The sequence below is a fragment of the Singulisphaera chitinilytica genome, assembly GCF_049331405.1.
In the GTDB taxonomy this organism is placed as follows: domain Bacteria; phylum Planctomycetota; class Planctomycetia; order Isosphaerales; family Isosphaeraceae; genus PoT.
The window spans coordinates 403,698-634,383 of the sequence record NZ_CP186274.1; the positions used below are offsets into that span (position 1 = coordinate 403,698).

General features: G+C 66.4%; 155 protein-coding genes, 3 tRNA genes and 3 pseudogenes (2 of these 161 only partly in view). 79 read left to right on the forward strand and 82 right to left on the reverse strand.

The features are described 5' to 3' along the window. Positions 1-119, forward strand: partial view of a sigma-70 family RNA polymerase sigma factor gene (locus tag ACOYYX_RS01485; RefSeq protein ID WP_422928165.1) — the 3' end only. The gene continues 1,243 nt to the left of window position 1, outside the view; only the last 119 of its 1,362 coding nucleotides appear in the window; the start codon falls outside the window, past its left edge; its stop codon occupies positions 117-119. Between the two features lie 109 nt (positions 120-228). Here the strand turns inward: ACOYYX_RS01485 and ACOYYX_RS01490 are convergent, their stop codons facing one another. Beyond that, a complete protein-coding gene (locus ACOYYX_RS01490; RefSeq protein ID WP_422928166.1) occupies positions 229-654 on the reverse strand; it encodes an OsmC family protein in 426 nt (141 codons plus the stop codon). Between the two features lie 482 nt (positions 655-1,136). On the opposite strand from ACOYYX_RS01490, the gene ACOYYX_RS01495 reads away from it, so the two are divergent. Further along, positions 1,137-3,983: a PAS domain-containing protein gene (locus ACOYYX_RS01495; RefSeq protein WP_422928167.1), complete on the forward strand. Its 2,847-nt coding sequence runs from the start codon at positions 1,137-1,139 to the stop codon at positions 3,981-3,983. A gap of 24 nt (positions 3,984-4,007) precedes the next feature. After that, positions 4,008-4,409, forward strand: coding sequence for a response regulator (locus ACOYYX_RS01500; RefSeq protein WP_422928168.1), 402 nt, complete (start codon positions 4,008-4,010; stop codon positions 4,407-4,409). A gap of 49 nt (positions 4,410-4,458) precedes the next feature. On the opposite strand, the gene ACOYYX_RS01505 is transcribed toward ACOYYX_RS01500, so the two are convergent. Next, complete coding sequence (locus ACOYYX_RS01505) at positions 4,459-5,025, reverse strand: carbonic anhydrase (protein ID WP_422928169.1); 567 nt, start codon at positions 5,023-5,025, stop codon at positions 4,459-4,461. Between the two features lie 78 nt (positions 5,026-5,103). After that, positions 5,104-6,732 carry a porin gene (locus ACOYYX_RS01510; protein ID WP_422931577.1) on the reverse strand — a complete coding sequence of 543 codons (1,629 nt, stop codon included), beginning with the start codon at positions 6,730-6,732 and terminating at the stop codon, positions 5,104-5,106. 332 nt (positions 6,733-7,064) lie between these two features. Between ACOYYX_RS01510 and ACOYYX_RS01515 the strand changes: the two genes are divergently transcribed. Further along, positions 7,065-8,420: a hypothetical protein gene (locus ACOYYX_RS01515; RefSeq protein WP_422931578.1), complete on the forward strand. Its 1,356-nt coding sequence runs from the start codon at positions 7,065-7,067 to the stop codon at positions 8,418-8,420. Between the two features lie 154 nt (positions 8,421-8,574). Here ACOYYX_RS01515 and ACOYYX_RS01520 read toward each other — a convergent pair whose 3' ends face one another. Beyond that, the gene (locus ACOYYX_RS01520) at positions 8,575-9,717 is read right to left on the reverse strand and encodes a hypothetical protein (RefSeq protein ID WP_422928170.1); all 1,143 of its coding nucleotides are present in this window, start codon (positions 9,715-9,717) and stop codon (positions 8,575-8,577) included. A 373-nt stretch (positions 9,718-10,090) separates the two neighbouring features. Here ACOYYX_RS01520 and ACOYYX_RS01525 point away from each other — a divergent pair, with 373 nt between their 5' ends. Continuing rightward, positions 10,091-15,004 carry a DUF4175 family protein gene (locus ACOYYX_RS01525; RefSeq protein WP_422928171.1) on the forward strand — a complete coding sequence of 1,638 codons (4,914 nt, stop codon included), beginning with the start codon at positions 10,091-10,093 and terminating at the stop codon, positions 15,002-15,004. 34 nt (positions 15,005-15,038) lie between these two features. Beyond that, positions 15,039-16,136 carry a prenyltransferase/squalene oxidase repeat-containing protein gene (locus ACOYYX_RS01530; protein ID WP_422928172.1) on the forward strand — a complete coding sequence of 366 codons (1,098 nt, stop codon included), beginning with the start codon at positions 15,039-15,041 and terminating at the stop codon, positions 16,134-16,136. A 113-nt stretch (positions 16,137-16,249) separates the two neighbouring features. Here the strand turns inward: ACOYYX_RS01530 and ACOYYX_RS01535 are convergent, their stop codons facing one another. The 3 genes from ACOYYX_RS01535 to ACOYYX_RS01545 all read right to left on the reverse strand — a co-directional run bounded on the left by ACOYYX_RS01535 (position 16,250) and on the right by ACOYYX_RS01545 (position 21,314). After that, positions 16,250-17,767 (reverse strand): PDZ domain-containing protein, encoded by a 1,518-nt coding sequence (locus tag ACOYYX_RS01535; protein WP_422928173.1) that lies wholly within the window; start codon positions 17,765-17,767, stop codon positions 16,250-16,252. Between the two features lie 213 nt (positions 17,768-17,980). Beyond that, on the reverse strand, positions 17,981-19,768 hold the full coding sequence (locus ACOYYX_RS01540; protein ID WP_422928174.1) for a hypothetical protein: 1,788 nt from the start codon (positions 19,766-19,768) through the stop codon (positions 17,981-17,983). A gap of 73 nt (positions 19,769-19,841) precedes the next feature. After that, positions 19,842-21,314: a sulfatase gene (locus ACOYYX_RS01545; protein ID WP_422928175.1), complete on the reverse strand. Its 1,473-nt coding sequence runs from the start codon at positions 21,312-21,314 to the stop codon at positions 19,842-19,844. A gap of 359 nt (positions 21,315-21,673) precedes the next feature. Between ACOYYX_RS01545 and ACOYYX_RS01550 the strand changes: the two genes are divergently transcribed. Both ACOYYX_RS01550 and ACOYYX_RS01555 read left to right on the forward strand, forming a co-directional pair. Further along, positions 21,674-22,255, forward strand: coding sequence for a hypothetical protein (locus ACOYYX_RS01550; RefSeq protein WP_422928176.1), 582 nt, complete (start codon positions 21,674-21,676; stop codon positions 22,253-22,255). A gap of 817 nt (positions 22,256-23,072) precedes the next feature. Beyond that, positions 23,073-23,594: a hypothetical protein gene (locus ACOYYX_RS01555; RefSeq protein ID WP_422928177.1), complete on the forward strand. Its 522-nt coding sequence runs from the start codon at positions 23,073-23,075 to the stop codon at positions 23,592-23,594. Positions 23,595-23,728: 134 nt separating this feature from the next. Here ACOYYX_RS01555 and ACOYYX_RS01560 read toward each other — a convergent pair whose 3' ends face one another. The 9 genes and pseudogenes from ACOYYX_RS01560 to ACOYYX_RS01600 form a co-directional block, all read right to left on the reverse strand. Then, positions 23,729-25,663: a glycoside hydrolase family 32 protein gene (locus ACOYYX_RS01560; protein ID WP_422928178.1), complete on the reverse strand. Its 1,935-nt coding sequence runs from the start codon at positions 25,661-25,663 to the stop codon at positions 23,729-23,731. A 111-nt stretch (positions 25,664-25,774) separates the two neighbouring features. Then, a complete protein-coding gene (locus ACOYYX_RS01565) occupies positions 25,775-28,174 on the reverse strand; it encodes a hypothetical protein (protein WP_422928179.1) in 2,400 nt (799 codons plus the stop codon). Between the two features lie 306 nt (positions 28,175-28,480). Further along, positions 28,481-29,602: a serine hydrolase domain-containing protein gene (locus ACOYYX_RS01570; RefSeq protein ID WP_422928180.1), complete on the reverse strand. Its 1,122-nt coding sequence runs from the start codon at positions 29,600-29,602 to the stop codon at positions 28,481-28,483. Between the two features lie 150 nt (positions 29,603-29,752). Beyond that, the gene (locus ACOYYX_RS01575; protein ID WP_422928181.1) at positions 29,753-31,633 is read right to left on the reverse strand and encodes a VWA domain-containing protein; all 1,881 of its coding nucleotides are present in this window, start codon (positions 31,631-31,633) and stop codon (positions 29,753-29,755) included. A gap of 124 nt (positions 31,634-31,757) precedes the next feature. Then, positions 31,758-31,907, reverse strand: a pseudogene (locus ACOYYX_RS01580) (BatA domain-containing protein); the annotation flags it as partial. Between the two features lie 31 nt (positions 31,908-31,938). Further along, entirely contained in the window at positions 31,939-32,865 is a 927-nt protein-coding gene (locus ACOYYX_RS01585) for a DUF58 domain-containing protein (RefSeq protein ID WP_422928182.1), read from the reverse strand. Between the two features lie 94 nt (positions 32,866-32,959). Next, positions 32,960-34,009 carry an AAA family ATPase gene (locus ACOYYX_RS01590; protein WP_422928183.1) on the reverse strand — a complete coding sequence of 350 codons (1,050 nt, stop codon included), beginning with the start codon at positions 34,007-34,009 and terminating at the stop codon, positions 32,960-32,962. 102 nt (positions 34,010-34,111) lie between these two features. Then, positions 34,112-37,285 carry an AsmA-like C-terminal region-containing protein gene (locus ACOYYX_RS01595; RefSeq protein WP_422928184.1) on the reverse strand — a complete coding sequence of 1,058 codons (3,174 nt, stop codon included), beginning with the start codon at positions 37,283-37,285 and terminating at the stop codon, positions 34,112-34,114. 135 nt (positions 37,286-37,420) lie between these two features. Next, a complete protein-coding gene (locus ACOYYX_RS01600) occupies positions 37,421-38,713 on the reverse strand; it encodes an ArnT family glycosyltransferase (RefSeq protein ID WP_422928185.1) in 1,293 nt (430 codons plus the stop codon). Positions 38,714-39,207: 494 nt separating this feature from the next. Here ACOYYX_RS01600 and ACOYYX_RS01605 point away from each other — a divergent pair, with 494 nt between their 5' ends. From ACOYYX_RS01605 to ACOYYX_RS01630, 6 genes are all read left to right on the forward strand, one after another. Then, a complete protein-coding gene (locus ACOYYX_RS01605) occupies positions 39,208-40,623 on the forward strand; it encodes a hypothetical protein (RefSeq protein WP_422928186.1) in 1,416 nt (471 codons plus the stop codon). A 511-nt stretch (positions 40,624-41,134) separates the two neighbouring features. Beyond that, a complete protein-coding gene (locus ACOYYX_RS01610) occupies positions 41,135-42,382 on the forward strand; it encodes a DUF1559 domain-containing protein (protein WP_422928187.1) in 1,248 nt (415 codons plus the stop codon). A gap of 252 nt (positions 42,383-42,634) precedes the next feature. Further along, positions 42,635-43,219, forward strand: a complete 585-nt coding sequence (locus tag ACOYYX_RS01615) for a sigma-70 family RNA polymerase sigma factor (RefSeq protein ID WP_422928188.1) — start codon at positions 42,635-42,637, stop codon at positions 43,217-43,219. Continuing rightward, positions 43,209-45,335, forward strand: coding sequence for a protein kinase domain-containing protein (locus tag ACOYYX_RS01620; protein ID WP_422928189.1), 2,127 nt, complete (start codon positions 43,209-43,211; stop codon positions 45,333-45,335). Before ACOYYX_RS01615 ends, ACOYYX_RS01620 begins: the two co-directional genes overlap by 11 nt. A gap of 174 nt (positions 45,336-45,509) precedes the next feature. Next, positions 45,510-49,469 carry a PVC-type heme-binding CxxCH protein gene (locus ACOYYX_RS01625; RefSeq protein WP_422928190.1) on the forward strand — a complete coding sequence of 1,320 codons (3,960 nt, stop codon included), beginning with the start codon at positions 45,510-45,512 and terminating at the stop codon, positions 49,467-49,469. Positions 49,470-49,565: 96 nt separating this feature from the next. After that, entirely contained in the window at positions 49,566-50,123 is a 558-nt protein-coding gene (locus tag ACOYYX_RS01630) for a hypothetical protein (protein WP_422928191.1), read from the forward strand. 149 nt (positions 50,124-50,272) lie between these two features. Here ACOYYX_RS01630 and ACOYYX_RS01635 read toward each other — a convergent pair whose 3' ends face one another. Then, positions 50,273-51,643, reverse strand: coding sequence for a Gfo/Idh/MocA family protein (locus ACOYYX_RS01635; RefSeq protein ID WP_422928192.1), 1,371 nt, complete (start codon positions 51,641-51,643; stop codon positions 50,273-50,275). A gap of 990 nt (positions 51,644-52,633) precedes the next feature. Between ACOYYX_RS01635 and ACOYYX_RS01640 the strand changes: the two genes are divergently transcribed. The 3 genes from ACOYYX_RS01640 (at position 52,634) to ACOYYX_RS01650 (ending at position 58,534) form a co-directional block, all read left to right on the forward strand. Beyond that, on the forward strand, positions 52,634-56,035 hold the full coding sequence (locus ACOYYX_RS01640; protein WP_422928193.1) for an MSCRAMM family protein: 3,402 nt from the start codon (positions 52,634-52,636) through the stop codon (positions 56,033-56,035). Between the two features lie 214 nt (positions 56,036-56,249). Continuing rightward, complete coding sequence (locus tag ACOYYX_RS01645) at positions 56,250-58,088, forward strand: ABC transporter permease (RefSeq protein WP_422928194.1); 1,839 nt, start codon at positions 56,250-56,252, stop codon at positions 58,086-58,088. Between the two features lie 53 nt (positions 58,089-58,141). Further along, entirely contained in the window at positions 58,142-58,534 is a 393-nt protein-coding gene (locus ACOYYX_RS01650) for a hypothetical protein (protein ID WP_422928195.1), read from the forward strand. Between the two features lie 337 nt (positions 58,535-58,871). On the opposite strand, the gene ACOYYX_RS01655 is transcribed toward ACOYYX_RS01650, so the two are convergent. Beyond that, positions 58,872-59,498 carry a hypothetical protein gene (locus tag ACOYYX_RS01655; RefSeq protein ID WP_422928196.1) on the reverse strand — a complete coding sequence of 209 codons (627 nt, stop codon included), beginning with the start codon at positions 59,496-59,498 and terminating at the stop codon, positions 58,872-58,874. A gap of 67 nt (positions 59,499-59,565) precedes the next feature. Further along, positions 59,566-60,552: a DUF1559 domain-containing protein gene (locus tag ACOYYX_RS01660; RefSeq protein WP_422928197.1), complete on the reverse strand. Its 987-nt coding sequence runs from the start codon at positions 60,550-60,552 to the stop codon at positions 59,566-59,568. A 587-nt stretch (positions 60,553-61,139) separates the two neighbouring features. Here ACOYYX_RS01660 and ACOYYX_RS01665 point away from each other — a divergent pair. From ACOYYX_RS01665 to ACOYYX_RS01690, 6 genes are all read left to right on the forward strand, one after another. After that, a complete protein-coding gene (locus ACOYYX_RS01665; RefSeq protein WP_422928198.1) occupies positions 61,140-62,108 on the forward strand; it encodes a LysR family transcriptional regulator in 969 nt (322 codons plus the stop codon). Between the two features lie 272 nt (positions 62,109-62,380). Beyond that, complete coding sequence (locus tag ACOYYX_RS01670) at positions 62,381-65,185, forward strand: PSD1 and planctomycete cytochrome C domain-containing protein (protein WP_422928199.1); 2,805 nt, start codon at positions 62,381-62,383, stop codon at positions 65,183-65,185. Between the two features lie 90 nt (positions 65,186-65,275). Further along, on the forward strand, positions 65,276-66,694 hold the full coding sequence (locus ACOYYX_RS01675; RefSeq protein ID WP_422928200.1) for a DUF1501 domain-containing protein: 1,419 nt from the start codon (positions 65,276-65,278) through the stop codon (positions 66,692-66,694). 228 nt (positions 66,695-66,922) lie between these two features. Next, on the forward strand, positions 66,923-67,954 hold the full coding sequence (locus ACOYYX_RS01680; RefSeq protein WP_422928201.1) for a succinylglutamate desuccinylase: 1,032 nt from the start codon (positions 66,923-66,925) through the stop codon (positions 67,952-67,954). 47 nt (positions 67,955-68,001) lie between these two features. Continuing rightward, positions 68,002-69,366, forward strand: coding sequence for an MFS transporter (locus ACOYYX_RS01685; RefSeq protein WP_422928202.1), 1,365 nt, complete (start codon positions 68,002-68,004; stop codon positions 69,364-69,366). Positions 69,367-69,471: 105 nt separating this feature from the next. Next, entirely contained in the window at positions 69,472-70,611 is a 1,140-nt protein-coding gene (locus tag ACOYYX_RS01690; protein ID WP_422928203.1) for a mandelate racemase/muconate lactonizing enzyme family protein, read from the forward strand. A gap of 66 nt (positions 70,612-70,677) precedes the next feature. Here the strand turns inward: ACOYYX_RS01690 and ACOYYX_RS01695 are convergent, their stop codons facing one another. Together ACOYYX_RS01695 and ACOYYX_RS01700 are read right to left on the reverse strand one after the other, a co-directional pair. Then, the gene (locus tag ACOYYX_RS01695) at positions 70,678-71,130 is read right to left on the reverse strand and encodes a WapI family immunity protein (RefSeq protein ID WP_422928204.1); all 453 of its coding nucleotides are present in this window, start codon (positions 71,128-71,130) and stop codon (positions 70,678-70,680) included. Between the two features lie 88 nt (positions 71,131-71,218). Beyond that, complete coding sequence (locus tag ACOYYX_RS01700) at positions 71,219-72,709, reverse strand: hypothetical protein (RefSeq protein WP_422928205.1); 1,491 nt, start codon at positions 72,707-72,709, stop codon at positions 71,219-71,221. Between the two features lie 693 nt (positions 72,710-73,402). Here ACOYYX_RS01700 and ACOYYX_RS01705 point away from each other — a divergent pair. Further along, the gene (locus tag ACOYYX_RS01705; protein WP_422928206.1) at positions 73,403-77,431 is read left to right on the forward strand and encodes a beta strand repeat-containing protein; all 4,029 of its coding nucleotides are present in this window, start codon (positions 73,403-73,405) and stop codon (positions 77,429-77,431) included. 100 nt (positions 77,432-77,531) lie between these two features. Here the strand turns inward: ACOYYX_RS01705 and ACOYYX_RS01710 are convergent, their stop codons facing one another. The 4 genes from ACOYYX_RS01710 to ACOYYX_RS01725 all read right to left on the reverse strand — a co-directional run bounded on the left by ACOYYX_RS01710 (position 77,532) and on the right by ACOYYX_RS01725 (position 82,192). Further along, positions 77,532-79,040 (reverse strand): NCS1 family nucleobase:cation symporter-1, encoded by a 1,509-nt coding sequence (locus tag ACOYYX_RS01710; RefSeq protein WP_422928207.1) that lies wholly within the window; start codon positions 79,038-79,040, stop codon positions 77,532-77,534. Positions 79,041-79,176: 136 nt separating this feature from the next. Beyond that, positions 79,177-80,241, reverse strand: coding sequence for a formylglycine-generating enzyme family protein (locus ACOYYX_RS01715; protein ID WP_422928208.1), 1,065 nt, complete (start codon positions 80,239-80,241; stop codon positions 79,177-79,179). A 167-nt stretch (positions 80,242-80,408) separates the two neighbouring features. Next, positions 80,409-81,623, reverse strand: a complete 1,215-nt coding sequence (locus ACOYYX_RS01720; RefSeq protein WP_422928209.1) for a DUF2092 domain-containing protein — start codon at positions 81,621-81,623, stop codon at positions 80,409-80,411. 350 nt (positions 81,624-81,973) lie between these two features. Beyond that, complete coding sequence (locus ACOYYX_RS01725) at positions 81,974-82,192, reverse strand: hypothetical protein (protein ID WP_422928210.1); 219 nt, start codon at positions 82,190-82,192, stop codon at positions 81,974-81,976. Between the two features lie 693 nt (positions 82,193-82,885). On the opposite strand from ACOYYX_RS01725, the gene ACOYYX_RS01730 reads away from it, so the two are divergent. Continuing rightward, on the forward strand, positions 82,886-84,781 hold the full coding sequence (locus tag ACOYYX_RS01730; RefSeq protein WP_422928211.1) for an OprO/OprP family phosphate-selective porin: 1,896 nt from the start codon (positions 82,886-82,888) through the stop codon (positions 84,779-84,781). Between the two features lie 14 nt (positions 84,782-84,795). On the opposite strand, the gene tilS is transcribed toward ACOYYX_RS01730, so the two are convergent. After that, positions 84,796-86,178, reverse strand: a complete 1,383-nt coding sequence (gene tilS, locus ACOYYX_RS01735; RefSeq protein ID WP_422931579.1) for a tRNA lysidine(34) synthetase TilS — start codon at positions 86,176-86,178, stop codon at positions 84,796-84,798. Positions 86,179-86,314: 136 nt separating this feature from the next. Between tilS and ACOYYX_RS01740 the strand changes: the two genes are divergently transcribed. Beyond that, positions 86,315-87,256, forward strand: coding sequence for a methyltransferase domain-containing protein (locus ACOYYX_RS01740; protein WP_422928212.1), 942 nt, complete (start codon positions 86,315-86,317; stop codon positions 87,254-87,256). Positions 87,257-87,271: 15 nt separating this feature from the next. Here ACOYYX_RS01740 and ACOYYX_RS01745 read toward each other — a convergent pair whose 3' ends face one another. Beyond that, positions 87,272-88,147 carry a PP2C family protein-serine/threonine phosphatase gene (locus tag ACOYYX_RS01745; RefSeq protein ID WP_422928213.1) on the reverse strand — a complete coding sequence of 292 codons (876 nt, stop codon included), beginning with the start codon at positions 88,145-88,147 and terminating at the stop codon, positions 87,272-87,274. Positions 88,148-88,417: 270 nt separating this feature from the next. Here ACOYYX_RS01745 and sugE point away from each other — a divergent pair, with 270 nt between their 5' ends. After that, positions 88,418-88,738 carry a quaternary ammonium compound efflux SMR transporter SugE gene (gene sugE / locus ACOYYX_RS01750; protein WP_422928214.1) on the forward strand — a complete coding sequence of 107 codons (321 nt, stop codon included), beginning with the start codon at positions 88,418-88,420 and terminating at the stop codon, positions 88,736-88,738. Positions 88,739-88,759: 21 nt separating this feature from the next. Here the strand turns inward: sugE and ACOYYX_RS01755 are convergent, their stop codons facing one another. From ACOYYX_RS01755 to ACOYYX_RS01770, 4 genes are all read right to left on the reverse strand, one after another. Further along, positions 88,760-90,199, reverse strand: coding sequence for a hypothetical protein (locus tag ACOYYX_RS01755; protein ID WP_422928215.1), 1,440 nt, complete (start codon positions 90,197-90,199; stop codon positions 88,760-88,762). Between the two features lie 337 nt (positions 90,200-90,536). After that, positions 90,537-91,457 (reverse strand): SMP-30/gluconolactonase/LRE family protein, encoded by a 921-nt coding sequence (locus ACOYYX_RS01760; RefSeq protein WP_422928216.1) that lies wholly within the window; start codon positions 91,455-91,457, stop codon positions 90,537-90,539. A 60-nt stretch (positions 91,458-91,517) separates the two neighbouring features. Next, positions 91,518-92,270: a hypothetical protein gene (locus tag ACOYYX_RS01765; protein ID WP_422928217.1), complete on the reverse strand. Its 753-nt coding sequence runs from the start codon at positions 92,268-92,270 to the stop codon at positions 91,518-91,520. A 42-nt stretch (positions 92,271-92,312) separates the two neighbouring features. Then, positions 92,313-92,669, reverse strand: a complete 357-nt coding sequence (locus tag ACOYYX_RS01770) for a hypothetical protein (protein ID WP_422928218.1) — start codon at positions 92,667-92,669, stop codon at positions 92,313-92,315. Positions 92,670-92,917: 248 nt separating this feature from the next. Here ACOYYX_RS01770 and rsmD point away from each other — a divergent pair, with 248 nt between their 5' ends. Then, positions 92,918-93,553 (forward strand): 16S rRNA (guanine(966)-N(2))-methyltransferase RsmD, encoded by a 636-nt coding sequence (gene rsmD, locus ACOYYX_RS01775; RefSeq protein WP_422928219.1) that lies wholly within the window; start codon positions 92,918-92,920, stop codon positions 93,551-93,553. Here rsmD and ACOYYX_RS01780 read toward each other — a convergent pair. Together ACOYYX_RS01780 and ACOYYX_RS01785 are read right to left on the reverse strand one after the other, a co-directional pair. Then, the gene (locus tag ACOYYX_RS01780) at positions 93,539-95,011 is read right to left on the reverse strand and encodes a DUF1501 domain-containing protein (protein ID WP_422928220.1); all 1,473 of its coding nucleotides are present in this window, start codon (positions 95,009-95,011) and stop codon (positions 93,539-93,541) included. The two genes, rsmD and ACOYYX_RS01780, sit on opposite strands and share 15 nt — an antisense overlap. A gap of 62 nt (positions 95,012-95,073) precedes the next feature. Beyond that, on the reverse strand, positions 95,074-97,881 hold the full coding sequence (locus tag ACOYYX_RS01785) for a PSD1 and planctomycete cytochrome C domain-containing protein (RefSeq protein ID WP_422928221.1): 2,808 nt from the start codon (positions 97,879-97,881) through the stop codon (positions 95,074-95,076). 596 nt (positions 97,882-98,477) lie between these two features. Between ACOYYX_RS01785 and ACOYYX_RS01790 the strand changes: the two genes are divergently transcribed. Next, positions 98,478-99,290, forward strand: coding sequence for a hypothetical protein (locus ACOYYX_RS01790; RefSeq protein ID WP_422928222.1), 813 nt, complete (start codon positions 98,478-98,480; stop codon positions 99,288-99,290). Between the two features lie 10 nt (positions 99,291-99,300). On the opposite strand, the gene ACOYYX_RS01795 is transcribed toward ACOYYX_RS01790, so the two are convergent. The 4 genes from ACOYYX_RS01795 to ACOYYX_RS01810 all read right to left on the reverse strand — a co-directional run bounded on the left by ACOYYX_RS01795 (position 99,301) and on the right by ACOYYX_RS01810 (position 106,113). Next, a complete protein-coding gene (locus ACOYYX_RS01795; RefSeq protein WP_422928223.1) occupies positions 99,301-100,692 on the reverse strand; it encodes a HEAT repeat domain-containing protein in 1,392 nt (463 codons plus the stop codon). Positions 100,693-100,744: 52 nt separating this feature from the next. Further along, on the reverse strand, positions 100,745-101,515 hold the full coding sequence (locus ACOYYX_RS01800) for a hypothetical protein (RefSeq protein WP_422928224.1): 771 nt from the start codon (positions 101,513-101,515) through the stop codon (positions 100,745-100,747). Between the two features lie 198 nt (positions 101,516-101,713). Further along, complete coding sequence (locus tag ACOYYX_RS01805; RefSeq protein ID WP_422928225.1) at positions 101,714-105,496, reverse strand: WD40 repeat domain-containing serine/threonine protein kinase; 3,783 nt, start codon at positions 105,494-105,496, stop codon at positions 101,714-101,716. A gap of 11 nt (positions 105,497-105,507) precedes the next feature. Further along, positions 105,508-106,113, reverse strand: a complete 606-nt coding sequence (locus tag ACOYYX_RS01810; RefSeq protein WP_422928226.1) for an RNA polymerase sigma factor — start codon at positions 106,111-106,113, stop codon at positions 105,508-105,510. 197 nt (positions 106,114-106,310) lie between these two features. On the opposite strand from ACOYYX_RS01810, the gene ACOYYX_RS01815 reads away from it, so the two are divergent. Next, a complete protein-coding gene (locus ACOYYX_RS01815; protein WP_422928227.1) occupies positions 106,311-107,426 on the forward strand; it encodes an RNA ligase in 1,116 nt (371 codons plus the stop codon). Between the two features lie 190 nt (positions 107,427-107,616). Next, positions 107,617-110,172: a DUF1559 domain-containing protein gene (locus ACOYYX_RS01820; RefSeq protein WP_422928228.1), complete on the forward strand. Its 2,556-nt coding sequence runs from the start codon at positions 107,617-107,619 to the stop codon at positions 110,170-110,172. A gap of 78 nt (positions 110,173-110,250) precedes the next feature. Here ACOYYX_RS01820 and ACOYYX_RS01825 read toward each other — a convergent pair whose 3' ends face one another. Both ACOYYX_RS01825 and ACOYYX_RS01830 read right to left on the reverse strand, forming a co-directional pair. Continuing rightward, on the reverse strand, positions 110,251-111,699 hold the full coding sequence (locus ACOYYX_RS01825) for a DUF1501 domain-containing protein (RefSeq protein ID WP_422928229.1): 1,449 nt from the start codon (positions 111,697-111,699) through the stop codon (positions 110,251-110,253). A gap of 56 nt (positions 111,700-111,755) precedes the next feature. Beyond that, complete coding sequence (locus tag ACOYYX_RS01830) at positions 111,756-114,752, reverse strand: DUF1553 domain-containing protein (RefSeq protein WP_422928230.1); 2,997 nt, start codon at positions 114,750-114,752, stop codon at positions 111,756-111,758. Positions 114,753-115,064: 312 nt separating this feature from the next. On the opposite strand from ACOYYX_RS01830, the gene ACOYYX_RS01835 reads away from it, so the two are divergent. Next, positions 115,065-118,004 carry a sigma-70 family RNA polymerase sigma factor gene (locus ACOYYX_RS01835; RefSeq protein ID WP_422928231.1) on the forward strand — a complete coding sequence of 980 codons (2,940 nt, stop codon included), beginning with the start codon at positions 115,065-115,067 and terminating at the stop codon, positions 118,002-118,004. 200 nt (positions 118,005-118,204) lie between these two features. On the opposite strand, the gene ACOYYX_RS01840 is transcribed toward ACOYYX_RS01835, so the two are convergent. Beyond that, entirely contained in the window at positions 118,205-118,480 is a 276-nt protein-coding gene (locus ACOYYX_RS01840) for a hypothetical protein (RefSeq protein ID WP_422928232.1), read from the reverse strand. 1,062 nt (positions 118,481-119,542) lie between these two features. Between ACOYYX_RS01840 and ACOYYX_RS01845 the strand changes: the two genes are divergently transcribed. After that, on the forward strand, positions 119,543-120,283 hold the full coding sequence (locus ACOYYX_RS01845; protein WP_422928233.1) for a FadR/GntR family transcriptional regulator: 741 nt from the start codon (positions 119,543-119,545) through the stop codon (positions 120,281-120,283). A 42-nt stretch (positions 120,284-120,325) separates the two neighbouring features. Here the strand turns inward: ACOYYX_RS01845 and ACOYYX_RS01850 are convergent, their stop codons facing one another. Beyond that, positions 120,326-122,146 carry a hypothetical protein gene (locus tag ACOYYX_RS01850; protein WP_422928234.1) on the reverse strand — a complete coding sequence of 607 codons (1,821 nt, stop codon included), beginning with the start codon at positions 122,144-122,146 and terminating at the stop codon, positions 120,326-120,328. Positions 122,147-122,642: 496 nt separating this feature from the next. Here ACOYYX_RS01850 and ACOYYX_RS01855 point away from each other — a divergent pair, with 496 nt between their 5' ends. From ACOYYX_RS01855 to eno, 4 genes are all read left to right on the forward strand, one after another. Then, complete coding sequence (locus tag ACOYYX_RS01855) at positions 122,643-123,488, forward strand: hypothetical protein (RefSeq protein WP_422928235.1); 846 nt, start codon at positions 122,643-122,645, stop codon at positions 123,486-123,488. Between the two features lie 345 nt (positions 123,489-123,833). After that, positions 123,834-124,781 (forward strand): DNA integrity scanning protein DisA nucleotide-binding domain protein, encoded by a 948-nt coding sequence (locus ACOYYX_RS01860; RefSeq protein ID WP_422928236.1) that lies wholly within the window; start codon positions 123,834-123,836, stop codon positions 124,779-124,781. A 160-nt stretch (positions 124,782-124,941) separates the two neighbouring features. Next, positions 124,942-125,697 carry a serine aminopeptidase domain-containing protein gene (locus tag ACOYYX_RS01865; RefSeq protein WP_422928237.1) on the forward strand — a complete coding sequence of 252 codons (756 nt, stop codon included), beginning with the start codon at positions 124,942-124,944 and terminating at the stop codon, positions 125,695-125,697. 825 nt (positions 125,698-126,522) lie between these two features. Then, on the forward strand, positions 126,523-127,797 hold the full coding sequence (gene eno / locus ACOYYX_RS01870) for a phosphopyruvate hydratase (RefSeq protein WP_422928238.1): 1,275 nt from the start codon (positions 126,523-126,525) through the stop codon (positions 127,795-127,797). 122 nt (positions 127,798-127,919) lie between these two features. On the opposite strand, the gene ACOYYX_RS01875 is transcribed toward eno, so the two are convergent. Next, entirely contained in the window at positions 127,920-128,753 is an 834-nt protein-coding gene (locus ACOYYX_RS01875; protein WP_422928239.1) for a response regulator, read from the reverse strand. Positions 128,754-129,002: 249 nt separating this feature from the next. On the opposite strand from ACOYYX_RS01875, the gene ACOYYX_RS01880 reads away from it, so the two are divergent. From ACOYYX_RS01880 to ACOYYX_RS01890, 3 genes are all read left to right on the forward strand, one after another. Further along, the gene (locus ACOYYX_RS01880) at positions 129,003-129,689 is read left to right on the forward strand and encodes a MotA/TolQ/ExbB proton channel family protein (RefSeq protein ID WP_422928240.1); all 687 of its coding nucleotides are present in this window, start codon (positions 129,003-129,005) and stop codon (positions 129,687-129,689) included. A gap of 96 nt (positions 129,690-129,785) precedes the next feature. Further along, positions 129,786-130,220, forward strand: coding sequence for an ExbD/TolR family protein (locus ACOYYX_RS01885; protein ID WP_422928241.1), 435 nt, complete (start codon positions 129,786-129,788; stop codon positions 130,218-130,220). Between the two features lie 220 nt (positions 130,221-130,440). Beyond that, entirely contained in the window at positions 130,441-131,682 is a 1,242-nt protein-coding gene (locus ACOYYX_RS01890; protein WP_422928242.1) for an ExbD/TolR family protein, read from the forward strand. A gap of 220 nt (positions 131,683-131,902) precedes the next feature. Here the strand turns inward: ACOYYX_RS01890 and ACOYYX_RS01895 are convergent, their stop codons facing one another. From ACOYYX_RS01895 to ACOYYX_RS01905, 3 genes are all read right to left on the reverse strand, one after another. Then, the gene (locus tag ACOYYX_RS01895) at positions 131,903-132,526 is read right to left on the reverse strand and encodes a hypothetical protein (protein ID WP_422928243.1); all 624 of its coding nucleotides are present in this window, start codon (positions 132,524-132,526) and stop codon (positions 131,903-131,905) included. A 131-nt stretch (positions 132,527-132,657) separates the two neighbouring features. Beyond that, positions 132,658-133,173, reverse strand: coding sequence for a type II secretion system protein (locus ACOYYX_RS01900; RefSeq protein WP_422928244.1), 516 nt, complete (start codon positions 133,171-133,173; stop codon positions 132,658-132,660). 328 nt (positions 133,174-133,501) lie between these two features. Beyond that, a complete protein-coding gene (locus tag ACOYYX_RS01905; protein ID WP_422928245.1) occupies positions 133,502-134,704 on the reverse strand; it encodes an anhydro-N-acetylmuramic acid kinase in 1,203 nt (400 codons plus the stop codon). Between the two features lie 283 nt (positions 134,705-134,987). Between ACOYYX_RS01905 and ACOYYX_RS01910 the strand changes: the two genes are divergently transcribed. Beyond that, positions 134,988-136,898: an ABC transporter permease gene (locus ACOYYX_RS01910; protein WP_422928246.1), complete on the forward strand. Its 1,911-nt coding sequence runs from the start codon at positions 134,988-134,990 to the stop codon at positions 136,896-136,898. Here ACOYYX_RS01910 and ACOYYX_RS01915 read toward each other — a convergent pair whose 3' ends face one another. After that, a complete protein-coding gene (locus ACOYYX_RS01915) occupies positions 136,899-138,314 on the reverse strand; it encodes a mechanosensitive ion channel family protein (protein WP_422928247.1) in 1,416 nt (471 codons plus the stop codon). Positions 138,315-138,949: 635 nt separating this feature from the next. On the opposite strand from ACOYYX_RS01915, the gene ACOYYX_RS01920 reads away from it, so the two are divergent. Beyond that, entirely contained in the window at positions 138,950-141,136 is a 2,187-nt protein-coding gene (locus ACOYYX_RS01920) for a hypothetical protein (RefSeq protein WP_422928248.1), read from the forward strand. A gap of 102 nt (positions 141,137-141,238) precedes the next feature. Here ACOYYX_RS01920 and ACOYYX_RS01925 read toward each other — a convergent pair whose 3' ends face one another. Then, positions 141,239-142,261 (reverse strand): DUF1559 domain-containing protein, encoded by a 1,023-nt coding sequence (locus tag ACOYYX_RS01925; RefSeq protein ID WP_422928249.1) that lies wholly within the window; start codon positions 142,259-142,261, stop codon positions 141,239-141,241. Between the two features lie 385 nt (positions 142,262-142,646). Then, the gene (locus ACOYYX_RS01930) at positions 142,647-145,100 is read right to left on the reverse strand and encodes an ATP-binding protein (protein ID WP_422928250.1); all 2,454 of its coding nucleotides are present in this window, start codon (positions 145,098-145,100) and stop codon (positions 142,647-142,649) included. 368 nt (positions 145,101-145,468) lie between these two features. Between ACOYYX_RS01930 and ACOYYX_RS01935 the strand changes: the two genes are divergently transcribed. Both ACOYYX_RS01935 and ACOYYX_RS01940 read left to right on the forward strand, forming a co-directional pair. Further along, entirely contained in the window at positions 145,469-149,101 is a 3,633-nt protein-coding gene (locus ACOYYX_RS01935; RefSeq protein WP_422928251.1) for a septation ring formation regulator EzrA, read from the forward strand. A gap of 160 nt (positions 149,102-149,261) precedes the next feature. Then, a complete protein-coding gene (locus ACOYYX_RS01940) occupies positions 149,262-149,441 on the forward strand; it encodes a hypothetical protein (protein WP_422928252.1) in 180 nt (59 codons plus the stop codon). Positions 149,442-149,608: 167 nt separating this feature from the next. On the opposite strand, the gene ACOYYX_RS01945 is transcribed toward ACOYYX_RS01940, so the two are convergent. From ACOYYX_RS01945 to ACOYYX_RS01965, 5 genes are all read right to left on the reverse strand, one after another. Beyond that, positions 149,609-149,929, reverse strand: a complete 321-nt coding sequence (locus tag ACOYYX_RS01945; protein ID WP_422928253.1) for a hypothetical protein — start codon at positions 149,927-149,929, stop codon at positions 149,609-149,611. Positions 149,930-150,048: 119 nt separating this feature from the next. Beyond that, positions 150,049-151,830, reverse strand: coding sequence for an ATP-binding protein (locus ACOYYX_RS01950; RefSeq protein WP_422928254.1), 1,782 nt, complete (start codon positions 151,828-151,830; stop codon positions 150,049-150,051). A 247-nt stretch (positions 151,831-152,077) separates the two neighbouring features. Further along, positions 152,078-152,836, reverse strand: coding sequence for a PspA/IM30 family protein (locus ACOYYX_RS01955; RefSeq protein ID WP_422928255.1), 759 nt, complete (start codon positions 152,834-152,836; stop codon positions 152,078-152,080). Positions 152,837-153,116: 280 nt separating this feature from the next. Continuing rightward, positions 153,117-153,323, reverse strand: a complete 207-nt coding sequence (locus ACOYYX_RS01960; RefSeq protein ID WP_422928256.1) for a hypothetical protein — start codon at positions 153,321-153,323, stop codon at positions 153,117-153,119. 122 nt (positions 153,324-153,445) lie between these two features. Beyond that, positions 153,446-154,561, reverse strand: coding sequence for a DUF1559 domain-containing protein (locus ACOYYX_RS01965; RefSeq protein WP_422928257.1), 1,116 nt, complete (start codon positions 154,559-154,561; stop codon positions 153,446-153,448). A 1,462-nt stretch (positions 154,562-156,023) separates the two neighbouring features. On the opposite strand from ACOYYX_RS01965, the gene ACOYYX_RS01970 reads away from it, so the two are divergent. Further along, the gene (locus tag ACOYYX_RS01970) at positions 156,024-157,481 is read left to right on the forward strand and encodes a metallophosphoesterase family protein (protein WP_422928258.1); all 1,458 of its coding nucleotides are present in this window, start codon (positions 156,024-156,026) and stop codon (positions 157,479-157,481) included. A gap of 18 nt (positions 157,482-157,499) precedes the next feature. On the opposite strand, the gene ACOYYX_RS01975 is transcribed toward ACOYYX_RS01970, so the two are convergent. From ACOYYX_RS01975 to xseA, 5 genes are all read right to left on the reverse strand, one after another. After that, entirely contained in the window at positions 157,500-158,417 is a 918-nt protein-coding gene (locus ACOYYX_RS01975; RefSeq protein ID WP_422928259.1) for an NAD(+)/NADH kinase, read from the reverse strand. A gap of 130 nt (positions 158,418-158,547) precedes the next feature. Continuing rightward, positions 158,548-160,479, reverse strand: coding sequence for a 1-deoxy-D-xylulose-5-phosphate synthase (gene dxs / locus ACOYYX_RS01980; RefSeq protein ID WP_422928260.1), 1,932 nt, complete (start codon positions 160,477-160,479; stop codon positions 158,548-158,550). Continuing rightward, on the reverse strand, positions 160,479-161,402 hold the full coding sequence (locus ACOYYX_RS01985; protein ID WP_422928261.1) for a polyprenyl synthetase family protein: 924 nt from the start codon (positions 161,400-161,402) through the stop codon (positions 160,479-160,481). Before ACOYYX_RS01985 ends, dxs begins: the two co-directional genes overlap by 1 nt. A gap of 225 nt (positions 161,403-161,627) precedes the next feature. Next, on the reverse strand, positions 161,628-161,951 hold the full coding sequence (gene xseB / locus ACOYYX_RS01990; RefSeq protein WP_422928262.1) for an exodeoxyribonuclease VII small subunit: 324 nt from the start codon (positions 161,949-161,951) through the stop codon (positions 161,628-161,630). A gap of 4 nt (positions 161,952-161,955) precedes the next feature. Next, complete coding sequence (gene xseA, locus ACOYYX_RS01995; RefSeq protein WP_422928263.1) at positions 161,956-163,122, reverse strand: exodeoxyribonuclease VII large subunit; 1,167 nt, start codon at positions 163,120-163,122, stop codon at positions 161,956-161,958. On the opposite strand from xseA, the gene ACOYYX_RS02000 reads away from it, so the two are divergent. Continuing rightward, positions 163,121-163,249 (forward strand): hypothetical protein, encoded by a 129-nt coding sequence (locus ACOYYX_RS02000; RefSeq protein ID WP_422928264.1) that lies wholly within the window; start codon positions 163,121-163,123, stop codon positions 163,247-163,249. The genes xseA and ACOYYX_RS02000 overlap by 2 nt on opposite strands. A gap of 785 nt (positions 163,250-164,034) precedes the next feature. Here the strand turns inward: ACOYYX_RS02000 and ACOYYX_RS02005 are convergent. Both ACOYYX_RS02005 and ACOYYX_RS02010 read right to left on the reverse strand, forming a co-directional pair. Beyond that, on the reverse strand, positions 164,035-164,490 hold the full coding sequence (locus tag ACOYYX_RS02005) for a hypothetical protein (protein WP_422928265.1): 456 nt from the start codon (positions 164,488-164,490) through the stop codon (positions 164,035-164,037). 104 nt (positions 164,491-164,594) lie between these two features. Beyond that, positions 164,595-165,680: a DUF1559 domain-containing protein gene (locus ACOYYX_RS02010; protein ID WP_422928266.1), complete on the reverse strand. Its 1,086-nt coding sequence runs from the start codon at positions 165,678-165,680 to the stop codon at positions 164,595-164,597. Positions 165,681-166,434: 754 nt separating this feature from the next. Here ACOYYX_RS02010 and ACOYYX_RS02015 point away from each other — a divergent pair. After that, a complete protein-coding gene (locus ACOYYX_RS02015; RefSeq protein WP_422928267.1) occupies positions 166,435-167,382 on the forward strand; it encodes a hypothetical protein in 948 nt (315 codons plus the stop codon). Positions 167,383-167,541: 159 nt separating this feature from the next. On the opposite strand, the gene ACOYYX_RS02020 is transcribed toward ACOYYX_RS02015, so the two are convergent. Next, a complete protein-coding gene (locus ACOYYX_RS02020; RefSeq protein WP_422928268.1) occupies positions 167,542-168,894 on the reverse strand; it encodes a hypothetical protein in 1,353 nt (450 codons plus the stop codon). 694 nt (positions 168,895-169,588) lie between these two features. On the opposite strand from ACOYYX_RS02020, the gene ACOYYX_RS02025 reads away from it, so the two are divergent. From ACOYYX_RS02025 to ACOYYX_RS02035, 3 genes are all read left to right on the forward strand, one after another. Continuing rightward, positions 169,589-169,870: a helix-turn-helix domain-containing protein gene (locus ACOYYX_RS02025; RefSeq protein WP_422928269.1), complete on the forward strand. Its 282-nt coding sequence runs from the start codon at positions 169,589-169,591 to the stop codon at positions 169,868-169,870. Between the two features lie 82 nt (positions 169,871-169,952). After that, complete coding sequence (locus ACOYYX_RS02030) at positions 169,953-170,102, forward strand: hypothetical protein (RefSeq protein ID WP_422928270.1); 150 nt, start codon at positions 169,953-169,955, stop codon at positions 170,100-170,102. Between the two features lie 131 nt (positions 170,103-170,233). Beyond that, a complete protein-coding gene (locus tag ACOYYX_RS02035; RefSeq protein WP_422928271.1) occupies positions 170,234-171,481 on the forward strand; it encodes a methylated-DNA--[protein]-cysteine S-methyltransferase in 1,248 nt (415 codons plus the stop codon). 226 nt (positions 171,482-171,707) lie between these two features. Here the strand turns inward: ACOYYX_RS02035 and ACOYYX_RS02040 are convergent, their stop codons facing one another. After that, the gene (locus ACOYYX_RS02040; RefSeq protein WP_422928272.1) at positions 171,708-172,613 is read right to left on the reverse strand and encodes a LysR substrate-binding domain-containing protein; all 906 of its coding nucleotides are present in this window, start codon (positions 172,611-172,613) and stop codon (positions 171,708-171,710) included. Between the two features lie 358 nt (positions 172,614-172,971). Between ACOYYX_RS02040 and ACOYYX_RS02045 the strand changes: the two genes are divergently transcribed. Next, entirely contained in the window at positions 172,972-174,630 is a 1,659-nt protein-coding gene (locus tag ACOYYX_RS02045) for an alpha-keto acid decarboxylase family protein (protein WP_422928273.1), read from the forward strand. A gap of 218 nt (positions 174,631-174,848) precedes the next feature. Then, positions 174,849-175,246, forward strand: a pseudogene (locus ACOYYX_RS02050) (alpha-hydroxy-acid oxidizing protein); the annotation flags it as partial. A gap of 124 nt (positions 175,247-175,370) precedes the next feature. Here the strand turns inward: ACOYYX_RS02050 and ACOYYX_RS02055 are convergent. Next, the gene (locus tag ACOYYX_RS02055) at positions 175,371-176,282 is read right to left on the reverse strand and encodes an alpha/beta hydrolase (RefSeq protein WP_422928274.1); all 912 of its coding nucleotides are present in this window, start codon (positions 176,280-176,282) and stop codon (positions 175,371-175,373) included. Between the two features lie 719 nt (positions 176,283-177,001). Beyond that, positions 177,002-177,379: a hypothetical protein gene (locus tag ACOYYX_RS02060; protein WP_422928275.1), complete on the reverse strand. Its 378-nt coding sequence runs from the start codon at positions 177,377-177,379 to the stop codon at positions 177,002-177,004. Between the two features lie 511 nt (positions 177,380-177,890). Here ACOYYX_RS02060 and ACOYYX_RS02065 point away from each other — a divergent pair. The 4 genes from ACOYYX_RS02065 (at position 177,891) to ACOYYX_RS02080 (ending at position 179,890) form a co-directional block, all read left to right on the forward strand. Further along, a tRNA-Glu gene (locus tag ACOYYX_RS02065) sits at positions 177,891-177,962 on the forward strand. 62 nt (positions 177,963-178,024) lie between these two features. Further along, a tRNA-Cys gene (locus ACOYYX_RS02070) sits at positions 178,025-178,095 on the forward strand. 171 nt (positions 178,096-178,266) lie between these two features. Continuing rightward, positions 178,267-178,340, forward strand: a tRNA-Asp gene (locus ACOYYX_RS02075). Between the two features lie 443 nt (positions 178,341-178,783). After that, positions 178,784-179,890 carry a slipin family protein gene (locus ACOYYX_RS02080; RefSeq protein WP_422928276.1) on the forward strand — a complete coding sequence of 369 codons (1,107 nt, stop codon included), beginning with the start codon at positions 178,784-178,786 and terminating at the stop codon, positions 179,888-179,890. Positions 179,891-180,049: 159 nt separating this feature from the next. Here the strand turns inward: ACOYYX_RS02080 and ACOYYX_RS02085 are convergent, their stop codons facing one another. The 3 genes from ACOYYX_RS02085 to ACOYYX_RS02095 all read right to left on the reverse strand — a co-directional run bounded on the left by ACOYYX_RS02085 (position 180,050) and on the right by ACOYYX_RS02095 (position 184,086). Then, complete coding sequence (locus tag ACOYYX_RS02085; protein ID WP_422928277.1) at positions 180,050-180,943, reverse strand: DUF1559 domain-containing protein; 894 nt, start codon at positions 180,941-180,943, stop codon at positions 180,050-180,052. Between the two features lie 632 nt (positions 180,944-181,575). Next, positions 181,576-182,418, reverse strand: a complete 843-nt coding sequence (locus ACOYYX_RS02090) for an endonuclease/exonuclease/phosphatase family protein (protein WP_422928278.1) — start codon at positions 182,416-182,418, stop codon at positions 181,576-181,578. Positions 182,419-182,574: 156 nt separating this feature from the next. After that, entirely contained in the window at positions 182,575-184,086 is a 1,512-nt protein-coding gene (locus ACOYYX_RS02095; protein WP_422928279.1) for a DUF4419 domain-containing protein, read from the reverse strand. A gap of 131 nt (positions 184,087-184,217) precedes the next feature. On the opposite strand from ACOYYX_RS02095, the pseudogene tnpA reads away from it, so the two are divergent. Next, positions 184,218-184,644, forward strand: a pseudogene (gene tnpA / locus ACOYYX_RS02100) (IS200/IS605 family transposase). 318 nt (positions 184,645-184,962) lie between these two features. Here tnpA and ACOYYX_RS02105 read toward each other — a convergent pair. Next, positions 184,963-186,108 (reverse strand): glycoside hydrolase family 18 protein, encoded by a 1,146-nt coding sequence (locus ACOYYX_RS02105; protein WP_422928280.1) that lies wholly within the window; start codon positions 186,106-186,108, stop codon positions 184,963-184,965. A gap of 283 nt (positions 186,109-186,391) precedes the next feature. Here ACOYYX_RS02105 and ACOYYX_RS02110 point away from each other — a divergent pair, with 283 nt between their 5' ends. Further along, the gene (locus ACOYYX_RS02110) at positions 186,392-188,038 is read left to right on the forward strand and encodes an arylsulfatase (protein ID WP_422928281.1); all 1,647 of its coding nucleotides are present in this window, start codon (positions 186,392-186,394) and stop codon (positions 188,036-188,038) included. 89 nt (positions 188,039-188,127) lie between these two features. On the opposite strand, the gene ACOYYX_RS02115 is transcribed toward ACOYYX_RS02110, so the two are convergent. Then, positions 188,128-189,630 carry an acyltransferase family protein gene (locus ACOYYX_RS02115; protein WP_422928282.1) on the reverse strand — a complete coding sequence of 501 codons (1,503 nt, stop codon included), beginning with the start codon at positions 189,628-189,630 and terminating at the stop codon, positions 188,128-188,130. Positions 189,631-190,633: 1,003 nt separating this feature from the next. Here ACOYYX_RS02115 and ACOYYX_RS02120 point away from each other — a divergent pair. The 5 genes from ACOYYX_RS02120 to ACOYYX_RS02140 all read left to right on the forward strand — a co-directional run bounded on the left by ACOYYX_RS02120 (position 190,634) and on the right by ACOYYX_RS02140 (position 196,385). Beyond that, complete coding sequence (locus tag ACOYYX_RS02120) at positions 190,634-192,049, forward strand: ABC transporter permease (protein ID WP_422928283.1); 1,416 nt, start codon at positions 190,634-190,636, stop codon at positions 192,047-192,049. Between the two features lie 52 nt (positions 192,050-192,101). Next, entirely contained in the window at positions 192,102-193,511 is a 1,410-nt protein-coding gene (locus ACOYYX_RS02125) for an ABC transporter permease (protein ID WP_422928284.1), read from the forward strand. Positions 193,512-193,546: 35 nt separating this feature from the next. Further along, a complete protein-coding gene (locus ACOYYX_RS02130) occupies positions 193,547-194,716 on the forward strand; it encodes a tetratricopeptide repeat protein (protein WP_422928285.1) in 1,170 nt (389 codons plus the stop codon). A 35-nt stretch (positions 194,717-194,751) separates the two neighbouring features. Then, positions 194,752-195,567, forward strand: a complete 816-nt coding sequence (locus ACOYYX_RS02135; protein ID WP_422928286.1) for a DUF4198 domain-containing protein — start codon at positions 194,752-194,754, stop codon at positions 195,565-195,567. A gap of 113 nt (positions 195,568-195,680) precedes the next feature. Further along, positions 195,681-196,385, forward strand: a complete 705-nt coding sequence (locus ACOYYX_RS02140; RefSeq protein ID WP_422928287.1) for an ABC transporter ATP-binding protein — start codon at positions 195,681-195,683, stop codon at positions 196,383-196,385. A 67-nt stretch (positions 196,386-196,452) separates the two neighbouring features. Here the strand turns inward: ACOYYX_RS02140 and ACOYYX_RS02145 are convergent, their stop codons facing one another. Both ACOYYX_RS02145 and ACOYYX_RS02150 read right to left on the reverse strand, forming a co-directional pair. Continuing rightward, positions 196,453-197,589: an alpha/beta hydrolase gene (locus tag ACOYYX_RS02145; RefSeq protein ID WP_422928288.1), complete on the reverse strand. Its 1,137-nt coding sequence runs from the start codon at positions 197,587-197,589 to the stop codon at positions 196,453-196,455. A gap of 198 nt (positions 197,590-197,787) precedes the next feature. Beyond that, complete coding sequence (locus ACOYYX_RS02150) at positions 197,788-198,141, reverse strand: ArsR/SmtB family transcription factor (protein ID WP_422928289.1); 354 nt, start codon at positions 198,139-198,141, stop codon at positions 197,788-197,790. Between the two features lie 612 nt (positions 198,142-198,753). Here ACOYYX_RS02150 and ACOYYX_RS02155 point away from each other — a divergent pair. The 4 genes from ACOYYX_RS02155 (at position 198,754) to ACOYYX_RS02170 (ending at position 202,585) form a co-directional block, all read left to right on the forward strand. Then, positions 198,754-199,827, forward strand: a complete 1,074-nt coding sequence (locus ACOYYX_RS02155; protein WP_422928290.1) for an alkene reductase — start codon at positions 198,754-198,756, stop codon at positions 199,825-199,827. A gap of 56 nt (positions 199,828-199,883) precedes the next feature. Next, positions 199,884-200,918 carry an aldo/keto reductase gene (locus ACOYYX_RS02160; protein ID WP_422928291.1) on the forward strand — a complete coding sequence of 345 codons (1,035 nt, stop codon included), beginning with the start codon at positions 199,884-199,886 and terminating at the stop codon, positions 200,916-200,918. A gap of 122 nt (positions 200,919-201,040) precedes the next feature. Next, a complete protein-coding gene (locus ACOYYX_RS02165) occupies positions 201,041-201,673 on the forward strand; it encodes an FMN-dependent NADH-azoreductase (protein ID WP_422928292.1) in 633 nt (210 codons plus the stop codon). 129 nt (positions 201,674-201,802) lie between these two features. Beyond that, entirely contained in the window at positions 201,803-202,585 is a 783-nt protein-coding gene (locus tag ACOYYX_RS02170; RefSeq protein WP_422931580.1) for a DUF1963 domain-containing protein, read from the forward strand. 45 nt (positions 202,586-202,630) lie between these two features. Here the strand turns inward: ACOYYX_RS02170 and ACOYYX_RS02175 are convergent, their stop codons facing one another. The 5 genes from ACOYYX_RS02175 to ACOYYX_RS02195 all read right to left on the reverse strand — a co-directional run bounded on the left by ACOYYX_RS02175 (position 202,631) and on the right by ACOYYX_RS02195 (position 210,855). Next, on the reverse strand, positions 202,631-202,924 hold the full coding sequence (locus ACOYYX_RS02175) for a hypothetical protein (RefSeq protein ID WP_422928293.1): 294 nt from the start codon (positions 202,922-202,924) through the stop codon (positions 202,631-202,633). Positions 202,925-203,349: 425 nt separating this feature from the next. Beyond that, a complete protein-coding gene (locus ACOYYX_RS02180) occupies positions 203,350-207,078 on the reverse strand; it encodes an efflux RND transporter permease subunit (RefSeq protein ID WP_422928294.1) in 3,729 nt (1,242 codons plus the stop codon). 78 nt (positions 207,079-207,156) lie between these two features. Further along, positions 207,157-208,317, reverse strand: a complete 1,161-nt coding sequence (locus ACOYYX_RS02185) for an efflux RND transporter periplasmic adaptor subunit (RefSeq protein WP_422928295.1) — start codon at positions 208,315-208,317, stop codon at positions 207,157-207,159. Positions 208,318-208,393: 76 nt separating this feature from the next. Further along, positions 208,394-209,128 carry a TetR/AcrR family transcriptional regulator gene (locus tag ACOYYX_RS02190; RefSeq protein ID WP_422928296.1) on the reverse strand — a complete coding sequence of 245 codons (735 nt, stop codon included), beginning with the start codon at positions 209,126-209,128 and terminating at the stop codon, positions 208,394-208,396. A 140-nt stretch (positions 209,129-209,268) separates the two neighbouring features. Next, on the reverse strand, positions 209,269-210,855 hold the full coding sequence (locus ACOYYX_RS02195; protein WP_422928297.1) for a porin: 1,587 nt from the start codon (positions 210,853-210,855) through the stop codon (positions 209,269-209,271). 388 nt (positions 210,856-211,243) lie between these two features. Here ACOYYX_RS02195 and ACOYYX_RS02200 point away from each other — a divergent pair, with 388 nt between their 5' ends. The 6 genes from ACOYYX_RS02200 to ACOYYX_RS02225 all read left to right on the forward strand — a co-directional run bounded on the left by ACOYYX_RS02200 (position 211,244) and on the right by ACOYYX_RS02225 (position 216,168). After that, a complete protein-coding gene (locus ACOYYX_RS02200; protein ID WP_422928298.1) occupies positions 211,244-211,675 on the forward strand; it encodes an acyl-CoA thioesterase in 432 nt (143 codons plus the stop codon). 82 nt (positions 211,676-211,757) lie between these two features. Next, positions 211,758-213,104: a hypothetical protein gene (locus tag ACOYYX_RS02205; RefSeq protein WP_422928299.1), complete on the forward strand. Its 1,347-nt coding sequence runs from the start codon at positions 211,758-211,760 to the stop codon at positions 213,102-213,104. Between the two features lie 64 nt (positions 213,105-213,168). Further along, a complete protein-coding gene (locus tag ACOYYX_RS02210; RefSeq protein WP_422928300.1) occupies positions 213,169-213,837 on the forward strand; it encodes an HAD family hydrolase in 669 nt (222 codons plus the stop codon). A 77-nt stretch (positions 213,838-213,914) separates the two neighbouring features. Then, on the forward strand, positions 213,915-214,904 hold the full coding sequence (locus tag ACOYYX_RS02215; RefSeq protein ID WP_422928301.1) for a nitrilase-related carbon-nitrogen hydrolase: 990 nt from the start codon (positions 213,915-213,917) through the stop codon (positions 214,902-214,904). Positions 214,905-215,196: 292 nt separating this feature from the next. Further along, positions 215,197-215,661: a YybH family protein gene (locus tag ACOYYX_RS02220; RefSeq protein WP_422928302.1), complete on the forward strand. Its 465-nt coding sequence runs from the start codon at positions 215,197-215,199 to the stop codon at positions 215,659-215,661. Between the two features lie 333 nt (positions 215,662-215,994). Then, a complete protein-coding gene (locus ACOYYX_RS02225; RefSeq protein WP_422928303.1) occupies positions 215,995-216,168 on the forward strand; it encodes a hypothetical protein in 174 nt (57 codons plus the stop codon). Positions 216,169-216,238: 70 nt separating this feature from the next. Here the strand turns inward: ACOYYX_RS02225 and ACOYYX_RS02230 are convergent, their stop codons facing one another. From ACOYYX_RS02230 to ACOYYX_RS02250, 5 genes are all read right to left on the reverse strand, one after another. Beyond that, the gene (locus tag ACOYYX_RS02230) at positions 216,239-217,201 is read right to left on the reverse strand and encodes a hypothetical protein (protein WP_422928304.1); all 963 of its coding nucleotides are present in this window, start codon (positions 217,199-217,201) and stop codon (positions 216,239-216,241) included. Between the two features lie 188 nt (positions 217,202-217,389). Beyond that, positions 217,390-218,970, reverse strand: a complete 1,581-nt coding sequence (locus tag ACOYYX_RS02235; protein WP_422928305.1) for an amino acid adenylation domain-containing protein — start codon at positions 218,968-218,970, stop codon at positions 217,390-217,392. A 181-nt stretch (positions 218,971-219,151) separates the two neighbouring features. Beyond that, entirely contained in the window at positions 219,152-220,423 is a 1,272-nt protein-coding gene (locus ACOYYX_RS02240; protein WP_422928306.1) for an SGNH/GDSL hydrolase family protein, read from the reverse strand. After that, on the reverse strand, positions 220,420-221,577 hold the full coding sequence (locus ACOYYX_RS02245; RefSeq protein ID WP_422928307.1) for an SGNH/GDSL hydrolase family protein: 1,158 nt from the start codon (positions 221,575-221,577) through the stop codon (positions 220,420-220,422). The genes ACOYYX_RS02240 and ACOYYX_RS02245 overlap by 4 nt, the downstream gene beginning before the upstream one ends. A 110-nt stretch (positions 221,578-221,687) precedes the next feature. After that, entirely contained in the window at positions 221,688-223,073 is a 1,386-nt protein-coding gene (locus tag ACOYYX_RS02250; protein ID WP_422928308.1) for a hypothetical protein, read from the reverse strand. Positions 223,074-223,692: 619 nt separating this feature from the next. Here ACOYYX_RS02250 and ACOYYX_RS02255 point away from each other — a divergent pair. Beyond that, positions 223,693-224,493, forward strand: coding sequence for a hypothetical protein (locus ACOYYX_RS02255; RefSeq protein WP_422928309.1), 801 nt, complete (start codon positions 223,693-223,695; stop codon positions 224,491-224,493). Positions 224,494-224,634: 141 nt separating this feature from the next. After that, the gene (locus tag ACOYYX_RS02260; protein ID WP_422928310.1) at positions 224,635-226,452 is read left to right on the forward strand and encodes an ArnT family glycosyltransferase; all 1,818 of its coding nucleotides are present in this window, start codon (positions 224,635-224,637) and stop codon (positions 226,450-226,452) included. Positions 226,453-226,489: 37 nt separating this feature from the next. Here ACOYYX_RS02260 and ACOYYX_RS02265 read toward each other — a convergent pair whose 3' ends face one another. Beyond that, on the reverse strand, positions 226,490-226,900 hold the full coding sequence (locus ACOYYX_RS02265) for a VOC family protein (RefSeq protein WP_422928311.1): 411 nt from the start codon (positions 226,898-226,900) through the stop codon (positions 226,490-226,492). Positions 226,901-227,517: 617 nt separating this feature from the next. Between ACOYYX_RS02265 and ACOYYX_RS02270 the strand changes: the two genes are divergently transcribed. The 4 genes from ACOYYX_RS02270 to ACOYYX_RS02285 all read left to right on the forward strand — a co-directional run. Then, positions 227,518-228,153 (forward strand): hypothetical protein, encoded by a 636-nt coding sequence (locus ACOYYX_RS02270; RefSeq protein WP_422928312.1) that lies wholly within the window; start codon positions 227,518-227,520, stop codon positions 228,151-228,153. A gap of 455 nt (positions 228,154-228,608) precedes the next feature. Beyond that, complete coding sequence (locus ACOYYX_RS02275; RefSeq protein WP_422928313.1) at positions 228,609-230,087, forward strand: flagellar biosynthesis/type III secretory pathway lipoprotein; 1,479 nt, start codon at positions 228,609-228,611, stop codon at positions 230,085-230,087. Continuing rightward, positions 230,084-230,674, forward strand: a complete 591-nt coding sequence (locus ACOYYX_RS02280; RefSeq protein WP_422928314.1) for a FliG C-terminal domain-containing protein — start codon at positions 230,084-230,086, stop codon at positions 230,672-230,674. Before ACOYYX_RS02275 ends, ACOYYX_RS02280 begins: the two co-directional genes overlap by 4 nt. Beyond that, positions 230,667-230,686 carry the start of a FliG C-terminal domain-containing protein gene (locus ACOYYX_RS02285; protein ID WP_422928315.1) on the forward strand. The gene runs 289 nt beyond the window's last position, so the window shows 20 of its 309 coding nt (coding positions 1-20); it begins with the start codon at positions 230,667-230,669; its stop codon lies off the right edge, out of view. The genes ACOYYX_RS02280 and ACOYYX_RS02285 overlap by 8 nt, the downstream gene beginning before the upstream one ends.

Here is a 230,686-nt window from a genome sequence, read left to right on the forward strand (position 1 = left end):
AACGCGCGGTCGATACCCAGGGCGGGGCGCTGGAACGCCGGTTGCAGACCCTGGAATCGAAGATCGATCATGTGCTGGAGGAATTGAATTCCTTGAAAGAGCGGAACCGCGGAAGTTGATGCGACCTTCGAGAGGGCTTTCTCTCCCCTCGCCCAATCAACACGAAACGCCGCCCGAAGACGCAAGTCTTTCGGGCGGCGTTTCGCGTTTCGGCGACCCATCCCAGGATCACGACTCGAGGGTCGCGTCCAGGGTGATCTTGGTGTTCAGGAGCTTGGAGACGGGGCAGCCGGCCTTGGCCTTGCCGGCGAGCTCTTCGAATTTCGCCTGGTCGGCGCCGGGGATCTTGGCCTTGAGGGTGAGATGCACCGAGGTGATGGCGAAGCCGTCGTCCACCTTGTCGAGGGTCACGTCGGCGGTGGTCTGCATCTCCTCGGCGGTGAGGCCGGCCTCGCCCAGGATCAGGGAGAGGGCCATCGTGAAGCAGCCGGCGTGCGCGGCGCCGATGAGCTCCTCGGGGTTGGTCCCCGGCTTGCCCTCGAAGCGGCTCGAGAACCCGTACGGGTATTCCTTGAGGGCGCCGCTGTGCGTCGAGATGGCCCCCTTGCCGTCCTTGATCCCGCCATGCCAGATCGCCGATCCGTTCGTCTTCATGCGGAAGTCTCCCGTTGATGGATTCGAGGCTCAGCCCTCCGAGGAAAGGGGACGCGGCGGCCCTCGCCTCCCTCGGACGTCAGCCACATTCTACGCACGAGATCATCGTGGAGAAACGCCGCGGTCGGGGCGCGATCCTCGGTCTTTGAGGCAGGGTCGTCGACAAGGCCGAGGCCGTTTGCCGTCAATCAGGACAAGGCCACGAGTGCTTCTCGCCCTTCTCCGCCCGTTGCCGTCGGGCTCAATATTCGCGTATGAGCCTGTTGCGCATGCCATTTGCTACTGGAATTCAAGGCAGACGCCTCGGAAGCTGCGCGATCCCCTTGAAACCGTGGTCAAGGGCCGCGCCGACAACGGGCAGCATCGTCGTGTTCCGCCGGAGGGATACGCTCTCGCGCATCGGGGCCGAGCCCCGATCGTGGAGTGGGCGATCGACCTCCGCGCGTTGGCTACCATCGCCGTCACTCTGCGACGACTACCCGATGAATCCGCAATCGCTCGACAATCCGGACGAGGCTTCGAAGGTGCCCCCGCCTGCGTCGCGCGAGATGTTCGAAGGGCTGGCCGACGCGGTCCGCGAGTCGATCCTCGTCCTCGATGGCGAGCTTCGAATCCGATACGCGAACCGGTCCTTCCGCGAGACCTACGCGGTGGGCCGGGCGGCCATCGAGGGGAGCCCGATCTTCGAACTGGGCGGCGGGCCTTGGGATTTCCCCGAGTTGCGCAGGGCGACGGAAGAGATCCTCTCGGGCAAGAGCACCATCGCCGACTTCGAGGTGGATCGCGAATTCGAATCGGCCGAGTTCCGGGCATTGCGGGGCAATGCGCGTAAGGTCGGTGAGGGGGACGGCTCCGAGGCGTTGGTCCTGCTCGCCATCGAGGACGTCACCGAGAAGGTCCTGGCCGAGCGTCGGTTGAGCGAGTCGGAGGGGCGTCTGCGACAGATCCTCGAAAGCCTCGAGGATTCCTCCCGCTTCGAGTCCGACCGTCGCCTGCTCGACGCCGTGTTCAACGCCCTGCCGGTCGGCCTGGTGGTCGCCGAACCGGACGGCAGGCTCGTGCGCATGAACCGGGCGAACGTGGAGCTGTGGGGTAACCCCCCGCCGATCAACAGCATCGCCGAATACGCCTCCTGGGTCGGCTACTGGCCCGACTCCGGGCGTCGGATCGAGGCGGAGGAGTGGGCACTCGCCCGGATCCTGACGAGCGGCGAGGCGGTCTCGGGGGAACTCGTCGAGATCGAGCGGTTCAACGGGGGCGGCCGTCGCCAGGTGCTCGTCAGTGGCGCAGCGGTCCGCGATTCCTCCGACAAGCTCATGGCGGGGGTGCTCGCCCTGGTCGACGTGACCGACCGCGTGGCGGCCGAGGCTGCCCTGCTCGCCAGCGAGGAGAAGTATCGCACCCTCTTCGAATCGATCGACGAGGGATTCTGCGTCATCGAGGTCCTGTTCGACGACGATGGCGAGCCGTTCGACTGGCGATACCTGGAGATGAACCCGGCCTTCGAAAGCCACACCGGCCTTCGGGACGCCGCCGGGCGCACGACCCGCGAGGTGGCCCCCGGCATGGACGCCCACTGGTTCGAGATTTATGGCAGGGTCGTCAGGACCGGGGAGCCGGTGCGTTACGTCAACGAGGCGAAGGCCCTTGGGGACCGTTGGTTCGAGGTCTACGCGTTCCGCCTTGGGGGCGAGGGGTCGCACAAGGTCGCCGTGCTCTTCAACGACGTCACCGAGCGGAGGCGGATCGAGGTCGAGCTGCGGCGGTCGAGGGATCGCATCGCGATGTCGCTCGAGGCGTCGGAGTTCGCGGGCACCTGGGATTGGGACCTTGTGACCAACCTGCTCGTGGCCGACGAACGATTCGCCAGGATCTACCAGGTCGACCCGGAGCTGGCGGCGAAGGGGGCCACGCTGGAGCTGTTCACGAAGACGATCCACCCCGAGGATCTGAAACGCATCATCCCCTCGATCGAGCGGACGATCCAACTCGGCAGCCCGTTCGCGGAGGAATATCGGATCATCCGTCCGGATGGGACCGTCCGCTGGGTGGTCTCCCGAGGCCGCACGCGGCTCGACCGCGAGGGTAAGCCGGTGCGCTTCTCCGGCGTCGCGATCGACATCACCGAGCGCAAGGTCGCCGAGGAGTCGGCCCAGGCCGCCAGGGCCGAGGCCGAGGAGGCCAACCGCACCAAGGATCAATTCCTGGCCACCCTCAGCCACGAACTCCGCACCCCGCTGAACGCCATCGTCGGCTGGGCCAAGATCCTCCGCATGGGCAAGGCCGCCCCCGAGGACCTCGAGGAAGGGCTCGAGGTCATCGAGCGCAACGGCCACGCCCAGTCGCAGCTCATCGAGGACCTGCTCGACATCTCGAGGATCACGACGGGGAACCTCCGGCTCGACGTCCAGGATCTCAACATCGCCGACGTCATCGAGGCCGCGATGGCGGCGGTCGGCCCTGCCGCGGCCGCCAGGGAAATCCGCCTGCACAAGACGCTCGACTCGCTCGTCGGGCCGGTCAAGGGGGACTTCGCCAGGCTCCAGCAGGTCGTCTGGAACCTCCTGGCGAACGCCGTGAAGTTCACGCCCAGGGGGGGCAAGGTCCTGCTCCTCCTCGAGCGGGTGAACTCGCACATCGAGATCAGCGTGGTCGACTCGGGGATGGGGATCAGCCCCCAGTTCCTGCCCCACGTCTTCGACCGCTTCCGCCAGGCCGACTCGTCGATCACCAGGCGCCACGGGGGCCTCGGGATCGGCCTGTCGATCGTCAAGCACCTCGTCGAGATGCACGGCGGCGAGATCCGGGCCAAGAGCCCCGGCGAAGGGCACGGCTCGACCTTCACCGTCATGCTTCCGATCGCGGTCGTCCAACCCGATCGTGCCGAGCCGCCCCCGAGGCCGAAGGGAGATCCGCTCGAGGAGGACTTCTGCCAGGGGGGCGCGCTCGAGGGCCTGAAGATCCTGGTGGTCGACGACGAGCAGGACGCCCGCCAGATGCTCAGGCGCGTCCTGGTCGAGTGCAACGCCGAAGTCATCACGGCCGGCTCGGCCGTCGAGGGGCTTGAGCAACTGCGGAGCTTCGGCGCCGACGTGATCGTCAGCGATATTGGCATGCCCGATGAGGACGGTTATGATTTCATCGCGAAGGTCCGGGAGACGATGTCGGCCAAAGAGGTGCCGGCGATCGCCCTCACCGCCTTCGCTCGGGCAGAAGACCGCAAGCGGGCGATGATCGCCGGCTTCCAATCCCACATCGCCAAGCCCGTGGACCCATCCGAGTTGACGGCTGTCGTGGCGAGCCTGGCGGGACGGACTGGACGACGGTAGCCAGGAACACCGCGTAAGGCACCCATGAACGATGCAACGCTCCGCATCCTGGTGGTGGACGACTGCGCCGATTCCGCCCGGATGCTCCGGATGCTCATGAAGCGCGAAGGCTATCAGGTCAGCATCGAGTTCGACGGGCCGACGGCCCTCGCGAAGGCCCTGGAATCCGCGCCGGACGTCGTGCTCCTCGACCTCTCATTGCCCGTCATGAGCGGGCTGGAGGTGGCCTCCGAGATGCGCAAACGGCCGGAACTCGCCGGCTGCACGATCGTCGCCGTCTCCGGTCACGGCGAGGAGATGCTGCCCTCGCCGTCCCCCTTCGACCGACACTTTCAGAAACCCCTCGAGCTCGACGCCCTCAAGGTGTACCTGGAAGGAATCAGGGTGGACCGGAAGCCCCCTTTTCCGACGCCGACCGTCGCCTGACGCCCCGCGGATTGAGGGCCCGAGGACTGAAAAGTCGGCCCGTCGGCGTTCAGCCTTGGCTCTCGGGTTTCGGCTTGCGTGACTTCCGGGGCGAAGGGGCCTTGCCGTATGACAGGTCGAGCAGTTCGATGTCACCCCGTAGGTCCATCAAGAAGCCGTGGACGTGCAGCGGGAGCGGTTTGCCGTCCTTCTTCGGCGCGTGGGTTGGCCACCATGCCTCGATTTCCCGCCTGAGTTTGGTCGCCCACCTGCCGTGCTCGACCTTCTCTTCATCCAACTGGTGGTCGTCGAAGTCGAGGCCCAGGATCTTGCGATAGGCGCCGCAGTTCCGGTGCTCGATGATGTAAACGTCATGCGGCTCGTGGAGTTCCAGTGCGATGGCGAGGTGCTCGAAGAAGGTCTTCTTCCAGTTCCGCTTCGTGTGATGGGTCACGCCCAAGGCTGCCCCGGCGATGACGAGGTGGTCATATCGGTTGGTGAGGTTGTCGCGATCCATGAACGCGGCTAACTCGTCGATCAGCCGCAGGTCCATGCAGGACAGGACCAGGACATTATGGCGGGGCGGCGGGTACTTCCCCGGCATCTTGCCCATCGCTTGCGTCGTCAGCTCATCCACGGGTGGACTCCCAGGATCCTTCATCGAGGCTCGATCACGCAGGCCGCAGGGCGACTGGCGACTCGACCCGGCCGATCGTCAAAGGAACATGGCGAACCGCAGCCAGAAGGTATTGTACCCGTCGATCGAGTTGGGGGGTACGATCGGGATCGGCCTGCTGAAATGGGTCCAGACATAATCGAAGCTGAGACGTGTATACTTGTTCGGCCACCAGTTGAGGCCGACCATGAAGCTGTCCATGCGGTCGGCCGACCGGGTCGCGTCGGCGAGTCCGCGCCTGATGTCGTTCTGGCCGGCGTCGAACTGGGACCATTGCGAGGCGACCTGCCAGGCCCCCGGCCCGTACTGCCCCCGGCTCGGGATGAACGGCCGCAAGGGCTCGATCGTCGAATAGCCCTGGAAGCCGTTGCCGACGAAGTCCCGCTCGCCCGTGAGCCAGTATGATGCGTTGATGTAATAGGCCAACTGCGTCGAGCGCCCGCTCGTCGTGCCGTCGGTCAGCTCCCGGCTGAAGTTCATCAACTCGGCCAGGACGCTGAACCGGCCGAACCAGTAGACGTGGGGCGCGACCCTCGACCGCAGGCCGTCGGCCCGGACGTTCGAGTTGTAGACGTAGAAGGGGAGCCCGACGACCGACACGAAGCTCGGGTTCGTGGTCGCCTCGCCGTTGTTCGTGAAGGCGATGCTCGACTGGTTCAGTGCGTATCTCTGCTCGCCGGCCGAGACGCTGACGCCGCCGCCGAAGCCCTCAAGCTTGGAGCCCTTCCAGGCGTCGCCGCGGAAGGGGGTGATGTCGATGGCCCCGTTGTACTCGACGTTGCGGTTCAGGTTGCCGAAGAAGCTCGTCCCCGAGTTCACCACGCCCGACCACCACTGGACCCGGTTGTCGAGGGCCGTGCCCGTGAGCATCAGGCCGATGGGACGCTTGCCCGCGAGCTGGAACAGGGGGGAGTTCGTGATCACCGGCTCGAGCGCGGGGGAGAACCCGTAATACTCGTACAGGGGCGGGGCCAGCCCTTTGCCGGCTCGGAGCGTGACGTTCGGGCTGATGTGCCAGGCGACGAAGGCGTCGAGCAGGTTGAAGGTCCCGAGGAACCCCTGCGTGCCGATCTGGTAGCTCCAGTCCTTGGTGATGTTCCCGTAGAAAAACGTACGGGTGAACGGCACGTTGAAGTTCTGCTCGATCGTGGGGAGGTTGGCGCGGTCGAAGAAGGTGCCGTCGAGCGTGACCTGGTTGCTGATGTTGAGCGTGAACTCGTCGTTCTCGTCGCTGAAGCTGAAGTAGCCGCCGCCCCCGAGCGGCCCGCCCGCGTCGTGGTTGTACTTGTACCGGCCCTTGAGGGGATAGCGGTCGGCGTCGGCCTTCTCCGCCTGGGCCGGGCCGAAGGCGCCCGAGTGGTAGCGGGTCGGGACGCCGTTGCTGACGCCCCCGTTCTCGGCCGTGGTGAAGGGGGATCCTCCGCCCCCTTGCTGGGGCCCGGCCCCCGCATTCGCCGCAGGCACGGTGGACTGCACGGCGTCGAGTTGGTGCTGGAGCGTGTCGACCTGGGCCTTGAGCCGGCGGAGTTCGGCGAGGACTTCCGCGTTCGTCGCCAGCGACTCCGCCTGCGCAGGCGCCGCCGACGGAGGCACGCCGGGGTTCGTCGCCGGCACAGGGGGCGTCTGTCCCTTTGCTACCGGCGGCCGGCAGAACGCGAGGAGGGCCATTGTCACGACGAGGCTCATCCTCGCCGATCGGGGGGGCATTATCACACGACTTCTCCCAGACTCGGCCAAGGGTCACGTAGACCGTCGACGGTCCCTCCTCACCCTTCTCCGCCGACTCTCGGTATCGGCGCGAAAGGGTTCGACCAGGACTCTTGTATCGATCGTGACGGGTCGTCCGCATCAACAATTCATGGGAGCCGGCTCGAGAATCGGCCTAACATTGCCTCACGACGCCAGGCCGGATGGTGCCAGGGCCTCGTCGCCTCGACCAGGATGAATGAGTTAAGATGAGGCCATTCCTGACAAATAACCGAAGAGAGGCGGTGATTCTGATGCTGGAACGGGCGAAGCTCGAGTGCATCTCATGCGCGGTATTGTGGTTGGGGCTCGGCTCGCTGGCCGCCCCGGCGCGGGCGGAACGGATGAGCTACCTGGATAACGGGGTGATTCGCATCGGGGTCGACCTTGACATCGGCGGCTCGATCACGTTTTTGGCGGTGGCGAACGACAAGGATAGGCCGGGGGAGAACCTGATCAACTCGCACGACCTGGGGCGGCAGGTCCAGCAGTCGTATTACGCCGGGCCTCAGCCGTTCGGCCAGGCTCATCCCGGCTGGAAGAACTGGCCTTGGAACCCGATCGGCTCGGGGGACGTCTACGGGAACTCCAGCAAGGTGAAGGAGTTCACCAACGACGGCAAGACCCTGCACATCACGACGATCCCCATGCAATGGGCCCTCAAGAACGTGCCGGGCGAGTGTACGTTCGAGACCACGATCACGCTGGAAGGCCCCGCGGCGCGGGTCCATTGCCGGCTCAACAACCATCGGCCCGACAAGACCGCGTACCCGGCGAGCAACCAGGAACTTCCGGCCGTCTACACGATCGGCAAGCTCTATCGCCTCTTCACCTACGACGGCACCGAGCCGTTCACGAACGCACCGCTGCGCCTGGTGAAGAACGACGGCCCCCCCTGGGCCTTCTGGAAGGCCACCGAGAACTGGGCCGCGCTGGTTGATGACAAGGACCATGGCGTCGGCGTGGTGAACCCTGGCGTCTACGCCTTCATGGGCGGGTTCCACGACAAGCCGGGCAAGGGGGGACCCAAGGACAACCCGACCGGCTACATCGCACCGAGCCGGTTCGAGATCCTCGACCACGACATCGTCTACGACTACCACTACGACCTCGTCGTCGGCCCGCTCGAAGCGATCCGGGCCTATGCCGTCGCGCACCGGGTCCAGGATCCCCGGCCCGACTATCAATTCAAGGCCGACCGCCAGCACTGGACGTACATCAACGCGTCCGACGCCGGTTTCCCGCCGAAGGGCGAGTTGAAGGTCAAGCTCGACAAGAACGACCCGCAGATGATCGGCCCCGAGCAGTGGTGGAAGGCCGAATCCGCCCCCAAACTCTTCATCAAGGCCGCCTACCAGGGAACCGGCCAGGACCGCGCCGAGGTCTTCTGGAGCGTCGCCGGCCAGGAGGGCTTCTCGGGCGAGCGGAGCCTCAGCTTCCCGATCAAGGCGGACGGGGCCTATCACACCTACGAGGTCGACCTCTCCTCGTCCCCCCACTACCGGGGCACGATCACGGGCCTGAGGTTCGACCCGGCCTCCGCGGGCGCGGCCGGGGGCGAGGTGCGGATCGAGTCGATCTCCTGGAAGCCGTCCGAGCCCGCGAAGTAACTCGTTCGATTCCAAATCATGCGAGGGGGTGGCTGGAGCCGTCATGGGCGGTTCCAGTCACCCCTTGATGATGCGCGATGACGGAGAATGAGGCCTTAATTTGGTTTTATTTATGGCATGATATTGTGGTGAATTGTGGGTTTTCAATGAATGCTCAGAGCTTCCAGGCGACGCCCCATCGCGGGCGTTCCTGGTGCCATCGGAGCTGCCCTCGGTGCTTGTAGTAGAACCCGCCGACGGTCCCCATGATGACGATGGCGCCCCAGATGGCGATGCCCCAGGCGAAGAGCGTGGCCGGGATGTAGACCCAGAACGACTTTTCATATAAGGCTTTCACGGCAACGAAGGGGAGGACGGAGAGGGTCGCGACTGCCGCCACCGAGATGCAGAGGATCGCGAATGAGACGTTGAGCTTCACGATCATCTCGGCCACCACCCAGGGCTTCGCCGCCCACTGGTCGTCGTGCAGGAACGAGAGCATGAGCACCATGAGCCCATAGGGCAGGGCGACGAGCCCGACCGAGGCCAGGGTCGTTATCGGGATCGGCTCGGACTCGTAGAAGAGGCGAGAGACGAGCAGGGGCAGTGCCGCGATGGCCCCGCTGAGGAAGAACCAGATAAGCCAGGGTCCCAGGCCGCTCAGGAAGCCGTCGAAGTTGCGATCGGGCGACCGAGGGGGGACCGGATCTCCCATCGCGCGGGCGACCAGCACCCGGGCGAGATATTGCAAGGCGTAGAAGACGGCCAGCGGCGTGAGCAGGAACGCCGGCAACGACGTGACCAGCGAGATCAGGTATCCCATCGGCCCCGCGCCCATGCTGTCGGCGTCGCGCTGGAGCGAGGCGCAATACTCCGGGATCAGGATCGTGAAGATCCAGAGCACGACGCTCAGCGTGGCGATCACGCCGAGGGCCTCGGCCGTGCCCTTGGCCGGGTAGAGGAGGTCGGGAGGCCACCAGGGGCCCGCGGGGGCCGGCGTGGTCCTTGTGGTTGCCTTCCTCTTTCTCCCCGTCCTCGGCGGTTTGACGACGTCCTCGGCGGCGTCTCGAGATTCCATCTCGATCGCGACGGCCTCGGCCCGGCTTGCGGTCGAGTTATAGGTCGAGGGGCCCAACTCGTAGGGGAGACCGTCCCCCCAGCCATCGTCCTCGACGACCTCGGGGCGGGCCGGCGGCCTCGGCTCGTCGGGGACCTTGAGCATGCCGCCGCACTGGGGACATCGCCCGGTCCGGCCTGGTTTCAGGCCGGGGGCCTTGAGGCGTTGCCCGCAAGGGCAGATCAGGGTCGGCACGCTCATGGACGGCTCCTGGCTCCTCGTGACGAGGCTTCCCGTTCCGCTATTATCGAGGGGGCGCCCGGGCAACCGCGTCGTCGCCCGCGACCCGAACCATCCGGCGTTCGGTTTCGTCGGATCTTATTATCATCAAAACGCGATAATTTAATCGAAACCGGCCTGCTTTACCGTTGAAGACCCGGGGACTTTATCTTTGCGAGGTCTCTTCTGCGACAAATGTAGTGAGCTTGGGCCGTGAAGTCAATGACAGATGTGCTAGGGGCGATGACGTCAGCCGTCGTTTCGCGATTGCCTGGCGGGCGGGTCGGCCGTAGGCTTGAGGGGGGCTCGAGACAAGCTTACGACGGCACGCGCGAGGCCGAGGGGAGCGACCGCGATGAATCCAGCCACGAGGACGGCCGACTCGCAGTCGTCGAACTTGCCCGAGTCCATCCGCCGGGCGTTGGGGGCACTCGACCGCCGGATCCGGACGGGCTCCGCGGTGCGAGGCCTGGGGACGCTGGCCCTGGTTCTTGCGCCGATCGCCGCAATGGGGATGGCGCTCGACTTCGCCTGGCCCTTGCCCTGGGCCCTGCGATGGCTGATCTGGCTGGGATGGCTCGGGGCGAGCGGCTGGCTCCTGGCGACGAAGGTCGTGCGGCCATCCTTGAGGCGAGGGAGCCCGCTCGAGCTGGCGGCGGTCGCCGAGCAGGCCTGCCCGGAACTCGGCGAGCGCCTGACCGGCGCCGTGGGCCTGCTGGGCGAGCCCTCGGGCCGCCACGGCTCCCCCTCGCTGATCGCCGCGACGGCCGAGGATGCCTCGAAACACGTCGACGCGATCGAACCGAGGCGCATCGTCTCCCTCCGCAGGCCGGGGAGGCGCCTGGCCCTCGGCGTCTCGGCGCTGGCCCTGGTCGTGGTCCCCTCGCTCATCTGGCCCGACACGGTCGGTCGCCTCGGCCGGAGGTTCCTCGCCCCCTGGGCCGATGTCGCCCGCGTGAGCCGCTACGTCGTGACCGTCGCCCCCGGGGATCGGACCGTGGCGCTCGGGGATGACGTCGCGATCGAGGCCAGCGTCCGGGATCGCTACGGCAAGGCCGGCCAGATCGAGCCTCCCTCGGTCGAGTGGACGGACGAGCAACGCGTGACGCACCGCGTTGCGATGGCCTCGGGGAATCTCGAAGAGGACAAGCCCCAATCCTTCTCGACGACGCTCCCGAGGGTCTCCGGCTCGTTCGCATACAAAGTCGTCGGCGGGGCGATCGAGAGCCGCACCTATCGGATCGAGGCGGTCGAGCCCCCCCGGATCGCGAGCCTCGAGGCGAAAGTCGAGCCCCCGGCGTATACGAAGTTCCCCGCGTTCGTCGCACGAGACCCAGCGCGGGTCGAAGCCTGGGAGGGGAGCCGTGTCACCCTGAAGATCAGCGCGAGCCGCCCTGTGCAAGCGATCGAGGTCGACTGGCCACGGGTTCAAGAGCCTGTCCCCGCTTCGCTTGCAGCCGACCATAGGAGCGGCTCGGTCTCGGCCGTCGCCGAGCAGTCGGGGGGCTTCTCGGTCCGGATCCGGGACGAGCAGGGGCTGGCGAGCCGCGCCGAGACGCCCAGGCGCCTGGTCGTCCGCCCCGATGGCCCTCCCACGCTCGCCCTGAAGGGGGATGATAAGCCCGAGGAATCGCGGGCCGACGACACCTTGCGCGTCGCGTCCTCGGCCCGCGACGACGTGGCGGTGGCCTCGGTCGAGCTGCATTACACCATCGAAAGGGCCAAGGGGAGGGCGAGCGCGTCGAAGGAGGGGGAGTCGGGGCACGTCGTCGCGGGCGAGACGTGGAAAGGGCTCGGCTCAGCCTCGTCCCGGGGCGTGCTCGAACTGCCGCTCAAGCCTTTGCGGCTCAGGCCGGGGGACAAGGTCTCGTATCGCGTCCGCGCGGCCGACAACCGCCCGGCGCCGAAGGGGCCCAACGTCGTCTGGTCGTCGCCCAGGATCCTCGGCATCGTCTCGCAGGCGGAGACCTTGCAGGCGAGGCAGGATCGGGTCGAGCGAGAGGGGATCCAGGCCAGGCTCGACGCCCTGAAGGCGGCCGCCGCCGAGAACCGCAAGGAGACCGAGCAGCTCCGCTACGCCGCCGACGCCGCCAGGCGAGGCAACGGCGCCTGGGAGCAACAGCAGCAGCGCGAACTCGAGCAGCGCGAGGCCGAGGCCCGGTCCGTGGCCGATCGGCTCCAGGTCTTCGCCCGCGAGATGGCGCAGAACGCGAAGTTCCGCGAGCTCTCCCGCCCGGCCAGGCAGGTCGCCGAGGTCGAGGCCGAGGGGGGCCGCGTGATGCTCGAGAAGGCGAAGGGGCAGGCGGACGCCTCGCAGCGGCTCGACGACCTCCGCCAGGCCGACTCCCGGCTCGCCGCCGTCTCGCAGCGCCTCGACGCGCTCCAGCAGCAGTTCGACGGCCTGAACCGGCGCGATGGCGACCTCCAGAAGCTGTCGGCCCTCGCCGACCGCGAGGCGGCGATCGCGCAGGACGCCGCCGCGAAGGCCGGGGACCGCGCCCAGCTCGACCGGCTCCAGGCCGAGCAGGGCGCCGTACGCAAGGATCTCGACAACCTCGTCAAGCAATCCCCCGAGATGCGAGCCGACGTCCTCAAGGCCCAGGCGACGGAGGCCGAGGCCCTCGCCCGCCGAGCCCGGCAACTCGCCGACCGCCAGCGCGAGGAGGCCCGCACGGCCACCGACCTGAGCCAACGAGCCGAGGCCCTCAAGGCCCTGGCCGAGGCCCAGCGCAACCTCGAGGATGACGCCAGGCGGCTCGCCCTGGAGGTCGACGACCCCCTGGCCGAGAACTGGCGAGGCCGCCTCAACGTCGATGCCCTCCGCGAGGCCGCCGGGCCGATCGAGCGCGGGGACCTCGAGCAGGCCCGTCAGCGGCTCGAAGGGGCCGAGCAAGAACTGCGCAGGGTGGCCCGGGATCTCGAGGACCTGCCCAACGACCCCAAGGCCCTCGCCATCCGCCTGGCCCGCCGGCAGGACGAGCTGGCCGGCCCGGTGGAGGAGGCCATCCGCGAGGTCCGGGACAAGCCGGAGCCGACCGCCGTCGAGCTGGCCGCCATGGTGGACAAGCTCCGACCGCTCGCCGAGGCCCAGGAGGCGATCAACCGCCTCGCGAATGCGATCCGCCCCCCTAACGAGCCGCCGCAGTCCGAGGCCTCCAGGTCGTTCCCGCAGGACGTGGCCAAAGCCGCCGTCCAGAGCACCACCCGCGCCTCGGAGGCGCTCCGGGCCCTGAAGCCCCGCGAGATCCAGGCCCGCCAGGAAGAGGCCAGGCGCGAGATGCGAAGGCTCGCCGATGCCTTGCCCGACGCCTATCGCCGCCAGGAGCCGACCCGCCAGCGCCTGGGCGAGACGGTCCGCAACGCCGACGACCTGGGCCGCGAGCTGGAGCGGCACCTCCGCGAGACGAGCCCCCAGCCGGGACAGCCCCTCGACTCCGCGAAGTCGGCCGAGGACCTCGCCAATCGCCTGGCCCCGCTCGTCGAGCGGCAGGAGAAGGCGGTCAAGGACATCGCCGCCCTCGGCGTCGAGCCCCGCGCCTTGCCCCAGCGCGATCGAGCCGCCCGGCGAGCCAAGAACCTGGCCGATTCGATCAAGGCCCTGGCGTCGAAGGACGTCCCCGCTGTGCGTCGGCAGGAGCTCCGGAACCTGCTGGCCCCGGCCCAGGTCGAGGCCAGGGCCTCGCTCGTTCGGCTCGAACAGAAGGTCCATGATCGCCCTTCGGCCGACGACGTTGCCGAGGAACTCGCAGCCGACCAGCAAGCGCTCGCCGGGCTCGCCAAGGATCCCGGCTCCAGGCCCGACGCGGCGGCCGACCAGCGTCGGCTCGCGACGGCCCTCCGAGCCCTGAACGTCCCCGACGCCGCCATCCCTCAGGCCGATGCCGTCCGCGCCGCCGAGGCCGCAGCCAAGGCCCTGGCCGAGGCCGGCGCGAAGCCGGAAGCGAAGGTCGAGGCCGAGGTGCAGAAGGCCAACGACGCCGCCCGACGCCTCGCCGACCACCTGAATGATCGCCAGAGCCCGCGAGCAAAAGCCGAGGCCCTCGCCCAGGCGCAACGGGCCCTGGACGGCCCCGCGTCGAAGTCCGACCCCGTCGGCTCGGCCCGTCGTCAGCGGACCATCGCCGAGGGCCTGGCAAGCCTGCCCCGCGATGGGCGTGAGGTCGCCGAGGAACCCCTGCGGCTGGCGGCCGAGCTCGCCGAGCGAGCCCTCAGGCCCGACGGCGATCAGCCGGGCATGAGCAAGCCGACCCCCGCGGCCCTCGCCGGCTCGCGAGCCAGGGCGGCCGAGGCGCTCGACAAGTTCGCGGCCTCCCTGCCCGCCGACTCGCCGGCCGTCGCGACGACGAAGGCTCCGGGAGAAGCCTTGCCCGACGATCCCGCGTTGCGCCTCGATCCCAAGGCGCTCGAGGGGGCAAAGAAGCTGGCCCAGCGTGAGCGTCGGGTCCGCGAGCAGCTCCAGTCGCTGCTCGGCGAGCGGGCCGAGCCGCAGCAGGCCCTCCGGCAGGAGTCGACCGCGCTCGGTCGCGAGCTGGCCGACCTCCGCGATCGCTCTCGCCCGGTCAGCGACCGCAGCCAGGGGCCGGCGAACGAGGCCGCGCAGCTCCTGGGCGAGCACGCCCCGCAGGCGATGGACCAGGGGGTCGAGCAACTCTTGCGGGCCCAGCCCGCCCAGGCCCGTGACGCCCAGCGCAGGGCGGCCGAGATGCTCGAGCGCGGGGCACAGCAGGCCGAGGACCTCGCCGCAGCCCTCCGCGCCGAGGCCTCCGCCGATCCGAACGCGGGCCAGCAGGCTCAGGGGAAGGGGAAAGGGCAGGGGCCATCGTCGCTCGACGAGGCCCGCGAGGCGATGCGCCAGGCGTCGAGCCAGCTCGAACAGGCGAGGGAGCCGGGGCAAGGGGATCAGGCCGGGCGGTCGGCCCAGGACGCAATGGCGAACGCCGCGAAGGCCCTGCGCCGGGCGGCCTCGCAGCAGGCCGGCGAGTCCGACAACGAGCAACTCGCCTCCGACGATTCCCCCGCGAACGATCCCGGATCGGCTCCGGGCCCCTCGGCCGATCCCAAGAGCGCCCCCGGCGGCAAGGCCGCGCCCGACCTCGCCGAGCTCAAGAGCCTCGTCCAGGCGAAGACCGGCCGCGCCTGGGGCGAACTCCCCGGCCACCTCCGCTCCGAGATCCTCCAGATGTCGCAAGGCCGCTACCGCGACGACTACGCCCGCCTGATCCAGCTCTACTTCCGCGAGATCGCCGCAGGCTCCGAGGCCCCTCGATGATGAGGAAACCATCCGAGATGAAAATGATGACCGAGTGTTCAAGCCAATGATTGCTGGTGCGCGTGATGGTGGATGGGTTCGCCGTCTGGCGTTTATCTTCGCGTCGAGCCTGCCGCTCGGGATCGGGGCGCAGGCGCAGGACAAGCCGGCCGAGGCGGTCGCACGCCCCTCGGCGAAGCTGGCCGACGCGGCGGTGGTCCGGGCGCTCGAGTACCTGAAGTCGTCGCAGAAGCCCGACGGGGCCTGGGAGTCGGGAGGGTTCGGCCGGGCCACGTCGGTCACGTCGCTTGCGGTGATGGCCTTCCTCTCGGCCGGGCACGTCCCGGGCGAGCCGGGGCCCTATCGCAAGTCGATCGAGGACGGGATCCGCTACGTTTTGAGCCACCAGCGCTCCAACGGCCTGCTCGTCTCGAACTCGAGCCACGGCCCGATGTACTGCCACGGAATCAGCACCCTGATGCTGGCCGAGGTCGTCGGCATGAGTTCCGACCCGGAGCTCGCCGACAAGGCCCGCGAGGCCCTCGGCAAGGCGGTGAAGCTGATCCTGATGTCGCAGAACCTGGCCAAGAATCCGGACAATGCCGGTGGCTGGCGCTATCAGCCGACGAGCCGCGACAGCGACCTCAGCGTGACCGGCTGGCAGCTCATGGCGCTCCGCGCGGCGAAGGCGGCCGGCTGCGCTGTCCCTGCCGAGAACATCGACAAGGCCCTCGACTACGTCAAGCGCTGCGCCAGCCGAGAGGAAGGGGGCTTCGGCTATCAGCCGGGGGGCGGGCCGAACAACCCGAGGACGGGGACCGGGATCCTCGTCCTGGAAATCTGCGGCGCCCACCAGACCCCCGAGGCCGTCGCGGGGGCCGAGTATCTCCGCAAGCACCCCCCGCGCTGGGAGGCCTCGTACTTCTTCTATGAGGTCTATTACTGCTCCCAGGCCCTCTTCCAGATGGGAGACGCCTACTTCCTCGGCTACTACCCCGCTCTCGTCTCGATCCTGCTGGCGAACCAGGAGAAGGACGGGAGCTGGCTCTCGGGCGACGCCAACGACCGCACCGGCGGCCGGAATTACTGCACGGCGATGGCCGTCCTGGCGCTCGCCGTTGAATATCGTTACTTGCCGATCTATCAGCGGTGATGCCCGCGGCATCTCTTCTTCGGGAATGAGCAAGGCCCACCGATTTCGCCCCGACTTGCGTCGGTCGGCGACCCCGATGGGCCCGTTCATGCTCTCGCCGTTTCAGCGGGAGATCACTTCTTCCCCTTCTCCCAGATCGACAGGAGATCCTCGGAGCCCTGCTGGCGGACGCCGTTGTCGGTCAGGATGTCGTCGGTGGCCTTGAGGGCCTCCTGGCGGTTGAAGACGATCGTCTCGGACGACTTGTCGTTGAAGCTGATCGTGATGAACTTATCCTTGCAGTCGCGGAGCACTTCCACGAGGTGCTGCAGGTTCTTGATCGGCGTGCCGTTGATGTCCTTGATGACCTTGGCGGTGGGGCTGGAGTACCCCTTGCCGATCCGGTGCGGGAACATCGGGGAGGCGACGACGACGAGCTGCTCGCCGTCGAACGCGGGCTTGTCGCCCCGCCTCGTGACGATCGGGCTGGCGATCAGCGAGAGCAAGGTCGTGAACTTGTCGCCGAGCTGGCTGAAGCCCCCGAGGTACTCGGTCGTCACCGGCGAGAAGACCAGCGGCCCGTAGACGAAGTACGGCGGGTAATCCCCCTGGAGCGTCTCGATGAGCATCGGGTGCTTCGTCTCGACCGGCACGTCGACCTCGAGCGGCTTGCCATCGCGGATGATGGTCAGGTGGACCTTGCCGTCCTTCACTTCCTTCTGGATCAGGTACTGGAACCGGAGCCGGAGGTTGTCGCGGACCTTGACCAGGCCGACGTTGTCGATGTCGTGGCTGCCGATCTTGGTGATCAGGTCCCACTCCTTGAGCGGGTAGTCGCCATCGGTCCGCTCGGGCACATGCACGAAGACGCCGCTGGCCTTCTTATCGAGCCCGACCTTGCCGCGCAGGGCGTCGTTCTCGAGCGTCTGGAGGACGTCGTACATCGCCGGCTTGCCGTCGTACTTGCCGTCGGCGACGTCCTTGAGGAAGAGCTCGATCTCCTCCGTCGGGATGATGTAGCCGATGTTGTCCGAGTTGTTGAGCTTGCTGAAGATCAGCCCGACGAGCTTGTCGTTGACGAGCGCGGGGCCGCCGCTGTTGCCGGGGTTGATGGCCGCATCGACCTGGATGCGGAGGCCGGCCGCGTTCTCGTTATAAGGGGCGAACTCGATCCGGGAGACGATCCCCTTGGTCACCGAGAGGCTCGAGCCCCCCTGGGGATACCCATAGACGAGGACCGACTCCTTGACCTCGGGCAGCTCCGTCGAGCGGGCGAGCGGCGGGCGCTTCTCGAAGAACTCCTCGTCCTCGAGCTTGAGCACCGCCAGGTCCATGCCGGGGCTGACGGCCTCGACGGTGGCGACCAGCTTCTCGCTCGACTGATAAGGCTCGACGAAGAGCTGGCTGGCGTAGAGGACGACGTGCGCGTTCGTGAGGATGCGCTTGCCCTCGATCACGATGCCCGTGCCGCTGACGTCGCGAGGGGTCTGCTTGGTCCAGGGGCGGAACATGTCGGGGAGGCGCGTCGTCGCCGAGATCTTGACCACCGACTCTCGGATCGCGCTCTCGCCGGCGTCGTCGGCGAGGGCGAGCCCCGGGAAGATGAGGATCCAGGCCCCCGCCAACGTCAAGATCATTCGTCTCTGGAACATATGCTGGCTCTCTCCTTGCTAGCCCCTATTACGCGGTCGTCGAGGGTGCCGGCCCGCCAATCCTTTAAGAAGAGTCGGTCGTGCGGGCCATCCCCACGCACTCATCGGTGTGCGACCGTCCGCCCCCATTTAACCAGGGGAGCCTCGCGAGCGTAAGAGACTGCTCACGATCCCCTGGATCGAGGCTGCTTCGTCGCGTTCGCAGTTCCTGAGTCAGGGCGCCGTCAGGTAGCGGTAATTAAAGCGGGCGTTGGGGGCCACGTCCCCCTTGTCGATGAAGTCGAGGATGTTTTCGAAGCCTGGGACGTTGTCGGCCCACTTGAAGTCGACCTGGATCGGATCGGCCTCGGGTGCGTAGCCGAGTAGATCCCTGGGGATCGCCAGGTGTAGCTCCCGGCCTTCTTTGGAGAACGGGACCGAGCCGAGCTTTTCCCAGGCGCCGTTTTTGTACCGCTCGACCAGGCAGGTTTTGGCGTCGGGTCGGCTGCGGTTCACGACCATGTCGTAGCCCTGCCAGCCGGTCTCGTGCTTGCCGTCGGTGTCGAGCAGGAGGCACATCCAGTTGTCGCCCGAGGGCTCGGTGATCGGCGCTCGCGTCCTGGCGTAGAAATAGAGGTGCTTGCCATCGCGGGCCACCTTCATCAGGTCGAGGTCATTGCGCCCGGTCTTGTTGATATAGGTGAGGGAATGACCATAAGACGGCTCGTCGCGATGGGTCGTGTCGCCGAGGTCGTCGGCGAAGCCGGGGCCGACGTCGTCCCACTGGCGGAAGTCTCCGTCGATCGCGATCGACTTCGGCGCGGAGGCCTTCGGAGGCACCGAGACCCCCTTGTAACGTCGGATGTTGGCGGCCATCTGGTAGTAGTAATTGTCGCCGTGGCCCCCGCGCATCGGCTCGATGTCGCGGCTGTATTCCTGGTCGTAGGCGTCGACGAAGAAGGTGTCGCCGATGCCGATGGACTTGCTGCCGAGGGTCTTGGGCGAATTGTTGTCGTGTGCGATGAAGCGCTGGGCGATCCATTCGTTCCAGCCGGTGACGAAGAGGAACTCGGGGGCGACCTCCAGGGCCCGGGTCCACTGCTCGGCGAAGCCGAGGCCCTCGCCGGGACGCTGGAACTCTGGGGCCGGCTCCTTGCCGCCGTGGAAGCTCCGCCCGATGTTCGAGATCGGGTGCTCGGCGACGCAGACGGGCATCCCTTCGGGCTTGTCCGGGCGCTCGTGCCAGCCGGCCTTCTGGGGGTAGTGGTCGAGCCAGGGCCAGCGGTCCTTGCCGTCGCCGAACCAGCCGCCGGGATCGGTCCAGGCCCAGGATCGCCTCATGGTGAAGAATTCCTGGATCTTGGGGTCGATCCCCTCGCTCGACGACATCATCAGGGGCTTGCCCTTCCAGCGGAACCAGAGGTCGGAGTGGACCCCCTTGGAATAGAAGTCCCTGTAGAGCTTCTTGACAACCTTGTCGGCCTCCGTGTTCGTCAGGAAGGCGACCTGGGGCGTCTTGCCCCCTTCGCGGCGGATCCGGGTGTAGATCTCGCAGATCTTGAGGTAGGTCGAGTCATATGTGAGGACGTTGGTGACGTCGAAAATGACCACGTCGACGCCGGCGTCGCTCAGGAGCTGGGCGTGCTTGCGGATGACGAAGTCGTCGTCGCTCACGTAGTAGCCGAGGTGCGGCTCGCCCCAGAAGTGGAAGACCCCTTCGGGCCCGAACCTGGGCTTCTCCGGGTTCTCGGCCAGGAGCTTGGTGATGTCGAGGATCGGCCCCTCGGCGCGTCGCTCCATCCAGAGGAAGTAGAAGATGCCGACGGTCCTGTCGGCCTTCGGAGGGCCGCATTCCGCGTACCCCGGCAGGACGCGGCCCAGTTCATCCGTCGCCACCCAGGTATCGCTGGCGGTCGTCTCGGGGCGAGGCTTGGGCGAGTCTTCCGCCCTCACAGCTCCCGCGAGTTGCGAGGCGACGAAGGCGAGACAAATATTGGCAAAAAGATGTCGGCAGGAGAGCATGTATCCGTCGCTCCGGAGAGGCTGATTGATTCGTGATAGCTTCTGGATGTTTGCCGAAAGATCCCGTCGGCCCTCACTTCGCGAGGGCCTCGCGGAGCTGCTTCTTCAGCAGGACGAGCGTCTCGGCGTGCTCGGGCTCGGCGACGAGGTTCTTGAGCTCGCGCGGATCCTTCTCCATGTCGTAGAGCTCCTCGCCGCGACGGCCGCCGTCCCACTCGGTGTAGCGGAATCGCTCGGTGCGCAGGCTGAACCCGGGGTAGGGGCCTTCCGGGCTGTTGCGTCGGAGCTGCGTCAGGGCCGCCTTCTTCCAGTCGCGGTTCGGGTCGTCGAGGAGCGGGCGGAGGCTCCGGCCGGGCAGGGTGTCGGGGGCGGGCAGGCCGGCGAGGTCGGCGATGGTGGGGTAGACATCGACCAATTCGGCGAGCCTCGGCGAGGACCGGCCGGCCGCCCTGATGCCGGGGGCCGAGACGATCAGGGGGACCCGCGCCGACTCCTCGAACAGCGTCATCTTCTGCCAGAGCCCGTGCTCGCCGAGGTGGTAGCCGTGGTCGCTCATGAAGACGACGATCGTGTTGTCGTCGAGCTTGAGCCGCTCGAGGGCGTCCAGGACCTTGCCGACCTGGGCGTCCATGAAGCTGATGGAGGCGAAATAGGCCTGGAGCACCTTCCGCTTGGTGGCGTCGTCCATGCCGTAGTCGGGCGGGTTGACCGTGAGCGCGGCGGGCGGGATGTCTTTGCGCTCGTCCTCGGGGTCGGAAAGGGGCGTGAGCTGCTCGGTCGGGTAGAGCTTGAAGTACGACCGCGGGGCCACGTACGGCGTGTGCGGGCGGAAGAAGCCGACCGCCAGGAAGAAGGGCCCTTCCTGGTGCCGTTCGAGGAAGCGGACGGCCGCGTCGGCGGTCATGCCGTCGGTCTGCATGCCGTCGGTCCCCTCGGCGGCGAGCCAGCTCAGGGTGGCGCCGAAGCCGGTGCCGGGCTTGATCGTCGCGATATCCGACTCGTCGGCGACGTCACGCCCCTTGGGGTTGCCGACCTCATCCCACGACGCCGGGTCGTCGAGCCCGTCCGTACCGATCCCCTTGGGGACGTTGTAGTGATAGAGTTTGCCGATCCTCGCCGCGACGTAGCCATTCTTGCGGAAGAGCTGGGGCAAGGTCACGGCCTCGGGGACCCTATCCCGGAACCGGAGCTGGTTGTCGACGACCCCCGTGGTGTTCGGCCTCAAACCCGTCAGGAAGGACGTCCGGCTCGGGTTGCAGAGGGGGAACTGGCAGTAGGCCCGATCGAACCGCACGCCCCGGCTCGCCAATCGGTCGATCTGCGGCGACTTGACGAGCGGGTGGCCGTAGCAGCCGAGAGCCGTGTTGAGGTCGTCGGAGACGATCAGGAGGACATTTCGCCGCGGAGGCGTGGGCGTCGCGGCCGGATCATCCCCGGCCTCGACCCCCGCGCCGCAAAAAAAAATCGCGGCGAGGAATCCTGCGGCCTTCGTGAAAGTTGACCGCCCTACCTGCCATTCGGCTCGATCGATCCATTGCCTCGTCACGGCTTTGACCCTCGGCGCCTGCGCTCGCTGAAGCCCTTAAAATGTGGTTGCGGCTGATCGTAGCGCAGCCCCGCCCCGCTGTCAATTACGCGGAAAGGGCCCCGATTCCCGCAGGGATTGCGGCCCCACGCCTGCCGTGGCAAAAGCGTCGAGATTTGAGAGGGCTTTGACGAGAAGGAAATGTCTCGCCCTCGCCGTGGAATCCTTGCCTTCTCACCCGGATTAATTGGCTTTCGCCGGGAATACTGAGCGGGCCGGTGATCATTACCAAGGCGACGAAGATTAGAGAGTTAGTAAGGATTCGCAATCTTTCATGATTTGAGCCCGACCATCTTGCAATTGCCCCGGGGGGATCCATAATGGCGACCAGTTCGGCCCTGCCCGACTCGGGACCCGGGCCCGAAAAAGACAGACTGGTGACGACGACCAAATCCCTCCAGACCCAAGGGGCGACGCAAATGGCTGGCACGAGCATGATGATGGACCGCGGCACGATGACGGGCATGCCGGGCATGAACACCGGCGCGATGGGCTCGACCGGGATGGGCATGGGCATGCCCATGCCGACCGGCATGAACATGATGATGGTCCCCCGCTGCACGATGAAGATGGAGAAGTGCGAAGGCGGGATGATGATGACCTGCACCAGCGACGACCCGATGGCCTGCAGCATGATGCAGAACCTCTGCACCATGATGGCCGGCGGCATGTGCTCCTGCTGCATGATGATGAACGGCATGATGGTGTGCTGCTGCAATCTCATGATGGGCATGTGCAAGTGCGAGATGATGGATAACGGCGTCAAGATGACCTGCACCAGCGGCGACAAGGCCTGCTGCGACATGATCCAGGCCTGCTGCGACTGCATGGCCTCCATGATGAAGGCCGGCTGCACCTGCTGCATCATGATGAACGGCACCCCGATCTGCTGCGCCTGCTGAGCTCAGCCCGACAGCGCACGATCCGATCGCCGAGCGGGCCCGGGCCTCGACCATTGCCGTCGAAGCCCGGGCCCGCTCCCTTGCGCCCATCCCCTCAATGGGGGGCTAATTCCATCGCCGCAGTCGTCCGTAGGAGACTCACATCAGATAGCCGCAGCGATGGAAGTCGTTCCACATCCCCCATCACGGGACTGTCCAACCTCTCTCGTCGTCATCGCAAGATCGCTCACCGTCTTTGCTCGTGGCTCCATGAGAGATCCCGATGTTCGGTCGTCAACGGGCAAACTCCTTGGCGTCCGAAGAACCTGCCGAATCGCCACGATTGGGCCACGTGCAGGCGGATTAATAAGGATTGGTGTGGCTCCGAGTCGAATGCCAGGGATATTCGCTCCCCGAAGGCGACTATCATACGTTCGCGTGTGTTTGGATGGATTTCGACGGTCGAGTTTCGCTTGTCTGGGCAATTTGGGGGAAATTCGACAATTGATTGGAATGGACGAGGTTTGGTTAAGCCTTTATGAATTCGTATGTGATCGCTAGCAAACCTTTGTGATCGATCCTCGAAGTGTAGGAGCTCCGTAGAAAGAAGCTGTGGGGAAACCGCCTAGGGGTGTTTCAAAAACTCAACAAAAGGACGGAAAACGGGGGCAAATAGGCCTGGGAGGGGGGTGGCGAGGCGACTTCGCTTGTCGCCCCACGTCGGGCGGTTACTAATGGATCTACTTGAGCGACGAGCCCCCTCGAGAACAAAGGAATGTATGGAATCGAGATATCTGGGGGTTAAGGAGTGTTCCTATCCAAAAGCAAGGTAGATGACATGGTTCGATGGTTCCTGAGTCTGACCCTGGCCGGCCTGCTGTCGATCTCGGTCGTCACGGCTCGCGGCGAATCGATCGCGTCGAAGTCGGATACCCTGGCGGGAAGATCGGACGTGTCCGCGGCCCTGGCGGCCGCGACTCCGAAGGTCGGGGAAGTCGCCGGGCTGGATCTCGGCGTGGCCCCCGAAGTTATGATGCCCCCCAACAGCGCCTCGATTGCCATTCCTCTGTCGTCGATCGCCGGGCGATCGTTCTCAAACCACGACGACATCCTGCTCACGGACATGGGCAGCTCGGAATTGCCCGTCATGTCCCCCGCGTATCTGCTCGTCCAGCGGGCCAGCAATCTCTTCGAAGAGCTCGTCTACTTCGTCGGTCATCCTCGCCTGAACCTGCTCGCGGCCAGGGTCGCCGGCGCGAAGTCTCCGCTCCTCCTCTTCATGTCGACGGGCCTCGTCGGGATCTTCTTCCGGACCCGAATCTTGCGGGAGCGCAGGGCGACCCTCGCCCTCTCGCAGTGATCGGCCCAACGAAGAGGCGGGAGCCACCGGGCTCGGGCCATCGCGACCCCGAGCTACGGGCGACCCCCGCCGAAGGTTGACATCACATCGTCAATCGCCGTCGCGTCTCGCGACGGAACTCGAAGGCCCGGGCCTCACCAGATGGGCTTGAGCTGCCAGGTGTCGAGCGACTGCAAGGTCGCCCCCCGGCCTTCGGCGAAGGCCGCGACGCCCAGGTCACTTTCCCCTGCGTCGACCACGCGGGTGACGGCTACACGACCACCATCGGCGTAGACCTCGACCACCGATCGGTCGAGGTAGAGGTGGAGGCGAAGCACCTTCTCCCCCTCCGCAAGCTTGAGCGGGACCTTCACGCCGGCCACGTCGAGCTGCTCGCCGTCGTAGCGGATCGTCACCGCGTGCTTGCCGTCAGCCGAGCGACGGACCGCGAGGCCCACCGCCTTGGCGGTCCCGAGCCCCAGCTTCGCTTCGATCTCCAGGGTGTCTCCGCTCACCTTCGGCAGGACCGCGGGGGTCTCGCCGAGTTCGGTGCTGGCCACGCGAGTCGCCTGCGATTCCCTCAGCGCCGACAGTTCGGGGGCCGGCTGCTGGATCAGGGAGCCGTCGGGGGCGACCTTGAGCACGCGGGGCAGGGTCAGGCAGCCGTTCCAGCCCCGGTTGGCGGGGAAGCCGTTGATCCAACCCCAGAGGATGCGCCTCCCTTTGGGATCCTCGAGGCCGTTGGGGGCGTAGTACTGGCCGGGGTCGAGGGTCCCCTCATGCTCGGGGGTGAACTTGGCGGACTTCAGGTCGAGCGCACCGGTGTAGTACTTGACCGGGCCGTGGGGGGAGTAGATCAGGACCCACTTGCCGTCGAGCTTGAAGAGGTTCGGGCACTCCCAGTTCCCTTCCTTGCCGACGAAGGGGATGCCGACGTACTTCCAACTCAGTTGGTCATCCGACGTGTAGAGGGTGATCCCCCCCTTGGCGCCCGCTTGGTGCCCGCCGACGACCATGTACCACCGCCCGTCCTCCTTGAAGACAAACGGGTCGCGCCAGTCGTCGATCTTGACGGCGCCGTGGTCCTTGAGGCTGAGGATGGGATTCTTGGACCACTTCTTCCAGGAGATGCCGTCGTCGTCCTCGGCGATCGCGGCCCACTGCTCGGGGTCTCGCTGGCCGATGCTGGTGTAGTAGAGGATCAGCTTGCCGTCGGGGCCGACCGCGGCGGAGCCGGAGAAGACGTGGTCCTCGCCCGCGTCCTTGCTCGCCCAGAGTGCGATCGGCAGGTGCTCCCAATGCACCAGATCCTTGCTCCGGGCGTGGCCCCAGTGCATGTTGCCCCAGCCGTCGCCATAAGGGTTGAACTGGTAGAACATGTGGTAGTAGCCCCGGTGGAAGATGGGGCCGTTGGGGTCGTTCATCCAGAAGGCGGTGGGGCGGAAGTGGTAGACGGGGCGTCGCGCGTCCTGCTGGGCGCGGGGGGCCGCCTTGCCGACGCTCTCGGCGGCCTCGGCCAGCGCGGCCTCGCGTTCGGGGCGGACGATGGGGGCGACGTCGCTCTGGATGATATTGTCGACGTTGATGTGTCCCCAGCCGCCGGTGGCCTTGTCGACGATCTCGATGCGCGCCTTCACGCCGGCGAGGTCGGCGACATCCCACGACCGCGGCCGGAGCCGCTCGGTGTCGCTGGGCGAGCGAGCGGGGCCCGTCGCTGTGCGGACGACTTTGCCGTCGACGACGAGGTGGATCCCGGTCAGGCCGGGGCGGTCGCCGCCGCCGATCAGGAAGTTGATGTGCTTGCGCTCGATGGTGAACTCGGGCGAGGTCAGCGTCCCTTGCGAGTCATCGCCGCCGACGTACGAGTTGACGAGCCCTTCGCCGTGGTAGTCGCTGACGCCCATCTGGTTCGGCAGAGTCCCCCGGGCCGGGGCCTTGCCGAAGGCCGTCCCCTGCGCGACCCAACCGCCGTAGTCGCTCCCCTCGAAGTCGGAGATGACCATGTCGGGACGACTCTGCCCGCGGGCGGGCGTCGGATCCTGGAGAGAGAGTAGGGCGAGTCCTGCCAGGAGCAAGATGCTTGGTTTCATGGAGTTAGATCATCCGGTTTCGTGTCGTGTGGGTGATCATTCGCGGGGGCACAACCCGGCCCCACCATACGTCGCCCCACGCCCGATCGCCACCCCCGGACCCCGCCGATTTCAGGGGAGCCCCGCGCGTTTGCGGAGGATCCACTCGGTCGTGAGGATGCCGAAGAAGAGGACGAGCGTGGCGGGGTGATCCCAGAGGGGCGTTTCCTCACGCCTGGCGACCTGCTTGTTCAGGGCGTGGAGCAAGGGGGGGAGCCCCTTCGCCTCGTAGTCGGCGAAGACTCGGCCGCCGGTGACGCTCGCCAGGCGGTCGAGCGGGTCGCGGGCCGCGGCGAGCTCGATGCGCTCCGACGTGTCCCGCGCGGCGACCTCGAGCGGGGCCTGGGGGATCGGCGGTTGGTCGAGCTTGAGGGCCTCGGCCAGTTGCGGCACGTCGAGCCGGACGACGTACGAGCCGACCGGGAGCGACGGCGAGGCCCCCTCGAAGCTCCGGGGCTGGCCGGGGAGGGGTCGCAAGGGGACGATCGCGGCGGACTCGCCCGAGGGCTGATTGGTCTTCGGGTCGGCGCGGAAGATCCTCGCGGCGACGAGCACGCCGGATCCGAGCCCGGGCACGCCGTCGGCGATCCTGGCCTGGATCGTGGCGAAGTCCCCCTCGCCGACCTTCGGGCGGGTCGGGCCGAACCGGACGAGGGAGTTCCCCGCCGCCAGCTTGCCGGAAGCCGCCCAGCGGATCGCCTGGCCCCAGAAGCGATGGTGATAGGCGTCGCCGACCCGATAGCGCCAGCGCCAGGTGGCATTGGTGCCGACCCAGAGCACCTTGCCGAGCCCGTACGAATGGGCCGCGATGGCGGCTCGCGAGGCATCGGGCCCCGAGGCGAGTATCGTGGCCCCCGGCTTGGCCGCCCCCGAGACGAGCCAGGGGAGCCGGGGCAGGCCCGACCAGACCGCCCGGTTCTGCCCCGGCTCCGACGCGAACTGGAGCATCGGCCAGGCCGTGGCGTCGCCGCCGGCCGTGGTCAGGACGAGCGGGACTCCCGGCGGCAAGCTCGGATGGTCTGGATCCGGCCCCGACCTCTCGGCCGACTCGGGCGAGGGCTCCTGCACCGGCAGGAGCTTGCGGGCCGTCGGGTTGGCGACGAGCGTCTCCCAGTGCCTCGGCCCGGGGACGACGATCAAGGTTCCCCCCCGGTCGCCGACATAAGACTCGAGCCGGGCCCAGGCCTCGGGGGTGAGATCGGCCGCGCCGACGTCGCCAGCCACGACCACATCGAAGGCGCCGATCGGATCCGGTTGAGACGTTGGAGCGTCGGGCCTGGCGGGGAGGCGGCTCGGATAGTTCGAGTTCGCGTCGGAGGCCACGCCCATCGTCTCGGGCTGGTGGAAGACGACGGCGTCGACCTCGACGTGCGGGTCGCGGACCAGGGCGTTGCGGAGGTAGCGGAACTCCCAGCGGGCCTCGCCGTCGACGATCAGGACCTTCGCCTTGTCGTCGGCGACCTGGACGGAGAAGGGGCGCTGGTCGTTGTCGGGGCGGGCGTCCCCCTCGAGCGCGGGGAGCGCGATGCGGAAGGGGACGAGCCCGGCCTGCTCCATCGGCACGCGGAAGGAGACAGCGGGGCGCGAGCCGTCCTCGGGGGCGTGGACGTTGCTCCGCAAGGGGGCGGCACCAGGACGCTCGAGCGTCACCTCGACGTCGCGGCCGGCGTAGCCGTCGAGCTTGAGGGTTGCCTCGATGCTCGCGACGTCCCCCTTGTACACCGTCTCGGGGGCCTTGATCGAGGCGATCGCCGCATCCCTGGGCGGGGTCGTCGAGCCGACGAGGACGGGATACACGGGGATCCTCCGAGCCGCGAGGAGGTCGGCGGTGGAGGTCGCGTCTCCCTGGGCATTCGAGCGTCCATCGGTCACGAGGACGACGCCGAGCACCGGCACATCGGTTTCCTTGAGGGCCTCGGCCAGGGCCGGCTGCCAGTCGGTCGCCAGCGTCGAGGGCCCGCCCGCCGGCACTGGGCGCTTCAGGGCATCGACCAGGGCGCCGAGCGTCGACGAGGCGACCTCGCGGGCGAAGGCGATCCCCTCGATCCCGTGGTCGTTGGCGATCCTGGCGAGGGGGCCGTCAAGGAGCCGTCGGGCCACGTCACGCCTGGAGAGCGACGCGGGGGACTCGTTGGGGGTCAGGCCGAGTTCCTTCGCGAGCCTCGTCTGCTCCTCGGCCGGACGCGCCGAGTCCACGGTGGCCATGCTCTCGGAGACGTCCACGGCGAGGAGCACGCGCCCCTTGACCGTCTCGTGATAGCTCCTGGCGGCGATCGGCTCGAACAGCGAGCCGACCAGCACGAGCCCCGCCGCGAGCCGGAGCCCCAGCAAGCCCAGGCCCGCCCGGCGCGAGACGAGGCGTCGCTCGTCCCGATAGAGCACGAGGACCAGGGCCAGCGCGATCGCGCCGGCGCCGAGCCAGAACCAGCCCAGTTGGGTGCCCGCCAGAAGGAGTCGCCGTCCTCCAAACACTCACCAAGCCCCACGACCGGGCCTCTCCCGTCCTCCGGCGTTCCGTTTCGGAGGACAGCGGGTCCACGAGTCATGACATTATGCCCGCTCCGTCGCAGTCCGTGAACCGCCCGCCGTTGTCCGGGCGATTTCCAGGGGGAGGGCCCCGAGATTCAGGCGGTCACGATCTTATGGATTGAAAGAGTGAGCAATTTCAGAAGTGAGTAGGAAATCTTGATGAGGCTATAGCGACGGGGGCCTTGAGCGGATCCGATCCCCGGCATGCGAGCGCATCCCGGGGCCCGGTTGTCGTTATCTAAGGCTTGTTCAGTCCTTCGGAGAGGCCGCGACCGCTTGGCCGAGCCTGGCGGAGAAGTCGCCGAGGTCGGGGACGTTGGTGTTGCTCAGGAGGATGATGGTGATATCGGCATCCATCGTGTGGGCGAGGATGCAGTTGATCCCGAGGATGCTGCCGAAACGCTCGAAGACGCGATCGGTCTTCTCGCCGAACTTGCGCGAGCTGACCCAGGCGCCGTAGCCGTATTCGTCGAGTCCCGGCTTCAGCATCAGTTCGAGCGAGTCGGGCTTGAGGAGCTTGCCGCCGAAGAGGGCGGCGGAGAACTTGCGGAGGTCGGTCGCGGTGGAGTACATGCCGCCGGCGGCGTACCAGTTCTCATAGTAGAAGGGCCAGTCGTTGGTCATCTCCTGCACGCCTTTGGGGCGCCAGTAGGTCCTCGCGAGCCTCTTCGTGATGGCGTGGTGGTGGAGCATGCCCGAGTCGGTCATGCCCAGCGGGGATAGGATCCGCTCGCGGAGCACGTCCTCGTAAGGCTTGCCGGCGAGGGCCTCGATGATCTTGCCCAGAATCACATAGTCGGCATTATTATAGTCGAAGACCTTGCCGGGTTCGTGGGCGATCTTGCCTTTGGCGTGGGTGTCGAGGAGCTGGTCGGTCGTGTGGGGGAGCTGGTAGAGGTCCAGGCCTCGCTTCTCGGCCTCCTCGTAGGGGAGGATTGTGTCGTAGTTGCCGAGCCCCGAGGTGTGATTCAGGAGCTGGTGGACCGTGATCGCGTCGACGCCCACGCCGGGGTATTTGGGGAGGTATGTCTTGAAGGGTGCTTCGAGCTTGAGCTTGCCCTCGTCCCGGAGTTGGAGGATCAGCGTGGCGGTGAAGGTCTTGGTGATCGACGCGATCTTGAACTTCGTGTCGGGTTGGACGGGGACGTCGAACTCGCGGTCGGCGAGGCCAAAGTCCTCGCGATAGAGCAGAACACCCCGACGCTCGACCAGGACCGTGCCGTGATAGTCGTGGCTCCTGGCATACTCGCGGGCCACCGTTTCGAGCCCGGGGTTGGCGACTTCGGCATGCGTGGTCAGCGCCACGAGGGCCGTGATGGCGAGGCCGAACAGTTTCCCTCGGGGCGCCGGAGCGTTGCGGCTCGGGTCCATCGTGCGAACTCCATTTTGGGTGTGGCCAAGCGCCTGACGTCGCGCGGCCGTGCGGTGGGCATGCCATCGGCTTCCCAGACTCATTCGCAGGATGGGGAGCGAATATTGTCGGGTTTTCGCGATCGGCTCGACGCGAGGCGTCAAACTCGGTTACCCCCCTTGGTTCCGGATCAGGCGGCGGGTCAGGTAGACCTCGAGGCAGAGGCCGAGCAGGGCGGCGAGTATTAAGGCTCGCCAGACCTCGCGGCGTGCCCCCGTGCCGGCGGCGAAGAGGCGCGAATCGAGCCGTCGCGAGTCGGACTCGAAGGCGAAGGGCCAGCCCTCCGAAAGGCGATGCGCCTCGGCCGGTTCCAGAGGCGCGGGGTCGGATTCGCGGGGGTCGGATTTGACCATCGCATAAGCGAACTCGCCGGCCGGTTCGGGGAGGGGGAGCCGGTAGATGCCCGACTCATCGGCCGCGTCGAGTCGGGCGGTGGCCTTGCTCCCGTCGCGCGAGACTGGGACCTGGACGTTGGACCCGGTCGGCGTCACGACCTGTAGGGAGGTCGTCTCGGCGGGGGGGGCCGGATCGAGTTCGAAGGCAAGAGGCTCGCCCGGCCGGACGCGTCGCGTATCGGTGGTTCCGGCGAGGTGGAAGACCCACTCGTGGACGAGCGGGACGAAGTCGGGATTCACCGGCAAGGTCCCGGCCTCGGCGTCGATCGCCGTGGAGAGGAGCATCACCCGCCCCTTGCCGTGCGGACGTTCAACGACCCAGGGGTCGCGTGTGTCGAGCCTTGCCGAGACGGAGGCCCCGGGCATCGGCGCGAGCATCCGATAGGCGAAGAAGTCGGCACCCGCCAGCGCGGGAGCCTCCCCCTTCGCGAACGACTCGAGCGCCGGCCCGACGAAGCTCCTCGGCTCAGGATGCGCGACGACCTTGCGCTCCGAGGCGTCTCCCTTGTGATTCCCGAGCCCGGCCGGGAGCCAGTCCAGCCCGCCGAAGGCACCCGCGTCGGTCCTGTCGCCGGGGGCGATCAGCAGGCCCCCGCCGCCTTCCACGAAGCGGCCGACGGCCGTCGCCTGCTGGTGAGAAAGCCTGGCGACGTTCGCGAGGACCAGCACGCGTTGATCCTTCAACGAGTCCGCCGCGAGGGAGTCGGGCGGGATGACCTTGCTGCGCACCTGCGGGGCTTCGTCGCCGCTGGGGGAGAGGGCCGCGCGGAGGAAGTCGGTCTCGCCGGTCAGTGGCTGTAATCCCGGTTCGCCGTCAACCGTCAGGACGGAAATGGCCCTGGCAACCTCGACGGGCAGAGCCGCCGCGTCGTCGCCGGAGGTGGGATCAGCGCCCCCCGAAAGCCGGACCTCGACGAGGTGGGAGCCTGGATTCGGGAACGACGCGCGGAACTCGACGGGCGTCGAACCGCCGGGGGGGATCGGCCCCAGAGGTTGAGCCGAGCCGGGCACGACGCGATCATCCACCAGTAATTCGGCGGTCCGCGTCAGGGGGCGATTTCCCGTGTTCGAAACGCTAGCGGAAACCGAGACCGGCAGGCCGGGGGTGACGAGGCTGCGCGAGACCTTGAGCCCGGTGACGGAGCCATCGGGGCCATCCGGCGGCTTGCCGTCGCCGAGGTTGAGCGACCAGAGCCGGGGCGGGATCGGCATCCGGCGATGGAGGTCGCGGAGCAGGTCCCAGCGCCTGGCCTCGCCGGGCCGCCAGGCGAGGCGCTGGCCGTCGGAGAGGATGATGACGTCGCGCTCGGGGTTCCTGGTCCGTTCCAGGAGCCGGAAGGCCTCCGACACGGCGGCCGGCAGGTCGCTCGAGCTGTGCGGAGGGCCGAGCGTGCCGAGCGCCTTGGCGGCCTTCGCCCGGTCGAAGCTGGGGGGAGTCAGGACTTCGCGGACCCGGTCGCCCGCCAAGAGGATGGCGACGGAATCTCCGGGCCGGAGCCGCCCGAGGAACTCGCGGGCCCAGCGCTCGGCGAGGAGCCTGGGGGAGGCCTCGCCGATCCTCCGGCCCATGCTGGCCGAGCCGTCGATGACGAGCACGACGTCGCGCGCGGCCGAGCCGTCGCCGAGCCGCTCTGACCGCGCCGGCTCGCGACGGCCCCCCGAAAAAAGGGCGGGCCATCGCCAGGGCGACCACCGCGAGGAGCGCCATCCTCGCGAGCATGAGCAGGATCTCGGTGAGCCGCAGGTTCCGCCGTGACGTGCGCCCGAGTTCGAGGAACTGCATGGCGCCCCAGTCGATCACCGGGTCGCGGCGGCGATGCAGGAGGTGGATCACCACCGGCACGGCGGCGCCGAGCAGGCCGAGGAGCATCGCGGCGTTGAGCAGGCCGAATCCCAAGGGGTCAGCCTCCCCGCCGCGAACGCGATCGCGTCGACAGGTAATTCAGGAGGGTCTGCTCGATCGGCTGTGCGGTGGAGGCTTTGTGGTAGTCGGCGTTCATCCCCTGGATCCGCTCCTTCAACGTCGAGCAGAAGCTGCGGAAGCGCTCGAGGTAGGCCGCCCTGAGGCCGAGCGGGTCGACGCGGAGGATGTGGTCGAGCCGCTCGAGGCTCCGGAATCGCGCGGGGCGGCGGAAGGGGAATTCTTCCTCCTCGGGGGCGAGCGTCTGGAAGAAGAGGACCTCGTGGCGGCGATGCCGGAGGTGCCGCAGGGCCGAGGTCAGGGCGTCGAGGTCGTCGAACCCGTCGGAGAGGATCACCACCAAGCCCCGGCGCGGGATGCGGTCGGCCAGGGTGTGCAGGATCCCGGCGAGGGGCCGCTCTCCCCCCGTCTTCGCCCCTTCGAGTGCCTTGGCGACGACCGAGAAATGGCCGGGGGCCGCGCGGGCGGGGATCATCGCGCGGATGTCGTCGTCGAAGGTGACGAGCCCCACGGCGTCGCGCTGGCTGATCATGAGGTAGGCCAGGGATGCCGCCAGGCGCCTCGCATACTCGAACTTCGAGATCGTTTGCCCCGCGTACTTCATGCTCCCGGATGAATCGACGACGAGGTACGCTTTGAGATTCGTTTCTTCTTCATATTCCTTGACGTAGTAGCGGTCGCTCTTGCCGAACGCACGCCAGTCGATGTGCCGGATCTCGTCGCCGGGGCCATATTCGCGATGCTCGGCGAACTCGACCGAGAACCCCTTGAACGGGCTCTTGTGCAGGCCCGACATGACCCCTTCGACCACGAGCCTGGCGATCAGCTCGAGCCGGCCGAAGCGGGCCAGGGCCGTCGGGTCGAGCGACTCGAATTCGGGGCCGGGGTCTCGGGGATCCTGGGGCATGTCGGCTCGTCCCGGGCGGTTCGAGGGAATCGATCTGCCAATGGTAAGGCTCGCATCCGTCGGCACGCAAGCGAAGCGAAAACACGTCGGAGCCTCAGACGCCGCCGACGAGCTTCGCGGCACGCTCGGGGGGGGCGGGGACTTCCTGGACGAGCGCCTCGATCACCTTATCCGTGTCGATTCCCTCGGCCTCGGCGTGGAAGGTCGTGACGATCCGGTGCCGGAGCACGGGCTTGGCGACCTGCCTGATGTCGGCGATGCTCGCGTGGAACCGGCCGTGGAAGGCGGCTCGCGCCTTGGCGGCCAGGATCAGGGCCTGCCCGGCGCGAGGCCCGGCGCCCCAGGAGACGTTCTTCCGAACCATCGCCGAGGCCTCCGCCTCGTTGGGCCGGCTGGCGCGGACGAGGTCGCGGGCGTAGACGAAGACGTGGTCGGGGACCGGGATTTTTCGGACGAGGCGCTGGAGTTCGAGGATCCGCTCGGCCGTGAGTGCGATTGTCGGCTCGTCGGAACTTTCTCCGGTGGTCCGGCGCAGGACCTCGAGTTCCTCGTCGGCGGTAGGGTAGCGGACGAGCACGTTGAGCATGAAACGGTCGAGCTGGGCCTCGGGCAGGGGGTATGTCCCTTCCTGCTCGATCGGGTTCTGCGTCGCCAGGACGAAGAAGGGGTCGGGCAGGGGGAAGGTGACGCCGCCGACCGTGACGTGCCGCTCCTGCATCGCCTCAAGGAGCGCGGCCTGGGTCTTGGGAGGGGTCCGGTTGATCTCGTCGGCCAGGACCATGTTCGTGAAGATCGGGCCGGCGATGAACGCGAACCGGCGCCGCCCCGTCTCCGGGTCGTCCTGGAGGATGTCCGTCCCGGTGATATCCGACGGCATCATATCCGGGGTGAACTGGATCCGGCGGAACGAGAGGCTCAGGATCTTCGCGAGGGTGCTGACGAGCAGGGTCTTGGCCAGCCCCGGCACGCCGATCAGCAGCACGTGGCCGCGGGCGAAGAGCCCCGTCAGCAGCTCCTCGACCACGTCGTCCTGGCCGATGATGACCTTGCCGATCTCGGCGCGGAGGCGCTGGTAATCCTCGGCGAGGGCGGCGACGGCCTCGGCGTCATCGGGCGAAGGGTCGACGGTTGGGGCGTCCGGCATCGGTGGCGGTCCTCAAAGCTGGCACGCGTATGTCTCGGCGGATCTCGACCCGGTCGGGCCTCGTCCTTTCGCGACGATTGTACCGAGCCTGCCCTCGCCTTATCACTCCCGGCGCGTGCGGCGGTTGAGCAGTTTCAGGGCGTCGGCCGTGGACGGGAGCGCCTCGGGCCGGATCATGGGGAAGGCGATCGGCCCCTTGATGCTGATCACGAAGAGTTGGCCGGTGGCCTCTCGCACGGCGTCGCTCACGAAGGGGACGCGGATCTTGTCGCGGCCGTAGACGGGGGAGAGCCGCAGGTCGAGGTCCCCCTGGGGATCCATCGTCCCCCGCCCTCGGAGGCTGAACGTGTCGCCGGTGAGCTTGATCGGGTCGAGGGTCGACTCCCCGTTCACGATGTTGATGCCGACGTCGGCCGAGTCGAACGCGGTCCTGGCGGCGCTCGAGAAGTTCAGCTTGTTGACGAGCCGGAGGACGACCGGGAGCTCGCCGAGGGCCCCGTCGGTCACGCGGATCCCCCCCTTACCCTGGATGGTGTGGAAATCGCTCCCCATGCCGCTGAGCTCGATCTCGCCGGAGACGAGCCCCCGGTACGACTGCTTGTGCGGCTGCGTCATGGCATAGCGCTGGAGGTCGGCGTTCAGGACCTGGACCGAGGCCGCGTACTGCGGGGCGTCGTCGAGGCTGATGCGGAACTTGGCGAAGACGTCACCACCCAGAAGCTTCCCCTTCAGGTCGGTGAGCGCGGCAACCCCCTTGTCGACGATGAAGGGAGTCTCGAGCTCGGTGACGTGCTGCTTGAGGAGGCTGATGCTGCTGAGCCTCATGATCCCCTGGACGGCCAGGCGTTCGCCGTCGAACTTGCCTCTGACGGTGTCCAGCTGCCCCTGGATGTGCTCGAGGGGGATCCCCGCCTGGATCAGGTTGTCGGAGAGGACGACCAGCACGTTGTCCCAGTCGCAGTTCACGGCCTTGCCCGGCCCGGCCCAGTTCAGGCCGAGGTTCCCGCTGATCAGGGCGATCGGGCGCCCTTCATCCAGCCGGTGGGCGAACTGGGCCATGACGGGGGGCATCATCTTGCGGAGCTCGCCGTCCATGCGGAAGCCCCGGGCCCTGACCTGCGCGACCCTGAGGTGGAACTCGCCGCTGTCCTCGACCTTGACCGTGCCGTTGTCGAACTGGACGGGGGTCCCGTGGAAGACGAACCCGACGTCGCGCATCTGCACCAGGGCGTTGTGGTAGACGAACCGGCCCCGGACGTTCTCCATGCGCAGGTCGAAGGTCCCGCCGGGGTCGGTCTTCCCGCGCGGCTCCCGGCTGAACTTGAGCTGGACGAGGGTCTCGGGCTTGGGGTCGATCTCGAGGTGGTACTCGTCGGGCTTGCCCGGCTGGAGGTTGATCTTCACGTCGGCGTCGCACGAACCGATCGGGTTGAGCGTGGCCCACGACTTCTGCCAGGCCTTCGGCAGCGACGACTGCAACTGGCTATTGAACGGGATGTTCTCCGCGTTGATGTGCATGTCGACGGCGATCGGATCCTTGATGCTGGGCGGCAGCCCTTTCACCCGCGGGACCTTCTTGACGACGCCGCTCCCCGAGATCACCGCCTGGCCGTTGCTCCCGCGCATGTCCTTGAAGACCCAGAGGTCGGGGTGCAGCTCGAGCCGGCCGGTCAGGTTCCCGACGGGGTAGGGCATCCCCACCCACTTGATCGCGCAATCACCATTGAGGTCGAGGAAGGCGTCGACGACTACCTTCCCTTCGCGGGGCTCGTTGGGGTCGAGCGGGTTCCGGGTCCTCTCGACCTTGGCCTTGCCCTTCACGGTGCCGCTCGGCTTGAATTCGTTGACGACCTTGCGGATGTCGGTGGGCAGGGCGTCGAAGAGGGTCTTGTCGATCGGCAGGGCCTCCCCCTCGAAGTCGAGGATGACGTGCGCGAGGTCCCCCGGGTTGTCGATCGTCCCCTTCACTTCCAGCGGCTTGTTGCCCACCACCGTCTGGAGGTTCAGGCTGATCCGGTTGTTCTCGCAGCGCAGGAGCCCCTGGATGTGGTCGACCGGGTAGGGGAAGAACTTGTAGACTATGCCCACATCTCGGCAGAAGACGGTCCAGCCGCAGCCGATCGGGCCCCCTTCCTTCTCCCTGACGATGTTCGCGGCGACGTTGATCCGCCCCCTCGGCTTGAAGACGTTCCATAGCTCGAGGTGCTCGCGCGGGGTCTTGTCGCGGAGCCGCTTGTCGAGCTCGAGGTCGAAGATCTCGAGGCTGAGGTCGAACGGGCTGCGGGTGGGAGCCTCGAGGTTGAAGTGCCCCTTGGTGATCCGGACGGCCGTCGGCCCGTTGTTGCCGTCGGCGCGGTCGATGGTGAGGTGCCCATCTCGCACCGTCGCGCTGCCGGTCAGGTCGTTGATCGGGAAGGGGAGCTTGGGACAGTCCAGGACCCCTGAGTGGATCCGGGCCGTGGCCTCGTAGCGGAGGGGGGGCGTCGCCTCGGGGTTGTACGTCACCCGCCCGACTTGCAGGCTCACCTCGCCGCTTTTGAGGCCGGTCTTGTCGAACGCCTCCCGGTACTCGGCCGGGATCCGGCCGCGGAGCGAGTCGCTGATCGTCAGCCGGCTCAGATCCCCGGTGAACGTGACCTGCCCCGTGGCCTGGTCGAACGTGCCGCGGACGTTGATATGTTCGAACGAGTCTCCCTTGGCCGTCCCCTCGAACTTCACCCGGGTGTCGCCGTCGGGCTCGATCTTGATGGCGACCTCGCGGAGGATGGCGGCGCCCTTGTCCCCCTCCTCGACCAGTTTCACGGTGCCGTTCTGGATGACGATCGGCGGGGTCCCCTTCATCGGGGGCAAGGGCCAGGGGTCGGCCAGTACGCCTTCGAAGTTCCAGGTCCCGTCCTTGCGGCGCTGGAGCTGGAGGGTCGGGTACGCCACCTCCACGTTGAGGGGGATGAATTGCCCCTTCAGCATCGCCTTGGGATTGACCCGGATGTTGAGGTGGTTGATCTGGAGCGCGACCAGCGGATTCTTGTCGATCTTCTGCCTGAGCCTGACCTGGCTGAGGACGATCTCGTTGTCCCAGAGGAGGTGCATGCGCACCCTGCTCACCTCGAGCTGGGCCCCGCGCAGGAATCGGGGGGCCCCCTCGCGGATCAGCCTCGCCAGGTTCTCGCTGTCGGTGACGTACCAGTAGGCGAAGCCGAGCACGCCGGCGAGGCAGGCCAGCAGGAAGAACGACCCCCAGAAGAGGGCTTTCCTCAATCGGGTCCGAATTCGCATCGGGCTCGGCCTCCTTCCCTGGAGGGTTTCGTCCAATCGGCGGAGAGATGAATGGGCTGCAGTTCGATCCGAATCAGGAGGCGGGTCGGCCTCTTGCCGCCGGCCCCCCGCCCCTATCCGAGGCCTTCCCCGTCATCATGCCTCCCCCTCCCGAGTCGCTCTCGCGAGGATCCGCCCCAGCCCCAGCGCCACGAGCACCATCGAAGGCGCGGCGGCCGGGATCCGGTAACGCATCGAGCTTGCGAAGACCATGTGCAAGACGCAGAAGTAGACGATCGGCCCCGCCAGGATGACGAGCGAACGCAGGTCTCGCCGACGATCCCAGGCACCGACCGCAAGCAAGCCAAGGATCGGGATCGAGTACAGGGCGCTGAGCCCCGCGAGCACAGGCTGGTGGAACGAGTCGGCGTTGGGCCAGGGGCTCCAGTACCGGCCGAACTTGACCAGCGCCAGCCATGCCGCCCGCCCCGGATTCTCGAGGGCGAACTCGAACGCCCGCCTGCGGAGCAGGGCATCCTGCGTCTCCTCGTCGAGCGGCCAGAACCCGTCCTCCTCCAGGAACCGCATGTCGCTGGCCCCGTCGGCGTGCGGGTTGAGCCCGTCGTAGAGGCTCGCCCCCATCCAGATGGCCGTCGGCACGAACCGCCCATAAACCTGGGCATTGCGGATCCACCAGGGGGCCATCACCGCGACCAGCCCCAATGTCACCAGGACCGAACCCCGCAGGGTCGACTTCCAACGAGCCCTCCCTGCGCCGACGGCCCAGGCCAGCAGCATCGCCGGGACGAACAGGGCCCAGGAGGGCCTCACCAGGATCGCCGCCCCGGAAGCGAATCCGGTTCCCAGGGCACAGATCCAGGAATGCCCCGACTCCTCGCCGTCGCGAGGGGTCCAGAGCACCGCCAGCCCCCAGAGCGACGCGAGCATCAACGGCACGAAGAGGGCTTCGGAGAGCAGGAAGACGGAGGTGGCCACGAAGTACGGGTCGATGGCAGTCAGGAACGCAGCCCCCAGCGGGATCGACCATCCTCGAGGCCGCACCGGCTTCCCCAGCATTTTGGCCGCGAGCCGATAGACGAGCCAGGCGCAGAGCGCCCCGAGCCCCGCCTGGATCAGGCGTGCGGCGATCGGCCGGTCCCCGAAGAGGATCCGGCACCCGGCCAGGAACAGCGGATACCCCGGCGTCCGGAGCGCGAAGTGCGGGATATCCCCCCACTCCACGATCTCGTAGGGTAAGCCGTCCCGGATCTTGCCGGAGAGGAGCCAGTAGTAGAGGGCATCGGGGAAGACGCACAATACTCCCTTGTGCCTGGTGAACCATTCCAAAACGTCCGCGGCCAGCACCCGCAACGCCAGGCCCAATTCCAACGCCACCGCCAGCGACGCGAGGCGGTCGGAGAACCGGGGTCGAGGCCTGGGGTCTGCCATGGGGTCCGTCTGCGTTCGTTCTGAGAGAGATGTCCGTCCGCGAGTTGGTCATCAGGAAGGGCACAGGATGGTACGCCAAAGCCGCAAAGGGGGTCAACCGCAACCTCGTCGCGATTGGGAGCATGCGTTGACTCGGTCGATTGGCCTCAACCTTTGAGCTTCATGAGAGTTCCGACCCATCGAGACCTCGGCCCTGGCAATACCATCAACCTGGGCGCGGTGCTTTTGGCCTTAACCTTCCTTGACAAAAGTATGCTGATTTGGACGAGTAAAGTTTCCTAAAAGGCTGCGTGCCCTGCCTCGATGACTCCGATCACTTGGACAGCCGCGTTGTAGGCGACTTACCTGAATTGACTCGACGACCCTGGATGATGCACCCGGAGCGATCCCCACGGCGCGGTGGGATCTCACCTCGAAGGCCCCTCGGAGGATCTTGCAGCGGCCAAGCCGTTGTGGGGGGCCTCAATATGCTCGTTGGTTGAGGGACGTCAATGATGCTGCATTGGAAAGCAAGGCTCGCCGCCTTGTTCGAGCGGCCGCGCGACCAGGCTCGACGAGGACCCGGCCCGCAGGCCCGGCGCCAGGTGCAGGAATTCAGGCCCGATCGGTTCCAGGACTATACGGTCGAGGTGCTGGAAGGGCGGGTGGTGCTCTCCGGCTGGGGCGGCGACCTGTACGAAGGGCTCGCCAGCGTGGGGATCGTCGGCGGCGTGAACTTCGACATCCCGGCGCCTCCCTGGGGAGGCCCCGGAGGCCCCGGCGCATGGTCGGGCCCGAACTCCCACCAGGGCTCTCATGACGCCGACGTCAGCAAGCTCCAATCCGATCTCCAGGCCCTGGCGACGAAGTCGAATGTGACGCTTGCCGATATCAATAACCTGTATCAGGATAGCCAGGCCATCTCGCAGGCGGGCTTCCAGTTCGACCCCGACAGCCTGCACGCCGCGACCTATCAACTGGCGACCGCGGTGGCGGGTGGAGGGGACACGACCCAGGCACAGACGGACTTCGCCGCCCAGTTCAGCGGGTCGGATGTGTCGCAGTCGGTGATCGATAAGACCACCACCGACGTGGTCCAGGCGATCAAGGCCTCGAACATCACCGCCGCCGACCTCGCCGACCTCGCCGCCGACCAGGAGGCGATCGACTTCGAACTCGCCGGCCTCACCGACGGTCCCGAGGCCGGCAACGGCCACGACCTGGCGAACCGGCTCCTCTCGAGCCTCTCGAACCTGGGGGTTGCGACGTCGGCCAGGGCCGCATCGACGGCGAATCCGCCCGCAGGACCCGGCGGGGCCGTCGACTCGCGCGTGGCCCAACTCAGCACCGACGTGCAGAAGCTCCAGTCGGACATGCAAGGGCTGCTGGCGAAGTCGGGGGTGACCGTCGCCGACCTCAGCAACCTCGAGTCGGACGCCCTGACCATCGAGAAGTCGGCGCCCGGGCCGCTCGCCCAGGACCTGCCGCAGGTCGTCTCGGAACTGGCCACGGCCGTCGCTTCGGGGGCCGACACGACCCAGGCCAAGGCCGACTTCCAGGGCCTATTCGACGGGGCGAACGTCCCCGACTCCGTGCTCGAGAAGGCGTTCGAGGACGTCATCCGGACGATCGAGGATTCGAAGATCTCCTCGTCCGATCTCGACCTCATCGCGGCCGATCGCGCGGCGATCGCGAGCGACTCGGCCGGTCAGGATGACGGCTCGTCCAGGGCGTACGGGCTTCCTCCGGTCACCACCGTCGTCGGCGGAGCCTTGAATGCGACGGGCCTCGCCGTCGCTGATTCCGGCACATCGACGAGCGGCGGCTCCACTTCCTCCGGCTCGACCTCATCTTCGACGTCCAACAGCAGCAGCGGTCGCGTGGGGGGCGGACACCGATCTCGGTCGTTCTTCCGGGCTCGTCACCGTTGATGTCATGACCGGCCGCGGGGCGTGAAGGACGCTCGCCCGCATTTCCCATCACTATCCTGCGAATTCGAAAGCCCCTCCCGTCGAATGAGCACGCTCGTGAGTATTGCCGCGGTTCAGGGATGGACCGCGTCAATCGTTCGTTCTCGATCCGGAAGGTTCGCCCAATCCTGCCTGGCGGCGTGATCCTCGCGATTCCTCATCCTTGACACTCTTCAATGTCAGGCCTCTTCAACATCTCGATTGCAAGGCACCTGGCAAGAATGAGGGTATCGAAAAACCCAATTCCGAAACACATTTCCTCGATTTGACGCTCGCGTATCCAGAAAAATGTCTAGATGCGCGCATTGAAGCTTGCACGCACGAGTGCTTGCAGCTAATATCCCTCGTATCCGGGGTATTTTCCTCGGGGCGGGCCTCGGGTCAGGTCATTTCCGCAAGGTCCGCCACCTTTTTGAGCCGCGTTCGGGGGGCCGAACGTCGGTCAAGTTCAGAATGGTGATGGAGGGTTGCGATGCGTTCACGACGCCGTCGATGCGGTTTCACGCTGGTCGAGTTATTAGTGGTGATTAGTATTATTGCTGTGCTTGTCGGTTTACTTTTGCCCGCGGTGAGTGCTGCCAGGGCCTCGGGGCGCCGGGCGCAGTGCCTGAACCAGATGCGTCAGGTGGGGACGGGGCTCGTCGCGTTCCAGAACGCGCATAACGCGTTCCCCAACGCGGGGACGTTCACCGAGAACATACATGTCAACATCGCGGATCCGACGGATCCGAAGAACCCTTCTTACATCTGGGAATCGATCAGTGCCCCGCAGGATTTCCTGCCGAAGTTGAATCCGTGCATGTCGAACTGGGTGGTCGAGATTCTTCCCTATATTGATAATCAGGAGTTATTCAATTCCTGGAATAAGCAGAACACCTACCTCGACCCCACGACGGTGAACCCCGGCAAGCCGAGCAACCTGCTGATCGGCAACACGGCGATCCAGATCCTGCGATGCCCGGACGACCGCACGGCGAGGACCGGGGACGGGAACCTCAGCTACGTCGTGAACGGGGGATTCTCGCGCTGGCACGCGGCGGCCCCGGGCTGGACGGGCCCGCAGGTGGATGGTCAGGGCACGACTTACAACGACGGCCGGGTCGTCTGGGGGAAGCCCACCTGGGGCACCAATCAGGACGTCTGCAGGAAGCTCGGCGTGATGTTCCTGGGGACGCTCGGCAGCAAGTATCCCTGGGATAACATCCGGACTACCCCCGCCGACATCGAGGACGGGACCAGCTCGACGCTGCTCGTCACCGAGAACAACCTCGCGGGGGCCTCCACGGGGTCGCCCTATGCCGGGGGCTTGCCGACGAACTGGGCGTGTCCCTTGCCGAACTTCTGCATGTTCTTCGGCTCCGACTACGTCTGCCGGGCCATGGGGACCAGCTCCTCGACGACGGGTACTTATGACTGCTCGAGCGGCGGCCTGACGCCGAGTGCCGGTGCCATCGACGGCGCGGGCTGGTCGCACGCCAACATGCGCGAGACCTTCGAGAACATCAACTACGGCTACAACCTCACGGCCGAAGGGACCTTCCCGTTCCCCTACAGCGGCCACACGGGCGGGGTCAACGCGTTCTTCTGCGACGGCTCCACCAGGTTCATCAAGGAGACCATCGACGGGACCGTCTATTCCAAGATCATCACCCCGGCCGGGAGCCGGCTCCCGCTCTATTGCAAGCAGTTGCCCGTCTCGCAGGACGCGATCGGCAACTGATCTCGCCGTCTTCAAAACATGCGAGGCGAGGCCCAATCCATAGCGCCTCGCCTCGTTGACTTTCCGGGAGCCGATTTCTTCGACGTAGGGGTCTTCGTTATAATGCGGGCATTCGACGGGCATTCATGAAACTTGCTCAAGAGAATCCTTGTTCCACCAGGGCTTGGCCGAATTGGCTCGAATCATGAATTGAAGGTATGATCCGTCGGTAGGATTTGATGCCCGGATGTCGCAGGGCGAGAGGCCGGCACCGTGTACGATTCGGCTCGTAACCGCCCCGGGGTCGTCGAGGACTATCGCGAATACCTGGGGATTCTGACCAGGCTCAACATGAATTCTCGCCTGCGGGCGAGGATGGACCCTTCCGACATCGTGCAGCAGGCGATCCTCCAGGCCCACGAGAAGCGGGGGCAATTCCGGGGGACGACCGAAGGGGAGTGGCTGGCCTGGCTCCGCATGATCCTGGCGAATGCCCTGGCGGCGGCCGGCCGACGGCTCGGGGCCCAGGCGCGCGACCCGAACCGGGAACGTTCGCTCGAGGCCGAGTTGATGTGCCCGTCGTCGGGGCCGGAGGGGCTGCTCGTCGCCGACCAGACCTCGCCCAGCGAGGGAGCCATGCGCGGCGAGGAATTCGTGCGGCTCGGTTCCGCGCTCGCCAGGCTCTCTGACGACCAGAGGCAGGCAGTCGAGCTGCACTACCTCAAGGGGCTCTCGGTGGCCGAGGTCGCCGAGTGGGTCGGACGCTCGCGACCAGCCACGGCCGGGCTTCTGTACCGGGGCCTCAAGCGGCTTCGCGAGTTGCTCAACGACCCGGGTGAGGCCTCCCATGCCCCTTGAGCCAGATCCCGAGAGCCTGCGCGATGAGGTGATCCTCAAGATTCTCGAGGCGCTCGAGGGCGGCCGGGATATTGACCCGGAGTCCATCATCGCCACGCACCCGGAGCTGGTCGGGGATCTGGAGTCGTTCCTGGCCTCTCATCGCGACCTCGCCCGATTGACGGCCCCCTTCCGGGGTTCGAGGCGGGCCGAACTCGGCGATGGCCTTCCCGGCATCGGCGCGATAGGGGACTTTCGGCTCTTGCGCGAGGTCGGCCGAGGTGGTATGGGGGTTGTCTACGAGGCGATGCAGGTCTCGTTGCGTCGCCGGGTCGCGCTCAAGGTCATGCCCTTCGCCGATGCCCTCGATCCGCGCCGCCTGCAACGCTTCAGGGCCGAGGCCTGGGCCGCCGCTCACCTGCATCACGAGCGGATCGTCCCCGTCTACGCGATCGGCTCCGAGCGAGGCATTCATTACTTCGCGATGCAGTTCGTCGAGGGGCAGAGCCTCTCCATGCTGATCGGCGAGCTTTGGCGATTGGAAGATGCCCGGGCCTTGTCACCGCCGCAGGACAATGAGGCTTCGAGGCTCGTCGCGACGGAGATCTCGTCTGAGCGCTCTTCGAATCGTCGCCGCTATTTCGAGCGTGTGGCCGGCTTGTGCCGGCAGGCGGCACTGGGCCTCGAATATGCGCATCAGGCCGGGATCGTCCACCGGGACGTGAAGCCGAGCAACCTCCTGCTGGACCTGCGCGGGCAGCTCTGGATCACCGACTTCGGCCTGGCCCAGGTCGCCGGGGATACCGGGCTCACCATGACGGGGGAGATGCTGGGGACCCTCCGCTACGCCAGCCCCGAGCAGCTCCTGGCCCGAAGGGGGATCGTCGACCACCGGAGCGACGTCTACTCACTGGGCGCGACGCTCTACGAGCTTCTCACCCTCCGACCACCCTTCGACGGCAAGGATCGCAACGAGTTGATCCGGCAGGTCGAGCGCGAGGAGCCGCCGCCCCCCGGCTCGCTCGACCCGGCGATTCCGCGAGATCTGGAGACGATCGTCCTCAAGGCCCTTCGCAAGGAGCCCAGCGAGCGTTACGCGACGGCCGAGGAATTTGCTGATGACCTGCAGCGGTTCGTCGAGGGGCGCCCCATCGAGGCGAGGCGGCCCACGGCGTCGGAGCGTCTGAGGGCCTGGTCGCGGCGGCATCCGTCGATCTTCGGGGCCGGCGTCGTGGTGCTCGTCCTCGTCTCGATCGCGTCGCTGGTCAGTGCCGCGCTCATCCGCCAGGAGCAGGGGAAGACGCTCGTCGCCCGGAAGAAGGCGGAGGCCGCGTATCGCCGCGAGCGACAGCGGGCCGAGGAGGCCGAGGCCCGGTTCCGCCTCGCCCGCCGCGCGGTGGACGAGTTGATCGAGGTCAGCGAGGAAGAGCTGGCCCACGTGCCGGGCATGGGAGGCCTGCGCAAGAGGCTCCTCGCGTCGGTGCTCGGCTATTACCGCGAGTTCATCGACGAGCGCCGGAGCGACCCCGATGCGCAGGTCGAGCTGCGCGACACGAGCCGTCGCGTCGAGACGATCCTGGCCGACCTGGCGGTCCTCCGTGCGGCGGGGGACCTGTACCTGCTGATCCAGCCTTCGGCGCTCGACGACCTCCGGCTCGACGACTCGCAGCGGTCGCGGGTGGCCGAACTCTCGGCCCGCGCCGGTAAGAACTGGATGGAGTCCTTCGGCGAACCGAGCCGGCTCCCGCCCCCGTCCGAACGCGAGCGGCTCGCCTTGGAGCAGGCCCGCGCGAACAAGGCCGAGGTCGATCGGATCCTTTCGCCCGTCCAGCAAGGCCGTCTCCGCCAGCTCGCGCTCCAGTCGGAGGGGCCGGCGGCCTTCCGCGAGCCGGAAGTGGTGCAGGCGCTGCGGCTCTCTCCCTCGCAACGCGAGCGGATCCGGACGATCGACGACCTGGCCCTGGTCAGGCCCGGCGAGCCGGCGCGCCCCGCGGCCATGAGTCGGATCCTGGCGCAGCTCTCGCCCGAGCAGTTGCGGCGATGGGACGAGTTGATCGGCGAGCCGATCCGGGGACGCCTGAGCGCCTTCCCCTGGCCGATCGAGCCGCAACCCGAGGCGAAGTCGCCCGATCGCTGAGGCTCTCCAAAAAAAATCGGGACGAGAGCGCCACACGAGCCGAAGATTCGCATCCCTTACTCGTGGGGAGCTCCGTCGATTCCGGAGCGGCTCCCCAATCAGAGTGGGCCGTCACGGCGCGATGCAGAATCGCGTCGTGACTTGATTGAGGATTCATCCTTGCGAGGTGCTTCCATGGGTCGACCGACATTCGCCCTGGCCTCTGCGATGATTGGCGCGGCGCTGTTCCTGGCTTCCCCCTGGCCGCGTGTCATGCGCGCCGCGGAAGAGGTCTCGAAGGAAGACGCCGGGGCGGGGGGCCTCTTCGCTCCGACGAAGGTGGTGCGGGTTGATCTCGAGGTCTCGCCGGAAGAGTACCAGGCGCTCCAGCCTCCGGCCATGTTCGGGGCTCCTGGCGCCGCGCCGCCGCCCGCTCCGCCGAAGCTGCCGGACGGGCGCGAGCGCGAGTCCGAGAAGAACCTCTTTGGGGTCGCTTTCCCGTGGGCGCAGGCGGCTTTGTCGGTCGATGGCCAGGCTCGCAAGTCCGTCGGCCTGCGCTACGCCGGGAATGGCTCCTATTTCGCGTCGGCCGGGGGCCTGAAACGCTCATTCAAGGTCGACCTTGAACGCTTCGGCAAGGGTGATCTCGAACGCCTCCACGCGATCCAACTCCAGAGCGGAGCCGTCGACCCGACGAAGTTGCGCGAGGTCCTCGCCTATGCCGCCTTCCGCGAGGCCGGAGTCCCCTCGCCGCGCACGGCGCTCGCCGAGGTGACCCTCACGGTCCCCGGCCGTTATGACAAGGCTTACCTCGGCCTTTACACCCTGGCCGAGCCCGTCGACCGGGCCTTCCTCGAGCAACGCTTCGCGTCCGACGCGGGGCTCCTCATCAAGCCGCAAGGCCTGCGCGGGATCGACTTCCTCGGTGACGACTGGGCCAAGTACAAGGGGCAGTATCAGCCGCTCTCTGAGTCGAAGCCGGCGGAAACCGCGCGGCTCATCGACTTCGCCCGGCTCGTGCAGAAGGCCGATGATCGGAAGTTTCGGGACGAGATCGGCTCATATCTCTCTGTCGAGAAGTTCCTACGCTTCATGGCCGCGCAAGCGTGGATCGCTAACGCCGACGGCTTTTTCACCCTCGGTTACAACTACTACCTCTACCTGGATCCGAGCACGAACAAGTTTGTGTTCATCCCCGGCGACCAGGAGCTGTCCTTCGCCAACTTCCTGATGATGGGATCCGCCGACAAGCTCATGGATATGAGCCTGGATCATCCCTATTCGGGCGAGAACAAGCTGGTCGATCGCCTCATGGCGATCCCCGAGCATCGCGACGCCTATCGCAAGATCGTGGCGAGCCTCGTCGCAACGTCCTTCAAGCCGGAGAAGATCATCGCGGAACTCGAGGCGCTCGAGGCCCGCTCGAAAGCGATCCTCGATCGCGAGGCGGAGGCGAGGGCCGAACGCGCCGAACCCCCTGCCGGGTTCGTGCCCCCGGGAGCCCCGCAGCCGCCCGACCTGCGGACGTTCGCCGCGAAGCGTGCGGAGTCGGTCGCCGAGCAACTCGCGGGCAAGCGCGAGGGCTATCGGCCGCAATTCCAGCTCGCGCCGATGGGGCAGTCGCCCCCGCCGAAGCCGATGGATGATAAGACCATCGGCGAGGTCGTGAAGGCTCCCCCGGGCTTCCGCGTCTCGCTCTTCGCCGCGCCCCCGAAGGTGACCTATCCCGTCGCCATCTCCGTCGGGCCCGAGGGGGATGTGTACGTGGCCGTCGATGAGCAGGGATCGCTCGGGCGCACTCCGGGAGGGGGCCGGGTGCTGCGTTGTATCGATGACGATGGCGACGGCAAGGCCGATCGCGTCACCACGTTCGCGTCGATGGAACACCCGCGCGGGGTCGTCGCGCTGGGGGACAGGGTCTGGGTCCTGCACGCCCCTTACCTGAGCGTCTACCGCGACGAAGATGGTGACGGCCGATCGGACCATAGCGAGGTCCTCGTCACCGGCCTGACCACCAGCCAGATCGACGAGCGCGGCGGCGACCACACGACCAACGGCATCCGCATGGGTGTCGATGGCTGGATCTACATCGCCGTCGGCGACTACGGGTTCCATGGCGCGAAGGGGAAGGACGGGGCCACGCTCTCGCAACGAGGCGGTGGCATCATCCGGGTTCGGCCCGACGGCACCGAGTTGGAGGTCTTCGCGAGCGGCTTGCGGAACCCGTTCGCCATCGCCATCGACCCGGCGATGAACCTCTTCACGCGCGACAACACCAACGACGGCGCCGGCTGGGACACGCGCGTCAGCCACCTGATCGAGTCGGGCGAATATGGCTACACGCAGCGGTTCCTCAATTTCACCGATGAGATCCTTCCGCCGCTCGGTGCCTATGGCCAGGGCGGGGGCACGGGAGCTCTCTCGATCCGCGACCAGCGTTGGCCGAAGGATTATCAAGACATCCTCCTGACCGGCGATTGGGGGCGGAGCGAAGTCTATCGCCACGACCTCCGCGCCGACGGAGCCTCGTTCCGCTCGAACCAGGATGTCTTCATGATATTCCCCAGGCCCACGGGTATGGATGTCGCCAGCGATGGCCGTCTCTATGTGGCGAGCTGGCGAGGGGGCGAGGCCAGCGTCTACGTCGGGCCCGTGGTCGGCTTCGTCGCCACCGTCACGCCCCCCGACTGGGTCGGCACGCCTCGCCCTGACTTACCGAAGGCGGGGCTCGATAGGCTCGTCGAGGCGATGTGCAGCCCGAACGCGTCGACGAGCTTCCACGCCCAGCGCGAGGTCATCCGACGGGGCGGGAGCCCGGAGAATCTCATGGCCTTGAATAGCCTGGCGACGGATTCGAGAAAGCCGCTTCAGGGGCGCGTCGCCGCGATCTTCGCCCTCAAGCAGCTCGAAGGGATCCGCTCCCATGAGGCCTTACGGAGCCTCGCCACCGACCCGGCTGTCAGGGAGTTCGCGCTGCGGGCCCTGGCCGATCGGAGGACGGAGCTTGCCGGGGTCGATGCGAGCCCCTTCGTCGCCGCGCTGGACGATCCTTCGCCTCGCATGAGGGCCCAGGCGTTGATCGCCCTCGGGCGGCTTGGCGATGTCAGCGCGGCGGAGAAGATCATCCCGCTCACGTCGAGGCCGGGGGGCTCGACCATGCCGGTGGCGAAGCCCGCGCATGCCCAGCCCGACCCGGATCGGATCGTGCCGCACCTCGCGCTCCGCACCCTGGTGAAGTTGCGGGCGGACGACGCGTGCCTGGCCGCGATCGACGGTCCGCATCGCCAAGGGGCCCTGCGCGTCCTGCGGTTCCTGCACGAGCCGAAGGTCGTGGAGGGCTTGATCGCAAAGCAGGCGTCGACACCCACCCCCGAGGTCCGTCGCGAGGTCCTAGAGACCCTGATCCGGCTCTATCATCGCGAGGCCGACTACAAAGGGAGTTGGTGGGGGATTCGCCCGGACACCTCCGGGCCTTATTATGATCCTCAAGAATGGGAATACAGCGGGCGCATCGCCACGGCCGTCAAGGAGGCGATCCGGGCCGGTGACGCCGAGACGGTCGCTTTCCTCCGGGCTCAACTGGCTCGACACCGGGTACGCCTCGACGGGGTATCGGGTGGCGAGGACGTCGCCTCGGCGGAGCAGCCGACACTCGTCGTCATCGCGAAGCCAGACCCGAAAGATCCCAGCGTGATCGGCAACATGTCTTACGAGACCGCTTCGAAGCGGACGCTCGAGATGAAGGGAGACGGCAAGCGAGGCAAGGCCCTCTTCTCCGCGCAAGGGTGCGTGGCCTGCCATACCGACGCCGAGGGGCAGACGCCCAGGGGGCCGCATCTCGTGGACATCGGCCGGAGGTATAGCGCGGGCGAGCTCGTGGAATCGATCCTCAGGCCGGGCTTGAAGATCGCCCAGGGGTACGAGGCCTATTCCTTCGCGATGGCCGACGGTCGCGTCTATTCCGGCTTCGTGGTGGGCGAGAAAGGGGGGACGATCCAGGTCCGCGAGGCCTCGGGGGCCTTGCACGAACTCAAACGCGACGAGGTGGAGGAACGCAAGCGCCAAGAGGCCTCGGCCATGCCCGAGGGGATCGTCGGCACGTTGAACCCCGGGCAACTCGCCGACCTCATCGCCTATCTGCAATCCTTGAAATGATGACGTGACGTGAGCCAGTCCGACGAAGTCGCTCCCCCTTCGGCGTCGGGCCTATCCTTGTTGATCCACATCGCTGGTACGCCAGGAAGGAGTCCGATGCACTATCTCGAATCCGTCGCTGATGCGCTGGTCGACCGCACGGCCGATGAACTGATCGGGGCGCTCATGATCGCGACGATGGTGGCCATCGTCATGGGGGGCATCTTCGCGCTCGGGAAGCGGAAGTCGATCCAGTCCCCCTCGTTCGTCATCGGCCTGGCCCTTTTCGCCGGCCTGGCCTGCATGGCGCTGACGGCGGGCTACTTCGAGCATCTGAAGGCCTCGCACGGACCCCTCGGTGGCCGCAACATCCCGCACGTCCTGCGAGGCTGGCCGCAAGGGGGGCCGGGCCAGAAGCCGCCCCAGGGGGGCTGGGATCCTCCCGCGATCGGGTGGTCCCCCGGGTTCCACGCCGTGGTCGCGGCCGACCTGAATCGCGACGGCCGACTCACCGTCGAGGAGGCCACCGAGCTCGTCGAGAAGGCCGACGCCGACGGCGATGGCTCGGTCGACTTCCACGACATCGACAAGATGCTGATGGGCCGCTTCGCCCCGCCGATGGCCCCTCCCAGGCCTCCGGTCCCGCCCGGCCCCGGCAAGGCCGCCACGCCTTGAGGCTTGCCGCCGATCTTCAGAGAGTATGATCGGGCGAGACACGTTGGCCTGAGCCGATGAACAAGCCGCGAGCCTGAAACAGAAAGGGCCCGGACCATGAGGTCCGGGCCCTTCGCAAAGGCACGATACGTCGACGGAGTTGAGCGATCTCAGAACTCGCGGTCGGTGAGGATGCCCGGCTGCGGCCAGGGGTAGTGCTTGGAGGCCGAGTCGATCTGGAGCGGGGCGGGGCTCTCGAAGGTCAGCTTGTCGACATCCGGCGCGAACTCGTGGGAGCAGTTGAGCATGTCATCGTACGTGATGACCTGGCCGGTGTGGGCGGCCATGCGGCCCATCGAGGTGACGAGGCTGGCCTCGGCGCCGCGCTTGACCTCGTTGTACACCTTGTCCTTGCGGATGGCGTTGATGAGGTGGTCCCACTCGAGCTGGTAGGGGTTCTGCTCGGGCTGGGGGAAGGCCCAGACCACTTCCTTGCGGTTGAACTTCTGGCCCTTGTAGATGGCGCAGTGGGCCGGGGTGTGGGAGTTGGACGAGATCACGGCCGAGCCCTTCGAGCCGTGGACGTAGCTGGCGAACTCCTGGTGGCAGCCGGGGATGTTGCGGCCTTCCAGGAAGAACTTCGTGCCGTCGCCGAAGGTGTATTCGATCGAGTAGGTGTCGAAGTTCTGGTCGACGTAGTTCTCGCGGTAGGTGCGGGCGCCGGTGCCCTGCGCCTTGACCGGCCAGGCGTTCTTCATCCAGCACGATTCGTCGATGTTGTGGATGAGGAAGTCGCTGTAGCAGCCGCCGCTCGCCCAGAGGAAGCCGTGGAAGCGCTGGATCTGGTAGAGCAGCTCGCTGATGCCCTCGGGCTTGGCCTCGGTCAGGGCCGTGCCGACGGGGCCGGTCTGGCGATAGGCGCGGAGCATGATGATGTCGCCGATGGCGCCATCCTGGATCCGCTTCCACAATTCCTCGCGGGCCTCGCAGTGGCGGCACATGAGGCCGACGCCGACCTTGAGGTTCTTCTTGGCGGCCTCTTCACCGAGGGCGAGCATCTTGCGGGTGCTCGGCCCGTCGACGGTGATCGGCTTCTCCATGAAGACGTTGACGCCCTTCTTGATGGCGTGGCCGAACTGCACCCAGCGGAAGGCCGGCGGCGTCGCGAGGATGACGACGTCCCCTTCCTTCAGGCTGTCGATCGCCTTCTGGTAGGCGTCGAAGCCGATGAACTTGCGGTCGTCGGAGACGTCGACCTTGTCGGGGTTGCTCTTCTTCAGCTCTTCGTAGCTGCCGTCGAGCCGATCCTTGAACACGTCGGCCATCGCGACGAGCTTGATCGGGCCCTGCTTGGTCGAGAGGGCGTCGAGCGCGGCGCCGGTGCCGCGGCCGCCGCAGCCCACGAGGGCCACCTGGATCGTGTTGTCCTCGCCGGCGTGGACCGACGGGATGGCGACCCCCGCCAGGGCCGAAGCCGATGCTACAGAACTGGTCACCTTCAGGAAATCACGCCGCGACGCGGTGGGTTTCGGCTCGGTCATGTCATCGGCTCCTAATTGCTGAGGAGGGATTGCAGAGGGTGGGGGTTATTCGAGGTCTTCCCGTTCAAAGTTCGAAATCCGACGAGGGCGGGGGGCTTCCACCACGAAGCTCATGCACGACCGACGCACCCATACGCCCTCAACCGTGGTGGACCCGCGCAGCCTGATCGCTACACCGTGCGGGTAGCGCAAACTTTGTGTGAACCTCATCGTATCATACTAGATAGAAAATCGAGTAGCGAGAGCCTTGCGAGGCCCATCATCAGGTTTATCGGGGAGCCTGGATGGTGTTTTATCTCCTTGTGAGCAGAAGGATTAGGCGATTTGAGCGGTCGCGGCTTCCCAGCCAAGGGGAGTCGCGTGAGCAATTTGAACATGAGAACTCCACCGACGATGTGCCCCGGAACCGTCGCGGAACCTTCACGAGACGATGGCCGGGAACCGCCGGAACCTCGCGGATCGAATACGATGTCGGCGAATGATATGCATAGAGTCTCATTTTCATGAAAGGTTGCTTTGCTCTCCGAGTCAACCCTGATCGGAGGCAAGCGAAGGGTTCATGCCCGTTGCGCCCTCGCGGATTTCAACACGAGGCTAGGAACCTCGACCGGGGCCGCCCCAGGCGAAAGATGGCAACCTCGTGACCGGGCCCGAGCCAACTCCGCCCGAGTCGAGGGTCGATGAAGCTCGTGTTGCCGACTTTCCAAAGACTCTCATGAGACGCCCTCCGCTCTGCGAAATCCCATCGATCTCTCCGGGTAATCATGCGAGTCTTCGCGGGTCCGATCGCTGTGGCGGTGCGAAAGTTCGGGATGCCGGGTCTCTCGCAATTCCGCTCCGGCGGCATGCCGTCTCGGATGGGTCAAGCAAACGCATGGTTGCATCGTTCTGTAAAGATGATTATCATCGCGGGCCACCGGCCCTCATGAGACAGATCTTGGCATGTCCAGCGCACGAGGCGAGAGGGTCGGGGTCGAATGGAGGCCGCCGATGTTCGTCGCGTTTGCCTTGCTGGTTGGATGCTCCGCCCTCGCCGCGGATGATCCTCCCCGAGTCGTCGAGGGCCAGGCCCGTTTCGGCGGCTCCGACCGGCCCGCGGCGGGCCTGACGCTGCAAGTCTTCCACCGGGAGGATCCGGCGCGCTCGGTCGTCGTCGGAGCGGATGGCCGTTTCCTCGTATCGGCTCCGAACGGATGGGTCGCCCCCCAGCCCGATGGGAACAAGACGCCATGCTGGGCGATCGCCGAGCCGCCCGGTCGTTGGCAGGCCGAGCCGATCGGTGTCCAGATGTCCCAGATCTCGCCGGAGCGGTTCCGCAGCTCGATCATGGATGGGATGGGTGCCCCGATCAACGGGACCTGGCGTGGGGGTGTCCTTCACCTCGATTGCCCGGAGCCGGGGGAGGTCGACGTCCTCGTGCGAGATTCCAGAGGCGAGCCCCTGGCCGAGAGTGACATCCGGGTGATTCCAGATAGTGAAGTGTTCAAGAATTCACAATTTGTCAGAAGAATTCGATTCAACGGGCGAACGGACAAGGCTGGTCGGTTCCGGATGCGATGGTTCGAGGGGACCAGACAATTCCAGGTCGAGGTTCCGGGCGTCGGGGTCGGCTCCACCCCCCCGATCGAGGTCAACGGGGGGAAGCCCACCTCCGTCGAGGCCTTGCGGCTGGCTCGATTCGGCTCGATCGCGGGGCGGGTGGCATCGAAGCTCGTCGCGCCGGGGCTCAACGTCGCTCTGGGGGTAGGCGAGACCTGGCAGGCTGTGCCCTGTGACGAACAGGGCCGGTTCAACTTCGACGAAGTCCCGCCGGGCCATTATCACCTCAGCCTATATCAAGGAAATCAGAGCGTCCGGGCCGGGCAGGTCGACGTCCGGGTGGCGCCGGGGGGCAAGGTTGAGGGCGTCGTGATCGACGAAGTCCCTCCGCCCGCGCCCGGGGAGGTTGAGCGGGAGAAGAAGCAGAAAGAGCTCAACAGCCAGTTCTACAAGCCGGGCAAGGATGCTCTCTGGGTCGAGGGGACGATCCGCGACACCTCGGGCCGGCCAGTGCCCGGCGTCGATGTCTTCCTCTGGATTGCATACGGCGTCATACGGATGGAGTGGGAGATCCGCCAAGCCACCACCGATGCAAGCGGCCACTATGCGATCAGCGGCCCGATCCATAGCTCCGCCGATGGCCTCGCCCTGGTCGCCAAGGCCAAGGGCCGCCCTCCCGTCCTGGCTACGACTTCGATCCGCTCGAAGGTGAATGAACGCTCCTCGAAGCTCGACCTGATCCTGCCCGACCTGGGCACGGGAGCCTCGGTGAGCGTCACCGTGCTCAAGGACGGCAAGCCCCTCTCAGGCACTCACGTTTACCTCAGGGACAAGATAGTCACGTATCAACGTATCGGAATTACCTTCCGCGGCTTCGATTATGCCCTCCATCCCTCGGTGGTGACCGATCCGAACGGCGTCGCGCACTTTACCGATCTCCCGCCTGGTTTGTACACGGCCCACACCGGCGGTACGTTTCAGGATGTAGCCGTCTCGCCCGCCCGCGAGGCGAAGGTCACGATGTCGGTAGGCCGTGCCAGGAACCAGATGCGATTCCAGGTCGTCCGCCCCGATGGCCGTCCCGGCGCCGACGAGCCTATCTACTTCCAGTTCGATTCGGTTGGGCAGGGTCCAAGGAGCAGGACCCTCGAGGTTGACGGGAACGGATTCGGCGAGTTTTCCTTCGAGTCGGCCGGCCTGTATACCATCTCTGCCCGCTTCTACGACGCGTCGAGGAACCCTCGTACGATTCTCGAAGCTCCCTACTATGAGGCCGAGGTTCGCGCCCCTGTCTCCTCCGCACTCGGCTCCATCGAACCAATCCGTTTAGTTGGAGCCCGTCGCAAGAAGCGAACGGGGACGCTCCTCGTTCGCATGCTCGACGTCGACGGCCGCCCGGCGCGGGGCGTGGTCAGGTTCGACGGGATGAAAGGCTCGACCGACGAACGTGGTGAGGTCCGCTTCGAGTCCCCGCACGAGCGCAAGTCGTTCGTCGGGGGTTTTCTCGACGGGCCGGACCCTCCGACGTGGCCGACGACGGGCCCGATGCCGGCGGATGAGGCCTTGCGCGGGCGGTTCGCGTATGTGCCCGCCGTCGAGGCTGCGGTCGTCCTGGGTCGCGAGACATCAATCGAGCTTCGGGCCAGGCCAGTCGGCTATGTCAGGGGGAAGCTCAAGCCCGCCGAAGGCCATCGGGCCGCCGACTATACCATCATTCCGCAGCACGACAATCGTGTCTTCGCGCGGAGCCCGCGATATGACCAGGCGACTGGCGACTTCCTCTTCGGTCCACTTTTCGAAGGACCGACGACGTTTCATCTATCGGTGAAGATGCCCGATGGGACCGATCGGTCTTGCGGCCAGAGGGCTGTCGACGTGGTTGCCGGCGAGGTGACGCACGTCGAGGTCGAGCCCGTCGAAGTCAAGCCCGTCGAGGTCAAGCCCGCCGCACCCACCGCGGCCTATCGCGCGATCGTTCGAGCTCTGACAAGGCTCGGCATCGGCAGGATCGTCGGCAACCCGGAGGCACCCGCCGACGCGCCGCTGACGGTGTACTTGCCCGATGGCAAGACACCCGCGTTCGGTGCTCTGGCCTACCTCTACGAGCCCGGGCGGGACGAGCCCGCGGCGTACGGGAATAGCGATGCCAGCGGGCGGCTGACCTGGGGAGGCAGGTGGCTTTTCGCCGTCGAGAAGCCGACGCTGTTCGTCAGGCTCCCGGGCCGACATGGCGCGACGATCGTAACGCTCGATGAGGGAACGGATCCGCGAGTGGTCCTGCCCCCGGCGATCGAGGTCGAGGGCTCCGTCAAGGTCGGAGGTCGGGTCCTTGGTGACGACAGATCGCTCGTCAGCGTCGTGGCGGCGTATCAGGGGAAAGGCATCCTCGATGACGTGCTCAGCTTCAAGCTCACTATTGGGCCGGACGGCCGGTTCACGCTCCCGGGCCTCACGCCGGGGCGGTACCTCGTCCAGGCCGCACGCGACGAACTCTGGGTCTCGAAGGCGGTCGAACTCGTCGTCGAGCCGGACAAAGCCATACCGCCACTAAGCCTCGAGATCCCCGCGCCGGGGAGGCCCTTGACGCTGGAGATCATCGACAACGCCGGTCAGCCTGTCGCCGGCGAATCCGTCACTCTGGCCCGGCCTCGGGGGCCTCTGGAAGCGGTCTGGTCCCCGGCCCTCAAGACCGATGCCTCGGGGCGCCTGGCCCTCAACTGGCTCGAGGCCGGTCCGCACTCGATTTCGCTGACGGGCACGACGGTCTCGGCCTCGTTCAAGGTCGGCGAGGCCTTAGGACGACCTGCAGAGCCCACGGTCAAGCGGATCACCCTGCAACGCCCGGTGCCCTGATGGCTGACCCGGGGAGGGTTCGACCTCCCTGGCAATAGTTTCGAGAAAGCGGGTCGATCTCGCCTGTCGTTTCCACGACCCCGCCGCCAATGCCCTTGAGATCCCCCGGCCTGGCATTCTTGCGAGGTTGCAGCTTCCCCCGCCGCGATCGGTGTGTGACGATTGTCAGGAATGCGGGCCGGCCGAACGACAAGGGTAGCGGGGGGCGGGGCTCATGGCGAGACGTTGGGGGCTGGGGCCGGTCTTCGAGTCCGAGTGGTTGACCGTGACCCGGCGCTGGCAGATCTACGCGGGGCGGTCGATGTTCGTGGGGATCCTGCTCCTCGCCCTGGCGAGCGTCTGGGGCGCGCCGGCCCTCGGCGGCGTGGAGCTGACGATCCGCGACATGGCGAACGTCGGGCGTGGGTTCTACGGGGCCATCGTGGTCACGCAGTTGACCCTGGTCCTGATCGCGGCCCCCGCCGCCACGGCCGGGGCGATCTGCCAGGACAAGTCCCGGGGGAACCTCGTCCAGCTCCTGATGACCGACCTCTCCAATGCCGAGATCGTGCTGGGGAAGCTCGCGGGGCGACTCGTGCCCGTCCTGGCGATGCTCGGCTGCACCTTGCCGGTCCTGACGCTCTGCACGCTCCTCGGCGGCATCGACCCGATGGCGCTTTTCGGCGCGTTCGCGATCTGCCTGAGCGTGGCCGTGCTCGGATGCTCAATCGCCCTCTCCTTCTCGATCTGGGGGACGAGGCCGCACGAGGTCCTGCTGGCGACCTTCGCGGTGCTCGCTGTCTGGCTCCTGACGTTCCCGGTCTGGGAGATGTTCACCTGGATGCGAGGCTTCCCCGCCTTGCCGCGCTGGGCGATCGCGGCGCATCCCTTTTTCTTGGCGTTGAGGCAAGGCAAGGCGGTCGATTACCTCGGCTTCACGCTCGGGGCTCTCACGATCTCGGCGATCCTGATCGCCGTCTCCATCGTGAAGGTACGGTCCGTCATCATCGGGCAGGCCGACGCCCCGACCGCCAGGCGTCCCGCACGCAGATTGGCTATTTTCGGGCTCGGCGAGGGGCCCTCGCTCGACTCCAGCCCGGTGCTCTGGTACGAGTGGCATCGGAAGCACCCGACCCCCTGGATACGCAACCTGATCCGGATCTACTTCCTCCTGGCGATCGGCTTCAGCCTGATCGCGATCGAGGACTCGGTCAACCCGACGACGACATCCCCCGGCTGGTTCGCCGCCTTCGTCAACGCGTTCCAGGTGGCGATGGGGCTCCCCTTGCTCCTGATCGCCGCCGCCACGGCGCTCGTCGAGGAGCGGTCGAGGGGGAGCCTCGACATCCTGCTGACGACCCCGCTCTCCTCGCGGAGCGTCGTCCTGGCCAAGTGGTGGAGCGTCTATCGGGAGCTCCCGCGACTGCTCTGGCTGCCGACGCTCGTGGGCCTGGTCCTGGCCGGGATCACGGAGAAATGGCTGGGACTGCTGCAACTCGTGCTCTTCATCACCGTCATCACGGCCGCCTGGACAAGCATCGGCCTCGCGCTCTCGACCTGGATCTCCAGGCTCAGTCGGGCGATCGCCGCGGCGGTGATCCTCTACACGCTCGCGAGCCTGGGCCTGCCGATGCTGTTCCTCACCATGCTCAGCAGCAACCAGGACCTCGCCACCGCCCTTGCCGAGGTGAGCCCCTTTCACGGCCTCTTCGACCTGACATACTCCCTCGGCGCGGCCTGGTGGTTCCCGATCGTCCGCCTCTCGGCCTGGATCTGGATCGTGCTCTACGCCATCGTCGCCGTAGTGCTTCTTCTCACCTTGCTCGCGACCTTCGACCACGCGCTCGGCCGGATCCCCGAGAAACCCCGCCGGCCTCCAAAGCCCGAACCAACCATCATTCCCAGGCTCGTGGGAGCCTCGCCGGCCGACGATCCCACTCTCGACGATCAGCGTGCCTTCGCGACGATCCCTGCCGAGAACTCCGACAATCTTGGTGTCCGCTCTCACTTCGCTTACGACTTCGTGTCCGACTCGCCCCGCAAGCCTGATAACTCCGGTGAGGCGAGCGAATGAAACGCTCGTGAACGAAACAAGCAACGAGACACGAAGAAAGAGGAGTGTGGATCATGCGGACGAGCTTGAAGGTGTTGGCCCTCGCGAGTGTGGTTGCGGTCGGTAGCCTGTTTGCCGGGACGACGGCCAAGGCCCAGTACAACCAGGGACGGAGCCGAGGCCCGATCCCATCGCAGCCCGGCTGGGGCGGTGGGTACGGCGGGGGCTACGGTGGTGGATATGGCGGGGGCTACGGCGGCGGGTGCTACCCCGGTGGCGGCTGGGGTGGCGGGTACGGCGGGGGTTACGGCGGCGGGTATGGCGGGAACTGCGGCCGTCCGGGCTACCCTAGCGGCGGATGCTACCCCGGCGGCGGGTACGGTGGTGGCTACGGCGGAGGGTATGGCGGTGGCTACGGCGGCGGGTATGGAGGGGGCTTCGGAGGGCATCGCGGCGGGCGTCGCTGAGCCGACAACTGCCAGGGAAGGCCGGCTCGCGAGCGAGGGAGTCGGCCCTTGATCCTCGCAACGCACAAACACCGTGGGGAGGTCGGGGTGTCGTGCCCCGGCCTCCTCGCGGTGTTTTTGTTGGTACCGGCCAATCTCGAAAGGCTACGATCCGCGGGTGGGGGATCCCACCGCGAGCCTCACTTCGCGTCCTTCGCCTCGGCGAGCAGGCCCTTGATCGCCGATTCCAGCGTCTCCTTGCTGGGCGTCCCTTCGTAGCGGAAGCTCCCGCAGGCCGAGGAGGGCCAACGGGAGCTGCACTCAACAAGACGGTTTTGTGGTCTTCGGCGAGATCGCTTCAGTTCTCGACGCGGGCGGTGCCGTTCTCGTCGATGATGATGTTGACCTTGTTGGAGCCGCCGCCGACCTTCACGCTGATCCCCGACTCGAGGGGCTTGGTCAGGTTCTCGGGGATGAGGATCGGGAAGAGCCGGCCGCCACGGTCGCGGTAGGTCGGCCCGGCCTTGCTCTTGGCGGGGCGGGACTTGTGGGTGGCCAGCGCCGCCTTGTTGGCGAGGAAGGACTTGACCTCATCCCCCTCCTTCGTCGCCGCCTCCTCGGAGCCGCTGATCGGCGTCTCGCCGATGGCCATGATGCCGACCTTGTGGAGCCCGATCATCGCCCCATCGCCGGTCTGCTCGGTGGTCATGACGTAGCTGCCGTCGCTGCCGATCGTCCCCATCGCGGCCGGGCCCACCAGCCCTTTCGATTCGTCGGGCATGAAGATGACCGTCCCGCGCTTGATGGGCTCCCCCTTGTACGTGATCGTGCCGGAGACCCGTCCCAGGCTCAGGCCGTTCGACGAGCCGCAGCCGATCAATCCCAGGGCGACCGCCAGGCTCGCGGCGAGCCGAACCCCCGGGTGTCGCGCCCAGAGGCGCAAGGGGTGTCCGGTGCTATCAACTCTCGGGTCGTATGCTCGCATGCGAGTTCGGCTCCTTCGATTCGGTTCGGATCGATTCGATTCCTGCGGTCGGGATGCGCCGGGAGGGTCAGAGCGCGTCGGCCGAGATGATCTCGCCGCCGGCCCGGCTGCCGAGCGCGTTATACGTCCTCGGGTTGACCGACATCTTGAGGAACCGTACCGAGCCGTCGGCCATGACGAAATTGGAGCCGCCGGGGTGCTTGCTCTTGAAGCCGAACGCGTAGAGCTGGTTGCGGAAGCAATGCACATACGAGTTGGGGCTGTCGAGCGCCGCGACGACCGCGTTGCAGACCGAGCCGTCGGTGTCGACCTGGCCGTCCTGGAGGTTCGTCCGCCAGTTGAGCGGGATCACGGTCGTGGCGTAGGTGGCGTCGCCATTCGGCCAGTTCAGGGCGCCGTTGAAGTTGGGGGAGTTCTCGCCGAGCAGGAGCGTGTTGCTCGTGCCGTCGGTGACATCCGCGATGCTCTTGCAGATGCCGTTGGTCGCCTCGCCGAAGAGGCCGCGGAATGTGCCGTTGTGGCCGTAGTACGTGCCGCTGGAGTCGCCCGAGTAGATATCGAACGGGATGCCGAACTTGTTGTCCCCCACGCAGGCCACGTAATTGGTGGCGGCGCCCGACATCGTCACGCCCCAGTTCTGCGCGTAGCACCACCAGAGGTTCGTGAAGATCCGGTTCGAGTCATCGGAGGGGCACAGGAATCCGGCCACGATCGTCTGCGAGACCGTCGTGTTCTGCGGGTCTCCGTTGTTCAGCGCGAAGTTGACGGCGTTGAAGAGGGCGGTCTGTTCCATCTGGGGGAGGATGAACGAGGCCCAGTTCCAGGCGGGGCCGCCGAACGACGTGTTGTTGACGCAGCCCGACGGGAAGCTGCCGACCGAGCCGTGATAGTTGTGCATGGCGATCCCGAGCTGCTTCAGGTTGTTGACGCACTGGGCGCGGCGGGCGGCCTCTCGGGCGGCCTGCACGGCCGGCAGCAGCAGGGCGATGAGGACGGCGATGATGGCGATGACGACGAGCAACTCGATCAGGGTGAACCCGCGACGTGATCTCATGGACGAAATCTCCGAGTCAAAACCAAATAATGATCATAATGGCGTCTGACGTAGACGACGAGGGCGAAGGGTCCGGCAACCGACGAACGCGGGGGGGGAAATTCATCGATCGTTCGTGAGTGTGCGTGAGGCAAGGCCCCACCCCGGCCCGCGTCCCGCTCGATGGAGAAGGGCGAGGGGTCGAGGACGTCGGCGTTGCCTCAGGTTCTAGCGGAGTCGAGACGGTCGATGGGGAGGGCAGGTCGCCCGCCCATCGGGGAGACGATCGAACGAGACGAGGCGCAGCTTGGGTAAAAAGGTCCTGGTTCCACCGACGCATCCCCTCGGGAGAAAGGATGCATCAATCAGTGAGGTCCTGAAGCCGTCGAGACGAAAGGGAGAAAGCGTCCGTCTCATTCAAACACATGACGCGATCGCGGCTTCGTACGGGATTATAGCGACGTCCTGGATTAGCTGGCCGCATATTTTGTGAAAAGGTGAATTTCTCTCGTGTTAATTCCGAGTGGCCCAGGGCTGCCGCGTGCTAATCTGGATGGGAGCGGGCGTCGGCCGGCCGCATCCCCGCGGCGTAGGCGATGCGGAGCGGCATGCTGGGACGGGAGGCGTGCGTGGAGCGGAATGCGCGGTACAAGCGGCTTGAACTCGCGTCCCTGCGGAGCTTCTGCTTGGCGGCCGAGCAGGGGAGCTTCTCCGAGGCCGCCAAGCGTCAAGGGCTCTCGACCCCCGCCGTCTGGAAGCAGGTGCGGGCCCTCGAGCGGATCCTGGGGGCCTCGCTCCTCCTGCGCAAGGGGAAGACGGTCCAGCAGACGGAGGAGGGGCGCCTCCTCTGGGAACTCGCCAAGCCGCACGTGACGGGCCTCGACTCGCTGATCACCTATTTCGAAGCTCGCCGGCTCGAGGTCGCCTCGCAGATCACCGTGGCCTCCACGCCCTCGGTCCTGGCGTATCGCCTGCCGCTATCGGTCAAGGAGTTCACCGAGCGCCACCCGGCCGTGCGGCTGCACCTCAAGGCCGGCACGTCGAACGAGATCGTGCGGATGGTGAAGGAGGGGGAGGCGGACCTCGGGATCATCGGCTACTTCTCCGAGGAGCCCCTCGGGCGCGTGCTCGCGTTCGAACACCTCTATTACACGCACCTGGCCCTGATCACGCCGGCCGGCCACCCGCTCGCCCGCAAGAAGAAGATCACCGCCGCCGACATCGTGCAGTACCCGGTCATGACCTACCCGATCGGCGATCGCGACCGCCAGGCACTCGAGCGGATCCTCGGCCAGTACAACCTGGCCGACCGCCTCAACACGGTCATCGAGACCCGCAGCGTCGACATCGCCAGACGCCTCGTGGGGATGGACGTGGGGATCGCCATCCTCTACGTGACCCTGGAGATGGCCGCCGAGATGCCGGAGTTGCACATCAGGGCGCTCGACCCCAAGCGTGAATTCGTGTCGATGGGACTTCTCACGAGAAAGAGCGTGCATCTCTCGCCGGTCGTGCAGGCCTTCTGCCAGCTCCTCCGCGATCGGCTCGGCCAGCCACGCGCCTCGAAGCAGGATTAACCGCGGGGCAATCAGCCTTTTCACAAAATGTCCGTACGATTAAGACTCGATCTCCTTACAATCAAGCCATGCACGAGAAGGATCGGTTGGATTCCAACCTGGTGGTTCGACGGTCGAAGTCGCGTGATGGCAGCAAACCTGCGATCATGGGAGTTTCGGCGAAACGGTCTCGCGTCGAGATCTTTCCAATGCCCTGGCCTCATGCCGGATCGAAGGCGATCGGGCGAGGCGAGGACGAACGCCCCGGAAAGAGCCCGAGAGGTCGCTCGGTCATGAGAAGAATCTGGACGCCCATCTTCGTTATGAGCCTGGCCCTGCCCGCGATGGGGGACGAGGCGCCTTCGGCAAAGAAGCCGATCACGCCTCAGGAGGCCGACTTCTTCGAGCGCAAGGTCCGCCCGATCTTGGTGGACAACTGCGTCTCCTGCCACGGGCCCAAGACCCAGAAGTCGGGCATCCGCGTCGACTCGAGGGCCGCGCTCATCGAGGATCAGGGGAGCGGCGCGGTCGTCTCGCCCGGGATCCCGGACGAGAGCCCGCTCATCGAGGTCGTCCGGGGCGACGGGTCGGTCAAGATGCCCCCGTCCAAGCCGCTCAGCGCCGAGGCGGTCGCCGACCTCACGACCTGGGTCAAGATGGGGGCCCCCTGGCCCGACGCCCAGAACCTCGCCGCGCCGGGCTCCTCCGCCGGGGCCGACCCCAAGAAGCACTGGGCCTTCCAGCCGGTCCGCAGGGGGCCGCTGCCGGCCGTCAAGCACCAGGATTGGGCGAAGGGGGGCATCGACGCCTACATCCTCGCCGCCCTCGAGGCCAAGGGGCTCGAACCCTCGCCAGCTGCCGACAAGCGGACCCTGATCCGACGCGCCACGTTCGACCTGATCGGCCTGCCGCCGACGCCGGAAGAGGTCGCCGCCTTCCTCGCGGATGAGTCGCCCGAGGCCTTCGCCAGGGTCGTCGACCGCCTGCTCGCCTCGCCCCATTATGGCGAGCGCTGGGGCCGCTACTGGCTCGACGTGGCCCGCTATGCCGACACCAAGGGGTATATTCTCTTCGAGGACGCCAACTATCCCTGGGCGTACACGTATCGCGACTACGTGATCAAGTCCTTGAATGACGACCTGCCTTACGACCAGTTCATCCTCGAGCAACTGGCGGCCGACCGCCTGGCCTCGGCCGAGGATCGCCGGCCCTTGCGGGCGATGGGCTTCCTCACGCTGGGCAGCCGGTTCATGAACAATGTCCACGACGTGATCGACGACCGGATCGACGTTGTGACCCGCGGCCTGCTCGGCCTGACCGTGAGCTGCGCCCGCTGCCACGACCACAAGTTCGACCCGATCCCGACCAAGGATTACTACTCGCTCTACGGCGTCTTCGCCAGCTCCATCGAGCCGACCAAGCCGCCCCTCTTCGAGGCACCCCCCGCGACCCCTCAGTACGAGTCGTTCGCCAAGGAACTCGCCCAGCGCGAGGCGAAACTCGCCGAGTTCGTCGCCGGCAAGCATGCCGAACTGGTCGATGGGGCCAAGAAGCGAGCCGCCGAGTACCTGATCGCCGGGCAGAACGCTTTGAGTCAGCCGTCGACCGAGGACTTCATGCTCCTGGCCGACGGCGGCGACCTCAACCCGAAGATGGTCATCCGCTGGCGGGTCTTCCTCGACCGCACCCGCAAGAAGCACGACCCCGTCCTCGCCCCCTGGCATGCCTTCGCCGCGATGCCGACCGAAGGGTTCGCCGACAACGCGAAGGCCTATTGCGAGTCGCTCGCGAAGCCGGAAGACGGCTCGCACCCGATCAATCCGATCGTCGCCAAAGAGTTCGCCGAGCATCCGCCGAAGTCGCTTGTCGAGGCCTCCCAGACGTATGCTTGCCTGTTCAATCAGGTCGAGAAGCCCTGGCAGGAGGCGGCCCAACGCGATGCGCTCAACAAGGCCCCGCGGTCGCCGCTCCCCGACCCCGCGATGGAGGCCCTCGCCCAGGTCTTCCACGGGCCCGACGCTCCTCCGGAGGTCCCCTTCGACCCGTATGGCGATCTGGCGCTCCTGCCCGACCGCCCGGCACAGGCGAAGCTCCAGGAGTTGCGGAATGCCGTCGTCACCTGGCGTTCGACCGGCCCCGGCGCCCCGCCCAGGGCGATGGCTCTCGAGGACCTGCCGACCCCGGTCGAGCCGCGCGTCTTCGGCCGGGGGAATCCGAACAACCTCGGCCCGAATGTCCCTAGGCGGTTCCTCGAGGTGCTGAGCCCCGGCGAGCGCCCGGCCTTCCAGGTCGGCAGCGGCCGGCTCGACCTGGCGAAGTCAATCGCGAGCAAGGACAACCCGCTCACGGCGAGAGTCCTGGTCAACCGGGTCTGGATGTACCACATGGGCTCCCCGCTGGTGCAGACCCCCAGCGACTTCGGCCTGCGGAGCGACCCGCCGAGCCACCCCGAGTTGCTCGACCACCTCGCCGCCTCGTTCATGGACGGGGGCTGGTCGCTCAAGGCCCTACATCGCGAGATCATGCTCTCGAACTCGTATCAGCAGATGAGCGACGATCGGGAGGAGGCCCGCAAGATCGACCCCGAGAACGCCTTCTACTGGAGGATGAACGGGCGTCGGCTCGACTTCGAGTCGATGCGCGACACACTGTTGACGGTCTCGGGCCGGCTCGATCCCAAGCTCGGCGGGCCTTCGGTGGCCGACATCACCGGCGCCGCGACCTGCCGCACGGTCTATGCGTTCGTCGACCGCCTGAATCTGCCGGGGATCTTCCGGACCTTCGACTTCCCCGACCCGAACGCGACGAGCGCCAGGCGAGACGCGACGACCGTCGCGCCCCAGGCCCTCTTCTTCATGAACCACCCATTCATGGTGAACGCCGCAAAGGGCTTGCTGAAGCGCCCGGAGGTCGCGGCCGAAGCCGACCTGAACCGTCGCGTCGAGCGGATCTACGGCCTCCTCTTCCAGAGGCCCCCTGCGCCCGAGGAAGCCGAGCTGGCCCGCAGCTTCCTGAATGACGAGAAGGCGACGCCCGAGGCCTGGGAGCACTTCGTGCAACCCTTGCTCCTCTGCAATGAACTGATCTTCATCGACTGATCCAGGGCCGAGCGTGACGACCCCATCGGGCTCTCGAATAGCCCGGCGGGGATCGCGGGACAAGAATGGTCGAGCGGGAGTTTAGGATCGATGTCTGATCACGGAACGCGTCCTGACGATCGGCTGCTGGACCGTCGCGAACTCTTGCGGCGGAGTGGGATGGGCTTCGGGCTCCTGGGCCTGGCGGGCCTGGTCTCGGGCGAGGCCCATGGCAAGACCACCGACCTCAATCCGCTCCTGCCCAAGTCGCCCCACTTCGCCGCGAAGGCGAAACGCGTCGTTCATCTCTTCATGAACGGCGGTCCTTCCCAGATGGACACGTTCGACCCCAAGCCGCTGCTGAACAAGTACCACGGGAAGGCCCTGCCGAACCCGAACCTGCGCACCGAGCGCAAGACCGGCGCGGCGCTCGGCTCCCCGTTCAAGTTCAAGAAGCACGGCGAGAGCGGCATCGAGGTCAGCGAGATCTTCTCCCGCACCGCCGGGTGCATCGACGACATCTGCGTCATCCGCTCGATGTATGCCGACGTGCCGAACCACGAGCCCTCGCTGCTCCTGATGAACTGCGGCGACGGCCGCCTGCACCGGCCGAGCATGGGTTCCTGGGTGACGTACGGGCTCGGCTCGGAGAACCAGAACCTGCCGGGCTTCGTCGCGATGTGCCCTGGCGGTTACCCTGTCGTGGCCACCCAGAACTGGCGGTCGTCGTTCCTTCCGGGCGCCTACCAGGGGACGTACATCGACACCCAGCACACGGATATCCGCAAGCTGATCGAGAACATCCGCAACGACGGAGTTTCCAACGCGGAGCAGCGCAAGCAACTCGACCTCGTGAACCGGCTCAACGAACGCCACCTCGAGAAACACCAGCACGACCCGAGGCTCGAGGCCCGGATCCAGTCGTTCGAGCTCGCCTATCGGATGCAGTCCGAGGCCTCCGACGCCTTCGACTTCGAGAAGGAGCCGCAGGCGATCAAGGAGATGTACGGCACGGGCCTCCACGGCCGGCAGTTGATGATTACTCGCCGACTGCTCGAGCGAGGGGTGCGTGTCGTCCAGGTCTGGAACGGGGCGGGGCAGGCCTGGGATAACCATGAGAATATCAACAAGGATATCCGCGACCTCGCGACCTCCTGGGATCAGCCGATCGCGGCCTTCCTCAAGGACCTGAAGCAGCGCGGGATGCTGGAAGACACCCTGGTGATCTGGGGCGGTGAGTTCGGCCGGACCCCGGTGGCGGAGCTGCCCTCGCTGAGCGGCCGGGATCACAACCACTACGGATTCTCGATGTGGATGGCCGGCGGCGGCGTGAAGGGGGGCTCGGTCGTCGGCGCGACCGACGAGTTCGGCTTCGCCGCGGTGGAGAACAAGGTCCACGTCCACGACCTCCACGCCACGATCCTCCACCTGCTCGGCTTCGACCACGAACAGTTGACCTACCGCTACGCGGGGCGGGACTTCCGCCTCACCGACGTCCACGGCCACGTCGTCAAGGACATCCTCGCCTGATTCCTCCGGCATGCTGGAATGACCGTGTTTGCCGCGTGAACGTGTAGAGATGTGAGCTGATTGCCTCGATCGCCGACGGCCCTCGAGAACCCCCGCCGGATGCCCCCGGCATCGGAGGGGCAGGGGCCCGTCGCGGGATCGAGTTCCCCTCCCTTTTTGCGCTCGCCCGACTCGTCGAAACTCCGAATATCCAAGCCTGACCTTATCTCCAATTTTCGAGAGGTCCCCATGTCCCGAACCGTGATCTGGCCGCAAGACCTCGACTTCGAAACCCCAGGGCGGCGCGATTACTGGGTGTCGCTCGAGCACGACACGATGTGGGGGACGCACCTGATCCCCGTCACCGTCTTCGTCGGGCCGCGCGCCAGCGAAGGGCGCGGGCTCGTGGCCTTCGGCGCGACCCACGGCAACGAGTACGAGGGGCCGACGGCGATCAAGCAACTGATGCAGGAGATCAGCCCCGACCAGGTGCTCGGCCGGATCATCATGATCCCCGTGCTGAATCCCGAGGCCTTCCGCACCGGGACCAGGGACAGCGTGGCGGCGGATAACGTGAACCTGAACCGGGCATTCGTCGACGGGGCGGGGCGGCAGCCGGCGCTCTCTGGCTTCACGCACAGGATCGCCGACTTCGTACGCCGCTGGATTTGGCCGCACGCACATGTTGTACTGGACCTGCACTCGGGCGGCCAGCAGATGCGATTCGGCCTCTGCGCCAGCTTCCACCCGATCGACGACCCCGAGCAGGCCAAGGCGATCGCCGAGACGGCCCGCTGGTTCGGATCCCCCCTGATCATGACCTATCAGAATCGGACCCCCGGCCTGCTCACGAGCGAGGCCGAACGCCTGGGCAAGATCACTGTCGGCACGGAGCTCGGCTGGGGCGAGGCCGTGCTGTCCGAGGGGGTCCGCTACGGTCGCCAGGGGGTGCTCGCCGCCGCGATCCGCCACGGCCAGCTCCGTGGCGAGGTCGAGCCGATCGCCCACCACGCGGCGGGGACCCAGAAGCTCGCCGAGATCGTCGACGCCGGCTGCTACGTGGCGGCCCCGTTCGACGGCCACTATGAAGAGATCATCGCCTGCGGCACGCGCGTGCGTCGGGGCGACGTGGTCGGCCGCCTGCACGACTTCCAGCGCGTCGACGAACTCGCCTGGCCGGCCCGCGCCCCCATCGACGGTGTCGTCGTCGCCCAGGCCTGGGGAGCCCGAGTCCGCCAGGGGCAATTCGCCGTCTGCGTCGGTGTCGAACGCCCCTGGTGATGTCCCTCGTACCGATGCCCGCCCGAACTCCGGAGATGTGAGCCACCATGATCGAGGCCGTCGAGGTCGAGTCGGTACGCCCCACCGGAGTCCGCTGGCGGATCTTCGCCCTGGCATGTGGCGCGTCATTCCTTCTGTACCTGCACCGCTACACCTGGAACTTCGTCGGCCCGAAGCTCCAGGAAGATTTCCAGTTCAGCAACGTCCAGGCGGGCCTGCTCTTTTCGCTCTTCTACTACACGTACTGCCTCGGCCAGATCCCGAGCGGCGTCATCAGCGACCGGTTCGGCCCGCACCGGGTGCTGAGCGTGATCATCGTGGCGTGGTCGCTGGCGATCGCCATGATCGGTCAGACGGCGAATCTCGCGGTCATCGCCGCGTGCCGGCTCCTCTTCGGCGCGGCGCAGGCCGGTTGCTATCCGGCGCTGGCCAAGGTGACGCGCAACTGGTTCCCGATTGCCCAACGCACGACGCTGCAAGGATGGATCGCGACCACGTTCGGCCGGGGCGGCGGCGCGCTCTCGCCGATCATCCTCGGCACGGTCCTGATGGGATGGTGGGGCCTGGCCTGGCCGAGGGCCCTCTTCATCCTGGGTATGGTCGGCATCGCCTACGGGGTGCTCTTCTGGTTCACCTTCCGCAATACGCCGGCGGAACACCCCGGGGTCAATGACGCGGAACGCGAATTGATTGAGGAGGGCTCGTCGTCGGCGTCCTCGAAGGACCAGGCGCCGTTGTCGGCTGGAGTCGCCTGGCGGAGCCGGAGCCTGCGCTTCTTCGTGCTCCAGCAGTACCTCGACGCCGGCTCCGACGTGGCCTTCGTCTCGCTGATCGGCACGTACTTCCTGCGGGCCAGGGGCTTCGACGTCAGCAAGACGGGCTGGCTCGCGAGCCTGCCGCTCTGGGGAGGTGCGCTCGGGGGCCTGGCCGGGGGCTGGCTCAACGACCGCTGCATCAGGTGGAGCGGCAGCCGGCGCTGGTCTCGGAGCCTGATCGGCTTCGTGGGCAAGGTCCTCGGCTGTGCGATGATCGCCCTGATGGTGCAATCGACCGATGGGATCACCGCCGCCTGGATGCTGATGGTGGCCAAGTTCTTCAGCGACTGGAGCCAGCCCACGACCTGGGGCGCCTGCACCGACCTGGCCGGCCGCTACAGCGCGACGGTCTTCAGCATCGTCAACACCGCGGGTACGCTGGGGGGCGTGATCATGCCGATTGTCTTCGGCACCGTCCTCGACTACTTTACAACCCATAGCCTGGTCAACGGCAAGGATCTCCCCACGACAGACTGGGGCCCCTTGTTCTACCTGCTGGCGGCGATGTACCTGGGGAGCGGCGTTTGCTGGCTCCTCATCGACTGCACGCGGAGCCTCGACACCAAGGCCGAGAATCCGGCCCCTGGCCTCGAATGAGCGGTCGATCGCAAACGGGTCGGGTCGACCCGTCCCTCCTTGCCTCGCCTTGATCCAGCACGAAACCTTGTTCTCAGTGAATCCAACGCACACGGAGAAGCGTCAATGCCGACGGTACCGACGAGCGACCTGAAGATCACCTCTGTGGAGGCGATCTACCTGCGCCATTCCCAGGTCAAGACGCAGTGCGACAGCGGCCAGGACGCGCTCGTGGTCAAGATCACGACCGACTCGGGGGTCGTCGGCTACGGCGAGGTCGACTCGGCCCCGCTCGCGGCGAAGGCCGCCATCGAGGGGCCGTTCTCGCACACCGCGACCACCGGCCTGGGGCACGTGCTGATCGGCGAGGACCCGTTCCGCACCGAGTACCTCTGGCAGAAGATGTACCGGGCCAACATCTATGCCGGACGTCGCGGGATCGCCATCCACGCGATGAGCGGCATCGACATGGCCCTCTGGGACATCAAGGGCAAGGTCCTCGGCCAGCCGATCTGGCGGCTCCTCGGCGGCGGCTTCACCGAGTCCCTCCGACCCTACGCCAGCACCCTCTTCGGCGCCACCCCCGAGGAGACCGGCGAGCGCGCCCGTCGCTTCGCCGGCCAGGGTTTCACGGCGGTCAAGTTCGGCTGGGATCCGATGGGCAAGGACGCGAAGACCGACGTCGCCCTCGTCCGCGAGGCCCGCAAGGGGCTCGGCGATGACATCGACCTGATGATCGACGCCGGGCTCGTCTACGACGCCAAGACGGCCATCCAGCGGGCCAAGGCCTTCGAGCAGTATGACCCGTTCTGGTTCGAAGAGCCGCTCCTGCCGGATGACTACGAGGGCTACGCCAAGCTCTCCGCCGCCTCGACGCTCCGCATCGCCGCCGGCGAGGAAGAGAGCGAGCGGAAGTCGTTCCTGCAACTGATGGACGTGGGCAAGATCGACGTCGTGCAGGTCGACCTGACCCGCTGCGGCGGCTTCACCGAGGCCATCAAGATCGCCGCCCTCGCCGCCGACCGCGGCCTGCCGGTCGTCAACCACGGCTTCACCACGTACCTGAACGTCGCCGCCGCCCTCCACTTCCTCGCGAGCGTCCCCAACACGATGGGCCTGCTCGAGTTCGTGGTGGAAGAAGGCACGGTCCTCCGCCACTCGATCAGCGAGCCGATCCGCGCCGTGGACGGCCGCGTCGCCGTCCCGACCGCCCCCGGCCTCGGCCTCGAGATCGACGAGAAGCAGTGGGAGAAGTTCCGCGCCTGAGTTTGAACGAGAGATCTCCGTCGGCATCGCCTTGGGCGATGCCGGCGGGGGCTCTACCTGGTCCCACTACGATTGTGGCCTCTCCGGGCTGCCCACGACGGGGAACCGCTCTGTCGCTGCCCGAACCTGCGAGATGATCGCCGGCAGATAGGTCTGGTCGAAGCCGATGCGGAACTCCAGGGAGTTGCCGTCCATCATCGCGTCGACCAACCGCCCGCGAAGCTCGACGTGTCCACGCCCATCCCCGATCAGCTTGAAGTCGATCCATCCTTCGAGGGTGTCGAACGACGCCTCTCCGCTCAACCCTTCATATAACCTCACCAGTGCGGGCAGGAACGCGGCCAGATCCTCGTTTCGGATCATGCCGTCGAGGTTCCCTCGGAACGCCCCGCAACATACCTCGACCTTGCAGCCGAGCCAGTTCCCATCCCAGTAGTCGTCGGCCTTCGGGTTAGAGCGCCCGTGGAGCGTCAGGGATAGGAATTCGGATCGCTCGCCGCCAAATCGGATGATGCACATCGTCCGCACCGAGGGTGTGGCTTTCGCTGGTTTTGAGCCAATGCCGGCGGGTCAACCAGCGTCAACCAGAAGGTTCACTTCCTCGAGCTCAGGGTTCGATCTCGATCTTCCAATCGCCGTCGGCTTTGATATCGAAGATGTAGGTCCCGTCGTCCTTGATGTTCACGGCTTGCGAACCGTCACATTCGCCGATCTCATTAACGATCCCTTCGATATACTTTCCTCGGTCATCCAGTAGCTTCACGGAAAAATGTCCCTTTCCGGAATGCTTGAATTTGAATCTATACAAGATGTCGCCAAGATTGAATTGCCTTGATGCCATGGTTCCTGTGCCTTCGAAGGAGTAAGACGGATCGGCATCGTGAGGGATGGGCTGCCTGATCACAATCTGCCACTTACCATCAGCTTTGACGTTGAGGATGTGGTTGCCCGTCTTCTCGACTCGGACCGCCCTTGACATAAAGCAGTGACCGATCTCATTTGCGAGATGCTCGGTATTCTCTCCCCCACTGTCGAGGAGTTTGACCATGAAATTGCTCGATCCATTATGAAACAAGGTTACGACAGCCAACCCCTCCTTCAGGAAGAATTCTTCGGTCGCTTGCTGCCCGAATCCACTGAGGTCGATCTTATTACGCTCTTCCAATTGCAGTCGTGCAGCCTCCTTGGCGGCTCGCTCGGCGGCGACTCTCGCCCGTGCCTCCTGATTTGCTTTCTTGAGCTCCTCGGCCGCACGCTCCTTCTCGAGCTTCTCCAGGCGTTCCGCCTCGGCCCTGGCTAGGCGTTCCGCCTCGGCCTGTCGCTTCGCCTCCTCGCGGCGGGCTCGCTCCGCGGGCAGGGCGGCCAGTAAGTTCTGCTTGTATCGTTCCTTCACGCCCTTGAAGTCGGGCTGGAGTTTCGAAGTAATTTCCTCGATATTCGATTCGGCGCCGGCCATTGCGTCTTCCGGAAATACGGATAAGAAGGCCTTTGCGAATTCGGGATCCGAGACCGCTTCCACGAATTTGACGACCTCGGTCACATGCTTTCTATTCGAATCGTTCAAATCTCCGACCCGTGATTTGAGCGAAGTGATCGCGTCTTCGATCTTGCCCTCGTCCAGCCACTTCTCGGCCGAGGCGATGAATTTGGCCTCCGTGGCGTCGCGCTTCTTCACGCGGGCCTGCTCGAGGAGTGCTTTCGCACTCGAGAACTCGGTCGCATTCCGGATCGTGAGGCTGCCTTCGAGCAGGGAGATGGCCTCGTCGTGCCGGCCTTTGTCCAGGAGGTTTTGCGCATCCGAGGTGTTTTGCACGACGGCTCGATTTGCGTTGTCCCGTTGGCGCTTGTTGACGAACTGAATGCTCAACATGGCAAAGATGGCGAGCCCGAACGCGAAACCGGACCAGAGGAGACGCTCGCGGCTCCTGCCCTTCGGCATTTCCGGCTCGGGTTCGACGAATTCCGGTTCAACCAACTCGTCGGGAGGGCTGTCCACCTTGAGCAACTGGCCGCAGAACGGGCACTTGACGGTCTTCCCGAGCTGTTCGTCCCTAACTTTGAGCGTCTTACCGCATTCACAAGCGATAGGTATGGCCATGGTCTCGATCCCGATCGAACAGCCTTGATGATGGATGAAAGAAGGCACGGGCCAACAGAAATCCCTGCCGTCGGTTGTGCCGGGTCAGGTGTCCACTAGATTAGCCTTTGTATCCTCTTCGTATCCAGATCGGATTCCTTCGCTCACTTCCAAAATCCCTCGACGCGACGGCCGGTGGTGACGATGGCTTGCGTGAATGTTGCTGCGAGGTTTGGTCGTCAATTCGTCGGGTTGAGCCATGGGGTTGGGCGTGATTTGTGAACACCGCGTCAGGCTTTGATCGGCTCGCGATATACCCGGTCTGCCGTAATGCGCGATATAGGCGGTTCGATCGTTGCTCGTGCGATACATGGACGGGATGCACCAGGCGGAATGCAACGCAATCGCGGCGCAATGGGGAGAAGTGGTCTCGATCCTGCTCGGCGAAATTGCGGGTTTAAGCGCGTTGCATGGGTCTCGATGGTCGCAACTTCGGCCCGGTCGAGATCCGCCGGCTTCTTGGAGTTTTGGGGGTTCAGGAGTCCGATATCAGAGACGTCGTGTGCATCCCCTCAAGGCCGAGGGTCGGATCAGCACGAGTTCTAGTCGGACTTCACTCTCCGCGCTTCTCTGGAGCTAATTCCAATGCGGTTTTCCGACGTGAGGCGTAACCTTCCGGGTTTTGCCCGATCTTCGGGTCCAGAACGTCGAGGCATGCGAAGGCGTCGGGTCGAACCGTTGGCGCTGGAGGCGCTGGAGATCCGGGTGACGCCCGCGACGAGTACCTGGACCGGCGCAGTCAGCGGCGCGTGGTCGGAGGCCGGCAACTGGGACGTGGCCCCCGCCAACGGCAACGACCTCGTCTTCCCGTCGACGGCGGCGAACCTGTCGAACAATAACGACCTGACCTCCGTCGACCAGTTCGCCTCGCTGACGATTCAGGCCGGCGGCTACACCCTGGCCGGGAATGCCATCAACCTGAACGGGCCGATCGACGCCTCGCAGGCCACCGGCAATAGCACGCTCTCTCTGCCGATCGTGGTCGGCGGCTCGACCACCGTCACGGTGGATAACGCCGCGGGCTCATTGACGGCCAGCGGCGTGATCAGCGGCGCGGGCGGCCTGACCAAGGCAGGGCCGGGCTCCCTGATCCTCTCGAGCCCCAACACGTATAACGCCGCGACCACGGTATCGGGCGGCAAGCTCCAGGTCGACGGGACCCAGAACGCCAGCGCCGTGACGGTGGGCTCGGGCGCGACGCTGTCGGGCGTCGGTACGGTCGGTCCTGTCACGTCCAATTCGGGGACGATCGCCCCGGGAGATACCGGCACGGGCATCCTGACGGATAGCGGCACCCTGACGATGGGGACGGGCTCCACGCTCGTCGTGCCCATCAACGGCACGACGGCCGGCACCGAATACAGCCAGTTGAAGGTGGCCGGGCAGGTCAACATCACCGGCGCGACCCTGAACGCGACCCTCGGCTTCACGCCGACGGCCCACGAGCAGATCGTCGTCATCGACAACACAGGCTCGCAGGCGGTGACCGGCACGTTCAACGGGCTGGCGGAAGGGGCCGAGCTGACGCTCAACGGCGAAGAATTCCAGATCAGCTATAAGGGGGGAGACGGCAATGACGTCGTCCTGACCCACCTCCTCGATAGCAGCACGGCGGTGACCAGCACGCCGGCCTCGCCGGTCGTCGGCCAGTCGGTCACGCTCACGGCGACCGTCACGGGCACGGCGTCGCAGACCCCCGCTGGCTCGGTCGAGTTCTTCAACGGGGCGACCTCGCTCGGCTCAACGACCCTGGTCAACGGCGTGGGCACGCTCCAGTTGACGAACCTGCCCGTCGGGGCCAACTCGATCACGGCGAAATACAAGGGCGACATCAACTTCGCCGCCAGCACCTCGCCCGTATCGACGGTGACGATCGGCCAGGCCGCCACGACCACGGCCTTGACGGCGACCCCGAACCCGTCTCCCTTCGGCCAGTCGGTCACGATGACCGCGACCGTCTCCGTGACGAGTCCCGGCGCGGGGAGCCCGACCGGCCAGGTCGAGTTCTTCAGCGGCACGACCTCGCTGGGGACCGTCTCGATCACCAACGGCACGGCCTCGCTCCAGACGACCGACATCCCCACCGGCACCAACACGCTGACGGCCCAGTACAAGGGTGACGGCAACTTCCAGGTGAGCACCTCGCCGGGCCTGGCCCAGACCATCTCCGCCACCGCGGCGACGACCACGGCTCTTTCGACCTCCGCCTCCTCGACGACCTTCGGGCAGTCGATCACCCTGACGGCGAACGTCTCGCCGAACGCGTCGAGCTCCACCACCCTGACGGGCTCGGTCCAGTTCTTCAGCGGCACGACCTCGCTGGGCACGTCGACCCTGACCAACGGCGTCGCGACCCTGGCGACCACGGCCTTGCCCGTCGGCAGCGACGCGGTGACCGCCAAGTACCTGGGCGACTCGAACTTCGCCCCGAGCACCTCGGCCGCCTCGACGGTGACGGTCTCCCAGGCGTCCACGACCACGTCGCTGACGGCGACGCCGAACCCGTCGCCGTTCGGCCAGCCGGTGACCCTGACGGCCACGATCTCCCCGGTCAGCCCGGGTACGGGCACGGCTTCGGGAACGGTCGAGTTCTTCAGCGGGACGACCTCGCTGGGCACGGCGACCCTCGCCGGCGGCGTCGCGACCCTGAAGCCGACGAACATCCCGGTCGGCACCAACTCGATCACCGCCCACTACCAGGGCGACACCAATTTCACCGCCAGCACGTCGACCGCCGTTTCCCAGACGGTGACCCCGACCGCCGCCACGACGACGAGCCTGACGACCTCGGCCTCCTCGATCGTCTTCGGGCAGTCGGTGACGCTGACGGCGAACGTGGCCCCCTCGGCGTCGAGCTCGAGCACCATCTCCGGGTCGGTCGAGTTCTTCAGTGGTTCGACCTCGCTCGGCACGGGCACAATCGCCAACGGCGTCGCCACGCTGAACACGACCGCCTTGCCGCTCGGCAGCGACTCGATCACGGCGAAGTACCTGGGCGACTCCAACTTCTCTCCGAGCACCTCGGCCGCATCGACGGTGACCGTGGCGCAGGCCGCGACGACCTCGACCCTGACCGCCGCCCCGAGCCCGGCGGCCGTCGGCCAGACGGTCACGCTCACGGCGACCATCAAGGCGACGAGCCCCGGCTCGGGCACGCCGACGGGGACCGTCGAGTTCTTCAACGGCACCACGTCGCTGGGCACGGGCACGGTCAACAGCAGCGGCATCGCGACCTTGCAGACGCTCTCGCTGCCGCTCGGTTCCAACTCCCTGACGGCGGTGTACTCGGGCGACACGAACTTCACCACCAGCACGTCGCCGGCCTTCACCGAGAACATCCTCCAGGGCTCCACGACCACCGTCAACACGTCGTCCTCGTCCATCGTCTTCGGCCAGTCGGTGACGCTCACGGCGACCGTGAGCCGCAGCGGCACCGGGTCCGCCACGCCGACGGGGACAGTCCAGTTCTTCAGCGGGTCGACCTCGCTGGGGACCGGGACGCTCACCAACGGCACGGCCACCCTGCAATCGTCGGCGATCCCCACCGGCACGAACTCGATCACGGCCGTCTACCAGGGGGATTCGACCTTCGCGTCGAGCACCTCGGCCGCGATCACCATCAGCGTGACCCAGGCCTCGACGCTGACGACGCTGACGGCGAATCCGACGGCGTCTTCGCTGGGTCAGACCGTCACGCTGACGGCCGCGGTCACGGCGGTGAGCCCGGGCTCGGGCACGCCGACGGGTACGGTCACGTTCAGCAACGGGTCGACCACCCTGGGGACTGCGACGCTCAGCAACGGCGTCGCCACCTTGACCACGACGGCCCTGCCGCTGGGCACGGCCTCGATCACGGCGTCGTACGCCAACACGACGAACTTCGCCTCGAGCTCCTCGTCCGCGGCGACGGTGACCGTCAGCACGGCGAACTCCAACACGACGCTGACGGCCTCGCAGAACCCGTCGCTCGCCGGGCAGCAGATCATCCTGACCGCGACCGTTCGGTCCGCCAACAACCCGACGAATCCGACGATCCCCTCGGGTACCGTGCAGTTCTTCAACGGTACCACCCTCCTCGGGACCGTGAACCTGGGGGCCACCTCCCAGGCCTCGCTCCTGGTGACGACCTTCGTGCCGGCGGGGACCGCGTCGTTCACGGCGGTCTACTCGGGCGACACGAACTACGTGAAGAGCACCTCGAATGCCCTGAGCCAGGTGGTGATCCCGGGCACCACCGCGACGAGCGTGGGGATTAGCGGCACGGCAACCCCGAACCAGCCGGTCACGTTGACGGCCTTCGTCGGCCCGCTCTATCCGTCCAACGGCCAGCCGACCGGCACCGTGAACTTCCTGGTCAACGGAAAGGTCGTGGGCTCGGGCACGCTCGTCAACGGCCAGGCCACGCTGTCGGTCTCGAGCCTCCCGGTCGGCACCACCAGCGTCCTTGCGGTGTACACGGGCGACTCGAACTACCAGGGCAGCACCTCGGTGAGCTCGCTGATCACGGTCGGCAACTCCACCCAGTTGTTCGTCAACAAGGTGTACGAGCAGTACCTCCACACGGCGCCGACCAACGTGGCCCTGACGCGCTGGACTGCCCGCCTCGAGCGAGGTTACCCGGCGGCCAAGTTCGTCCAGACGATCCGTCGCCAGGCCCTCTCGCAGGCCCGCCGCGGTCACTGAGGCTGATGGCTCATCGAGACGCCTCGGGCTTCGGTCCGGGGCGTCTGAAAATCGATTCCGATGGGGCGGGCCTTGTGCCCGCCCCTTTTCGTTGGCCCGCTCATTCCGCGGGATCGAGGCCGCGGTTCTGCAAGGTCGTCAGGATCACATAGACGGCGAAGGAGATCCCGAAGCTGAGGAACCAGGCATAGTGATAGAGCTCGGTCCAGATCGGGGCGACCTTGCTCACCCCGACCTCGCCGAGGAAGCCTGGGACGCACGGCCCGATCCCGACCGCCAGTGCGATCAGCGCGTTTGGGTTGAATCCGTTCGCGTACCAGTATCGCCCGCCTCTCCGATAGAGCGAGGCCAGGTCGAGCCTCGTGCGACGGACGAGGAAGTAGTCGGCGATCAGAATCCCGCCCACGGCTCCCAGCAGCGACGAATAGGCGACCAGCCAGCGGAAGATGTAGCCCGAGGGGTCGGCGATCAGCTTCCAGGGCTGGATCGCGATCCCGAGCACGCCCGTGATCAGGCCGCCGGTCCGGAAGGATATCCGCCTCGGCCAGAGGTTGGCGAAGTCATTCGCGGGGCCCACGACGTTGGCCGCGACGTTGGTGGCGAGCGTCGCCACGCCGAGCGCGAGCATCGCCAGGGCGAGTGCCCAGGGGTCGCGGAACTTCGCGAGTAGCTCGATCGGATCCCAGATCGTCTCGCCGAAGATCGTCATCGTGGCCGACGTCACCGCCACGCCGATGAACGAGAAGAACCCCATCGTCGAGGGCAACCCGAGCGCCTGGCCCAACGCTTGGTCTCGCTGGGTGCGTGCGTAGCGGCTGAAGTCGGGGATGTTGAGCGAGAGCGTGGCCCAGTAGCCCACCATCGCCGTCAACGCCGGGAAGAAGAACGCCCAGAACTGGCCCGACTTGGCCTCGCCCGCTGAGAATTGCGAGGGCCTGGCCAGCATCGGGCCGAACCCATTCGCGCCTCGGTAGGCCCAGACCAGGAGCGCGAGCCCCAAGGCGATCAGGAGCGGGGCCTTGACGTTGAGCAGGAGCCGGATCGAGTCGATCCCTCGATAGATCACGGCCATGTTGATGCACCAGAAGAGCAGGAAGCACCCGAGCTGCGCGGGGTTGATGCCCAGGCCGGGGATCGGGGCGAGCTTCTCCCAGGCGGGCAGCCCGATCGTCGCGATCTTGTAAATCGCCCCGCCGCCGATCCAGCACTGGATGCCGAACCAGCCGCAGGCCACGAGCGCCCGGAGCATCGCCGGGACGTTCGCCCCGAGGATCCCGAACGAGGCCCGGCAATAGACGGGGAAGGGGATGCCGTACTTCGTCCCCGCGTGGGCGTTGAGGATCATCGGCACGAGGACGATCGTGTTGCCGAGGAAGATCGTCAGGACCGCCTGCCACCAGTTCATCCCCTCGGCGATCAAGGACGAGGCAAGCATATAAGTGGGTATGCACGCCGACATCGAGATCCAGAGCGCCGCCATGTCCCGGACGCCCCAGCGCCTTTCTCCGGCCGAGGTCGGCGCGAGGTCCGGGTTCGCGAAGGCGGATTCGAGCACCGAGGACGGGTCGTCGTCCGTGGTCGTGGCGTGGGAGAGCGGGGCCGCAGTCATCGTCGATCCTCAAGCCGGTGAGCCCAGGTGTTCAACCTCCCAGGCTATCCGAGGAGGGCACGGCGATCCATCGCGATGTGTCTCGGTTCCATGAACGGTGATGCGGGCATCATCGCGAATGCGTACGTGCCGAGGGTCAGGAGCCGGCCGCACTTCGGGCGCAGCGGAAGCCGACGTGCGACATCCCGGAGTCGGGGCTGCAACCGTGGCGGGCGCTGGGGCGATAGCGGCTGCAGTAGGAGTCGTTGCACAGGAACGAGCCGCCGCGCTGGACGCGTTGCGGGACGAAGGGCCGGGCGGGGTCGTGCGACCGCTCGGGGCCCGCGGGGTTGTCGACGAGGCCCTGGGCCGGTCCCGAGCGCCTCCGGTAGAGATCGCGCTCGTACCAGTCGGCGCACCACTCCCAGACGTTGCCGGCCACGTCGTACAGGCCGTAGCCGTTGGGCGGGAACGACTTCACCGGGGACGTGCGAGCGTAGCCGTCGGCCTGATTGTTGAGGTGTGGGAACTCTCCTTGCCAGATGTTGGCCAGAGCATGAGTATCGCTCGGAGGCTCGTCGCCCCAGGCATAAGGCTCGCCGACGAGGCCGCCGCGGGCGGCGAACTCCCACTCGGCCTCGGTGGGGAGCCTCTTGCCGGCCCAGCGGGCGTAGGCGTTGGCGTCGTCCCAGGAGACCTGGACTACCGGGTGCTGCTCCCGGCCTTCGAGGCTGCTCCCGGGCCCCTCGGGATGCCGCCAGTCCGCTCCCGGGGTCCAGGCCCACCACTGCGAGAAGTCGTCGAGCTTCACCTTCCCGGTCGGCGGCGAGAAGACGAGCGACCCGGCGACGAGCGACTCCTTCGGCGGCGGCGGCGTGCCGGGCGGGCTCTGGCTCATGATCTCCTCGAGCGTCGGGGCCTTTTCCGCCGTGGTGACGTAATGGGTCGCGTCGACGAACGCGCGAAACTCGGCGTTCGTCACCTCATGCTCGTCGATCCAGAATCCGTCGACGCGGACGGGATGCGCCGGCTTCTCATCGGGCCAGGCCTGTTGCGAGTCCGTCCCCATGACGAACTCCCCGCCCGGGATCCAGGCCATGCCCGCTGGAGGAGCTTCATTGGAGGGCGAAACCTTGATGGGAGCCTGGCGCGTCAGCTTGACGACGGCGAAGGTTACTCCGAAGGCCACGATCGCCAGGATCGCGAGCCGTGCGAATCTCATCCAGGGCACTGGAGTGGCACCTGCCCCTGGCTCGACTGGTGAAGGTGCCGCCGCCGGCGCTTGCTGGCGAAGTCCAGGCTGCTGGCTGTTACGTGTGGCTCGTTTCGATCGGCTCATGAGTACTTAGATCGACAAAATTATGACGAATTGAAAATAAAGATATCACGTTAATTAGGTTTAGCGAATGCCTCGAGCTCGGCCCGAAGCTGCTTGAGCAGGTCATCTCCGGCCGACTCGTGGACGGAGCGGACGAGCCCATCCCGGTCGATGACGATCAGGGTGGGGAGGTGGCCGATGCCGATGGCGTCGGCCGCCTTGCCGTCGGGGTCGATGAGGATCTTGAGGTCGGCGGGTTGCTTCGCCAGGTGGGCCGAGACGGCCTGAGCTGTCTCACCCGCATTAACGGCGAGGAAGGCGGTCTCCTTGTGTTCGGCTCGAAGCTTCGCGAGGTCTAGCAAGAGCCGGGCGGACTCGTCATTGGAGGTCGACCAGAAGGCCAGCACGACGCTTTGCTTGCCCTTGAAGTCGTCCAGCTTGATCGAGCCCCCGCCGAGCTTCGCCAGGCCGATGCCGGGCGCGGGCTGGCCCAGGAGCCTCGCGGGCGAGGCGTTCGCGAGCGCGGACTCCAGGTCCTCGACGAGCTTCGCGTCCCCCGGGAGATCGAGGGTGAACGATTTCGGGTCGAGCGGCTTGCCGATGGCCCAGGTCAGGGCGGTCGTCATCGTGAGCTTGAGGACGGCCCCATTGTTGCCATCGTCGGTGTATTTGGCGACGCGGACCATCTTGCGGGGCAGGGTCTGATCTGCGGGGCCGAGCCAGAACTCCTCGTCGTCGAGGCCCCAGACGAGCTGGAAGTGGTCGACAGCCAGCCCGTCGAGCCGGTCCTCGCCGAGGTGCTTGACCTCCTGGCTGCGGGCGAGGATGTAACCCTTCAGGTCGGTTCGCAAGAGGCTGTCGATCAACGAACCCTTGAGGTTCGCCAGGAGGAACGGGTCGGCCTCCGCCAGGTGCGCGGGGGTCGGCAGAGGGGCTCGGGCGTAGAGCTTGCGGGCCGGGAGATAGGTCGTCAGGTCCTTGCCGTCGGCGACGGCGATCAGGCTCGGTTCCTTGCCCTCGGCCTGTCGGACCTCGACGCGGAACCGGTTCGGCCGTTCGAAACGGAAGGTGAAGAAGGTGGCTCCTACGTCCCCGTCGTCCCCCTTCCAGTCCAGCTTCACGGCGACGGCATAGGAGGGCAGGGCCCTCAGTGCTTGCTCCATCCGCGTGACGGAGGCCGCGAACTTCGGGTCGTTCGCGGGCCCCGCAGGTTCGTCCTGCGCCTGCGCGAAAGAGGAGGAGGGAGCGAGTACGATCGCCAGCAAGGCCGGAATCAACGATCTCATGGATCAGTCCTCGTCGCGCCCCCGGCGATGTTCGAGCCGCAAGGCCTCCAGTCGCCTCGTCTCACGCCCAGTCATGGGTTGATCATGGACGCGAGCCGCCCGGGTTGCAAGCGGCCGGGGGCGCTCGGGTCGCGCTTCGACGAACAGCCTCGGCACGCATCTTCGCAGGCCAGCCCCGCGACACATCGACGAAATGCGATTGTTCGGAGATTTCGCTCGACTCTCGCCCCTCGAAACTCGCCGCCGTCTCGAAAGCCTGGGGATAGCCGTTCGCGGTCTCGGGCTCTCCGCCCGGCAGGCGCATGGGTTATCTAGATTTTGTTTGATGTGGATTGGCGAATCAGAAGGTCTCATCGAGTCAGCCGGTCGAAGAAGTCGTCACACGCCTCCTGCTCGGTGTCGAACCGCTTGAGGCCGGCGCGGGAGCCCCTCTCGCTGTAATACACCCGCCATTTGCCATCGGCTTCCTCGAGACAATACGCCTCGTTCGGCAACCCACCGGCCAGGCTATAGGCGTCCCTTGGGATGTCGCTAGCGTCGAGCTTCTCCTCATGCTCAATGAGAGTCACGATTCCGCCTTTCGTAGGAGAGTTCCCCGGCAAATTGCCGGAGGTCGCTCCCGGCTTGTATCGGATTGAATCCCCTTCAGCCGCACGCGACTCGCCCGTGAAAGTTTACGCCCGAGAAGTCTCGAAATCATCGGAATGATGCTGATATGAAGTGAATGGGCTCGAGTGAATTGCCCCAATCTCGATTTGTTTTCTCGGGATCGAGCCCGGGCTTGATGCTCAGAACTGCAGTTGACTATTGGCTTTAAAGCGATATAACTCGTGGAGCCAAGAGGCTTGTGGCCGGTAGAACAAATCCGGTGCGTTTGGTGTCCCAAGTCATCATTCTCGGCTCTCGTGCGATCCCCTGATCCCTCTGCAGCGCTGATCTCGCGGTATCCCATGTCGTGCCCTTCGGCGATTTCCGCCATCACGGGCCAGGATTCGACTTCGGCGATCATGGCTTGCCGTCCTCCTGGTCCTCCTGGAGAAGTATGAGCGATCCCGGTGGATGCTCGGCATCCGTTGATGCTCCGGGTCGCATCCCGATGCCGAGGTGCATCGGAGGCCGAGAGCCGGCATCGGCCCTTTCAGGTGACGGTCCCGAAATCATTGAGCGGTATTGCCGGTCCCCTCGCACGCGGTGCCATGGACGATCGAAATAGAGAAGTGCTTATCATCGGGCGAATTGATGCTTTCTGGGGCGGGCGTCTCATGGCCTTCCGCGGGCTCGAATTGATGGGGATGGGGCGGCCTGCTGCGCGGATATTCGCGCTGGCGGTGGTCTCGCTGGTCGCGATCCTGGGGCCGATGGCCCGGCGGTCGAGTGCCCAGCAAGCGGCCTCCGCCCCATCGACGCCTTCCACCCTCGCGGCAAACCCGGCCTCGCGAGAGGCCCAGCTCGAGGCGCGCCTGCTCAAGCTCGAGGCGATGAATCAGAAGATCCTCGATCAGTACGAGGTGATGGATAGGAAGCACAACGAGCGTTATGCCACGCTCTCGCGCGACTTCGAGTCCCTTCGCGCCAAGGTCCAGCAAGGGCAATCGCCGGCTCAACCGGGATCTCCGTCGCAGCCCCAGCCGCAACCGCCCGGTCCTGGCGGCGGGGCCTCGTCGCCCCCCTCGGGCACCAGCGGGTCCGACCCCGACGGCGATCAGATCCCCGAAGGCTCCGAGGGGACGATCGGCCGGGGGACCGACACCGAGGGCATGACCTCGCAGGGCGGGGGCGCCGGGGGGACCGACGGCGACCGCGTCGGGGCGACCCCGTACGGGCCGAGCGATGGCGTCAAGTCGGGCGGCGACACCACCCGGGGCGGCGGCAACGGCAAGGGTGCGAACGGCACGATCGGACGCCGGGGGAAGGAGGGGGAGTCCAGGCCCATCTCCACCACCATCGGCAACGGCCTCCGGTTCGAGTCCGAGGACCAGGAGTTCCAGCTCCAGTTCCACGACCTGACGCAGGCCGAGTTCCGCTATTTCCCGGGCGCGGGAGGCCAGAGTCCGCTCAAGGACCAGTTCTTCGTCCCCAGGCAACGCTGGTACTTCACCGGCAGGGCGACCAAGCACGTCGAGTTCTACACGGACCTCAACCGGGGCTACGGCAGCATCGACCTCCTCGACGCCTTCATCAACTACAACATCGACCCCCGGTTCCAGACCCGCGTCGGGCGCACCAAGACGCCGACCTCCTACGAGTATTACCAGATCGCCGAGGGCGACCTGATCGCCCCCGAGCGCTCCCTGTACACGGGGAACTTCTCGGGCAACCGGCAGGTCGGCATCATGGAACACGGCCAGATCCTGGACAAGCGGGCGGAGTACGCCATCGGCGTCTTCAACGGCCCCCGGCGTTCGTTCTCGGCGACGACGAACAGCAAGAACCTTTACGCGTTCTTCAACGTCCGGCCGTTCCAGAAGCTCGAGTCGTCCCCGCTGCAGTATTTCAACATCGGCGCCGAGTATGATTTCGGCAACGGGTCCAACCCCGGCACCCAGCCGATGATCCTGACGACCGCCAACGACCAGTCGGCCGCGGCGTCCAGCCCGGTCGTCCGGAGCCTTTCTCCCACGTTCTTCATGTTCAACAGCAACGTGGTGGAGTCGGGCTACCGGGCGCACACGTCGGCCTGGATCGCCTGGTTCTACAAGAGCTTCAACCTGCTGGCGCAGTTCGACGGCGGGTTCCAGGACTACGCCCTGGCCTCCGGCCCCGCGTATCGGACCAAGGTGGCCCAGAACGGCTATTTCGTGCAGGCGTACTACTTTCTGACGGGCGAGGAGATCAAACGCCGGGTGGACGTGGAGCCGAAGCGGCCGTTCAAGTTCAAGGACGGCCGGCTCGAGTCGATCGGGGCCGTCGAGGTGCATGCGCGTTACAGCGTGCTCGACCTGTCGCACAACGTCTTCTCCAGCGGGTTCGCCGACCCGAACCTCTGGAGCAACCACGCGCAGTCGATCGACCTCGGATTCAACTGGTACCCGTATAAGTACACGAAGATTTATTTCGACTGGCAGCACTCCCTCTTCGGCAACCCGGTCTATAACGGCCCGAGGACCCTCGCCCGGAGCGCGGACCTGCTCTGGCTCCGCTTCCAGCTCTTCTTCTGAGTCTGAGGCAACGGCTATGTCACGTCGTCGGGGAGCCAGGCAAGGCCGAGCGTTCGTCGGCTCGGGTCGCGGAGTTTGACGCGGTCGGCGATCCGGTGGCCGACGACCCAGACGATCCCGAGGGCGTCGCAGAGCAAGGGGGTGCGAGCCCTGGCGTCCTTCGGGACGCCCCGGCCCCGGAAGAAGTCGTTGAGCGGCGTGCTCCTGCCGTCCATCCCAAGGGGCTGGAACCGATCCCCCGGCTCGGGCCTGCGGACCACGAGCGGCGGGACGAGGCATTCCAGATCGATGGTCTCGTCGCGATCTTCGCCCGGTTCGAGCGACGCGACGAGCCGCCCGCCGCCCCATTGCAGGCTCCCGGGGATCTCGACGACGGCCGGGCCTTCGACGGGCAAGGGGAGAGGTGCCTGAATGGCTCGCTCCAGGACGAGCCGCCTTTCGTCGGAGCTGGCCGAGACCCCGGCGCCGACCTCGATCCGAGGATGCGGCTCGTTGGCCAAAGAGCCGAGCCGCTCCCAGCGTCGGGCGCTCATGACGGCCTCGGGCCAACGCGCCCGTCGCCAGGCCCGGCGCAGGACCTCGACCCGGAGGAACCCCGGGCTGGAGCGGAGGGCCTCGCACTCGAGGACGATCCGATCCCCGGTGGTCGAGACGATCGCCCGGCGCAGGAGATTGGCCAGGGGGCGTCGATGGGCCCGGAGCGAGGCCGAGGCCTGCTCGCCGAGCCGGATGAGGGCCTCGGCCACGCGCGGGTTGTAGTCTTCTGCCAGCTTCGGGAGCAGGTCCATGCGGAGCCGGACCCGAGTGTAGGCGAGGTTCGCGTTGCTGGCGTCCTCGCAATAGGGCTGGCCGAGTTGCTCGAGGTATGCCCGCAGTTCGAGCCGGGAGACGGATAGCAGTGGCCGCAGCAAAACAGGCTTGCCCGGCACGTCGAGCCGACGCCGGGCCGGGATGCCGCGAAGTCCCCGGAGCCCCGTCCCTCGCACGATCCGATGCAGGATCGTCTCCGCCTGGTCGTCCCGCGTGTGCCCGATGACGATGGCCGAGGCCCCGCGAGCCTGTGCGATCCCCGCGAGCCAGGCGTAGCGGGCCTGCCTGGCGTCGGCCTCGAAGTGGCCGGGGCGGCTCGGCTTCCATTGGCCGAGGTCGAAGGGGATTTGCAGGCTCCGGCAGAGGGCGGCGACGAACTCGGCGTCGTGGCGGGCGGCCTCGGCCCGGACCCCGTGGTTGAGGTGGGCGGCCGTGAGGTTGAGACCGAGCGCGGGCGCCGACGCGTGCAAGAGACGCAGGAGGGCGACGCTATCGCTCCCGCCCGAGACGGCCACGACCCAGGTGCGGCCGGCGTCGTCGGCACGCCAGCGGGCCAGGCGGGATTGCACGCGGTCGATCCAGGTCACGCTCAAGGCCGGGGGACTCCTCCGAGGTCGATCGCGGAGCCGACCATTCAGTGAATCTTAACCCACGGCTCGGAGCGCGGGATATGCCGCGTCGGGCGGCCGTGACTCGGCCCGAGCGGCTCGCTAGAATGAGTCGATGAACGCCGACCTCCTGAACACGCTGCGTTGCCTGAAGTGTCGCCAGCCGCTGGACGCCCCGAGCGAGCGCGAGGAGCTCGTCTGCCGGAGCTGCGGGGCCGTCTACCCCGTCGTCCGCGGCATCCCCCGGTTCGCCGGCGAGACGTACACGGCCAGCTTCGGGCGGCAGTGGAATCGCTACGACGTGGCCCGCGACGAGGAGGACGAGGCGACCTTCGCCGTGAAGACCGGCGTGCCGGCCGAGGCCCTCAAAGGGATGCTCGTGCTCGACGCCGGCGTCGGCGGCGGCCGTTACGCCCGGCTCCTCGCCGGGCACGGTGCGCGGGTCATCGGGGTTGACCTGAGCACGGCCGTCGAGAAGGCCTCGGCCCTCTGCGCCGATTTTCCGAACGCCTCGATCGTGCAGGGGGACTTGCTCGACCTCCCTCTGGCGGACGGGGTCTTCGATTTCGCCTACTCGATCGGCGTTTTGCACCACTGCCCCGATCCTCGCAAGGCGTTCGCCCAGGTGGCCGCGAAGGTCAAGCCCGGCGGTCGTCTCGCCGTCTGGCTCTACCGCCGCAACACGCTCCCGCAGGAATGGATCAACTCCGGCCTGCGCGTCGTCAGCTCAAGGCTCCCCTCGCAGGTCCTCGAGCCGATCTGCGTCGGCCTTGGCGTGTTGGGGGGGATCCCGGTTTTGAACAAGAGCCTGAACAAGGTCGTCAACTTTTCGAACCACCCCGACTGGACCCTGCGCGTCTGCGACAGCTTCGACTGGTACGCCCCGCGCTACCAGTCGCACCACACCGTCGACGAGTTGAAGGGCTGGTTCGCCGAGGAAGGGTTCCGCGACCTCGTCGAGCTGGCGCCGGCGCGTTCGGGCCGGGCGTATGACTGGGCCTATCGCAACGACCTCATCATCGGCAGCGGCGTCAACGTGATGGGGACGCGGGCCTGATCGGGGCCCGTTCGATCACGACGGCTTGAGCCGGAAGACCTTCGCCAGGACGTCGAGCTTCTCGGCCACCGAGAGGCGTCGAGGTCCGCTCCCCGTGTGGAAGAAGACGACGAGGGTCACGTCGTCGTCGGAGGGCAGGCCCCCTCGGTGCTCCCCGATCCTCGCCAGCAAGGCCTTGCCTAATTCCTGCGGGTCGTCCCCTTCGAGGCCCCGGGCGAGTTGCAGGAGCCCCTCCTCGCCGAGCATCCTGCCGTCGGGGGAGGCCGCCTCGGAGAGGGCGTCGGTATAGACGGCGACGATATCTCCGCGCTCGAGGTCCACCGCGAACTGGTGATAGGAGGCGTCGTCGTCGATGCCGAGCGGGAGGTTCCCGGCGCCGTTGTCCTCGCGCGTCATGATGGACCACTGGCCGGTCCCCGCGTGGAACCAGAGGGGCCGCGGGTGTCCCGCGTTGCAGAGCGTGAGCCGCCGTCGCGAGGAGAGGTAGGTGGCGATCACCGCCGTCGCGAACCGCCGCGACTGGGCCATCTCGGAGAACTGCCGGTTGATCTCGCGGACCAGGCCCGTCTGGCTCTTGCGGTTGATGTTCCGGCGCATGGCGGTCCGCAGCCAGGCCGAGAACTCGGCGACTTTGGCGCCGTGGCCGGAGACGTCGGCGACGATCAGGCGTGTGAAGAGCCCGCCGCCGCAGAGGGAGAGGTAGTGGACGTCACCTCCGCGCTCGGCTCCCTGGTGCGGGAGGCTGTAGATCCAGCCCTCGAGGCCCGGGGTCGACACCGGCTCCTCGACCGCATTGCTTCCCCCCTGGATCTCCATGCACTTCATTACGCGGGGGGCGGGATGCTCCGCGTGCGCGGCTGAGGTTGTTGCCGGGTTCTTGGCGGATTTCACGCGCGACCTCCACTCGTATCGCGGTCGAAGGTCGTCGATCCTTGGCGGCGACGACCGAGGCCGATTGTTTTCAAGCCTACGGCATATCGCGGCGGGAAAGAAGGTGGGGGCGCCCGCGCTCACCTTGTACAGCTTGAAGTGGACCCGGGCATTTTCCTAAGATTCCCGACGTGGGGACGACCCCACGCCTCGCCGGGTCTGGACCGAGCGAGGCCCTACCTTTCGCGGGGACGACCCCGTAGCCAACCCTTTTCTCCAAAGGGGACACACATGGCTTGGGTCGTGCTGGTCATTGCCGGGCTTTTCGAAATCGGTTGGGCCGTCTGCCTGAAGTACACCAAAGGGTTCACGCAGCTCTGGCCGACGGTCGGCTTCGGCGTCTTCATGGTCGCCAGCGTGTATCTGCTGGGCGTCGCGGTGAAAACCCTGCCGCTGGGGACCGCCTACACGGTCTGGACCGGCGTCGGGGCGGTGGGGACGGTGATCGTCGGCATGGTGCTGCTCGGGGAGCCGACGGATATCCGCCGGCTCGTCTGCCTCGGGTTGATCATCGTCGGGATCGTGGGCCTCAAGCTCGTCTCGCCGCATTGAGGCCCTCGATGGTCGGCGAATTCAGGGCTTGGCCTCTCGGCCGGGGAAGGGCCCCTGCGACCACGTCCAGATAGGCCAGCGCGTGTTCGCCGTCTTCATGGTCTGTTCCTTGTTGACGAAGCCGGCCAGGTAGACCACCAAGGCCAGCGAGGCCAAGGCCCCGACCGCCCAGCGCCCCCAGGCGAACCGGTCGGGTTCGGGGCTGGTCTCCTGCGGCTCGGCCTGAACGTCGGGCCTGGAGCCGGGCCGCGCGATGGCCGCATACACCGCCATCAGGCCGAAGAAGACCCAGAAGACGTTGTGCATGTTCACGTACTTCATCCGCATCGGATAGTGGAAAAAGAGCGCGTTCACGTTCTGATAGAGGAGCATCGTGCCCGAGAGCCAGAAGACGGGGAGGGCCGACCACTTCTGCTTGCGCTTGAAGTGGATGACGAGCCAGATCGCCGCGCCGATGAAGCCGACGACGCAGAGGCCGTCGAGGAGCCAGAGGATCTTGCGGGCCTCGCCTTCGGGGTCCGCATAGCCGTACTCCTTGAGCGACTTCGCCCACTCCGCCAGCTTGGCCTTCGGGACGATCCGGGCGATCCTGTGCCAGACGGGCAGGAAGCCGAGGACGAAGAGGATGCCATAGGTCGAGGCCAGGTCGAGGTTCTTCTTCTCATCCTCGGGGGGCTCGGGGTAACTGCGGCCGAGCATCCCGAAGGCGAAGATGAGGCCGGCGATGAACCCGCACGAGGTCTCCATCACGTTCCAGTGGTTGATCGTGTAGCCGTAAGGCACCTGGAGCATGTTGGAGAGATTGCCGAGCAGTCGCCCGGCCGACATCCCGAGGGCGAACCCGACGAAGCCGAGCACGCCCCCGCGCAGGCCGCTCGGCCGGTTGTTGCAGGCGAGCCAGGTCAACTGCCCGGCCGCGGCCCCCATGAAGGCGATCGAGCTGTTGTTCCTCGGCGGGTTGATCTGGAATCCGATCAGGTCGACCACCACGAACGGGACGACCCAGCCCCCCACGAAGACGCTGCCGAGGAGCCCCAGCCAGTCGCTCGTGCGCATCGGCCGGCGCTCGAGGATCAGGCCGATGAGGGCGCCTCCGAACGTCCCCCAGGCCCCGCCTTGTAGGAAGAGGGTGAGGAACCCGTAGCCGTAGTTGATGAGGGTGTCAGCCTGGGCGTAGCCGTGGAGGATCCCGTAGCTCATCGTCCCGCCCGAGCCGATCCCGAACGCCGAGAGGGCGGCGAGGATCGGCGTCCAGAGGAAGAGCGACCGCTGGCCGCTGACGTAGGCCAGGGCCAGCGCGAGGATGGCCCCCGGATACATGGCCCCGATGGAGTGGCCGAAGTCGCCCCGGATGCCCCAGGCCAGCCCCACCGCCGTCGCCACGAACAGGCTCCGGCCCAGTCGATCGCCAAGACTCATCAACGCACCCCCCTCCGCATCGTCATCGTCGGTTCGCATCATCGCGCCGTTTCCCGGGCCCAAAATAGTGGCTCCGGCCCGCGAAGTCCACGAGCCCGAGCCCTTTAGGATCCACAGACGCTGGTTCGACGCAGAGACGTCCGCGATAGGGCGACGAGGCTCAGGCGAGCTGGGAACCCACGTCGACAGTGTCGTGGTTGTGATGGCAGGAATCGCACTTTGTAACCCGTTAGTTTCGGCCCACGGTCGCGCCTGGGGGGAGGGCTGGGAGGGATTGGCCGGAGTCATCGACGGGGCCGTCGAAGAAGTTTCTAGATGTTTGTATACGTCGGCGCGTCCTCGCTTCGGGGGACACGCCGAAGCGTCATCGACAATAACCTCAGCGGGCCGGCCAGAGGTGGTGGCCGGTCATCGTGGTCTCGATGCGGTAGAGGCCCTTGCCGGCGGCGATGTAGAGGGTGGAGCGGTCGGGGCCGCCGAACTCGACGTTGGCGGGGTGCTCGGGGGTGGGGATGAAGCCGACGACCTTGCCGGCGGGGGAGAAGACCGTCACGCCGGCCTGCTCGCCCTGGCCGACCGTCGCCACGAGGCGGCCGTCGGTGGTCACGGTCAGGCCGTCGATGCCGTCCCCCTTGCCGAAATCGACGAGGGCGCGTGGGTTGGAGACGGTCCCGTCGGGGGCGAGGTCGAGCGCGAGCAGGGCGCGTCGGGCAGGGCCGTTATCGGCGACGTAGAGCGTCTTGTCGTCGGGGCTGAGGGCCATGCCGTTGGGCTTCTTGGCCGTGGTCTCGAGTCGGGTGACGGTGCCGTCGGGGTCGACCCGGAAGACGCCTTCGAAGTCGAGCTCGCGGGGCTCCTTGCCCACGTAGCGCGGGTCGGAGAAGTAGACGCGGCCCTGGCGGTCAACGGTGAGGTCGTTCGGGCTATTGAAGCGCTTCCCCTGGTAGCTGTCGGCCAGGGTGCGGACCTTGCCGTCGCGCTCGGTGATCGAGATCCGGCGGCCGCCCCCGGTGTTCGCCCCCTCGGCGGCGAGCAGGCGGCCTTTCGGGTCGAAGATCAGGCCGTTGGAGCGGCCGCTCGGGTCGCGGAAGGCCGTGACCTGCTTCGTCTTCGGGTCGAACTTCATCATCCGGTCGCCGATGTCCGAGAAGAGGATCGAGCCGTCCTCCGTCAGGGCTCCTCCCTCGGTGAAGCTCCCCTCGCCCCAGAGTTTCTCGATCTTCGCCCCGGGCGCGACCACATCCGAGGCCGGGGCCGCGGCAACCAGCAGGTACATCAGCGTGAGGAAAGGCGCGGACATCGGGTCACTCCTCCGATCGGGTTTTGAAAAGGCGTGGGGACGTTGATTGGAGCGTCGGTATCAAGGCGCGGTCGACATGGCCTCGTTCAGCTCGGGCCGGATCCGGATCGCCCAGTCGAATCCGTTCGCCACGATGGTGGAGACCACGGCGACGAGGAATCCGAGGAGCAAGGAGCGGAGCCACGAGCGTCGCGCAGGGTAGTCGGAGAACCGCGAGGTTCGCGCCATCAGCGCCCGGTGCCTGGCCGAGACGACCTGGGCGGAGCCGCGGGAGAGGAGGATGAGGGCGAGGAGCAGGGGCAGGACCTTCGACGCGGCGATGTCGGGCCACTCCGAGGCCGGGACCTCGGCGCCGTGCCGCCAGACCCAGACGAAGAACGTCCACGCGACCGCCGAGGCCAGGCCGTTCCAGACGACCCCGAGCCAGCGCCCCCAGGGGCGGAGCCGCCTCAGGCCGAGGCCGGTCAGGAGGTTCATGCCCACCGTGATGAGCGGGATCCCGACGTTGAGGAAGCCCATCGACGAGAAGCTCCCCGAGAGCCAGTAACCCTGGAACTCGGGGATGATCATCACCAGGGTCCTGGCCGCCAGCGCAAGGCTCAGGGTCCCGATCCCGCGCACGACCCGCTCGCGGTCGAGCCTATCGACCCGGGCCCGGAAATCGGAGTCGTCCTCGTCGGCCTCGGGCGCGTGGATCCCTTCGACCCCCGGGCGGGGCTTGTGCAGGCGCGAGCCGAGCACGACCGCGAGGACGATGGGCGGCAGGGCGTAGAGGTTGAAGGCCTCGATGAGCCCGATGGTGTCGATGCTCATCGTTACGTTGGCTCTTTCGTGGTGTCTCTGGGGCGTCCCGGCTCAGCGACGCCGTTGGGGATCCCAGGCCTGCGGCGTGAAGGGGAGGCCGACGACCTTGGGCGCAACGACGAAGCGTTCGTCCATCTGCGGCGCCGCCTTGACGAAGCGTTCATCGATCGCGGGCGGGGTGATGATGCAGCGATCGGTCGGCTTCTCCGGGTCGACGGTGGACGGCAGAGCCATCGGGGCATAGGGCATGAATGGCCCGGGCGGGGCCGCGCGTGGCGTCCAGATGGGCCAATGCGAGCGGCTCGGCTGAGGCTGGATGAGCATCGTGATGCCCCCCAGGATCCCCGCCGTGGCCAGCAACCCGGCCTTGCGAGAAACCATCGGCCGTCGCGTCTCGGGCGTCTTCATCCTCGTCGCCTCCCCTCGAATCCAAGGGTTTGAAGGACGGACAAATCCCCTTATACCAGGGATGTAAGACGGGCGAAACCGACTTTTCTTAGGCCCTGCGCCGAAAAATCGAAATCGGAGAGGGAGGGTCGAACCGGCCGACAGGCCTTGCCGCGCGAGGCGGCGAGGCCGAGAATCAGGGGGAGTTCTCGGGCGCCGCCGGCGTCTGGTTCGATACGAAAGCTACTGGGTTTGCGAGGTCATCGCCGATGCGGGTCGTTGGAGGCAGTGCGCGAGGGAAGAAGCTCCTGCTGGTCCCCGGGGACGGCACGCGCCCGATCCTCGACCGCGTGAAGACGGCGCTCTTCGACGTCCTCCGCCCCCGGATCGACGGCATGGTCATGCTCGACCTTTTCGGCGGCAGCGGGAGCGTCGGCATCGAGGCGTTGAGCCAGGGGGCCGAGCACTGCACGTTCACCGACCTCGGCGACAAGGCCGTGGCCACGATCAAGAAGAACCTGCAGGCGACGGGCTTCACCGCCCAGGCTGAGGTCCGTCACATGGACGCCTTCGCCTTCCTGCGAGGGACGGAAAAGGCCTTCGACCTGATCTACGTGGCGCCTCCCCAGTACAAGGAACTCTGGGTCAAGGCCATGCAGATCATCGACGAGCGCCCGGAGCTCCTGCGCAAGCCGGCCGAGGGGGACGACGAATCCGAACCCGGGTTCGTGATCGTCCAGATCGACCCCAAGGAGTATGAGCCGATCGAGCTCAAGACCCTCGTCGAGACCCGCCAGAAGAAGTACGGCAACACCATCCTGATCTTCTTCGAGTGCGCCGACTCCTTGGAGGAGACGCACCCGGATGAAGACGAGGAAGAGGGCGACGAATCAGGCGAGGATTGACTTGATGACGTGGCCGTGGACGTCGGTCAAGCGACGTTGGGTTCCGTTGTTATAATATGTCAATTTCTCATGGTCCAATCCGAGGAGGTGGAGGATCGTGGCGTGGAAGTCGTGGACGTCGACGACGTCCTCCACGGCCTGGTGCCCGAACTCGTCGGTGGCCCCGAAGCTGTAGCCGCGCTTGACGCCCGCGCCGGCGAGCCAGGCGGTGAAGCCCTTGGGGTTGTGGTCGCGGCCTTGCACGCCCTTCTGGAAGGTGGGCATGCGGCCGAACTCGGTCGTCCAGACGACCAGGGTATCCTCGAGCATGCCGCGGGCTTTCAGGTCCTTGAGCAGGGCGGCGGCGGGGGTGTCGAGGATCGGGCCGTGGCGGTCGTAGTCGGACTTGATCCGCTTGTGGCCGTCCCAGTTGAGGCTCCCCTCGCCCATCGCGAAGGCGCCGTTGTAGAGCGTCACGAACCGGACCCCGCGCTCGAGGAGCCGGCGGGCGAGCAGGCAGTTGCGGCCGAAGCCGGCGAGGATCGGGTTCGCGTCGTTGAGCCCGTAAAGTTCCCGGGTGGCCGGGCTCTCGCCCGAGAGGTCGCCGACCTCGGGGGCGCTCAACTGCATCCTGGCGGCGAGCTCATAGGCGGCGATCCGGCCGCTCAGCTCGGTGTCGCCCGGGTTCCGCTTCAGGTGCTCGTCGTTGAGGACGCGGAGGAAGTCCTTGGCCGCACGGTCGGAGGAGGCCGGGATCTGCGAAGGCCGAGCCAGGTGGTCGATCGGCCGGTCGGCGCCGAAGGCGGTCCCCTGGAAGGCGGCCGGCAGGAAGCCGTTGCCCCAGTTGGCCGGCCCCTGCTGCGGGACGCCCCGGGGGTCGGGGATGGCCACGTACGAGGGGAGGTCCTGGTTCTCGGTCCCGAGCGCGTAGGAGACCCACGAGCCGATGCTGGGGAACCCCTCGCGGGTGAACCCCGTGCTCATGAAGATCTCGCCGGGGCCGTGCGTGTTCGTCTTCGAGGTCAGGGAGTGGACGAAGCACATGTCGTCCACGCGCTCGGCCAGGCGGGGGATCAGCTCCGAGATGTACTTGCCCGACTCGCCCCTCGGCTTGAACTCCCAGGGGCTCTTGGTGAGGTTCCCGTTCTCCCCTTGGAAGGTGATGAGCTTGTCGACGCCCGGCAGCGGCTGGCCGTGCCGTTTGATGAGCTCGGGCTTGTAGTCGAACGTGTCGAGGTGGCTGACCGCCCCCGTGCAGAAGATGTGCACGACCCGCTTGGCCTTCGCCGGGAAGTGCGGCTTGCGGGGCGCGAGGGGGTTCTCGGGCTCGGCTCCAACTCCGGCTCCTGCGGCGAGCAGGCCGTCGTTCGCCAGCAGGAGGCTCAGCGCGATCCCTCCCATCCCCTCCGCCATTTGCGAGATGAAGCGGCGGCGGTCGAGGAGGTGGCGACCCGTCGGGATTCCCGGAACGTGGCTCATGGCAAGGGACCTCTCGCGGCAGGGTTGGCGGCGGCGGTGAGAACGGTCGGTCGCAAGCACGCTCAGGGGATGTAGAGGAACTCGTTGGCGTTGTAGAGCGCCCGGCAGAAGGTCTCGGCGCCGTGGTCGCGGACGAGGGAGGCCGCGGCCCCCGATTCGGCCTCGCTGGGGTTGCGGCCGAAGGCGAGCTGGAACCCGAGGCGGGCGATCTTGCTCGGGTCGTCGCCGGCCTCCGACTTGAGCCGGTCGGCGAAGGCTTTCGACTGCTCGACGAGGAACTCGCTGTTGAGCAGGTTGAGCGCCTGGAGTGCCGTGGTCGAGACCGTCCGGCGCGGGGCGACGAGCGCCGGGTCGGGGCAGTCGAAGGCGCCGAAGGTCGGATCCTGCTGGACCCTCGGCTTGAGCTGGTAGATCATCCGGCGGAACTCGTCGGGGCCGAGCTGCGTCTTCGTCTTGTAGACGGCGACGTAGTTCGTGTTCTTCTCCCAGAGCGAGTAGCTCGGCCCTCCCATGACCGGGTTGAACCGGCCGCTGGCGGAGAGGACCGAGTCGCGGATGGCCTCGGCCTCGAGCCGACGCGGGGTCATCCGCCAGACGAGGGTATTATCCTTGTCCTTCGCCTGGGCCTCGGGGACCGGCTGGCTCGACTGCCGGTAGGCGGCCGAGAGCATGATGAGCCGGTGCAGGGGCTTGAGCGCGGAGCCGCCCTGGAGATATTCGCCGACGAGCCAGTCGAGCAGCTCGGGGTGGGATGGCGGCGCCCCGTTGAACCCGAAGTCGCTGGGCGAGGCGACGATCCCCCGGCCGAAATGATAGTGCCAGACCCGGTTGACCATCACGCGGGGGGGCAGGGGGTTCTCGGCGTTGCCGATCCACTCCGCCAGGGCCCGCCGGCGCTGGGGCTCGGGGGACTCGGGCGAGAGCTGGAGCGCGGGGGTTACGGATGCCAAAGCCGAGGGGGAGACCTGATCCAGCTTCTGCATCGGGTCGCCCCGGCGGAGCAGGAAGCTGGGCCCCGGCTGGGTGAAGTTGCCGGCGTAGACCGGCTGGGTCGAGCCGAGCTGCGCGAGCCGCTCGCGCAGGGCCTGCACCCTGGCCACGACCGCGGCGCGGGCCTCGTTCTCCTTCGAGGTTCCCGCCGGCTCGACGGGGCGTCCATTCGCCTGATACGAGGGGCGGTCGGCCGACGAGGCGACCAGGCGCCAGCGGCCCGACGTCTCGCGGGCCTCGATGTAATACTCGGTGGCGAGCCGGTCCCTGTAATCACCGTCGCGGTCGCGGCCCCAGACGATGCGGTCGATTGCCTGGGCCTCGGGCCAGTCGACCTGGGCCCACCCCTTGCTCGGCACGCGCGAGATCCAGCTATGGCTGTTCCCCGCGCGTCCTTCGTTGAGGTGGGCGACCTTGTGGATCGGCAGGTCGGGGATCACCGACGAGGCCGAGGCCTTACCCCCCGCCGAATCGAGGGCGACGTTCCTGGGCTTCTCGCCGGCCGAGTAGACCTCGAGCTCGTCGATGCAGGGCTCGCTGCCGTCGTTCGTCGCCAGCACGGTGAAGCGGACGGCGTTGGCCTCGACCGGCTCGAACCGCTCGATGTTGCGGCGGGGCTTGACCATCGAGCGCCCGGGGGCGCCGAGGTCGGGGCGTGCGACCGGCTCGAGGTCGTCGAGCTCCGCCTCGACGCGGGCCAGCTCGTTGCGGACGTGCAGGGCCTCCCGGCGCCTGGCCTCGGAGTCGGGCCGTGCGACGGCTCGGTCGCCGTGCTGGACCCCTGCGAAGACGGCCGAGAGCCCGTAATAATCCTTCTGCGAGATCGGGTCGAACTTGTGGTCGTGGCAGCGGGCACAATTGACGGTCAGGCCGAGGAACGCGGTGCCGGTGGCCGTGATGATGTCGTCGAGGTCGTCGGCCCGCTGCTGGAGTTGCCCCTCGATGTTGGCGATCCCCACCTCGTCGTGCGTCCCGCCGACGAGGAACCCGGTGGCCGCCTGGGTCAGCCAGTCTCCGTCGAGCAGCGTATCGCCGGCCAGTTGCTCGAGCACGAACCGGGGGTACGGCGTGTCGCGGTTGAAGGCCCGGATGACGTAGTCGCGATAGGGCCAGGCGTTGTACCTGGGCATGTTCGTCTCGTACCCCTGGCTCTCGCCGAACCGGACGACGTCCAGCCAGTGCCGCGCCCAGCGTTCGCCATACCTGGGGCTTTCGAGCAGGCGGTCCACGAGCTTCTCATAGGCGTCGAGTGATCGGTCGTTCGCGAAGGCCTCGACCTCCTCGGGGGTCGGCGGCAGGCCGGTGAGGTCGAACGTCGCCCGGCGGATCAGGGAGACGCGGTCGGCCTCGGGGCTGGGCGTGAGGCCGTTGGCTTTGAGCTTCTCGAGGATGAAGGCGTCGACCGGGTTGCGGCTCCAGTGCGAAGGGTCGGCCGGGCTCGGCGGCGTCACCTTGGCGACCTTGCGGAGCGACCACCAGTCCTTGCCCGCGCGCTTGGCCGCCAGGGGCTCGCCGGTGAAGGGGGCTCCCCCCTCGATCCAGGCCTTGAAGTCCGCGACCTGCTCGGCGTTGAGTGGGTTCTTGGGGGGCATCTCCCCCGACTCGACCTTTTCGAAGAGGGAGCTCTCGGCCGGGTTCCCCGGCACGATGGCCTCGCCCGCGTCTCCGCCCGCCAGGGCCGAGGCCCTCCGCGTGAGGTCGAGCTTCCCCTTGGGCTGGTCGCCCGAGTGGCACGAGAGGCACTTGTCGACGATCAGGGAGCGGACCCGAGATTCGAAGACCTCGACGCCGGGGTTGTCCGCCGGCGGCGGAGGGGCCGCCTGCGTCGCGACTCCCCAGGCGAGGACGAGGAGGGGGGCCAGGGTCTTCGATCGGTTCATGTCGGATCTCTCCGTATCGGCCCGGATCATCGCGATCGTCGGCCCTTCCTCGATTCATGGCTTTCTCGATCATCGTGGATCGAGGTGAGGCCGAAGGGGGCCGGTCGTCGCCGAGAATCTGGAACTCAACCCGCCATCTCGCGCTCCGCGGTCAGCCTGATCGATCGTCTCGCACGCGGAATCCTCTCGAGCACTCGCCCCATTTCTTGATGAACCCGCACGGGGGCAGGCCGGGATCACCCCGGTCGCGTCCGCACCAGGCTCTTAGGCAACAATCGAGGCCGGGAGGATCGAACCGAACCTTGTCATCCGCGAGGAAAGTCTCGGTGGGGATCCCCATCATCGGGCGTCGGTGGCTCTCTAGCCGCACCGAGGCGCCTCCAGGGGATTTTGCAATATCTTAATCGTACCGACCCGAGGGTGAAAGCGAGAATTTAGTCGACCTTGCCGGCTTCTTTGCAGCCGCCCTCAACCGACCCCGACGAAATCGTTCAGCTGGGCTGGATGCTGATCCCGGGCCGTCGTGCGAGTAAGATCGCAGAGTCCCCCCTTCGACTTTCGCCCGCACCGACTCTCGAGCCGATGGAGCCGTCGCCATGCTCGCCACCGTCCTCGCCCTAGCTGCGATCGTACTTGCGGAGCCTCCCGAGCCCAAGGGGCCGCCGACGAAGGAAGAGCTGGCGGCGATCACCGAGCGGGGGAGGGACCTCTTTGCATACGACTCGGCCTGCTGGCATGCGAGCGACGCCCTGATGGCCAAGAAGCCGCCCGAAGGGAGCTTCGACCGCTACATCGCCCGCAAGACGGAGATGGGCTGGACGGTGGCGTTCGGCAAGCTCAACGAGGCCGGAGATCGCTTCCTGATCGCCTTCGAGGCCACGCCCGGCGAGAAGCCCGACCAGTACAAGATCGAGGCATTCGACCCACCGAAAGAAGACAAGGGCTTCCTCCTCGCGGCGCCGAAGGCGGTCGACCTGACCATCCAGGAGTTCACGAAGCTGCCCGGCCTCGAGCGCCGGCGCTACAACGTCGCCATCCTCCCCGCGCCCGAGGGGAACCTCTGGGTCTACTTCATGCCCGCGCAGACGAAGGCGAAGATCTGGCCGCTGGGGGGCGACGCCCGCTTCCTCGTCTCGGCCGACGGCTCGAATATTCTCGAGCGGCGCCGCCTGCACAAGTCGGTGATCGAGGTCTCGCCCCCCGACCCCGATGGCAACCAGCAAGTTGCCGGCATGCATACGCACATCCTGGCCGACGTCCCCGAGGACACCGACGTCTTCCACGTCCTGACGCGCAAGCCGAGCGTCCCCGAGGTGATCCGCACCGAGCACTGGATGTACGTCGTCGAGCCCGACGGCAAGATCAGCGAGCCGAAGAAGGCCGACGAGCAAGGCGTCGAGCTCAAGTGATCGAGGGGGCTCAAAGACCCGGCTTGGTTTCGGGGGCGTCGATCGCCTGGGCGGGTGCGGGCTCAGCCTCGCGGGCTTTCCGGAGAGCCTCGACGGCCAGGTGTCGCAATTCCTCGTTGCGCTCGGCGAGGTAATCCTCGGCCGCCGCGATGGGGTCGTCGGTGACGGCGTGGAGGGCCTCGACGATCGCGTCCATCAACTCGTAATGGCAATGCAGAGTCGCCTTCTCGAGGGCCAGGACGAGCGGCCGGGTCGCCGGCCCCGCCAGACGCCCGAACTTCCCGAGGGCCGTCGCCGCGGCGAAGACGAGTTCAATCCGATCATCCTCGAGCAGGTTGGCGAGGGCCGGGATGGCCTCATCGGGGTCTCCTTGCGAGTTCCCGATGGCGTGGAGGAAACAGACCTTCGTCTCCAGGTCGACGTTGGGGAACTGGCGGAGCAGGGTGGGCACGGTCGTCGCCGCCGCAGTCCCCATCGAACTGAGGGTCAGGGCCGCAAAATATGGGAAGGTGATGCTGCGGTGCTTCAGGAGCCGCTCGACCTCGGCCAAAACCTCCGCCCCGCCAAGGTGATGATCCTGGATCTGCCCGAGGGTCAGGACCCGGATCGTGGGGGAGCCCTCCCGCAGTCGCCGGGCGGCCTCAGACGCCGAAGGAACATCCAGGGGTGTCCGGATGGTCGCCGGGTGGAAGAGGCAGTCGTTCGAGGATTTGAGGAACCGCATACCCTTGCGGAACGCAGCGAGGGCTTCGGGCCGTAGGTGGTGGGCCCAGCCGGGTTTGGATTCGCCCCGCATGTGCGCGAAGAGCGCCAGCGCGTAGCCGAGTTGCCAGGAGCTGAAACTGCCCCGACGCTCGATATCCGCGTAGCCGTGGTAGGTCGGGTAACTCGCGACCCCGGCCACGGTGACGTTCGCCATGAACAGCCCGAGGCCGAAGAACAGGGGGAGCAGGTCGGCCACGAATTCGCGTTCCTCCGCGACTTCGGCGAGCAATCCCCGGCCGAGGAGGATGTCGTGGGCCAGTGCATGCGCCAGGGACGCCGCGAGGGCCACGGGATCGGCGAGGCGATACGAGGCGACGTGGATCTTCGCCGGCTCCCCTTCCGCCTCGGGCCGCTCGTAGAGGCCGAAGTCGTTGGGCTCGAACGTGCTCGGATAGACCTCGAGTATGACCTTCCCGGGGGCCAGTCCCATCCGTCGGCCGAGGGCCTGCAGGAGCCCCCGCGCGTCGTCCTCGGTCCCTGCATAGGAGGGGATGAGGGCATCAATCTTCGGCGGGAGCACCTCGGCCTTGAGGAGCCGGTTGAGGCCGAACTCATCGGCCAACCTGCGCATCCACAATTCGACCAAGGTCTTCTCGCCCGGCAACAAGGGGCACTTCGGAGCGAGCCATCTGATCATGGAATGTTCTATTTTAAGTGAGTCGATGGCTCGCTCGTCCCGACCCCTCCTTTCAGAGCCGGTCGATGGCCTTGCGGGCCTTGCTGAATACCTCGGCCTCGTCGAAGGACTTCGTGACGAGGTCGTCGACGGAGCGATGCTCGACGTCGAGCAGGTACTTAACCATGAAATAGTATTCGAGATATCGGAATGAGGGGGCACTTGACTTGCGGCCTTCTCGGATCAGGCGTTTGCCCTCCTCGATGCCGAACGAGGGATTGCCGCCGATATACTCGCAATATCCTTCCTTCTTCCAGGTCGGCAGCCAGAATTCGGTGAGGAGCCCGTAGTGGGAGAGGAGGAGGGCGTGGATTCGCTCGTGGGCGATCACGCTGGATAAGGGGCGCTGGGCTTGATCCGATGCGCCTCGGAAGATCTTATCGGCGGGGACTTCGGCCCGGCTCAGGAACGTGTTGTGCCGCATCAAATAAGTCACCCCGAAGGCCATGTCGCCCCGGGCGACGAACCGCATGCGGGTCTTGTTGTTGCAGACATAGAGCCGATGCACCATGTTCGGGTCGTGGATCGCGGAGCGCTTCAGCAACCCCTCGGCCCTGTCGAGCACCGACGTGATCGCCGGGTCGATCGGCTCATCCGACCAGACGCGATACGTCCCCTGCTCGTGGTAGTAGGCGAAGAGGGCCCCCGGGAAGGTGAGTATCCCCGCATACGCGAAGACGACCGCCAACACCCCGAGGTACGCCGTCCGCCACTTCTTCGACCTGGGAAGCCAAAACACGAGCCTCATCGCCCCGACCAGGGCCTTGCCGATCTTCATGGACATCCTCTCCGTCCTTGCGATCCCACCCGGTTCGGGGCGGCAAGTCACGCCCCCGACGACTCCTCATCGCCGAACTCCGGGGGTGATTCCCAAGTCATTCGGCGAGCAGGCCACATTCTTGTCGCCCGCTCACCGAACTCGCAAGATTTCACCGAGGTTGGCCGGCGACTCGCCTCGAGGGAGAAGTCCTGCGGGGCTGCTTCACTCCGACTTCGAGGGGACTTGCCAGAGCTTGATCGTGGCGTCGGCTCCCCCCGTGATGAGGGTCTTGCCATCGGGAGTGAAGGCGACGGCGTGGACGTTCCCCTCGTGCCCCTCGAGGGAGAAAGAGGGCCTGTCAAGGACTTCGCCGGGCTGGGTCAGGTCCCAGAGCTGGGCGAAGCCTGGGGCTTTCGGATCTCGGCGGTCGCCTCCCACGACGGCGAGCCAGTGGCCATCCGGCGAGAACGCCAGTCCGTCGATGCGTGACGAATTCAGGATGAGTTGAGAACGAAGGCGTTCGGGTTCCAGGTTCCAGAGCTGCACGGCATGCTTCCCGGGTGCAATGTCCACCTTCGGCGGGAAATGAGGCCCGCCCACCGGCTTTTCCGCATACCGGCCGGCGAGCCCGGTTGCCAAAGTCTTGCTGTCCGGAGAGAAAGCGACGCAGGTGACCTCGGCGGCGCAACCGGTTTCCAACCTTCGCCCTTCTTTCCCGAGTGGCCAGTCCATCAGCCGGATGGACCCATTGGGATCACCCTCGGCGAAGAGCGCCAGGAGCTTGCCGTCCGAGGCGAAGGTGAGCGTCCCGGGCCGATATTGATCGAGCACGCTCACATGCTTCCCGGAGGCAAGGCTCCAGGAGTCGATGAAGTTGTCTCGCCAGGGGACGAGCAACTCCTGGCCGCCGGGGGCGTAGGCCAACGGATACGTGGTCGTGTAGGGGAGGCTCAGGCGTGCGAGGACTCTCCCCCGGGCCGGGTCGATTCTCGCGACGCTCGAATCGGAGCCCGAGGACGCCAACTCCTTACCATCGGGCGAGAAGGCGACGGACATGATCCAGCCGGGGTGTTGTGGTTCACCCGGGCCATCCTCACCGGGCACGAGCCGGCGCCTGGTCTCGATCTCGAAAATCGAGACATGCTGATAACTGCCGGTGGCCACGGTCTTTCCGTCGCCGGAGACCGAGAGGCAGGTGACCCCCCGCCCGCCGAAAGGGGCGACCGCACCGAGGGGGCGGAGCATGTTGTCCCGAGCGGCATCGCCGTCGGGCTCAAGCTCGGGGGCCCAGAGCTTAACGGCCCCTTCGAGGCCGGTGGTGGCGAACGAGAGTCCGTCGGGGGCATACGCGAGCCCGTGCAGGGGGCCGTCGTTGTCGTCGAACGCGAGCCGGGGCCGGGCCGTCGCCGCATCCCAGATCCGGATCTCTCCCGACTTGCCCGGCGCCAGGTAGTTCCCGCTGATCGAGGTAAGCCAGCGACCATCGGGCGAGAAGGCGACGCCCTCGATGCCTTCCGAGTGCCCCGGGAGATTCGCGAGTTCCAACCCCGTGATCGGATCCCAGAGCCTCACTCGGGCGTCCTGGCCCCCGGTGGCGAGCGTCTTGCCATCCGCGGCGAACGCCATGCAGAGCGTCCCGCCGAGGTTTCCCGCCGCGGCGCCGACCTCTCGCCCGGAGCTGACGTCCCAGAAACGGACGTTGCGATCGAGCTCGCAGCCCATACCCGTGGCCAGCGTCTTGCCGTCGGGGGAGAAGGCGAGCGTGCGGACTTTCCCCGGGTGTTTGAGCACGTTCCGCTCCTGGCCGGTGGCGGCATCCCAGAGCCTCGCGGTGCCATCCCAACTGGCCGAGGCCAGGAGCGAGCCGTCGGGGGAAAATGCCACCTTCCAGACCTGATGGTCGGGCCATGCGGGGTCGGGGCCGACATGGCCCGTCAGGGTCGCCCGCTTCTTCCGGCCCTCGACGTCCCAGAGCGAGACGGTGCCGTCGAAGCACGAAGCCGCGAGGGTCTTGCCGTCGGGGGAGAAGGCGAGCGACCAGACGACCTGCATCCAGTCTCCGAAGTCGCCAGCCGGTTCGTCGTTCCGGAGCGTGGCGACCTCTTTGCGGTTGGCGACGTCCCAGAGCTTGATCATCTCGAAGCTCGACATGGCCAGGAGCTTCCCGTCGCGTGTGTACGCGACCCCCGCGGCCTTCAGGCCCGTCTTGCCGTCGAGGATCGCGATGGGATGAACTTTCCTGGGTGAGACCATCCAGGAGGGGATGTCTTCCCTCTCCTGGCCGATTGCCATCACGATGGCTTTGGGGGCAGGCTGCTGGTCGGCTCCCTTCGGTTTCGGAGGAGCGGCCGGGATGCCAAGTAGTCCCGGCGAGGGAACCATGCTTTCGTCTCGCGTCCCGGCCTGCTCAACAATGGGGGGCGTCGAATTTGTACCGGGTTTGCCCTCGTCTCGCGTCCGGTTCGAGGCCTCGAGGCTCACCCTGGCGACTCGCTTGCCACCCCTCGAGATTGTGACGAGCTCATCGTGGATCGGGACTCCCCCCTTGGTGGCCTTGACGGTATGGGGGCCGGGACGCAGGCGGAGTTGATGGACCCCGGCGCCGGTGATGACGACCTCGTCGCCGTCGACGCTCACCTGGACACCAGGATCATCGACCTCGATCATGAGGGTCCCGCTCGGGACCGGAATCCGTAGGATCGTGGCCACGAGCGCCGAGACGTGCGTGAAGGCCATCGACTCGGTGAGCCCGAGCCCGCCGCCGATCAGGAGCAGGGCGGCGATCATCTTCCGGGGGAACCGCCTCGCCGACTTCGCTCGGGGGGCCGGGACAGCCGGGGCGGGTTGGATATGCGACGCCTGCTGAAGCGCCGCGAGCTGGCGGCCGAGCTGTTCGGCGACCTCGGCGGCGGAACCGAAGCGGTCATCGGGCGACTTGGACAGGAGTTTCGCGATCACCTCCGCAAGCTCCGCGGGGAGATCCGGATTGACCTCGCGGACGGGGCGGGGGGACTCGTCGCAGACCCTGCGGAGCACGGCCATGGCCGTCGAGGCTCGGAAGGGGGGGCGGCCCGTCCCCATCGCGTAGAGGACGCTGCCGAGGCTGAAGAGGTCGGTCCGCTGGTCGAGCACTTCCCCGTGGGCCTGTTCGGGGGCCATGTACTGGGGCGTGCCCGCGAGGACGCCGCTCTGGGTCAGGCTGGCGTCATCGGCCGTGCGCGCCAGCCCGAAATCGGTGATCTTGACCCGCTCGACGTGATTCTCCAGGAGGATATTCGAGGGCTTGATGTCGCGATGGATCAGTCCTTGCGCGTGGGCGGCGGCCAGGCCGCTCGCCACCTGTATGCCGATGCGGAGGATTTCCTTGAGTTCCAACGGGCCGGACTGGTCGAGCCGCTCCTGGAGCGATCGGCCGGCGATGTACTCCATGACGAGATAGGGGGAGCCGTCGACCTCATCGACGGCGTGGATCGCCACGACATGCTCGTGGCTCACGGCCGCCGCCGCGCGAGCCTCCCGGGCGAATCGCTTGCGGGCCGCGGCGCTCGTGGCGAGCTGCGGGGCCAGGATCTTGATGGCGACGAGACGGTGGAGCGAAGGGTCGAACGCCTTGAGCACCATCCCCATGCCTCCCCGGCCGATCACGCCGATTACCGCGTAGGGGCCCAGGGTCCCGAGCTGCCCGGGGTTGTTGGGAGGCCCGAGGAACTCGAGGGCCGGCTCCTCGGCCGGCGCCCTCTCGTCACGCCCATCATGGTCGTTGAGCCCCTGCTTGAGCCGGTACATGGCGCGACGGAACTCGGTCTCGATCGCCTGGCCTTCCTCGGCCGTCGGCGAGAGGCGGGGCCAGGGGCTGCCGAAGCCCGCCGCCTCTTCCACTGCTTGCTGGCAGCGTTCGCAGTGGTCGAGGTGCAGGATCAGCCGGTTGTGCTCGCCCTGATTCAGGGTCCCGAAGAGCATGGCTTTGAGTCGGTCGAGGCCCGGGCAATCGAGCGGAGTCGTCATCGCGTCACTCCTTATTTTTCGAATAGACCATCAAGCGAGAGATCCTGGATTTGTTCCCGGATCCGGGCGAGGACCCGGCTCTTGGCCACGTAAACGGCCCCGACGGAGAGCCCGACCACCTTGGCGGCCTCGCCGGCCGCGAGCCCTTCGACGGCGGTTTTCCAGAAGGCCTGCCAGGTCGAGGCCGTGAACTCTCCCCGGACCTGCTCGGCCGCCCATGAGAAGACCTGCCACTCGTACTCGCGATCCCAGGCCGCCTCGTCTTCCGCGGCGACGACCTTTTCCGCGAGTTCGTTGGCTTCGGGCGCGGTCCCGTTGCCGAGGATCTTCTTCCGACCCGACTGGAAGGTGTGCAGCTTGTTCCTGGCCACCGTGAGGAGCCAGCCCCGGAAGGTGCCCCGCTCCGGCTCGTACCGATATCGCCCCGCCACCCGCACCACGGAGCTCAGCACGTCTTGCATCAGGTCGGCGGCGTCCGCGTCCTGCAGCCCTCGCCTTCGCGCATAGCGATAGACCAGGGGGCCGTACAGATCCACGAATTGCCGCCAGGCCACGGCGTCCGCCGTGTCTCGGATGCGAATCAAGAGGCTCTGCCGGGTATCTGACGGCTCATTCATGTCATGGGTATCCTTGGCGCCTTCGCTAAGGATTACTCCACCTGGCGAAGATCCTTACACGGAATCTCAAAATCTGTCCCCAATGCGTGAGGGGCTTTCGGCAGTGCCGGGGCCCGAACCTTCCTCGTCGAGGCCGCTCTGGTTAGGGATGGGGGGCCAATGGGTTCGGCCCGGGTCTTCGGTCTGGGAGTGCCGCCATGTTGAAGATCCAGGAATATCTGCGGGGGGAGGGCTCGGTCCAGGCGCTCACGGCCGAGCTGGGGATCGGGGTTTATAGACATCCGAGCTTGCCGCTACTCGGGTTCAAGTATCAGTCGCACGCGCCGAAGGCTCATCCCCTGGTGCGCGAGTCGCGGGGGCTCGTGCTCGAGGAAGGGTCGTGGGAGGTCGTGGCCAAGCCGTTCGACCGCTTCTTCAACGCAGGGGAAGGCGTCGATGACCTGGCGAACTTCAACTGGTCGCGATGCTCGTGCCAGGCCAAGGAAGATGGGGCGCTGACGATCGTTTATCCGTACCGGGGGGAATGGCACGTCAACTCATCGGGAGGGTTCGGGCACGGGATCGTTTCGTTTGCCAGGATGTCGTGGACGCAGCTCTTCTGGGCGACGACGGGGTTGGATCCCTCGCGGTTCGATGGTCGTTACACTTACATTTTTGAACTCTGTTCACCTTACACCAAGGTCGTGCGTCTGTACCCGAGCCCGACTTTCTACCTGCTCTCGATGTTCGAGACCGCGACCTGCCGGGAGCTTTCGCACGAAGCGGTCGACGAGGAGGCGGCGCGGATCGGGCTGGCTCGGCCGGAGTTGTTCCCGTGCGCATCGATGGGAGAGGTCGCCGCATTCCTCCTCGAGAAAGATCGCGACGACCCGACATTCAAAGGGGTCGTCATCCGGGATGACAGGGACCTCCGCTTCAAGATCAAGACGAAGACGTACCTCGCCGCGCACCATGCCGACGACGGCGGGAACCTCTTCCACCCCAGGCGGCTCGTCCCCCTGATTCTCGCGGACGAGGCCGACGAGCTGGTCGCGTATCACCCCGAGTTGCGCGAAACCGTGGCGCGGGTGAAGGAGCGGCTCGATCGCGCCTGGGATGAGGTCCGCGCGGCCTGGGAGGAGAACTGGCGGATCGAGGATCAGAGGGACTTCGCGACCGCCATCATCCGCGCCACCCCGTTTTCGGGACTGCTATTCGCGCTGAGGAAGGAACTTGGGGCGAGGCAATCGGTCGAGGACGTCAGGCGGCTCTGGTGCGCGAACGCCGAGTCGGTCGTGAAGCTCGTCTTCGATCGCGGGGACGGGCGGCGATAAGGCCGTGGGCATGAGCCGCTTGCGCCGGCGAGTCCTCGCGTGTGAAGGGCCCGGGCGACCCTCTACCGAGAATATTCGTTGGCATCGGCTTTGGACTTCACGTATGTTCGGGCCACGGTGCCGGCACCTCTGAGGGATATTGATCCGGCGCCGATAGGGTCTGTCACGAATTCGACGCGGAGGATGACGCATGAGCCAGTCGATAGGGACAGCATTTCGAAAAACAGGCGGGAGGCCGTGTCGTCTTCTCGGCCTGGTCTTGATGGCCGTGGCCTCGCCAGCCTGGGCCCAGCAGCCGTCGCAAGCGCCGCAGCAGCCGGCGGCGGTCGAGCCGTTGGCTCGTTACATGCCGGCCCAGGACCTGGCCGCCCTGTTCGAGCACGACGGGTTCGACTCCCAGCCCGCGGCCTGGCAGGCGACCGCCGCGTACCAGATGCTCAACAAGACCACGCTCGGCCGGATGCTCGACGAGGTCGTGGCCCAGAGCCTGGATCGACTGATCCAGTCGGCGCCGGGCGCCCCGCTGAACGGCAAGGACGCGGTCGAGCTGCTCAAGCACCTGGCCCGCAAGGGGGTGCTGATCGGCTATGCCGGCAAGGTCGGGCCCGGAGGGCCGAGCCCCCAGGCCGTCGCGGTCGTGATCCGGGGGGCGGGGAAGAACGAGGTCTTCAAGCGGGTCGTGGGCAAGCTCCCGTTCCTCAACGAGCCCGCGGCGAAGAAGGTCGAGCAGCCGGGCAAGCGGAGCGTCTTCGCCATCGCCAACTCGCCGATCCAGTGGTGGTACGAGAAGGATGACGCCGTCTTCGCGTTCGCGCCCCCGGGGGCGAACAACCCGGTCATCGACGTGCTCGAGGGGAAGGCGCCGAGCGCCCTGAAGAACGCGACCTACGCGGCCCTCATCAAGCCGAAGGCCGGGCTATCCCTGGTGCCGGTCGGCCGGTTCTTCCTCGACCTCAAGGCGCTGCCGCCGGTGCCGCCCGACGCCGCCGCGCTCGGGTTCGACGGGGTCAAGCGGGTCGAGATGCGCTGGGACATCCAGGGCAAGGGGATCCTGGCGGAGTTCGTCGCGCAGGTCCCGAGGCCGCGCCGGGGCGTCTTCGCCGCCTTCGACCAGCCGCCGCTGGGGGAAGGGACGAGCCTGATCCCCCCGAAGGGCACGAACAACTTCGTGCTCGTCTCCACCGACCTGATCAAGCTGCACGATGCCATCGTCTCGGCCGCGAAGGAGCGGGACCCGAACGTCGAGGCCTCGCTCAAGGAGGTCTCCGAGACCTTCCGCAAGCGCACGGGGCTGAGGCTCCGAGAGGACCTGCTGTCGAAGGTCGGCCCAAGGATGGCGGTCCTGGCCCCGCCCGGCAGCGGCTCGATCGGCAGCATCTTCGGGATGTGGTTCAACCCGCCCGACTTCTGCCTGCTCGCCGAGGTGAAGGACGTCGCCGGCTTCTCGAAGAGCCTGGATGCCCTCATCGAGGTGGCGAACAAGGAGTTGAAGCGGGCCGGAGCCCTCGTCCCGGCGAGACCCGACCAGGCGCTCAGGCCCGGGGTCGACTTCGCCACGTTCCGTAAGCTCAAGGGGGCTGAGCAGGGCTATATCCTGACCGTGCCCCCCGCGGCCCTGCCGATCCCCGCCGGGTTCCGGCCGACGATCCTCCTCGACGCCAGGCGCGGGGTGCTCGCGGTGGCGGGTTCGCCGAGGACCGCCAGGCAGATGCTCCCCGCGTTCGTCCTCAAGGGGGGTAAGCCCGACCCGTCGCGCGACCGGAATGCGGTCGCCTTCATCCAGTCGGATCCGAGCCCGGTGCTGCCCGAGATCCTGATCAACGTGCCGGCCTTCGTGCAGTTCGCCGGCTTCTCGGCCGCCCAGCCGGGTGCGGTCCCGCCGGGAGCCCGCCGGATGCCGGCCGGCCCGCCGCTCCGGATCGCCCTCGACCCGGAGCTCATCCCCGAGGCCAACGACCTGCGCCAGTACCTCTTCCCCTCGAAGTTCACGATGACGGTCGACGACGCCTCGATCCGCTACACGGCGTACCAGGCGTTTCCGCTCCCCGCGCCTCAGATCAACGCCGGGGCCGAGGTGCCCGTCCTGGTCGCCCTGCTGCTGCCGGCCGTGCAGGCGGCGCGCGAGGCGGCTCGACGCGCCCAGTGCACCAACAACCTCAAGCAGATCGGCCTGGCGCTGCACAACTATCACTCCACCAACGACCGCTTCCCGGCGTCGGCGATCGCCGACAAGGAGGGCAAGCCGCTCCTGAGCTGGCGTGTGGCGATCTTGCCCTACCTCGATCAGGCGGCACTCTACGAGCGGTTCAAGCTCGACGAGCCCTGGGACAGCCCGCACAACGCCGCGCTCGCGAAGGAGATGCCGGCCCTCTTCGCATGCCCGTCTCGCACGTCTCAGGAGAAGGGCCTGACGAACTACGTCGGTTTCAAGAGCAACGCATCATTCTTCCACCCGACCGAGGGGACCAAGATCATCGACTTCACCGACGGGACGTCCAACACCATGGCGGTCGTCGAGACGCGTGAAGAGGTCCCCTGGACCAAGCCGGATGACCTCGCGTTCGACCCCGAGGCGCAGCTCGCCCCGGGCGAACTCCTGGGCGCCAGCTCGGCCCACCCCGGCGGGTTCAACGTGCTCTTCGCCGACGGATCCGTCCGGTTCATCAAGATGTCGATCAATCCCCAGGTCTTCAAGGCCCTGATCACCAAGGCCGGCGGGGAGGTCATCAGCGCCGACTCGTACTGATGCCAGGTCCGTCGCCCTCCCCGCTGATTCGGGGAGGGCAACGGCATATGTTTTTATCGTTTGGATGAACCGTTGAAATTATGCCAGGATGGGCTTGATCACGTGCCCGTGGACATCGGTCAATCTGCGATCAATGCCGTTGTGTCTAAACGTTAATTTGGTGTGGTCGATGCCGAGCAGGTGGAGAGCGGTGGCGTGGAGGTCGTAGCAGTAGATCGGATCCTCGGCCGCCTTGTAAGACCACTCGTCGCTGGCCCCGAAGGTGGTGCCGCCGCGGATGCCGCCCCCGGCGATCCATGATGTGAAGGTGAACGGGTTGTGGTCGCGTCCCTTCCCCCCCTGGCTGCAGGGCATCCGGCCGAACTCGGTGGTCCAGATGACGAGGGTGTCATCGAGGAGCCCGCGCCCCTTCAGGTCCTTGAGCAGCGCCGCGGCGGGTTTATCCATGCTCCGGCCCATGTCGCCGTGGTCCTTGGCGATGTCCTCGTGCGAGTCCCAGTTCCGGCGGGGGAAGCCGTTGTCGGCCCCGCTGTAGACCTGGACGAAGCGGACCCCGCGCTCGAGGAGTCGTCGGGCGATCAGGCAGTTGCGGCCGAAGTCCTCGGTGACGGGATCATCGAGGCCGAAGAGCGTCTTCGTATTCGCGGTCTCCCCCGCCAGGTCGAGCACCTCGGGGGCGCTGAGCTGGAGCCTCGCGGCGAGCTCGTACGAGGCGATGCGGGCGTCGAGCCGGGAATCCCCCTCGTGCTCGGCCCGATGGTCGCGGTTGAGTCGGTTCAGGAGGGCGAGGCCGTCGCGCTCCCCTTCGGGGGTCAGGCTCGGATCCTCGGGGGGGAAGAGGTCGAAAATCGGGTTCTTGGACCCCGCTCGGACCATGGTCCCCTGGTACGAAGCGGGCAAGAAGCCCGCGCCCCAGTTCGCCGGGCCGTTCGGGGCGAACCCGCGCGAGTCGGGCAGGACGACGAACGCGGGGAGGTTCTCGGTCAGGCTCCCGAGCCCGTACGAGACCCAGGCCCCCATGCTCGGGAAGCCCGGCAGGACGAACCCGGTGTTCTGCATGAAGGTCGCCGGCCCGTGCACGTTCGACTTTGAAATCATCGAGGGGAGGAACGCCATGTCGTCGACGCACGAGGCCAGGTGCGGCACGAGGTCGCTCATCCACTTGCCGGACTCACCGTACTGCTTCCAGGCCCAGGGGCTCTTCATCACCGCGCCCGGCTTGCTCTGGAAGAGCTCGACCTTGCCGCCGGGGTCGAACGCTTCGCCATGCTTCTTGATCAGCAAGGGCTTGTAGTCGAACGTGTCGCACTGGCTGGCCGCGCCCGACATGAACAATTGCACGACCCGCTTGGCCTTCGCCGGATGGTGCAGCCCGCCATTGAGGTCGACTTGCGAGGACCCCGGCGAGGCCTCGGCCCCTTCCAGCATCCCCTGGCTGCCGAGCAGGTGCGCCAGCGCGATGCCGCCGAGCCCGCCCCCGGCCCGCCACAGGAAGTCTCGACGTCGGTAGTTCTGGGAGGGGTTCATGGGCAGGCTCGCAATGCCTCGGGTCGAGGATGACCGGCGATCATCGAAGAAAAAGTTCAGTCGATGAAAATAAATTCATTGGTATTGAAGAGGAGCCGGCAGGCGTTGGACAGGCCCCGCTTCGCGGCGAAGCCGGCGAGGGCCTCGCGCTCGTCGGCCCGGGGGCGGCCCAGGGCGAAGAGGTAGGCCGCGTCGATCCGGCCGGGCACGTCGGGGGCCTGGGCCTCGAGGCGTCGGGCGAATGCCTGCGACTGGCGGATCATGAAGAGGTCGTTCAGCAGGGCCAGGGCCTGCAAGGCGGTGATCGTCGTGGGCCGGACGGGGATGTTGATGTTCGGGTCGGCGCAGTCGAGCGAGTCCAGGAACGGGTTCGGCACGCTCCTGACCACGAACCGGTAGACGGTCCGGCGGCGGACCTCCGGGTTGTCGACCTTCTCGGGGGCCGTATGGTCGTAGATCGGCGAGTGATCATCCTTGAACCGGAAGAGCTCGAAGCCGGGTCCTCCCATGCGGAGGTCGAGCGTGCCGCTGACGGCGAGGACGCTGTCGCGGACGGATTCCGCGTCGAGCCGCTGTCGGTTCATCCGCCAGAGCCAGCGGTTGTCGGCGTCGACGGCCGCCGCGGCAGGTTCATGCTTCGACGACTGCCGATACGTCGAGCTCCGCACGATCTGCCGGTGCAGTCCTTTGAGCGACTGGCCGTTCTCGAGCATCTCGGACGCGAGCCAGTCGAGCAGTTCGGGGTGGGTGGGCTTGGAGCCGTTGCGGCCGAAGTCGTTGGGGGTGTCGACGATCCCGCGGCCGAAGTGGTGGTGCCAGACCCGGTTGGCGATCGATCGCCAGGTGAGGACGTTCCCCGGCGCGGCCAGCCATTCGGCGAGGGCGGCCCGCCGCTTCCCCTCGTCGCCGGCCGAGGTCGCCGAGAAGTCGGAGTTGAGCCCGGCGAGGCAGGAGAGGGCCCCCGGGTCGACCGGCTCGGCCGGCTGCTCCACGTCCCCCCGGCGCAGGAGGCTGATCGGCCGGATCGTGGTGGGCAGGGGGGCGTACACCATGTCGGACTTCGCCAGGGCCTTCAGCTCCGAGTCGAGCGAGGTCAGGTCGGCGTTCGCCTGCTCGAGGTCGGATCGGAGCCTCGGGTCGACGAGCGACTCATGCAGGGCCTTGCGGCGGGCTTCGAGGGTCTGGGCCCGATACTGGAGATCGTTGCGTCGTGAGGCCAGCGCCGCTTGCCCCGGATCGGCGAGGCTCGGCAGCTTGGCGTGACTGTCGAAGCCATCCACGAGGTTCGTCCGCCCCCAGCGCCCGCCCTCGATCGAGTCGGAGGCCTTGATGACGGCCCCTTCGGCGACGTTCCGGCCCCTCGAGATGACCTCGAGCTCGCCGAGGGCGAAGATGTGGTAGTCGTTGCGGAGCCAGAGCCTCGAAGCGGTGATCCGCACGAACCTCGCCTGCCCCCCGGCCGATGGGCGGATGACGTAGGGGGTGTCGCCGGGGTTGGGTTGATCGGAGGCCGAGTGGTCGTCGACGGCGCGGGGGTTTTGGAAGTCGGCGTCGTCGGCGAGTTCGACCTTGAACCTGGCGGGGAAGCCGAAGCCGGGGGTGTCGGGGAAGTCGGTCGGTCGCGCGGGGATGATCCGGATCTCGTCGATCGGGACCGGGCGGCCTAGATCCACCTGCACCCACTTCGTCGTCTCGGCCGAGGAGGCGAGCTCGCTGTGATAGCCGTTCGTCGGGCTCGGGGTCGAGGCGCCCGGGTTCGAGAGGCCGGCCAGGTCGCGTTTGAGGTCGGCGAGGGCCTCGTCGAGCCGGGTCAGCTCGGGGGAGGTCGCCTCGGCGATCTTCTTCGAGAGGGCGTCGCGCCTGGCCGCGAGGTCGGCCTTGCGGGACTCGATCCCCCGGCGTTTCTCGGAGTTCTCGCGGGAAGTATAGGGGCGGTCGCCGCGAGCCACGCCGGCGAAGACGGCCTGGAGGCGGTAGTAGTCCTTCTGGGGGATCGGGTCGAACTTGTGGTCGTGGCAGCGGGCGCAGTGGACGGTCAAGCTCTGGAAGGTCGACATGGTGTTGGCCAGCATGTCGTCGCGGTCGTTGAGCTGGGCCTTGAGCTTGTCGACGGTCCCCTCTGCCAGCTCGACGTGGCCGACGAAATCCCAGGGGCCTGCCGCCACGAAGCCGGTGGCGATCAAGGGGCGGGGCTCGCCCGGCCAGAGCACGTCGCCGGCCACCTGCTCCTTGATGAACCGGGAGTAGGGGACATCCTCGTTGAACGAGGCGATCACGTAGTCGCGATAGGGCCAGGCGTGGTCGCGCTTCTTATCCTTGTCGTAGCCGTGCGTGTCACCGAAATGCACGACGTCGAGCCAGTGCCGCCCCCAGCGCTCTCCGTATCGGGGCGAGGCCAGCAGGCGCTCGACCACCTTGTCATAGGCGTCGGGGGCCTGGTCGTTCTCGAACGCCGCGATTTCGTCGGGGGTCGGCGGGAGCCCGTGGAGGTCATAGGTCAGGCGGCGGATCAGGGTGCGTCGATCGGCCTCGGGGCTCGGCTTCAGGCCGACGGATGCCAGCTTCGCCAGGACGAAGGCGTCGACCGGCGTGCGGACCCGGGCCGGGTCATCGACCTTCGGTACTTCGGGCCGGCGCAAGGGGGAGAAGGCCCACCAGGCCTGGCCGTCGAACCGGCGATCCTTGAGGACCAGGCCCTCGGGCCAGGAGGCCCCCCGCTCGATCCAGTTGCGGAGCGTCGCCACCTCCTCGGCCGAGAGCGCCCCGCCCGTCTTGGGCATCTCGGGGCGGTCTCCCGTGATGGAGTCGATCAGCAGGCTCTCGTCGGGCTTCCCCGGCTCGATCGCCGGCCCGCTCGAGCCGCCGGCCTTGAGCCCTTGCAAGCTCGTCAGCGTCAGCTTTCCCTTGGGCGAGTCCTCGCCGTGGCAGCTCACGCAGCGCTTCTCCAGGATCGGGGCGACCCGATCGCGGAAGAAGCGGTCCTCCTCAGCCCCGCGTGCCCCCAGGGGGCCGCTCAGCGCGGCGGCGAACACGACGTGGATTGCGACTCTCATGCTCATCGTCGTGACCCAATCAGGCGGGAGGAGGCGTCAAGGAACCGGCGGCAAGTGGTCAGACCAGTCGGATCCTAGCCCGGGTTTCGGGCTCGCGTCAAGAGATGTGGCGGTGGTCGTCATGCCACCTGGGGTATGATCGACGATCCGACGCGTCGCCACGTCTCTTTGCTTGTCTTCGACGGTCCGATGATTGATGTTCGCCTTTGTGGTCGCGGTCTCCAAGAGGATTTCTCGGAGAAAGTCGTGTCGAGCGGCCGGGCCCGGCCCTTCTACTCGCATGACGATCGGCTACTCTTTCGGGGTTGCGACATGGGTGGTACACCTCTCGGGCCGGCGCTGCGGAAGATCGAGCGGCTTTTCGACGCCGGCAGCCTCAGCGGATTCTCGGACACTCAGCTCCTGGAGCGTTTCGCCAAGCGGCGCGACGCCGACGCCTTCGAGACGCTGGTGCGTCGCCACGGGCCGATGGTCGTGGCCGTCTGCCGGGGCGTGCTGAAGGACGCGAACGACGCCCAGGACGCCTTCCAGGCCACGTTCCTGGTCCTGGTCCGCAAGGCCGACACGCTCTGGTCCATCAAGAACTCCCTCGGGAGCTGGCTCTACCGGGTGGCGTACCGGATCGCCGTCCAGGCCAACGTCGACGCGGCGCGCCGCCGCCAGGTCGAGGTCCAGGCGGGTTCGCTCAAGGGGTCGAACGGTGTCGGGTTGGGAGTCAGCTCCGAAGTCCTGCCCGTGCTGCACGAGGAGATTGGACGCCTGCCGGAGAAGCTCCGGGCCCCGATCGTGCTCTGCCACCTCGAGGAACTGACGCACGCCGAGGCGGCCGACCAACTCGGCTGGACGGTCGGTGCCGTCCGGGGACGCGTGGCGCGGGCCAGGAAGCTGCTCGGAACGCGGCTGAGCCGGCGAGGCGTCGCGCTCTCGGGGGGGATCGCGGCCTCGGCACTCTTCGAGAATGTCGGGCTGGCCGCGGTGCCGAAGGAGTGGATCGCCTCGACGGTCGGGATCGCCACCAAGCTCGCGACGGGGCAGTCGGTCGCCGGCCTCGTCTCGGCGACGGCGATCGTCTTCAGCAAGAGGCTATTGCGGAGCATGGTCGTGGCTCGTTTGAAGTGGGCGACCGCCGCGCTGCTGGTCGCCGGGGTCGCCACGGGCGCGGCGGCCACCTTCGCGCCTCCGTCGCCCGAGACTCCTCCTCTGCAACCCGAGCCCGTGGGTCGCGTCGATTTGGCCAGGAATGACGCCGCGGAGGTTGAACCGAAGCCGGAGGGCAAGCCGGTGCCGATCTCGGGCAAGGTTGTCGACGCGGTTGGCCAGCCCAAGGCCGGCGCCAACATCTACGTCCGGCATTACCACTACGAGGCCGCCGGGACGAACGAGCCCGCACCCTCGCCCGTGGCGAAGACCGGGGCCGACGGCTCGTTCCGGTTCGACCTCGACCCGGACCTGAGCGACGCCTCCGCGGGGGACGTGCCCCCCTGGCACAAGGCGATGATCATCGCCGAGGCCGCCGGCATGGGCCCGGCCTGGTTGAGCGCCGGCGAGGCTTCGAAGGGCGAGGCGACGCTGCGTATGGTCCGCGAGGATCGGCCGATCTGGGGTCGGCTCCTGGATGGGCAGGGGCGTCCGGTCGCCGGGGCGACGGTGCGGGCGGGGAGCCTCACCCTGGTCGCGCCGGGGCTCGAGCCGGAGAAACTCCTGGCGACGGGCATGCTCGACTGGGACGGGATCAACATGGTCTCGATCGCCCCGTCTCAATGCGACCAGCCCGCCTGGCTCGGCCGCGACGGCACCTGGACGACGGACGCCGAGGGGCGGTTCCAGATCGCCGGGATCGGCAACGACCGCATCCTGCGGTTGAGGGTGGAAGCCCCCGGCCTGGAGCGGGCCGTCATCGCCGTCCTGAATCGGCCGACTCCGGCGACGGCCCGGCCCTTCAATCGGAGGAGGGTGCTTAACGGCCTCAATCAAGGGTTCGAGTTGCCGCTTTACGGCGACGCCTTCGACCATGTTCTCGAGGCGAGCAAGCCGATTGCCGGCGTCGTCCGTGCCAAGACGACGGGACAACCCGTGGCGGGGGTGACGGTCGCAGGCCAGATCATGGGACAACCCTGGACGACGATCATGGTCACGACCGGCAAGGATGGCCGCTATCGGATCGACGGCCTGCCCAAGTCCCCGAGTTACGCCCTCGACGTGCGGACCGAGCCCGGCGGCCCTTACCTGCACGTCCCCCACGTCGACGTGGCCGATACCGAGGGGACGAAGCCGATCGACGTTTCCTTCGAGGTGACCCAGGGCGTGGCGGTGGTCGGCCGGCTCATGGACTCGAAGACCGGACGCCCCGTGGCCGCCGACTGGGTGCAGTACTATCCCCAGCCGGGCAACCCGGCCCGGGAGAATCTCTATGGCCTGTACTCCCCCAAGGATCAGACCGTGCGGATCACGGTGCCGACCGGCAAGGGGGCGATCATCCTCAAGGCGTCGGGGAAGCATCCCTACCCGACCGCGAAGCTCTCTGCGGCCGATAAGGCGAAGCTCGCCCCGAGCGGGGCCGACCAGTTCCTGAATGATCCCTTGCGTTTTACCAATGCCTATCGCCTGGTCGATTTCGCCGAGGGGACGAAGTCGGCGACGGTCGACATCCGGGTCACGCCGGGTAACTCGCTCCAGGTAAACGTCGTCGGCCCCGATGGTCGGGCCGTCGAAGGAGCCTCGGTCCACGGGCTCAACAGCGACGTCTTCTCCGCGACCAAACTCCAGGGTTCCTCATTCGAGGTCGTCGGCCTGGAACCGGAGGGATCTCGCCTGGTCGAGATCCGGGCCGAGGGGGCCAGGCTCGCGGGCTCGGCGAAGATCAACGGATCGAAACTACCTGGCCAGCCCTTGACCCTCAAGCTGGATCGGTTCGCCGCGATCTCGGGCAGGCTCCTCGACGAGGATGACCTGCCGCTCAAGGGGGTCGAGGTCGAGGCGATCGTTGCCGATCGCGCGGGGGTCAGGCCTTCCGACACCGAGTTCTGGCCGCGAGCGGCCGTGACCGATGACCAGGGCAAGTTCTGGATCGAAGGGATCAACCCGAGCCTGGCCGTGACGCTCTACTTCCAGGATCCCCACCACGCCGCGCCCAAGTTCGAGGTGAAGCCGAAGCGGGATCTCGGCAAGTTGGCCACGAAGCCGGGCGAGGCCCTCGACCTCGGCGAGGTGCATGTCCGCTTCGTGCAATCCGGGTTCGGAGTGGGCCAGTGAAGTCGAAACAAAGGGGGCAGGTCTCTTCGGCGGGCTGCCCCCTTTGAGTTTCGAAACGAAAGAAGCCGACCGCCACTCCCAAACAGGGAGTTCGTATCGGCATCTGGTAGGTTTGCTTGTCCGGGAGATATGTGGAAATGATTCTCGGCAGATCCCGTCCGGCCGCACGACCGAGGCCGGGCGGGAGCCGCCGAGGAAAATCAGTTCCACGTCCTCCGGCCCATCCGCTCGGCGATCGCCGGGAAACGGCGGGCGAGGTCGGAGTCTGACAGGGCATGCGGGCGACGGGGCATCTCGTGGTAGTCCCTGCTGGGCAGGAGCGCCTCCACGAGGACGCCGAACGGCCCGAGGAGCAATCCCAGGATGCTCCCCTCGATCTTGCCCCGGCCGTTCTGGACCGCGACCCAGGCCCCGAGGACCGCGTACACGACGGCGGACACGACGACGAGCGTGCCGAGTATTTGCATGGTACTCATCGGCCACCCCCTGACTGCAGATGTTATAAGTCTAGGCGCCTCGCGGCGAGAACCGGAAGTGGACAAAAGGTGCATTCCCCTGGATTGGCACCGGTTTCCAGGGGAATGGACCCTGTCCGCCGTACCCGGCGGCACGCGTGACCTTGCCCGAAGCAACCTTCGTCATCAACAAACGACCCGATCATCAAAAGAGAAACTGGTATCATGTTACCAGAAGTGCCACGCTTGTCATCTCCTCGCGCGAATAAATCGCGGGATTATCGATGAGCCTATGCCCGCATGATCCGAATGGTTCACCTCGCCTTCGCGTCCGTCCCGGTCGGCCTCGAGCATCCTCGGGGCGAAGCCATTCCTGATCTGGGATGAATGCTTGTCTGAATAGGCTTTCTCAGGCCGGGAAGCCAGACCTGGCGGACGGGAAGACATTTTTCGACGGCTTGATGTCTTGCATGTTTCGAAGATCGGCTCGTTGAAAAGATGGTCCAGGATACCCGGATGTCGCATGCGGACATCTGCCTTTCCCCGAGACCAGGACGAGCCCGCGGGCTTCCTGCTATCCCGCGCCTCCAGTGCCGCTCGATTCGCGTCGAGGAGTGCCGTCGGTTCCTTGTATCGGCCGGATCGTGCCCGAGATGAAACGTTCGAGGAAAACCCGCTTTGGAACCCGCGTCGGGGAACCCTGCCGCCTGGGCGTTTTGCGGGCTATCGATGGCGTTTCTAGAAAAATGGGGCTGTCAATCCTGGCACAATTGTGGAATGACGGGTATGTCGATTCGCTTCGATGGGAGTCGACGGGCCTGGTGTCCCGGCGCATTGTTCGGCGAGGTGGATGGCTGCGTGAAGTTTGCGGGATGGAGGTAGATTCGGGAAATGGGAGGCGGGCAAAGGCTTCCCGATCGCCGAGAAATGAGCGATCATGGATAGATCCTTCGATCATCCCGCATCGCGTCGTGAACGATGTCGGGCCGATGCTCATGGCGGTCGCTCATGCGGCATCGAGATCGGTGCCATCCATCGACCTGGCGTTCCGGAATCGACCTCTGCCGCAGGAATCCACGAGCCATGTCCCGCGTTGACCGGGTTTCCGAGATCGCCAAGCAACTCGAGCGATCCATCCTGTCGGGCGAACTCGTCCCGGGCGACCTCCTGCCGTCCGAGCGGGAGATCAGCGCCCGCCAGGGGGTGAGCCGGAGCGTGGTGCGCGAGGCCCTCGGCCGCCTGGCGAGCCTCGGCCTGGTGCGCAGCGTCCACGGCTCGGGCACGAGGGTCGAGCTCCCGTCGGGGCGGCAGGTGACGGACGGATACCGTCGGCTCCTGGGCAGGCCCGACTGTCGCCTGGAAGACCTCGCGGCCGTGCGGCTCCCGCTGGAGACGACGATCGCGTCGCTCGCGGCGACGATGCGGACCGAGGCTCATCTGGAACGCCTGCAGGAGACCCAGGAGATCCTGGGAGATCCCACGCGACCGCTCGACGAGCACGTGAAGGCCGACCTCGAATTCCACGCGATCCTGGCCGAGGCCACCGGCAACAGCCTCTTCAAGCTCGTGCTGACGCCGATGCAGGAACTCCTGATCGAGAGCCGCCGCCACACGCTCGGCTGCTATGGCGCGGACCTCGCCCATGGGCATCACGCCCTGATCCTCGACGCCGTCCGCGCCGGGGACGACCAGGGGGCCTCCGCGGCGATGCGCCATCACCTCGAGGCGAACTTCCAGCACCTCCACGAAGCCGAAGCCGTCGGGGAGGCGGGGCCCATCGCCGCGCTGGACGGCTCCCACCTCGAAGGCCTGGGCCTCGTCTGAGTCCGAGGCCCAGACCCGGCATCAAATCGCGAGCCCTCGCCTTCAGGAGGGGAGCGAGAGCGGCCCGAGCTGCTTGAGGTCCTGGATGACCGCGACGCCGTTGCGGTTGTCGACGGTCCTCGCGGTGCTCAGGATCGTCAGGTTGAAGCGCCTGGCGATCTGGGCGTGGCTGAACGGCTGGCCGATGATCACCGAGTTGTTGGCGCTGGCGAACTTGACCAGGTTCAGGTTCCCGGCGTCGTTGATGATCATGCCCTGGGCCTGCTGCCCCCGGATCGACTGCACGTCTCCCTGGACGTCGATGAGCGCCGAGCCGGCGATCGAGGGGCGGAACGACTCGCTCAAGTCGGTCAGGAGGTTGGCGTCGTTGAGGGTGATGGTCCCCTGGTTCGAGAAGCTCTGCGGGCTCAGCAGCGCCACCGTGTTCTGGCCGCCGGAGACGCCCGTCACCACCGCGAGGTTCTGGTCGATGCTGCCGACCGCCGAGGGGACGTTGGCGGGGTCGATGTTCTGGTAGGCCCCCTGGGTCAGGACGGCCGACATCCCCGAGGATCGGACGATGCCCCCGGTGGTGCTCAACTGGGCCACGCCGAACTGGGTGGCGTCGGGCTGGAACGTGTTGAAGTGTGCCGCCCCCGTGGCGAAGATCGTCTGCGAGGCCGGGATGCCCGTGAGGCCCCCCGAGTACGAGAACTGGCCCGCGGCGTTGAACGGCTGCCCGACCACGACGGCCTGGCCGGTCTCCAGGCTCCCCGTGATGTTCAGGGCCAGGGCGAGGCCGCCGTTACCCGCCGAGGAGTCGGCCACGACCGTCAGGGTATCCGTCGAGCCGATCTCGTCGATCGAGGTCAGGCCGAGGCTCGCGAGGTTGGCCGTCGAGAACTGCCCGACGCTCGCGCCGCTGACGGCGTTGAAGGCGAGGATGTTCGTGCCCTGGCTGACCAGGACCACCTGCTGGCCGTTGTCCCGGCCGAGGGCTACCCCGGTGGCGGGCGTGCCGACGCCCGGCAGGGAGATCGTCTGGAGCTGCGCCCCGGTCGTCGCGTCGAACCGGATCAGGGTGTTCGCGGTGGCGTCGAGGCCGAAGATCTGCGGGTCGCCGATCGAGGCCGGGATCTGGCTGATCGGCGCGCCGTTGACCCTGTTGACGACCATGACGAAGCCCGGCGGGGCCGGCGGAGGCGCGGGGGTGGTCGCGACGTTATCGCCGGTGCCCACGGTCTCCTGCGGCTCGACGATGTTCGGCCCGGCGACGAACTGGCCTGAGACGCTCGTGAGGGTCTGGGAGCCGAACGAACCGCTACCGTAGGTCAGGCTGACCCCTTCGGTGGTGATCGTCTGCGTCCCGTCAGTCGTGAGCGTCGAGGGCAGGGTCCGCACGTGGACCTGGCTGTTGCTCGACATCGAGTTCAGGTAGAGGTTCTGGACGCCCGAGGTCAGGTTAATCTGGCCGCCATTGATGAGGTCGAATTTCTTGAGGTTCACGACGTCGATCGGATTGCCGCCGACGCCGCTGAGGTCGCCCGTCGCCAGGTTCTGATTCTGGATGCTATTCAGGGGGGCGCGGCCGTTCCCTCGCGAGACCTTGGAGACGATCGCGCTGCCGGCGTTGGTGCCGCCGTAGACGAGGTCGAGGGCCCCGTTGGGCTCGACGCTCGTGCCGGCGAGGCTGCCGACGCCCAGCAAGGTGATCGAGACCCGGGTTCCCTGGGGGGTGCTGTAGTTGAACTGGCGGCCGTCGGGCGAGAGGCCGGTGGCCAGCGTCTGCTTCGCCACGCCGGCACCGCTCAACAACTGTCGCCCCTCGAGCCCTTCCAGGGCCGGGCGAACACCGCGATGGAGCCGCGTCCTTGTCTGCCTCATCACCTAAACTCCCCCACCTTGGGAATTCCGGACGGCTTTTGCCGTGGAAATAGCGGTCTCGCCCTTGAACCGACGTCCTGCTCGCGGAAGATCCGATACCCCTGGCGATCCGACTCTGCTGGGAGGTATCGGCAAGATCGGCGCAAAAGCTTTTCCCGGAACGGAAAGACACCCCCTCGCACCCGGGATCGGAGCCCCCCTTGGGATCGTCGTCGGGCCTCTCCCGCCTCATGCGCAATCCTGGAGCGACGTGAACTAGGAAATCTTCGCAAGATGGGAGGGCGAGGTCGTGCGGTCGAGGCGGATTGATGTGCGGGTTGGAAGGAAAATGAGGGCCGGCCGGGCCGCCGGGAATTCGCCCTTTTCTGGCGCTCGATGTCCCTAGCATGGTGGCTGCATGGCCGTTACACTCGGCAAATCCCGCGATCTAGGCACCGATTCCTTCAAGGATCGAGACCCGATCACAGTATTCGATTGACTCAAAGGAGATTGACTGGTGCGCCGTTTCGTCACACTTGCTCTGTCTACCGCGTTCCTGCTGGGTTTGACCGCAACGGATTGGGCGTCGGCTCAAGACGCGGCGAAGACGGAAGCTCCCAAGGCGGAAGCCCCGAAGACCGAGGCTCCGAAGACCGAAGCCCCGAAGGCCGAGGCCCCCAAGGCTGAAGCCACGCCTCCGCCGATCCCGCCCGAAGTCGAAGCCAAGCTCGAAGCGGCCCGCCGCGCCGTGGCCGAGGCGATCGTCGCCGCCCAGGACGCCGGCCTGGTCCAGACCTCGATCGACCCGCCCCCGATCCTCGACATCCTGATCACGGGTCGCGCGACCGACGAAGCCGCCCTCAAGGCCCGCACCGGCGTCAGCCCCGAAGTCTTCGGCGCCTGGTTCACCGGCCAGGGCAAGCTCACGGGCGTCGTCATCGAGAACGAAGTCCGCATCATCCCGCCGTCGGCCGGTCTCCGGACCTGGTATGACCTGCGCAAGAGCATCCTGGACAAGCACATCAAGGCTGTCCGCGACGCCAAGGCCGCCGCCGAGAAGCCCAAGGAAGAGCCCAAGAAGGAAGAGATGAAGAAGGAAGAGGCTCCCAAGCCGGCCGAAGCCCCCAAGGCCGAGGAGCCCAAGAAGGAAGAAGCCCCGAAGCCCGAAGCTCCGAAGGCTGAAGAACCCAAGAAGGAAGAGGCCCCGAAGCCGGCGGAAGCCCCCAAGGCCGAGGAGCCCAAGAAGGAAGAAGCTCCCAAGCCCGCTGACGCCCCGAAGGCCGAGGAAGCCAAGCCCGCCGAGGCCCCCAAGGCTGAAGAAGCCAAGCCGGCCGACGCCCCCAAGGCCGACGCCCCGAAGTGAGCCGGGCTCTCCCGGATTGAATCGAGTTCATATCGGAATCGGCCGATCCTGCGGCTGCCTCGCCGCGGGTCGTCGACCCGGACGGACCAACAACGAGCCGCCCCCCGCCTCCCGGGCCGAATCGGCCTGGGAGTGTCGCAGGGGGCGGATTTCGTCTCCGGTTCGCCTCGGGGTCACTTTGTTTTTCAAAGTGGAAGGTTGCCCGGGCCCGCCCGAGGCAATACATTGGGTGTCCCATTCCTTCGGGGGCGGATCTTCCGGGGGCCGTTGCCCCCGTCGGAGCGGTCCTTCGCAGACCCAACCGGCCCATTCCCCATCAACTAGCGCCGAGCGAGGCCGCTCCCCGTGACGCCGACCGTCTTGACCAAGGCGACGACGACTCTCCTCGCCCTGGCCTGCGAGGCCGTGAATCGTCTCGGGGCCGTCGGGATGCTGATCCTTCCCGAGGAGCCGATGGATTGGCACGCGATCGCCGCCCTGGCCGATGACGTGCGGATCCTCGTCGCCACGTCGTCGACGCGTTATCTCGACGCGGTCCGGGCCGCCGGCCTGATCCCGCTCGAGGTCGAGCCGACCGACGCGGCCATCACCGAACGCATCACGCTCGCCCTGATCGAGGCCGTGGCCAACGACCACCTCGAGTCGGGGGCCCGCGTCGTCGTCGCCTACTCCGGCTTCGAGGCCGAGGCGCTCGACTCCCTCACGGTCGTCCGGCTCGGCGAGCATCTCGAACGCCTCAGCTCGCGTGACCTCCGGGCCCTCGAGACCTCGGTCCCGTTCGAGACCCTCAAGGCGGTCGTCGACGTCGCCGTGGAGATCGGCCGGGAAGGGCGCGAGGGGAAGACCGTCGGCACCCTGATCGTCGTCGGCGACGTGCGCAACGTCCTGTCGAGGTCGAGGACACTGGGGTTCGACCCCTTCAAGGGGTATCGCCGCAAGGAGCGGAACCTCCGCGACCACCGCGTCCGCGAGGCGATCAAGGAGATCGCCCAGATGGACGGGGCCTTCGTCGTCGCCCGAGACGGCACGGTCGAGGCGGCCTGCCGGATCATCGACGCCCCCAACACCGGCCTGACCCTCCCCAAAGGCCTGGGCACCCGCCACTGGGCCGCCGCGGCGATCACGAACGTCACGAACGCCCTGGCGGTGGTCGTCAGCCAGTCGACCGGCACCGTCCGGCTCTTCCAGAAGGGGGAGGTCATTCTCAGGATCGCCCCCATGCGGCACGCCCGCGCGATGAAGTGGAAGGACGACGAGACCGAGCCGACCCCCGGCCGCCCCGAGCGGTCCTGACCGGGCAGGGGAAGGGAAGGGCACTGGCCTCGGCTCCCGGACATGTCGTAAGCTCGTTTCTCCTGCCTCGCCCGCGGCGTGGCGAGGGCTATTGGCATCGTCGGGCGACTCGACCGGCGACCGCCCGAATACCCAGGCTCCGAGGATCTGATCGGGACTCATGCTGTACTCGACCATGCTCAAGGGGGCCTTCCGCAGGGTCTACGGCGAGCCGCCGGACCTCTCGTTCAACGGGAAGGGCGAAGGCCTGGTGCTGGTCGCCGACGGCGTCGGCGGCCTCGACCTCTGCGGGACGGGCCTGCGCTACGTCATGGGGGCCTTGCGGCTGCCGATGGACGTGCGCGTGGTCAACTGGGGCCACGGCTTCGGCCGCTGGCACGCCGACTTGACGAACGTCAAGAATCGGGACCGCCGGGCAAAGGAGATCGTCGAGGCGGTGATCGCCTACCGGGCCGAGCATCCGGGGCGTCCCGTCTTCCTCGTCGGCAAGTCGGGGGGGACGGGCCTGGTCGTCAAGGCGCTCGAGCACCTGCCCGAGGATGCCGTCGAGGCCGTCGTCCTGCTGGCTCCCGCCCTCTCGCCGAGGTACGACCTCTCGAGGGCCTTGCTGGCCGTCAGGCGGGACGTCACGGTCTTCTGGTCGCCGCTGGACGTGGTGGTGCTCGGCCTGGGGACGAGCCTCTTCGGCACGATCGACCGGCGGCGATCGGTGAGCGCGGGGATGGTCGGGTTCCGGATCCCGAAGGGCCTGGATGAGGCGGGCAGGGCCCGTTACGCCAAGCTCCGGCAGGTCCGCTGGAGGCCCCGGATGGCCTCGACCGGGTACCTCGGGGGGCACGTCGGGCCGGACAGCCCGGCCTTTCTCAAGAAGTACGTCGTGCCGCTGTTGCGGGTGGCGGACGCCCCCCATTGTTGAATTAGGGAGAGGGTCAAGATGGCCCCTCCCCGCGCCGATAACCTTATGGCCCGGGGACGGTAAGACCTTCCAAACGACACGGAGCCTGGAACTTCCCCCTCCTCATCTTCTTCCAGGCAAGTTGGTCGGACCCCGATTGGGACAGAGGATCGCTCGAAATTGCGAAAGACTATGTTCCCGAGTCGAATCGAGAGCGTTGGGGCCGCAGCCTTGCGAGGGCTCCGGCCCGGACGCTCTCCCGACCCGGGGGAGCATCCTCAAGAACTGGCACCGTGAGTTTCAACGCGCGGCGGCCTCCGCCTTTCTCACAAAGAGAAACTCGCTAACTTCGCCCTTCCACCCGGAAAGGGGAGGTCGCCACGCGCCTGAAATCCCGGCCTCGCCGGGCACCCAACCTCATCTCTGGCTCTTCGGGTCGAGATGTCTTGAAATGAACAAAGGGCGTCCTGTGGATGTCCGAGGGCCGGATCTTCGAGGCCTCGGATTCATCCCCGGCGACGGATGACAAGGCCTCGGGGGTGCGACCTCGGGACCTCATCTTCGCGTCGAATCGTCGAGCCTCGCAGCCGCCATGTCGAGCCCCGCGGCTCGGCCGTGGTCGTGGCCTCGCGCTGCCCTCGGAGGGCCCCGGATCGCGTCACGTCGAAGCGGATCGGCATCCTTCGAGAGTTTGGGGGCCCGTGCCGCTTGACCTCGGGCCTCGGAAACTGATAGGACAAGGGGCAGCCTCTCGCCCTAGGAGGCGGGGGGAATGAGCCGGGGGAACGTCCCCGTACGAACGAACGTGGCCACGACATTTCTCTTGGATGGAGTAATCAGGCACCGATGAGCACCCACCCCGCCCCGATCGCCGCGGTCCGCGGCCGCGAGATCCTCGACAGCCGAGGTAACCCGACCGTTGAAGTGGACGTCGTCCTGGCCGACGGCAAGATCGGCCGAGCCGCGGTCCCCTCGGGCGCCAGCACCGGGGCCCACGAGGCCGTCGAACTCCGCGACGGCGACAAGAAGCGTTATCTCGGCAAGGGGGTGACCAAGGCCGTCGCCAACGTCAACGAGGTGCTCTCCAAGGCCGTCATCGGCCTGGATCCGAGCGACCAGGTCGGGCTCGACCGCGCCCTGCTCGCCGCCGACGGGACCGAGAACAAGGGCAAGCTCGGCGCCAACGCGATCCTCGGCGTCTCGCTCGCCGCCGCCAAGGCCGCCGCCCTGGCCCACGGCCTGCCGCTCTACCGCTACCTCGGCGGCGCCAACGCCCGCGTCCTGCCCGTGCCGATGATGAACATCCTCAACGGCGGCGCGCACGCGGACAACAACGTCGACGTCCAGGAATTCATGGTCATGCCCTCGGGCGCCCCGAGCTTCCGCGAGGCGCTCCGCTGCGGCACCGAGATCTTCCACAGCCTGAAGGCCGTGCTGAAGGGCAAAGGCCTGAATACGGCGGTCGGCGACGAGGGCGGCTTCGCCCCCAACCTGAAGAGCAACGAAGAGGCCATCGAGGTCATCCTCCAGGCCATCGAGAAGGCCGGCTACAGCGCGGGCAAGGACGTCTTCCTCGCCCTCGACGTCGCCTCGACCGAGTTCTTCAAGGACGGGGTCTACACCCTCGAGAACGACAAGCAGCCCAAGAAGACCCCCGAGCAGATGGTCGAATTCCTCGCCTCGTGGGCCCGCCAGTTCCCGATCCGCTCGATCGAGGACGGTTGCGCCGAGGACGACTGGCAGGGTTGGAAGCTCCTCACCGAGGCCATCGGCAAGGACGTCCAGCTCGTCGGCGACGACCTCTTCGTCACCAACACGAAGCGGCTCCAGAAGGGGATCGACGACGGCATCGCCAACAGCATCCTCGTCAAGGTGAACCAGATCGGCTCCCTGACCGAGACCTTCGAGGCCATCGAGCTGGCCCAGCGGAATCGCTACTCCGCGGTGATCAGCCACCGCTCGGGCGAGACCGAGGACTCGACGATCGCTGACATCGCCGTCGCCACCAACGCCGGCCAGATCAAGACCGGCAGCGCCTCGCGCTCCGACCGCATCGCCAAGTACAACCAGCTCCTCCGCATCGAGGAAGAGCTCGGCGCCAGCGCCCGCTTCGGCAAGTGAGCGCATTGCGGCTCACCTGGGCCGACGGCCGGTAGAACAGAAAGGGGGCCGGATCGCTTGATCCGGCCCCCTTTTTCGCTTTGGTGCCGCAGGGATTCTTGTCGATCGTCCGGCCGGGCCGCTTACTTCTTCTCGAAGCGCTTGATCAGGGTCACTTCGTTACCCAGATCGTTGTAGCGGAATTCGTCGACCAGGCCCTTGGCGAGCATGATCCCGAAGCCTCCTTCGCGGATGCCGAGATCGTTGCGGATGTCGAGGTGCCCGATCGGATCTTCTTCCGAGGCGGCGTGCGGGATCTCGAGCGGGTTGAAGCCGGGCCCCTGGTCCTTGATGATCAGGGTGATCGAGTCGGGGTCGATCCGATAGGTGATCTGCAGGACGAGCTCGGCGTTCTTGCGGTGGCCCCACTCGATGGCGTTGCCCCCCATCTCCATGACGGCCTGCCTCAGATCCTTGATCTGGCGTTCCGTCAGGGGGGTGTGGGCGTAGAAGTCGGCCAGCATGTCGTTGGCCTGCTGGAGGTAGCTCGCCTCGCTGCGGACGTCGAACCGGATCTCGCCGGCGGTCCCGCGCGTCTCGTGCTCGTGCCGCCAGGCCATGGCCTTCTCCATCGCCACGAAAAGCTGCTCGGGCGAGAAGGGCTTGGCGAGGTAGTCATTCGCCCCGACGCGGACGCCGGCGGCCCGGTGCTTCGCGTCGTGGAGCGCGGTGACCATGATGATCGGGATCAGGTTCGTCTCGCGGTCCCGCTTGAGGCGGTCGCAGACCTCGAAACCATCGATATCGGGAAGCATCAGGTCGAGCAGGATCAGGCTCGGCGAGTGCTCGCGGACGGCGGCGGCGACCTGGGCACCCGTGAAGATCTGGATCGGCTCGAAGTCTCGGGCCCGGGCCAGGTGGGCCAGGATATCGTTGGTGTCGCGCTCATCGTCGACGATCAGCACGGTACGCGGCATGGGCAAACACTCAACGGGATGACGGCGATCTAGTTCGCGCCCGACGGAGCCTCTGACGGTATTCTCTCGCGCGAGGGGGCTACTGGCAAGGCGTTGGACTTCGCCCGATCGCACCACCCTTGCGAGATTGGGAGCAGTCACGGGATAATCGGGTGCAGTCCTTGGCCCCTTTCGGAAAGCTCGGCCCTTCATCGATGGGGTTCTCCACTCGACCTTTCCGATCCGTTTCGTTCGCCTGAGAACCGTCTCATGCAAATTACGAAAATTATCGACGCCTTCGGCTATGTCATCTATGGCGCCCTGGCCTTGCTGGCGGTCTGGGGCTTCTATAATGCGATCCTGCTCTATCGCAGTCTCTCGAAAAAAGCCCTGAACCAGCCGGCAATTTTCCTGCAACAGGTACGAGATTTCACACAGGCGAGCAAAATTGATGCCGCTATCGCGATGTGTCAGGGGCCTCCCTACTGGCATTCGGCCCTGGCCCAGCTCGTCGCCGTGGCTCTCAAGAATCGGGACAAGGGGATTTCCAAGATCAAGCAGATCCTGGTGATGGAATTCCACACCGAGGTGATCGCCGGGATGGAGAACCGCCTGGCCTCGCTGGCGACCATCGTCCGGATGGGTCCCCTCCTGGGCCTTCTCGGTACGGTCGCCAGTATGATCGGGGCCTTCGGGCGCATCGGCGGCGCGGAGAAGGTGAACTCTCAGGCCCTCGCCCAGGACATCAGCCTGGCCCTCTGGGCGACGGGTGCGGGCCTCCTCATCGCCACGCCGATGATGATCCTGGCGAATGACATCCACGCCAGGCTGCGGAAGCTCCGCGACCAGACCGAACGCCAGCTCCAGGACTTCCTCGAGATCCTCGAGGAGGTCGAGAGCCCGTCGCAGCGGCCCGGGCACGGCCAGCGATCGTCCCGGGCCGTCTTGCCGCGCTGAGCGTGGAAACCCGAGATCGTTCGGTCTCGAGACCTTGCCTGCGCGAGTTCGGGAATAAAGATGCCACTCGTGGAAATTCTCTGACCGGGGTCCAGCATGCTCCTCCGCCGCCAGGTCTCCGAAGAGCGCGACGAGCACATCGACATGACGCCGATGGTGGACGTCGTCTTCCAGTTGATGACGTTTATGCTCTTTTCCATGCAGTTGACCGGCGGGGAGAAGGTGGACATCCCGCCGGCCCGGCATGGCGTGGGTGTCGATGAGTCGTCAGCGACCTTCCTGACTCTTCTGAAGCCAGCAGGGCCGGGCGCCGAGCCCCGGGTCCTGATCGGCAACGACGGCAAGGGGGCGCCGGCCAGCCTCGATCAGGTGCGCAAGGCGGTCGCCGACGGCGTGAGGGAAGGCCGCCGCAAGGTCGTGCTCCAGGCCGACGGGGCCGTGCCGCACGGCGAGGTCCTGAAACTGGCCGCGACCGTCACCGAGATGGAAGGGGTCACGCTCCACATCGGCGTCCAGGAACCCGAGCGCTGAGCCCTGGGTTTCGAACCCGCCGCGACGGACCTGCGAAGGAAAAAACTTGGCCACGTCGCCGGGACTGGGGCCGTTGGCGGCGGGGCGGGGTCGATCGTCGGGCCAGGGCGATCGATCAAAAATGATGCGCCAGGCGAGAAGGCCGCCGGCATTTTGAGCAACGAGGGCTCGGCATCGCGGGCCCTATCGAACCGAGAGCGACGACGGAGGCGAGACGACCTTGGCGACCTGGGACGTGTTCCATTCTGAGCGGCTGGAGGTCGTGCGGGGTCTGAGCTCCGACGCCGTGCGTCAGGGTTTGCGCGACGGCGAACTCCGTGATGACGATCTGATCCGACCCGCCGGCACCACCGTCCCCTGGACCCGGATCGCCGACTTCCCCGACTTGGTCGAGCCCGACACCGAGCAGGGACCCTGGCCCGCCACCGTCGAGCGAGTGCCCACTTCGTCGCTGGCACAGACCGAGGAATTCGAGCAGGATCCGTTCCCGCCCACGCCTCCGGTGGTGCCGACGCCTCCCGTGACGCCGCCGACCCCCGAGCCCACGCCGCCGCCCGTCCCACCGCCGGCTCCCGCGGTGCCGAAGCCTCCTCGCACTCCACCGAACCTCGAGAAGGCGACGCCCCCCGCCGCGCCGGTCCCGCCCGAGGAGTCCGGGGACCTTGAGCCCGAGCAAGACGATATCGAGAGCCACGGGATCATCGACGACTCGATGGAGGAGTTCGCCTCCGACTTCCACCTGAGTTCCGAGGAGTTCGGGCGCGAGGACCTCGAGGACGAACTGCAATTCGCCGACGTCGATGATGATGACGAGGTCATCGCCGACATGAAGCCCGACGAGGACAGCAGCCTCCTCGCCATGGTCGTCACAGCCCCGATCCCGGATGCGAGGCATCCGGAATACGTGCCGGAGCTCGGCCAGGAGTTCGACCCGCATGACGACGACGAGGAGGCCGCCGAGTTCACGCTCGCCCGTGGCGGCCCGGAGCGCGTCGAGGAGCTCGACCTGGCGGCGATGGTCGACGTCGCCTTCCAACTCGTGCTCTTCTTCCTCGTGACGGCGACGACCGTCATGTACAAGAGCCTCGAGGTCCCCAAGCCGAACCCCGACAGCCCCGCGGCGGCCGCCGCCCAGGGGCGTTCGCGGACGATGGATGACCTCAAGGACGACTATATCCTCGTGGAGATCGACCCCGTCGGCACGATCAAGATCGACCGCGAGCCGGTCGACAGCAACATGAACGCCGTGGTCGAGCGCCTCCGCACCGCCAGGGCCACCACCAAGCGATCGGCGATGCTCCTCTCTGCCGACTTCGCCACGCCGCACCGCAACGCGGTCATGGCCTACGACGCCGCGAACGAGATCGGCCTCGGCATCGCGATCGCCCGCCCGTCCTCCCCGGACTCGGGCCCCAGGCCCGCCGCAACACCGGCGGCCGCCAAGAAGGCGGCCGCCCCTTGATCCTCCATGTTGTCATGACGAAGGATCGATTGGCCTCTGCGCGTTGATTCAAACCGATCTGAAGCGCATGCCCTGGCCGAGCCCGGCCGAGGGGCGCGATGAGCGTCATGATCGAAACGAGCCCGGCCGCGATGAAGGGATCGCGGCCGGGCTCGTTTCCCGGATCATTCCATCGGCCCACCGAGCAGGGTTTCGGTCGGGCCAGGCGCTTGGGCTGATCTCAGCGGCCTCGTCCGCCGCCGGCGGGCAGGCCGAGCTGCTGGCGGCGTTGCTGCATGGCCGTGCGGAAGGCCGCCCGCATCCCGCGCGACTCGGGGGACGTCTGGTCGAGCTGCTGCCGCCGGGCCTGGGCCCGCTGCTCGGGGGACATGTTCTGGCGGCCGCCGCCCTGGCCGTTGTTGCCGCCGCCCTGGCCGCCACCCGGGCCACCTCGGCCGCCGTTATTGCCGTTGTTCGCGGTCTTGGTGGCGCCCTTCGATGTGTTCGCCTTCTTCGCGGCGGCCTGACGGTTCTTGCGCCATTCGAGTTCACGCTTGATCAAGTTGTCGAGATAAGCGTTCTTCTCCTTCTCGGAGAGCTTGAAGAATTCCTTGAGCCGGTTCTGCTCGCCCCGCTCGAAGACCTCGCGGCGCTCGTCGCGGGTGAGCTTGCTCATGGCGTTGCGCATCTTCTCCGACGCGCCCTTGCGTTGCTCCGGCGGCAGGTTGCGCATCTCGTTGGCGAGCTTCTCGAACTCCGCGACGCGAGAGGCGGCCGCGTAGCTCCGATAGGCGAAGATCAGGCCTACCATCACCAGCAGCGTGGTTCCTGCCTTGAGAATGCGGCGCTTCGTCTTGGTCGTCATGAGGATATCCTCTCCGCGAGTGATCGGGCTTCGCCCGGGGATCGATAGCAATCACGGGGAGCCGGTGTCGCCTTCTTATCGAGTCGCCGGGTATTTCCGCTGGGACGCGTCGGGTCGGTGAGCGGGTGAGATCAATAGGGTTCGGCGTGGCCGTCGAGGTACAGGCCGTTGCGCGACTTGGGGCCGATCGGCCCGTGGAAGGGGTCGAAGTCGTAGAGGACGAGCACCTTGTCGCTGGGCTTGGTCCTGGTCAACTGGAGCCGGGTCTTGCCCAGGAGTGACGACGAGTACTCGTAGCTGATCCTCTGATCCTTGAAGTATTTGTTGTCCACCGGGCAGTGGAATACGCCATCGTTTTGCTCGATGAACTGGCCGATGGCCGTGGTCAAGGCCGGCAGCTGGGGCGAGAGCGTCGGCATCTGGGCGGCATAAGGCAGGTAGTCTCGGTTCAGGTCCATGTACATATTGAGCGCCAGGCCGATCTGCTTGAGCTGCGACATGCACTGGGTGCGGCTCGCCGTGTTGCGGGCGTTCTGCACGGCCGGCAGCAGCAGGCCGATCAGCAGGCCGATGATCGAGATCACGACTAACAGCTCAATCAGTGTGAATCCAAAACGTCGTTGACGGATCTTTACATCGGTGCGCATGCGTTGACCCTCCCTAGGATCGGCCATGCGCGGTCATGGCGCGATCGGGGCGTTATTTTCGAGGACGAAGAACGAGGCTGTCCTGGTCGGCACAAAATCGGGACGAAAGCCAGGCCTCGCCCCGACTTAAACTCTTCGGTGCCAACCCACGGCTAGGTCCGGAGCGACCTCCGGACCGCCTCATGGGCGGGGATGTCCCGGAACCGTGTGAGCGGCTCTGGGCCCTGGGATGTTGCCAGTCGGACGACGCCGTCCTTCTGACACCTGATTACAGCGACAACTCCGCGAAGGATGTCCCAAGTTTATTCGTGCCTCGTACGGGTGCGCCTCAAGATGAGGCGTACGACCACTTTCCCAGGGTCGCTGCGCGCCTGGCGCCGGTCACGCTCGGCAGGGATGTGGGGTGGCCGAGGAGGGCTTCGTGGGCCAGGACGGCGAACCCCATGGCCTCGCGCGCCGAGATGGGGACCCCCAACTCATCGGAGAGGCGCACCCGGATAGGAAATGCATTCGACTTGATGCGATCGAGGAGTGCTGGATTGCGCACGCCCCCGCCCGCGACGACGAGCTCGTCCACGCCTCCCGCCGGGGTGAACTGGCGCAGGGCCAGCGTGATCGTGCGCGCGGTGAACTCGGTCAAGGTCGCCATCAGGTCCGCATCGGCATGGCCGTGGAGTGCGATAGCCCGGTCGAGGAACGCATCGCCGTACATTTCGAAGCCGGTCGACTTGGGGGGCTTCCTCGACAGGAAGGGGTCGTCTCGCAGGAGCGACTCGAGCAGGGGCTCCCGGATCGTCCCGCTCCTCGCGATCCGGCCGTCGAGGTCGCAGGCGAGCGCCCCGCCGGAGATCCGGATCGCGAGGCGGTCGAGCAGGGCGTTCGCCGGCCCGGTGTCGAACCCGTAGACATGCTCGGGATCCGAATCCAGGATGGTGACGTTGGCGATGCCGCCGAGGTTCAGGATCACCCGCCTCGTCGTCTCCCCGTCGCGAGGGGCGAACAGGATCGTGTCGGTGAAGGCGGTGAGGGGCGCCCCCTCGCCGCCGGCGGCGACGTCTCGCGTGCGGAAGTCGGAGACGACCGTAATCCCCGTCCGCTCGGCGATCTCGTCGCCGTCGCCGACCTGGAGCGTCGCCCGGGGAGCGCCCGGGATCGAGCTGTGGTGGTAGAGCGTCTGGCCGTGCGAGCCGATCAGGTCCACGTCGTTCGGCGAGAGCCCGGCTGCGGCGATGGCGGCCAGGCAGGCCTCGGCGAATAATTCGCCGACCCGGACGTTCAGCTCGGCGACTTCGCGCGTCTTCAAATCCCCGGCGCGGAGGACCTGGAGCTTCACGTGTGGGTCATAAGGATGATCGTGCTCGTGAATGAGTTCGACCGCCGCGCCGGTGCGCCCGGGGCCGGGGACGCCGCCCCCCCTGATCCGGCAGATCGCCACGGCGATCGAGTCGGCGCTCGTCCCCGAGATCAGGCCGAGTATGACCCGCTCGGGCCTGGCGCCGGCGTCCATGAGCTTCCGCAGGATCGGGTTCATCAACGAAGGTCCTCGTCGGGCTCGGTTTTCGATCGTCGTGACGCCCTCTTGGGGGAGGAGGGGACGGCAGGCGCCCGGGGCATTCGCGAAGGCCGCGCGGGCGCGTACCGGGTCGGATCAACCTCCGCCATGCTATCAACCGTGGCGAGCGACGGCGACACCCCCGGGCGAATGCCATCTCCACGCTTCAAGGACAAGGGGCCGCCGACTTGTCTGGCCCGGCGATCCCGTATCTAATGATCGGATACACGACAATTGTCACTTCCCTGGCAGGATGCGTCTCATGTCGTTCGGGCCCATCATCCGCCGCGAGCTGATCTCGTCGTCGAGGCGCTGGGGGACGTACGCGGCGCGGTCGGCTTCGGCGCTCACGGTGCTGGCGATCCTGGCGGTGAACGCGGCCGCCTGGGGATGGAGCGGCGCCGACAGGGACTCCCTGGCGGGCCGGGCCAGGTTCTGCCTGATCGCCTTCGCGGCGGTCATCCTGGTCCAGGTCTGGGCGACCATGATCCTGATCCTCGGCGAGGTCGCCCCGCTGATCGCCGCCGAGCGCGAGCGGAAGACGATCGACGCCCTCGTCGCCACGAGGTTATCGAGCCTGGAGATCGTGCTGGGGACCCTTTGTGCCGGGCTCTTGAAGCACGTCTCGGGATTCCTCGTGGCCTTCCCTCTGATCGTGGCGATGATCCCGCTCGGGGGTATCGACCCGAGATTGGTGGGCTGGGCTTATCTCGGCATGCTCGCGACGATGTTCGCGATGGCGGCACTGGCGATGGCGGCGTCGATCGGCGCCTCGAATCGCCGCTCGGCCATCCACATCTCGGGGGTCCTGGCCTTCGGCTGGATTATGCTCCCGTTCCTGGCCGCGTTCATCCTGCCCAAGGCCTGGCCGATCCTGGGGCGTTGGGTCGTCGATCCTGCGCTTGTCTTGCTCGACTCGGGCCCGCTCGGCGTCTTCGCCAACATCATCGGTCTCCTGCGCCGTCGCGACCTGGTCGATCAGATCATCCGGATGATCGCCGGGGAGTTCATCGGCGGAGTCTTGCTGATCGCCTGGGCGGTGGCCAGGCTCCGCCCCGCCTGTCGCGCGGTGTATGACGGCGAGATCCTGAGTTACTGGCGGCGGCTCGGGCGGCAACGGCGACGGCGACGCTGGCCCCCCTGCGGCGATGACCCCATCTTCTGGCGGGAGCGGTACATGACCCGGGGCGCGGGGGCGGCCGAGCGGATCCTCGGGCAGGCCTGCAACGTCCTGGCGGTGGGGAGCTTCATCTTCCTGACCTACTGGTTCGCCGAGCCGGCCTTCCGGGAGCTTCGCCTCGACGGCTACGGCCCGAGCTCCTTGAGGTCGCCGGATTACGCCATCAGCCCGATCGGGTCGGCCCTCGTCCGCGGGAGGTCGGGCCCCGCGCCCGGGACGGCTCGGCTCGAGTTCAACGCCCTGATCCGCCAGGTCACGGGGCTGATCGGAATGTGCTACGCCCTCGCCCTGGCCGGGTTCGCGGCCGAGGGGATCGCCGTCGAGCGGATCAAGGACACCTGGCTCGGCCTGATCGCCACGCCGCTCGGCGGCAGGGCGATCCTCAGGGCGAAGTTCGCCTCGGCCATCTGGCGGATCCGATGGCTGGCGGCCCTCTTGCTGGCGTTCTGGGCGACCGGCCTCGCCACCGGGGCGATTCATCCGGTCGGCTTCGTGCTCGCCTCGTTCGAGCTGATCGCGGCAAGCTGGTTCCTGGCGGCCTTCGGGACGTACTGCTCGCTCCGGGGGCGAGACCTCAATCAGGCGAGTACCTGGGCCTTGATCCCCGTCATCATCCTGGTCTTCAGCGCCCTCATGCTGCGAGTCCCCGCGCTCTCGATGACCTCCGTGCTCTGGGGAGGCCTCTCCGTGCCCTTCCGGATGATGCTCTGCCTGGCCTCCTATGATGATGTGAGGAACATGGCGACTTCGGGGAAGTTCCCCGAGCTCGGCTCCCTGGGCGTGGAGACGGTCGACGGGGCGGGTCGGGTCGTTCTGGCCTACGTGGTGGGGCTCTTCGCGCAGGTGGGGGGCGGGGTTGCGTTCATGAGGGCGGGGATCCGTCAGTTCGACGCGGCGGTCGGCCGCCCGGTCCGCCCGAAACGGGCGGGCGAAGCGCGGGCGGCCGGGACCGTTCGGGCCCTGGCGACGGCGGCCTTGCCGCTGAAGCCCTGATCAACTCGCGGGCGCGGGGGTGTCGACCGTGCCGTTGGTGAGCAGGTTCGTACCTTCCTCGCTGACGTGGGCCATGGCCTGGTTGAGCGCGTGCTCGGCGGGGGTCGCTTCTCCGTCCTGGAGCGTCGCTGCCGCGGCCTCGGCGGCCCTCGTGTCCTTGCGGAGGTTGGCCTCGGCCTGCGCGGAGGTCACGACGTTGCTCGGGCGCACCGCCGACTCTAGGCGAGAGCTAGGCGCGGCTCGCGCGATGTCGATGGGGACACGACCCAGGATCGAGACCGACATGTTCGCCGGCGGCGGCGTGATCTTCGCCTGCTGCAAGGCGACCTTGGCCCGGAGCTTGGTGTCGCTCTGGAGCCTCATCCCGTCCACGCCCTGGACCGGGATCCAGTAATAAGCCTTGATCCTCACGCCATTCACCTCGAGCCCGTCGACCAGCACCTTGGGCGGCGGGTCGGAGAGGATCCCCTCCTGGTCGTGCAGGGCGGACGAGATCGCCTCGATCGCCTTGGCCGTCGAGACCTCATAGGGGATCAGGATGTCGAAGTTGCTCCGGGAGCTGGACGAGGCCGACGAGTTGACCAGGATCTCCTTGTAGATGATGGCGTTCGGGATCCGGATGTGGTTCCCCTCGAGCGTGACCAGCACGGTCGCCCTCGTGTTGAGCGAGAGGACCACGCCCGCCTGCCCGGCTACCTGGATGTAGTCGCCGATCCGGAACGGCCTGCGCACGCCCAGCAGGATCGAGGCGATGAAGTTCTCGGCGATGTCGCGGAAGGCGAAGCCGACCGCCAAGCCGACGACGCCCGCCAGCCCCAGGATCGAGAGCACGGCATGCGTCAGGTTCAGGATCGTGAGCCCGATCATGAACCCGCCGATGATCAGCAGGGAACTCAATATCGAGCCCAAAACCGCCCGCAGCAAGACGTTAGACACGAATGGGGCGAGCAGCACCTCGGAGTTGGCCCCGAAAAGGCGCGCCAGCCCGAACGAGGCGAAGATGATCCCGATGGCGAGCACCACCAGGAGCCATTTCTGGGAAACGGTCGCGCCGAAATCCCGCAGCACCTTGGCGGCCAGTTGGGTCCCGGACATCACCTGCGCATCGGTCTTCATACGGTTGAGCACGAGCCTGACCCCTTCGACCTTGCGGGCGAAGGCGGTGATCTCGTCGCAGGTGTCGTCGTCCTCGGCCTGTCCTTCCAGGGTGACGACGCCGCTCCGGACCCGGATGTCGACGTGGCGTACGCCCGGGTACTGGGGCAGGAGCTGCACCAGGGTCCCGCGCAAGGCCTCGTCGTCCACCGTCTTCTCGACGGTGATCGGCCCCGCGGGCGCGGCGACCCCCGCGTGCGGCTCGCCCGAGGCGTCGGCGTCCGCCGCCTTCTTCGGGGCCGGTTCGGCTGGTTTCGGCATGGCCGGCAGGCCAGGGATCTGGATCTGTGCCTGGCCCGGTTGAGCATGTGATACAGCGAGGATCAGTACAATAAGCCCGACAATTGCACCGGGGGGATTTTGCCTGATTGATCTTAAATTGCCCATCGGTCCTCCATCGTGTCGATTCGCTAAATCAAAAGCAGTCTCGTCCCAAAGTCGCGCGAGGGCTCTCCGTGCCCTCTACGCCTCGCCCTACGCGAATTGCAAATCGCAGACCATCTCGCCCTTGATTCCGAATGGGATCGGACTCGGCTGCCCCGATATCCGGCCGATTGCGCGAAACGCGGAGATCGCGCAGGATTGGATCATGTCGTTTGTTTGCGACTATGGTTTCATGAGCAGGCCAGCGGGAAGACCCAGGAGGTCGCGTCGCTTGATCTTGGGATCATGTTCATTTTCGTGAATGAATGACGGCGCCGTGGGCGGGATGGGCGAGATGGGCCCGCCGCCGGGGGCAGGGGACCGGGGGCGACCGCACGGTTGACGGGGCTCCCGATCTCGGGAATGCTGTGGGGATTGGCCGACCTCGGCCCGACTTTCACCTACAGGCTTCCCCCCGCCTCCTCCAATTGCAGGCCTACCTCTCCATGATCCCAAACACAAAGACCAAGAGATTGAGGCTGGCCGCATGGCTGGCCTTCGGCCTCGCCTCCTCGGCGACGGCGGGTGCGCTGGCCGATGGCCCTCGCGACCTCGAGAGCGACACCTGGGTGGCGACCGACTCCCTCGGCCGGAGCCTCCCGGGCTCGAAGGACGTGGGGGCGCCGCGGAAGGACAAGTTCGTCGGCGTCTTCTACTTCCTCTGGCTCGGGCAGCACGGCGAGGAAGGGCCCTTCGACATCACCAAGATCCTCGCGAAGGACCCGACCGCGCTCCAGAACCCGAAGAGCCCGCTGTGGGCCGGCGAGGGATACCCGCACCACTGGGGCGAGTCGCTCTTCGGCTACTACGTCTCCGACGACGAGGGGGTCTTGCGCAAGCATGCCCAGATGCTCGCCGATGCCGACGTCGACATGATCGTCTTCGACGTCACGAATCAGGTCACGTATCCCAAGAGCTGGCGGGCCCTCTGCAAGGTCTTCGACCAGATGAAGCGCGAGGGGAACCGCGTCCCGCAGATCGCCTTCCTCACCCCCTTCTGGGATCCCAAGAAGGTCGTGAACGAGCTCTGGGACGACCTCTACGGCCCCAACCTCTACCCCGACCTCTGGTTCCGCTGGGAAGGCAAGCCGCTGATCCTGGCCGACCCCAATCTGCTCGGCGGCGGGATCGAACTCGGGCGGAGGAAAATGCCGGTCGAACTGGTCCCCGGCCACACCCTGGCCCAGACCTTCCGCGTCGACCAAACCTTCCGCGCGGTCTCCGCCGCGGCTCCGACCTGGGAAAGCCGGGAGTCGGCCGTGACGCTGACCCTCTACCGCCGCGGGGTGAAGCGCGAGAAGGTCGCGTCCAAGCGGTTCGAGAACCTCAGCGACAACGACTGGGTGAAGCTGGAGCATGACAAGTTGCTCGAGGCCGGCGACTACGAGTTGGAGATGTCGGACGGCAAGGGCAAGGTCGGCTGGTGGAGCGACTCGCGCCGGGGCAAGGCCGAGAACTCGATGGCCCTGGCCGACGGCGCCGAGACGACCGGCGAGCGGACCCTCAAGATCGACACGAGCAACGAGCGTGTCGACAAGATCCGCGAGTTCTTCACCTTCCGCAAGCCGCAGCCCGACTACTTCGTCGGCCCGACCGGCCCCGAGCAGTGGGGCTGGCTCGAGGTCTATCCCCAGCACGCCTTCTACAAGACGAAGGGGGTGCCCGAGGAGGTGGCGGTCGGCATCGGCCAGAATGCGGCCGAGGGCAAGCTCAGCGTCTTCACCTATCCCAAGGCCCACGGGCGGAGCTTCCACGACGGCAAGGAGCCCGGCCTCGAAGGGCGGGACACCACCGGGCTCAATTTCGCCGAGCAGTGGAAGCGGGCGCTGGAGATCGACCCGGCCTTCGTCTTCGTCACCAACTGGAACGAGTGGATCGCCGGCCGCTTCAGCCCCGCCAACATGCCCCTGCACGGCACCGGGCCCGTCACCTTCGTCGACGAGTTCGACCAGGAGTTCAGCCGCGACATCGAGCCGATGCTCGGCGGCCACGGCGACAATTACTATTACCAGATGATTGCCAACATCCGACGCTTCAAGGGGGCCCGCGCCGTGGCCCCCGTCACACCTCGCCCCGTCGTGGTCGACGGGAAATTCGAGGACTGGCGCGAGGTCGGCCCCGAGTTTCGCGACACCGTCGGAGACCCGGCGAACCGCGACCACAAGGGCTGGGGGACGACGCTTCGTTATGTGAACAAGACCGGGCGCAACGACATCGTGTCGGCCAAGGCCAGCTTCGACGACAAGCACGTCTCCTTCTACGCCAAAACCCACAAGCCCTTGACCAACTCAAGCGACCCCAACTGGATGCTCCTCTACGTCGACACCGACCAGAACCCGAAGACCGGCTGGCTCGGCTATGACGTCGTGATCAACCGCAAGGTCGTCGACCCGTCGCGGACCACGGTCGGGCGCAACATCGGCAACGAGTACAAGTGGGGCTCCCCCGTCGAGATCCCGTTCAAGGCGGAGGGCAACGAACTCGAGCTGTCGATCCCCCTCGAGGCGCTCGGCCTCGCCAAGCTGCCTGCCACGCTCGACTTCAAGTGGGCCGACAACGTGCAGCAGACCGGCGATTGGTCCGACTTCACGCTCAATGGCGATGTTGCACCCAACGACCGCTACAACTACCGGGCCCAACTCCAGGGGCAGGCCCCCTGAGCCCTGGTTGTAGTGATCCGTGCTAATGTAACAGGGACCGCCAGTCTCCCCGAAGGAGGCCGGCGGTCCCTAGTTGTTGCACTCTGTCATATCGGTCCGACGTCAGAAGGAGTCGGACGAGACGACCTCGCCCCCCATGGTGGTCGATAGGGCTCGCCAGATCGGAAGGCTGATGGAGTTCTTGAAAAACCGGACGCTGCCGTCGGCGAGGAGGGCATTCACGCCGCCGGGGTGGAGGCTCCTGGCCGCGACGAAGGTCGCCGTCTTGGTGTTGACCCCCTGGCAGGGAGGGTTCACGCCGAGGGGGTAAGTACAATAGCCGAGGCGGTCGGGGATGGTGGAGTTCGGCGCGGTGTAGGCCATGAAGGTCGCGCCGCACTGGTCGTCATTGTAGAAGTCGCCGCGGAGGTCCTCGGTCGAGTTGTCCGACTTATCCATGCCGATGATGACCTCGGCCATCAGCAGCGTATTGCTCGTGCCGTCGACGATATTCGCCACCGATTTGGAGACGTTCCCGCCGAAGGGAGCCCCGCCGAAATAGACCGTGTCCCCGAGCGGGCCGACGAAGGGGTCGGGGTAGTTCCAGTGGACCCCACCCTTGCCGTTGGCGGTGTCGAGCTGGTTGAAGTGGGTATTGCCCCAGTTCACCATGTAATTCCCCTTGTAACGCTCCTTGCTCGAGATGCCCGCCTGCGGCGAGCCCAGCTCCATGATGTTGGTATTCGGATCCGTCGGGCAATGGAAGGTCGCGACCTGCGTGCGGAGCACCGTGGTATTGGGCGCCTCGTAGTAGGAGACGCAGAAGTTCGCCGCCTGAAACACGTTGCCCTGCTCGATGTAGGCCAGGATGCTGAAGGCCCAGGTGCGCCGGTTCAGGTTCGAGGTGATGTATTTGGGGTAAGTGTAATTCTCGCCCATCCGGCCGATGGGGAACGAGCCGATGGAACTATGGTAGTTGTGCATCGCCAGCCCGAGCTGCTTCAGGTTGTTGGTGCACTGCATCCGCCTGGCGGCCTCGCGCGCCGACTGCACGGCGGGCAAGAGCAGGGCGATCAGCACGGCGATGATCGCGATCACCACCAGGAGCTCGATCAGGGTGAAACCACGACGACGATTGGCAAACATGGATGCGTCCTTCCCTCTCCAAAATCAAGAGGCTCGAATGGCCGTGCGGATCCCGGACGCCTGCCGCCGTCGCAGCCTCAACGAAGGAGGAGCGGCGCGGTTGCCTGGGACTCGGTTTTCGATCGCGATAAGGGGGGGAGGCGATCTTGTTTGAATATCTATTCTGGTGAATTATTCAGTGGGCGAGACAGAGTTTCCCCTGTGGCGGCTTAAGCGCCAAATGAATAAGAGATGAACGGCCTTCTCGGTTCGTTCACAAACTGCCCAAAGCCATCTGAGATCACAAGTTGAGGTGGATGGCCGGCGGCTCGAATCGCGCAGGAATCTTGAGATTTCTGGAGATGAACATGGCCATCTCCCTTTGGGGCTTGATGCCGGGGGCGGGTCAGATGGCGGGTGTTATGGTGCCGTCGGGCCGGGATTGGAGCGGGATCCAGACGAGGGCGACGAGCTTGGTGGTGACGTTGGCCTTCTTGGGGCGGATGGCGAGGGTCTCGAGGGGCTCGGTGAGGGGATCGATCTTGAGCATGACCTTGTCGGAGTCGGCTCGGAATTGCGCTTCGAGCTCGCCCTGCTGCTCGTAGAGGGCCCCGAGATTTTCGCGGGCTCGGGCGAGGTCGTCGGATTTTTTCATCGCCTGATTGGCGGCGGACCCGGCCTTCGTGATCGTCGACGAACTGGACCGCTTGCGGCCCACGACGGCGTCGAGGATCGAGCCGCCGATGCTGATGATGCTCGAGACGCCCGACGTGCGGAGCCGCTCGGCCTCGCGGTCGACGACCTGCTCGGCGCGACGGATCTTGTCCTTGAGCGCGGAGACCTTGGGGGCATATTTGGTCCGGAGCTTGTCTAGCTCCGCGTCGCGGGCCTCCTTGGCCCCTTGCTGCAGGCGCAGGCGGAAGTCGCGCTCGGTCTCGCCGGGTTTGGAGACCTCGCCGAGGCTCGTGGATTTCCAGAGCTCGAGGGGCTCGTTGCGGAAGAGCTCATTCGCGAAGGATTTGGCCCAGGCGGTGTAACTCTTCATCTTGGCCGCCGCGGGCGGGGGCGATTCGTAGGCGGCCACCGAGGCGGGCTCCTTCTCGAGGTCGTCCACACCGATGTTGACGCGGCTGGCGGCACTCCAGTCGATGCCGACGGCGTCATCCGAGAATGTCGCCAGGAGCGAGACGGAGCGGGTGGTGGAGGCCCCCGACTTGGTGTCGCTGTAATAGACTTCGCCAGAGCCAAACAGCATCGGCCGATAGACGAGCGGGCCCTTGCCGCTTGTGGGGCCGAAGTATTGCGGAATCTCGGGCGGGAGCAGGGGCCTCTGCGATTCGGTTGCCTCCGTCGACGATGCGCCGCCGGGCGGGGTCGAGGCCGTTGATGCAAGGTCGGAGGAGACCTTTGGTGTTGTCAGCGAGGGCTTCTGGGCATCCGAGGCCGCCCGGACGGGGTCCATCAACTGCTTGATCTGCTGCCGGGTCAGGGGGCCTCGCAGATACGAGAGGGCCCAGCGCACCTGGAAGATCACCGGCTGGTCTTCGTGGACGTTGTGCATCAGGAAGACGCGCTTGCCCAGGCCCGAGAGGATGTGATCCATCTCCTGTCGGTCGAACTGCGCCGACTGCGAAGTCGCCGCCCCTTCGAGCCCGTCGAGCACCCGGAGCTTGTCGCGGTCGGTCTGGAGCCGGCCGATGAACCAGGTGCCCGTGTTGGAGAGCCCCTTGTAGTCGAGGTCGGCCGGGTTCTGCGTCGCCAGGACGATCCCGAGGCCGTACGCCCTGGCCTGCTTGAGCAAGGTCAGGAGCGGACGCTTGGAGGGCGGATTCGCCACCGGCGGGAAGTAGCCGAAGATCTCATCCATGTAGAGCAAGGCACGCAGGCTGCCCGTGCCCGGCTGGCTCCTGGCCCATGAGAGCACCCGGTCCAGCAGGAGCGTGACGAAGAACATCCGCTGGGAGTCGTCCAGGTGTGCGACCGAGACGATCGAGAGCCGCGGCTTGCCCTCGGGGGAATAGAGCATCGCGTCGATGTCGAGCGGCTCGCCATCGAGCCAGGCCTCGAAGCCGGGGGAGGCCAGCAGGTTGTTGAGCTGCTGCGCCAGCGCGAAGCGGTCCTTGGGGGGGAAGAAGCTGTCGACGTCGATCACCCCGACCCGGTTGAACGGCGGCTTCTGGATCAGGTGGATGAGCGCGGGGATGTCGACGGAGTTGCCGGCCTTCCAGGCGTCGGTGAGGATCGTCGCGATCAGGATGTGCTCGCGGCTCTGCACCGGGTCGGCGTCCTTGCCGAGCATACCGAGCAGGCTGCTGGCCGTGGCGACGACCCGCTCGCCGAGGGCCTCGGGGTCGTCGAGGACCGCCGGGGACGGCGCATCGAACGACTTCAGGATCGAGAGAGGAAGGCCCATGCGGCTGCCGGGAGTATAGACGCGGAACTCGCCGCTCTCGCGGAGCCTGGCGATCCGCTCGCCGTCCTCGCCCCACTCCGCCAGCCCCTTCTTCCAGAGCTCGGCCTGCTGCTCGGCGAACGCCTCCGGGGTGAGCCCCGCCCGCTTGGCCTCCCCCTCGTCGACCCACGGGGCGAAGTCCTCGCCGCGGAGCTGCGGGAATGTCAGCAGGAGATTCGCGAGATCCCCCTTGGGGTCGATGGCGATGGCCGGGATGTGGTCGATGATCGCTTCTTCGAGCAGGCTGATGCACAGGCCGGTCTTGCCGCTTCCCGTCATCCCCACGCAGACGGCGTGCGTCACCAGGTCTCGCGAGTCGTAGAGGACGAGGTCGTTCCCCGGCAGCTTCTTTGCAAGGTCGTAGGTCCGGCCGAGGTAGAAAAGCCCGAGCTGTTCGAAATCGATCATGATCGTGCGACGAATGGTAGATGGGAGGTCGCCTCGGCAGGCCTCGGCCTTTGTTCTGGCCCGGCCCGTCATCATGCAAAAGCTTAAGCGAAGGCCGGGCCAACGGCCACACACCGACGCATTTCGCGAATGACTTGGAGTGGGCGACGTCGAAATCAGGTGACGGTCGAATGGGGATGACCCCTTAGCATTCAGGGCTGATTGAGCCTGGATCTGGATCGAGTACAAGGGTGCGCATGCTCGGAGAGAGGTCGAGTCCGGGAGGCCCGCCACGAGCCAATCGCCGAGGGGCGTGGGTTCGGGTAACGTCAATGGATCAGCGGGGCGAGGGTCGGCGGTTCCTCCGGATTTCTGGGAGAGGGCAAGGGATGAGCTTCGGCAACAACATGGGCTCGTTGCGTGCCCTGATCCTGATCGTGCTGGCCACACCGGGCTGGATTTCGCAGGCCTCGGCGCAGCGTCCTTCCGACCCCTCGCCGATCCCCGAGTACACGGGGGAGCGGGTCTACCAGACGCAGGTGGACGGCGACTACGACTCCCTCCGCCCGGACATCGCCCGGCTCGAGAAGGAGTCGTCGCAGACATACTACGTGGTCGTCGTCCGCTCGACCGGCTCCGGTAAGAAGGCCACGCGGGCATACCTCGAGCAGATGATCGAGCGCTGGGAATCGCAGGCGGCCCGGCGCAAGATCGCGTTCGACCCGAAGCGGGCGGTGGTGATCCTCCTGGCGATCGAGAACCGGCAGGTCATCGTCCTCGGCGGCGAGGAATTGCAGGAACGGTTCGGGTTCCGCGACCCTTACATCGAGCGGGACCTGATCCAGCCGCACTTCATCTCCTATGCGAAGTCGAAGGATTACGTCCGGGGCCTGCGCGTGCTCCTGACCCAGATCGACCGCTGGATCGGCGAGCGCGACATGAGCCTGGCCCGCCATCGCGACGAGTCGGCCGCCCGCGAGGCCCAGCTCAAGCAAGAGGCCCAGTCGGCCCTCGCCACGGCGAAGCGCGTGCTGGAAGAGGTCCGCAAGGAGGTCGGCGAGTCCAGGTCGAAGGGCCTGGACGTGGGCGCCTATGAGTCGCGGATGAAGCTCGCCGCGGACGACATCGAGGCGGCGACGCGCCGATCGAACACCAGCCCGAGCGAGGCCCTCGACCTGGCCCAGCGGTCCGAGCGCTCGCTCAACGACGAACTCGACCAGCTCCAACGCGTCTCGGCGAGGCAGGCGGCGGTCGACCGGGCGCTCCAGAAGTCGTCGGCCCTGGCCGGGGACGTGCTCAAGGAGGTGGAGGCCGCCTTCGAGGAGGGGCTGCCGGTCGCCCCCGTGCAGGAGGAGCTCGACGCCGCCAAGGCCCAGATCGAGCTGGCCCGACAGGCGTTGAAGTCCGACCCCGGCCGGGCGGAGGCCCTCGCCAATCCGATCGATGGCTCGCTCCACGCCGCGCTGGAGCACGTCAAGGCGCTCCCCAACCTGCGTCGCGACGTCGAGCAGAAGGCCCGCGAGATCGCCGCGCTGGAAGGCTCGGCGAAGGCGGAGCTCGACCGCGCCCAGGCGGCGGGCGTGGCCGGCAAGGAGCTCCTGGACGACTGGAACCGGGCGAGCACCTCGCTCGCGACCGCCCGAGAATCCGCCGGCAAGGACGACCGCCGGGCCCTCGCCGCCTTCAAGGAGGCCGAGGGGCCGCTCGTCGAGGTCCGCGACCAGTCGCAGGCCCGAGTCAGGGCGCACGTCTACTACACCCGCACGGTCCCGTTCATGATCCTGGGCATGATCATCGCACTCGTCGCCGCCGTCTATGGGGCGCTCTGGTATCGCAAGCGACGCCTCCAGGGGAAGGTCGGGGCCCAGTTCAAGGGGTTCCGCGAGAAGGCCGTCTCGCTCATGGACCGCCTTGATGCCCTCCGGCAGCGCCACAAGGCCCTCCCGCTCACCGACCCCGACTACACCCATCCCCTGGCCGGGGCAACTCTCGTGCTCTATCAGGACGTAGAGAAGACCCTGAACGCCCTCTGGGAGCGTTGGCTCCGCGTCATGGACGTCTGGGATCAAGCCCAGACGTTGGTCAAGAGCGGATCGGGGCTGGCCGTCTCCAAGATCGAGGAAGCGAAGAAGCTCATCGAGACCGAGGGGAACGTCGACGAGATCCTCCGCGAATGCGCCTCGTGCGAGCAGCAGCTCGACCGCCTCAACCAGGCCCACGAGCAGGCACGGGAGTCCTTGAAGTCGGCGCAGGCCAAGGCAGGGGAACTCAAGAAGGCCCGCGAGGCGATCGGCCAGGTCGGTTTGCCGACTGAGGCCTATTCCCAGGAAGAGTCGACCATCAAGGGCCTCTTCATTCAGGCCGAGGCCCTCATCGTGACCGACCCGATCGGGGCCTCCGAGGCGATTGCGCATTCCCGCGAGGCGCTCGAGGCGGTGATCGGCCGGGCCGGGCAGGTGCTCTCCCGGTTCCATGAGGCCCAGGAGGTCGGCAAGGCCATCGACGAACTCGCCGCCCGCGCATCCCAACTGCGAGGGCAGGGAGTCAAGCTCGTCGAACGCGAGGCGGATCCCGATCGAGGGATCGTCGAAGCCCGCGCGAAGCAAGAATCCGCGCTCAATGCCCTCAAGAAGGGTGATCCGGGATCGGCCTCGAAGTCCCTCGACGAGGCCCGCGCCACGCTTGACAGGGCGCGGCGGGGGATCGACGAGCATCTCCAGGCCCGCGACCTGCTCCTCAAGGAACTGCCCGCGATGCACGAGGGGGTCGCCGAGATCCGCCAAGGCCTCGAACGGGCGGAGGCCACGCTGGAACACCTCCGGAAGACCGACGCGGCGGAGTCGTGGGCCGACGTCGCCGGCAACGCCAAGCAGGCCAGGGCGCGGCTCCAGTCCCTCGAAACCTCGCTGGCCCGCGCCGACGAGGATGCCTCGGATCACGTCCAGCATTACCTGGCGGCGGCTTCATCGCTGAAGGAGCTAGCCCGAGGCCGGGCCGAGATCGACCGGCTCCTGACAGCCTTGGCCGACCGCGAGACGACCCTGGCCGAACTCGCCCGGAGGATGCGCGAGGAAACAGCCGGTCTTGCGGCCGAGATCCGGCAAGGGGAGTCCTACTTCGAGCAGAACCGCCAGGCCATAGGCGACGACGCCCGCCGCGCCCTCGATCGGAGCGTCGCCGCCCATCGCGAGCTGGCCGGACTCCTGAACCAACGCCCGGCCAACTGGCCGGCCGTCGAGCGGCAGGCCACCATCGTCCGCCAGGGGCTCGCGATGGCGATGCGGCAAGGGGGCGAGGATGTCGAAGGCTATGAGCGTGTCACCACGAAGCTCGAGCAGGTCCGTCGCAAGGCCCGAGACCTCGGCTCGATGCTCGGCCGGGAGGAGAAGGACCGACTCCCCGCCAATCAGCGCTATCGAGCGGCCCTCGATGCCCTCCGAGCCTTCGAGGGTGGCCCGGCCGACGCGAGCGACTGGGGGCACTTGCTGCGGCAACTCGACGAGGTCGAGGCCAACCTTGATCGGGCGGAGGGCCTCGCTCGGGAGGACGTCTCGCTGGCGAACGGGGCGATCGCCGAGATCAATCAGGCCGATCGGGCGATCCGGTCGGCCCGGGCCTTCTACGAGCTGGGCGTCTCGGCCGCCGTCAACAATGCCGAGGGGGAACTCGCCCGGGCCCGCGGGGCGCTCGCGACCCAGTCTTACGAACAGGCCGTCGAATTCGCCAACGCGGCCGAACGCGCGGCGAGCGAGTCGTATGAGGCCGCAGCGCAGGAGGCCCGCAGGCGCCGGATGCGCGTCGAGTCCGAGAATGTCTTCAACGGGCCCAACACCGGGATGATCATCGCGGCCGCGCAGGCCGCTGCGGCCGCCGCCGTCGCGGCCGGGGTCCTCGGCTCGCAGCAGGCAAGGGCCCAGGACGAGCCCTTCGCTTCATCGCCGCCGGAGCCCGTCACCGGCTCCTGGGACGCCGGCGACAACCGGGGGAATTGGACCTCGGGAGCCGACCAGGCGAGCTGGTAAGCCCTCGGCGTGCAGGAAGGATGACGCATGGGCCGCATGAGAGGCCGATCCTCTGCGATTTACGTCCGATCGACGTGCCGCCCCTGATAACCCACTCGAAGGGGCCCGAGACCCATCGGCCCTCACGAGCAAGAGTGAAGACGAATCAGGAGCGAGCCCGATGAACATGAAGAGCCTGCTGAAGCTATTGCCGGTCGCGTTCGTCGTCACGATCGCCATGATGTGGATGTCTTACAAGCTTGGCCTTCCCCACGGGATCGACTCGGCCCTCTCGGGGCTGATCATCGGCAGCCTGGTCGCCCGGAGCTACGTCCGCGACCGGAGCGAGCTGGCGACCTGATCCCTGATCGACGCCGGGACTGGCCTTCGGGGGCCAACGAGACGGGGCGTCGTCGGGAAAGAGCCCGGAACGCGGGTGATCGAGGTGTCGTGGCTCGACACGCTGACCACCTTGGCGTTCCGTTCGGGAATTGGCATGGGATGTCGGCGAGCGAAAGAGGATCGGCATCAACCCCGGAACTGCGTCTTGGGGCGGGCCGAGGCCAGCTCTTGCAGCGTGTGCATGATGTTATACGCGGTCAGCTCGCAGAGCAGGGCCGTGACTTCATGATGCAGCTCGTCGGACAATTCCGGCTCGACCTTCTTCATCAGGGCGATGACGCGCGCCTGCTGGTCGTGGAGCTCGTGGTCGTCGATCTTGCCGTCGGCGAGGGCCTCGATGAACGTGCCGAGCCGCTCGGTGTAGGCATGGATCTGCGGGTTGGAGCGGTCGTCCAGCCACGGGGTTCGCTTCGACTTGGCCTCGCCCTTATCCGCCTTGCTTGCCATCGTTCAGTCCCTTCGCTTGAGCGGGTTCGTGCCGAACCGGTGCGTGGCGGGTCCCTCTGGGGGGCGCCTCATACCGGCTTCGAGGTGGAATGGTCGTGATTCGTCGGAACGTCCGTCGGTCAGTCTTCGATCAGCCTCCGGATCTCGGCCATGCGTTGCTGGAGCCGGGCGCGGCCTTCGGGGGCCTGGATCCGGGCCTGCCAGTCCTCGGGGAGGAACCCCATCGACGTGCATTCGAGCACGGCCGCGAGTTCTTGCTTCTCCTTCTCGAGCCCCTGGGCCGAGGGGATGAAGTCGGCGAGGGCCCGATCCAGGTCCGCGCGCGTCAATGTCTCGCGCCCTTCGGTCAGGGCCTTGCGCTTGGCCGAGAGGGCGATGCTCTCGATGTCCGCGCCGCTGAGCCCGCGACCGGCGAGGCCGTCGGGCAGGGCGTCGGGGGCGAGGGCGACCTTGTTCTTCTTCGCCATCGCCTTGAGCATGAACTGGACCTCGGCGTCGGTCCCGGGGCCGAAGAGGGGGAGGTGGACTTCGGCTCGCCCCTGCCGCTTGAGGTCGATCGGCAGCAGGTCGGGGCGGCTCGTCAGCAGCATCCAGATGAGCTTGCCCCGATAGCGGGTGTCTCCCATCTGGCCGGCGATCATGGAGAAGACCCGGCTCGACGTGCCCGAGTCGCCCCCGTTCTCGCGGTCCCCGAGCGCAGCGTCCGCCTCGTCGATGACGACGAGGACAGGGCCCATCGCCCGGAGCACGGTGAGGATCTGCTCGAGGTTCCCCTCGGTCTCGCCGACGTACTTCGAGCGGAAGTTGCGGAGCTTGACGCAGGGGATCCCCACCGAACCGGCGAAGCACTCGGCGAGATACGTCTTGCCCGTGCCGACCGGCCCGCAGACGAGGTATCCCATCGGCGCCACGTCGAGCCGCCCCGCGCCGAGGAGCTTGGCATCCTCCGACAGCCGTTGCTTGACCGCGTCGTTGCCGACGAAGTCGTCGAGGGTGTGGGGCGGGTCGACGAATTCCACGAGGCCGCGAGCCTGCCGCTCGATCAGCCCCTTCTTGAGCAGCTTGAGGGTCGTGGCGTCGAGCTTCGCCTTCGTCTGCTCGGCCTGCGAGAGCATTCGCTCGAGACTGACGAGGCTCAGGCCGTTCGTGAGCGCGGCGAGCTGCGCGGGGGGGAAGTCGGTGAGTTTGTTCGCCTTCCCGTCGCTCTTCTCGAACCAGGCTGCATACTGCTCGCGGGCGGCGAGGTCGGGCATCGGCACGTGCAAGGTGGCCACGTGGGCGGAGCCGGTGAGTCGCTCGTTCACCTCGGCGAGCTGGTCGGCCAGCAGGCAGAAGGCGATGTTGTGCCGCTTGATGTACGGGTTCTGGGCCCAGGTCAGCAGTTGGACGAGCCTCGTGCCGAACGAGCCCCCCATCTGGATCAGCTCGGCGTTGGGCACGAGATATTGTGCGTGCTGGATAATGACCCCCAGGCTCGTCGGGGTCGCCGACTCGGGCTCGAGCAGGATCTGCTGCACGAGGCGGTCGATCAGGTTCAGGGCGGCATCCGGGTCGCGCGGCCAGAGCTTGGGGTCGCCGATCTTGCCTTCGAGCTGGGCGATCATCTTGCGATGCCGATCGGCATCGCTGCCGGCATAAACGCGCAAGCCCTGGCTCATGTCGTAGAGCAGGACGAGGTCCCACGAGCCGAACATCTGGGTCGCGAGGAACCGGATCAGGCTGCCGTACTTCCCGCCGTCCCCCTCGGGAATCCAGGTCAGGTCATGGACGTTGCCGTGGAGCAGGAAGAGGCAGGTCGTCTCCGAGAAGTACTGCTCGGAGAACTCCCTGGCCCAGCCCGGGAACCACTGGGGTACGGTCCGCCCCTCCTCGCCAGGGAGCCTGGGAGGTGGAACGTTCACCGGGTTTTTCGCCCCGTTCAGATCCTTAGTCATGGATGCCGCCCGCCGCCGCAAGCCCCGAAGGAGGTCCCGGCCACAATGCCCGTATTGACGAGGGAAAGGGTTTTGATGTCAGGATGCCGCCGGCCGCAAATCGCCCCTTGGGCCCTGGCTTCGAAGCCGCGCCTCGATGGGACGATGCCCGCCACGCGAGGGCCCCGGCAGGACCCTCGCGCTACCTCGCGTCGCCGGTCGATCACGATCCCGCTCAGATCTCGGGCAGGGGCTCGAGCGTCTTGGCGGGCCCGAGTTCCTTGGTCTTCTTGGAGCCGGGTCCGGCGGTTTCGGGGGTGACGAGCCCCTGGTCGACCTCGAACTCCCGGAGCGCGTCGTCGGCCATGGCCTTCTCGACGGCGATCTCCTGCTGGATGTCCTCGACCCCTTCGCCCGACATGTCGGCGGCCACCCGGACGCGCCCCCGGTTGCGGTCGATCTGGTCCTGCAGGACCTGCTCGGCCTGGCCGAAGTCGGTCGTGAGGTTGAAGTTGAACTGGGTGGAGAGCTGGGCCATCTCGGCCTCGGCCCGGCTCATCTTCAACTCGGCGTCATACTTGGTGATCTTGTGCTTGATCTCGTCGAGCTTCTGGACGGCCCGCTTGATCTTGAGCAAATTATTCTGATACGACTGCTCGTGAATCGCGAGCTGCTTCTCCTTCTCGCCGAGCTCGTCCTTGGCACGCTTCAACTCGAGCGCATGCCGGGCGGCCGAGTCGCGGTCGTTGGCGTTCAGGTACGCCTTGACCTTGGCCTCGATCATGGAGACCTGCTTCTTCTGATCGTCCGCCTGGCGACCCACGCGCTCGACCAGGGCCCGGTACTGGGCCAGGCCCTCGCGGCCCTCCTTGATCTGATCGATCGATCGGTCGTATTCGTACTGCATCTGCGCGATCGGGTCGTAGCCGCTGATCGCGTTGGCCAGTTTGTTGAACTGGGATTTGATCGACTTCCAGATCTTGTCCAGAATCATTGCGCATTCACCTCCAACAGAGGACCCTGACCCCCGGGTTCCTCGCAACGCTGATGCCGATGTTAGCGGTCCCGCCGAACAAGATCCATGAACCACCACACTTTCCGCCGACAAGGTGGCCGGATCGAAGCCGGGAGTTCGGCTGGCGACGACTCGGCCCTTGGGAGCGTTCGCCTCGCATGCGTCATTATTTTGGGGAGTATCCAGCGGCGGAGCGGAAAGTGGAGGTTCGAACGCGATCGCGGGCGGAGAGGTCATCGGTATCGGAGAAGCTGTTCGTTCAGCGGTGGGAGTTCGGCTTCCAGGTCTTCTTGACGGGCTTCATGTGGATCTGCCGCTCGAGCTGCGCTTGCAGATCTTTCTCGACGGGGGCGTTGACGACCGTCTTCTCGGGCGGGTTGTATCCGGAGCTTTCGCCGCCGCATCCCGTGAAGCCCAGGGTGGGGATCAGGAACGACCCCAACAATCCGAGTCGGGTGATTCGCATAGGTTCCGGGCCTTTCTCGCTGGGTCTTGAATGTTGGGTCGAGGATCTGACGATCGGGCTGGGTCCTTCGAGCGAATCGCCAACTCGCCAGGGGAGTGGCGAGCTGGCCGCTCGGTCCGAACTCAGAGCGCGTCGCTGCTGATGACTTCGCCCATGTTGCGGGTGCCGAGCGCCCACCATGACGAGATGCTGATGGTGTTCTTGATGAACTTGACCGAGCCGTCGGCCATGCCCATGTTCACGCCGCCCGAGTGGTTGCTGCTCGGCGGGACGCCGTCCTGGACGCTCCCGTAGCCGCCGGTGTTGGTGTCGGCCTGGTTGTCGCAGCCGATCGAGTTCGGCGGCATCCAGTGGTTGTAAGCGTCGAAGATGAAGAATGAGCCGGGGTGTCCCGAGATCCAGCAGTTGCCGTTGGCCGGGGACAGGCCGCCGAAGTCGGCCGTGGAACCGGGGAGGCTCTTGCACGCGTTGTAGAACTGCAGGGCCGAGGCGCCCGAGTTCATGCCGGAGTCCGGGGGCAGGTTCATGCCGCTGGGGAAGAGGTACGTCGTCGGCCGCTTGGTGGTGCTGATGGTGATCGAGCCGGGGCCGGAGCCCAGCAGCGTCTCGCTGAACATGGCCGTGTTCGAGGAGCCGTCCGTCACCGACTCGAGGCCGAACGAGCCGCAGTTGCCATTGGTGTAACCTTCCGAGATGCCGGGGTAGCTGTTCGCATCGGGTCGGAATGGGACGAAGATGCCGTTCCAGGCGCTCATCACCGAGGGGCCGCCGGCGTTCGCCACGTAGTTCTTGAACCCGGCCTGGATCGTGGGGGTCCGCAGATTCTCCGACGGGCAGATGATCGTCGCGATCTGCGTGAACATCACGGTGGAGTTCTGCGGCGTGTTGTTGTAGTTGGGATTGCCGCCGTGGAGGCTCCAGTTGAGCGCATTGTACAAGGGCTGCTGTTCCATCTGCGGGAGCAGCATGGCCGTCCAGTCGAGCGGCCACCAGTCGCTGCTGATCTTGAACCAGGCCGAGGACAGGTTGCCGACGAGCGGCGGGAAGACGTTCTGCTGCGAATGATAGTTATGGACGGCCAGCCCCAATTGCTTGAGGTTGTTGACGCACTGCGCACGTCGGGCGGCCTCGCGGGCGGCCTGCACGGCCGGCAGGAGAAGGGCGATCAGCACGGCGATGATCGCGATCACCACCAGCAGCTCGATCAGCGTGAATCCGGAACGACGACGGATTGGCATCGAATTCAGACCTCCAAGGACGGAGACGAGAACATTTGAAAATCTCTGGGCTATTCCCCGGTCGATTCGAAGCGGTGTCGATGCGGCCTCGGGACCGGGGCCGTCGGACCCGGTCTCAGGCGCGATCATTATGAGCAGGCCGCTCGCGACGACCCGCATTCGCCGTCAAGGCCCGAGACCCGGGGGAACGAGCCGTCAATGATGACCGGCTGGGCGCGCACCCTCGGACGGGAGCCCGATTCCAATCGTTCGAGGGACCGGATAGCCCAACTGGAAGGGGGGAGTCCAGGAAGGGGGGGACTTACAGGGCTATCCGAGGACCGACGCAGAGACGCTCTCGCGGCCGAGCCGCGTGTAAAGTAAGGCCGTCTTTACCCAGTGCGAGGCAGGGCCTGCCTGTGGGCGCGATCAAGGAGCGGAGATGTCTCCTACCCTTGGATTGCAAGAGGATGGCGATCCCAGATCTTCTCACATTTCCCGGCCTGGCAGACCCATGTATGCCGAGCGGGTCGGGGATCGATCCGGCACAACCCTCCGCTCTTAATCCTCGTCGCGACCACTCCGCCGGCGTGAAGGAATGTGCCACTCCATGTGAGTCGCGGCTATTCCAATCAAGCTTGACGGGGTGATGTCACGACCGCACACCACTCGCCCGGCCCGCTCGCGTTGCCTTGGGCGCAACAATGTCGCCACCAAGACCCACGAGCCCTATCCACTCAAAGCGTGCAGAGACCCGGCACTCGGAGTTCATGAAACTTATGTTCCATGGCTGATCCGATTTTGAGCAGAAATGGGCGCCATCTACTTTGTTCGACCACTCTTCGTAAGTTTACGGGGATCTTCACACTATGGCAAGACTTTGACAGAGAACTCCTTAGGAGTTAACGGTTAAAACGTCATCGATAGATTTGATGCAGAATGGGCTCCGATGCCTCGGCGTGAGCAGGCCATCTTCGGTTGATGCGGCAGGATGAGGATATATCGTATATAAATTTGTGAGGTCATGGAATCACCGGGGCCAATCGCGAGCCGCCGAATGGCCTGGTTGGGCGAGGAACTAGGTGAGATCTTATAATAAGGCTGATTGGAGTTGATGACCTTGCCCGTTCCGTGGTGCCTTCTGCATTAATAATAGTCCTGATGCCGTTTTGCGTTGAAATGACGTCGAGGTCCCACTGATCGGATTCGGTGAATCCCCGATGGCTCGTGTCGCTGATGGCCCGGCCGGTCGGGTGATCTTTTCGGGATTTGCAAGAAGAGATGGCGGACGCCTTTCCGTTCGTTGATTCAATAAGTGGTCAAAATTAAGACGTCGAATCAGCACGATAAGATGATGGAATAAGTCGCCCATTGCCGAAAACCGCGGGGTTTGTTAGGACATCCCGGGAGGTTCGCTGCGCGTCTGGCTGGGTGTGGTCCTCTCTTTTCGGGCGCGAGAGTCTTTTGAAATCGAGACTGACTTATGGATGCCCGGAGAAGGAGCCGGTTTCTCGCCTTCCTCGCCGTCCTGATACTGCTGGGGGCCGGCGAGGTGCTTCGGCGTCGCAATGCCACCTGGCGCGAGGTGCCGGTCGGTGCCTTCTGGGTCTCGCCTTATGTGCAGTGGGGGGATGACGCGACCGGCAAGGAGTTGGCGGTCCTCTGGCAGGCGCCCGACCGCGACGTCGAATGGTCGGTGGAGGTCCGCTCGACGTCGTCGGAATCCTGGAGGGAGGCCGAGGCGCCGAGGGCCATCGCCTACCAGGCCGGGAGCGTGCAGCCGAGGCGTCTTTTCCGGTCGAAGATCGCCGCGATGCCCAGGGGGGAGACGTTCTCGTATCGGGTCAAGCGGGCGGGGGTCACCGTCTTCGAGGCCGAGGCACGCGCCCCGAAGGTCGCGGGCCAACCGCACAGGTTCGTCGCCTTCGGCGACGGCGGTGCCGACTCCTGGGAGCAGCGGGCCGTCGCCTATCAGGCCTATCGCGCCCGTCCGGACTACGTCTTCATCACGGGCGACCTCGTCTATTACAAGGGGTTGATGTCGGAATATCTCCAGAAGTTCTTCCCCATTTACAATGCCGACGAGGCGTCCCCCACGACCGGGGCGCCGCTCCTGCGCTCGACATTAGTGCTCGCCGCGCCCGGGAACCATGACCTGCTGGAGAGGCACCTGGACGAATTCCCCGACGCCCTGGCCTATTACCTCGTTTGGGCCCTGCCGAAGAACGGCCCGATCACCGAGCCCGGCGCCGCCAACACGCCGACCCTGATCGGGGCCGAGGATCGTCGCAAGGCCTATCTCGACGCCGCCAGGCCGGCGTATCCGCAGATGGCGAGCTATGCCTTCGACGCGGGCGACGTCCACTGGACGGTCCTCGACACGAACCCCTACGCCAACTGGTCGGACCCCGCGCTCCACGACTGGCTCGAGCGCGACCTCGCCGCCGCCAAGGGGGCGACCTGGCGGGTCGTCGCGTTCCACCAGCCCCCGTTCCACTCGTCGAAGACGCATTACGACGAGCAGAGGACGCGGCTACTCGCCCCGCTCTTCGAGAAGTACGGCGTCGACCTCGTCCTCTGCGGCCATATCCACAACTATCAGCGGTCTTACCCGATGCAATTCGTGCCGGACCCGGAAGCTGGAAAACTGCCCGTCACGGCCGATGGGCGCATCAAGGGGCGCTGGACGCTCGACAGAGAGTTCGACGGCAAGACGAGGACGAAGCCTAAGGGGGTCATCTACCTCGTGACTGGAGGGGGCGGGGCCCGGCTCTACAACACCGACCAGACCGACGACCCCGGCTCCTGGCAGGAGTACACCGCCAAGTTCGTGGCCGACACGCACTCGATGACGGTGGTGGACGTCGACGCCAACCGGCTCTCGGTCAAGCAGGTCTCGGCGGCCGGGGACGAGCTAGATCGATTCGTCATCACCCGCTGATGGCGACGGGGCCGCCCCTCAGACGGGGGGATGCACGTGGACGCCGCGGTCCCCGGGAGGGGCCGCGCCCCAGCCGAGCTTGTCGCGGAGCGTCCGATAGAAACTGTGCCCGGGGAGGCGGATCATCGGGAAGGGGGTCTTGCCCCGGCGGATGATCACGCGGTCCTCGCAGGCCACGGGGACCTGGACCTGGCCGTCGATGACGAGGACCGTCGCGACCCCCGAGACGAGCGGAACCATCTCGTAGACCTTGTGCGTGGCGTCGACGAGCGGGCGCTGGGTGAGCGTGTGGGGGCAGAGCGGGGTCACGACGAACATGTGGGCGTTCGGCGGCAGGATCGGCCCCCCGGCCGAGAGGCTATGCGCGGTCGAGCCGACGGGGGTGGCCAGGATCAGGCCGTCGCCCCGATAGGTCATGACCTCTTCGCCGTCGATCGAGAGCCCGATGTCCAGCAGGTGGAAGAAGGGGGCCGCGCGGAGGACGACGTCGTTGAGCCCGCGAAACTCGCGCGTCGGGCCCGACTTGGGCGAGAGCGTGCACGAGAGGGTCATGAGGTTGTCGATCATGTACCGGCGCTCGGCCAGGTCGCCGAGGCGGATCAGGAAGTCGTCGGGGGTCAGGTCCGCCAGGAATCCGAGCCGGCCGAGGTTGATCCCGAGGACGGGGGTGGGATGGTCCCCCATCCTCCTCGCCGTGTGCAGGACCGTGCCGTCGCCCCCCAGGACCACGGCGATGTCGGCCGTGAGCCCGGAGAGGTCGGTGTCTGAGGCCAGGTCGATCCCGGAAACGATCAGGTCGGGGTGACACTCGAGCGCCTCGGCGAGCCGATGCGCGTGAGTGTGGACCTCCGGCTTGGTGCCGTTGCCGAGGATCATGAGATTCAGTGGCGGGAGCTCACGCGGCCTGGCTTCCGCTGCGGAGGAGGGTTTCCCCATAAGTAGGTCCACGATCCTCGTCGAGACTATGGCCTCTGGTATCCTCCGCATTCTACCAGGGTGGGGTAGCCCCCGTCGTCCATCGGGACGCCCTGGCCGCGTGGAATCGTCGGCGAAGGGGGGAACCGGCTCAGGTCGCGCAGGCCTGGCCGTTCTCGGCGAGGGCACCCGGCAGGCCCACGGCGCGGGCGAGTTCGAGGGCCGAGCGGGTGATCCCCTCGACGTCGAGCCCGACTTCGGCGAGTTGCTCATCGCGTTCGGCGTGGAGCACGAAGCGGTCGGGCAGGCCGAGCCGGCGGACGTGGGTGGTGTTTAGGCCGGCGTCGTTGGCCGCCTCGAGCACGGCCGAGCCGAAGCCGCCCATCAAGCAGCCTTCCTCGACGGTGATGACGAAGCCGCACTCCTCGATCGCCTTGGCCACGGTCGTCTTGTCGAGCGGCTTGATGAAGCGGGCGTTGACCACGCCGACCCTCAGGCCGTATTCCTCGCGGAGCCGCTCGGCCGCCCGGAGGCAGGTGCTGACCAGCGTGCCGCAGGCCAGGAACATGCCGTCGGTCTCCCACTCGAGCACTTCCGCCTGGCCCAACTCGATCGGCTGGGCCTCTCGCTCGATGCTCTCGAGGTTGGCCTTGGGGTAGCGGATCGAGACGGGGGACGTGTGGCCGAGCGCGAACTCGATCATCGGCGTGACGTCCTTCTCGTCGCCCGGGGCCATCACCACCATGTTGGGGAACATCCGCATGTACGAGATGTCGTACGTGCCGTGGTGCGTCGGCCCGTCGGAGCCGACCAGCCCGGCGCGGTCCAGCGTGAAGACGACCGGCAGGTCCTGGAGGGCGACCTCCTGGAAGATCTGGTCGTAGGAACGCTGGAGGAACGTGCTGTAGATGTCGACGACGGGCTTCGCGCCCGCCTTGGCCATGCCGCCGGCGAAGGCGACGGCGTGACTCTCGCAGATCCCGGTGTCGAAGAAGCGGCTCGGGAAGGTCTCGCGGATCTTCTGGAGCTTGTTCCCCTCGCACATCGCGGCCGTGAGGACGGCGACCTTCGGGTCGCGCTGCATGGCGTTGAAGAGGGCCTCGCTGACGGCGTCGGTGTATGCCTTGTTCGACGAGGTCTTGAGCGGGATGATCCCGTCTTCCTTGCGCTGGAAGGGGGCGGGGGCGTGATACTTGACCGGGTCCTTGAGGGCCGGCTCGAACCCGTGCCCCTTGTCGGTGAGGACGTGGAGCAGGACGGGGCCGTCGAGCTGCTTGACCTTCTCGAGGTAGGTCCGCATCGACTTCAGGTCGTGGCCGTCGATCGGCCCGATGTAGGTGAAGCCGAGCTCCTCGAAGAGCATCCCGCCGTGGACGGAGGCCTTGATGGCGTCCTTCATCTGCTGGAGCCAGCGCTCGGCCTGGTCGCCCACGAGGGGGATCGACGGGAGCAGCTTGCGGACCCGCTTATTCAGGTCGTTGTACATCGGCGTCATGCGGGCCTTGTCGAGGTAGTAGGCCAGGCCGCCGACGCGCGGGCAGATCGACATCTTGTTGTCGTTGAGGACGACGAGGAACTTCTTGTTCAGGCCGACGGCGTTGTTGAGCGCCTCGAAGACGATCCCTGAGGGGAAGGCGCCGTCGCCGATGACCGCGACCGAGTGCCGCTCGGGGTGGCCGACGAGGTCGTCGCCCGCCTTCAGGCCGAGGGCGGTCGACGGGGCGCAGCCGGCGTGCCCGGTCATGAACAGGTCGTACTCGCTCTCGGCCGGGTTGGGGTAGCCCATCAGGCCCCCCTTGGTCCGGATCGTGTGGAGCTCGGCGGCGCGGCCGGTGATCAGCTTGTGCGGGTAGATCTGATGGCCGGTGTCCCAGATCAGGCGGTCCTTCGAGAAGTCGAAGGCGAGGTGCAAGGCCAGGCAGAGCTCGACGACCCCGAGGTTGCTGGCGAAGTGCGCCGATCGCCGACCGACGACGCCGATCAGCTCCTCTCGCATCTCGGCCGCCAACTGCTCGAGCTCCGTCTCGTCCAATGCTTTCAGGTCGGCCGGCGACCCGATCTTGGGCAACATCGTGCTGCTCATCAGCGGTCCCTTTCCAAAAGATCCAGGGCCAATGCCCGCAACCGTTCGCCTGGCTCTCCCAGGGGTCTCAGCGCCTCGACGGCTTCTTCAGCCAATTGCCTGGCCCGCTGCCGACTCCCCTCGATACCTAACAAACCGGGATAGGTCCACTTTCCTAACTCGGAATCTTTGTTGACCCGTTTCCCCAGCTTGGCCTCGTCCCCTTCCACGTCCAGCAGGTCGTCGATGATCTGGAAGGCCAACCCGACCGCGTGGCCGTAAGTGTCGAGCGCCTTCAAGGTCGGCTGATCGGCCCCGGCGACCAGGCCCCCCATGCGGAGCGACGCGCGGAGCAGGGCCCCCGTCTTGCGTCGGTGGATGGCCTCGAGGGCCTCGAGCGTGGCGTCGGTCCGCCCTTCCGCCTCGAGGTCGGCCATCTGGCCGCCGACCATCCCGTCGGGCCCGGCCCCTTCGGCCAGGGCCTGCACGCAGGCGATCGCCGCGCCGGCCGGCTGGATGTGCTTCGCCAGGACTTCGAAGGCCAGGGTCAACAAGCCATCGCCCGCCAGGACCGCCGTCGCCTCGTCGAACGCCTTGTGGCAGGTGGGGCGTCCCCGCCTGAGGTCGTCGTCGTCCATCGCCGGCAGGTCGTCATGGATCAAGGAGTACGTATGTACCATCTCGAGTGCGCAGGCCGCAGGGAGTGCCGAGGCGGCATCGCCGCCGCAGGCCTCCGCCGCGAGGAGACAGAGGATCGGCCGGAGCCGCTTTCCACCCCCAAGCACACTGTATCGCATGGCGGAGGCGAGCCGGGACGGGCAGGACGCCTTCGGGTCTTCGTCGGCTTCCGGCAGATAGAGGCCGAGGGCTTCGTCCACCCGGCGTCGGCCCTCTTCGACAAAAGCGGCCAGCCGGGAACTTTCGGTCGACTTGGGAGTCATCATGAATGAATCAACACGAGTGGCAAGCCGAGGCCGGGGCGGTACGTCGTCCCTGATCGTTCCTGAACATCCCATCACGGGGACCACTCGCCAACTGTGCCTATTGTTGACAAACCCCTCGCGATTGTCCACATGGCTCCGGGAAAAACTTTGCGACGTAAAGTGATCGGGGTATCGGGCGGGGGTCGGATGGGCTTGCGTCACGCCCCCGGCACCGAAATTCTTCGCTCAGAATGGGATGCCGTCGTCGGTCGCGACGCTACGCGAGGCCCTGGCTTTGGGGGCGTCGGGCAAGGGCCTGTCGGCTGTCGCCGTCGCGTCGAATGGGGCGGTCGTCGGCTCCCCTGCGGCGTCGACGCTTGTGAGCAACGCCACGGTGCGCTCGGCTCCGTCAAGGAGCCCCTGACAGTGGGCCAGGAGATGGACCCCGCGCTCGTAGCGGGCCAGGGCGGCGGCCAGCGCGGGCTCGCCGCGCTCGAGGGTCTCGACGATCCCCTCCAGTTCTTCGAGGGCGTCCTCGAAGGCCATTTCCGGGTTCCGATTCGGTGTCAAAGGATCAAGCACTCCCTTCCACGCGGCTGACGATTCGGCCCGAGGCGAGCCGTGTTTCGATGAGGTCGCCGGCCTTGACATCGCCCGGTTCGCGGACGATCGCCCCGTCAGAGGCCTTGAGCGTGAGGCTGTAGCCCCGGGCGAGGACGGCGACGGGGCTCAGCGCCTCGAGGGCGGCCGAGGCCCTCGAGAGCCTGAACTTGCGGTCGTCGAGGATCCGACGCAAGGCTCGTTCGTTGCGGTCGGCGAGCCGGGCGAGCCTGTCTCGGGCCTCCTCCACCTGCTGCCTGCCGGCCGCCACCAGGCGCTGGCCGAGGCGTTCGAGCTGGCGCTCGATCTCGGCGGCGTCGGGCACGCAGAGCTCGCCGGCCTCGCTCGGGGTCAGGGCGCGGCGGTCGGCGGCGAGGTCGGCGATGGTGACGTCCACCTCGTGGCCGATCGCCGTGACGACCGGGAGTTTCGAGCCCACGATGGCGCGGGCGACGATCTCCTCGTTGAAGGCCCAGAGATCCTCGAGGCTCCCGCCCCCTCGGGCGAGGATGATGAGGTCGGCCCCCGCGACGCGGTTGGCCAGGGTGATGGCCTCGACGATCTCCTCGGCCGCGCCTTCCCCCTGGACCCTCGACGGGGCGATCAGCAGATCCGAGGCCCGCCAGCGCCGGCTGACGACCTGGAGCAGGTCGCGGACCGCCGCCCCCGTGGGGCTGGTCACGACGACGATCTTGCGCGGGAACCGGGGCAGGGGGCGTTTGCGATCCGGGTCGAAGAGCCCCTCGGCCGCGAGCCTCGCTACCGCCTGGCGGAAGGCCAGCTCGAGCGCCCCGATCCCCTCGGGCTCGATCTTGCGGATCGTGATCTGGTACTCGCCGCGAGGGGCATAGACGGAGAGCCGTCCCCAGACTCGCACGGCCAGGCCGTCGGTGAGGTCGAAGACGAGCTTCTGCGCCTCCGACTTCCAGAGCACCGCGCGGACCTGGGAGCCCTCATCCTTCAGGACGAGGTAGACGTGCCCCGATCTTGGCCTCGCGAGGTTCGAGACCTCGGCCTGCAAGGCCACGTCGGCAAACCCGAGCTCGAGGATCGCCTTGATCCGGGCGGTCAGCTCCGAGACCGACTCCAGCCCCTGCCCGACGGAGTCGTCCCTGGGGTCGAACAGCGACAAGATGGACATGGCCGGGCGTTCCTCCTCCACATTCCTCGCGGCAACGCAGCACAACACCAGGCGTTCGGCTGAAGCCAGGGCTTCCAGGCCGATTCTCGCCCTGGGCGAGATCGTGGGGCGGGCGACGGCCTTGTAAGGGGGACGGCCGGGGTCGCCCGGCAGGCCGGGGCGAGTCTCGAATTGGTGAGCGCTTTCGTGCTCCGCGATTCTCCTCCGAGTCATCCAGTCTAGCGTCGGGACTGGTCATTTGGGTAGTGGCCCTGCCGCCTGGGTCGCCTTGCTTAAGTAGGGGCCTGCTCGACTTGCCGTCGATGGTGGATCACGCCCGATCGTGGAACCGCTGTTGTTTCATTGAATTTTATGTTTGCTAATATAATCTTATTTATTTGTTGGGCGACGTCGACTCGTACGCAAGACGACAACTCAAATCTGCCAGTATCGGCCGTTCTTGGTCCGCATAGGGGCCACCGTGAGTCAGGGTTGTATGCAAGCGCGTTTCTCCGTGACCCGGCAGCTCCCGCCGCCTGGTCCAGCCCGAGAAACCCGGGACAAGAGGACGCCTCGCGAGCTAACCGCTCCACAAGCGTCGGGAATGCGCCCCGCCAAGGATTCCACGACAGCAACCGGGGCACGATCCGCCGGAATGCCCGCACGACCAGGCAGCCACTCGAATCATCGCCTTGAAGGCCCCTGGACTTGGCCACGAGGATGATCGCGGACCGTTCATGCCGCAGGCTCGGCGCGAGGTCTGGATGGTCGTGACTCCCCGCCCTCTCCAGGCCGTCGGAGGCGCCATGACCATGTGAACAAAATCTAAGTTGCATGAACCGAACGACCCCGGCGTTCACCGTGGTGATGGCCGGGGTCGTTCGATTTGTCGGCGTCTTGCCGAGTTGAATCAGCCGGTCCGGGAATTCAGGCTCAGGACTTCTTGCCCTTGGCGACCATGTCGTTGTCGCCGGCGAGCTTGGCGGCCTTGAATTCCTCGGCCGTCATCTTGCGGATCGTCCGGTTGTGCATCAGGACGGGTCCGCCGGAGGTGGGGACTTCCTTGGCATAGGCGATCACCTCGTCGGGCGAGTCCTTCGTCGCGGGGCCTTCCTCGAAGTCCTGGATGACCACGCCGCTGCGCGCGATAACGTCGCCGTCCTGGAGGGCCTTCAGGCCGATCGGGTTGACGGCCTCCAGCGGGGCGAAATCCGAGACCTTCGTCGCCGGCTTGTGGTTGTTGAACGTGTACTGCCGGAACATCTGGCCCACGTCGTTGAGGGCGACCTCGGCCTGGTTGGCTTCGGTGACGGGCTCGCCGACCGGCTCGCTGCAGCCGGCGACGAGCCCCAGGGGTAGGATCAGTGCTGCGAGGAGGGAGGAACGCATGTCGCCTGTCATCCGAGAATTAGGTGCCGAAATGACGGGAGACGGCGGTCAGGCCGTCTCCCCACGAACATCGAGACGAGGCGGCGGGCTCGCGGGAGCCGGACTCAGTAAGAGTCGGCGCTGACGACTTCGCCGCCGGCGCGGGTGCCCAGGGCGAGCCAGGTCGTCGCGCTGACCGCATCCTTGATGAAGTGGACCGAGCCGTCGGCGAAGCAGACGTTCGCGCCGCCGGGGTGGTAGCTCCGGGCCGCCATGTGGCCGTTGTTGAACGCCGTGCCGTAGACGCCGCAATCGAACCACTTCGAGTTCGGGGTCAAGGTGTGGCTGTAGTAGCCGCAGATCGGCAGGTTGCGGTAGTACTGCTGGCCGCGGTAGGTGAGCCGGCCGGCGTAACCCGAGGTGCCATAAGCACAATTGGGGGCCGTACCGAGGTCACCGTTGCTGATATACAGGAAGTTCACCGGGTCGGTCGGCAGGATGCCGGAGGTCCAGCCGGCGCCGTCGGCCGTGGTGTTCGCCGCGCGGCTGCGCTTGGTCTCGGCGAAGAGGGCCGTGTTGCTGGTGCCGTCGGTCACCGAGGCGACCGTGACCGGCATGGCCCGGTTCTTGTTGGGATAGGTCGTCGACGAGGTGTCCAGGGCAATGACGTTGAAGATGCCCGCGCGGGAGGTGACGGACTCGAACGAGGCCGCCGCTGTGCCGAGCCGCTGGGCCGCGGTCGCCCCGAGGCTGGCGCAGTAGCTGGCGTAGCCGAGGTCGAAGAACTTGATGGTGTTCGGATCCGACGGGCAGTTGAACGCCGAGACGATCTGCATCTGGGCCGTCCCGTTGGCCGTGCTCAGGCCGTAGCCGCTGAGGCACCACTCGAAGTTGAACGCATTGTACGTGCTGCTCAACTCCAGGTACGGCAGGAGCTGGGCCAGGACGTTCGGGCGAGAGCCGCAGGTCCCCGAGAAGACCGCGTCATTGAAAGCGGGTCCGAAGCCGGGGATGAAGGCCGTGGTGGTCGACTCGGCGTTCGCCGAAGCTAACCCCAGTTGCTTCAAATTGTTGGTGCACTGGGCCCGGCGAGCGGCTTCGCGGGCCGACTGCACTGCGGGGAGGAGCAGTGCGATCAACACGGCAATGATTGCGATGACGACGAGAAGCTCGATCAGCGTGAAGCCCGGCCTCGATTTTTGAGTCAACATCGTACCTCGTTGTACCTTTCATGGTCTTCTTAGGGTCGTACTCCGCTGGGCCGATGCCGATTGTACCGAACAATTGTTAAGATTAGGCAGGCATAAATGAAGTTTTGGTTGAAAATCTGGGCTTTCCCCCAGCTCGATATTATATTTCTTAAAAGAACATTCGCAGGATCTTCTTAAGTTAAATCCAGGAGTGCCAATCCTATTGGCGGGTTTCCCGCCGCACAAGGCCCCACTCGTTGCGCAATCACTTCCATTGCCCCCTCCCGCTGGATCGCTCGCAGTGGATTTGTCCAGATCGCCCGAAAGCCGTGAATTTCCCAGGTTTTCTGGCTTTTGGGCCCGGGCCATTGACGACGTTCGTCGGCAACGCGAGGTCATGCCGACGAGCCAGGAGCCGGCTCGAGAGGTTGCCACGTCTGGAATTCCAGATATGAAATTCTCGCGCTTTGTAATTTTGATCAATTATTGTGATAATATGGAATTGGATACGATATCTTTGGGGTCAATTTCGTCTAAATTAGCGGTATGCGTTGAGGTGGAATTAGGCGGCTTCGAGGCGTCTCCGCTCCTCCGGCGCCGGCGACAGTAGGACGTGGTGTTTGTGGACGGAGGGCCGCGCGAAACCCTGGCCGGAGGCGGGTTGGGGATGTGAGAATGTCATGGCTGGCTCCGCCCGGGGCGGTTGATCGGCGATCGTCCCGGCTGGGCTGGGTTCCATCAACTCACGCCCGCTTCATTGCGAGAGGGTAGCCCCATGCCCACTGTCCCGGATTCGCGCGGGAGACAATCCAAGGGGAGCTCGGCAACGCTGTCCGACCTGTTCGTCCTGGTCCTGGGCGTCGCCCTCGCCCTGTCGCTCCGCTGGGACTCGACCTGGCGTTTCACGCCCCACCCCTCCATGCCCCGGACGCCCGTCTGGAAGTGGGACGGGCAGTTCGTCGAGGAGGCGATCGAGAAGGCGTGCCTGGCGCTGATCCCGCTGATGCTCTGGCGCCGCGTCAGGCTCGGCGGGGTCTGCCGGCCGGCGGAGCTCCTCCTCGTCGCCTGCGGGACGCCCCTGGTGGTCGAGGACATCGATTGGGCCCTCTGGCATTCCGAGTCGCGGATGGACATCGACACGGCCGGGGACCTCGGGGCCCTCTTCTGGCGGTGCCACGTTGTTGCCTGGATCGCCTGCCTCGCCGCGACCTCGACGCTGATCCTCCTCCGACGAAGGCTGGGAGATCGGGCCTGCTCCGCCCTACTGACATTCGCGTTGGCGACGTCGTTCGCATGGCTCCTGATGCCGATGGAGAACCTGGCCAATTGGGTGGCCACTCGCTATGAACTCGGGTCGGCGGGCGAGACCGCGGTGTCCGTGGCGGCCCGCACGGTCGCGTTCCTGGTGCCAGGCGTCCTCGGTGCCGCCGCCGTCCGCGACGCCTTCCAACGTCCGGAGTCCATGACGGTGCTGGGATGGGCCGGGCTGCTGCTCGCCGGGTGCGACCTGTTCGTTGCCTTGCCGGTCAACCTCTGGGGGCGCTACATGCCGGCAATCCCGCCGCTGCGCGACGTCCAACTCCATGCCATGTACTTCGGCGGCCCGCTCGCCGCGAGCATCCTCGGCGGACTCCTTGCCCCATTCATCGGGACGCGTTGGGATCGCTGGTTCGGCACGACATCCCCAGATCCCGGCACGAGGGGGACACCTGCCGCCGGATAGCTCGGCCAGCGCCGGTCTCCGACGCGAGCCCGAAGGGCGAACGCTAACCCATCGCCATCGGTCGAGCCGTGGACCGGGACGATCCGACGGAAAGTCACGACGACCTCCTCGGCGGCCCGTGGAGGACCGCCGAGGTTGGCTCGCGTCAGACCTGGAATTTCACCTGGCCTCGGCGTGCAAGACGTCGAGCAGCCTGACGGCCTCGTCGACGATCTTTTCGCCGGTTCCCGGCTCGACGAAGCTGTGGAGTCCGGTCCAGACCTGGTATCCGCCGAGGTCATAGGCCTTCCGGTCCCCCACATAGCCGATGTAGTCGTTCGCCAGCTCGAAGATGTACGTGTGGCGGAACGGCGAGCGCCGCTTGATTTCCTGGCCGAGGACGGTGAAGAACTCGGCCGGGACCCCGACGACCGCCGTGTCCCCGATCTGGATCGCCTGGATCCAGGTCTTGCGCGTCTCGCCCTGATGACTCGCCAGCACCTTCCGGCTCGCGGCGAAGACGTCGGCGATGCTCTTCTCCGCCTGCGTGTCATCCTTGAATCGATAGTGCAGGTAGTCGGTCACCGCCTTGGCGTCCTTCGCCTCGTCGAAGTGGCGAACCTTGATGGGGAACTCGCTCCGGATCCCCTTGACCCGGGAGACGCGGTGCTCGCTCGACCTGGCCAGGGCGTCGAGGATCGCCTGCTTCATCCGCACGATCATCTCCGGAGTCGTCAGCCCGATGTTGTGGGTCGACCCCGAGGCACCTTCGAAGAAGAGGACGGTGCCCCCTTTCTCCTTCTCCAACTCCTGGGCGGCCAGCCCGTAAAACGAGGGGGAGCGTACCCCCGGCTTCACCGTGCCGATGGTATGCGTCGAGTGGTTGAAGAGGATCGCCTCGTACGAGCCATCGGGCTTCTGGAACGCCCAGACCGGGAGATCCGGGTCGAACGGGCCGGTGGGCCGGACCGCATCGGTGAGAATCCCGATCCAGTTGATCATGCCGTTCTTGAGGAGGAGCCGACTATTCTGGCCGACCGAGGACTCCTCGCCGAGCCGGAAACGCATCGTCACCGGCGTGAGCCGGGCGTTGGCCGCGACGGCCGCCTCGACCACCTTGTCACCCACCTGTTTCGTGTACTCTTCTTCACGCGTGACTCCGTGCACCGTCACGGTCGTCGGCCCGTGATGCGTGTGCGTGGCATTGATCAGGATGTTTTCGAAAGGGATGCCGGTCTCCTTCTCGATGCGACGAGCCGCCGCGTCGAGGAGGTCGCGGGTGAGCACGATCACATCGCACTCGATCAGCGCGACACGAGCCCCCTTGGGGTCGCGGATCACGACGGCCGTTGCCCTCAGCTCCCCTTCCTGACCCTTAACTCTGCCCGGTCCGATCCCGCCGCCGATCACCATCTCGTCCGTGGCGACCAGATTGGCCGCCGCGGCCCCCGCCTGAATGCCCGCCTCGTCCGCCTGTGCCCCGCGGGTCGCAGCCAGGGCTGCCAGGATCGCCGCAAAAATCAGTCGTTTCATGAGGGAATCGGCCTCGGAAAACCTGGGTGGGAATCTCATTCGCACGTCCGGAAGAGGGGCCATCCTACAGAACCATGCCGATGAGGTCCCGCACTATTTGATCGTGCTCCAAAGAACGCGTCGCAACCCAGTAATGACTGGTTTCCAAAGCGATGTCGGCCTCGTCCTGATACTTCGACGCTGGGGTCATCCGACATTGGCTCGACGCGGGCCTATGGCCGGGGTGATATGTGGTTCCGGGGCTAATTGCCGCGTAATCGAGGCGTGGCCGAGTCACTGGCTGACGACCTTCAGCGGGACGCCCTCGTCCACGGCACAGGAGGCGAAGGAATTGATTACACCGGTCGCCGTCGCTGATCCCGGCACGCCCGACGACTCGCCGGATGGCCTGGAACGTGATTCGAGAGTGCATCGGCTGTTTCTTGACCGGGTCGGCGAATTCGAGCCTGGTATCGATTGTGAAGTGCAACCGCTCGAGGACGTCGCGGGCCCGGCCCAGCAGCGGGGCGGTGTAGTCCTTGCCCGATTTGCTGTTCAAGGGCCTGGCTGCGGATGACGCGATCGGCGAAGTCCGCGTCGTCTTTCGCCCGGCATCGTCCGACGCGCAAGCCGGCTCGCCCTCGCACGGACGCCGATCGCGTCGAGGCGGACCGGAGCTTCCTCTCGAGCCGGCTGTCGGAGCGGGGCACGCTCGATGACGTCGCCCCCGCCTTGCATGCGTCGCCATTCCACCTGGCCCGCATCTTTCGCGAGCGGACGGGCGTGCCCGTTCATCGCTACCTCACTCGGCTCCGGCTCCGGGCCTCGCTCGAGAGGCGCGGCCGACCTCACCGCGCTGGCACTGGAACTCGGCTTCTCGAGCCACGGGCATTTCAGCGACACCTTCCGTCGCGAGTTCGGACGCACGCCGTCGGAGGTCCGTCGCGAATCGAATCCGCGCGGGCTCCGGCAATTGAGCAAGGATCTGGAAGCCTGATTTCCGCCCGAACACTACCGTTGTCTCCGCAGTGGGTCGCTTCGGCCCTTGCGATTGACTTCCCTTATGCAAAGGATATCTCATGAAGACGACGAAGTGCCCGGTGTGCGACTGGGACGTGCAGGAGGGCGGGATCAAGGTGAGCGTCGGCGGCCAGGAGATCGTCGTCTGCTGCGACGAGTGCGCGAAGAAGGCCCAGGAAGGCTCGCAAGCCTCGGCCGAACAATCTTGATGCCCGCAAAATGACACGGTGATGCGTCCGTCGACCCTGGGCCGGCGGATCCGCCGGGATTTGACACCCGCGATAGTATTTTGGAACGGAAACCCAACCCGACGTCGAGAGGTCGGATGGAGGCCTCATCCATGTCTCAGGTCGATTATTGCCTCTTCGAGACCTCCCTGGGCTGGTGCGCGATCGCCTGGTGCGACGGGGAAGGCTCGAAGGGGCCCGCGGTAGCCTACTTCCAACTCCCCGACGCGACGGCCAAGCTGACCGAGGCCCGCATGATCAAGAAGTCGGGCGCGAGCAAGGCCGCGAAAAAGCCCCCCGCCCGGATCGCCGAGATCATCCGTCGCGTGAGCAAGCACTTCGACGGCGAGCCTCAGCAGTTCGACGACATCGAAGTCGATCTGGGCAAGGCCGGCCCGTTCGCGCGTCGGGTTTATGAGGCGGCGCGGAAGATCCCGGCGGGGCAGACCATGAGTTACGGCGACATCGCCAGGGTTCTCGACCAGCCCAAGGCCGCGAGGGCGGTGGGGCAGGCCCTCGGCAAGAACCCGATCGCCCTGATCGTCCCCTGCCATCGGATTCTCGCCGCCGGCGGCAAGATCGGCGGGTTCTCCACCTTCGGCGGGCGGGATACCAAGACGAGGATGCTGGCCATCGAAGGTGCGACCATCGGCCTGCCGAAGACGATCAAGTCGGCGAAGGACCTCCCACGCCTGGCGGCCCACCTCGCGACCCAGGACCCGCACCTCGCACGCTGCCTGTCGCATCCCCTCGAGATGAACCTGAAGCCGAAGCACTCCCCTTACGCGTCGCTCTTCGAGGCGATCGCGCACCAGCAGCTATCGCCCAAGGCCGCGTCGACGATCCTAGGCCGGGTGAAGGCCCTCTACCCCGACTCGACGATCCCCGAGCCCTCGGCCTTGCTCGAGACCTCGGACGAGACGTTGCGAGCCGCTGGACTTTCCGGTTCCAAGACCGCCGCGATCAAGGACCTGGCCGCGAAGGCCCTCGACGGCACCGTGCCCTCGGCCGAAGAGATCGTCGCGCTCGGCGACGAGGAGATCATCCAGCGTCTGACCTCGATCCGCGGGATCGGCCGCTGGACGGTGGAAATGCTCCTGATCTTCAACCTCGGCCGCGCGGACGTCTTCCCCGTCGACGACTACGCCCTCAAGAAGATCATCGCCCACGTCTACGATCTGGTCGAAGTCCCGTCGGCCAAGGAACTCCTCGCCCTGGCCGAAGCCTGGCGCCCGCTCCGCTCGGTGGCCTCGCTCTACCTCTGGAATTACATCAAGCTGAAGGATCTGGAATCGATCGAAGCCATCGCCCCGGAGCCCAAATCCGGGCCGGCCAAAGCGCGCAAGGCTGTGTCGAAATGATGCCGTTTGAGGCTCTCGCCTCCTGGATCGTGGTTCGTTCGAGCCAGAATTGGAGGACGCGATGGAAAGCCGCGAGTCCTCGACGTTAACGCTTTGGCAACGACTGGACGCTGCCTGCGTAAGAGAGCCGATGAAGGGGATGAATGCCGTTGCCATCCCCCGTTCGCATCAAGGCGACGCCGCCCGTGCGAGCGATTCTCTCACACCACCGCCGGGGCTCATGCCCTCAGCCCAGGGGAGCTAAACCCTCCGATTGAATGACGGTCGCGACCGACTCGGCGAAGGCCAAGGCGGCCCGTGATCGATCGGCTCCCCTCCTCCAGAGGAGGCCGACCCGGGCCTTGATTTCGGGCCCCTCGATCGGGATGACCTTGAGCCCATCCCTACCGCGGCCGAGTACGACGAGCGGCAGTAACGCGGCCCCGAGGCCACGTTCAACGGTCGCCAGGATGGCCTCAATCGAATCCAGCTCGATCGAGCAAGGCGGTTCGACCCCGGCCTCGGACAATGTCTTGTCCGTGAGATGACGGAGCCACGAATCGTTTCGAGGGAAGAGGATCAAGGACGCTCCTCCCAGATCCGCGAGCTTCATGCTTCCCCTGTCCGCAAGAGGGTGGCTTCTCGCGACGATCACCCCCAGCGTGGACTCGCCGACGACGTCGATGATGACGCCCGGGTCCCCCGGCGGATCGAGGCAGATGCCGACGTCGAGATCGGACGTCCTGACGGCCGACTCGATGTCGCGTTGCCAGAGGCGATCGACGCGGATCCCGATGCCGGGATGGGCCGCGGTGAAATGCTCGATGACACGCGGCACCAGCAGGTTGTCCAACACCTGGACGACCCCGACCGACACCCGGCCTCGGCTCAACCCCTCCGCCTCGGAGATGGCCGGGATGGCCTCATCGAGGGCGCGAATCGCCCGCAAGGCGTGCTCGCGGAGGATCGCCCCGGCGGCGGTCAGCCGCACGGACCGGCCGCCACGGTCGAAGAGGGAGACGCCTATTTCTAATTCTAACTCCTTGATCTGATGGGACAGCGCCGACTGTGAGAGGTGGACCTTCCTGGCGGCCTGTGTGAAATGCAGCGTCTCGGCGACGGCCAGGAACGAGCGCAGGTTTCGCAATTCCATGAAGGTCGGCCCACCCCCGGCAACCGAATCGAGATGCTCCGCGGCCGATGCATCCGCGTGCAACCCGCCCTACGACTCGTCTTGTCCACGTTGAACGCCTAGAACTTCAGGCGATTGATCCCGTCGATCGGTCTCATCGATAAGTCGCATTGGACCGCATGTTATCGAAGTCCATAGAATCCCGCAGAAATGAGCCCGGCAGATGGCGGGATGTGTGAACAACTCTCCTTTTAGGGGCCCATCCCAACGGCAGGCTCGGGATTACCACATCCTCCAGGTGCGGGCAGACGGAGTTGCCGGCGCAGGGCGACTCCACGATCAGCCCGACACGATTCACATCATACTAGCAGGACCTTCGATGAACGAGCAAAGGACGATCGCCGACTACATCGTCAGCCGCCTGGCCCGAGAGGGAATCACCGACTGCTTCGGCGTGGCCGGCGATTTCGCCTTCAAACTCAGCGACGCGGTGGCTCGGAGCGAGGCCATACGATGGGTCGGCTGCTCGAATGAGCTGGACGCGGCCTACGCGGCCGACGGCTATGCTCGCGTGCGCGGCTGCTCGATGCTGATGACCACCTACGCCGTGGGCGAACTCTCCGCTCTCAACGGCGTGATGGGGGCCAAGGCCGAGCGGTCCTGCGTCTTCCATGTCGTCGGCATGCCGACGATGCGCCATCAGCGCCTGGGTAAGGTCGTCCACCACACGTTGGGCGACGGAGTGTTCCAGAACTTCGCGAACATCTCGGCGCAGGCGGCCTGCGTCTCGGCCGTGCTCACCCCCGACAACTGCGTCCACGAGATGGAGCGGGTCATCGCCACGGCGCGGGCGGAGAGCCGACCGGCCTATATCCTCATCGCCGCGGACTACGCCATCACCCCGCTCACCGCCTGCGATCCGCCGCCCTACCCGAAGCCCGCCAGCGGGCCCGACCTGGCCGTGGCCGTCGCTGCCATCGCCGAGCGGATCGAGTCGGCACGCTCGGTCGTTGTGCTCCCGGCATACACGGTGGCGCGATTCAAGCTCCAGAAGCGACTCCTGGCGCTGATCGAGGCTTTGGGATGCCCGTTCGCCGCGATGGCGATGGATAAGGCGGTCCTCTCCGAAGCGCACCCGCAATTCGTCGGGATGTACGCCGGGGCCCCGTCATCCCCCGCGGTCCGGGAAGCGGTCGAGGGTGCAGATCTCGTGATCGACGCCGGTGGCGTCTTCTTCTCCGAGACGAACACCTCCGCGTACTCGGGCCTGCCTGCGGCCGAGAAGGTCGTGACTATCGCCTTCGACCATGTCCGCATCGGAGACCGGATCTTCAACCCGGTGCGAATGGGGGACGTCTTCGACGCCTTGGCGGCCTCGGTGCGGAAGCGTTTCAACTTCGATCCAAAGGCGCGGCCGACGCCGGAGAAGCCTGGCGGCAGCCCGGGCGACCCGATCACCGCCGCGACGCTCTATCCCCGCTACCTGAGATTCCTCCGGCCGGGCGACCAGATCGTCGTGGAGAGCGGCACCAGCACCTCGGGGGTCGTCCCGCTGCCCTTGCCCGACGGAGCGGAGGTGCACGTCCAGCCGCTCTGGGGATCGATCGGCTGGGCCACCGGGGCCGCGCTCGGGGTGGCCATGGCCACCCCGTCTCGGCGCACCGTCCTGTTCACCGGAGACGGCTCGCACCAACTCACCGCGAACGACATCGGCACGATGGGCCGCCACGGCCTGAAGCCGGTGATCTTCGTGCTCAACAACGGCGGCTATACGGTCGAGCGTGCCTTGGAGGCGGACCCGAACTGGGTCTACAACGACATCGCCCCCTGGAACTACCACGCCTTGCCACACGCCCTGGGCTGCGAGGGCTGGTTCACTGCGAAGGTCGCTACGCTCGGAGAGCTCGACGCCGCCCTGTCGAAGGCATCCACGGGCGAATCGGCGAGCTACATCGAAGTCGTCGCCGACAAGATGGACATGCCGCCGGGCCTGGCTTATGTCCACGGCCGACTCGACGCGATGTACGGGAACGGCTGAGATCCGCGACGATGTGGGGCGCCACGGGAATTCGGACGGGGAGAGATGAATTATTTCCGGCCAATATGAGGGCGAGATCTACGCGGACGGCCTCCGGGGCATCATCCCCAAGCTCCCGAGCGGCATGGCCGAGTCGGAGCGGAAGGCGGTCGCCGCATGGCCCGATGTCATCAACTCCCAGGTCCAAGTGGGCTGCGGAGACGAGCGGACGCAGGCGGCGGCCGAGGGATCTGGTTCGGTCGAGCTTCCCGCAGCTCCGGGGGAACTGTCTCGCCAACGACTTCACTGACCCGGTATTCCGGTCTCGGCTCGCCCGGGCGCCAGAAGTGGCGTCGGATGCCTCGACATTGCTGCCGGCGGTGTGGAGGCGGCCGGCAAGGTATTGGTGTTGTTCGACTCCGGCGTCCGCTCTGGGTCGGACGTCGTCAAGGAGGTCGCGATGGGAGCCGCGGCCGTCGGCGTCGGCCGCACATACGCCTGGGGCTTGGCCCTCGACGGGGCGGACGGGGTTGTCCATGTCCTGCGGCCCCTGCTCGCGGAATCCGACCTGCTCATGGCGATCGACGGCTATCCGAGCCCCGCTGAACTCCGATCAGCGTCTCCGATGAGGGCGTGACCACCCGACGCCGAGTCCGAACAGCCTGCTCTCCCCACAGAACAGTAAGGGCTGGGTTCAGCAGCAAAGAGGCGGGAGGGAGTGCAGGTGTCGGGTGCCAATGCCCCTACCCGGATCAGGGCGCCTATTTGAAGATCCGCTGCGAGAAGAGATAGAAGTTCTTACTCCACTCGGTGGCGTCATGGCCGTGGGAGTCGACGTGCCAGATGTGCGGAACGTCGTGCTCCTTAAGATAAGTGTGGACGCCCTGGCTGATGCGGATCAGCCCATCCTTGTTCCCGCAGGCGAGCCAGAGTAGCTTCAGCTTGCCCTTAACCGCCGTCGGGTCGGGGACGAGTTCGGCGGGAGGCAGCGTGTTCGGGGCCGACGAGAAGCCTCCGACCCACGCGAATATGTCGAGATGCTTCAGGCCGAAATTCAGACTCTGGCCGCCGCCCATCGAGAGGCCGGCAAGCGCCCGATGCTCCCGATCGGCCGCGACCGAATAGCGAGACTCGATGGCGGGGATGACGCTCTCGAGAAGGTCTCGCTCGAATGCCGCGAATGCCGGGGCGGCTGCGTAGATATTCCCCTCGGGCCGGTCGTTCTTCCGGGCGCGACCGTTGGGCATGACGACGATCATCGGTGTCGCCTTACCCTCGGCGATCAGATTATCCAGGATCACTCCGGGGGTGCAGAACCGCTGCCACTCCGTCTCGTCGCCGCCGATCCCGTGGAGCAGGTAGAGCACGGGATACCTCCTCTCGGACGAGTAACCCGGAGGCGTATAGACGTTCATCTTGCGTCGCGTGCCTACGGATTTCGAGTCGTACTCGACGATCTCGAGCTTGCCGTGCGGAATGTCCTCTCGGGCCTTCTTGTAGTCGGCGGGCGGGTCGTCGAAGGAGGGTTTGTCGTCGGGGTTGAGCACGATGGGGCCTCCGAACCCGCGACGAGGTCCGTTCGACGCCCCTTCGGGCCGCTTCGTCTGGGGTTCTTGTGCCTGGGCGGCCGATGCCGCGGTTAAGATCAGGGCCAGACAAACACCATACTTCATCGTGGTTCTCCAGGTACGCGTGCATGGACCCGCGATCCGTCAGTTTATCGGGACGGAGCCTGGGCGTCTTCCCTTCAGGGCGGGCTCTACGCGGGGACCATCGCTTTCGCGTGCACTCCACGCCGCCGCGATCCCCGACGCGGCAAAAAAAGTCTGTCGCATCACCCTCGGGCTTCGCCTACATGCAGACTCGACCAGCCACCCGCTCGAGCCCTGGGCTTCACCCCCGATGGTCTTTTGAATGGCATTTGCCGCACTTCACTCAAGTCCAACCGAGGAAACGCAACGAAGGACCCACAAACATGGCCATCCTCCCAGGCGACCAACTCCGACGCCCGGCTACCCCCGTCTTCGACGCTATCCCCTGGAAACGTATAAGCGCCCGCCATGGGTTCGTGCCTAGCATTTGTGGAGCCGTCTACCCCAAGAAGCCGTAGTCCGCTCGCTCCAACGAAAGTTCTCGAGCCGATTGACGAGACGAAGAGCGGCGGTCAGGCCAGCACCGCCGTAGCCGACGACAGTGCGATGGCCGTCGTCGAAACGAGCCATGGCGTTGGAGCGAACACGATATGATTCTTGACATGAAGCCAACTGAGTTTATCGAAAGCCAAGGCTGGAGCCAGCCGGCACCGTTGTGAGTGGCCGGAAAATGGCACGAGCCCGCGAGGTGCTTGACCTCGCGGGCTCGGTCGTGGGTTGAGAGGGATCAACCACACGATTTATCGGTGTCCGCCTCGATGCATCCCGCCATAGCCGCCGGTCTGGACGACAGGTCCACGGCCTCCGCCGTAACCTCCGCCATATCCCCCGCCGTAACCTCCACCGTATCCGCCGCCATATCCCCCGCCGTATCCGCCGCCATATCCCCCGCCGTAACCTCCACCATAACCACCTCTGCACCCACCACCGTAGCCGCCGCCATATCCGCCACCGTAGCCACCGCCACAGTTCCCGGGGGTGCCGCAGCGGTATTGCGGGGAGACTGGGCCGCGGTTGCCGCCACCGGGGTAGTTATTCGCTTTGGCGGCGGTCGTCCCTAACAGGCTGCCGGCCACCAGAGCACCCGCCGCGATGATCGTCTTCAGCTTGATACCCATCGGTCCAGTCTCCTCGCCTTTGCGTGCCGTGATTCGTGTTTGATCGAGCGTCGTCACTTGGTTTCAGTTCGTCGCTCGTCCCTTCCCATGAGCTTTATCAGGAACCGGAGATCGACCGGACGGAGGCATCGAAAAAAAAGATCGGGACGTGCGAACATTCCATCGCGATCCCGGGTCTGGTAGGCGTGCAACGGAAACGGTGAAGGACGCCGAAGACCCAGGGCGTCTCCACTTCGAAGCGAATGGGTCGAGGTGTGTCGACGATGATGGCCAAGCCTTTCAGCAACCTGCGCGGCTGTCCTTGCGGCGAATGTTGCCCGGGAGAAGGCAGAACCTTGGCGTTCGGTTGCGAATTCCGCGAGTAGGACCGGGCAGACGGCTCATCTTCGTCAGCCGCGACCCGGGTCATGCGACGCCGGGTCGCTTCTTTTTTGGGCCAAGGTTTCGATTCAGCCTCGGCGATGAAGCTCGACACGAAACCCCGACGTAACCCCGATGCATGCATCGCAGGGGCCCGATCGTCTATCGGCCAGGATACCTGGTTCTCAGCCAGGAGAGGCGGGTTCGATTCCCGCTCGGGCTGCTCTGAGATAAGTTTAATAAATTGATGTTATGGGAAAAAGTGATTAGATCGCAGAGATTGATGACGCTGGAGCCAGACGGCCAGGCGACCGGCTGCAACCCGGTTCAAGTGGGTTCGACTCCCACCGGCGTCTTCGGCGTTCGCCCGAGTGAATCGGCTGAAAGAACCGCGATTCGACGCGGGCGTGACGCCCGGATTTTCAAAGGAAGCGACTGGACTTGCCGGGCCCGCGGCGCGCCCTCCTCGTCGCAGGACGATCGAGAAAGCGTGTCCCGTGCAGGGATTCGAGACCGGGGCAAGTCCAGGTCGTGGTTGCTCAATGGTAGAGCGCCAGGCTATCCACCTGGAGGTTGCGGGTTCGACTCCCGTCCACACGCAGCGGTCGGTTTGAAACGCCGATGACGCACGGGGCAGTATTGCTGCCTCGACCAATGGGCCCGAGGGGGATGATCGACCGTGGAGGTTCGCCTGCGGCCTGATTCGACGCGTCCGCGCGACGCGGAGAAAAGACCGCGGGCAGCATCGACTGACGCCTTGAAGCTCGCGGATTCCGCTTTCCCAAGGCTTCGACATCAGGACGTTCGAGGATGTTGTGGACGCGGAGGTTCGACCTCTCGCCGAGCAGCATCCGGGACGGCCGGGCGTCGAGGCCAGAAGAAGGCTCAAACGAGCCTCCGCGTCAGGACGTGTGACCGACCGGACGCATCATCCCCCGAAGGCATCCCCAAGATATGCCTTATCGAAATTGGGAGTCTTGATGTGTTTGTTTTATCGAATTAGGACGGCCTGCAGAGGTCATCCGGAGGTTGGGAGGTGCCATCGTGTTCTTCCGCAAGAGCGGTGTGATCCACAGCTTTGATGTCGGTCTCCACTTCCGGGATGGCGAGTTTCAGGGGTTGCTGGAGCCTGGCCGGTACGCCTTCTTCGACCCGTTTAACCATGAGGAGGTCGAGGTCGTCTCAACAAGGTCCCCGTTCCTCTTTCACGAGAAGCTCGACCTGATCGTCAAGTCGGGCGATCTCAAGGGGCACGCCAAGGTCATCGACCTCGTCGACGACCAGCGCGGGCTCGTCTGGGTCGACCGCCGGTTCGTCCGGATCCTGCCCCCGGGGCAGCACGTCTTCTGGACGGGTCAGCGTGACGTGCGGGTCGAGGTCGTCGACGCCCGGCAGCCTCGCTTCGAGCATCCGGAGCTGAAGGTCATCGCTCGGAGTTCCTCGGCTCGCGATCACCTCGAGGTGGTCTCCGTGGGCCGGAGCTCCTCCGGCGTGCTCTTCCTCGACGGCCGCTACGTGGGGACGCTCGAGCCCGGTACGTACGCCTTCTGGAAGGGGGTGGCCGACGTCCGGGTCGTGACCGTCGACCTGCGCGAGACCACGCTCGACGTCCAGGGGCAGGAGATCATGACCTCCGACAAGGTCACGCTCCGCCTGAACGCCGTCACGACCTTCCGGGTCGCCGACCCGAGGCGTGCGGTCTGTACCTCCGACGAGTTCGGCCAGGCCCTCTACCGCGAGGCCCAGCTCGCGCTCCGCTCGGTGGTCGGCTCGCGAGAGCTCGACACGTTGCTGGCCGATAAGGAGTCGATCGCCCGCGAGGCCGTTGCCCTGCTGAACCCTAGGGCCGAGCAGCTTGGTTTGGAGGTCATCGCCTTCGGCATCCGCGACCTGATCCTGCCGGGGGAGATGAAGGATCTGATGAACAAGGTTACCCGGGCCCGCAAGGCCGCCGAGGCGACCCTGATCATGAGGCGCGAGGAGACGGCCGCCCTCCGCAGCCAGGCCAACACGGCCAAGATCCTGGCCGAGAACCCGACCCTCATGCGGCTCCGGGAACTCGAGGTGATCGAGAAGGTCGCGAAGTCCGGCCAGCTCAACGTCACGTTGAGCGAGAAGGGGCTGGGCGATCGCCTGGTCAACCTGCTCTGAGGGGAGTCCGCGCGAGGATCTCTAACGACGCGACCCGGTCGGCCCGACCGCGAGCCTTGGCTCGGGAAGGACCGACCGGGTCGCTCTCATTCCGGGGGGGGGAATGTCTCCGACGGTCCCTCGCCGATCGGGCGAGGTCGTCGTTGATCGATGCCGCGATCAGAAGCCGCTGGAGCTGATGATCTCGCCGCCGTCGCGGGAGGTCAGGGCGCTGAGGACTTCGACGGAGGTCTGCTCCTTGAGGAAGCGGACGGAGCCGTCGCCCATGCCGACGTTGAAGCCGCCGGGGTGGAACGAGTAGGCGTTGCCGTACCAGTTGCTCACGTTGACGACCGACGATCCGACGAACCAGACGATGTTCGGCGTGCCGCCGCCCGGGACGGGCGTGACGACCACGGGGAAGATCCAGCCCGCGCCGACGTTGCCGGCCCAAGGCTCGATCGAGGTGCCCCAGGGGGTCTGGCCGAAGTAGTTCCAGGGGGGATTGGTCGGGTTCTTGGCCCGGTAGAGGTACCAGTTCTGACGGCCGGCCGACTCATACTGCATGATCGTGTTCGAGAGGCCGTCGGTCGTCGTCACGAACGAGCCGTAGGTGTACATCTCGAGCATGGCCTTGTTTTGGCTCCAGTTCATGGCCGTGCGGAGCGCGGGGTAGTCGGTGGTCGAGTAGCCGCCGGTCGGCGTCTGGCCGGCGTCGGGGTTCGAGGGGCAGGAGAAGGCGGCGACCTTGCTGTAGGACACGGTCGAGTTGACCGGGCTGTTCCAGATCACGCTGAAGTTGTAGGCGTTGCTCAGGTTCGCCTGCTCGAGGAACGGCAGGACCGCCACGTAGGGGCCCGCCGCGCCCGTGACGCTGACGCCCGGCAGGCTGTTGTTGATGTCGTGGTAGTTGTGCATGGCCAGCCCGAGCTGCTTCAGATTGTTCGTGCACTGGATGCGGCGGGCGGCCTCTCGGGCCGACTGCACGGCCGGGAGTAGGAGCGCGATCAACACGGCGATGATCGCGATGACGACGAGGAGCTCGATCAGGGTGAAGGCGCGTCGACGGGGCATTGGGTCCAATACCTTTCGGGCTTGAGATCGTCGACGCCTTGACGCGGGCGCCGAGGCCGATCCCTCGCCTCTTTGTCTTGTTGCGGAGGGGAAAAGGGTGGAATTACGACAAGGGCCGCGAATCCTCGACGGCTCTCCTTCGAGCCATCTCGACACGGCCCGAAATCCAGGCTGTCTTCCAAATCAACGGGGTGAGGCGCGTAAACTCGAAGCGGGAGGGGCGGGGCGATGCATTGGCCTCTTCGAGAAAACCCTCGGTGCCGGGAGGCCAGGGGGAGAGGCCTGGGCGTGCCAAGGGCCGGCGAGGAACCATCGCCCCCTTCGCCAGATCCGGACGTCTTACTTACATTGCCCAGCATCACTCTGCTTCGAATCGAAGTAGGTCAGTCACGCCGATGGGACCAGGATCGGGATCACTCAGATCGCCTCAATCTGAGAGTGAGACTCAGTGTCATTTGGGCTCAGGATAGTCCACGTCTCCTCCTCATGTCAAGACGATGCCTTTTATGATCGTTGCGGAGTATGGATGCGGGCGATGTGGGGGCATTCGAAACGCCAACAGGACCCGGGCTTGGAGCCAGGGTCCTGTCTCGTAAAGATTTGTGTCAAGGCGAGGAGCTACTTACGGCGATTCACTTCGCCGGGGATTCGACCTTCGGCGGGAGGGGCTGCCACTCCAGGACGGCGAAATAGGCGCGGTGGTCGGAGGCGACCGCCTCGTCCAGGACGCGGGCCTCGATGACCTTCCAGGTCTTCGCGGGGCGGGTCAGGATGAAGTCGATCTGCCTGGTGGGTTTGTCGACGGGGAAGGTGGGCTGTTCCTCTGGGCTGACGCGGGTCCAGTCGGCGTCGAATCCGCGCAGGGTTTCGCTCCCGATCCGGTCGTTGAGGTCTCCCGCGAGGAGTGTGGGGCGGTCGGCAGGAGAGGCGGCGATGACCTCGGCGATCTTCTTGACCGAGGCGGGGCGTTCCTGGCTCTGGCCTCGGTAGTCGAGGTGGGTCGTCAGGAAGAGGAGGGGAGTCTTGAAGCCGGGGAAGTCGATCTCCGCCTCGATCACCCCGCGCTGCTCGTTCTTGTAGAAGGACGGCAGCTTGTGGTTGCGCGTCAGCTTGATCGGGTGTTTGGAGAGGATGGCGTTGCCGTAGTCGCCCCCTTGATACGGGATGTTCCAGCCGAAGAAGACGTGCATCCCGGTCAGGCGAGCGAGTTCGGCCGGCTGGTCGACCTTACTGGTGCGTTGCGTGTTTCGGTCGACTTCCTGGAGGGAGACGAGGTCGGGCTCCGTTGCCTTGATGACGCGTGCGAGGCGCTCCAGGTCCACCTTGCCGTCGACGCCTTCGCCGTGGTGGATGTTGTACGAGAGCACTCGCACGCGGATGGGCCCATCCGCCGAGGCCTCAACTGAAGTCGCGACGAACGCAAGGATCAGCAATCCCGACAGCCGGGCCAGACGCGGAGAGGACAGCGCGATCATACAGATTCCTCGGGCACGGGGGACTCGATTGAAGTAGCCCAGGGATTGTACACATGAACTTCGGAGAAATTGAACGGGCTTCCGGCCCTATCCGATCTCGGGCGAACCATCCTCCGACTCGGGCTGCGCCGGAGGCCAGACGAAGCTCAGCTTATCCTAGTCCAGGTCCTCGACGGGCTGGCCGAAGAGCGGGTCATTATCGAGGGCCTGCTCCAGGCACTCGAGGAACGAGAGGGCCACGGTCGGGTTGATCCCCGGCTGAGTGGGGTCGATTCGACTCCTTTGCACGCGGGACCGGCGGTTGGATGACACCTTGAGCTCGACCGCGAGAAAGGTGCCGTCGCCGAGGTCGCAGAACCGGAGCCAGGGTAAGCCCATGAACTTGATCTCGGTTCCGGTGGGATAAGACTGCCCCTTGAGGACTTGGGTCTCTTCGAGGGGGAGGAAGCGTCGGCTCGGGATCGTGCCGTGGGCCGGCAATGTCAGGCCGTTGCAGGTCTTGTAGAAGAGCAGGAAGTCGCCCGAGAACTCGAATATCCTCTCTGTCAGGGCGAGGCAGCGATCGAAGTCCTCCGGACCCAGCGGATCCGCATGCGGGACCTCGCCGATCCTGGCCATGACCTGAGAGTTGGCAGGACTCTCACGCACGGCCCAGCCGAGCTTGGGGCGAAGCGCCAGGGTCTCCGGATCCTGCGTGATCCCGACGAATCCGCCGAGCATCTCCATCGCGACGGTCTTGCGTTTGAGCGGGGAGGTAAGGACGAACGGGGCCATCGACAGGCCGGAAGGGAGGGTGTCGGACGTGACGACCGCGTTCGCGTCGGCCAGCAGCGGATTCCGCTCGGTGAAGTTGCCGGTATAGATGTGCTTGAGATAGGGCACGAGCTTGAGGAGCCATCCGTTGGCGTTGGTGTAACCATAGGCGTCGATTTGCTTGTAGATGTTTTGCCAGAATGACAGGTCGACGTCTCCCGCCGAGGCCCGCACGAACTGGTCGGCGATCTCGCGCACCTGCGGCAGCCACCAGTCGAGCTCGAAGGGGGCGAACTGATCCAACTGATCCCGCAGCCTGAGCCAGTCGTCCGTCGTCCCTTCGAGGGTGACTTCCGGGATGCCGCAGATGCCGACGAGCCGGTACTCGAGATAGGGCTGGAGCATATCGAGCAGGGCGACCTCGCAGGCGATCCGTTCGAGGGGGCCCGTCGTGCTGAAGTCGGGCATGAACGCGTCGAAGCGCATGCGCAGGTGGTCGCGGACGGACCTTGAGAACTGCTGAATGACCTCGTCCCAGGCATTCTCCGGCGACCCTTTGTGGATGTCGTCGCGATAGATCGAGATGCGTAACTTCCTCTCGTGCCCCACCAGGAGATGACGGAACCGCTCGCTGTGGTTCTTGACATGCTGGGCGACCCCCTGGACGACCGTTATCCAGATCATGTCGGGCGAGAGCACCAGGGGGCGATGCTTGCCGAAGGCGATGTGGGCCGCCTCGATCAGCGGGTGGACCCCGACCTTCCTGACGCACTCCGTCGTGTAGTCGCAGCAGGCCTCCAGCGCGGAGCCGATGAGGGCCTTGACCGCGAGCTGGATACTCTGCGTGGGGAGCGGGGCCGTCTCCCGTTCGACGGGATGGATCGCGAACGTCACCCGGTTGGTTTTGGTGGTCATGGTTGAATACTTAATACGTCATAAATCCACGGCCTCTGGCCGTGCGACCCGAAGAGCTTCGAGCGATCCGACGTGCAATGAAATAGGCTCCTCCTTCCAGGAAGGCCCCGAGGGGCAGGAAGGAGGAGCCTATGCACGAATGGCAGAGCCTTTCCCATGTCCGGTGGGAATGCAAGTACCACGTCGTGATCATACCGAAGTACCGCCGCAAAGTCTTCTACGGAAGGCTTCGGCATCAGATCGGCCCGATCCTTCGGGAATTGTGCCGTCAACGCGGGATCGATCTGTTGGAAGGGCACGCGATGCCCGACCACATCCACCTGTGCTTGAGCATACCGCCCAAGTATAGCGTGGCGAACACGATCGGGTTCCTGAAGGGCAAGAGCGCCGTCCGGATCCATCGTGAGCTGTTGAAGGAGCCGCCGGATGACGGGCCTGCATTTCTGGGCGACGGGTTATTGCGTGAGCACGGTGGGCCTTGATGAGGCCCGGGTGCGGCAGTACATCCGCGAGCAGGATGAGCTGGATCGTCGGCAGGGCGAGTTGAACCTGGAGTAACCCCGTAGGCCCCGAGGGGGCCTTCCTGGCCTTACGCCCCCCGCGGGGGCTACCGCATGTACCGGGCTCCGACGGAGCGACTCAAGTCATCGCCCCCAACGGGGGCTTCCTCACGTATCGGGCCCCCTCGGGGGGCCTTCCTGATACCTCGGCCTCCGGCCGAGGAGCCTCATTATTGATGAGTGAGGTAATTTTATCTTAAAAATTATTGTATTATGATTCAACGTAAATGGCGAATCCGGAAAGCCCCACCGATGGGGGATCTCCGGATTCGTTTTCGATGCAAGCGGCCCTTGAGTGACGCCCCTCAGTTCAGACTCACTTGCCCGGGCTCTGGCTCGCCTCCCAGGCCTTGTGCGAGGCCTCCTGGAGCGGGTGCGAGCCGCCGGGCATGGCGTCGGAGTTGACCTGCCAGAAGAAGACGCCGCGGAAACCTTGCTTCATGGACCAGTCGGTCTTGATTGTGACCGACTCAACGTCGTCATAGCCGATGACCGACTTGTGATCGGGGGCCAGGAGCCAGGGGTTCTTGGTCTCGTCGTCCCATGTCCGGGTCCAGCCTTCCTTCTCCAGAAGCTGGTGGAGCTTGCTGTAGTTGCCCTCGGGCATCCGGGTCTTGGGGGCGTCCTTGGTCGAGGCATAAGGCTCCTTCACGCCGAAGCCGCGGCCGTAGAGGGGGATACCCACGGCGAGGCGGCTGGCCGGGATCCCTTGCTCCTCGATCAGGTATTTCATCGAACGCTCGGTGGAGGGGCGGTGGTTCCCGGGCTGCTTCGACGAGGAGAAGAGGGGCGAGTGGTGGCCGGCGTAGTTGGTCCAGTCGCCGGTGAAGTCGTAGGTCATCACGTTGACCCAGTCCATCGTCTCGAGCAGGAAACTCTTGTTGAGCCACTTGAGGGTGCCCGGGTTCGACGACGCGGCCATCGTGATCAGCATGTGCCGCTTCTTCTCGGTGCCGAGCGTGTCGAGATCCTTGCGGAATCGGCGCGTGAGCCGCTCGAAGCCGACGACCTCCTCCTTGGTGTCGGGATACTCCCAGTCGATGTCGACCCCGTCGTAATCCCCCTCCTTGACGATCTCCATCACCGACTTGAGATACCGGTCCTCGGCCTCGGGCTTGGAGACGATCGAGGCGAACTGCTTGTCCCAGCCCCAGCCACCGAGCGAGATCAGGACCTTGACGCCGGCCTTGTGGGCGTTCGAGGTCAGCTTGGTGTTCGGGATGTTGCGCCCCTTGCGGACGTGGCCCTCGGCGTCGGCCGTGAGGAAGGCCTGGCAGAGGTGCGTGTAGAGCTTGTAGTCGAGGTCCTTCGACGGCCCGTAGGCATAGCCCACGAAGACCTTCCCCTCGGGCTTCGCGTCCTCGTCGGCCTTTAGCGTGCCGCCGACGGCCAGCAAGGCGCAGGACAGGGCCGCGAGGAGGGCGGGGGCCGGTCGGATTCGGTGTCGGGTTCGAGTGGGCATCATCGTCGATCCTTGTCGCGGGAGGTCCTGAGGGTAAGATGTGAGCCGTGCGCCCGAGGTCCGTCGCCTTGGCCTTTCGAGAGAGGGGCCGGTGAGCCGACGAGGCCTCGGTGGAGGTGTGGCCTCGGTCCAGGCAGGGGAGACGTTTGAGGGCGAATTCGAGGGAATTCGCCCCGACATTGACCCCGGGCAAGGACTCGCGGACCACTATAGCCGAGCCGTCGGCGGGATCGAACGAAAAAGCCAACCACGCCGACGACGAGAAAAACATAAGGCGAGATTCATGAAACCATCCTACGAACGCTGGGCCGTGCGCGGTCTCGTCCTACTCGCAATGATCTGGACGACGCCCCGGGGGATCGGAGCCGAGGCGAAGCGGCCGAACGTCGTCTTCATCCTGGCGGACGACCTCGGTTTCTCGGACCTCGGCTGCTACGGCGGCGAGATCGAGACGCCCAACGTCGACCGCCTCGCGAAGCAGGGGCTCCGATTCACGCAGTGCTACAACACGGCGCGTTGCTGGCCGTCGCGTGCCGCGTTCCTGACGGGATACTACCCGCAACAGGTGAACCGCGACCCGGCCGCCATCCGCCCCAAGTGGGCGGCGTTGCTACCGCAACTCCTCAAGCCGGCCGGTTATCGCTCGTACCACTCGGGCAAGTGGCACGTCGACGGCCCCGTGCTCGCGGGGGGCTTCGAGCGGTCGTACCACCTCGAGGATCCCGACCGCTTCTTCACGCCCAGGGTCCACAACCTGGACGATGCGAGCCTGCCGCAGCCGAAGCCCGATGACGGGTACTATTCCACGCGCAATATTGCCGAACATGCCCTGACGTGGTTGTCCGAGCATGAGTCAAAGCATCGCGACGACCCCTTCTTCCTCTACGTGGCGTTCACCTCGCCGCACTTCCCGATCCAGGCACTGCCCGAAGACATCGCCAAATACCGAGGCCGCTACAAGGACGGCTGGGATCGGATCCGGCGCGCACGCTGGGAGAAGCAGAAGGCCCTGGGGATCGTCAGCGGGGCCCTCTCCGACCGCGACCCGAAGACGATCCCCGAATGGAACGTCCCCGAGGCCGACCTGAAGAGCAAGATCAGCCCGGGAGAGGCCGCCTACGCCGTCGCCTGGGATGACCTGTCGGACGAGCAGAAGGCCTTCCAGGCCTCCAAGATGGAGGTCCACGCGGCGATGGTGGATCGGATCGACCGCGAGGTCGGCCGGATCGTGGCGAAGCTCGAGGCCTCGCATCAGCTCGAGAACACGATCATCCTCGTCGCGAGCGACAACGGGGCGAGCGCCGAGCAACTCATCCGCGGCGATGGCCACGACCCGGCCGCGTCACCGGGCTCGGCGAAGAGCTTCCTCTGCCTCGGCCCGGGGTGGTCGACGGCCGCGAACACGCCGTTCCGCCTGCATAAGTCGTGGGTCCACGAGGGGGGCATCTCGACCCCCCTGATCGTCCACTGGCCGGCCGGGATCGAGGCGAAGGGGGAGCTTCGCCACACCCCCGCGCATCTCGTCGATTTCATGCCCACCTTCCTGGAACTGGCGGGGGCGTCGGCGCCCACGACCTGGGATGGCGAGGCCAGGTCCCCGCTCTCGGGTCGGAGCCTCGTCCCCGCGTTCGCGAAGGACGTCAACGTCGATCGCGAATTCCTCTACTTCAAGCATGTCGGCAACCGTGGCCTGCGCGTGGGCGACTGGAAGATCGTCGCCCTCAAGGATAGCCCCTGGGAGCTCTACAACCTCGCCGACGACCGCGTGGAGTCGAAGAACCTCGCGGCCAGTCATCCCGACAAGGTGAAGGAACTCGCGGAGATCTGGACGAAGCACGACGCCGAGTATCAGAAGCAAGGGGCAACGGGCAAGCCACTGCCGAAGGGGGCGGCCCGCAAGGGGGCGAGGAAGGCGGCCGGCCAATCCTGATCGACCGCTTGATTTGATTGTGATGAGCAAAAGATGAGGCCCCGGCGACGCTGGCGAGAGTCCCAGCGTCGCCGGGGCTTTCGCATAAATCAGTGGCCGACGGCGTGCTCGGGCATCGGCAGTTCGGCGAGGCTCGGCTCATACTTCGGCTTGTGGATGACGGCCGGCCCGTAGAGTCGCATCAGGAACGTGTGGCGCACGACATACTGGTAGAGCAGGAGCGCGACCGCCGTCGAGAGCCCCGCAGTGCAGAGGCCGTCGAGCACCCAGTGGAGGTGGAGCGGCTTGAACAGGCCGAGGGAAATCGACACGAGGGGCAGGTGGATCACGTAGACCCAGAAGGCGGTATCGGCCAGGTATCGCCCGGTCCGGCTCGGCCGGTTGCAGTAGCGCTCGAAGAGGCCGAGGAAGCCGAGCGCGGTGAACGCCTGACCCAGGCAGTAGGCGACATACGTCCCCACCTTGATCCATCCGTAGTGGGGGGTCGTCGGCTTGGTGAAGTAGGTCGACGAGGCCTGCGTGGCGATGGTGAAGGCGACCGTTCCTATGATGAGGTTCGGGATCCAGGCCTTCGCCAGGTTCGGCAGGCCTTCACGCATGACATAGAGGCACCAGCCGGCCGCGAAGTAGAGGAAGTAGAACCCGAGCTCGGGGTCGTAGCGGATCGCGAAGTCGGGGAAGGGCAGCCCCCCCGCGACGGGCGTCCCCAACGACCAGCCGAAGGGCGCCGGGGCGAGGTAAAGCGCCGGGATGCTGACGACGCCCAGGACCATCGGCATCAGGCCCCGGCGGATGAGCAAGAGACCCGACTGCTCGAACCGCTCCGGCGAGATCCGGGGGGAGAGACGTTCCAGGCCCATCACGACCAGGGGCATGACGGTGACGAAAACGAGCAGATACCAGAGGAACCAGAAGTGGCCGAGCGAGAAGAGCCCCGCGGCATCCCCGATGAGACGCCTGGCGATCGTCGGCGGGGGAGGGGGCATGTCGAATGGTGAGTCGTCACCTCCCCCTGGGGGCTTCGAGGCGGCCTTGGAAGACGCCGGCTCCTGACCCTTGGCTTTGAGATCGACCTCGGATGCCGCGAGAGCCTTGGCCTCGGCCGCAGCCTTGGGCTCCTTCTCTGGCGTGGCGTCTTTCGACGTGATCGCCGGGGCGTCCTTGGCCTTGGCGGGGGAGGCATCCGGCTTGGCCAATGCCTCGGCCAGCTTGGCGTCCTTCTTCGAGGAGGCCGTCATGTCGACGACAAACATGAACGAGATGGCGCTCAGCGGCGAGAGCGTCAGCAGGCCGAAGAGCATGGGGATCCCGATGCGTGACCAGCGCCGCCGGACGAACAGCTTGGCCCCGTATTTCTCAAACATCATCGCGCCGAAGAAGCCCGAGATGAGGAAGAAGAGGGGCATGCGGAAGCTGTGCATCCACTCGAGCGTCCAGCGCCGGGGGAAGCCCGGATTCATCATGACTTGCTTGCCCGAGAAGATGAACCGAAATATCAAGGCATGATACAGGACGCCCAGCAGCATGGCCGCGGCCCGCAGGGAGTCCAGCGCGTGATATCTCGGTCCTGATCCGCTGATGCGATCACTCATGGATTCCATGCCTTGTCGTAAACGATGGCGGGGGGCACCCCCGGACGCACCCGTGCGTCTCGGGATCGCGGCCGGAGTTCGCGGCCCTCGGCCCGAGCCATGGGCTTGATCTGGCGAAGTGCGGCGGAGGCCGCTTCAAGCTGCGGAATCGAATTCTCGTAATTTTACGTGTTTGAATTCGAGATCCATGCCGAGAACGAAACCCTCAAGTCGGACTGATCGCCGCGAGCGAAGGCAGATCCGGCGAGACCTCGGCGACCCATGCTTGAGCGAACTCTTTCATGATGGAACATCGACGCATCGATGGTTGCGGGCCTTGGGGTCGAACGAATCACGGTCAGCTATTCGTGATGTCCTGGGATTTCTTAAGCTCTACCTCGGCGAAACCCCCGAGTTTCGAAATTCCTCGTTTTTCTCCCGTAGGCTTGAGGAGTCCGGCCCTGGACCGGAATTGCGATGGCGCGGGCCTCGGCGATCCAACCCGCGACGAGGCGTGTTATTAGACCGAAGCTGTGATCTCGGGTGTTTCCCTTACATGCTCTCCCTTCTTCGGTTATGACCTTTGATTATGGATTCGATTCGGGGAATCTTGCGTCGATGAGGCAAATGATAATATTCGGAATTCGCCAGATGCCGAATCGTTGAACGAGTGAGATTCCTCCGCCTCAGGCGAGCGCGGCGGATGAGTCTAGCTTCCGGACCGCGCTAAAGACACGAGTGTGGAAGCGAAGTTCGTGAGAATCACCCGGAAAGTCGTCGAAGTGCCCCACGCCGGGTCGGCCTCCGCTTGCGATCGCGAGCGATCGCCACTCAAATCGGACGGATGAGATGCCGACCCGAGGCTTGACTCGACGGTCGGCTCCGGATACTGGTATTACGTTCTTTGAAATTCGTGTTACTGAATCGCCTCGTCGTTGGTCCCGTCGAGGAGTCGGTCTCGGATCCGGTCCGGCCCGTTTCGGAAACCTCATGGAGCGAGCCTCGTCTGGGCGAGGCCAGATCAATGACCCTGAGCATTGCGCGCAAGGAATTCGTGGATCTCGTCCGCGACGGCCGTTTCCGGTGGGCGGCGGCGATCGTCACGCTGCTGCTCGTGGCGGCGATGGCGGTCGGCTGGAGAGGCTGGCGTGAGGTCCGCGCGGAGCACGAGCAGGCCCAGGCCGAGGCCCGCCGGCACTTCGAGGGGCAGGAGGAGAAGAACCCGCACGCGGCGGCCCATTACGGGCTCTACGTCTTCAAGCCCAAGCCGCCGCTGGCCTTCTTCGACTCGGGGGTCGACCCGTACACGGGGGTCTCGGTGCATCTCGAGGCCCACCGGCGCAACGAGGTCAAGAACCGGCCCGCCCGCGACGCCACCGCGCTGCAGCGGTTCGGGGAACTGACGGCGTCGGCCGTGCTCCAACTGCTCATGCCGCTCCTGATCATCTTCCTGGCCTTCCCCGCCATCGCCGGCGAGCGAGAGCAGGGGACCTTGCGGCAGCTCCTGAGCCTCGGCGTCAGGCCGTCGTCGTTGATGCTGGGGAAGGCCCTGGGGCTCTCCGCCGCGCTGGGGCTGATCGTCCTGCCGGCGATCGTACTAGGCGTCGGCCTGCTCGCGTTCAGCGGACCCGAGCCCGGCCATGCCTGGCCCGAGGCCCTGGTGTTGGCGGGGGGATATCTGCTCTACCTCGGTATCTTCCTCGCGGTCTCGCTGCTCGTCTCGGCCCACGCCCGCTCGGCCCGGGGGGCGCTGGTGGTGTTGCTCGGGTTCTGGATCGTCAACGCGATGATCGCCCCGAGGCTCGCGACCGACCTGGCCCGACGCGCCGTCGCCACGCCGTCGTCGGTCGAGTTCGCCTCGGCGATCCAGCGCGACATCAAGGGGGGGATCAACGGGCACGACCCGGAGGACAAGCGGCTCGATCGGCTCAAGCAGGAGCTGTTCGCCAAGCATCAGGTCGAGACGATCGAGGAACTGCCGATCAACTTCCAGGGGGTTGCGCTCCAGGCGGGGGAGGAGTACGGCAACTCCGTCTTCGACCGCCATTACGGGGGACTCTGGGACGCCTTCAACCGGCAGGACAGGGTCCGGAACATCCTCGGCGTCCTCTTCCCGACGCTCGCCATCCGCGACCTCTCGATGGGCCTGGCCGGGACGGACAACCGCCACGCGAGGGACTTCGCCGACTCGGCCGAGTCGTATCGCCGCGAGCTTGTCCGCGAGCTCAACAAGGACCTCGAGGTCAACGGCGCCGACCTCGGTTTCATGTATCAGGCCGGCCCCGACCTCTGGCGCAAGATGCCCGCCTTCGAGTACGAGCCGATGGCCTTGAAGCAGACTCTCGGGCTCCAGGCGATCGCCTGGGCCTCGCTCGCGGCCTGGCTGCTCGGCTCGGTCGTGCTCGTCCGCCGGTCGACCCGGGCCCTCCGGGCTGACTGAGGACCCGGCACTCCCCCGTTATTCCTCGAAACCCAACCCGGACGTTTTCGCGATGCCCTTGTTGACAATGGTCGGACACGAGGCGAGGCAGATGTCGGCCGACCGCACGCTCGCGGCCGTGTTCGCGGTGCTGGCGGTCGTCGTCGGATATGGCGTCTACAACGGCGCCTCCTGGGCCTCGTTCCAGCGCGGGGTCCTGGCGGAGGTCGCTGGCGCCGAGGCGAAGCGGCTCGAGACCTTGAAAGTGCAGGTCGGCTCGGCCGGCGAGGATCGCGGCGTCCCCGCCGATCAGGTCGGCTCGGCGCTCGGGGCTCGCGAGGCCGGGATGCCCCCCGGGCCCCTCTCGGCCCTGGTGATCGGTCAGAGCGACCTGTACCCCTATCACGCCCTGGTCACGACGGCGAGCCGGCAGTCGAACCAGGGGGACGACGAGATCGAGAACCCGACTCACCTGCTCTCGGGCCGGTTCGACCTGGGGTTCGTCATCGTCTCCCTCTTCCCGCTGGTGATCCTCGCGCTGAGCTACAATCTGATCTCGGCCGAGAAGGAGCAGGGGACGCTCGTCCTGATCCTGTCGCAGCCGGTGCGGCTCCGGTCGCTCGTGCTGGCCAAGGTGCTCGCGAGGGGAATCGTCGTGCTCGGGCTCTCGATCGCGATCTCGCTGATCGGTTATGCGGTGACCGGGGGCCGGGCGTCGGGGGACGGCCTGGCACGTCTGGGGCTTTGGATCGCGGTGGTCTCGACTTATGGGGGGTTCTGGTTCGCGCTCGCGGTGGCGATCAATTCGCTCGGCCGGGGGTCGGCGACGAACGCGCTGGCCCTGGCCGGCACCTGGTTGTTGGTGGTCGCCGTGATCCCGGCGCTGGCCAATGTGGTCGTCCGGACCTTGTACCCGGTTCCCTCGCGGGTCGAGTTGGTCCAGTCGATCCGATCGGCCTCGGATCAAGCCCAGGCGACCGAGCCGAAGCTGAACGCGAAGTTCCTGGAGGCGCATCCCGAGCTGGCCAGGGGGCGCGACGAGGCGAATGAGTTCGCCGTGCAATCCCTGGCCGTGCAGGAGGCGACGGAGGCGGGCGTGGCGGAAGTACTCGGCAGGTTCGAGACCCAACTCATGCGGCAGCAGGCCCTCGTCGACCGCTTCCGGTTCGTCTCGCCGGCGATCGCGACGCTGGAGGCCCTCCAGGATGTCGCCGGCACCGGCTCGGCCCGCTACCGTCACTACGTCGAGCAGGTGGAAACCTTCCATGAACGCTGGCGAGACTTCTTCCGGCCCAGGATCCTCAGGAGCGAGCCGATCAGGGCCGAGGACCTCGGCCTGATCCCCGCGTTCACCTTCCGCGAGGAACCCTTCCAGGCGGTCGCGTCCCGGGTCGTCGTCGGCCTGGTGGGGCTGGCCGTGCCGACGGTCTTGGTGGGCCTCCTGGGGCGCCTGGCGATGCGCCGCTACCCGGTCGTCGGTTAGACCCGCGAATCCCCCCCCGAGACATGGGTGGAAACATGGCCGAATGTTACGCCAATAAACCGCATCGCGGCCTGCTCCGCACGGTCGCCCTCCCCGTCCTCCTGGCCTGCGGGGCCGCTCCTGCGGGCACGCCGACGGAGCCGGCGAAGCTGCTCGAGTCGGGGCGCTATCGCGAGGCCCTGGCCTCGCTGGAGAAGGGGGCCTCCGATCCCGCGTCACGCCTGCTGCGAGGCCGCGCTTACCTCGGGCTCGGGCGCTATGCGGAGGCCGAGGCCGACCTCACCGAGCCCGGTCCCGCGCAGGGCGAGCCGGTTCGGCTCGAGGCCCTCTCGCGGGCCGTGGAGGTTCGGGGGGACGTCGATAAGGCCCTGACGCTCATGACCCAGGGGGTGGAGGTGAAGCGGAAGTCGCTCGCCTCGACCGAGTCGATCGACGGCGCGAATGCCCTGGCCGATTACCGGACGGCCTTCGGCGAACTCGCCTTCCGGACCGGCAAGCTCGACGTGGCCAAGGAGCAGTTCCAGAAGGCGATCTCGCTGGTGGGCGAGGCCCACGCCAAGCTCCACGCCCTCGACATTCCCCACGACGAGCGCGACCCCCGGCTCTTCGCCGGTCCCGCCACGGCCGGGCTGGCCCGCGTCTATGGCGCGCAGGGGGATGCCCAACGCGCCGAGCGGAGCTGGCGGAGCGTCAACGCCCGCACCGACGACCCGGCGATCCTCGCGAGCCTGGTCACCTTCTACCGGGCCCGCAACGACGCGAAGACGTCGCGTCGACACCTCGAGCGAGCCCTTAAACTTTCGAAGGGGAAGCCCGCCCAGCGCCGGGTCAGGGCTCTTTTGCTCGCCGAGGATAAGGCGACGCAGAAGGAGGCCCTAGAACTGGCGGAGGCCCTCCACGCGGAGTCTCCCAACCTCGAGGCCTGCGACGCCCTCGCCTGGGTCTTGCACCTCCAGGGCGATCAGGAACGAGCGGCCGAGATCCTCAAGCCCCTGGTCGAGCTGGGCACGAAGGATCCCGAGGTACTCTACCACGCCGGGCTCATCGCCCAGGCCCGGAAGCAGACCGAGGACGCCAGGCGACTGCTCAAGGGGTCACTCGCCCTCAACCCGGCCTTCGACCCCGTCATGTCGCCCGACGCAAAGAAACGCCTCGAACAGCTCCGCCGAGGGGCTCCCTCGACGAACCCTCCATCGGCCCACTGACGCCACAACGCCCTGGCTCCCAACCCGAGGTGATGATGAAGACTCTCCAACGCACGCTGCTCGCCTTCGCCCTGATCGTCGCGTCGTCCCTGCCGGCCTGGTCCCACACCCTCCGGGTGCTGGTGACGCGCCCCGTGCCGCATCAAGGCTTCAAGAACACGGCTTATCTCTCTTATGGACATCTCCTCCCGGTTGACGAGCTGATCCCCGCCGAGGAGGTTGGCGACTACCAGATCCACACTCCCTCCGGCTCGATCAAGCCGCTCGAGAAGTCGGGCAAGTCGATGCACGCGAACGAGGTCGTCTTCGAGGAGCCGGGGCTCTATCAGGTCGCCGTGGTGCGCAAGCCCCTCACATACGTCTCGTACACGGAATCCTCGGGCAAGCTCGGCTTCATGCGGCTGCCGAAGGATAAGGCCAAGCTGCCCGAAGGGGCGAAGCTGAACGCATCGGCCAAGTCCCACCAGTTCTCCAAGGCGGTCGTCCTCAACGAGATCGCCGAAGGCCAGGCGACCCCCGCACTCGGCCACGCGCTGGAGATCGTGATCGAGGAGAAGCCGGGCAAGAACGGCTACTCGGCCGATGCGCCGATCAAGGCCCGCGTGCTCTTCCAGGGCAAGCCGCTCGCGAACACCAAGCTCTCCGCCGCCAGCACGACCCGGAACCCCGACGGCGTCCCAACCGTCTCGGCCGAGACCGACGCCGAGGGCCGCGCCTCGCTGGAACTGATCGAGCCCGGTACCTGGGTCCTTGACGTTTTGCACGTCATCCCGTCGAGCCCGGAAGACCGCCACGCGTTCGACAACGAGCGTTACGTGGCGACCGTCGCGATCCCCGTTTCCGACAAGTGAAAATCCGAGCGAACGACTCGCCTTGACCGACTCCCAGGCTCGGGCCTCGCCTCCGACCCCGAAGGCGAGCCGAGCCCCCTCCGACCCGCCCCTTGCGGAGAGCTTCCTCCCCGATGTTGCAAGCGATCGACCTCACGAAGCGATACGACGACCGCCTCGCCCTGGACCGGCTCAACCTGACCATCGAGCCGGGCGAGATCTTCTGCCTGCTCGGCGCGAACGGGGCCGGCAAGACCACGACGATCAACCTCTTCCTCAACTTCCTCCATCCGACGTCCGGCACCGCGCTCGTCAAAGGGCTGGACGTCACCGAGCACCCCCTGGAGACGAAGCGGTTCCTCGCCTACATCCCCGAGCAGGTGATGCTCTACCGCAATTTCTCGGGGCTCGAGAACCTCGAATACTTCGCTAAGCTGGCGGGCAAGGGGCACTACACGCGTGACGATCTCCGCGCATTCCTCTCGAGGGCGGGGCTCTCTGAGGAGGCCTCCAAGCGTCGGGTCTCGACCTACTCCAAGGGCATGCGGCAGAAGGTCGGCATAGCGATCGCCCTGGCCAAGGAGGCGGAGGCCCTCCTGCTCGACGAGCCGACCTCGGGCCTGGATCCGAAGGCCTCGAACGAGTTCTCGAGACTGATCGAGCAACTCGGGGCCGAGGGGGTCGCCATCCTCATGGCCACCCACGACCTCTTCCGCGCCAAGGAGAGCGGCACGAGGGTCGGGATCATGAAGCACGGCAATCTCGTCGAGACGATGCTGACCGAAGAGATCGGGCACTCGGATCTCGAGCAGTTATATATTCAACATATGAACGACTGAACAGAATTAAGGTGAACAAAGTCTAGACTTGAAGAACATTGAATTCAGAAGCTATGTGCATTTGAAGCTATCGCGTGACCTTGCCTGCCTGAATGTCGCCCCAGGAGGTGTAGGCGGCGATGCGGGGGGCGACGTCGGGGTAGGTTAGCGCCTCGGGGAACGTCGTGTGCTTGAACTTGCTCTGGTGGTGGTGGTCGATCTCCTCGACCTTGCTCATGAGCGGCCCGATCCGCTTGCGGTCGGAATGCGTCAGGCCGACGCTGCCGAGGGCGCCCTTGATGCCGGTGTATCTGCCGAAGACGTAGACGGAGAGGGCATAGTCGCAGCGGTTGGGGAGGTTCAGCAGGGCCTCGCATGTGGGCAAGGTGTGCTCGAGGCGTTCGCCGGGGTTGAGCCAGTGGTGGGCGGAGGCGGAGTCGAGGGCGATGCAGCGGATCCGGAGGTCGCGACGGCCGTTGCTGAGCTGGAGCGAGGGCTCGCGGAGGAACGGGCGGATCTCGGCGCCGGAGAGAAGGTGGGTCGTGCTCAGCACGATCCGGCCCCCGTCGCTCTGCCCCATGAGGCAGATGCGTGACTGCGGCGGGGCGGCCTGGAGCACCCTGGCCAGATGGTAGCCGGCGATCCGCGCCCGCCGGGCCTTCTCGTTGAGGTCCACCACGAAGTCGCGATCGATGCGCTCGCTGGGCCAGTCGAAGATCACGAACAGGGAGTCGGGCGCGAACCCACCGATCGCCTCGAGCTTCGCGCGGATCTCGATCGCTTCCTTCGTCGACTCGCGGTAGGTGTAGGCGTTCCCGTGGACCAGGATAACCGTGGGCCGGCCCGCCATGCGCTCGAGCAGGGCCTCGGGGTCGGTGCCATGGAGCGGGCCGCCGGATTCGTCGAGGCGCCCGACCGCCAGGTTTGGCCAGGGATTCGACCCCGCCGCCTCCTCGCAGGCCCGCGTGTGGACGACCCAGGTCTCGACCCCGGAGCCGGGCGAGATGAGTTCCGGGTCGAAGTGCTCCCGGGGGGAGTCGACCTTGATGATCCCGGAGAGGTCGGGACCCTTCCCGCGAGCAGGGCGCTCGGCCGCCGTCTTGGAGGTTCGGCTTACGAAGGGGCCGAAACAGCCGGGGACGCACAATGTCGATGAGGCAATCAGGGCGACCGCAGGCCAACGCGAACGTCGGTGCGTGGCGGGGGTCTCTCCGGAGGGATCCATAGGGGGAAGTCTCGAGCCTGGTCCGCACCCTCGTGGTCAGACGTCGGCTCTTTCATCGGATTGTGACCGAGGCCCCATGCGGAAAAAGGCCGGCGATTGCGGCGAGCCCCGCGCGGTTCTGAGGATCGGTCTCCAACGACCGGACGCATGGCCCAATCCCAACTTGATCGCCGCGGCGATTGTACCGCGCGGAGGGGCTCAGCCGGCCTGGCCGGCGGGGGTCTTCTCCTGGCAGTAGGCCTTGAGGATCGTCATGACGAGGCCGGGGAAGCGGCCTTCGAGCTCCTTGATCCGGAGCCGGCTCAGCAGCTCGACCCCCTTGCGCTCGCTCGTGATGAGCCCGGCCTCGCGGAGGATCTGGAAGTGCTGCGAGCAGGTGGATTTGGGCATCGCGACGTTCATCTTGTTCATCGTCGAGATGCAGCTCTCAGCCGCCTCCGCGCGCAGCATCTCGCTCACGATGGCGAGGCGGACCGGGTCCGCCAGGGCGTGGAGGATCCCCGAGACGGTGACGCTTTCAATGCTGGGATGGAAGAGCGGTCTGGATGCCATGTTGATGACGGAAAGGGAGCGTGAAACCCTGATCCTCGTCGGGGACCGCCCGCGATCTCTTGCGGGTGCGACGTGAAACGGACTCTGGCCGAGGAGGAGTGGACCCGGCTCCCCCTTTACATCTCATCATAACGGAAAACCCCTCCCTTTTCACGGGGTTTTCGACGGCCCTCGCCCGCATGCCCGTTACAACCGGATGACGAGAACTTTGTATAGTTCCCTTGTTCTTGAATTGTGAACTACCTAAGATTCCGCCGAGCGGGGCGGCAAGCCCCACACTCTTCGGGAAGATTTCGAGTCGCGGAGATTCACCTCCGCGAGACGACTGCGGCGAGGTCGCAGGGACGGCTCCTTCGCGACGAAGCGTGGCGGACCGGGGAGGCCAGACGCCCCTGAGTGGCGAGTTGGCCGATAGCAGGCTCCCGGCGTCCTCGACTCCCCGGGGCTCGACGACGCCGGCGCGATCGGGATCAGGGCCCGGCGGCCGGCTCCTTCGGAAAATCAGAGAGGGCGACGGTGATGGGTGCCGCTCGACGTCGAGAGCGGCGACGACCCTCCCTCGCAGGATGTAGCAACTGAGGTTCGGGTTCTTTCATGAGGCAGGTGTCGATCATGTCCAGGCTCTTCGACCCGTTGGTCCTCGGCGACTTGCAGCTTCCCAACCGCGTGATCATGGCGCCGCTGACCCGCTGCCGGTCGAGCGCAGGCCGGGTGCCTAACGCCCTGATGGCCGAGTATTACGCCCAGCGCTCCTCGGCCGGCCTGATCCTCTCGGAGGCGACCTCCGTGTCTCCGATGGGGGTCGGCTATCCCGACACGCCCGGCATCTGGTCGCAGGCGCAGGTCGAGGGCTGGAAGAAGGTGACGGGGGCCGTCCACGCCGCGAACGGCCGGATCTATCTGCAACTCTGGCACGTCGGCCGGATCTCCGACCCCCACTACCTCGAAGGCCAGCAGCCGGTGGCCCCGAGCGCGATCGCGCCCGACGGCCACCCGAGCCTCCTGCGGCCCCAGCGCCCGTTCGTCGTCCCCCGCGCCCTGATGCTCGACGAACTCCCCGAGGTGATCGAGGCCTATCGCCTCGGCGCCGAGAACGCCAAGGCGGCCGGCTTCGACGGCGTCGAGATCCATGGCGCCAACGGCTACCTGCTCGACCAGTTCCTCCAGGACAGCACGAACCATCGCGACGACGCCTACGGCGGCCCGATCGAGAACCGGGCCCGGCTCATGCTCGAGGTGACCGACGCCGTCGTCTCCGTCTGGGGACCCCAGCGCGTCGGCATGCACCTGGCGCCCCGGGCCGACGCCCACTGGATGGGGGATTCCGACCTGGCCTCGACCTTCACCTACGTGGCCAGGGAACTCGGCAAGCGCAAGATCGCCTTCATCTGTGCCCGCGAGGCGCTGGGCGCGGATCGGCTCGGGCCGAGGCTGAAGGCGGCCTTCGGCGGCGTCTACATCGCCAACGAGAAGTTCACCAGGGAGACCGCCGAGGCGGCCATCGAGGCCGGCGAGGCCGACGCCGTGGCATTCGGCAAGCTCTTCATCGCCAACCCGGACTTGCCGCGCCGGCTCGCCCTCGACGCCCCCCTGAACGAGCCGAACCCGGAGACTTTCTACTCGCCGACCGGGCCGGTAGGCTACACCGATTACCCCTTCCTGTCGTCGACGGTCCAGAGCGCCTGACGGGCTCGACGCCGGGATGTAGATACGGGCATCAACGCAATTGAGGATTCATCGCGATGGAATATCGACAGCTCGGCGGATCAGGGTTCATGGTTCCGGTCCTGAGCCTGGGGACCGGCACATTCGGAGGCGGCAATGACTTCTTCAAGGCCTGGGGGGCGAGCGATGTCGCCGAGGCCTCGCGCCTGGTGGACATCTGCCTCGAGGCCGGCCTCACGATGTTCGACTCGGCCGACGTCTACTCGGCGGGCATGGCCGAGGAGATCCTGGGCCAGGCCATCAAGGGGAGGCGCGACCAGGTCCTGATCTCGACCAAGGGGACCTTCCGCTTCGGCCCCGGCGCCAACAACCTGGGATCGTCGCGTCATCACTTGATCAAGACGGTCGATGACAGCCTCAAGCGGCTCGGCACCGACTACATCGACCTGTACCAGCTCCACGGCTTCGACGCGATCACCCCGATCGAGGAGGCGGTGGGGACGCTCGACGACCTGGTGCGGGCCGGCAAGATCCGCTACATCGGTTGCTCGAACTTCTCGGGCTGGCATCTGATGAAGTCCCTGGCCGTCTCCGAGAAATACGGCCTGGCCCGCTACGTCGCCCACCAGGCGTATTACTCCCTCGTCGGCCGCGACTACGAATGGGAGCTGATGCCTTTGGGCCTCGACCAGAAGGTCGGCGCCGTGGTCTGGAGCCCGCTCGGCTGGGGCCGTCTCACCGGCAAGATCCGCCGCGGCCAGCCTCTGCCTGAAGTCAGCCGCCTCCAGAACAAGATGGTCACCGACATCGGCCCGCAGGTCGACCAGGAGTACCTCTACGACGTCGTCGACGCCCTCGACGATGTGGCCAAGGAGACGGGCAAGACAGTTCCGCAGGTCGCCCTGAACTGGCTCCTCCAGCGCCCGACGGTCTCCACCATCGTCATCGGCGCCCGCAACGAGGAGCAACTCCGCCAGAACCTCGGCGCCGTCGGCTGGAACCTGACCGCCGAGCAAGTCGCCAAGCTCGACGCCGCCAGCGCCCGCCCCGCCCCCTATCCCTACTGGCACCAGTACGGCTTCAAGGAGCGGAACCCCCATCCGGTCCTCTGAGCCTTGAACTCGCCTCCCCCGTAGTTGAGTCAAACCTCGCCTGCTCCCGATCCGATGAGCCGCCCACGACGGCGTATCGGGTTCGGGAGCATTCTCCATTCAGGGTTGCCCCTCTCCATAACATGATCCTACTCAACATTCAGAGCTCTCCCCGCGGTGCGAAGTCCGCGTCCATCGCCGTGACCGATGCCTTCCTGGAGGCTTACCGGGCATCGCACCCCGATGCGACGATCGACACGCTCAACGTCTGGGAAGAGAACCTGCCGGAATTCGATGCCGAAGCGATCGGCGCGAAATACAAGGGCATCAATAAGGAGCCGATGGACCCGGCCGAGGCCGCCGTCTGGGAGAAAATCCAGAGGCTGGCGGCCCGCTTCCAGCAGGCTGATCGCATCGTGCTCGGCGTGCCCTTGTGGAACTTCGCCTACCCGTACAAGCTCAAGCAGTTGATCGACCTGGCCAGCCAGCGCAATATGCTCTTCACCTTCGACGGCAAGGCCTACGGCCCTCTCTTGACAACACCTCGCGCCTTTGTCGTCTATGCCCGAGGCGGGACCTACGCGGAGAACACCCCGACGGCCGCTTCCCTCTTTGACCATCAGAAGGCCTACATCGAATTCTGGCTGAAGTTCGTCGGGGTTCAGGAGGTTCGTTCGCTGGTGGTGGAAGGTACTTCGTGGCCGGCGAAGGAGAAGCGGGAAGAGAATCTCGCGTGTGGCCAGGAGGAGGCGAGAAAGATGGCGGCGGAATTCTAACTTATCCAGCAGGAGGAGCGGGATTACGACCTCTGGAGGCTCACGTCCCCTCCTTCGCCGTCATGATAAGCCAGACGAGGCTCGAAGATGTTTATAGGTAAGGTCATCAACCCGTTTACCCAGGAGCCAATGTTCGATTGGTCCGGGTTGGATGCCCTCGTGCCGCAGGACGAGGGCATTTCGCTCGTGGCGACGACTACGCCGAAGGTATCGAGGTTGGGTGGCGACCCCGAGTTTGTCGCCGAGTGGCCTCAAGGGGAGGGTGGCCCGCTGCCATTCCTTGGCCAGTTTGATTTCGGCGAACTCTCGGCCGCATCAGGCAAGCACTGGCCCAGGGACTTCCCGAGGGAAGGCGTGCTCTCGATCTTCTACAACGAAGATGATTTGGCTTCAAGTCTTCCCGCTTCGGATCGCAGGCATTGGGCGATCCTCTTCGATGAGGGCCGAACTCGTCGCGTCGCCTCCCATGGTCCCGACAAGGCTCGGTATCAATCTATGTGGGTCAGGGCAACGACCCGACCCCCACGCAAAGCCCAAATGCACCGGATCGGCGGAATGCCCGATCGGATTCAATACTTCAATTCCTTCGCGTGCGGCCATTTCGAATCGGGCGAGTATTTGCGATACCCCGAGACCGTCGAAGCGCTGAAGGAAGCTGGAGTCGCCGAGGACGTTTTCGTTCGCGACTATACCGAGATCGTCAGGGCAGGGCACCAACTCGACGAGGCAGGCATCGCGCCATCGCGTTTCGCACAGGGACTGAAGTACTGGAGCCTATTGCTCCAAATCGATCACGACCCGCGAATCGGCCTTTCTTTGGCCGATGCGGGGCGACTCTTCATCTTCGGAGATCGGAACACACTGCGGCCCGGGTCGCAGCCGTCGGCCTGGCTCGAACTCGAATATCACTGATGGCGGGCGTTGAGTCCGCCAGAGGCAGATCGAGCCGCCCCAGGATTAGACTTCCATGGGCGACGCAGTCGTCGCGGTCGTCGCCGGCGTGGGCTGCAGGGCACCCTCGCGGAGGAGGCCGTCCCAGCGGCAGGCGAGGCAGCGGTAGCGTCGGCTCGCGACCAGCATGCCGACGAAGCGTTCCCAACTGCGGCGCGAGACACGCTTCAAGGAGGAGTCGTTGCCGCACTTCGGGCAGTGGTGGCCGGGGGTCAGCAAGGATCGCAGGGGCGAGAGGGCACCGGCGAGCGTGACCACGAGGGAGAGGCCCAGGCCGATCGTCAGCAGTGGTAGGAGCATGAGTTGAACATCCTTGTTCCGTGAGGGCTCCGGTCGACGCTCGAGGGTGAGCGTACCTCCGGCGAGTCCTGGATCCGACCCGGACGCGAATACTTTAGGCTCGGGTCATCCGGGGATAAAGTCGAATCCGCCCGATTTCTCGAAGCGTGTGAGAATCCAGGTTAACGTGGGTTCATGGGCAATTCGCGTCGAAGGGGTAGGCGTTAAGACAGCGAGGTTGGCGAAGCTTTCAAGGATGAAGTAACGCTGGGTGCATGCAGTGGTGTTGAGGTGAGCCTGCGATGACGCGAGGTCGAGCCAGCATCGCTCGCGAGTGACGGATTCGACGACCGGCACCCTCGGAGAAAAGAGACAGCCCGCCGGCTTGCTCCAGGGGGCAGGCCGGCGGGCCGGTTCATGTCGAGGGTCGCCTCAAAGCCTTGGCGTCAACCGAGGGCGGGCTCGGCGGAGGGGCGGATGTGGGGCGGGTGGGTCACGACGCCGTGGCCATGCGAGACGTACTCGGCGGGCGGACCCTCTTCGGTGTGCTCGCCCGGCTTGGACCACTTGATCAGCTTGAAGTCCTCGACGAAGAGGACGTAGAGGACCGGCACGACGACCTTGGTCACGAGCGTGGCGACGAGCAAGCCCATGATCTGCACGTAGCAGAGCGGCTCCCAGAGAGGTCCCCCCTTGTAGACAAGAGGGATCAGGCCGCCGACGGTGGCGAGCACGGTCACGAGCACCGGCCGGAGCCGGACCAGGGCCGCGTCGATGACGGCGCGATGTAAGGTCTCGCCACGCTCGTGGGCCTCCTCGATGTACTCGAAGAGGACGATGACGTGGCTGATGATGACCCCCGCCAATGATGAGAGCCCCAGCAACGCGAAGAAGCCGAGCGGGACGTTGAACAGGATCAGGCCCATCAGCCCGCCGACCATGCCGAACGGGACCGCCGCGAAGACGACCAGCGGCTTGGTCAGGCTGTTGAACTGGAGGACGAGCGCGAGGTAGATCGCCAGCACCGAGGCGATCATCGCGACCGACATCGAGCCGAAGCCCTTCTCCTGCTCCTCCTTCTCGCCGCCGAACGCGTAGTGGTAGCCCGCCGGCCACGACTTCGAGGCCTCTCGGAGCTTCACGTCGAGGTCCTCAACGACCTTACTCGCGAGCACCCCGCGCACCACGTCGCACTTCACCGTCAGGCAGCGCTCGTGGTCGCGGCGGCTGATCTTGGGGGCGACGCGCTCGGTCTGGAAGGCGGCGATCTGATTCAGGGGGACCCGGCCTCCCCCCGAGCCGAAGATGTTCATCGTCTTCATGTCTTCCATCCGCCCGCGTTCGTCGGGGCGGAGGCGGAGCATGACCGGGATCAGGCGGTCACGCTCGCGGAGGTAGGTGGTGACGAGTCCCGTGAGCCCCGAGCTGGTCACGGCGGCGACGTCCTGGTGCGAGACCCCGGCGACGTTCGCGCGGTCGGAGTCGACCCGGATGCCGATCTGCAGATACTCGGGATCCCAGTCGTCCTGGATGTTCTCCGTGCCGGGGAACTCACGCATGTACCCTTTGATCTGCTCGCCGAGCCGACGCGCCGTGGCGAGGTCGGGGCCCTGGACGCGGACCTGGACCGGAATCCCGATGGGCGGGCCTGATTCGAGCTGCTGGACGTGGACCCGGGCTACCGAGAGCCGCGGGGGCAACTCGCGTTTGAGCCGGTCGGCCAGGACCTCGGTTTGATAGACGTCCCGCGTGTGGACCATGACCTGGGCATAGTTCGAGGACGGCTGCTCGGGCACGATGGAGAGCCAGAACCGCGGACCCCCCGCGCCGACGAAGGTGGTGTATGCCTCGACGTCGTCGCCCACGAGGGCCTCGATCTGCTCGATGGCCCGCATGGCCTCCCCCTTGGTCTCGCGGATCGACGTGCCCTCGGGGAGGAACAGGTTCACGGTGAAGGCCGTATGCAGATCCTTGGGGAAGAAGTTGGTGCCGAGCAGCGGGAGCAGGCTGAAGGCCGCCCCCATGACCACCAGGCATGCGGCCAGCGAGGCCCACTTGTGATCCATGCAGAATTCGGAGAAACCATTGTAGATGCGAGCGAACCGCGACCCCTTGCCGCCGTCGGCCAGGCCCGCCTCGAACCCGTGCTGGCCCCTCAGCATGTAATAGCCGAGCAGGGGGATGAAGGTCATCGAGACGATGCGGCTGGCCACCAAAGAACTCGTGACGACCACCGGCAAGGACCAGATGAACTCGCCGACCGCCCCGCTGACGAGCAGCAAGGGGAGGAAGGCCACGCAGTTCGTGATCGTCGCATAAAGGATCGCCCTCGAGAGCTTCTGCGGCCCGAGCCAGGCCGCGACGTCCCGTCGCACGCCGTGGGCCATCTCGCGGTTGATCGCGTCGCCCGCCACCACCGGGTCATCGACGAGGAGGCCGAGCGCGATGATCAGGGCGGCGATCGACACCTGCTGCATGTCGACCCCCAGCATGTGGCAGAATCCCAGGGTCATCGCCAGGGTGATCGGGATCGAGATCGCAACGAGCAGGGCGGACCGCCACTCCATGAAGACGAGCGCCACGGCGACGACGATCAAGACCGCTTCAAGCAAGCAGTCCTTGAACTGGTCGATCTTACGGGCGACGCGCTCGGGCTCGTCGCTGGTCCTCTCGACGGTGAGATCCTCGGGCAGGGCGCCTTTGAGCGAGGCCAGGGTCGTGTTGAGGTCGCGGTCGAAGTCGGCGATCTGCGTCCCCTTGACCTGCCGCACGGCGAGCGTCACCGCACGGGTGGTCCAGACCTCCTTGGCCGATTTGGCCTCGGCGTGTCCCGTTTCCTTCGCTTCATGCGAAGCCTGATCCGTGGGAGCCAATCCCGCTTGCAGGACCGTGGGAGCCTGCCCGGCGGCGAACTTTCGGGATCGGAAGTTCAAGACGCGGGGCGGATCTTCGTAGCCGCGGACGACCTCGACGAGATCCTTGAGGTAGAGCGGGACGCCGTCCCTCGTGTCCACGACGATGTTGCCCATCTCGGCCTCGCCCTGGAACTTGCCGCTGGGCTTGACGACCAGGCTCTGCCGCGGGAGCTCGACCGTCCCGCCAGGCTGGTTGATGTTGCGCTGGGCGAGCCGCATGCCGAGGGACGTCGGGTCGAGGCCGAACGGCGCGAGCCGACGATTGCTGAAGTAAAGATAGATCGCTTCATCGATGACGCCGAGCTGCTCGATCTTGCCCACCTTGGGAGACTGCCGGAGCCGGTCCTGGATCAGGTCGGCGAATTTGTGCAACTCCTCATAGGAGTAGCGGGCGATCCCCCCCGGCTCGGCCTGGCATCGGGTCTTGAGCACCCTGGCGAGGGTGTTCGGATCCTGGACGATGACCCCCGGCCAGATATCCGGGTGGCCCAGGCCCGACCCGATGTTCTCCTGCGACCATTGCTCGGTTTTCGCGAGCAGTTTCGCTTCGTCGCGGCCCTCGGGCAGGCGGAAGTCGACGACCCCCGCGCCGAGGAGGCCGACGTAACGCCCGTCCTCGGCGAGGCCGGCCTCGGTGAGATGCTGGAGCAGGAGCCGGCCCAGGCGCTCAACCAGGGCGCGGTCCACCGTCGAGGGGTGGACGAGCACGCCACTATACCTGCGAGACCTCAGGGCCTCGGGGCGCTCGGCCCGCTCCTTGACGAGCCGGCGGCTGATGACGTCGGCCCGCTGCTCGATGTCCTGGTCGGAGATGGGGGGGCTGCTGATCGTGAGCATGACGGCGACGGTGTCGCCGAAGTCCTTGTCGAGCCGAGGGCGGAGCGGCTGGCCCCCCACCTGCGGCAGGTCCGTCATCGCGGCGAGCTTGTTGTCGAGGTCCTGCCAGATCGCCTCGGCATTCCTGGTCGTGTCGTAGAGGTCGACGAAGACGACCGAGAGGTTCTGTCGGCTGATCGAACGGACGTGCTCGACGGCCGGATTCTCGGCCAGCTTCTTCTCGACCTTGCGTGAGACCTCCTGCTCGACCTCGACCGCCCCGGCCCCCGGGTACGTGGTCAGGACGACGCCGCTGCGGATCTGGATCTGCGGATCCTGGCGCTGGGGCATCGCCATGTAGGCATAGGTGCCCCAGAGGCAGGTGAAGATCAGCAGCGTCCAGGCGATCGGCCGCTTGTACACGAAATACTGCGAAGTGGTCATGATCTTGCCGCGTCCTACTCCGCCCATCCCGGGCCGGCGTGACCAATCGTTCGGAAGAAGGTCCCTGGTTCGGGTGAATTACTTGATGATGTGGATGGCCTGGCCGTCGCTGAGCCGATGCACGCCCGTCGCGACGATCGGCTCGCCCGGCTTGAGGCCTCGCGAGCCCGAATCCAGCCTGACGACGACCCGGTTATCCAGCACGTCGTCGAACTCGATCGGGACCCGGCGCACGACCTGCTTCTTGCCGTCGTCCTCGACCCGGAATACGGCGTAGTCGCGCTCGGAGGTCCCTGGCGCGACGGCGGTCAGGGGGATGAGGTGGGCCTTCGTCTCGCGGCGGAAGTGGGCGCTGGCGACCATCCCGGGACGCAAACCGCGAGGCTTGTCGATCCGGATCTCGACGAGATAGGTGCGAGTCTGGGGGTCGGCCGTGGATCCGATCTTGTGGATGACCCCGGCGAACCGCTCGCTGGGCAGGGCGTCGGTCGTCACGTCGACGGTCTGCCCGATGGCGAGGCGGCCGACGAGGGTGTCGGGGACGCCGAGGGCGATCGAGACGCTGGAGAGATCCAGGAGCAGGAAGGCCCGCTGGTTGGCCGCGACCCGCTCGTAGTTCTCGACGAAGCGAGAGGCCACGGTCCCTTCGGGGAACGGGACCTTGATCGTGCAGTAGCCGAGGTTTGCCTCGGCCTGCTGGAGGCTGATGCGGGCCGACTCGACCTCGCGCTTGGCGGCCTCGGCGGCGGCGGTCGTGTTGCGGAGCTTGGCCCGCGACGAGTCGAGCTCCGAGTTGGTCGCGGAGCCGCGACGCACGAGCGCCTCGGTCCGATGGTGATCGACCTTCGCCAGCTCCATGTCGGCCTCGGCCTGAGCCTGCCTCGCCGTGGCCGCGGCCAGGCGTTCGGAAGCCACCCCTTGCTCTCGGCGGTAGTCGGCCGGGTCGAGCTTCGCGAGGACGGTCCCCTGCGGGAAGTGGTCCCCCTCATGCACATCCCGCAGCTTCTTGCCGGGCCCTTCGACCTGCCGGAGGTATTCGAGGTTGCCCGAGACCCGGAAGGAGAGCTCGACCTTGCGCAGCTCCTTCACGATGGCGCTGTAGTGCGCCCCGGACTCCACAACCTCTTCCTTCAGCGAGACCACCCGGACCGACACCGGCGGCGGATCATCGGGCTGGATCTTGTGTGACTTCGCCAGCAGGGCCGCCTGCTGACGCCCCACCAAGGCGACGACGACCATAAACCCGAACGCAGCCAAACCCTGCGCCGGTTTTCGACACTTCGTCAAGAAACGGCCCAAAAAAAAGCGAGGCCCGCTATCCGAGCCCGGCGCGTTTCCATTCATCGGCGAAGATCTCCTGAGAGAGCCGTCGGTACGTGTTGGCGTAGTCCCACTCCGAGCGGAGCGGCTTCCAACCGAGGCCGTCGAGGAACGTCGGGATGGCCTCGCGGAGCGTCTCGAGCGGGGACGTGACCCCGGTCTTCTGCAAGAGCGGGCGATAGTTGAGCGACACGTTATGGGTCCCGATCGACATGGCCAGCAGGGTGAAGATGACCTCGCTGGGCGTCCAGCCCGGGGGGAGGGGCAGGTCGTCGGCGTCGACGGCCTCCTGGACCACCTTGCCGATCTCGGTGAAGCAGCACCACTCCACGCCGTTGAGCGTGGCCCGGCGCTCGTCCGAGGCGCGCTCTTCCAGGTCCGCCATCTTGATGATCAGCTCGGAGCGGGCGTAGTGCGGGTGCAGCCGGACGAACAGCTCGTCGGCCAGGCCGATCCCGATCATCCGCTCGCGAGGGTTCCCCTCGAACGCGAGGGCCTTCTGGAAGAGGGCATATCGCTGCTCGAGGCTCTGGATCGCCAGCGCCGTCACGAGGTCTTCCTTGGTCGAGAAGTGCTGATAGACCGTCCCCTTCGAATACTCGGTCGCCTCCGCAAGACGATCCATATTCAGGCCCGCATAGCCCTGCTCGATCAGCATCCGGCGAGCGACCTCGAGCAACGTCAGCTCTCGCTGACGAACCTCGCGCTGCTTTCGAAGAGAAGTGCCCATAACGGTCCTATTATTGACGGATCGTCGAAAAACGTCAAGGCGTCGAATTGTGGCTCTTATCGAACGAGAGAGGATTACCATCTCAATGATGGGGGGCTGACGTGTGGAAATGCAACGCCAGACGCCGGGGGCGAGGCGGGTCAGAAGTAGAGTTGGGCTCGGATCCAGAGGAGGTCGTTGAAGCGGCCGTAGAGCCCCGAGTTCGGGTTCAGCAGGATCGGCTTGCCGTACGTGGTGTGCTGCCAGTCGATGTAGAGCTTGATGTACTGGGTCAGGTACCAGTTGAACCCGATGTCGGTCATGTAGGCATTGGCCGACCACTTGAGCGGGTCGGCCAGGCCGTCTTCGAAGACGGATTTGCCGAGGTTGAGCTGGCTGTAGCGGGCGAACAGTTCGATGGCGCCCGGCCCCCACTGGTTCCTCGTCGGGTCGAAGGGGCGGAGGGGCTGGACAGCGGTGCGGCTTTCGACCTTCTCGCCGGTCAGGAAGTAGCCGGCCGTGGTGTGGAAGCCGTTGACCGGGAGCTGCGAATGCCCCTCGACCAGCTTGCGGGCGAGGTCGAAACGGCCGTACTGATACTCGGTTTCCACCGAGAGGCCGCCCACATACCAGGCCAGGTGAGCCGCGGCGCCGAAACGATTGCCGAGATAGAAGACGTCGTCATTGAACCGCAGGAAGGTCGATGTCGCCGACTGGGCCCCCTCGTCGTTCTCCGACGTCTGGAGCGAGGTCCGCAAGGGCAAGGGGGCCTGGGGAGCGACCTGGAGCCCGCCGAAGATCGAGGCCCCGAGGTTCAGGTGCCGGAGCCCCGGCCGATCCTCCGAGATGAGGAAGGGCTTCCAGTTGAAGTAGCCGGCGACATCCCGCGTGTTGTTGTTATCCGCCAGGCCGACGAGGTGCCCGTCGTACCCGCCGACGGCGTACTGCAGCCGCTTCTCGGAGAGGAACCCGTGGGCGAGCAGTCCCGCCTGCCGCGCCAGGCCGAAGTTCAGCGGGAAGAGCCCGCGTTCGGGGGTGATGAAATACTGCTCGAGGTGGTCGTACCAATCGTAGCTGTAAGGCGTCAGCATCCGGCCGAACTGGATCTGGAACGGCTCGCTGATGTGGGCGTTCACGTTGCCGTCGAGCAGGTCCCACTGGCCGTCGACGCTGCGTTGCAGTGACACCTCATACTCGAAGAGGCGCGTCAGGCGGCCTTCGAAGTAGAAGCGGACGCGGGGGATGTAGAGGCCGCTGCGGGCCGGGCTCTGGTTGTTGGGGATGAAGTCCTTGAAGTCGGTCTGGTCGAGCACGCGCATTCGGAGGATGTATTCCTCGTTCTCCGATTCGAGGGCGAAACCCTCTTCGAGGCGTGCGCGGAGCGGGGTCCCCTGGGGTTCGTGCGGCTCCTCCGTTTCTTCGGGCCGAGCCAGGGTCGCACCCGGCGGCGGCGGGGCACTCTCGGGCGACTCGCGGCCGGAGGTCGTATGCGGCTCATGCCCGGATCCCGGCTCGGCCTCGACTCGTTCCAGCCGTTCCTTGATCGCGTCGTATTTCTGCTCGAGCTCGCGGTAACGCTTGTCCGACTCCTGGCGGACGCGGACGGCCTCCGCCTTGGCCTCGGCTTCGCTCTTGGAGAGGTCGCCGATGATCTTCTCGAGCTTGCGGAGCCGTTCCTCCTGCGAGGGCGGGGGCGTTGGCGCGCTCGCGGGCTCGTCCCCGCGCGCCAGGGTCGTCAGCAACATCATTGTGGCCGCAGTCACCCTAAGGCGGAGCATTGAGCCCTCGACACGCCCCCAGACCGTGCGAGGCCTTCGAACATCGGCCGCGCGTACCCTTCCTAGTTCGGCTTCGGATTGTCGGCAAAACGAGGAAATCTCTTGAGCCTTTACCTGGCCGGCTCGTATTTCGACGTGGTCCGCCTGTGCCGAGGTGGATATGAGCCAGGTCGGCCGCGGATCATATCCGGTCCCCTGTTTTGCAGGAATGGCGATGCGGCGCGATCCATGTTCGCGAGGATTGACGCATTCGACGTTGGTTTTCGCGATGTGTTACGATCGGGCCGAGGCGGTTGGCGGCCGGACGCGAGAACCGCGCGACAAGGGATTGCCTGGGCCTACGATGAACCCAACGGACGTGCCAGCGGAAGCGGAACCGCAAGCGAATCGGTTCGATCATCCCATCGCGGTCAAGGATCGGGACATCGACAACAACGGGCACGCGAACAACGTCGTCTACCTGCGCTGGGTGCAGGACGCGGCCGTGGCCCACTGGACGGCCGTCGTCGAGCCCGAGGTCGTGGCGAACCTCTCATGGGTCGTCGTCCGCCACGAGATCGACTACAAGAAGCCAGCCTTCGCCGGCGACGCCCTGATCGCCACCACCTGGCTCGGCGAGATCACCGCCGCGACCACCGAGCGGCTCTGCGAGATCCGCCGCGAGAAGGACGGCGAACTCCTGGCCAGGTCCCGCACCATATGGTGCGCAATCGATGCCAAGTCCGGCCGCCCCAAGCGGCTCGACGCCCGGATCCGCTCCTACTTCTTCGGAGGGTCGAAGCCGGGTTGAACCCAGGACGTCTTGAGAGTGCGAATTTCTAGATTTGATGAAGAAAATATCTGTTAATTAATGAAACGGCAGGAGGTGCCCCGTGAAGATACGCCGGCTGACGATGGCCACCATGATGCTGATCGTGGCGGTGTTCGGGATACTCCTCTCGGGACTGCGGGGCTTTCTGGACAAATCCGGCGCGTCCTTACCTTCCATCGGAGACAGCAAGCTTTACGAGAAGGCGCGGATGTCGCGCAATATGGCCTTGTGGCTCGGCTCGGATACGTTGTCAGTCGCGGGAGTGGTCCGGAATTCTCCCGACGGGAGTCTCAAGTTCGAGGACGGGAGGGGGCTTCCTTTGAAGAGCCCCAAGTTCAAGGCCGACCCGAACATGAAGGCGAAAGCCTCCTGGCTCGACATGGCCGAGGTCGCCCTGAGCCTCCCCTCGTCTGAGATGGAAGTGATCGAGCTCCGCGTTTTCGATCACGCGTCCCGAAAGCTACTCACGAATCTCGGCGGGCGGCGGTACGGCTATCGAATGTCCTCGCCCCTGACCGTCCAGCTTCTGGGCATGGGCGATGCGCTTCCGCCTTCGGTCGACGTCTGGTTTCGAGCGAGCCACCATGAGCAGGGAGAGCGGGTCGTGCGACTCAAGCCGGAGGCGGGAGCCTCGGCCCGGTTCGCCGAGGGAACGGTGTCAATCACCGAGGTCCACCAAGGCGCAGCGAACTACACCAGGGTCGATGTCCCCGGCGAGAAGTCACCCCAATTTCGCTGGCGACAATCAGAACTCGATCCGACTCGCTCATGCTCGATTGTCGTCCACTGGGAAGGCAACTGGATCGATGGCCAGTATGAAATCTTCGCCGTTGGGACTCGAGGGGAGCGGGTCTTCGCGGAACTCCCACACTTCGTCGACTTCAAGGCGGCGAATTCGACGGAGGTCATCGCTTTCAACCTCGGCGTATCCAGGATCGATCACTTCGAGCTCCGACCTTTCGGCGGCCGGCACACCTTCTTCTTTGATAACGTATGGCTCCCGAGCGTGAAGCCTCGTCTGTTCGGCCCGCCGCCGTCGGTCAGCATCGCGGTCGATGGCAAGGACGTCGAGACGGAATTCCCGGAGTTGGACCCCATCCGCGTCATTCTCCGAACGCGTCGAGGGGATGTCTTCGGCCCAGTGACGAGTGGAGGGGTCGTTTTCAAACCCATTCAGCCCGAGGAGGCGGCCTCGAAACTCTCTGTATCACTCGAAGTCCAGGGGGTCTCCGCGAGACAGGCCTGGAACATCGCCTACACCGATCGCGATGGAAAGCCGTTCAAATCTGGGTCGCTCTCCAGTGGTGTCTCTTTGCTTTCAGGGATTACAGGTGGAGGTCAAATAGGCAAATGGATCTATGGAGTTCCTCTGGAAAGGCTCGGCAAGGTGACAATCTCGCCCCCGTGAGGGACCTCGTTGCGATTCCGGGAAAGCGTTAAGCAACGAGAGATCCAGCCGGAAGGGAGAATCGATGGATCGCGACGAAAATGCAAGGGCACTCTTGCTCGACCTGGACGGTACGATCGCCGACACGCTGCCGCACATCTTCAACGCGTATCGCCACGCCGTCGCCCCCTGGGTGGAGCGGTTGCCGAGCGATGCCGAGGTCGAGGCGACCTTCGGGCCTTCGGAGCGAGACTGCATCGCGGCGATGGTCCCCGGGCTCGAACTCGACGAGGCGGAGGAGCGGTTCCACTCCTACTATGAGCAGGAACTCGGCCGGCACGTCAGGGTGGTCGAGGGGATTTCCGAACTCGTCGATCACGCGCGGTCGCTCGGCTGGCGCGTCGGCGTCTTCACGGGGAAAGGGCGACGCTCAGCCCAGCTCACGCTCGTGGAGCTCGGGCTCCGGGACCGGGTCGACCTGCTCGTCTCGAGCGACGACGTGAGCCGACCCAAGCCCGACCCCGAGGGGGTGCATCAGGCGGCCGAGAAGCTCGGGGTCCGCGTCGATCGCATCCTCTTCGCCGGCGACTCCACGGCCGACGTGCGGGCCGGGCGCGACGCGGGGGCGAAGACCGCCGCGGTGCTCTGGGCCGCGTTCCAGCCCGATCGCCTGCGGCAGGCGGGGGCCGACTACGTTTGCGAACGCGTCGACGAGCTCCATGCCGCAATCGACGCACTGCATCGAGGCCATTGAGCCGAGGCGACCGACAGCCGATGATCTGGGGCCGAAATTCCGAAGAGGAAGGCCCGCGAAAGGAGACGAGGACCCTCATGCGCGACATCCGCATTGCGACGGCCCAGTTCGAGCACCGCGACGGCGACAAGGAATACAACCTCGGGCGGATCCGCGAGTTGACCCGACGCGCCGCGCAGGCCTCGGCCGAGATCGTCTGCTTCCACGAGTGTAGCATCACGTCATATACGTATCTGCAAACCCTGGATCGAGAAGGCCTGGAGGCCGTGGCCGAGCCGGTGCCGGACGGGCCCTCGACGCGGATGCTTCACGAGATCGCGCAAGAGAGCAACGTGGTCGTCATGGCCGGCTTGATCGAGCGCGAGGAGGACGGGCGGCTCTACAAGAGCTACGTCACCGTCGGGCCCGAGGGGTTCCTGGCCAGGCATCACAAGCTCCACCCATTCATCAGCCCGCACCTGACGCCGGGCAGGGGGCCGCAGGTCGTCGACATCCGGGGCGTGAAGGTCGGCGTCCTGATCTGCTACGACAACAACCTGCCGGAGAACGTCCGCGCGACGACCCTGCTCGGGGCCGAGGTCATCGTGATGCCGCACGTGACCGGCTGCACGCCCTCGCCCATGCCGGGCCGAGGGCTCGTGGACGAGAAGCTCTGGGAGAACCGGCATCGCGACCCGGCCAGAATCCGGCTCGAGTTCGAAGGGCCCAAGGGGAAGGGATGGCTGATGCGTTGGCTCCCCGCCAGGGCCTGGGAGAACGGGATCTTCGCCGTCTTCGCCAACAACATCGGGCGCGACTACGACACGATCAAGCCGGGGCTCTCGCGGATCATCGACCCGAACGGCGACGTGCTGGTAGAGTGCTCGGCGCTCGATGACGATGTGGTCGTCGGACTGCTGACGGCCGAGGCCTTCGAGAATGCCCCTGGCCGTCGCTACCTCCGCGCCCGCAGGCCGGAGCTTTACGGGAAGCTCGTCGAGCCGCATCCTCCCGGTCAGGCGCCGCTGACCACTCCGGGATGGAGGCTGGCCTACGAGCAGGCGGATTCCGCCACTCGCAAGGCTTGATCGATCGGAAGCTTGGGGCATTGGGATTTGACGTGTCGACGCATGACTTTTGAATCGGCCGGTTTTCGCCGCGAACGTGAGCTAAAGTCCTCGTGTCACGAAGAAGAATCGCCGACGTTTACCCTGTTGGCCCCGGTCGAGGGAGTTCCGCTCCCTCGGCGGCCCGTTCGGGCCTGAGACCGGGTCTCAACATCCTGCGTCGAGCTCACTCGGCCATTCACTTCGTCGGGACGATCATCGCGGGGCGGCGGGCCGATCGCGGCCACATATCCTCGAAACGGGTGATTTTGCTATGTCCAAGCGATGGTTCATCCCCGCGGCGTTGGTCGGCCTGCTCGCCCTCGGCTCGTTACGGCCTGGCTTCGGGGAGACGGATAAGGCCAAGGCCGAGGCCAACGCGATCCGCGAGCTGCTCGACACCCAGGTCGAGGACTGGAACGGCAAGGACCTGGATGGATTCCTCAAGGGTTACTGGGACGACCCCAAGGTCGTCTTCCAGTCGGGGCCGAACCGGTTCGAAGGTTTCGAGGCCCTGCGATCACGATATCAACGTACCTACCAGGCCGAGGGGCGCGAGATGGGCAAGCTCGCCTTCAAGGAGGTGGACGTTGTCATCCTCGGCCCCGACGCGGCCCTGGCCCGGGGGCGCTGGCAGCTCACGATGAGCGACGACAAGAAGCCCGCGGGCCTCTTCACACTGATCTTGCGCAAGCTGCCCGAGGGCTGGCGGATCGTCCACGACCACACCTCCTCGTGAAGTAAAGTTTGGATTGGGGAGGAGGATGGTCAGCACATCTGTCGATACTCAATCATGTCCCCTCGTGCCGCGATGCCTCCTCCCTTGAGGCGTTCCTCTCCGGGCACGCAGGCTGGACTTCGAGCCTAGAATGATTGTTGCGAGGAAGACTTCCCGGGTCGAGGAGGGATGTACTCCGAAGGGGACCGGTGCGCCGTCGCCGTCTCCTAAGATCATCCTTCGGTCGAATCCAGATTCCCAGAAATTTGACCTTCCCCGATCCAGAAAGCGCGTCTAGAGTTTGATGTAAGGTCGAACAGGGATTGAGTTCAATTCCACGGGAGGAGGGTTGTCGTGATCATCCGGCATCTCAACGCCGTTATTTCCACCCTCGCGGTTCTCCTGGCGGTCCTGCTCGTCGTCATCGAGATACGCCACGTCCAGCGCGAGTGGGATCGGGCCCAGTACGATGGGTCCTACGTCGTCATACCCCAACTCGCGTCCGAGACGAGTAGCCTGGATCGCTGATCCAACGGTTGAAGGATCTGGACGGCCCGAGCGTTCGCATCAGGCCGACCAGGCTCGACCTCTCCCATATTCAAGAGATGGTGGCGACGCGGCGGCTCGGTCGCGTCGCCACCCCCCTCGAACCCAGATGCGGCGGGCCGTAGCAGGGCCAGAGCAGGTGGGCGACGGCGTCGGTCGGGTGTTGCCCGATCTCGGCGTCGAGCCTGGCGAGGTATTCGGTGACGGCCTCCGATTCTTTCCCGCTCGCCACCCGGCGCGGGGCGTCGATCCGGAGCGCGTATCTCCCGCCCGGGAGATGGTTGCAGAAGACGAAGAAGACGGGCACGCCCGTGATCGTGGCGAGGTCCGTCCAGACCGAGAGGAACTTGCGATACTGGCCGACGAGTCGGCCGGGACGCGAGTTCTGGCCCGTCCAGGGGATGTCGCCCGCGAGGTAGACGGCCAGGCCGTCGCGCAACGCCGCGCGGGCGCGGAGCAGGCGTTCGGTCGCCTCGCCCGCCGTCAGGTCGCGACGGAGGAAGAACGACGACTGCAGGTGCGGCTCGTCCCGATCGAACTGCCGGTCGAGGGCGTGCGAGACGTGCCGGGGCCGCTGCACGAGCATGCGCAGGGGCACCCCGCGACGATAGAGCCAATGGACCCCCGAGATATGGGCTCCGAGGTGGCAGCCCACCAGGATCGCCCCCCGGCGCTCGGCCAGGGCTTGCTCCAAAGGCTCAAACCCGGTGACGTCGAAGCGAGAGAAGACCTCGGCGTCCTCTTCCACATCAAGCGGATAGTCGCGCGCCAAGAACCGCACAGCGTTGGCGGCGAGCTCGGGGCGCAAGGCCTTGGGATCCCAGTCGGTCCGGAGGACCCAGCGCGCCCGGCGCAGGGCCTGGATCAAGGCCCGACGCTTGCCCGGCCAGAGCAGGCTCGCGCGGCCGAGAAGGGTGAGGATCGAATCGCAACGGCGAGGCCCGAGGCGCCGGAGCGCCGGCAGGGCCAGTTCGTAGAAGAGCGTCTTCCAACTCAGGATGTGGCGAAGTTTCACGGCGGCTCCGTTGCGATCTCGAGGTGTTGGCCGCAGGCGTCGCTTCGATGGGTATGCGGCCGGGAAGCTCGGAGTAGGACGCGCCTCGGCGAATCGGACGCGGTCGGTCTCCTCTGCGAGCCGGGCGCGTCGGGTTGTCGGGCCCGAGGCGGGCCCTCGCGTGAGGGCCCGCCTCGGGTCGGTACGGCTCAGGCATTCTTGGCCACGAGTCGCTTCAGCCCTTGGTAATCGACCTTGTCGGTCGAGGTCGTGGGCAGCTCGGGGACGAACGTGATCGAGTCGGGGATCATGTAGTGGGGTAAATATGTGGTGCAGTGCCGTTTCATGGCGATGATCGAGCCCTTCTGCGAGGCCTTCATCGCCACGAACGCCGCGATCGAGACCCCTTCGTCGTCCGACTTCGCGATCACGGCGGCCCGCTCCACGCCGTCGTGGCGGTAGAGGGCCGACTCGATCTCGCCGAGCTCGATCCGATAGCCACGCTTCTTGACCATGCGGTCGCGCCTGCCGTGGAAGACATAGCAGCCGGTGCCGTCATCGACGACGAGGTCGCCCGTGCGATACCATCGCCCGCCCGCCTCGTCGGTGAAGAAGGACTTCGCCGTCATCTCGGGCTGGCCGAAGTACCCCTGCATCACGCCGGGGCCGGCAATCACCAACTCGCCCACGCTGCCGGCGGGGAGGCCCACGCCTTCCTCGTCCACGACCTTGCCTTCGAGGGGAGGGCAGGCCGGGCCGATCGGGAAGGGGGCCTCGCGATCGTCCGGGATGACGTTGGGGAGCCGAAACGCCGTGCACACGTTCGTCTCGGTCGGCCCGTAGAGGTTCCAGAGGGTCGCCTGCGGCCAGGCCTCGCGCAGGAGGCGCAGCGGGGCCAGCGGGAAGACCTCGCCGGCGAAGAGGACGACGCGGGGCGGGGTGAACTCCGGCCGGTCAATGTCGCCGTGACGCGTCAGGAGCGCCAGGATCGACGGGGCCGAGTACCAGACGTCGAGCTTGCTCTCGGCGAGGAAGGCCCCGAGTCGCGCCGGCTCCCGACCCAGCGTCTCTCCGATCACGACGAGCGTCCCCCCCACCGCGCAGGCGACGAAGAGGTCGAAGACGGAGAGGTCGAAGTGGAAGGGGGCGTGCGACGAGAAGCGGTCGTCGGGCCTCAGCTCGAGCGTGTCCAGGCACCAGTCGATGAACGTGAACGCATTGGTATGCGAGAGCATGACCCCCTTGGGCTTCCCGGTCGACCCCGACGTGTACAGGATGTACGCGAGGTCCCGGGAGACGCGGGGCGGGGGCAGGGGGCTGGGCGCGGTGTCGGACATGACGTCCTGCCAGGTCGAGTCGCAGAGCGAGCCCGACTCCGGATCCTGGTCGCCGACGGTGATCTGCCTGGGGCTCGGGCCGTGGCCCTCGGGCCAGGCGTTGCGGAGTGCGTCGGATTGCTCATGGGCGATGACGACGGCCTTCACTCCGCAGTCGGCGAAGATCCCCGCCCCGCGCGAGACGGGCGCGGTCGGATCGACCGGGACGTACGAGGCCCCCGCGCGGAGGATCCCGTGGATCGCGGCGACGGCCTCGATCCCCTTGGGGAGCAGCAGGCCGACGCGGTCGCCCCGCCCGACCCCCCAGCGTGCGAGCCGGGCGGCGAGCCGGTCGGCGGCCCGTTCCAGCTCGGCGTAAGTCAGCGTGCGGCCGTGCTCATCCTCGACGGCCACGCGATTCGGCCGCTGCGCCGCGGCCCGGTCCAGCAGTTGGCTCAGGTGGGTTCCATCCATGACCTTGCTTCTTACTTAAGGGGTAGGTTGAGCCCTTTCGCGGGCTCATTCCATGAGGCGTCCCATCCGAAGATGACGTGGGGTAACGGGTTTGCAGACTGAAGGCATCGAGGCCGATCCTCATCAACTCGAGATCCGCCGCGGCAGAGAGGCGGTTCTCCTCCACCGTCGTGGTCGGGGACTAGTCGTTGACTTTCACCTCGGCGAGAGGCGGGTGGCCGTCGTCCTTCGGCTGCGAGGGCGTCGAATGCGCGACCGGGGCGTCGCCCTTCTCGCCGTCGAAGAGCGTCGCGTAGAGCGACGAGTCGTCGACGATCGCGCGGGCCAGGGCGCGGAAGAGGATCTTGTGGCCTTCGGTGTTGGGATGGTCGTCCCAGGCGGCGATCTCGATCGTGACGGGATCGACGTCGTCGAAGGCGTCCGTCACGTCGAGCAGGTGATCGGCGTAACGCGTGAGGACCGATCGGAGGTCGGCGAGCATCGGCCCGCGGACGTCCGGGGCGTCGGCCTTGCCGACGCGGGGGATGATCGTGCAGGCGAGCGGGGCGCCGATCGACTTGCACTCGGCCGCGAGGGCCTTAAGGGTCGCGTCGTAGATCTCCCAGTAGTGGGGCCGTAGCTTCTTCTTGACCAGATCCTTGTTGCGGAGCCGATCGCTCGAGTCGAGCTTGAGGTCCTTGGGCGTGAGGCCCGAGTCGGCGACGCCCTTGGCGATGAAGTCGTAGGTGAGATCCAGGCTGCACTCGAAGAGGCCGCAGATGTGGATCTCCATCAGCCTCGTGTCGAGCAGGGTCGCCGAGTAGAGCACGAGGTCGGGGCGGAAGGCCAACGCCTTGCGCCGGAAGGCCTCCAGGCGCTGCTCGGGGCTGTACGCGGCCACGGCGAAGTTGAGCACCTCGAACCGCCGCGACAGCCCGCGCTTCGCCGCGTGGGCGTTGAGCCAGTCTTCCAACTGGTTGACATACGTGGATTCGGTGCCGACGCCCCATCCCATGTCCATCGACGAGCCGAGGACGGCGATCCGGTACGTCTCGGCCGGCTTCTCGACCGTGTACTCGCGGTCGCGCATGCCGAAGCTGTTCGTCGTGAACGGCTGGCCGAAGAGCATCCGGTTCACGTTGGGCCGGAGCTCGAAGATCAGGAAGTCGTCGTCGAGGTTCCTGGTGACGTTGGCGGCGCGGAAGCGGGCCCAGTCGGCCGGCTTGCCCAGGAGCCGCATGGTCAGCTCGGCGGGGGCGCCGTCGGGGCCGTCGCCGCCGATCAGGCTCTGATAGTATCCGCCCGCGTTGACCTCGCGGTCGGCCCGGTTCATCTCGTTCGACTTGGCGCTATCGATCATGGATCGGCCCCTCGCCCAGCCGGACGGCATGGGGATGAGGCCGAGGGACAGGATCAGGATGGTCAGGGCGAAGCAGATCCGGAACGGCCGGGTGCCTTCGGGAGAGGTGTTCATGGTCGTTGGCCTCCGCCGGTGCCGGTCGGCCCCGGCTGGCGCCATTGCGGCAGGCGCCGCAAGGCTTCGTCGAGCCGATGGGCGAGCAGGGCATGCCCCTCGGCGTTGGGGTGATAGTCTTTCGGCCCGATCGCCAGGTCCTGGGGATCGAGCCCGTCGTAGGCGTCGGATAGGTCGATGGTCGCCGCGAAGCCCGACTCGCGGGCCAGATCGATCAACTTCCGGCGCTCCTCGGGCTCGGCCGGCTTGCCCACCCTCGGCACGAGGATCCAGACCACGGGCACGCCTCGCGAGCGGCATCCCGACGCGATCGCGCGGTAGACGCCGGCGAGGAATTCCATGCGGAACGGTTTCAGGACCTTCTTGTACGAGTCCATCGTTCCGCCGGGCTGGGCCTTCGACAGGGCCAGGACCTCGCGATAGAAGGGGACGTCCCATCCGACCCCTCGGGGCAGGAGCCCGCGGAGCCGGCGCTCGTCCCAGCCGGCGTCGGCCAGGGTCGCCTCGTAGATCAGGAAGTCGGGCTGATAGGCCCAACCGTTCCTCGAGAAGTGCTCCCAGCGCTGGCCGGGGCCGTGACCGGGGACGGCGAAGTTGAGGATCTCGACGGCGGGCCCGCCCGCTTGCCGGGAGCGTTCGTCGAGCATCTGTTCGAGGGTCGGCTCGAACCCCTTGCCGTCGTCGACTCCCCAGCCCGCGCCGATGGAGTCTCCGACGAAGGCCATGCGGTAGGTCTGCGGGGGCTTGGCCTTGGGGTAGTCGCGGTCGCGCATCCCCTCGGCGTTGGTGCTCCAACTCGCGCCGTCGTGGATGATCGAGAGGCTCGGCTTCAGGACGAATTCGCGGATGTCATCCACCACCAGGGCGAGCGGCCCGGCCTCGAAGGGGGGCGTGTCGAGGTGCGCCCAACCGCCCTTGTTCGAGCCCGCCGGGGCCTCGCCGGCGGGGGAGCCGAGTTGACGCCCCGAGTCGAGGATCTGCTCGTAGTAACCCCGCTCCATCCGCTCGTAGTCGGCCTTGCTCATGAGGTCGCTGGCGAGCGCATCCCGCAGCCGCATCGGCCGGCCGAGGGCGAGCCCGCCGGGCACCAGGCCCCAGGCGAGCAGCGCCAAGGTCAGCAGCAGTTGCGGGGTGAGCGCCGATCGATGGAGCATGAGTCGATTGCCTCTGACCTTTGAGCACCCGTCGATGGATTGCGAAGTCGACGCCTGGAATCGGTGAACTGTCCTCTCGAAGACCACGCATTCGCCCCCGATCGAGGGGCTCAGGCCTTCAGGCCGCGCTGGAACATCTCGAGCCAGGCGGTGACGCTCGGGCTCGACCAGAGCGACCAGAGTACGGAGATCGTCGTGAACGTGCAGGCGACCTTGAGCCCCCTGATGGCCAGATCCTTATAAGATCCCTCGGACTTCTTCTTGGCAACCTTGGCCCTGGAACGCCTGGCGTCGAGCTGGACGTTGACCATGACCAGGGCGCCGAGGATCCCCCAGAAGAGGGCGTCGGGCAGGCTGAAGCCCCAGGTGCCGCGGAGCCAGAACGACTGATACGCGTGCAGCGACCACGTCGCCAGGAAGACGACGGCCGTCGCCATCGCCAGCGCGGCCGGCTGTGGCCAGCGCTTCAGGCGGAAGACGACCGGGTTGAAGACGATCCGCACCATGAAGTCTTTCCAGTAGATGTTCACCCGCCGCCAGTAGTCGGTGAAGCTCGACGCGAAGAGGTAGTGGTGATGGGTTTCGGGCAACTGGAAGCCGAAGAGGTGCAGCATCCCGCAGGCCATGTGGAACTGGCCCGAGACGCGGAGGTAGAGCAGGTAGTTGCAGACGATGTACCCGACGAGGCTCGCGAGGTTGTGGACCTCCTCGGCCGAGATCAGGACCTCATGATAGATGAGCCGGTAGAGCAGCAGGTGGGTCGTGCCCCGGAACATCATCTGGAGCCCGGCACGTTGGGTCTCGTGCACGTTCTTGGCGAAATACCCGCGGAGGAATGTGCGGTAGTCGACGACCGGGAAATGGAGGAAGCAGTAGTTCGGCAGCAGGAAGAAGTAGCTCAGCGTGTCGACGAGCGACTCGGGCTTCTTCGCGTGCTTGCGCTCATAGAGGTAGATGATCATGCGGAACATGAACATCGTCGCCAGGATCGGCATCGCGCTCTCGGGGATGGGCGAGGTCGTGCTGCCGGCCTCGGGCCGCAAGAGGGCGAACGTGACGGCGAGCGCGGCGATGATCCCCGCCCGGGCGTGCCAGGCGATCGGCAGGAACGTCACGCCGATCAGGACGGCGGACAGGCCGAGGATCCAGGTCGAGGCGGCGAGGCCGAAGACCCAGGCCAGCCCCGCGACCGAGACCGCCACGAAGAAGGGCTTCTTCCAGCGGAAGGCCAGCAGGTAGTGGGCCGGGAGCGCGGCGAGGGCGATCGTCACCAGCGACTGAAACGCCCGGCCTTCGATCCGGAAGACCCGGAACACCGCGAGCATGAGGCCGAGGTGCGCGAGGACCGGCAGGAACTCATAGAGGTTCCGGCGGCAGTTCTCGGGCTCGCCCGGGTAGAGGCCCGGTCGGAACCCGGGATCCTCCTTGGCGGGCGCGACGAAGCGTTGATGGGGCGCGGGCCGCAGGGCAACCGAGCGTCGGATCACAGGCCACATGGGCCAGCCCCCTCTTGGTGTGCCAATATCGCCGACGCCGGAACGTCACGGCCCGATCGAAACCGATCAAAAGGGCGTGCACTTGCGGCGGATCGACGCGATTTCGACGAGCGAAACAAGGGGGGACGTGGAATGCCGAGGCGTGGAGATTGACCCGATTCTAAGCGGTGGAACCTGCCCATCCTTAGGCCGGCTCTCCCTCCCAGGCGTCCGCGATATCCCTATCTCGCTGGAAGTTCACGACAGTTCGACTGCGAAGGGAGTTGCACCGCCCGAGGCGACTTCGGGCCCGCGACAGCCGATCTTGGCGGCCGAGGCCTGTCCGCTAACGACCCCAATCCTGGGGGCCTCCGTGGTACTCCTCCCTGATGGACGGTTGGGATATACCCGATTTTCCGGAATCGTGTCAACCCGAGTGACGCCACGGAGCTTCGCCGAGGCCGGCGCCCGTCCCTCGGCCGATTCGGCTCGATAACCCGGCTGAAAGACAAAGTTTAGGACGAGAGGCCGGGAGGCTGGCGAATGCCGTGCTTGCATGTTCTGATGCGGGTAGCCCGAGGCGAGAGCGAGGTAAGGAACGCGGCCGCGAGCGAACATGCTCCGAAGGAGTGCGACATCGATGACTCAACACGAAGGCGGTCTACGCTCGGCGCTGGCCTGGTCCCTCTTCCCGCTGGTCCCCGCGCTCCTGGGGCGGATCTATCAGGAGTCGATGGGGCGCGTCCTGCTCGACGGGGATCCGAGGAACTGGTCGTGGCTCTCCTGGTTCGTGTTGACCGGGCCGCTCTGGGGCTACGGCTTCCTCGCGGGGGCGGCCCTCGGCCTGCCGGAGGCCTCGGGCCTCACCGGGTGGCGGACCTGGATCTCGCGGCGGTCGGTCTGGGTCGGGGTCGGACCCTGGTCGGGCTACCTGCTGGGGGTCGCCCTCTTCTTCGGTCATGGGTTCCTCGCCAATGTCGTGGGCCAGGTCATGCCGTCCTCTCCCGGCGGCGGGTTCTCGGCCTGGATGAACCGCCAGCCCCCGTGGGTCAACTCCGTCGCCTTCTGGACGGCCCTGGTCGCGTCGGTGGCCCTCGTCGGCTACGGCTGGCTCTTCGCGGCAATCGCCCTGATCCGACGAGCCCGGCGACTCGGGCAGGCCTGGCAGGCGATCGGCCGGGGCCTGACGATGGCCGTCGGCTTCGTCGGTTCGCTCCTCGGGAGCTTCTGGGCCGCGACGGAGATCTGGCGGAGCTACTTCTTCGACCCCAGGATCGTCCCTTTGCTCCTCGCGGCGGCGACCCTCTGGCTCGCGAGTGGCTGCGCGGCGCCCAATAGTTATGGAGATGTGAGGCGCCGGGACCTCTTCGCGGCGATGCTGACCTCCTGGATCCTCGGACTTGCCTTGATCTGGCGCTGGTGGAACCGCCGGGCCCGCTGAGCCGGCCTCGTCGCTTTGGCTTGTCGAATCCGCGGATCTCGGGTAAGTTCCCCGAGGATACTCGGAGGAAGGCCGGGGTGCGAAGGATGTCGCGCCCGGTGTCCGAGCGTCCGGCCCGACCTCAGGGAGGAGTGCATACCGATGCTGGGCACCTTGGAAGCCTGGATACGTCGCTCTGGGATGGAAGCCCTCCTGGCGGTCCTGGCCACCGCCGTCTTCCTCGGATTTCTCGGCTCGGTCGACCTCTGGGGCAAGCGAGAACAACGAGCCTCGGCCGAGGCGATGGACACGGTCGACAACCACCACTGGCTCGTCGCCCAGATCCAGGGCCGACCCAGGCTCGAGAAGCCCCCGCTGCCGCGCTGGACGATCGCCACGCTCGTGACCCTGACCGGCCGCCGCGACGAGTGGATCGTCCGATTGCCGAGCGCCCTGGCCGCCATAGGCATGGTGGGCCTCGTCTATGCCTTCGGCCGTCGGATGGGAGGCCGGTCCGTCGGCATGGCCTCGGGCCTCGTCCTGACGTCGATGGGCTTCTTCATCAGCGAGTTGCGGCAAGCCGGCAACGACGGTCCTCTCGCCTTCTTCACCACGCTCGCCCTCTATGCCGCCTGGAGGCGCCTGGAGGAGAACCGTGTGGATGCCGAGGAAGGGGCAGGGCAAGCCCAGGAGAACGCGGAGGGGGGGCGAGGCTGGAACCTCCTCTTCTATCTTGCGCTCGGACTCGGGTTCCTGACCAAGGGGCCGATCGTCCTGCTACTCGTGGCCGTGACCCTGCTGCCATACCTCTACAATGCCCGCCAGCTTCGCCGGGGCCTGCTTCGGCTGGTCGATGCCAGGGGGATGCTCCTGTTCGTCGGCCTGGCTTTGAGCTGGCCGCTGCCCGTCCTGCTGAATGACCCCAACGCCGCTCACGTCTGGTATGTCGAGATGGGCCAGAAGGCCGGCATGGCGGGGATCTCGCACAGTCGACACCATCAGGTGCTCGCCGCCGACTGGCCGACGATGACGGCCCCCTGGATCTTGCTGGCCATCTCCTCGGTCTTCTTGCCGTTCTTCCCGGCCGCGAAGCGCTATCGGCCGATGATCTGGTTCCCCTGGTTCTGGGCGATCGGCAACCTGGCGATGTTCTGCCTCTGGCCGGTGGCCAAGCCCAACTACTACCTCCCGTGCCTGCCCGGCATGGCCCTGATGATCGGGATCGAGTGGATCCGGCTGACCCAGAAGGCCCGCGAGATTGGGCCTCGGACCAACCTCGCCCGGCGGACGCTCCAATTCCACTGGATCGTGCCGTTCGTCGTCGGGGCCGTGGCACCCGTGGTGGTCGGCCAGATCGCCCCGGCCTATCTCGCCTGGGTACTGGCGTTCTCGCTGATCGTCCTCGCCGCGGTCGTGGCGAGTGCCTGGGCCTGGCGACGCGGGGCCGACGTCGGTGCGCTGGCCCCGCTGGTGACGGCCTGGGCCCTCGGAATCATGATCCTCTATGGGGCGATCGCGCCGAAGCTCAACGCCACGCACAGCCATCGCCAACTCGCGACGAAGCTCGAGTCGATCCTCCCCGCCGACACCCGCACGGTGATGTTCTTCCAGGAGCTGGACGAGGGGCTCTGGTTCTACCTCAAGGATCGCGCCCTGCTGCCGATCCCGGGGAGCCAGCCGCAGTACAACAAGGGGTACGACCTCTACAAGGAGTACCGGATCGACCAGCTCGAGCTCGACACCAAGCAGCGGGTCGAGTCGTTCCGGAAGGTCTTCGTGAAGTGGGCCGAGGATCCGAAGCGTGAGACCTCGTACGTCCTCATGAAGCGGTCGCTCTACAACGCCCTCGCCCCCGCGCTCGCCGGTGTCGTCCGGCCGCTCCACAGCGAGGAGAACCTCGACCGCCACGAACTCGTCCTGCTCGGCGTTGCCGACGGCCAGGAACTCGCCAATCGCTCCGGTGCCAAGCAGCGGCAATGATTTCGTGAACGCCGAGGCTTGATCGCGAGACCGTGCCTCAAGGGCTTTCCGACAGCTCCCGGCCGATCTCCCAGTGATGGCCGAACGGGTCGACGACTCGCCCGAAGCGCCAGCCGTGCTGGTCGCTGACGGGCGAGATCGAGGCGGCCCCCGCCGCGATGGCCCGCTCGAAAGCCGCGGCGGGGTCGTCCACCATCAGGAGGAGCCGCACGGTGCCCCCGCCGAGCTCCTCGGGGCTGTAGTTCTGATGCGCCGGCGATTCGTCGGCGACCCAGAACTCGGCCCCCTCGACGGAGAGCCTGGCGACCACGGCCCCGTCGTCCCCATCGACCCGCAATAACTCGGCAGCCCCGAAGGCGTCCTTGTAGAAGGAAACCGCCTCGGCCCCCCTCCGCACCGAGAGGATGGGCGCGAGGCCTACCTTCCGCCGGCTCCTGTCGTCGTTCATCGGGGCTCCACTTTCTCGAAGGGCTGCGGGGTCATCCGGGATGCTCCGCCCGGAATCGGGGAGGTCGCGGGGCAAATCCAGACCCGGGGACCGGAATTTCGAGCGTACCGGAGGAGCCAGTCGGGTCCGAGGAGAATCTCTTGCGCCCCCTCGGAGCCGGGAAACGGAACCACTTCGACCCCGGCTGCGACGAATTTTGAGACTCTGAGAGATTGCTGCGTAGAGAGACTTTGATGTTTGTGTCGCCCGTGATGTGTCAAGTTTGACGATTGCCCGGAATGTGGGGTCGAACCTAATTGTGTAGATTTCCCAGTTTTACTGACCCCGATGATCGTTAAGTTGGCTCGCCCTAACTCGTGGCTGCAAAACGAGAAGCGCGTTCAAGGAGGTCTGCCGGGATGACGATACAAAGGTTGGCTCGCCAAGGCTAAGCCGAAGCGAGGACTCGGGAGCACCGAAATGGGTGGTGTCGTCCGAAGGATGGGCCGCAAGGCCTCGGGTTTTCGGGAAGACCTGCCGACGGAGGATGCCGTGACTAGCCCAATACAGGGTGGTGCGATACGGCCGGCCGGATTCGCCGCCCTTGATCGTAAAGAAGCCAAGGAGAGTTTTCTCCCATGTTGAAGCCCTTTGCGTTGAGCCTCAGCCTTGCCCTCGCTCTTGGTGCCTCTAGCGTGAGCATGGCCGGTGGCCTGTTCCACGGCACGTCCGGTTGCACGACCTGTGGTCTTGCTTCCGCTCAGGGCCCCGCCCCCAGCGCCCAGGCCCCGGTTGTCGCTTCGGCCCAGTCCGAGTGCGGCTACGCGGCCCCGAAGAAGTGCAGCCTCTTCAGCGGCTTCCAGGGCTTCCACTTCAAGAAGCCCCACCTCTTCGACGTCCAGTATGAGTGGGTCCTGAAGAAGAAGCTGGTTTGGGCGCACAAGGGTGGTTGCGGCACGGGTTGTGGCACCGGTGGCTGCGCCCCGTCCATCCTGCCCTCCAGCCAGTCCGTGGCCAGCCCCCAGGCCTACCCGACCAGCCAGTCGGTGATCCCGACCAGCCAGGCGTTCTACGGTAGCTCGGCTCCGTCCTACGCCAGCACCCCCGTCTACAGCGCCCCGGCCGCTCCGTCGGTCGCCGCCGCTGGCGACGAAGCTCCCCCGGCTCCGGCCGCCACCGAGCCCCCCCCGGCTCCGGCTGCTCCGGCCCCGTCGATCCCCGCCCCCAACGCTCCCCAGACGAGCCTGCTCTTCTCGACCCCGTCGAGCAACTGAGCTGGGCGTCACCTCCTGGGTGACATGTCCGGAAGCACGAAGCCCACGCACCGAGAGGTGCGTGGGCTTTTTTCGTTGGCCCCCATGCGACCCCATCTTCCCGTTTCGCGCCCCTTGTCGGCCGATCTTCGATCGGACTCCACACGGAATTGACAAGAACCGCCGATTGTGGATAACTGCCCCCGCAGGATGCGACGGGTCCCCTGATCCCAAGGAAGGGATGGCGGCCGCTCGCGACGGTCTCCGGGGGCCGAACCTACCGATCGTGCTCCCCTTCGATCCATCGCCGAGCGTTCCGATCGGGCCTTTCCCGTCTGCTTTCCCCGCTGTCGCGCCTTGTCGTCGCGCCCGCAGTTGGTCCCTACTCCCTGGCTGGATTGCGCCGGATGCGTCTCGTCCGGCGGTGGGAGATGCGTGACCGTATGGGCGCGGCCAAGTTGCTCGGAGGAGAGTCGATGCGGACCGAGAAGGTCATATCACCGGCCACGATCGCGGCTCGGCTCCGTACCCAGGGGGGCCGCATTCGCCGGGCCGTGCTCGCCCAGAGTGTGTTCGTCCGATGGCTGGCGGTCGGAGTCGCCGTGGCCCTGATTATCGCCATCGGCTACGTGGCGACGATCCCCACTCCCGGGACGTTCCTCCAGAACGGCAAGCAATACGCCGCCGACGACATCGCCAAGATCACGAGGGCCCTTGACGCTCAGTCGATCGCCTATCGCGTCGAGGAAGGGCGCATCGGCGTGGCCTCGGACCGCCTGACGGAGACGATGGCGATCGTCGCCAAGCTCGGCGTCGACCCCCGCCCGATCCCGGAGATTCGCGACGAGTCGCTCAAGTCGGGCTTCTTCGACAGCGCGAGCGAGATCGAGCGCCGGGCCAGCCTCGCCGAGGAGCAGACCCTCGAGACGATGATCCGCAACCTCGACGGGATCGTCTCCGCCTACGTCAAGATCAGCCGGAGCCGGACCCGTGTTATGGGCCGCTCGGCGACGGCCGCCACGGCCTTCGTCCAGGTCGAGACCGACGGCAACCACGAGCTGAACCCGAAGACGGTCGAGGCGATCAAGGGGCTGGTGCTCGCCTACGAGCATGACGTCAAGGCCGAGGGCCTCTCGCTCTACGACCGCAAGGGAAGGCCGTATCTCCACGCCGGCAACCCGACCGCCGGGGCGATCACCCGGACGAGGGCCCGGGAGGAGGAATTGAGCCAGGCGGTCTACGAGGAACTCGAGTGGATCAAGGGGGTCAGGGTGACGGTCCAGCTCGTCCCGGCACCGCCCCCCGCGCCGATCCCCACGCCGGTCGCCGTGATCGAGGAGCCGCCCCCCGCCGAGACCACGATCAGCGTGAACCAGGGGATGGACCTCACGGCCGAGGTGAAGCCGGCCACGCCTCCACCCCCTTTGCCGCCGCCCAAGCCCGCCGTCGAGGTCCTGCAGGCGCACATCTGGGTGCGTGTGCCGACGAGTTACTACTACAAGATTTGCCCGGTCCGCAACCCGTCGAACGAGGACCTGCAACCCCTCGTCGCCAAGGCTGAGGGCCTGATCCGGACCGCCGTGAAGCTCGTCGTCCCCCCCGATGAGGCGGGGGAGGTCATGATCGACACGATCCCCGACAACGTCAGCTCCAAGACCGCACTCGAGGCCCCGAGCGTCCCCGAGAACCGGTCGACGCCGAGCTGGTGGATCCCGGCCGGGGTCGGCGGTGCGGTGGTCGCGATGCTGCTGATCGCCGGGGTCCGCGTGTTCGCGACGAGGAGGCCGGCGCGGTCGGCGACGCCCCCGAACGATCGCGGCCGATACAGCCGCGAGGATCCGGCGGAGACTCGCCCCGCGCCCACGGAACGGGTCCGGGAGCTGATCCGTCGCGACCCCGAGGCGGCCGCGAGCGTCCTGAATCGTTGGATTGGCCAGGGAGGGCATGCGGAATGACGCGCCTCGAGTCCGGTCGCCCCGCCGCGAATAAAGCCCCGAACGCCGCACCCGGCAACGACGCCGGGAGCCCGTTCGGCCCCGACGTCACGCCGCTCCGCAAGGCGGCCATCCTGCTCGTCAGCCTCGAGCAGCCGCTGGCCTCGCAGCTCCTGGCCCAGCTCGATCGCTCGGCCGTCGAGGCGGTCACTCTTGAGATCGCGCGGCTGGAACGGATCGCCCCAGCCGAACAGCATGCGGTTCTTGAGGAATTTTACGGACTCGGCCTCCGGCGACTGCGATTTGTATTCGAAGATCTCATCAAGTTGGACGATAGAGACATCAGGGAAGCGTACCACGAAGAGGATGCAGCAACCTGGGCCCTGGCCCTGGCCGGTGCAGCCAAACCCGTGAGAGCCAAGGTGCTCGACGCGCTCTCATCCGTATCGGCCGATTCGCTGCGTCAAGGCCTGGCCCGGTTGGGCCCGTTCCGCCTCGATGACGCGGAGGCGGCCCAGGCCGATGTGGCCGAACGGCTCCGTCGCCTACATGACCATGGACGACTCACCCTTCCCGACCCCAACGGTCAGGAGGCGATCCTTGTCTGACCTCGTTGCGTT

Bases quoted from the DNA above. Each gene is read 5' to 3' on its own strand.
- ACOYYX_RS01490 (WP_422928166.1), bottom strand. From the start codon at position 654: ATGAAGACGAACGGATCGGCGATCTGGCATGGCGGGATCAAGGACGGC.
- ACOYYX_RS01495 (WP_422928167.1), top strand. From the start codon at position 1,137: ATGAATCCGCAATCGCTCGACAATCCGGACGAGGCTTCGAAGGTGCCC.
- ACOYYX_RS01500 (WP_422928168.1), top strand. From the start codon at position 4,008: ATGAACGATGCAACGCTCCGCATCCTGGTGGTGGACGACTGCGCCGAT.
- ACOYYX_RS01510 (WP_422931577.1), bottom strand. From the start codon at position 6,732: ATGGCCCTCCTCGCGTTCTGCCGGCCGCCGGTAGCAAAGGGACAGACG.
- ACOYYX_RS01515 (WP_422931578.1), top strand. From the start codon at position 7,065: ATGCTGGAACGGGCGAAGCTCGAGTGCATCTCATGCGCGGTATTGTGG.
- ACOYYX_RS01520 (WP_422928170.1), bottom strand. From the start codon at position 9,717: ATGAGCGTGCCGACCCTGATCTGCCCTTGCGGGCAACGCCTCAAGGCC.
- ACOYYX_RS01525 (WP_422928171.1), top strand. From the start codon at position 10,091: ATGAATCCAGCCACGAGGACGGCCGACTCGCAGTCGTCGAACTTGCCC.
- ACOYYX_RS01535 (WP_422928173.1), bottom strand. From the start codon at position 17,767: ATGTTCCAGAGACGAATGATCTTGACGTTGGCGGGGGCCTGGATCCTC.
- ACOYYX_RS01540 (WP_422928174.1), bottom strand. From the start codon at position 19,768: ATGCTCTCCTGCCGACATCTTTTTGCCAATATTTGTCTCGCCTTCGTC.
- ACOYYX_RS01550 (WP_422928176.1), top strand. From the start codon at position 21,674: ATGGCGACCAGTTCGGCCCTGCCCGACTCGGGACCCGGGCCCGAAAAA.
- ACOYYX_RS01555 (WP_422928177.1), top strand. From the start codon at position 23,073: ATGGTTCGATGGTTCCTGAGTCTGACCCTGGCCGGCCTGCTGTCGATC.
- ACOYYX_RS01560 (WP_422928178.1), bottom strand. From the start codon at position 25,663: ATGAAACCAAGCATCTTGCTCCTGGCAGGACTCGCCCTACTCTCTCTC.
- ACOYYX_RS01570 (WP_422928180.1), bottom strand. From the start codon at position 29,602: ATGGACCCGAGCCGCAACGCTCCGGCGCCCCGAGGGAAACTGTTCGGC.
- ACOYYX_RS01585 (WP_422928182.1), bottom strand. From the start codon at position 32,865: ATGCCCCAGGATCCCCGAGACCCCGGCCCCGAATTCGAGTCGCTCGAC.
- ACOYYX_RS01590 (WP_422928183.1), bottom strand. From the start codon at position 34,009: ATGCCGGACGCCCCAACCGTCGACCCTTCGCCCGATGACGCCGAGGCC.
- ACOYYX_RS01595 (WP_422928184.1), bottom strand. From the start codon at position 37,285: ATGCGAATTCGGACCCGATTGAGGAAAGCCCTCTTCTGGGGGTCGTTC.
- ACOYYX_RS01600 (WP_422928185.1), bottom strand. From the start codon at position 38,713: ATGGCAGACCCCAGGCCTCGACCCCGGTTCTCCGACCGCCTCGCGTCG.
- ACOYYX_RS01605 (WP_422928186.1), top strand. From the start codon at position 39,208: ATGCTGCATTGGAAAGCAAGGCTCGCCGCCTTGTTCGAGCGGCCGCGC.
- ACOYYX_RS01610 (WP_422928187.1), top strand. From the start codon at position 41,135: ATGCGTTCACGACGCCGTCGATGCGGTTTCACGCTGGTCGAGTTATTA.
- ACOYYX_RS01620 (WP_422928189.1), top strand. From the start codon at position 43,209: ATGCCCCTTGAGCCAGATCCCGAGAGCCTGCGCGATGAGGTGATCCTC.
- ACOYYX_RS01625 (WP_422928190.1), top strand. From the start codon at position 45,510: ATGGGTCGACCGACATTCGCCCTGGCCTCTGCGATGATTGGCGCGGCG.
- ACOYYX_RS01630 (WP_422928191.1), top strand. From the start codon at position 49,566: ATGCACTATCTCGAATCCGTCGCTGATGCGCTGGTCGACCGCACGGCC.
- ACOYYX_RS01635 (WP_422928192.1), bottom strand. From the start codon at position 51,643: ATGACCGAGCCGAAACCCACCGCGTCGCGGCGTGATTTCCTGAAGGTG.
- ACOYYX_RS01640 (WP_422928193.1), top strand. From the start codon at position 52,634: ATGTTCGTCGCGTTTGCCTTGCTGGTTGGATGCTCCGCCCTCGCCGCG.
- ACOYYX_RS01645 (WP_422928194.1), top strand. From the start codon at position 56,250: ATGGCGAGACGTTGGGGGCTGGGGCCGGTCTTCGAGTCCGAGTGGTTG.
- ACOYYX_RS01650 (WP_422928195.1), top strand. From the start codon at position 58,142: ATGCGGACGAGCTTGAAGGTGTTGGCCCTCGCGAGTGTGGTTGCGGTC.
- ACOYYX_RS01655 (WP_422928196.1), bottom strand. From the start codon at position 59,498: ATGCGAGCATACGACCCGAGAGTTGATAGCACCGGACACCCCTTGCGC.
- ACOYYX_RS01660 (WP_422928197.1), bottom strand. From the start codon at position 60,552: ATGAGATCACGTCGCGGGTTCACCCTGATCGAGTTGCTCGTCGTCATC.
- ACOYYX_RS01665 (WP_422928198.1), top strand. From the start codon at position 61,140: ATGCTGGGACGGGAGGCGTGCGTGGAGCGGAATGCGCGGTACAAGCGG.
- ACOYYX_RS01670 (WP_422928199.1), top strand. From the start codon at position 62,381: ATGAGAAGAATCTGGACGCCCATCTTCGTTATGAGCCTGGCCCTGCCC.
- ACOYYX_RS01675 (WP_422928200.1), top strand. From the start codon at position 65,276: ATGTCTGATCACGGAACGCGTCCTGACGATCGGCTGCTGGACCGTCGC.
- ACOYYX_RS01680 (WP_422928201.1), top strand. From the start codon at position 66,923: ATGTCCCGAACCGTGATCTGGCCGCAAGACCTCGACTTCGAAACCCCA.
- ACOYYX_RS01685 (WP_422928202.1), top strand. From the start codon at position 68,002: ATGATCGAGGCCGTCGAGGTCGAGTCGGTACGCCCCACCGGAGTCCGC.
- ACOYYX_RS01690 (WP_422928203.1), top strand. From the start codon at position 69,472: ATGCCGACGGTACCGACGAGCGACCTGAAGATCACCTCTGTGGAGGCG.
- ACOYYX_RS01695 (WP_422928204.1), bottom strand. From the start codon at position 71,130: ATGTGCATCATCCGATTTGGCGGCGAGCGATCCGAATTCCTATCCCTG.
- ACOYYX_RS01700 (WP_422928205.1), bottom strand. From the start codon at position 72,709: ATGGCCATACCTATCGCTTGTGAATGCGGTAAGACGCTCAAAGTTAGG.
- ACOYYX_RS01705 (WP_422928206.1), top strand. From the start codon at position 73,403: ATGCGAAGGCGTCGGGTCGAACCGTTGGCGCTGGAGGCGCTGGAGATC.
- ACOYYX_RS01710 (WP_422928207.1), bottom strand. From the start codon at position 79,040: ATGACTGCGGCCCCGCTCTCCCACGCCACGACCACGGACGACGACCCG.
- ACOYYX_RS01715 (WP_422928208.1), bottom strand. From the start codon at position 80,241: ATGAGATTCGCACGGCTCGCGATCCTGGCGATCGTGGCCTTCGGAGTA.
- ACOYYX_RS01720 (WP_422928209.1), bottom strand. From the start codon at position 81,623: ATGAGATCGTTGATTCCGGCCTTGCTGGCGATCGTACTCGCTCCCTCC.
- ACOYYX_RS01730 (WP_422928211.1), top strand. From the start codon at position 82,886: ATGGCCTTCCGCGGGCTCGAATTGATGGGGATGGGGCGGCCTGCTGCG.
- ACOYYX_RS01740 (WP_422928212.1), top strand. From the start codon at position 86,315: ATGAACGCCGACCTCCTGAACACGCTGCGTTGCCTGAAGTGTCGCCAG.
- sugE (WP_422928214.1), top strand. From the start codon at position 88,418: ATGGCTTGGGTCGTGCTGGTCATTGCCGGGCTTTTCGAAATCGGTTGG.
- ACOYYX_RS01755 (WP_422928215.1), bottom strand. From the start codon at position 90,199: ATGATGCGAACCGACGATGACGATGCGGAGGGGGGTGCGTTGATGAGT.
- ACOYYX_RS01760 (WP_422928216.1), bottom strand. From the start codon at position 91,457: ATGTCCGCGCCTTTCCTCACGCTGATGTACCTGCTGGTTGCCGCGGCC.
- ACOYYX_RS01765 (WP_422928217.1), bottom strand. From the start codon at position 92,270: ATGAGCATCGACACCATCGGGCTCATCGAGGCCTTCAACCTCTACGCC.
- ACOYYX_RS01770 (WP_422928218.1), bottom strand. From the start codon at position 92,669: ATGAAGACGCCCGAGACGCGACGGCCGATGGTTTCTCGCAAGGCCGGG.
- rsmD (WP_422928219.1), top strand. From the start codon at position 92,918: ATGCGGGTCGTTGGAGGCAGTGCGCGAGGGAAGAAGCTCCTGCTGGTC.
- ACOYYX_RS01780 (WP_422928220.1), bottom strand. From the start codon at position 95,011: ATGAGCCACGTTCCGGGAATCCCGACGGGTCGCCACCTCCTCGACCGC.
- ACOYYX_RS01785 (WP_422928221.1), bottom strand. From the start codon at position 97,881: ATGAACCGATCGAAGACCCTGGCCCCCCTCCTCGTCCTCGCCTGGGGA.
- ACOYYX_RS01790 (WP_422928222.1), top strand. From the start codon at position 98,478: ATGCTCGCCACCGTCCTCGCCCTAGCTGCGATCGTACTTGCGGAGCCT.
- ACOYYX_RS01795 (WP_422928223.1), bottom strand. From the start codon at position 100,692: ATGATCAGATGGCTCGCTCCGAAGTGCCCCTTGTTGCCGGGCGAGAAG.
- ACOYYX_RS01800 (WP_422928224.1), bottom strand. From the start codon at position 101,515: ATGTCCATGAAGATCGGCAAGGCCCTGGTCGGGGCGATGAGGCTCGTG.
- ACOYYX_RS01805 (WP_422928225.1), bottom strand. From the start codon at position 105,496: ATGACGACTCCGCTCGATTGCCCGGGCCTCGACCGACTCAAAGCCATG.
- ACOYYX_RS01810 (WP_422928226.1), bottom strand. From the start codon at position 106,113: ATGAATGAGCCGTCAGATACCCGGCAGAGCCTCTTGATTCGCATCCGA.
- ACOYYX_RS01815 (WP_422928227.1), top strand. From the start codon at position 106,311: ATGTTGAAGATCCAGGAATATCTGCGGGGGGAGGGCTCGGTCCAGGCG.
- ACOYYX_RS01820 (WP_422928228.1), top strand. From the start codon at position 107,617: ATGAGCCAGTCGATAGGGACAGCATTTCGAAAAACAGGCGGGAGGCCG.
- ACOYYX_RS01825 (WP_422928229.1), bottom strand. From the start codon at position 111,699: ATGAACCCCTCCCAGAACTACCGACGTCGAGACTTCCTGTGGCGGGCC.
- ACOYYX_RS01830 (WP_422928230.1), bottom strand. From the start codon at position 114,752: ATGAGAGTCGCAATCCACGTCGTGTTCGCCGCCGCGCTGAGCGGCCCC.
- ACOYYX_RS01835 (WP_422928231.1), top strand. From the start codon at position 115,065: ATGGGTGGTACACCTCTCGGGCCGGCGCTGCGGAAGATCGAGCGGCTT.
- ACOYYX_RS01840 (WP_422928232.1), bottom strand. From the start codon at position 118,480: ATGAGTACCATGCAAATACTCGGCACGCTCGTCGTCGTGTCCGCCGTC.
- ACOYYX_RS01845 (WP_422928233.1), top strand. From the start codon at position 119,543: ATGTCCCGCGTTGACCGGGTTTCCGAGATCGCCAAGCAACTCGAGCGA.
- ACOYYX_RS01850 (WP_422928234.1), bottom strand. From the start codon at position 122,146: ATGAGGCAGACAAGGACGCGGCTCCATCGCGGTGTTCGCCCGGCCCTG.
- ACOYYX_RS01865 (WP_422928237.1), top strand. From the start codon at position 124,942: ATGCTGTACTCGACCATGCTCAAGGGGGCCTTCCGCAGGGTCTACGGC.
- eno (WP_422928238.1), top strand. From the start codon at position 126,523: ATGAGCACCCACCCCGCCCCGATCGCCGCGGTCCGCGGCCGCGAGATC.
- ACOYYX_RS01875 (WP_422928239.1), bottom strand. From the start codon at position 128,753: ATGCCGCGTACCGTGCTGATCGTCGACGATGAGCGCGACACCAACGAT.
- ACOYYX_RS01880 (WP_422928240.1), top strand. From the start codon at position 129,003: ATGCAAATTACGAAAATTATCGACGCCTTCGGCTATGTCATCTATGGC.
- ACOYYX_RS01885 (WP_422928241.1), top strand. From the start codon at position 129,786: ATGCTCCTCCGCCGCCAGGTCTCCGAAGAGCGCGACGAGCACATCGAC.
- ACOYYX_RS01895 (WP_422928243.1), bottom strand. From the start codon at position 132,526: ATGACGACCAAGACGAAGCGCCGCATTCTCAAGGCAGGAACCACGCTG.
- ACOYYX_RS01900 (WP_422928244.1), bottom strand. From the start codon at position 133,173: ATGCGCACCGATGTAAAGATCCGTCAACGACGTTTTGGATTCACACTG.
- ACOYYX_RS01905 (WP_422928245.1), bottom strand. From the start codon at position 134,704: ATGAACCCGATCCTGCGGAAGCTCATGGACGCCGGCGCCAGGCCCGAG.
- ACOYYX_RS01910 (WP_422928246.1), top strand. From the start codon at position 134,988: ATGTCGTTCGGGCCCATCATCCGCCGCGAGCTGATCTCGTCGTCGAGG.
- ACOYYX_RS01915 (WP_422928247.1), bottom strand. From the start codon at position 138,314: ATGCCGAAACCAGCCGAACCGGCCCCGAAGAAGGCGGCGGACGCCGAC.
- ACOYYX_RS01925 (WP_422928249.1), bottom strand. From the start codon at position 142,261: ATGTTTGCCAATCGTCGTCGTGGTTTCACCCTGATCGAGCTCCTGGTG.
- ACOYYX_RS01930 (WP_422928250.1), bottom strand. From the start codon at position 145,100: ATGATCGATTTCGAACAGCTCGGGCTTTTCTACCTCGGCCGGACCTAC.
- ACOYYX_RS01935 (WP_422928251.1), top strand. From the start codon at position 145,469: ATGAGCTTCGGCAACAACATGGGCTCGTTGCGTGCCCTGATCCTGATC.
- ACOYYX_RS01940 (WP_422928252.1), top strand. From the start codon at position 149,262: ATGAACATGAAGAGCCTGCTGAAGCTATTGCCGGTCGCGTTCGTCGTC.
- ACOYYX_RS01945 (WP_422928253.1), bottom strand. From the start codon at position 149,929: ATGGCAAGCAAGGCGGATAAGGGCGAGGCCAAGTCGAAGCGAACCCCG.
- ACOYYX_RS01955 (WP_422928255.1), bottom strand. From the start codon at position 152,836: ATGATTCTGGACAAGATCTGGAAGTCGATCAAATCCCAGTTCAACAAA.
- ACOYYX_RS01960 (WP_422928256.1), bottom strand. From the start codon at position 153,323: ATGCGAATCACCCGACTCGGATTGTTGGGGTCGTTCCTGATCCCCACC.
- ACOYYX_RS01965 (WP_422928257.1), bottom strand. From the start codon at position 154,561: ATGCCAATCCGTCGTCGTTCCGGATTCACGCTGATCGAGCTGCTGGTG.
- ACOYYX_RS01970 (WP_422928258.1), top strand. From the start codon at position 156,024: ATGGATGCCCGGAGAAGGAGCCGGTTTCTCGCCTTCCTCGCCGTCCTG.
- ACOYYX_RS01975 (WP_422928259.1), bottom strand. From the start codon at position 158,417: ATGGGGAAACCCTCCTCCGCAGCGGAAGCCAGGCCGCGTGAGCTCCCG.
- dxs (WP_422928260.1), bottom strand. From the start codon at position 160,479: ATGAGCAGCACGATGTTGCCCAAGATCGGGTCGCCGGCCGACCTGAAA.
- ACOYYX_RS01985 (WP_422928261.1), bottom strand. From the start codon at position 161,402: ATGATGACTCCCAAGTCGACCGAAAGTTCCCGGCTGGCCGCTTTTGTC.
- ACOYYX_RS02000 (WP_422928264.1), top strand. From the start codon at position 163,121: ATGGCCGGGCGTTCCTCCTCCACATTCCTCGCGGCAACGCAGCACAAC.
- xseA (WP_422928263.1), bottom strand. From the start codon at position 163,122: ATGTCCATCTTGTCGCTGTTCGACCCCAGGGACGACTCCGTCGGGCAG.
- ACOYYX_RS02005 (WP_422928265.1), bottom strand. From the start codon at position 164,490: ATGCGTTCCTCCCTCCTCGCAGCACTGATCCTACCCCTGGGGCTCGTC.
- ACOYYX_RS02010 (WP_422928266.1), bottom strand. From the start codon at position 165,680: ATGTTGACTCAAAAATCGAGGCCGGGCTTCACGCTGATCGAGCTTCTC.
- ACOYYX_RS02015 (WP_422928267.1), top strand. From the start codon at position 166,435: ATGCCCACTGTCCCGGATTCGCGCGGGAGACAATCCAAGGGGAGCTCG.
- ACOYYX_RS02020 (WP_422928268.1), bottom strand. From the start codon at position 168,894: ATGAAACGACTGATTTTTGCGGCGATCCTGGCAGCCCTGGCTGCGACC.
- ACOYYX_RS02025 (WP_422928269.1), top strand. From the start codon at position 169,589: ATGACGTCGCCCCCGCCTTGCATGCGTCGCCATTCCACCTGGCCCGCA.
- ACOYYX_RS02030 (WP_422928270.1), top strand. From the start codon at position 169,953: ATGAAGACGACGAAGTGCCCGGTGTGCGACTGGGACGTGCAGGAGGGC.
- ACOYYX_RS02035 (WP_422928271.1), top strand. From the start codon at position 170,234: ATGTCTCAGGTCGATTATTGCCTCTTCGAGACCTCCCTGGGCTGGTGC.
- ACOYYX_RS02040 (WP_422928272.1), bottom strand. From the start codon at position 172,613: ATGGAATTGCGAAACCTGCGCTCGTTCCTGGCCGTCGCCGAGACGCTG.
- ACOYYX_RS02045 (WP_422928273.1), top strand. From the start codon at position 172,972: ATGAACGAGCAAAGGACGATCGCCGACTACATCGTCAGCCGCCTGGCC.
- ACOYYX_RS02055 (WP_422928274.1), bottom strand. From the start codon at position 176,282: ATGAAGTATGGTGTTTGTCTGGCCCTGATCTTAACCGCGGCATCGGCC.
- ACOYYX_RS02060 (WP_422928275.1), bottom strand. From the start codon at position 177,379: ATGGGTATCAAGCTGAAGACGATCATCGCGGCGGGTGCTCTGGTGGCC.
- ACOYYX_RS02085 (WP_422928277.1), bottom strand. From the start codon at position 180,943: ATGCCCCGTCGACGCGCCTTCACCCTGATCGAGCTCCTCGTCGTCATC.
- ACOYYX_RS02090 (WP_422928278.1), bottom strand. From the start codon at position 182,418: ATGATCGCGCTGTCCTCTCCGCGTCTGGCCCGGCTGTCGGGATTGCTG.
- ACOYYX_RS02095 (WP_422928279.1), bottom strand. From the start codon at position 184,086: ATGACCACCAAAACCAACCGGGTGACGTTCGCGATCCATCCCGTCGAA.
- ACOYYX_RS02105 (WP_422928280.1), bottom strand. From the start codon at position 186,108: ATGCCCACTCGAACCCGACACCGAATCCGACCGGCCCCCGCCCTCCTC.
- ACOYYX_RS02110 (WP_422928281.1), top strand. From the start codon at position 186,392: ATGAAACCATCCTACGAACGCTGGGCCGTGCGCGGTCTCGTCCTACTC.
- ACOYYX_RS02115 (WP_422928282.1), bottom strand. From the start codon at position 189,630: ATGAGTGATCGCATCAGCGGATCAGGACCGAGATATCACGCGCTGGAC.
- ACOYYX_RS02120 (WP_422928283.1), top strand. From the start codon at position 190,634: ATGACCCTGAGCATTGCGCGCAAGGAATTCGTGGATCTCGTCCGCGAC.
- ACOYYX_RS02125 (WP_422928284.1), top strand. From the start codon at position 192,102: ATGCCCTTGTTGACAATGGTCGGACACGAGGCGAGGCAGATGTCGGCC.
- ACOYYX_RS02130 (WP_422928285.1), top strand. From the start codon at position 193,547: ATGGCCGAATGTTACGCCAATAAACCGCATCGCGGCCTGCTCCGCACG.
- ACOYYX_RS02135 (WP_422928286.1), top strand. From the start codon at position 194,752: ATGAAGACTCTCCAACGCACGCTGCTCGCCTTCGCCCTGATCGTCGCG.
- ACOYYX_RS02140 (WP_422928287.1), top strand. From the start codon at position 195,681: ATGTTGCAAGCGATCGACCTCACGAAGCGATACGACGACCGCCTCGCC.
- ACOYYX_RS02145 (WP_422928288.1), bottom strand. From the start codon at position 197,589: ATGGATCCCTCCGGAGAGACCCCCGCCACGCACCGACGTTCGCGTTGG.
- ACOYYX_RS02150 (WP_422928289.1), bottom strand. From the start codon at position 198,141: ATGGCATCCAGACCGCTCTTCCATCCCAGCATTGAAAGCGTCACCGTC.
- ACOYYX_RS02155 (WP_422928290.1), top strand. From the start codon at position 198,754: ATGTCCAGGCTCTTCGACCCGTTGGTCCTCGGCGACTTGCAGCTTCCC.
- ACOYYX_RS02160 (WP_422928291.1), top strand. From the start codon at position 199,884: ATGGAATATCGACAGCTCGGCGGATCAGGGTTCATGGTTCCGGTCCTG.
- ACOYYX_RS02165 (WP_422928292.1), top strand. From the start codon at position 201,041: ATGATCCTACTCAACATTCAGAGCTCTCCCCGCGGTGCGAAGTCCGCG.
- ACOYYX_RS02170 (WP_422931580.1), top strand. From the start codon at position 201,803: ATGTTCGATTGGTCCGGGTTGGATGCCCTCGTGCCGCAGGACGAGGGC.
- ACOYYX_RS02175 (WP_422928293.1), bottom strand. From the start codon at position 202,924: ATGCTCCTACCACTGCTGACGATCGGCCTGGGCCTCTCCCTCGTGGTC.
- ACOYYX_RS02180 (WP_422928294.1), bottom strand. From the start codon at position 207,078: ATGACCACTTCGCAGTATTTCGTGTACAAGCGGCCGATCGCCTGGACG.
- ACOYYX_RS02185 (WP_422928295.1), bottom strand. From the start codon at position 208,317: ATGGTCGTCGTCGCCTTGGTGGGGCGTCAGCAGGCGGCCCTGCTGGCG.
- ACOYYX_RS02190 (WP_422928296.1), bottom strand. From the start codon at position 209,128: ATGGGCACTTCTCTTCGAAAGCAGCGCGAGGTTCGTCAGCGAGAGCTG.
- ACOYYX_RS02195 (WP_422928297.1), bottom strand. From the start codon at position 210,855: ATGATGTTGCTGACGACCCTGGCGCGCGGGGACGAGCCCGCGAGCGCG.
- ACOYYX_RS02210 (WP_422928300.1), top strand. From the start codon at position 213,169: ATGGATCGCGACGAAAATGCAAGGGCACTCTTGCTCGACCTGGACGGT.
- ACOYYX_RS02215 (WP_422928301.1), top strand. From the start codon at position 213,915: ATGCGCGACATCCGCATTGCGACGGCCCAGTTCGAGCACCGCGACGGC.
- ACOYYX_RS02220 (WP_422928302.1), top strand. From the start codon at position 215,197: ATGTCCAAGCGATGGTTCATCCCCGCGGCGTTGGTCGGCCTGCTCGCC.
- ACOYYX_RS02235 (WP_422928305.1), bottom strand. From the start codon at position 218,970: ATGGATGGAACCCACCTGAGCCAACTGCTGGACCGGGCCGCGGCGCAG.
- ACOYYX_RS02240 (WP_422928306.1), bottom strand. From the start codon at position 220,423: ATGAACACCTCTCCCGAAGGCACCCGGCCGTTCCGGATCTGCTTCGCC.
- ACOYYX_RS02245 (WP_422928307.1), bottom strand. From the start codon at position 221,577: ATGCTCCATCGATCGGCGCTCACCCCGCAACTGCTGCTGACCTTGGCG.
- ACOYYX_RS02250 (WP_422928308.1), bottom strand. From the start codon at position 223,073: ATGTGGCCTGTGATCCGACGCTCGGTTGCCCTGCGGCCCGCGCCCCAT.
- ACOYYX_RS02255 (WP_422928309.1), top strand. From the start codon at position 223,693: ATGACTCAACACGAAGGCGGTCTACGCTCGGCGCTGGCCTGGTCCCTC.
- ACOYYX_RS02260 (WP_422928310.1), top strand. From the start codon at position 224,635: ATGCTGGGCACCTTGGAAGCCTGGATACGTCGCTCTGGGATGGAAGCC.
- ACOYYX_RS02265 (WP_422928311.1), bottom strand. From the start codon at position 226,900: ATGAACGACGACAGGAGCCGGCGGAAGGTAGGCCTCGCGCCCATCCTC.
- ACOYYX_RS02270 (WP_422928312.1), top strand. From the start codon at position 227,518: ATGTTGAAGCCCTTTGCGTTGAGCCTCAGCCTTGCCCTCGCTCTTGGT.
- ACOYYX_RS02275 (WP_422928313.1), top strand. From the start codon at position 228,609: ATGCGGACCGAGAAGGTCATATCACCGGCCACGATCGCGGCTCGGCTC.
- ACOYYX_RS02280 (WP_422928314.1), top strand. From the start codon at position 230,084: ATGACGCGCCTCGAGTCCGGTCGCCCCGCCGCGAATAAAGCCCCGAAC.